The organism is Vreelandella sp. H-I2 (assembly GCF_052959335.1).
Window position 1 is genome coordinate 173,015 of sequence record NZ_JBRAMC010000005.1, and the last position, 229,519, is coordinate 402,533.

Annotated in this window: 210 protein-coding genes and 2 pseudogenes; 139 read left to right on the top strand and 73 right to left on the bottom strand. The window is 53.2% G+C overall.

The window, feature by feature from the left end; all coding sequences use genetic code 11:
* Positions 1-87 precede the first annotated feature (87 nt).
* From ACUVOF_RS13935 to ACUVOF_RS13970, 8 genes and pseudogenes are all read left to right on the top strand, one after another.
* Positions 88-1,683 carry a BCCT family transporter gene (locus tag ACUVOF_RS13935; protein ID WP_447044941.1) on the top strand — a complete coding sequence of 532 codons (1,596 nt, stop codon included), beginning with the start codon at positions 88-90 and terminating at the stop codon, positions 1,681-1,683.
* Positions 1,676-3,220, top strand: coding sequence for an HAL/PAL/TAL family ammonia-lyase (locus ACUVOF_RS13940; protein WP_447044942.1), 1,545 nt, complete (start codon positions 1,676-1,678; stop codon positions 3,218-3,220). Before ACUVOF_RS13935 ends, ACUVOF_RS13940 begins: the two co-directional genes overlap by 8 nt.
* 103 nt (positions 3,221-3,323) lie before the next feature.
* On the top strand, positions 3,324-4,859 hold the full coding sequence (gene hutH, locus ACUVOF_RS13945; RefSeq protein WP_447044943.1) for a histidine ammonia-lyase: 1,536 nt from the start codon (positions 3,324-3,326) through the stop codon (positions 4,857-4,859).
* A 92-nt stretch (positions 4,860-4,951) separates the two neighbouring features.
* A pseudogene (locus ACUVOF_RS13950) lies at positions 4,952-5,446 on the top strand (sodium:proton antiporter); the annotation flags it as partial.
* Positions 5,447-6,210: 764 nt separating this feature from the next.
* Positions 6,211-8,184 carry an ATP-binding protein gene (locus ACUVOF_RS13955; protein ID WP_447044944.1) on the top strand — a complete coding sequence of 658 codons (1,974 nt, stop codon included), beginning with the start codon at positions 6,211-6,213 and terminating at the stop codon, positions 8,182-8,184.
* Between the two features lie 26 nt (positions 8,185-8,210).
* Positions 8,211-8,927 carry a response regulator transcription factor gene (locus ACUVOF_RS13960; RefSeq protein WP_447044945.1) on the top strand — a complete coding sequence of 239 codons (717 nt, stop codon included), beginning with the start codon at positions 8,211-8,213 and terminating at the stop codon, positions 8,925-8,927.
* A gap of 109 nt (positions 8,928-9,036) precedes the next feature.
* Positions 9,037-13,062, top strand: a complete 4,026-nt coding sequence (locus tag ACUVOF_RS13965; protein ID WP_447044946.1) for a two-partner secretion domain-containing protein — start codon at positions 9,037-9,039, stop codon at positions 13,060-13,062.
* Between the two features lie 20 nt (positions 13,063-13,082).
* Positions 13,083-14,717, top strand: a complete 1,635-nt coding sequence (locus tag ACUVOF_RS13970) for a ShlB/FhaC/HecB family hemolysin secretion/activation protein (protein ID WP_447044947.1) — start codon at positions 13,083-13,085, stop codon at positions 14,715-14,717.
* 133 nt (positions 14,718-14,850) lie between these two features.
* Here ACUVOF_RS13970 and ACUVOF_RS13975 read toward each other — a convergent pair whose 3' ends face one another.
* Complete coding sequence (locus tag ACUVOF_RS13975; protein WP_447044948.1) at positions 14,851-16,266, bottom strand: amidase; 1,416 nt, start codon at positions 16,264-16,266, stop codon at positions 14,851-14,853.
* 187 nt (positions 16,267-16,453) lie between these two features.
* Here ACUVOF_RS13975 and ACUVOF_RS13980 point away from each other — a divergent pair, with 187 nt between their 5' ends.
* From ACUVOF_RS13980 to ACUVOF_RS14000, 5 genes are read left to right on the top strand one after another with little or no spacing between them, the layout of a single operon-like run.
* Positions 16,454-17,638 carry an ABC transporter substrate-binding protein gene (locus ACUVOF_RS13980; protein WP_447044949.1) on the top strand — a complete coding sequence of 395 codons (1,185 nt, stop codon included), beginning with the start codon at positions 16,454-16,456 and terminating at the stop codon, positions 17,636-17,638.
* Between the two features lie 36 nt (positions 17,639-17,674).
* Positions 17,675-18,559, top strand: a complete 885-nt coding sequence (locus ACUVOF_RS13985) for a branched-chain amino acid ABC transporter permease (RefSeq protein ID WP_447044950.1) — start codon at positions 17,675-17,677, stop codon at positions 18,557-18,559.
* Positions 18,556-19,509, top strand: a complete 954-nt coding sequence (locus ACUVOF_RS13990) for a branched-chain amino acid ABC transporter permease (protein WP_447044951.1) — start codon at positions 18,556-18,558, stop codon at positions 19,507-19,509. The genes ACUVOF_RS13985 and ACUVOF_RS13990 overlap by 4 nt, the downstream gene beginning before the upstream one ends.
* Positions 19,487-20,203 carry an ABC transporter ATP-binding protein gene (locus ACUVOF_RS13995; RefSeq protein ID WP_447044952.1) on the top strand — a complete coding sequence of 239 codons (717 nt, stop codon included), beginning with the start codon at positions 19,487-19,489 and terminating at the stop codon, positions 20,201-20,203. The genes ACUVOF_RS13990 and ACUVOF_RS13995 overlap by 23 nt, the downstream gene beginning before the upstream one ends.
* Positions 20,203-20,928 carry an ABC transporter ATP-binding protein gene (locus ACUVOF_RS14000; RefSeq protein ID WP_447044953.1) on the top strand — a complete coding sequence of 242 codons (726 nt, stop codon included), beginning with the start codon at positions 20,203-20,205 and terminating at the stop codon, positions 20,926-20,928. The genes ACUVOF_RS13995 and ACUVOF_RS14000 overlap by 1 nt, the downstream gene beginning before the upstream one ends.
* Before the next feature lie 410 nt (positions 20,929-21,338).
* Here ACUVOF_RS14000 and ACUVOF_RS14005 read toward each other — a convergent pair whose 3' ends face one another.
* The 3 genes from ACUVOF_RS14005 to ACUVOF_RS14015 are packed head-to-tail and all read right to left on the bottom strand — an operon-like array spanning position 21,339 to position 24,401.
* On the bottom strand, positions 21,339-22,697 hold the full coding sequence (locus ACUVOF_RS14005; protein ID WP_447044954.1) for a TRAP transporter large permease: 1,359 nt from the start codon (positions 22,695-22,697) through the stop codon (positions 21,339-21,341).
* Complete coding sequence (locus ACUVOF_RS14010; RefSeq protein ID WP_447044955.1) at positions 22,690-23,316, bottom strand: TRAP transporter small permease subunit; 627 nt, start codon at positions 23,314-23,316, stop codon at positions 22,690-22,692. The genes ACUVOF_RS14005 and ACUVOF_RS14010 overlap by 8 nt, the downstream gene beginning before the upstream one ends.
* A gap of 2 nt (positions 23,317-23,318) precedes the next feature.
* On the bottom strand, positions 23,319-24,401 hold the full coding sequence (locus ACUVOF_RS14015) for a TRAP transporter substrate-binding protein (RefSeq protein WP_447044956.1): 1,083 nt from the start codon (positions 24,399-24,401) through the stop codon (positions 23,319-23,321).
* A 975-nt stretch (positions 24,402-25,376) separates the two neighbouring features.
* Between ACUVOF_RS14015 and ACUVOF_RS14020 the strand changes: the two genes are divergently transcribed.
* From ACUVOF_RS14020 to ACUVOF_RS14135, 24 genes are all read left to right on the top strand, one after another.
* Positions 25,377-26,879: an SLC13 family permease gene (locus ACUVOF_RS14020; RefSeq protein ID WP_447044958.1), complete on the top strand. Its 1,503-nt coding sequence runs from the start codon at positions 25,377-25,379 to the stop codon at positions 26,877-26,879.
* 304 nt (positions 26,880-27,183) lie between these two features.
* Positions 27,184-28,209, top strand: a complete 1,026-nt coding sequence (gene dctP / locus ACUVOF_RS14025) for a TRAP transporter substrate-binding protein DctP (RefSeq protein ID WP_447044959.1) — start codon at positions 27,184-27,186, stop codon at positions 28,207-28,209.
* Positions 28,210-28,290: 81 nt separating this feature from the next.
* Positions 28,291-28,818, top strand: coding sequence for a TRAP transporter small permease subunit (locus ACUVOF_RS14030; RefSeq protein ID WP_447044961.1), 528 nt, complete (start codon positions 28,291-28,293; stop codon positions 28,816-28,818).
* Positions 28,818-30,140 carry a TRAP transporter large permease gene (locus ACUVOF_RS14035; protein WP_447044962.1) on the top strand — a complete coding sequence of 441 codons (1,323 nt, stop codon included), beginning with the start codon at positions 28,818-28,820 and terminating at the stop codon, positions 30,138-30,140. Before ACUVOF_RS14030 ends, ACUVOF_RS14035 begins: the two co-directional genes overlap by 1 nt.
* Before the next feature lie 21 nt (positions 30,141-30,161).
* Entirely contained in the window at positions 30,162-31,352 is a 1,191-nt protein-coding gene (locus ACUVOF_RS14040) for a mandelate racemase/muconate lactonizing enzyme family protein (RefSeq protein ID WP_447044963.1), read from the top strand.
* Positions 31,353-31,382: 30 nt separating this feature from the next.
* Positions 31,383-32,108, top strand: a complete 726-nt coding sequence (locus ACUVOF_RS14045; protein WP_447044964.1) for an arylmalonate decarboxylase — start codon at positions 31,383-31,385, stop codon at positions 32,106-32,108.
* Positions 32,109-32,463: 355 nt separating this feature from the next.
* On the top strand, positions 32,464-33,513 hold the full coding sequence (locus ACUVOF_RS14050) for a TRAP transporter substrate-binding protein (protein WP_447044965.1): 1,050 nt from the start codon (positions 32,464-32,466) through the stop codon (positions 33,511-33,513).
* 80 nt (positions 33,514-33,593) lie between these two features.
* Positions 33,594-34,070, top strand: a complete 477-nt coding sequence (locus tag ACUVOF_RS14055; protein ID WP_447044966.1) for a TRAP transporter small permease — start codon at positions 33,594-33,596, stop codon at positions 34,068-34,070.
* Entirely contained in the window at positions 34,067-35,356 is a 1,290-nt protein-coding gene (locus ACUVOF_RS14060) for a TRAP transporter large permease (RefSeq protein WP_447044967.1), read from the top strand. The genes ACUVOF_RS14055 and ACUVOF_RS14060 overlap by 4 nt, the downstream gene beginning before the upstream one ends.
* A gap of 101 nt (positions 35,357-35,457) precedes the next feature.
* Positions 35,458-36,615, top strand: a complete 1,158-nt coding sequence (locus ACUVOF_RS14065) for an amidase (RefSeq protein ID WP_447044968.1) — start codon at positions 35,458-35,460, stop codon at positions 36,613-36,615.
* Positions 36,599-37,744 carry an acyl-CoA dehydrogenase family protein gene (locus tag ACUVOF_RS14070; RefSeq protein WP_447044969.1) on the top strand — a complete coding sequence of 382 codons (1,146 nt, stop codon included), beginning with the start codon at positions 36,599-36,601 and terminating at the stop codon, positions 37,742-37,744. The genes ACUVOF_RS14065 and ACUVOF_RS14070 overlap by 17 nt, the downstream gene beginning before the upstream one ends.
* 35 nt (positions 37,745-37,779) lie before the next feature.
* Positions 37,780-38,124 carry an IacB protein gene (locus tag ACUVOF_RS14075; RefSeq protein ID WP_226940145.1) on the top strand — a complete coding sequence of 115 codons (345 nt, stop codon included), beginning with the start codon at positions 37,780-37,782 and terminating at the stop codon, positions 38,122-38,124.
* 67 nt (positions 38,125-38,191) lie between these two features.
* Positions 38,192-39,466 carry an aromatic ring-hydroxylating oxygenase subunit alpha gene (locus ACUVOF_RS14080; protein ID WP_447044970.1) on the top strand — a complete coding sequence of 425 codons (1,275 nt, stop codon included), beginning with the start codon at positions 38,192-38,194 and terminating at the stop codon, positions 39,464-39,466.
* A 3-nt stretch (positions 39,467-39,469) separates the two neighbouring features.
* On the top strand, positions 39,470-39,955 hold the full coding sequence (locus tag ACUVOF_RS14085) for an aromatic-ring-hydroxylating dioxygenase subunit beta (RefSeq protein WP_447044971.1): 486 nt from the start codon (positions 39,470-39,472) through the stop codon (positions 39,953-39,955).
* Entirely contained in the window at positions 39,955-40,713 is a 759-nt protein-coding gene (locus tag ACUVOF_RS14090) for an SDR family NAD(P)-dependent oxidoreductase (protein ID WP_447044972.1), read from the top strand. The genes ACUVOF_RS14085 and ACUVOF_RS14090 overlap by 1 nt, the downstream gene beginning before the upstream one ends.
* A 16-nt stretch (positions 40,714-40,729) precedes the next feature.
* Positions 40,730-41,686, top strand: coding sequence for a PDR/VanB family oxidoreductase (locus ACUVOF_RS14095; protein ID WP_447044973.1), 957 nt, complete (start codon positions 40,730-40,732; stop codon positions 41,684-41,686).
* Between the two features lie 30 nt (positions 41,687-41,716).
* Positions 41,717-42,265, top strand: a complete 549-nt coding sequence (locus tag ACUVOF_RS14100; protein ID WP_447044974.1) for a TRAP transporter small permease subunit — start codon at positions 41,717-41,719, stop codon at positions 42,263-42,265.
* Positions 42,258-43,586: a TRAP transporter large permease gene (locus tag ACUVOF_RS14105; protein ID WP_447044975.1), complete on the top strand. Its 1,329-nt coding sequence runs from the start codon at positions 42,258-42,260 to the stop codon at positions 43,584-43,586. The genes ACUVOF_RS14100 and ACUVOF_RS14105 overlap by 8 nt, the downstream gene beginning before the upstream one ends.
* 43 nt (positions 43,587-43,629) lie before the next feature.
* On the top strand, positions 43,630-44,658 hold the full coding sequence (locus tag ACUVOF_RS14110) for a TRAP transporter substrate-binding protein (RefSeq protein ID WP_447044976.1): 1,029 nt from the start codon (positions 43,630-43,632) through the stop codon (positions 44,656-44,658).
* A gap of 123 nt (positions 44,659-44,781) precedes the next feature.
* The gene (locus tag ACUVOF_RS14115; protein WP_447044977.1) at positions 44,782-44,973 is read left to right on the top strand and encodes a 2-hydroxymuconate tautomerase; all 192 of its coding nucleotides are present in this window, start codon (positions 44,782-44,784) and stop codon (positions 44,971-44,973) included.
* 25 nt (positions 44,974-44,998) lie between these two features.
* Complete coding sequence (locus tag ACUVOF_RS14120) at positions 44,999-45,928, top strand: flavin reductase (RefSeq protein ID WP_447044978.1); 930 nt, start codon at positions 44,999-45,001, stop codon at positions 45,926-45,928.
* A gap of 57 nt (positions 45,929-45,985) precedes the next feature.
* Positions 45,986-46,552, top strand: a complete 567-nt coding sequence (locus ACUVOF_RS14125; protein WP_447044979.1) for a nuclear transport factor 2 family protein — start codon at positions 45,986-45,988, stop codon at positions 46,550-46,552.
* Between the two features lie 11 nt (positions 46,553-46,563).
* Positions 46,564-47,634, top strand: coding sequence for a ketopantoate reductase family protein (locus ACUVOF_RS14130; RefSeq protein WP_447044980.1), 1,071 nt, complete (start codon positions 46,564-46,566; stop codon positions 47,632-47,634).
* Positions 47,635-48,417 (top strand): class II aldolase/adducin family protein, encoded by a 783-nt coding sequence (locus tag ACUVOF_RS14135; protein WP_447044981.1) that lies wholly within the window; start codon positions 47,635-47,637, stop codon positions 48,415-48,417. It begins immediately after the preceding gene.
* Positions 48,418-48,504: 87 nt separating this feature from the next.
* Here the strand turns inward: ACUVOF_RS14135 and ACUVOF_RS14140 are convergent, their stop codons facing one another.
* Complete coding sequence (locus ACUVOF_RS14140; RefSeq protein ID WP_447044982.1) at positions 48,505-49,554, bottom strand: TRAP transporter substrate-binding protein; 1,050 nt, start codon at positions 49,552-49,554, stop codon at positions 48,505-48,507.
* A gap of 507 nt (positions 49,555-50,061) precedes the next feature.
* On the opposite strand from ACUVOF_RS14140, the gene ACUVOF_RS14145 reads away from it, so the two are divergent.
* The 3 genes from ACUVOF_RS14145 to ACUVOF_RS14155 all read left to right on the top strand — a co-directional run bounded on the left by ACUVOF_RS14145 (position 50,062) and on the right by ACUVOF_RS14155 (position 53,305).
* Positions 50,062-51,168 carry an NAD/NADP octopine/nopaline dehydrogenase family protein gene (locus ACUVOF_RS14145; protein WP_447044983.1) on the top strand — a complete coding sequence of 369 codons (1,107 nt, stop codon included), beginning with the start codon at positions 50,062-50,064 and terminating at the stop codon, positions 51,166-51,168.
* A 24-nt stretch (positions 51,169-51,192) separates the two neighbouring features.
* The gene (locus ACUVOF_RS14150; RefSeq protein WP_447044984.1) at positions 51,193-52,170 is read left to right on the top strand and encodes a 3-hydroxybutyryl-CoA dehydrogenase; all 978 of its coding nucleotides are present in this window, start codon (positions 51,193-51,195) and stop codon (positions 52,168-52,170) included.
* A gap of 70 nt (positions 52,171-52,240) precedes the next feature.
* Positions 52,241-53,305, top strand: a complete 1,065-nt coding sequence (locus ACUVOF_RS14155; RefSeq protein WP_447044985.1) for a TRAP transporter substrate-binding protein — start codon at positions 52,241-52,243, stop codon at positions 53,303-53,305.
* A 20-nt stretch (positions 53,306-53,325) separates the two neighbouring features.
* Here the strand turns inward: ACUVOF_RS14155 and ACUVOF_RS14160 are convergent, their stop codons facing one another.
* Positions 53,326-54,342 (bottom strand): AraC family transcriptional regulator, encoded by a 1,017-nt coding sequence (locus tag ACUVOF_RS14160; protein WP_447044986.1) that lies wholly within the window; start codon positions 54,340-54,342, stop codon positions 53,326-53,328.
* Between the two features lie 169 nt (positions 54,343-54,511).
* Between ACUVOF_RS14160 and ACUVOF_RS14165 the strand changes: the two genes are divergently transcribed.
* The 3 genes from ACUVOF_RS14165 (at position 54,512) to ACUVOF_RS14175 (ending at position 56,480) form a co-directional block, all read left to right on the top strand.
* Positions 54,512-54,988 (top strand): MarR family winged helix-turn-helix transcriptional regulator, encoded by a 477-nt coding sequence (locus tag ACUVOF_RS14165; RefSeq protein WP_447044987.1) that lies wholly within the window; start codon positions 54,512-54,514, stop codon positions 54,986-54,988.
* 224 nt (positions 54,989-55,212) lie between these two features.
* A complete protein-coding gene (locus ACUVOF_RS14170) occupies positions 55,213-56,034 on the top strand; it encodes a 3-keto-5-aminohexanoate cleavage protein (protein WP_447044988.1) in 822 nt (273 codons plus the stop codon).
* Between the two features lie 38 nt (positions 56,035-56,072).
* Positions 56,073-56,480 (top strand): nuclear transport factor 2 family protein, encoded by a 408-nt coding sequence (locus ACUVOF_RS14175; RefSeq protein ID WP_447044989.1) that lies wholly within the window; start codon positions 56,073-56,075, stop codon positions 56,478-56,480.
* Positions 56,481-56,486: 6 nt separating this feature from the next.
* Here ACUVOF_RS14175 and ACUVOF_RS14180 read toward each other — a convergent pair whose 3' ends face one another.
* The gene (locus tag ACUVOF_RS14180; RefSeq protein WP_447044990.1) at positions 56,487-57,392 is read right to left on the bottom strand and encodes a LysR family transcriptional regulator; all 906 of its coding nucleotides are present in this window, start codon (positions 57,390-57,392) and stop codon (positions 56,487-56,489) included.
* Between the two features lie 205 nt (positions 57,393-57,597).
* Here ACUVOF_RS14180 and salA point away from each other — a divergent pair, with 205 nt between their 5' ends.
* From salA to ACUVOF_RS14230, 10 genes are all read left to right on the top strand, one after another.
* Positions 57,598-58,890: a salicylate 1-monooxygenase gene (salA, locus tag ACUVOF_RS14185; RefSeq protein WP_447044991.1), complete on the top strand. Its 1,293-nt coding sequence runs from the start codon at positions 57,598-57,600 to the stop codon at positions 58,888-58,890.
* Between the two features lie 73 nt (positions 58,891-58,963).
* Positions 58,964-60,136 (top strand): ABC transporter substrate-binding protein, encoded by a 1,173-nt coding sequence (locus ACUVOF_RS14190; protein ID WP_447044992.1) that lies wholly within the window; start codon positions 58,964-58,966, stop codon positions 60,134-60,136.
* A gap of 542 nt (positions 60,137-60,678) precedes the next feature.
* Positions 60,679-61,797 (top strand): muconate/chloromuconate family cycloisomerase, encoded by a 1,119-nt coding sequence (locus ACUVOF_RS14195; protein WP_447044993.1) that lies wholly within the window; start codon positions 60,679-60,681, stop codon positions 61,795-61,797.
* A gap of 70 nt (positions 61,798-61,867) precedes the next feature.
* Positions 61,868-62,158 carry a muconolactone Delta-isomerase gene (catC, locus tag ACUVOF_RS14200; RefSeq protein ID WP_447044994.1) on the top strand — a complete coding sequence of 97 codons (291 nt, stop codon included), beginning with the start codon at positions 61,868-61,870 and terminating at the stop codon, positions 62,156-62,158.
* A 66-nt stretch (positions 62,159-62,224) separates the two neighbouring features.
* A complete protein-coding gene (gene catA / locus ACUVOF_RS14205) occupies positions 62,225-63,196 on the top strand; it encodes a catechol 1,2-dioxygenase (RefSeq protein WP_447044995.1) in 972 nt (323 codons plus the stop codon).
* 89 nt (positions 63,197-63,285) lie between these two features.
* Complete coding sequence (locus ACUVOF_RS14210; RefSeq protein ID WP_447044996.1) at positions 63,286-64,653, top strand: Rieske 2Fe-2S domain-containing protein; 1,368 nt, start codon at positions 63,286-63,288, stop codon at positions 64,651-64,653.
* A gap of 33 nt (positions 64,654-64,686) precedes the next feature.
* Positions 64,687-65,175: a benzoate 1,2-dioxygenase small subunit gene (gene benB / locus ACUVOF_RS14215; RefSeq protein WP_447044997.1), complete on the top strand. Its 489-nt coding sequence runs from the start codon at positions 64,687-64,689 to the stop codon at positions 65,173-65,175.
* Between the two features lie 24 nt (positions 65,176-65,199).
* A complete protein-coding gene (gene benC, locus ACUVOF_RS14220) occupies positions 65,200-66,225 on the top strand; it encodes a benzoate 1,2-dioxygenase electron transfer component BenC (protein WP_447044998.1) in 1,026 nt (341 codons plus the stop codon).
* The gene (gene benD / locus ACUVOF_RS14225) at positions 66,222-67,007 is read left to right on the top strand and encodes a benzoate diol dehydrogenase BenD (RefSeq protein ID WP_447044999.1); all 786 of its coding nucleotides are present in this window, start codon (positions 66,222-66,224) and stop codon (positions 67,005-67,007) included. Before benC ends, benD begins: the two co-directional genes overlap by 4 nt.
* Positions 67,008-67,078: 71 nt before the next feature.
* Entirely contained in the window at positions 67,079-68,323 is a 1,245-nt protein-coding gene (locus tag ACUVOF_RS14230) for a benzoate/H(+) symporter BenE family transporter (protein ID WP_447045000.1), read from the top strand.
* A gap of 328 nt (positions 68,324-68,651) precedes the next feature.
* Here ACUVOF_RS14230 and ACUVOF_RS14235 read toward each other — a convergent pair whose 3' ends face one another.
* Positions 68,652-69,551 carry a LysR family transcriptional regulator gene (locus ACUVOF_RS14235; protein ID WP_447045001.1) on the bottom strand — a complete coding sequence of 300 codons (900 nt, stop codon included), beginning with the start codon at positions 69,549-69,551 and terminating at the stop codon, positions 68,652-68,654.
* A 115-nt stretch (positions 69,552-69,666) separates the two neighbouring features.
* Here ACUVOF_RS14235 and mdlC point away from each other — a divergent pair, with 115 nt between their 5' ends.
* The 17 genes from mdlC to ACUVOF_RS14320 all read left to right on the top strand — a co-directional run bounded on the left by mdlC (position 69,667) and on the right by ACUVOF_RS14320 (position 88,555).
* Positions 69,667-71,262, top strand: coding sequence for a benzoylformate decarboxylase (gene mdlC, locus ACUVOF_RS14240; RefSeq protein WP_447045002.1), 1,596 nt, complete (start codon positions 69,667-69,669; stop codon positions 71,260-71,262).
* 2 nt (positions 71,263-71,264) lie between these two features.
* Positions 71,265-72,407 carry an alpha-hydroxy-acid oxidizing protein gene (locus ACUVOF_RS14245; protein ID WP_447045003.1) on the top strand — a complete coding sequence of 381 codons (1,143 nt, stop codon included), beginning with the start codon at positions 71,265-71,267 and terminating at the stop codon, positions 72,405-72,407.
* A 21-nt stretch (positions 72,408-72,428) separates the two neighbouring features.
* On the top strand, positions 72,429-73,580 hold the full coding sequence (locus ACUVOF_RS14250; RefSeq protein WP_447045004.1) for a mandelate racemase/muconate lactonizing enzyme family protein: 1,152 nt from the start codon (positions 72,429-72,431) through the stop codon (positions 73,578-73,580).
* A gap of 56 nt (positions 73,581-73,636) precedes the next feature.
* A complete protein-coding gene (locus tag ACUVOF_RS14255) occupies positions 73,637-74,596 on the top strand; it encodes a tripartite tricarboxylate transporter substrate binding protein (protein WP_447045005.1) in 960 nt (319 codons plus the stop codon).
* Positions 74,597-74,669: 73 nt separating this feature from the next.
* On the top strand, positions 74,670-75,143 hold the full coding sequence (locus ACUVOF_RS14260; RefSeq protein WP_447045006.1) for a hypothetical protein: 474 nt from the start codon (positions 74,670-74,672) through the stop codon (positions 75,141-75,143).
* 23 nt (positions 75,144-75,166) lie between these two features.
* The gene (locus ACUVOF_RS14265) at positions 75,167-76,645 is read left to right on the top strand and encodes a tripartite tricarboxylate transporter permease (RefSeq protein ID WP_447045007.1); all 1,479 of its coding nucleotides are present in this window, start codon (positions 75,167-75,169) and stop codon (positions 76,643-76,645) included.
* A gap of 35 nt (positions 76,646-76,680) precedes the next feature.
* Complete coding sequence (locus ACUVOF_RS14270) at positions 76,681-78,144, top strand: benzaldehyde dehydrogenase (protein ID WP_447045008.1); 1,464 nt, start codon at positions 76,681-76,683, stop codon at positions 78,142-78,144.
* 573 nt (positions 78,145-78,717) lie between these two features.
* A complete protein-coding gene (gene catA, locus ACUVOF_RS14275) occupies positions 78,718-79,689 on the top strand; it encodes a catechol 1,2-dioxygenase (protein ID WP_447044995.1) in 972 nt (323 codons plus the stop codon).
* Positions 79,690-79,778: 89 nt separating this feature from the next.
* Entirely contained in the window at positions 79,779-81,146 is a 1,368-nt protein-coding gene (locus ACUVOF_RS14280; protein ID WP_447044996.1) for a Rieske 2Fe-2S domain-containing protein, read from the top strand.
* Between the two features lie 33 nt (positions 81,147-81,179).
* Positions 81,180-81,668 carry a benzoate 1,2-dioxygenase small subunit gene (gene benB / locus ACUVOF_RS14285; protein ID WP_447044997.1) on the top strand — a complete coding sequence of 163 codons (489 nt, stop codon included), beginning with the start codon at positions 81,180-81,182 and terminating at the stop codon, positions 81,666-81,668.
* Positions 81,669-81,770: 102 nt separating this feature from the next.
* A complete protein-coding gene (locus tag ACUVOF_RS14290) occupies positions 81,771-82,943 on the top strand; it encodes an ABC transporter substrate-binding protein (protein WP_447045009.1) in 1,173 nt (390 codons plus the stop codon).
* Between the two features lie 65 nt (positions 82,944-83,008).
* Positions 83,009-83,869: a branched-chain amino acid ABC transporter permease gene (locus ACUVOF_RS14295; RefSeq protein ID WP_447045010.1), complete on the top strand. Its 861-nt coding sequence runs from the start codon at positions 83,009-83,011 to the stop codon at positions 83,867-83,869.
* Between the two features lie 12 nt (positions 83,870-83,881).
* Complete coding sequence (locus ACUVOF_RS14300; protein ID WP_447045011.1) at positions 83,882-84,949, top strand: branched-chain amino acid ABC transporter permease; 1,068 nt, start codon at positions 83,882-83,884, stop codon at positions 84,947-84,949.
* Positions 84,950-84,952: 3 nt separating this feature from the next.
* Positions 84,953-85,720: an ABC transporter ATP-binding protein gene (locus ACUVOF_RS14305; protein WP_447045012.1), complete on the top strand. Its 768-nt coding sequence runs from the start codon at positions 84,953-84,955 to the stop codon at positions 85,718-85,720.
* The gene (locus ACUVOF_RS14310; protein WP_447045013.1) at positions 85,717-86,448 is read left to right on the top strand and encodes an ABC transporter ATP-binding protein; all 732 of its coding nucleotides are present in this window, start codon (positions 85,717-85,719) and stop codon (positions 86,446-86,448) included. The genes ACUVOF_RS14305 and ACUVOF_RS14310 overlap by 4 nt, the downstream gene beginning before the upstream one ends.
* Positions 86,449-86,526: 78 nt before the next feature.
* Positions 86,527-87,714 (top strand): benzoate/H(+) symporter BenE family transporter, encoded by a 1,188-nt coding sequence (locus ACUVOF_RS14315; RefSeq protein WP_447045014.1) that lies wholly within the window; start codon positions 86,527-86,529, stop codon positions 87,712-87,714.
* Between the two features lie 37 nt (positions 87,715-87,751).
* Positions 87,752-88,555, top strand: coding sequence for a universal stress protein (locus tag ACUVOF_RS14320; protein WP_447045016.1), 804 nt, complete (start codon positions 87,752-87,754; stop codon positions 88,553-88,555).
* A gap of 11 nt (positions 88,556-88,566) precedes the next feature.
* Here the strand turns inward: ACUVOF_RS14320 and ACUVOF_RS14325 are convergent, their stop codons facing one another.
* Both ACUVOF_RS14325 and ACUVOF_RS14330 read right to left on the bottom strand, forming a co-directional pair.
* Positions 88,567-89,217, bottom strand: coding sequence for a LysR substrate-binding domain-containing protein (locus ACUVOF_RS14325; RefSeq protein ID WP_447045150.1), 651 nt, complete (start codon positions 89,215-89,217; stop codon positions 88,567-88,569).
* Positions 89,218-89,298: 81 nt separating this feature from the next.
* Positions 89,299-89,469 (bottom strand): annotated as a pseudogene (locus tag ACUVOF_RS14330) (LysR family transcriptional regulator); the annotation flags it as partial.
* A gap of 208 nt (positions 89,470-89,677) precedes the next feature.
* On the opposite strand from ACUVOF_RS14330, the gene ACUVOF_RS14335 reads away from it, so the two are divergent.
* Together ACUVOF_RS14335 and ACUVOF_RS14340 are read left to right on the top strand one after the other, a co-directional pair.
* Positions 89,678-90,118 carry a universal stress protein gene (locus ACUVOF_RS14335; protein ID WP_447045017.1) on the top strand — a complete coding sequence of 147 codons (441 nt, stop codon included), beginning with the start codon at positions 89,678-89,680 and terminating at the stop codon, positions 90,116-90,118.
* 263 nt (positions 90,119-90,381) lie between these two features.
* Entirely contained in the window at positions 90,382-90,867 is a 486-nt protein-coding gene (locus ACUVOF_RS14340) for a CreA family protein (RefSeq protein ID WP_447045018.1), read from the top strand.
* A gap of 15 nt (positions 90,868-90,882) precedes the next feature.
* On the opposite strand, the gene ACUVOF_RS14345 is transcribed toward ACUVOF_RS14340, so the two are convergent.
* Together ACUVOF_RS14345 and ACUVOF_RS14350 are read right to left on the bottom strand one after the other, a co-directional pair.
* On the bottom strand, positions 90,883-91,395 hold the full coding sequence (locus ACUVOF_RS14345; RefSeq protein ID WP_447045019.1) for a CAP domain-containing protein: 513 nt from the start codon (positions 91,393-91,395) through the stop codon (positions 90,883-90,885).
* 40 nt (positions 91,396-91,435) lie between these two features.
* The gene (locus ACUVOF_RS14350; RefSeq protein WP_447045020.1) at positions 91,436-91,924 is read right to left on the bottom strand and encodes a pyridoxamine 5'-phosphate oxidase family protein; all 489 of its coding nucleotides are present in this window, start codon (positions 91,922-91,924) and stop codon (positions 91,436-91,438) included.
* A gap of 217 nt (positions 91,925-92,141) precedes the next feature.
* Here ACUVOF_RS14350 and ACUVOF_RS14355 point away from each other — a divergent pair, with 217 nt between their 5' ends.
* The 3 genes from ACUVOF_RS14355 to ACUVOF_RS14365 all read left to right on the top strand — a co-directional run bounded on the left by ACUVOF_RS14355 (position 92,142) and on the right by ACUVOF_RS14365 (position 94,429).
* On the top strand, positions 92,142-92,396 hold the full coding sequence (locus ACUVOF_RS14355) for a DUF333 domain-containing protein (protein ID WP_447045021.1): 255 nt from the start codon (positions 92,142-92,144) through the stop codon (positions 92,394-92,396).
* Between the two features lie 13 nt (positions 92,397-92,409).
* Positions 92,410-93,378, top strand: coding sequence for a GlxA family transcriptional regulator (locus tag ACUVOF_RS14360; protein ID WP_447045022.1), 969 nt, complete (start codon positions 92,410-92,412; stop codon positions 93,376-93,378).
* Positions 93,379-93,484: 106 nt separating this feature from the next.
* Positions 93,485-94,429, top strand: coding sequence for an ABC transporter substrate-binding protein (locus tag ACUVOF_RS14365; protein WP_447045023.1), 945 nt, complete (start codon positions 93,485-93,487; stop codon positions 94,427-94,429).
* Between the two features lie 35 nt (positions 94,430-94,464).
* Here ACUVOF_RS14365 and ACUVOF_RS14370 read toward each other — a convergent pair whose 3' ends face one another.
* Genes ACUVOF_RS14370 through ACUVOF_RS14385 form a run of 4 tightly spaced genes read right to left on the bottom strand, consistent with a single transcriptional unit; the run spans position 94,465 to position 97,627 of the window.
* The gene (locus ACUVOF_RS14370; RefSeq protein ID WP_447045024.1) at positions 94,465-95,286 is read right to left on the bottom strand and encodes an alpha/beta hydrolase; all 822 of its coding nucleotides are present in this window, start codon (positions 95,284-95,286) and stop codon (positions 94,465-94,467) included.
* A 15-nt stretch (positions 95,287-95,301) separates the two neighbouring features.
* Positions 95,302-95,757, bottom strand: coding sequence for a thioesterase family protein (locus tag ACUVOF_RS14375; protein WP_447045025.1), 456 nt, complete (start codon positions 95,755-95,757; stop codon positions 95,302-95,304).
* The gene (locus ACUVOF_RS14380) at positions 95,757-96,710 is read right to left on the bottom strand and encodes an L-carnitine dehydrogenase (RefSeq protein ID WP_447045026.1); all 954 of its coding nucleotides are present in this window, start codon (positions 96,708-96,710) and stop codon (positions 95,757-95,759) included. The genes ACUVOF_RS14375 and ACUVOF_RS14380 overlap by 1 nt, the downstream gene beginning before the upstream one ends.
* On the bottom strand, positions 96,707-97,627 hold the full coding sequence (locus ACUVOF_RS14385; protein WP_447045027.1) for a 3-keto-5-aminohexanoate cleavage protein: 921 nt from the start codon (positions 97,625-97,627) through the stop codon (positions 96,707-96,709). The genes ACUVOF_RS14380 and ACUVOF_RS14385 overlap by 4 nt, the downstream gene beginning before the upstream one ends.
* A 273-nt stretch (positions 97,628-97,900) precedes the next feature.
* Between ACUVOF_RS14385 and ACUVOF_RS14390 the strand changes: the two genes are divergently transcribed.
* Both ACUVOF_RS14390 and ACUVOF_RS14395 read left to right on the top strand, forming a co-directional pair.
* Positions 97,901-99,181 (top strand): PQQ-dependent sugar dehydrogenase, encoded by a 1,281-nt coding sequence (locus ACUVOF_RS14390; protein WP_447045028.1) that lies wholly within the window; start codon positions 97,901-97,903, stop codon positions 99,179-99,181.
* Positions 99,182-99,272: 91 nt separating this feature from the next.
* Positions 99,273-99,590, top strand: a complete 318-nt coding sequence (locus tag ACUVOF_RS14395; RefSeq protein WP_447045029.1) for a c-type cytochrome — start codon at positions 99,273-99,275, stop codon at positions 99,588-99,590.
* A gap of 70 nt (positions 99,591-99,660) precedes the next feature.
* On the opposite strand, the gene ACUVOF_RS14400 is transcribed toward ACUVOF_RS14395, so the two are convergent.
* The 4 genes from ACUVOF_RS14400 to ACUVOF_RS14415 are packed head-to-tail and all read right to left on the bottom strand — an operon-like array spanning position 99,661 to position 105,596.
* Entirely contained in the window at positions 99,661-100,821 is a 1,161-nt protein-coding gene (locus ACUVOF_RS14400) for a lipocalin-like domain-containing protein (protein WP_447045030.1), read from the bottom strand.
* The gene (locus ACUVOF_RS14405) at positions 100,818-103,319 is read right to left on the bottom strand and encodes an FtsX-like permease family protein (protein ID WP_447045031.1); all 2,502 of its coding nucleotides are present in this window, start codon (positions 103,317-103,319) and stop codon (positions 100,818-100,820) included. The genes ACUVOF_RS14400 and ACUVOF_RS14405 overlap by 4 nt, the downstream gene beginning before the upstream one ends.
* Positions 103,316-103,981: an ABC transporter ATP-binding protein gene (locus tag ACUVOF_RS14410; protein WP_447045032.1), complete on the bottom strand. Its 666-nt coding sequence runs from the start codon at positions 103,979-103,981 to the stop codon at positions 103,316-103,318. The genes ACUVOF_RS14405 and ACUVOF_RS14410 overlap by 4 nt, the downstream gene beginning before the upstream one ends.
* 55 nt (positions 103,982-104,036) lie before the next feature.
* Positions 104,037-105,596, bottom strand: coding sequence for a sensor domain-containing diguanylate cyclase (locus ACUVOF_RS14415; RefSeq protein ID WP_447045033.1), 1,560 nt, complete (start codon positions 105,594-105,596; stop codon positions 104,037-104,039).
* Between the two features lie 389 nt (positions 105,597-105,985).
* Here ACUVOF_RS14415 and ACUVOF_RS14420 point away from each other — a divergent pair, with 389 nt between their 5' ends.
* The 7 genes from ACUVOF_RS14420 (at position 105,986) to ACUVOF_RS14450 (ending at position 113,843) form a co-directional block, all read left to right on the top strand.
* Complete coding sequence (locus ACUVOF_RS14420) at positions 105,986-106,714, top strand: GntR family transcriptional regulator (RefSeq protein ID WP_447045034.1); 729 nt, start codon at positions 105,986-105,988, stop codon at positions 106,712-106,714.
* Between the two features lie 106 nt (positions 106,715-106,820).
* Complete coding sequence (locus ACUVOF_RS14425) at positions 106,821-107,780, top strand: C4-dicarboxylate TRAP transporter substrate-binding protein (RefSeq protein ID WP_447045035.1); 960 nt, start codon at positions 106,821-106,823, stop codon at positions 107,778-107,780.
* Positions 107,781-107,875: 95 nt separating this feature from the next.
* Complete coding sequence (locus ACUVOF_RS14430; RefSeq protein ID WP_447045036.1) at positions 107,876-108,370, top strand: TRAP transporter small permease; 495 nt, start codon at positions 107,876-107,878, stop codon at positions 108,368-108,370.
* Positions 108,367-109,656, top strand: a complete 1,290-nt coding sequence (locus tag ACUVOF_RS14435; protein WP_113268295.1) for a TRAP transporter large permease — start codon at positions 108,367-108,369, stop codon at positions 109,654-109,656. Before ACUVOF_RS14430 ends, ACUVOF_RS14435 begins: the two co-directional genes overlap by 4 nt.
* Before the next feature lie 35 nt (positions 109,657-109,691).
* Positions 109,692-111,113, top strand: coding sequence for a glucuronate isomerase (gene uxaC / locus ACUVOF_RS14440; protein ID WP_447045037.1), 1,422 nt, complete (start codon positions 109,692-109,694; stop codon positions 111,111-111,113).
* A 30-nt stretch (positions 111,114-111,143) separates the two neighbouring features.
* Positions 111,144-112,355 (top strand): D-mannonate dehydratase ManD, encoded by a 1,212-nt coding sequence (gene manD / locus ACUVOF_RS14445; protein ID WP_447045038.1) that lies wholly within the window; start codon positions 111,144-111,146, stop codon positions 112,353-112,355.
* Between the two features lie 9 nt (positions 112,356-112,364).
* Entirely contained in the window at positions 112,365-113,843 is a 1,479-nt protein-coding gene (locus tag ACUVOF_RS14450) for a mannitol dehydrogenase family protein (RefSeq protein ID WP_447045039.1), read from the top strand.
* Positions 113,844-113,928: 85 nt separating this feature from the next.
* On the opposite strand, the gene ACUVOF_RS14455 is transcribed toward ACUVOF_RS14450, so the two are convergent.
* The 4 genes from ACUVOF_RS14455 to ACUVOF_RS14470 form a co-directional block, all read right to left on the bottom strand.
* Positions 113,929-115,428, bottom strand: a complete 1,500-nt coding sequence (locus tag ACUVOF_RS14455) for a sodium:solute symporter family protein (protein ID WP_447045040.1) — start codon at positions 115,426-115,428, stop codon at positions 113,929-113,931.
* A gap of 152 nt (positions 115,429-115,580) precedes the next feature.
* On the bottom strand, positions 115,581-115,973 hold the full coding sequence (locus ACUVOF_RS14460; protein ID WP_022524043.1) for a RidA family protein: 393 nt from the start codon (positions 115,971-115,973) through the stop codon (positions 115,581-115,583).
* A complete protein-coding gene (locus ACUVOF_RS14465; protein ID WP_447045041.1) occupies positions 115,970-117,457 on the bottom strand; it encodes an N-acyl-D-amino-acid deacylase family protein in 1,488 nt (495 codons plus the stop codon). Before ACUVOF_RS14465 ends, ACUVOF_RS14460 begins: the two co-directional genes overlap by 4 nt.
* Before the next feature lies 1 nt (position 117,458).
* Positions 117,459-118,322, bottom strand: a complete 864-nt coding sequence (locus ACUVOF_RS14470) for a MurR/RpiR family transcriptional regulator (RefSeq protein WP_447045042.1) — start codon at positions 118,320-118,322, stop codon at positions 117,459-117,461.
* A gap of 114 nt (positions 118,323-118,436) precedes the next feature.
* On the opposite strand from ACUVOF_RS14470, the gene ACUVOF_RS14475 reads away from it, so the two are divergent.
* Positions 118,437-119,645 carry an amino acid deaminase gene (locus ACUVOF_RS14475; protein ID WP_447045043.1) on the top strand — a complete coding sequence of 403 codons (1,209 nt, stop codon included), beginning with the start codon at positions 118,437-118,439 and terminating at the stop codon, positions 119,643-119,645.
* Between the two features lie 55 nt (positions 119,646-119,700).
* Here ACUVOF_RS14475 and ACUVOF_RS14480 read toward each other — a convergent pair whose 3' ends face one another.
* From ACUVOF_RS14480 to ACUVOF_RS14525, 10 genes are all read right to left on the bottom strand, one after another.
* The gene (locus tag ACUVOF_RS14480) at positions 119,701-120,495 is read right to left on the bottom strand and encodes an IclR family transcriptional regulator (protein ID WP_233974785.1); all 795 of its coding nucleotides are present in this window, start codon (positions 120,493-120,495) and stop codon (positions 119,701-119,703) included.
* A gap of 61 nt (positions 120,496-120,556) precedes the next feature.
* Positions 120,557-121,309, bottom strand: coding sequence for a 2-dehydro-3-deoxy-D-gluconate 5-dehydrogenase KduD (gene kduD / locus ACUVOF_RS14485; protein ID WP_159176580.1), 753 nt, complete (start codon positions 121,307-121,309; stop codon positions 120,557-120,559).
* 24 nt (positions 121,310-121,333) lie between these two features.
* Entirely contained in the window at positions 121,334-122,164 is an 831-nt protein-coding gene (gene kduI / locus ACUVOF_RS14490; RefSeq protein ID WP_447045044.1) for a 5-dehydro-4-deoxy-D-glucuronate isomerase, read from the bottom strand.
* 33 nt (positions 122,165-122,197) lie between these two features.
* Positions 122,198-123,472, bottom strand: a complete 1,275-nt coding sequence (locus ACUVOF_RS14495) for a TRAP transporter large permease (protein WP_447045045.1) — start codon at positions 123,470-123,472, stop codon at positions 122,198-122,200.
* Positions 123,469-124,011, bottom strand: coding sequence for a TRAP transporter small permease (locus ACUVOF_RS14500; protein WP_447045046.1), 543 nt, complete (start codon positions 124,009-124,011; stop codon positions 123,469-123,471). Before ACUVOF_RS14500 ends, ACUVOF_RS14495 begins: the two co-directional genes overlap by 4 nt.
* A complete protein-coding gene (locus ACUVOF_RS14505) occupies positions 124,011-125,009 on the bottom strand; it encodes a TRAP transporter substrate-binding protein (protein WP_447045047.1) in 999 nt (332 codons plus the stop codon). The genes ACUVOF_RS14500 and ACUVOF_RS14505 overlap by 1 nt, the downstream gene beginning before the upstream one ends.
* Positions 125,010-125,297: 288 nt before the next feature.
* On the bottom strand, positions 125,298-125,978 hold the full coding sequence (locus ACUVOF_RS14510) for an HAD family hydrolase (protein WP_447045048.1): 681 nt from the start codon (positions 125,976-125,978) through the stop codon (positions 125,298-125,300).
* Positions 125,975-126,949 carry a 2-hydroxyacid dehydrogenase gene (locus tag ACUVOF_RS14515; RefSeq protein WP_447045049.1) on the bottom strand — a complete coding sequence of 325 codons (975 nt, stop codon included), beginning with the start codon at positions 126,947-126,949 and terminating at the stop codon, positions 125,975-125,977. Before ACUVOF_RS14515 ends, ACUVOF_RS14510 begins: the two co-directional genes overlap by 4 nt.
* A 77-nt stretch (positions 126,950-127,026) precedes the next feature.
* Positions 127,027-128,010, bottom strand: coding sequence for a sugar kinase (locus ACUVOF_RS14520; protein WP_447045050.1), 984 nt, complete (start codon positions 128,008-128,010; stop codon positions 127,027-127,029).
* A gap of 34 nt (positions 128,011-128,044) precedes the next feature.
* Positions 128,045-129,061, bottom strand: coding sequence for a LacI family DNA-binding transcriptional regulator (locus ACUVOF_RS14525; protein WP_447045051.1), 1,017 nt, complete (start codon positions 129,059-129,061; stop codon positions 128,045-128,047).
* A gap of 142 nt (positions 129,062-129,203) precedes the next feature.
* On the opposite strand from ACUVOF_RS14525, the gene ACUVOF_RS14530 reads away from it, so the two are divergent.
* The 4 genes from ACUVOF_RS14530 to ACUVOF_RS14545 all read left to right on the top strand — a co-directional run bounded on the left by ACUVOF_RS14530 (position 129,204) and on the right by ACUVOF_RS14545 (position 133,444).
* Positions 129,204-130,712, top strand: a complete 1,509-nt coding sequence (locus ACUVOF_RS14530) for an amidase (RefSeq protein WP_447045052.1) — start codon at positions 129,204-129,206, stop codon at positions 130,710-130,712.
* 44 nt (positions 130,713-130,756) lie between these two features.
* Complete coding sequence (locus tag ACUVOF_RS14535; RefSeq protein WP_447045151.1) at positions 130,757-131,581, top strand: methyltransferase domain-containing protein; 825 nt, start codon at positions 130,757-130,759, stop codon at positions 131,579-131,581.
* Entirely contained in the window at positions 131,578-132,582 is a 1,005-nt protein-coding gene (locus ACUVOF_RS14540) for a methyltransferase (protein ID WP_447045053.1), read from the top strand. Before ACUVOF_RS14535 ends, ACUVOF_RS14540 begins: the two co-directional genes overlap by 4 nt.
* Before the next feature lie 133 nt (positions 132,583-132,715).
* Positions 132,716-133,444, top strand: a complete 729-nt coding sequence (locus ACUVOF_RS14545; protein WP_447045054.1) for an SIMPL domain-containing protein — start codon at positions 132,716-132,718, stop codon at positions 133,442-133,444.
* A gap of 28 nt (positions 133,445-133,472) precedes the next feature.
* On the opposite strand, the gene greB is transcribed toward ACUVOF_RS14545, so the two are convergent.
* Positions 133,473-134,003, bottom strand: a complete 531-nt coding sequence (gene greB, locus ACUVOF_RS14550) for a transcription elongation factor GreB (protein ID WP_447045055.1) — start codon at positions 134,001-134,003, stop codon at positions 133,473-133,475.
* A gap of 171 nt (positions 134,004-134,174) precedes the next feature.
* Here greB and ACUVOF_RS14555 point away from each other — a divergent pair, with 171 nt between their 5' ends.
* From ACUVOF_RS14555 to cysN, 6 genes are all read left to right on the top strand, one after another.
* Positions 134,175-134,834: a hypothetical protein gene (locus tag ACUVOF_RS14555; RefSeq protein WP_447045056.1), complete on the top strand. Its 660-nt coding sequence runs from the start codon at positions 134,175-134,177 to the stop codon at positions 134,832-134,834.
* 71 nt (positions 134,835-134,905) lie between these two features.
* Complete coding sequence (locus tag ACUVOF_RS14560) at positions 134,906-135,625, top strand: NUDIX domain-containing protein (RefSeq protein WP_447045057.1); 720 nt, start codon at positions 134,906-134,908, stop codon at positions 135,623-135,625.
* Between the two features lie 2 nt (positions 135,626-135,627).
* The gene (locus tag ACUVOF_RS14565; RefSeq protein ID WP_113268271.1) at positions 135,628-136,074 is read left to right on the top strand and encodes a DUF1249 domain-containing protein; all 447 of its coding nucleotides are present in this window, start codon (positions 135,628-135,630) and stop codon (positions 136,072-136,074) included.
* Entirely contained in the window at positions 136,074-136,820 is a 747-nt protein-coding gene (locus ACUVOF_RS14570) for a metallophosphoesterase (protein WP_447045058.1), read from the top strand. The genes ACUVOF_RS14565 and ACUVOF_RS14570 overlap by 1 nt, the downstream gene beginning before the upstream one ends.
* A gap of 175 nt (positions 136,821-136,995) precedes the next feature.
* The gene (cysD, locus tag ACUVOF_RS14575; protein WP_447045059.1) at positions 136,996-137,973 is read left to right on the top strand and encodes a sulfate adenylyltransferase subunit CysD; all 978 of its coding nucleotides are present in this window, start codon (positions 136,996-136,998) and stop codon (positions 137,971-137,973) included.
* The gene (gene cysN / locus ACUVOF_RS14580; protein WP_113268269.1) at positions 137,973-139,415 is read left to right on the top strand and encodes a sulfate adenylyltransferase subunit CysN; all 1,443 of its coding nucleotides are present in this window, start codon (positions 137,973-137,975) and stop codon (positions 139,413-139,415) included. The genes cysD and cysN overlap by 1 nt, the downstream gene beginning before the upstream one ends.
* An 80-nt stretch (positions 139,416-139,495) precedes the next feature.
* Here the strand turns inward: cysN and ACUVOF_RS14585 are convergent, their stop codons facing one another.
* Genes ACUVOF_RS14585 through ACUVOF_RS14595 form a run of 3 tightly spaced genes read right to left on the bottom strand, consistent with a single transcriptional unit; the run spans position 139,496 to position 141,791 of the window.
* On the bottom strand, positions 139,496-140,305 hold the full coding sequence (locus ACUVOF_RS14585; RefSeq protein WP_447045060.1) for a substrate-binding domain-containing protein: 810 nt from the start codon (positions 140,303-140,305) through the stop codon (positions 139,496-139,498).
* A 53-nt stretch (positions 140,306-140,358) separates the two neighbouring features.
* The gene (locus ACUVOF_RS14590; protein WP_447045061.1) at positions 140,359-141,090 is read right to left on the bottom strand and encodes an ATP-binding cassette domain-containing protein; all 732 of its coding nucleotides are present in this window, start codon (positions 141,088-141,090) and stop codon (positions 140,359-140,361) included.
* Positions 141,087-141,791: an ABC transporter permease gene (locus tag ACUVOF_RS14595; RefSeq protein ID WP_447045062.1), complete on the bottom strand. Its 705-nt coding sequence runs from the start codon at positions 141,789-141,791 to the stop codon at positions 141,087-141,089. Before ACUVOF_RS14595 ends, ACUVOF_RS14590 begins: the two co-directional genes overlap by 4 nt.
* Positions 141,792-141,926: 135 nt before the next feature.
* Between ACUVOF_RS14595 and ACUVOF_RS14600 the strand changes: the two genes are divergently transcribed.
* The 4 genes from ACUVOF_RS14600 to ACUVOF_RS14615 all read left to right on the top strand — a co-directional run bounded on the left by ACUVOF_RS14600 (position 141,927) and on the right by ACUVOF_RS14615 (position 145,368).
* Positions 141,927-142,814, top strand: a complete 888-nt coding sequence (locus tag ACUVOF_RS14600) for a substrate-binding domain-containing protein (RefSeq protein ID WP_447045063.1) — start codon at positions 141,927-141,929, stop codon at positions 142,812-142,814.
* 111 nt (positions 142,815-142,925) lie between these two features.
* The gene (locus ACUVOF_RS14605) at positions 142,926-143,489 is read left to right on the top strand and encodes a type 1 glutamine amidotransferase domain-containing protein (RefSeq protein WP_447045064.1); all 564 of its coding nucleotides are present in this window, start codon (positions 142,926-142,928) and stop codon (positions 143,487-143,489) included.
* The gene (locus ACUVOF_RS14610) at positions 143,489-144,607 is read left to right on the top strand and encodes an App1 family protein (RefSeq protein ID WP_447045065.1); all 1,119 of its coding nucleotides are present in this window, start codon (positions 143,489-143,491) and stop codon (positions 144,605-144,607) included. Before ACUVOF_RS14605 ends, ACUVOF_RS14610 begins: the two co-directional genes overlap by 1 nt.
* A gap of 86 nt (positions 144,608-144,693) precedes the next feature.
* Positions 144,694-145,368, top strand: coding sequence for a zinc metallopeptidase (locus tag ACUVOF_RS14615; protein ID WP_447045066.1), 675 nt, complete (start codon positions 144,694-144,696; stop codon positions 145,366-145,368).
* A 51-nt stretch (positions 145,369-145,419) separates the two neighbouring features.
* Here ACUVOF_RS14615 and ACUVOF_RS14620 read toward each other — a convergent pair whose 3' ends face one another.
* The 4 genes from ACUVOF_RS14620 to cmoA all read right to left on the bottom strand — a co-directional run bounded on the left by ACUVOF_RS14620 (position 145,420) and on the right by cmoA (position 148,282).
* Positions 145,420-146,073, bottom strand: a complete 654-nt coding sequence (locus tag ACUVOF_RS14620) for a cyclodeaminase/cyclohydrolase family protein (protein ID WP_447045067.1) — start codon at positions 146,071-146,073, stop codon at positions 145,420-145,422.
* A 58-nt stretch (positions 146,074-146,131) separates the two neighbouring features.
* Positions 146,132-146,446: a thioredoxin family protein gene (locus ACUVOF_RS14625; protein WP_447045068.1), complete on the bottom strand. Its 315-nt coding sequence runs from the start codon at positions 146,444-146,446 to the stop codon at positions 146,132-146,134.
* Positions 146,447-146,510: 64 nt separating this feature from the next.
* Positions 146,511-147,536 carry a tRNA 5-methoxyuridine(34)/uridine 5-oxyacetic acid(34) synthase CmoB gene (gene cmoB, locus ACUVOF_RS14630; protein WP_447045069.1) on the bottom strand — a complete coding sequence of 342 codons (1,026 nt, stop codon included), beginning with the start codon at positions 147,534-147,536 and terminating at the stop codon, positions 146,511-146,513.
* Positions 147,537-147,538: 2 nt separating this feature from the next.
* A complete protein-coding gene (gene cmoA / locus ACUVOF_RS14635; protein ID WP_447045070.1) occupies positions 147,539-148,282 on the bottom strand; it encodes a carboxy-S-adenosyl-L-methionine synthase CmoA in 744 nt (247 codons plus the stop codon).
* 130 nt (positions 148,283-148,412) lie between these two features.
* Here cmoA and pgi point away from each other — a divergent pair, with 130 nt between their 5' ends.
* The 4 genes from pgi to serB all read left to right on the top strand — a co-directional run bounded on the left by pgi (position 148,413) and on the right by serB (position 155,387).
* Positions 148,413-150,098 (top strand): glucose-6-phosphate isomerase, encoded by a 1,686-nt coding sequence (gene pgi / locus ACUVOF_RS14640; protein ID WP_447045071.1) that lies wholly within the window; start codon positions 148,413-148,415, stop codon positions 150,096-150,098.
* A 184-nt stretch (positions 150,099-150,282) separates the two neighbouring features.
* Complete coding sequence (gene parE, locus ACUVOF_RS14645) at positions 150,283-152,178, top strand: DNA topoisomerase IV subunit B (protein WP_447045072.1); 1,896 nt, start codon at positions 150,283-150,285, stop codon at positions 152,176-152,178.
* Between the two features lie 6 nt (positions 152,179-152,184).
* A complete protein-coding gene (gene parC / locus ACUVOF_RS14650) occupies positions 152,185-154,437 on the top strand; it encodes a DNA topoisomerase IV subunit A (protein ID WP_447045073.1) in 2,253 nt (750 codons plus the stop codon).
* 20 nt (positions 154,438-154,457) lie between these two features.
* Positions 154,458-155,387, top strand: a complete 930-nt coding sequence (serB, locus tag ACUVOF_RS14655) for a phosphoserine phosphatase SerB (RefSeq protein WP_447045074.1) — start codon at positions 154,458-154,460, stop codon at positions 155,385-155,387.
* A 78-nt stretch (positions 155,388-155,465) separates the two neighbouring features.
* On the opposite strand, the gene ACUVOF_RS14660 is transcribed toward serB, so the two are convergent.
* The 6 genes from ACUVOF_RS14660 to ACUVOF_RS14685 are packed head-to-tail and all read right to left on the bottom strand — an operon-like array spanning position 155,466 to position 161,339.
* Entirely contained in the window at positions 155,466-155,852 is a 387-nt protein-coding gene (locus ACUVOF_RS14660) for a Na+/H+ antiporter subunit G (RefSeq protein ID WP_447045075.1), read from the bottom strand.
* Positions 155,853-155,895: 43 nt separating this feature from the next.
* The gene (locus tag ACUVOF_RS14665) at positions 155,896-156,165 is read right to left on the bottom strand and encodes a K+/H+ antiporter subunit F (RefSeq protein ID WP_113268253.1); all 270 of its coding nucleotides are present in this window, start codon (positions 156,163-156,165) and stop codon (positions 155,896-155,898) included.
* Complete coding sequence (locus ACUVOF_RS14670; protein ID WP_447045076.1) at positions 156,159-156,656, bottom strand: Na+/H+ antiporter subunit E; 498 nt, start codon at positions 156,654-156,656, stop codon at positions 156,159-156,161. Before ACUVOF_RS14670 ends, ACUVOF_RS14665 begins: the two co-directional genes overlap by 7 nt.
* Positions 156,653-158,170: a monovalent cation/H+ antiporter subunit D gene (locus ACUVOF_RS14675; RefSeq protein ID WP_447045077.1), complete on the bottom strand. Its 1,518-nt coding sequence runs from the start codon at positions 158,168-158,170 to the stop codon at positions 156,653-156,655. The genes ACUVOF_RS14670 and ACUVOF_RS14675 overlap by 4 nt, the downstream gene beginning before the upstream one ends.
* A complete protein-coding gene (locus tag ACUVOF_RS14680) occupies positions 158,167-158,499 on the bottom strand; it encodes a Na+/H+ antiporter subunit C (RefSeq protein ID WP_113268250.1) in 333 nt (110 codons plus the stop codon). The genes ACUVOF_RS14675 and ACUVOF_RS14680 overlap by 4 nt, the downstream gene beginning before the upstream one ends.
* Positions 158,499-161,339 (bottom strand): monovalent cation/H+ antiporter subunit A, encoded by a 2,841-nt coding sequence (locus tag ACUVOF_RS14685; RefSeq protein ID WP_447045078.1) that lies wholly within the window; start codon positions 161,337-161,339, stop codon positions 158,499-158,501. Before ACUVOF_RS14685 ends, ACUVOF_RS14680 begins: the two co-directional genes overlap by 1 nt.
* A gap of 174 nt (positions 161,340-161,513) precedes the next feature.
* Here ACUVOF_RS14685 and ACUVOF_RS14690 point away from each other — a divergent pair, with 174 nt between their 5' ends.
* The 3 genes from ACUVOF_RS14690 to ACUVOF_RS14700 are packed head-to-tail and all read left to right on the top strand — an operon-like array spanning position 161,514 to position 165,274.
* Positions 161,514-162,401 carry an ion transporter gene (locus ACUVOF_RS14690; protein ID WP_447045079.1) on the top strand — a complete coding sequence of 296 codons (888 nt, stop codon included), beginning with the start codon at positions 161,514-161,516 and terminating at the stop codon, positions 162,399-162,401.
* Between the two features lie 16 nt (positions 162,402-162,417).
* Positions 162,418-164,124, top strand: a complete 1,707-nt coding sequence (gene leuA / locus ACUVOF_RS14695; protein ID WP_447045080.1) for a 2-isopropylmalate synthase — start codon at positions 162,418-162,420, stop codon at positions 164,122-164,124.
* 34 nt (positions 164,125-164,158) lie between these two features.
* The gene (locus ACUVOF_RS14700; protein WP_447045081.1) at positions 164,159-165,274 is read left to right on the top strand and encodes a hypothetical protein; all 1,116 of its coding nucleotides are present in this window, start codon (positions 164,159-164,161) and stop codon (positions 165,272-165,274) included.
* An 88-nt stretch (positions 165,275-165,362) separates the two neighbouring features.
* Here the strand turns inward: ACUVOF_RS14700 and ACUVOF_RS14705 are convergent, their stop codons facing one another.
* From ACUVOF_RS14705 to ACUVOF_RS14715, 3 genes are all read right to left on the bottom strand, one after another.
* On the bottom strand, positions 165,363-167,486 hold the full coding sequence (locus tag ACUVOF_RS14705; protein WP_447045082.1) for a pyrroloquinoline quinone-dependent dehydrogenase: 2,124 nt from the start codon (positions 167,484-167,486) through the stop codon (positions 165,363-165,365).
* Between the two features lie 10 nt (positions 167,487-167,496).
* The gene (locus ACUVOF_RS14710; RefSeq protein WP_447045083.1) at positions 167,497-167,862 is read right to left on the bottom strand and encodes a hypothetical protein; all 366 of its coding nucleotides are present in this window, start codon (positions 167,860-167,862) and stop codon (positions 167,497-167,499) included.
* A gap of 249 nt (positions 167,863-168,111) precedes the next feature.
* Entirely contained in the window at positions 168,112-169,128 is a 1,017-nt protein-coding gene (locus tag ACUVOF_RS14715; protein WP_447045084.1) for a helix-turn-helix domain-containing protein, read from the bottom strand.
* A 201-nt stretch (positions 169,129-169,329) separates the two neighbouring features.
* Between ACUVOF_RS14715 and ACUVOF_RS14720 the strand changes: the two genes are divergently transcribed.
* Together ACUVOF_RS14720 and ACUVOF_RS14725 are read left to right on the top strand one after the other, a co-directional pair.
* Positions 169,330-171,489 (top strand): TonB-dependent siderophore receptor, encoded by a 2,160-nt coding sequence (locus tag ACUVOF_RS14720; RefSeq protein WP_447045085.1) that lies wholly within the window; start codon positions 169,330-169,332, stop codon positions 171,487-171,489.
* A 106-nt stretch (positions 171,490-171,595) separates the two neighbouring features.
* Positions 171,596-172,453: an alpha/beta hydrolase gene (locus tag ACUVOF_RS14725; protein ID WP_447045086.1), complete on the top strand. Its 858-nt coding sequence runs from the start codon at positions 171,596-171,598 to the stop codon at positions 172,451-172,453.
* A 6-nt stretch (positions 172,454-172,459) separates the two neighbouring features.
* On the opposite strand, the gene epmB is transcribed toward ACUVOF_RS14725, so the two are convergent.
* Positions 172,460-173,482 (bottom strand): EF-P beta-lysylation protein EpmB, encoded by a 1,023-nt coding sequence (gene epmB / locus ACUVOF_RS14730; RefSeq protein ID WP_447045087.1) that lies wholly within the window; start codon positions 173,480-173,482, stop codon positions 172,460-172,462.
* A 121-nt stretch (positions 173,483-173,603) separates the two neighbouring features.
* Between epmB and efp the strand changes: the two genes are divergently transcribed.
* On the top strand, positions 173,604-174,170 hold the full coding sequence (gene efp, locus ACUVOF_RS14735; RefSeq protein ID WP_113268226.1) for an elongation factor P: 567 nt from the start codon (positions 173,604-173,606) through the stop codon (positions 174,168-174,170).
* Positions 174,171-174,243: 73 nt separating this feature from the next.
* The gene (epmA, locus tag ACUVOF_RS14740; protein ID WP_447045088.1) at positions 174,244-175,224 is read left to right on the top strand and encodes an EF-P lysine aminoacylase EpmA; all 981 of its coding nucleotides are present in this window, start codon (positions 174,244-174,246) and stop codon (positions 175,222-175,224) included.
* A gap of 72 nt (positions 175,225-175,296) precedes the next feature.
* Here epmA and asd read toward each other — a convergent pair whose 3' ends face one another.
* Genes asd through rsgA form a run of 3 tightly spaced genes read right to left on the bottom strand, consistent with a single transcriptional unit; the run spans position 175,297 to position 178,021 of the window.
* Positions 175,297-176,130, bottom strand: a complete 834-nt coding sequence (asd, locus tag ACUVOF_RS14745) for an archaetidylserine decarboxylase (RefSeq protein ID WP_447045089.1) — start codon at positions 176,128-176,130, stop codon at positions 175,297-175,299.
* Between the two features lie 10 nt (positions 176,131-176,140).
* Entirely contained in the window at positions 176,141-176,983 is an 843-nt protein-coding gene (locus ACUVOF_RS14750; RefSeq protein WP_447045090.1) for a sulfurtransferase, read from the bottom strand.
* Between the two features lie 18 nt (positions 176,984-177,001).
* Entirely contained in the window at positions 177,002-178,021 is a 1,020-nt protein-coding gene (gene rsgA, locus ACUVOF_RS14755; RefSeq protein WP_447045091.1) for a small ribosomal subunit biogenesis GTPase RsgA, read from the bottom strand.
* 194 nt (positions 178,022-178,215) lie between these two features.
* Here rsgA and orn point away from each other — a divergent pair, with 194 nt between their 5' ends.
* Positions 178,216-178,809 (top strand): oligoribonuclease, encoded by a 594-nt coding sequence (gene orn / locus ACUVOF_RS14760; protein WP_447045092.1) that lies wholly within the window; start codon positions 178,216-178,218, stop codon positions 178,807-178,809.
* 5 nt (positions 178,810-178,814) lie between these two features.
* Here orn and queG read toward each other — a convergent pair whose 3' ends face one another.
* Positions 178,815-179,942, bottom strand: coding sequence for a tRNA epoxyqueuosine(34) reductase QueG (gene queG / locus ACUVOF_RS14765; RefSeq protein WP_447045093.1), 1,128 nt, complete (start codon positions 179,940-179,942; stop codon positions 178,815-178,817).
* 152 nt (positions 179,943-180,094) lie between these two features.
* Here queG and ACUVOF_RS14770 point away from each other — a divergent pair, with 152 nt between their 5' ends.
* The 11 genes from ACUVOF_RS14770 to ACUVOF_RS14820 all read left to right on the top strand — a co-directional run bounded on the left by ACUVOF_RS14770 (position 180,095) and on the right by ACUVOF_RS14820 (position 193,334).
* A complete protein-coding gene (locus ACUVOF_RS14770; RefSeq protein ID WP_447045152.1) occupies positions 180,095-181,567 on the top strand; it encodes an NAD(P)H-hydrate dehydratase in 1,473 nt (490 codons plus the stop codon).
* Positions 181,568-181,578: 11 nt separating this feature from the next.
* Positions 181,579-182,094: a tRNA (adenosine(37)-N6)-threonylcarbamoyltransferase complex ATPase subunit type 1 TsaE gene (gene tsaE / locus ACUVOF_RS14775; RefSeq protein ID WP_447045094.1), complete on the top strand. Its 516-nt coding sequence runs from the start codon at positions 181,579-181,581 to the stop codon at positions 182,092-182,094.
* Positions 182,085-183,548, top strand: coding sequence for an N-acetylmuramoyl-L-alanine amidase (locus tag ACUVOF_RS14780; RefSeq protein WP_447045095.1), 1,464 nt, complete (start codon positions 182,085-182,087; stop codon positions 183,546-183,548). The genes tsaE and ACUVOF_RS14780 overlap by 10 nt, the downstream gene beginning before the upstream one ends.
* A gap of 31 nt (positions 183,549-183,579) precedes the next feature.
* Positions 183,580-185,505 (top strand): DNA mismatch repair endonuclease MutL, encoded by a 1,926-nt coding sequence (gene mutL, locus ACUVOF_RS14785; protein WP_447045153.1) that lies wholly within the window; start codon positions 183,580-183,582, stop codon positions 185,503-185,505.
* A gap of 75 nt (positions 185,506-185,580) precedes the next feature.
* On the top strand, positions 185,581-186,519 hold the full coding sequence (gene miaA, locus ACUVOF_RS14790; protein ID WP_447045096.1) for a tRNA (adenosine(37)-N6)-dimethylallyltransferase MiaA: 939 nt from the start codon (positions 185,581-185,583) through the stop codon (positions 186,517-186,519).
* Positions 186,520-186,688: 169 nt separating this feature from the next.
* Positions 186,689-186,937 carry an RNA chaperone Hfq gene (gene hfq / locus ACUVOF_RS14795; protein WP_007114649.1) on the top strand — a complete coding sequence of 83 codons (249 nt, stop codon included), beginning with the start codon at positions 186,689-186,691 and terminating at the stop codon, positions 186,935-186,937.
* Between the two features lie 37 nt (positions 186,938-186,974).
* The gene (hflX, locus tag ACUVOF_RS14800; protein WP_113268218.1) at positions 186,975-188,285 is read left to right on the top strand and encodes a ribosome rescue GTPase HflX; all 1,311 of its coding nucleotides are present in this window, start codon (positions 186,975-186,977) and stop codon (positions 188,283-188,285) included.
* A 146-nt stretch (positions 188,286-188,431) separates the two neighbouring features.
* Positions 188,432-189,703 carry an FtsH protease activity modulator HflK gene (hflK, locus tag ACUVOF_RS14805; RefSeq protein ID WP_447045097.1) on the top strand — a complete coding sequence of 424 codons (1,272 nt, stop codon included), beginning with the start codon at positions 188,432-188,434 and terminating at the stop codon, positions 189,701-189,703.
* Complete coding sequence (gene hflC, locus ACUVOF_RS14810; RefSeq protein ID WP_447045098.1) at positions 189,704-190,600, top strand: protease modulator HflC; 897 nt, start codon at positions 189,704-189,706, stop codon at positions 190,598-190,600.
* A 242-nt stretch (positions 190,601-190,842) separates the two neighbouring features.
* Positions 190,843-192,039 carry an ATP phosphoribosyltransferase regulatory subunit gene (locus ACUVOF_RS14815; RefSeq protein WP_447045099.1) on the top strand — a complete coding sequence of 399 codons (1,197 nt, stop codon included), beginning with the start codon at positions 190,843-190,845 and terminating at the stop codon, positions 192,037-192,039.
* The gene (locus ACUVOF_RS14820; protein WP_008958623.1) at positions 192,039-193,334 is read left to right on the top strand and encodes an adenylosuccinate synthase; all 1,296 of its coding nucleotides are present in this window, start codon (positions 192,039-192,041) and stop codon (positions 193,332-193,334) included. The genes ACUVOF_RS14815 and ACUVOF_RS14820 overlap by 1 nt, the downstream gene beginning before the upstream one ends.
* 80 nt (positions 193,335-193,414) lie before the next feature.
* On the opposite strand, the gene cobO is transcribed toward ACUVOF_RS14820, so the two are convergent.
* Positions 193,415-194,014 (bottom strand): cob(I)yrinic acid a,c-diamide adenosyltransferase, encoded by a 600-nt coding sequence (cobO, locus tag ACUVOF_RS14825; RefSeq protein ID WP_447045100.1) that lies wholly within the window; start codon positions 194,012-194,014, stop codon positions 193,415-193,417.
* Positions 194,015-194,265: 251 nt separating this feature from the next.
* Between cobO and ACUVOF_RS14830 the strand changes: the two genes are divergently transcribed.
* From ACUVOF_RS14830 to ACUVOF_RS14845, 4 genes are read left to right on the top strand one after another with little or no spacing between them, the layout of a single operon-like run.
* Positions 194,266-194,751: a YajQ family cyclic di-GMP-binding protein gene (locus ACUVOF_RS14830; protein ID WP_447045101.1), complete on the top strand. Its 486-nt coding sequence runs from the start codon at positions 194,266-194,268 to the stop codon at positions 194,749-194,751.
* Positions 194,752-194,809: 58 nt separating this feature from the next.
* Positions 194,810-197,440, top strand: coding sequence for an aminopeptidase N (gene pepN / locus ACUVOF_RS14835; protein ID WP_447045102.1), 2,631 nt, complete (start codon positions 194,810-194,812; stop codon positions 197,438-197,440).
* A gap of 38 nt (positions 197,441-197,478) precedes the next feature.
* Positions 197,479-198,438, top strand: a complete 960-nt coding sequence (gene yegS / locus ACUVOF_RS14840) for a lipid kinase YegS (RefSeq protein WP_447045103.1) — start codon at positions 197,479-197,481, stop codon at positions 198,436-198,438.
* Positions 198,439-198,481: 43 nt separating this feature from the next.
* On the top strand, positions 198,482-199,273 hold the full coding sequence (locus ACUVOF_RS14845; RefSeq protein WP_447045104.1) for a hypothetical protein: 792 nt from the start codon (positions 198,482-198,484) through the stop codon (positions 199,271-199,273).
* Between the two features lie 76 nt (positions 199,274-199,349).
* Here the strand turns inward: ACUVOF_RS14845 and ACUVOF_RS14850 are convergent, their stop codons facing one another.
* Complete coding sequence (locus ACUVOF_RS14850; protein WP_007114660.1) at positions 199,350-199,553, bottom strand: cold-shock protein; 204 nt, start codon at positions 199,551-199,553, stop codon at positions 199,350-199,352.
* A gap of 135 nt (positions 199,554-199,688) precedes the next feature.
* Here ACUVOF_RS14850 and ACUVOF_RS14855 point away from each other — a divergent pair, with 135 nt between their 5' ends.
* Positions 199,689-200,345 carry a LysE family translocator gene (locus ACUVOF_RS14855; protein WP_447045105.1) on the top strand — a complete coding sequence of 219 codons (657 nt, stop codon included), beginning with the start codon at positions 199,689-199,691 and terminating at the stop codon, positions 200,343-200,345.
* 34 nt (positions 200,346-200,379) lie between these two features.
* Here the strand turns inward: ACUVOF_RS14855 and ACUVOF_RS14860 are convergent, their stop codons facing one another.
* Complete coding sequence (locus tag ACUVOF_RS14860) at positions 200,380-202,329, bottom strand: transglycosylase SLT domain-containing protein (protein WP_447045106.1); 1,950 nt, start codon at positions 202,327-202,329, stop codon at positions 200,380-200,382.
* Between the two features lie 149 nt (positions 202,330-202,478).
* Between ACUVOF_RS14860 and ACUVOF_RS14865 the strand changes: the two genes are divergently transcribed.
* The 4 genes from ACUVOF_RS14865 (at position 202,479) to sixA (ending at position 206,667) form a co-directional block, all read left to right on the top strand.
* Positions 202,479-202,811, top strand: coding sequence for a YkvA family protein (locus tag ACUVOF_RS14865; protein ID WP_447045107.1), 333 nt, complete (start codon positions 202,479-202,481; stop codon positions 202,809-202,811).
* A 141-nt stretch (positions 202,812-202,952) separates the two neighbouring features.
* Positions 202,953-204,887 carry a molecular chaperone HtpG gene (gene htpG / locus ACUVOF_RS14870; RefSeq protein WP_447045108.1) on the top strand — a complete coding sequence of 645 codons (1,935 nt, stop codon included), beginning with the start codon at positions 202,953-202,955 and terminating at the stop codon, positions 204,885-204,887.
* A 126-nt stretch (positions 204,888-205,013) separates the two neighbouring features.
* Positions 205,014-206,186 carry an NAD(P)H-dependent glycerol-3-phosphate dehydrogenase gene (locus tag ACUVOF_RS14875; RefSeq protein WP_447045109.1) on the top strand — a complete coding sequence of 391 codons (1,173 nt, stop codon included), beginning with the start codon at positions 205,014-205,016 and terminating at the stop codon, positions 206,184-206,186.
* Positions 206,179-206,667 carry a phosphohistidine phosphatase SixA gene (gene sixA, locus ACUVOF_RS14880; RefSeq protein WP_447045110.1) on the top strand — a complete coding sequence of 163 codons (489 nt, stop codon included), beginning with the start codon at positions 206,179-206,181 and terminating at the stop codon, positions 206,665-206,667. Before ACUVOF_RS14875 ends, sixA begins: the two co-directional genes overlap by 8 nt.
* Positions 206,668-206,740: 73 nt before the next feature.
* Here the strand turns inward: sixA and gatB are convergent, their stop codons facing one another.
* The 3 genes from gatB to gatC form a co-directional block, all read right to left on the bottom strand.
* On the bottom strand, positions 206,741-208,195 hold the full coding sequence (gatB, locus tag ACUVOF_RS14885; protein WP_447045111.1) for an Asp-tRNA(Asn)/Glu-tRNA(Gln) amidotransferase subunit GatB: 1,455 nt from the start codon (positions 208,193-208,195) through the stop codon (positions 206,741-206,743).
* A complete protein-coding gene (gene gatA, locus ACUVOF_RS14890; protein ID WP_447045112.1) occupies positions 208,195-209,655 on the bottom strand; it encodes an Asp-tRNA(Asn)/Glu-tRNA(Gln) amidotransferase subunit GatA in 1,461 nt (486 codons plus the stop codon). The genes gatB and gatA overlap by 1 nt, the downstream gene beginning before the upstream one ends.
* Before the next feature lie 72 nt (positions 209,656-209,727).
* Complete coding sequence (gatC, locus tag ACUVOF_RS14895) at positions 209,728-210,015, bottom strand: Asp-tRNA(Asn)/Glu-tRNA(Gln) amidotransferase subunit GatC (RefSeq protein WP_113268201.1); 288 nt, start codon at positions 210,013-210,015, stop codon at positions 209,728-209,730.
* 228 nt (positions 210,016-210,243) lie between these two features.
* On the opposite strand from gatC, the gene ACUVOF_RS14900 reads away from it, so the two are divergent.
* The 7 genes from ACUVOF_RS14900 to tldD all read left to right on the top strand — a co-directional run bounded on the left by ACUVOF_RS14900 (position 210,244) and on the right by tldD (position 220,135).
* Positions 210,244-211,281, top strand: coding sequence for a rod shape-determining protein (locus ACUVOF_RS14900; RefSeq protein WP_008958638.1), 1,038 nt, complete (start codon positions 210,244-210,246; stop codon positions 211,279-211,281).
* A gap of 24 nt (positions 211,282-211,305) precedes the next feature.
* Positions 211,306-212,235 (top strand): rod shape-determining protein MreC, encoded by a 930-nt coding sequence (gene mreC / locus ACUVOF_RS14905; RefSeq protein WP_447045113.1) that lies wholly within the window; start codon positions 211,306-211,308, stop codon positions 212,233-212,235.
* Positions 212,235-212,723 carry a rod shape-determining protein MreD gene (mreD, locus tag ACUVOF_RS14910; protein WP_447045114.1) on the top strand — a complete coding sequence of 163 codons (489 nt, stop codon included), beginning with the start codon at positions 212,235-212,237 and terminating at the stop codon, positions 212,721-212,723. The genes mreC and mreD overlap by 1 nt, the downstream gene beginning before the upstream one ends.
* Positions 212,720-213,301 carry a Maf family protein gene (locus ACUVOF_RS14915; RefSeq protein ID WP_447045115.1) on the top strand — a complete coding sequence of 194 codons (582 nt, stop codon included), beginning with the start codon at positions 212,720-212,722 and terminating at the stop codon, positions 213,299-213,301. The genes mreD and ACUVOF_RS14915 overlap by 4 nt, the downstream gene beginning before the upstream one ends.
* A 65-nt stretch (positions 213,302-213,366) precedes the next feature.
* Positions 213,367-214,830, top strand: coding sequence for a ribonuclease G (rng, locus tag ACUVOF_RS14920; RefSeq protein WP_447045116.1), 1,464 nt, complete (start codon positions 213,367-213,369; stop codon positions 214,828-214,830).
* 2 nt (positions 214,831-214,832) lie between these two features.
* Positions 214,833-218,687 carry a YhdP family phospholipid transporter gene (locus ACUVOF_RS14925; RefSeq protein WP_447045117.1) on the top strand — a complete coding sequence of 1,285 codons (3,855 nt, stop codon included), beginning with the start codon at positions 214,833-214,835 and terminating at the stop codon, positions 218,685-218,687.
* Complete coding sequence (gene tldD / locus ACUVOF_RS14930) at positions 218,684-220,135, top strand: metalloprotease TldD (RefSeq protein ID WP_447045118.1); 1,452 nt, start codon at positions 218,684-218,686, stop codon at positions 220,133-220,135. The genes ACUVOF_RS14925 and tldD overlap by 4 nt, the downstream gene beginning before the upstream one ends.
* Before the next feature lie 39 nt (positions 220,136-220,174).
* Here the strand turns inward: tldD and yjgA are convergent, their stop codons facing one another.
* The gene (gene yjgA, locus ACUVOF_RS14935; protein WP_447045119.1) at positions 220,175-220,708 is read right to left on the bottom strand and encodes a ribosome biogenesis factor YjgA; all 534 of its coding nucleotides are present in this window, start codon (positions 220,706-220,708) and stop codon (positions 220,175-220,177) included.
* Positions 220,709-220,816: 108 nt separating this feature from the next.
* Here yjgA and pmbA point away from each other — a divergent pair, with 108 nt between their 5' ends.
* A complete protein-coding gene (gene pmbA / locus ACUVOF_RS14940; protein ID WP_447045120.1) occupies positions 220,817-222,157 on the top strand; it encodes a metalloprotease PmbA in 1,341 nt (446 codons plus the stop codon).
* A gap of 17 nt (positions 222,158-222,174) precedes the next feature.
* Here the strand turns inward: pmbA and ACUVOF_RS14945 are convergent, their stop codons facing one another.
* The 10 genes from ACUVOF_RS14945 to ACUVOF_RS14990 form a co-directional block, all read right to left on the bottom strand.
* Positions 222,175-222,444 carry an HPr family phosphocarrier protein gene (locus ACUVOF_RS14945; RefSeq protein ID WP_447045121.1) on the bottom strand — a complete coding sequence of 90 codons (270 nt, stop codon included), beginning with the start codon at positions 222,442-222,444 and terminating at the stop codon, positions 222,175-222,177.
* 45 nt (positions 222,445-222,489) lie between these two features.
* Positions 222,490-223,422, bottom strand: coding sequence for an RNase adapter RapZ (gene rapZ, locus ACUVOF_RS14950; RefSeq protein ID WP_447045122.1), 933 nt, complete (start codon positions 223,420-223,422; stop codon positions 222,490-222,492).
* Positions 223,423-223,511: 89 nt separating this feature from the next.
* Positions 223,512-223,982, bottom strand: a complete 471-nt coding sequence (locus tag ACUVOF_RS14955; RefSeq protein WP_113268191.1) for a PTS sugar transporter subunit IIA — start codon at positions 223,980-223,982, stop codon at positions 223,512-223,514.
* Positions 223,983-223,986: 4 nt separating this feature from the next.
* The gene (gene hpf / locus ACUVOF_RS14960) at positions 223,987-224,295 is read right to left on the bottom strand and encodes a ribosome hibernation-promoting factor, HPF/YfiA family (RefSeq protein WP_113268190.1); all 309 of its coding nucleotides are present in this window, start codon (positions 224,293-224,295) and stop codon (positions 223,987-223,989) included.
* A 98-nt stretch (positions 224,296-224,393) separates the two neighbouring features.
* Positions 224,394-225,809: an RNA polymerase factor sigma-54 gene (locus ACUVOF_RS14965; RefSeq protein WP_447045123.1), complete on the bottom strand. Its 1,416-nt coding sequence runs from the start codon at positions 225,807-225,809 to the stop codon at positions 224,394-224,396.
* A 143-nt stretch (positions 225,810-225,952) separates the two neighbouring features.
* Entirely contained in the window at positions 225,953-226,702 is a 750-nt protein-coding gene (lptB, locus tag ACUVOF_RS14970; protein ID WP_447045124.1) for an LPS export ABC transporter ATP-binding protein, read from the bottom strand.
* 10 nt (positions 226,703-226,712) lie between these two features.
* Positions 226,713-227,231 carry a lipopolysaccharide transport periplasmic protein LptA gene (gene lptA / locus ACUVOF_RS14975; protein WP_447045125.1) on the bottom strand — a complete coding sequence of 173 codons (519 nt, stop codon included), beginning with the start codon at positions 227,229-227,231 and terminating at the stop codon, positions 226,713-226,715.
* Between the two features lie 11 nt (positions 227,232-227,242).
* Complete coding sequence (lptC, locus tag ACUVOF_RS14980) at positions 227,243-227,812, bottom strand: LPS export ABC transporter periplasmic protein LptC (RefSeq protein WP_447045127.1); 570 nt, start codon at positions 227,810-227,812, stop codon at positions 227,243-227,245.
* Positions 227,813-228,355 carry a KdsC family phosphatase gene (locus ACUVOF_RS14985; RefSeq protein ID WP_447045128.1) on the bottom strand — a complete coding sequence of 181 codons (543 nt, stop codon included), beginning with the start codon at positions 228,353-228,355 and terminating at the stop codon, positions 227,813-227,815.
* A gap of 63 nt (positions 228,356-228,418) precedes the next feature.
* Positions 228,419-229,405 carry a KpsF/GutQ family sugar-phosphate isomerase gene (locus tag ACUVOF_RS14990; RefSeq protein ID WP_447045129.1) on the bottom strand — a complete coding sequence of 329 codons (987 nt, stop codon included), beginning with the start codon at positions 229,403-229,405 and terminating at the stop codon, positions 228,419-228,421.
* Between the last annotated feature and the right edge of the window lie 114 nt (positions 229,406-229,519).

Sequence of the window (229,519 nt, forward strand, 5' to 3'; positions counted from 1 at the left end):
GGACACATTGATAAGGGGCCGACAGGCAGCATGTCGGCCCCTGATAAAAAAAGCGCTACAACAATAAACTTCAACAGGAAGCATAAAATGTCACTAACAGACAGGAAACAGTTAAAGCGAAGTGTCTTTATACCAGCCTTCGTGATTATTATGTTGGCCGTCCTGATTGGCTTGGTTAATAACGAACTGCTGATCAGCGTTGCTAGGCAGTTATTCTATCTCTCGCTCTCTGACTTTGGTTGGCTTTATCAGTTGTTGGCCATTTCGACGCTTGGCGTTACTGCGTTTATATTCTTTTCCAAGGCTGGCAATATTCGGTTGGGTGGGGCGAACGCTAAGCCTACGTTTTCGTTGGCGGCTACCTTTGCCATGGCGTTAACCGGTGGAATAGCGACTGGGGTGGTTACCTACTCGGTCAATGAGCCCATTATCTACTTGGGCAATGTCTATGGCGAGATCGCCAATCAGTCATTTGAGCCCAACAGTGGTGAAGCGGCGATTTTCGCTCTGGCCAGGAGCTTCCATAACTGGAGCTTTATTCCCTATGCCATGTACTCCATTGTTGGCTTGATGATTGGGTATATGCACTTTAATCGCAAAGAGCGCTTTTCTATCTCTTCAACTCTCTCCCCGCTACTGGGTAGTCGCGAGCGAAGCCCAGTCGTACGCGCCGTGGTCGATATTATTTCAATACTTGCCATCGCACTGGGGCTTGCATCCTCTTTAGGGGCTGGCTTAGCGCTGATTAGCTCTGGCATTGAAGCTGAGTATGGTATCGCATCTAATCCTACTACTTGGCTGATTTTGACGCTGATTATTTCGGCCATTTTCATTACTTCGGCGGTGTCTGGTCTCAAGCGGGGCATTCGATTTTTATCATCAATCAATGCTTATATTTTTTACGCGTTTGTAGCCATTCTGCTGATTATTGGCCCAGTGAGCTACATCCTGAGCCTGTCGGTTACCAGCTTGGGTTACTGGTTCGATAACTTCTTCCTTTGGTCATTTGACACCAAAGAGTCTGGAGGTGAAGCGCTAGTCACATGGTGGACCATGTATGACTGGTCGATCTGGATAGCCTATGCACCTTTGATGGGGCTGTTTCTGGCGAGGATCTCCTATGGTAGAACGCTCCGTGAGTTCCTGGTGATTAACTGGATTCTACCTTCTGTGTTCGGCATCGTTTGGTTCGCAATATGGGGTGGGTCGGCAATTAAGTGGCAGATGGATGGCACCCTCGACCTTGTTAGCGTGGTGACCGAGAACGGTGCGGTATCAGGGCTCTGGGGCTTTCTACAACACCTGCCATTATCCGCTTTGTTAATTCCGCTGGCCATTGTGACGCTGATCATTTCTTTCTCCACTTCTGCTGACTCAATGTCTTCAACCATTGCGACCATCTGCACTAAAGACATGACAGCGGAAGAAGAGGCTCCTCGTAAGCAGAAAATTCTCTGGGGGCTTTCAATTGCGATTATCGCCTATGTGATGGTGGCCTTCGGGGGCGGTGCTCAGGGTGTCGACGGTATTAAGTTCCTGGCGGCAGCGGGAGGTTTTATCGTGCTGTTTCTGTTTACTCTGATTGTGGCTTCTGCGGTGAAGGTTTTCATTATGCAAGGAGCTGGTGAGCCTGCAAATAAGTCAGCTCTTTCCGTTGAGCAGACCGGAGATGCGCATGAGTGAGTTATCTGGGCATCTTGAAATCGGCACTACGCCTCCTGCTTGGCTGGAGGTGGTCAAGGTCGCCCGCCATGGGTATCAGTTATCGCTGTCGCCTCAAGCCTGGGAAAGGGTGAGCTGCGCGCGCGAGGCTGTCGAAAAGATTGCCGCTTCAAGCGTGCCCCATTATGGCATTAATACCGGTTTGGGGGCGCTGTGCGATGTTGTGCTTAAGCAAGATGAGCTGCAGCGTCTTTCACACCACACTTTGATGAGCCATGCCTGTGGTGTTGGTACACCTCTGCGAACGGAACAAGTTCGGGCGATCATATGCTGCGCGGTGATCAACTATAGTCATGGTTACTCTGGTATTAGTCTGGCTGTGCTGGAGGGGCTGATCAAATTGTTGAATGAGCAGGTGACTCCGATCGTGCCCTCGCGCGGCTCGGTGGGTTACCTTACTCACATGGCGCACATTGGGCTGGCTCTGATAGGTCATGGCGATGTTGACTTTCGCGGGCAACGCATGCCTGCCAAGCAAGCGCTGGATGTCATCGGTATGCCGACGGTAACGCTTGGCCCCAAGGATGGTTTGAGCCTCGTTAATGGTACCCCCGCTATGACGGGATTGGCTTGCCTGGCGCTTGCCGATGCCGCCCGCCTATCGGCTTGGGCGGATATTATTGGCGCTATGAGTTTTGAAGCATTGGGTGGGCAAATGAATGCCTTTATGGCTGAGGTGACGGCCCTAAAACGCCACCCAGGGGTTCAGCAAACAGGCGACAACTTACGTCGGCTTCTCGCGGATAGCCCGCACCTCACGCGCCATAAAGGTCAGCGGTTGCAGGATGCGCTGAGTCTGCGCTCAATGCCTCAGGTACATGGAGCCTGTCGAGATCAGTTCGATCACGCATCTCGGCAGGTAGAGAAAGAGCTTCACTCAGCGACCGATAACCCATTAGTCATTCCACATAACGGTGACTATCAAATTGTGTCGCAAGCCAATCCTCACGGTGCTTCGGTGGCGATGGCGTGCGATCTCCTTACCATTGCTGTCTGCGAATGGAGCTCAATCTCCGAGCGGCGCGCTTATCGACTGGTATCACCTCAGGCCAATCAGTTACCGCCTTTCTTGACTGTCGAAAGTGGCGTCAAATCCGGCATGATGATCGCTCACTATTCCGCTGCCTCATTGGTAGCTGATAACAAGCGTTTGGCTCAGCCTGCAGTTACTGACAACTTTGTTACCTCGGGGCTACAGGAAGACCACCTCAGTTTGGGTGAAAGCGCAGCCCTGAAGCTTGATCAGGCCATCGACAATGCTTTCTACGTCCTTGCTATCGAATACCTGTTGGCCGCACAGGCCTTTGATTTGATCGACGGTGAAGACTTCGCCGTGGGTACTTCATTGGCCTGGAAATCACTTCGCGTACTCCTCCCTGCTTATCAGGAAGAGCATGCTCTGCACTTAGATATACAGAAGGTCTACGAACGATTGCGAATTGACCAGGGGCTGGAACAAATTCTGCCTATAGCTCCGAACTTACTGCCTGGAAATTAGACAACACAATTCTGTCGTTTAACATCCAGCTCTCAGCCGCCGTAACGAGGCAGCGGCTGGGGCGCCTGGAATATCAACTGAGAGTGAGTGATAAGGCGATCAAATGAAACATCTCGAAATTCAGCCCGGCAAAATGACCCTTGCCCAAGCCCGCCAGATCCATCAAGCGCATGTGCCTGTTACGTTGCCGGAAAGCGCCAATGCGTATATCCAGCGAAGCGTCGATTGCGTGAACCGGGTCGTTAGTGAAAACCGCACTGTCTATGGCATTAATACGGGATTTGGCTTATTGGCCCAGACCCGCATTGCCAACGAAGACCTTGAATCGTTACAGAGCTCCCTGGTGCTCTCTCATGCCACTGGCGTGGGGGTGGCGATAGATGATGCGCTGGTGCGTTTGATTATGGTGCTTAAAGTCAACAGCCTGGCGAGAGGCTTCTCCGGCATCCGCCGTGAGGTATTGGATGCCCTGGTGGCACTGATCAATGCCGAGGTTTACCCACATATCCCCCTGAAAGGATCGGTGGGCGCTTCAGGTGATTTGGCGCCCCTGGCGCATATGAGTGCCGTGCTGCTAGGTGAGGGCAAAGCCCGCTACAAAGGTGAGTGGATTTCCGCCGAAAAAGCATTGGAAATCGCTGGCCTGGCGCCAATCACACTGGCACCTAAAGAGGGCCTGGCGCTGCTTAATGGCACCCAGGTATCGACCGCTTATGCCCTGCGGGGGCTATTCGACGCCGAAGACCTGTTTGCTGCGGCGACAGTGTGCGGTTCGCTAACCGTAGAAGCCACCTTGGGCTCACGTTCACCCTTCGATGCCCGCATTCATGAAGTGCGTGGTCAGCGCGGCCAAATTGATGCGGCCGCCGCTTACCGCCATCTACTTGGTGAAAAGAGTGCCGTCGGCGACTCCCATGCCAACTGCGATAAAGTCCAGGATCCCTACTCGTTGCGCTGCCAGCCACAGGTGATGGGTGCTGTGTTAACCCAGGTCCGTCAGGCAGCCGAGGTACTCGCGGCGGAAATCAACGCAGTCTCTGATAACCCGCTGGTGTTTGCCGAGCAGGATGACATTATTTCCGGCGGTAATTTTCATGCTGAACCGGTGGCCATGGCCGCTGACAACCTGGCGTTAGCTATCGCCGAAATTGGCTCTCTGGCCGAGCGACGTGTCTCCTTAATGATGGACAAACACATGTCGCAGCTACCGCCATTTCTGGTCGAAAACGGCGGGGTCAATTCCGGGTTTATGATTGCCCAGGTCACCGCCGCGGCGCTGGCGAGTGAAAACAAGGCCTTGGCGCACCCGCATAGTGTCGACAGCCTGCCAACCTCGGCTAACCAGGAAGACCATGTCTCCATGGCGCCTGCCGCCGGTAAACGGTTATGGGAAATGGCGGAGAATGTGTGCGGCATTTTAGCCATCGAATGGCTGGGGGCGTGCCAAGGGTTGGACATGCGCCAGGGCTTGTCCACCTCCCAGCCGCTAGAACAAGCCAGGCAACTGCTACGTGCCCAGGTCAGCCACTACACACAGGATCGCTTCTTCGCGCCGGATATCGAAGCCGCTAGTGAATTGATTCGCGAGCGTACGCTAACCCCACTGGCTCACCCGCATACATTGCCAAGCCAAGTTTAAGGCATTGCATGCTTCCCTGTGGCGCTAGCCTGTGACGACTCTAGGCCATAGGGAACGCACTATTTACCCTCTAACAACAAAGTAGGTTTTTCATGAATGCTATCGTTCTGGCTATCCTAGTGATGGTCGGCTTGAGTCTTGCTCGCGTTTCAGTTGTGTTTGCCCTTATCGTCGCCACGTTGGTCGGTGGGTTATATGCAGGTATGCCTATTGGAGAGATCCTTGACGCCTTTAATGAGGGGCTGGGTAATGGCGCCACCATCGCGCTCTCTTATGCGGTGTTAGGGGCCTTTGCCGTCGCTTTATCCCGTTCTGGTATCACCGAGCTGCTGGCCAGCCGGGCCATAAGGCGCTTTCAGCTAGATGAGTCTGGCGGTAGCCGCCGCACGGTTACCTATACGCTACTGGCGGCGCTGTTAGCCGCGGCAATCAGCTCGCAGAACTTAATTCCTGTCCATATTGCTTTTATTCCAGTGCTGGTGCCGCCGCTGCTAAAGCTGATGAACCACCTGAAGCTTGACCGGCGACTGGTGGCTTGCGTGATTACCTTCGGTATCACGGCGCCGTATATGTTGCGGGGCTATGGGCGGGCTTTGGGTGAATTGGGGTCATGCGAAATCATGCGGATTTGTGCGTTTTCAAAAGGCAAGTAGAGTTAATGAGTCTCAAGCTAGGCCATGGGCTGACCGATAGCTAAGAAAAACATTGCTTATAAGGCTTGCTGGTAACGGCGGGTTCCTGCTAGAGGCGACGTGGTATGGCCTAAAGTCTCAAGTGGTTGGCTTGTGCAGACGCACTGAGATGGTGAATACCGCTTAAATATAATGAAGCAAGATAGTGGTGCTCGAGGAGTAATATTTAGCTTGTAACCTTTGATTTGCGAGGCATTAGCCACCGTTTTGGGGCAGAGAAGCAATGTCACTGCTTTATCATAGAAGCATGCATGACTTCCGATTCAGCTTTTAAGAGAGAGCTAGGTATACTGCGTGGTATATTGAAATTTCTGTATTTTCATTAAATACTTTAAAATCATTCGTTTATGTGTTATTTTTCTCCTGAAAGGGACGCCAATTAACTTAGCCGATTAGGCAGGCTTTTAAGTTTTATATTTCGCGATTTTGCTTTCGACCTCACAGGCGATCCACAGTGAAAGCTCACTGAAAGCTGTAGACGTCTCCGATATGAATACTCTGTATTAACTATTTTTTAGAGCTGATCAACCATTTAATGGCTTAACGTCTTTGCAACTCTTCTAGCTGCTTATGCAGAATAATGTCCAGTATGTCGTTATCAGATCAAAATTTCTGACTAACACTATGAACAAAAACGAGATGGGCCGGGAGAAAATGCTTTGAAGAAGACGATCGCTCCGCTGGCAATATCAGGGGATACTCGCGTCAGCCCTCGTAGGTATCTTCACTCACAAAATTGTCTCGTCCGTTATGGTATTTACGCCTTTCTTCTGTTGCTGGGTTTTCTCCCGACAACTGCCGCCCAGTCGGATCCATTAAGGTTGGGTCAAGATATTCCGTATAGCGTACTGACAGATCCTCAAGGGAAACTCTCTCTCGAACAGGCCGTAGAGCAGCTCCAAGGACAGGCTTCGACGGAGCGGACTACTTTCTCTCGTGGCTACGTACGCGATACCTTCTGGCTTCGGTTTGAGTTATCGGAAACCATTTTCGCAGGTCAGCCGCGCTGGTTGGAGTTGGGGCCGAATTTTGTCGATGACATCCGCCTGTTCTATCGCCCAAAAAATTCCGACCAGCCTTGGCACTTCAAGCAAACGGGCGACCTGCTGCTCGGGCGATCGGATATTGACTACCGTAACCCGGTGTTCGTGCTTCCTCCTCTAGATAACGGGCAGAGTTACGAAGCGATCATTCGGGTACAAAGCAGTAGCACTACCATTCTGAAAGCGAGCCTATGGCAGCCGGCCGAGTTCCTACGCTATGCGAGCCGTACCACGGCCTTCTGGAGTTTCTACTTTGGCCTTGCCGCTATCTCCACCCTGCTTGCCGTTATACTGTCCATCGTACTAGGTGGCCGTCTGCTTTGGTCAGTTACTACCTTTTCTATCACCTACCTGTTTGTTGCCAGTATTCAGGGATATCTGAATTGGTTATTACCGGATATGGGCGTGCCGCTTCAGCATTATCTGACCAGCATATTAACGCTCACCTCGTATATCGCGTTGCTTTGGCTATGCGTTGAAACTGTCAATATGAAACAGCATCTGCCCTGGGCCTATAAGATCATGATGGCCTGTTGCGGGTTGACGTTATTATTGTTGATCCTCATCCCCCTGAATCGGTACGACCTGGCTGTTAAAATACAGGCGTTGTTTTACCTGCCTACCTCCATTACGTTCATTATCTCGGTGTTGTTTGTATGGCATCTGGAAAGCTATCGCATATCAACCTTGCTGCTAGGCCTGAGCCCCTTGATATGCATCGCTGCCAGCATGTTCGGGTTGTTTACAGCGTTCGGCTGGATTCCCTTCAGGCCTGAACTCTACGTCATCTGGCAATATGCGCTGATCGTGAATATGCTGCTGGTCATGGCGATTGCGGTATATCGCATCAGAGAAAAGAAGCTGGAGGAGTATGAAAAACGCCAGTTGGCCAGCGAACTCAAGGCAGAACGTGATGCCAGTTTTCATCAGCGTCAATTCATGGGCATGGTCTCACACGAATTCAGAACGCCACTGGCGATCATCTCGGGTAGTCTCGAGAACCTTCGCTATCTAGAGCACGATAACAGTGACCGAACGCCGCGCTACAACAAGATCCAGCGGGCCACTGAACGGCTCGTACAACTGACTGACAACTGCCTGGCTGATGCCAGGCTGGCCGCCAAAAACCTCTACTTGGACCCACAACCGGCCAACCTGTTCGAGCTGATTGATTCTTCAGCGGCCCTGGTACAGCTGTCGGATGTTCACCAGCTCATCATGACCATAGAGGGCAAGCCGGCCAGTCAGGCTCCCGCACTGGAGTGGACTGTTATAGTAGATGCCGCACTGATTAGAATTGCGCTTTCGAATGTGATTGATAATGCCGTTAAATATTCGGCAGGCGGCGCTATTCACATAGACTGCAGCCAAAAGGATGGCCGCCCCATTGTCAGTATTTTTGACAAGGGGTCAGGAATCAATGAGCAGGATGCCAAGCAGATTTTTGATCGCTATCGCCGCGGAACACAAAGCAAACGAGGAGCGGGACTCGGTCTCTATGTAGCTCGTCAGATTGCCCGCGCCCACGACGGTGACCTACAGCTACACAGTAGCTCACCGGAAGGCAGCTGTTTCGTCTTTCTCTTTTAACAAAAAATATGGGAGTCAGTAAGTTAATGACATCCAGAGAACCCACTATCGCCATCATTGAAGACAGCAGCGACCTCCGAGAGGAGCTGATTTTCTTTCTTCAACACCGAGGTTACAACGTTTGGGGGGCAGACAGTGCAGAGAGTTTCTGGAAAAAACTGCACCGCAGCCCGGCGGATATTGTGCTGGTGGATCTTGGTTTACCCGGCGAAGATGGTTTCAGCGTGGTCGAATACCTGGCCGACCTAGGTAATTTCGGCATGATTATCGTCACAGCCCGCGGCCAGCAGTCCGACAAGCTTCGCGGCCTGAATCTGGGTGCCGACCTGTATCTGGTCAAGCCCATTAATTTTTCTGAGCTGGCAACGACCCTACAAACGCTTTGGCAGCGAATGCAGCATGAGCAAGTAAGTGCGGGAGTAGCGCATCCGCGAGAACACGACGGCGCTGAATGGCGCCTGGTTTCGGGCCATCAGTGCCTTGAGACACCCAATGGTAAAACCGTCCAGCTTTCCCCCCAGGAATATAAACTGCTGAGTGTACTTGGCCGCTCACCCAGCGAGATTTTTGCCAAAGAAGCACTGCTGGACCTTATGTTTCAATACGACGAAACGCCAGAGCTCCATCGTATTGATGTCATCCTGAGCCGGCTGCGTAAAAAAGCCAGGCAGCACGATATCTCCCTGCCGATTCGCTCCATTTTTGGTAAAGGCCTGGTCTTTGTTGGGCAGATCACAGAATAAATATCAGAAATAAGCGCCACACTGAGAGAGTTGAGAGGTTTGAGACTGACAACTATCAGCGATATCACGCACATTAGCCTAGGGAAAAAAACAAACTGGGGGTGCGGGGATGAATCGGGTTTATCAAGTGGTATGGAATCGAAGTAAAGGGGTGTGGCAGGCCGCCTCAGAGCTTAGTCATTCGAATCAGAATTCATCAAGTGGTTCTGGAGGTGTCGTAGGGTCGCTGAAAGCCATATCCGCAGGCACTCTATTCCTGATGGCTCTGCCTCTGCACGCTGCTGGCCTGCCTTCTGGGGGAGCTGTCGTTGGTGGTCAGGGTAGTATCAGTGGCTCGGGTAACACCCTCACCATCGAACAGAATAGCCAGAACATAGCCATCAACTGGCAAGATTTTTCTATTGCCGAAGGCCATGCCGTCAACTTCGTCCAGCCTAATGCCCAGGCCGCCGCACTCAACCGGGTGACGGGTAATAATGTTTCTGATATTCGCGGTGCTCTCAACGCTAACGGCCGCGTATTCCTGGTCAACCCTAATGGCGTGATGTTCAGTTCTACCGCCCGAGTGGATGTTGGTTCACTGGTCGCCTCCACGCTGGATATTTCCACTGAAGACTTCATGGCTGGCAACTACCACTTCGAGGGAGCCAGCGCCAACGCCATCGTTAACCAGGGCAATATCGCCACCGCGGAAGGCGGTGTCGTCGCGATGATTGCCGCTGAAATCATCAACACCGGCAACATCACCACGCCCCAGGGCAGCACGCTGATGGGCGCTGGCAGCAAGGTCACACTGGACCTCGGCGGCCCAGTTAAAATTGAAGTCGAGGAAGCGCTGCTCGACACCTATATTGAACAGGGCGGCGTCATTCGCGCTGACGGCGGCCTCGTTTACCTCACCGCCAAGGCAGCCGGTGAGTTGGCCTCTAGTGTTATCAACCACACCGGCGTCACCGAAGCGCGCACCCTCGCTACAGGTGAAGATGGCCGCATCATGCTGATGGGCGATATGGACAGCGGCCAGGTGCAGGTGGCGGGTACGCTGGATGCCAGCGCACCGAAGGGCGGCGATGGCGGGTTTATCGAGACCAGTTCAGCCAACGTCAGCATTCTTGATGAAGCCACTGTGACCACCAAAGCGGATAACGGTGAAACCGGCGAGTGGTTGATTGATCCGAACGACTACACTATCGCCGCTAACGGCGGGGACATTACTGGTGCGCAACTCGGGATCAATTTAGCAGATACCAACGTTACCATTAAAAGTGTTGATGGCGGGAATACCGATGGCAATGGCGATATTTTTGTTAACGACGAAGTAACGTGGTCAAGCGGTAATACCCTCACACTGAATGCCATCCGCAATATCGAAATCAATTCAGCCATTGATGCCAGTGGCGGGGCTGGTGGCAAACTGGCACTGGAGTATGGGCAGGGTGCGGTTAATGCCGATAACACTGCGAGCTACAATATTAACGCTCCGGTCAACCTGCGAGCCGGTCAAAACTTCAGCACTAAGCTTGGAAAAGATGTAGATGGTATCGATTACACCGTCATTACTGATTTGGGCGCGGAGGGCTCAACTAACGGTACTGACCTGCAAGGCATGAATGGTGATTTATCAAAGAATTATGCGCTGGGATCCCATATTGATGCGAGTGTAACCACTAATTGGAACAGTGGCAGTGGCTGGACACCTATTGGTAGTAATAGCGTGTTTACCGGAAATTTTGACGGTCTAGGTCATAGTATTTCAAATCTTTTTTACTTCGACAAAAGCGCTCATGGTCGAGCAGGTCTGTTTTCATACGCACAAGGTGGCAGCATAAAAAATGTTGGCATCTTGGATGCAAATATAACTGGATATAACCAACTAGGAATTTTGGTTGGCGAAGCTCACACTTTAGCGATAGAAAAAACCCATGTTACTGGCAGTGTTACCGGTAATAGAGAAATCGGCACCCTTGTAGGCAAAGCAACATTTCTTGATGTGAATAATTCATATTCTACTGCAAATATTAATGGTGATGGTGATTATGCCATCAGTGGTTTAGTTGGGTACTGGTATAAAGGAAGTCTTGTAGATTCATATATGTCAGGTGAAGTAACTGGTACCAATGGACAGCTTTCAGGGCTATTTAAGTCATTTAGAAATGAATCCGTTGATAACTATCCTACTGTTACAAACTCTTATTACGACACCGACACCAATGCAGGAGTGATGGTAGACAGTGCAACCTATGGAAAAACCAAAGCTGAAATAATTGAAACCACCAATAACCATTGGGACACTAGTATCTGGGCAACTTCAATATCAGGTGCCGACTATGCAGGCTATGCAATAGGCACTATTGATCTTCCTGTAATTAAAGCCATATACAAACCCACTGAAACCCTTTTTGAGGGAGGGATGGGCGTAGAAGGTGATGCTTACACCATCGCCAACTGGGACCAGCTACAAAACATCAACTATAACGCGGATGTCTTAGCTGGTGATTATCATTTCGACTTAGCCAATGACTTAGACACAAATACCTTTGGTTACAACGAACAAGCCAGCGCAAGTGCCAATAATGGTGCCGGTTGGACACCGATTGGCAACCACGCTAATCAATTTACCGGCACCTTTGATGGCAATAACCATTCACTTTCAGGTTTAGCCATTAATCGACCTGATACAGATTATGTGGGCCTTTTTGGCTACACCCAAGTTGCAACCATCAAAAACCTTGGGGTTAACGATGCTGATATTAACGGCAATGGTTATGTAGGTATTTTGGCTGGCCAAACTAATGCCGCCACCCTTCAGAATGTTCATTCATCAGGTAGTGTTACTGCGCAATCAACAAGGGCTGGTGGGTTGGTCGGTTTTGCGAATAGTGCCTCAAGCGTTGATCAATCCTACAGCACAGCAAATGTCATCGGTACTAATGCAGTGGGTGGATTGATCGGCGCAAGTGGTTACGATGGTTCTGGTGGATCAACGTTATCTGAAGTTTATGCCACGGGTGATGTTAAGGGTACGGGAGTGGCGGTTGGCGGGTTAGCTGGTGAAAGCAGTGGCAGCATTGAAAATGCTTACGCCACCGGTAACGTTGAAGGAGATAGATTTGTTGGTGGTCTAGTTGGCCTGAATAGCTATGGCACGATTAAATCCTCCTACGCTGCCGGAAGCGCTACCGGTGCTACTGATATAGGGGGGCTAGTAGGTGAGCATGTTGGAACAGAAGAGGTGACCAATAGTTTTTATGCCACCACTGATGCCGATGACAACGCCATCAATCAGACCAACGACTCCGGCCTCGGCGAAGGCAAGACTTGGGCCGAGCTAATGGACCCCGACAAAGGTGACGGTAACACCGGCGGCGACAATACCGGTGGCGGTGATAGCGGCGACGACAATACCGGTGGCGGTGATAGCGGCGACGACAATACCGGCGGTGGTGATAGCGGCGATGACAATACCGGTGGTGGTGATAGCGGCGACGACAATACCGGTGGTGGTGATAGCGGCGACGACAATACCGGCGGTGGAGATAGTGGCGACGGCAATACCGGCGGTGGAGATAGCGGCGACGACAATACCGGTGGTGGTGATAGCGGCGACGACAATACCGGCGGTGGAGATAGTGGCGACGGCAATACCGGCGGTGGAGATAGCGGCGATGACGATACCGGTGGTGGTGATAGCGGCGATGACGATACCGGCGGCGGTGATAGCGTCGACGACAATAGCGGCGGTGGAGATAGCGGCGATGACGATACCGGTGGTGGTGATAGCGGCGATGACGATACCGGCGGTGGCAATAGCGACGGTGGCAACACTAATAGTGGCAATCAGGCCTTACGCGCGATCGCTGCGGTGCAGCAGCTAAGTTCTGGTCTGAGGGGGGAGAGTAGGCCTGGCGCGGGTTTTGACAACGATGCCATACAGTTTGCCATGAACTCCAGCGTTCCTTCATCCAATCAACGCCAGGAAAACCAACGATTATCGGGCGGACTGGAATTGGTTGATACCGAAGAAGCAACCATTACTGAGCAAAACAGCAAGCGTGATCAATCAGGTCTTCTTCCAGTGTTCGTGGTGGATGGCGGCTTATATCTGAACAATTCGCAAAATTCCGACGAACAATAACTGAGATTGGACGATTTATTATGAAGCTGTTTGCATTGTCACCCATGACGATAGCCATTGCTCTGGCCACCACCATTTCTTTACCTGCGTTTGCACAGGAGCCACCCGATGCTGGCCTGATCTACCAGGAAAACCGACAAGACACACTTCAGCCGCAACGCCCTTCAGTTGATATTCGTCTGGAAGGCCAAGCACTGTCCGAGCGCGAGGCTGGCGGCCCTGAGGTTGCAATCAACCAAATCCAGTTCAAGGATAATACCGCTTTATCAGCAGAGGAACTGTTAGCCGCACTGGGCGAAGGTGTATTTGAACAAACCTACGACTTGTCCGAACTGCAGGCTTTGGCCAACCGCATCAGCGAACTTTACCGCACGCAGGGCTACCCATTCGCACGGGCCATATTGCCAGCGCAAACGCTGGACAATGGCACCTTGCTGATCACTGTAATTGAGGGGCACTACGGCAAGGTATCTGCCTCTGGTGAACCTGCGCTGGCCGGCACGGTTGGAAAATTCCTGGAACCGCTGGCACCGGGTGACGTCATTGAGTCCTCTGCAATGGAGAGGACACTGCTGATCGCAGGCGACCTGCCGGGGCTGAACATTGTTCCTGTGATGCGTCCCGGACAAGACTATGGCACTGGCAATCTGGATGCTCAGGTTGAACAAGGTGACCGGTTCACTGGCCGAGTGGGTGTGGATAATCATGGCAGCCGTTACTCCGGTGAGTACCGTACTCGAGCGGACCTGCAAGCCAACCGCCTACTAACCGTTGGCGACGAGCTGAGCATAGCTGCCCTTTACTCCAGTGAGGACACCTGGCTCGGCCAGCTCAGCTACTCTCTCCCACTAGGTTACTCGGGGCTACGCGGTACAGTCGGTTATGATTTTACCGATTACACGCTCGGCAAGGGCTTCGAAGGCTATACCGGCACTGCCGAAGTACTATCAGCCGGGCTGAGCTATCCGCTGATCCGCACCCAGCGAAGTAATCTGAGTTTTTCAGCTACTTACCAGCAAAAAGACCTGGACGATAACGCTGATTTCATCGGCTATACTAAAGCTACTGAAAGCCGCTCACTGCCGCTGGCACTTCAATTCGATCATCGTGACAATCTATTTGGGGGAGGCATTAGCTACGGCGCCGCTACCCTGACGCCCGGCAACCTTGAAGCAGATCAGACGGCCGCTGTCGGTAACGATTATGGGTTTACCAAATTGAACCTGGATGTCGCGCGGCTGCAAAGGCTGACATCGCAGTTGACGTTGTTTGGTCGTTTCAGTGGTCAATGGTCAGACCAGCGTCACCTGGATGGTTCCGAAAGCTTCTATCTCGGTGGCCCTAACGGCGTACGCGCTTTCCCGGTGGGTGAAGGGTCTGACAGCCGAGGCTGGCTGGCTCAGTTGGAGCTGCGTTACAACCTGGATGGTGGGCTAAGCCCTTACTTGTTGGTTGATGGCGGCCGAACTCTTAACGGTGGCATCGACGAAGGCGACGATCGGAGCCTATCAGGGGGAGGCTTCGGTCTAAAATACAACTCCAATGATTGGAGTGTCGATCTTGTGTCAGCCTGGAAGCTCAGCGGCGGCGATGCTCAGTCGGATGAGCGTCAGAAAGACCCACGATTCTGGTTCAGTGTTGGCTATCGTTTCTAACAATATAAGGCGGCAGCACGAAACGCGGGCTGCCGCCTACTCAACTATCTCGGTAATGGTTCGTAGCTCTTTTCGGATCTGCCCTTATGAGTTTGGACGGTGATAGAGACAGGTATCGTCAGTATCAACTTACTCAACGCAGCGCATGGCCATGAAAAGGTTTGGGTTGTGGGGCTGGATCAAGAAGATTCTCCAAGGCGACGGCAATGGCTAATAGCCTCGAATCGGTATTTCCTGGGCCGTTTAATTGCAAGCCAAGTGGCAAGCCATCCGAATTTATCCCCATTGGTAGAGTAATGGCGCACCAATCGAAATAATTGGCAGGCTGGGTATTGCGTGTCATACCCATTGCCGCCTGCATCGCCATGTCAGGGTCCTCTAGTTCCTTCAGCTTCTGCGGTGGCGCCTGAGTGGTCGGGCTGACAATTAAGTCTACTTGATCAAACAAAGATTTAGCCGCCTCAATATGACAGTGCCGTTCTTCCGCCAGTGTTAAGTAGTCATGGGCTTTGATACCAGTACCCTTATCAATACGTGCACGAATAATAGGGTCTACAAGCGCTTTATGGTCCAGAAAGAACCCTTCTCCTAACCATGCGAGCAATTGAGCGGGCATGGCAACAGGGAAGTAACGCTCGCGTCCATCCACATTGGGTATCTGTAGGGAAACCTGCTTTACACCACTCGCTTCAAACCCTAATAGGGCATGTTCAAACGCGTTTTGCATTTCTGCATCGATACCCTCAAGGAAGTAATTGTCTGGCACGCCCAATGTAAGTTGACTAGGGGTTATCGAAGCGTGATGGGTTTGAGATGACGGATTGATTCTGGCATTCAACGCATCGAAGGCAATGGCAGCATCCTGAGCGGTTCGAGTGAGTAAGCCGATGGAGTCGGTGTTGGGTTCAAGAGGAAAGGCACCGTCAGTGGGCCACAGGCCTACCGTGGTCTTTAAGCCGAACAAGCCGCACATCGCTGCCGGCACTCTGACGGATCCTCCTGTATCGCTACCGATAGATAAACCACATAAACCCGCGGCGAGTGCGACCCCGGCGCCTGAACTTGACCCCCCAGGCAGCCGATGGTGCTGGTCATCCCACGGATTCCAGGGCGTACCACGAGAGACGGAGTGTCCCGTTATCCCGAGCGCAAACTCGACCATCCGAGTGGTTCCCAGAATGACGCAACCCGATGACTTCAACGCACGGATGAAGGTTCCTTCTTGCGTGCCCAGCTTGTCCTGAACAGGTAGGTTGGAGCCTGCATGCGGGGTTATACCATCGATAACAAACAGATCCTTAACTGAGACCGGAAGCCCCATCAGTGGCCCTAAGTCGACACCATTGGCCAGCAGCGTATCCATGGCGCGAGCCGTGGCTAGAGCACGGCGGGCGTCCACTGTTTCATAGGCGCAAAGCAACGGATCCAATATTTCGATACGGGCTAAATACGCGCTCACCGCTTGTTCTGAGGTGATTTCACCTCTGCGCAGCGCGGCGGCAAAGCCAGTGATGCCTAGTGACGCCACTGGATCCGAAGGGATCGTCATGAAAACTCCTTATTGAATAAATGAGCGACCAGATTGGTACATGACTGAGTAAGGGGGCGTACCGTTTATTGAGGTTGTCTTGCAGCCGTTAGCAAGCTTGGTCTATACATAATTAGTCGTGAATAATCGAAAAGCCACTAAAAAATCGACATAAATTGTTTTATAGATCTTGGAGGGAGAGAAAACAATGAAGAAATTGATCGCTGCCGCTTCCATGGCCCCCTGGCTTCTGGCGGCCCCCGCCGTATTCGCTGATATCGAAGTTGGTGTCATTAACAGCTTGTCGGGTCCCTTCGCCGCCTTTGGTGAGCGCTATCAGGCAGGAATGGAAGTCGCGTTGGAGGAAATCAACGAAGGCGGTGGGGTGAGGGGAGAGCCTCTGGCGCTGGTCGTGCAAGATGATCGTTCTGAAGCTACCAGTGCGTTGGCAGCGACCGAGTCACTTAATCGACAGGATGTTCCTTTGATTATGGGCTCTTATGCATCAAGCATTACTGGGCCGATGGCACAGCTAATGACCCGTCAAGAGATTCCGCTCATTGTGCTCGGTAGCGCAGACAACAGTATTACCAAACCAGGTTCACCCTGGGTATTTCGTGCCAAGCACAACTCAACGATTGTGGCAGAGAGCTATTTCGACTATTTCGATTTTCTACGCGAACAAGACGATAGCTTGGAAACCGTCGCCATGCTGTATGGCAATGGGGCTTGGCCGGCGTCATTGGCCGAAGAGGGCGCACGTTTAGCCGAAGAGCGGGGCTATGAAATCGTGGGCGACCAATCTTACGATCAAGGCACCTCTGATTTTAGACCCATCCTCAACCGTTTCCGCTCCGAGGAGCCTGACCTGCTCTATGTGGTTGCCTACGCTGAAGATGGGGTCGCTATTGCGCGTCAGATGCGCGAGGTAAACCTCAATCCCAAAGCGGTGGCTATCGACACCGGTGCCGCCTTGCCTAGCTTCGTCGATCAGGTGGGTGATCTTGCCGAGTATGTGGCCACTGTGGTGAGTTGGAGTAAGGATGTTCAGTACGAGGGCGTGGAAGATCTCTATGAACGCCTTAAGGCTAAGACGGGCGAAGAGCCTACCTTCTACGAAGCTGAGGGTTATCTGGCACTTCGTGTGGCGGCCGATGCACTTGAACGTGCCGACTCCCTTGAGCGTAGTGACGTCAGAGATGCACTAGCTGAAACCGACCTGGATACACCGGTCACTCATGTTGTGTTTGAAAGCTTCGATGGTTTTCAAGGACAGAACCCGATTCGCAGCCTTGTATTGCAGATCCAGGACGGTGAGCACGTCACCGTATTCCCAGCCGACCTGGCTGCTGAGGAAGTTCGTTACCCAACACCGGCGTGGGACGAGCGCTAATCGGGACGCCTGCATGGCACAACTAGAGAGATCATGATGTTTGACTATGTATCTTTTTTGCAAAACTTGTCTAATGGGGTATTGATCGGTGGGGTCTATGCGCTGATTGGGGTAGGGCTAACGCTGGTGTTCGGGGTAATGAAGATAATCAACTTCGCCCACGGGGACTTCGTTATTCTGGGCATGTATTGTGCCGTGTTGCTCAACTCCCTATTGGGCTGGGATCCTTATCTGTCTCTACTTGTTGCCATGCCACTTGGGTTTATGGCCGGGGCATTACTACAGCGATTAGTGCTCTCCCGCTTAATGGAAGCACCGCCAGAAAGCTCGCTCCTGGTCACCCTTGGGCTAGCCTTGGTTATCGGCAATATATTGTTACTGACCTTTGGCGCCGAGCCCAAGTCCGTCAATGTGTCGTATGCCTCCAGTACGGTTTCCCTTGGGGATGTCAGCTTCTCAATGATCCTGCTGCTTGCTGGCCTGGCAACGCTGGTGGTGATTGCCGGCCTCTATATGGTACTCAACTATACGGAACTGGGCCGTGCCATTCGTGCTACTGCCGACAATCGCTTGGGTGCTGAACTCGTGGGTATCAATACCCGTTGGATCGAAGCCGTGGTCTTCGGTATTGGCATGGCACTGGCGGTTACGGCAGGTGTGGTGCTGATTCCGCTACTGTTTGCCACGCCGACATTTTCAGGTGCCATTTTCACGCTCAAGGCCTTTGTGGTCACCGTGTTAGGGGGACTGGGTAATATTGGGGCTGCTATCGCCGGTGGGCTATTGCTGGGAGTGGTAGAGGTAATGGGGGCTTCATATCTTACATCGGACTACCGAGATGCCTACGGGCTGTTGGTGTTCTTGTTGATACTGTTACTACGCCCCGAGGGCCTGTTCGGTAAGACGGTGAAGCGCGTATGAAAAAGCATTACGTCATTTTTGTCGGATTGCTTCTGGTGGGTATTTTCTATCCACAGTTGTTTCCCGGCTATCTATCGGTAGCCATTACCTTACTGTTATACGCTGGCTGGGCCACCGCCTGGGATATCCTGGGTGGTTGGGCCGGTCAGGTGAGCTTAGGCCATGCTAGCTTCGTAGGACTCGGTGCCTACTTCGTTGCAGTGGGGACATCCCATCATGAAATTGCTCCCTGGTGGGCGGTTCTGATGGCACTGTTCGCTGCCTCTCTGGTGGCCTACCTATGGGGGCGCCTGACGTTTAAGCTCAAGGGGCCTTACTTCACACTCTCCACCATCGCCATTGCTGAGATCTTTCGACTGATCGCCATTAATGAAGGGTGGTTAACCGGCGGTGCGACTGGGGTCTTTATCATGACACTGCCGGAGCCCTTCGGACTGGATCTCTTCTCTCGCCAGGTCAATTACTATCTGGCGCTGGCATTTGCGGCGATAACCGTCTTGGTAGTGATGCTTATATCGCGCAGCAAGTTCGGCTACCAGCTGCGTGCCGTGCGAGAAGACGAAGATTCCGCCATGGCGTCGGGCATTAACCCCACCACTGTCAAACTGAAAGCGTTCATGCTATCGGGTGCATTAACGGCACTGGGAGGAGGTATCTATGCGATCTTTCTCTCCTTCATCGAACCTCACATCATTTTTTACCTGCTGCTGTCGGTACAGATCGCCTTAACGGCCATCATCGGAGGGCGGGGAACCATCTGGGGGCCATGCATAGGGGCGCTGCTGGTCGTAGGGTCGGGTGAGATATTCCGGACGACGTTCGCAGAGGCCAATATGTTGATTTACGGCTTGTTAATCATGGTCGTTGTTATCTTCATGCCTCGTGGCATTGTTGGCGAGCCAGCGCGTTATTTGATTAGGAGGGTTTATGCCAAGCGCGCTCAGAGCTGATGGCATCACCGTAAAGTTCGGTGGTGTCGTCGCGGTAAATGATGTTTCGCTGGATGTCGAGCAAGGCAAAATCCTTGGTTTGATCGGGCCGAATGGAGCAGGCAAGACCACATTATTTAATGCCCTAACGGGCTTCGTTACCCCCCAGGCAGGCCGCATTTACTTGCACGGGAATGAAATCACCCGACTTCCTCCGTATATGCGCACACGTATTGGTATTGGACGTACGTTTCAGACGGAAAGGCCTTTCGAAGAACTGACATTGCTTGAGAATGTCTTGGTGGCGGCCTTTCTAAAGGAGCCCAAGCGCAAGAAAGCCGAAAGATTGGCCATGGACGTCCTAGAAAAAGTGGGCCTAGCCGACCGATACGACCAACCCGCATTGGATCTGAACTTGGCCAGACGACGACGCCTTGAACTCGCCAAAGCACTGGCCGTCCAGCCCAGTGTTCTGTTCCTTGATGAAATGATGGCCGGCCTCAATCCACCCGCACTTAAAGACATGATCGGTTTTGTGCGTCAATTGACTGACCAGAACCTGACTATCGTGATGGTGGAGCACATCATGGAAGCCATCATTGCCTTATCGGATCATGTGATTGTGATGGCAAACGGCAGTGTGATTACCGAGGGTTTACCACATGATGTGATCGAGAATCCACGCGTCATTACCGCCTACCTGGGAGAGGACTGATGGCAGAACATGCGGCTACTGTGCTAAATGTCCAAAACGTCGATCTTGGGTACGGTTCATTAAAGGTGGTTTTCGATGCCTCTTTGTCAGTTAGTAGCGGTGAACTGGTGGGATTGATCGGGGGTAATGGCAGCGGTAAGTCGACGATCCTTCGAGCAGTTTCAGGGATGATCAAACCCTGGAAAGGAGCCATTCATTTTGCTGGGCAAGATGTCTCCGGGCGTAAGCCGTATGAAATGGCGAGATTGGGGCTCGCTCATGTGCCGATGGGGCGTCAACTGTTCGGCAATATGACGGTACACGACAACCTGTTGCTGGGCGCTTCATTGCCCTCTGCGCGTGAGCGCCGCGACGAGAACCTAGAGAAAGTTCATAGACTGTTCCCGGATCTTAAAAAATACGAGCGTGAAAAGGCCGCGCAACTTTCGGGGGGGCAACAGCAGATGGTAGCGATTGCTAGGGCGCTCATGCTTGGCCCCAAGATGCTACTGCTGGATGAACCAAGCCTGGGATTATCGCCTCTATTGGTCAAGGATGTGATGGCGGCAATACGCCGAGTAGCCGACACCGGCATGCCCATTTTGTTGGTCGAGCAGAATGTTAAACAGGTACTACAGGTGAGCGATCGAGCTTACGTACTGGAAAATGGCTATCAAGTTCTGGATGGGCCGTCTAGCGAACTGCAAAACAATGAAAAGATTAAGAAGGCTTATCTCGGGCTATGATAGAGGAAGGAGTTAACACCTAAAACTGGCAGGCTGCCGTTAGGGAAGTTACATAGCAAATCGCTATTTTGGCTAGTTCTGTGAGAAATCCACACATTTTATGTGGGCATCTCATCTTTATATTAGCGCTGCCAAAAGAGGCACATATACCGAAAAGCATCTGTGATTTGCTTTTCGGTATAGCGTGACTTTTTCATAATGTGATTTCCATCAACCAAGGTTAGCTGGAAATCTCGTTGAGTTCATGGTGTTTTAGTTTTGGGAAAAGAGCAATCGACGCCTAGTTTGAAAAAATCATTTTCCATGTCGATGACAAAAAGAGCAGTTTTATTGAAGTTTTTTAGTTCAAATTTCATTACTCATTCCTTCTTAAATGTCTGCAGGCTTAATGGGAAATATTTTTGAAGGAGTTAAGGCATTAAGCCAGGCAGCCAGAGCGCTATTGCAGGGAAGAATATGCACAGAGCCAGCCCAGTGATCTGGAGAAGGACAAAGGGGATGATCGAACGATAAATAGTGCCGATTCCGATCTTACCTTCTGTAATTCCTTTAAGGTAGAACAGCGCGTATCCAAAGGGCGGAGTGAGGAAACTCGTCTGCAGGTTTATGGCGACCAAAATGGCAAACCAGATTAGAATGGCTTGGTTGCTTAGCCCCAATCCGAAATCTAGAATTTCTACCACCGGTGCCACTAGGGGGAGAACTACAAAGCTGATTTCTATCCATTCGAGGAAGAACCCGAGTACGAAAATTAGTCCCATTATTAGCAGCAGCAAACCATAGGGGCCAAGCCCCGTGCCGGTGATCAAGGCCTCGATCATATAATCGCCACCCAACCGCTTGAAGACGACAGAAAAACAGGTAGCACCGATCACGACGAACAGAATCATCGCCGATGTGCGGGCGGTCTCCTGTACAGTTTTACGCAGCGTGTTCCAACTGATACTGCGCATCAACAGCGCAAGGATCATGCTGCCCAGTGCACCGATTGCCGCAGCTTCTGTTGGCGTAGCTATTCCTGCCATGATTGAACCCAATACGGCAAAGATCAGTACGCATGGGCCAAATAGGTCTCGCGCCAAAGCCAACACGAGAGGAGATGTGTCAGTGTCGATTGCGTCTGGGTCCGGCAGTGGTGCCCATTGGGGCTTGATACGAGCGATGACTAACAGGTAGGCAACGTAGAGGACGCCGAGCAATAGCCCGGGTATTAGCGCGGCTTTGAATAAATCACCTACCGATACTTGAAGTATCGAGCCCATGAGTACGAGCATGATGGAAGGTGGGATGAGAATCCCGAGCGTACCGGAAGCCGCTATCACCCCACAGGCCATCTCTGGGTGATAGCCTTGCCGCATCATCACAGGTAACGCTAGAAGGCCAAGCATGACGACCGATGCACCGATAATACCCGTACTGGCAGCCATCACTACGCCTAGAATAGCGACGGAAATGGCGAGTCCACCGGGCGTCCGCCCGAATACACGCTGCAAGGTTAGCAGTAGTCGCCTCGCCACGCCGGAACTCTCAAGCATTAGGCCCATAAACACGAAGAGCGGGATGGCGATCATCAACCAATTCTCGACCACACCACCGTAGATACGTGATCCTACTGTGGCCAAGAAAGGAACGGGAATGCCGCCGATGAAGGCGAAAATAATGCCTAGCCCGCCTAACAGGAACGCTACAGGATAACCGGTAAAAATACCGGCCAGCAGCGATACCACCATCAACATCGCCAAATAATATTCACTGATGAATTCAGCCATTGTTGACCTCGTGATCTGTCTCCGCTTTTCGCGGGTCAAGGATGATGGTTAGCTTCTCGAATACTTGACCAAGGGCTCCCAAGGCTAAGAAAACCAGAGAGATGGGAAGTATGGCCTTGATCAGATAGCGATCCGTGAGTCCCCCGTAGTTCGATTTCTCCCCTGTCATGAAGGACATCGTCACGAAGTGCTTAGAAAGCCAAGCGACCAGCAGACAAAAGGGAATCAGTAACACCAAGTGACCGATCACATCCACCATGGCGCGATGACTGGGCGATAAGCGGTGATAAATCAGATCGACACGCACATGGGTATCGTGATGTAGGGCGTAGGTGCCTCCGAACAGTGTCAAGACACCGAAAAGGTGCCACTGAAGCTCAGTGATGCTGTTGATGGTCAGGGCATTTCCGAAAAGGAGCACCTTATCGTTCCAGCGAGCAATCTCGTTGATGCCAGTAGCGTTGAGCAGTACGGTCAGCAGGACAGCCGCCATCACCAGCAATACCAGCCAGCTGGTGACGCGACCTACCAACAGCCCCAGCCCGACCAAGGGTCGAGCCAGGGCGGAAGAGACCGCAGCGCCACGCTCACGCCAAGGAGCGAGAGGGGCCGTAGTCATAGTCAGTCCCCTTGGACATCTGTTTTGCTAGGAAGGGTTTGGAGGTCATGCCACTGCTGCATCTTTTCGGCATGCTCCATTAGTGATGTGTACGCTTCGTCGAACTCGGGACTCTCAGCCATTAGTTCGCTGCGCACTTCATCCCAACTATCGTGTAGGGCATTGAGAACCTCATCAGGGAAGCGACGGATCTTTACGCCACCCTCTTCCAGTTCGCGCAGTGTCTCGACCTGGGCCGGGATCACCTCATCAGCCTCTTGCTGGATATTGGCCTGACAAGCGGTGCGGATCTGTCCTCGCTGAGCATCGCTGTAGCCATCCCAGACGCTCTGGTTGATGAGCAGGGCGAGCCAGCCCGCCCCTTGCTGCCAACCGGGGAAATAGTAATACTCGGCAATCTCGTCCAAGCCCATCGCACTATCAACTTGGGGAATTGAGAACTCGGCGGCATCAACCCGACCACGCTCGAGAGAGAGGTATACCTCGTTCCCAGGAATTAATTGTGTTGAAGCGCCGAATTTGTTCAGCACCTGTGCGCCCAGCCCGGAAATTCGCATCGACAGACCGTTCAGGTCATCGGTGCTGTTGATTTCCTTGTTGAACCAGCCGCCCGGCTCTTGGGGCAGGTAGGAGCAAGCCAGGAACTTGACGTTGTAAGGGTCCAGCGCCTTCTGCAACAGCTCGCTTCCTTCGCCAGCAGACGTCCAGGAGAACACTGCCTCTGCGGGTGGGCTGAATGGTAGAGCGCCATAGAGGTTAGCAATGGGCAAGTTGCCGGAAAGATAGGCGATGCTAGTCCAGCCGGCGGGGATGGCACCAGACGAGACAGAGTTAAAGATCTCAAACGGAGGTACGAGTTCGCCCGGATCATGGACTGCGAACTCAAACTCACCTGACGACATCATTTTGATTCTTTCGGAGATGTTCTTGGCGCTCTGGCCAAAGAGGTTCTGAGTCGAGTAGGCACTCGCGACATCTAGCCTTTCGCTGGCGTGGGCAGTGCCCACAGATGCTGCAGCTATAGCGACTGCTAGCGGGATGATGCGTGCGGTGATTGATAAGTGTCCAAAGGTCTTTGTAGTCATCTCACAGCCTTTTTATGTCTGAGTATGTTTGTTAGGCCTTGAAAGGATTACAACCGCTGCAATCTAGAGCAATTACTTAATAGGTTTGAAGTTATGCTTTAAAGGTTTGTCTTGTTCAATTCTTCGGATGCTCTTACATAAAGTTTTTCTTTTTTCCTTTTTAGACAGATCGGCCCATTGCCTCTGTGGTGCTAATGGAAAACTTCGTGGCGTAAATACATTTAGTAACACCTTAGTTTTATAGACTAAAGGTGTGTGCGTCAGAGTGATAACAAGCCCAGGATGGCCCGACGTCACCCCCTGATTGAATAAGCTACTAAATGACTTTTTGCTGGAGATAGAGGTGATTTGCGAGAACTCATAATGTGATTCTTTAGTATCATGTGCTAAAGGGTGACGTTGTGTTTTCCTAATAGGTATAACAAAAGAGTGCATTAGTATGGATTATGGTGTTGCAGGTAATCTTTGAGAGTTAACTGTGGCTTTTCTAACTATGTCTACAAGCTCTATATTTGGTACATAAGTTTAATCCCATAAAGGTACCCATCTCAGCAATTGATACTTGCGCCTTACGCTTCGTTTGTAGGTTATTCCTACTTAAACCGGTCATCTGGCTCGTTGCTAGGCATGGCATAAACGTCTAAGTGGCTACTGAACTTCATCTTGGGCTTTACATTTTATCTCATTATCTTGCAATCGAATCCTGGCTTAGCAAGCTGCAATGGAGTTATGGATATCGATAGCCAAAAAATAACTGACTTGATGTCAGTCAATAGCCCTTAACTTCCTTGATATGATAATGCAAAGGGTGTGTTTCTTAAAAAGATTAACTATTTGTTTCTAAAGGCTTTTAAGAGTTGCCTTTGTTTTTTCAACAAACTGATTAGGTATGTTCCCCAACCTGATAGGTATTGGTAGCGCGATAATTCAATCGCAACAATCACCTGCACTGTCATGACTATGCAGGTAAATAATATGTCGCAAATTTCAGAGGTAGCTGGCCGGGAATCCAATACGGACATCGCTGCTTTTAAGCCTATTTCCCTTGTCCTGGGCATTCTCGTTAGCCTGGGTGTTTTCTTTCTGCTGCCCGAGACGTTGACTTTCAATGCTCGTCTCGTGGCGTCGATAGCCATGCTGATGGCCATTTGGTGGATGACTGAGGCGATCCCTATTCCGGTTACCTCGCTACTGCCCTTGGTTCTTTTCCCCTTCTTTGATATTGCCTCGGTAGGTGAGACAGCGTCGCCCTATGCTCACAGCATCGTGTTTCTAGTGCTGGGAGGTGTCCTGTTGGGCTTGGCGACACAGCGCTGGAACCTCCATCGACGCTTTGCGCTACTGACAGTGCTGGCAGTCGGCACCAAGCCCGCTCAGATCGTTTTTGGTTTAATGTTTGCTAGCTGGTTTATCACTATGTGGGTTAGCAATACTGCTACGGCGGTCATTATGGTGCCGATAGGTGGCTCTATTATTGCCTTAGTAAAGTCGCTGGGTAACGGCGATGACACACCGAAATTCTCAGCGGCCGTGCTGCTTGGCATTGCCTATGCGATTACCATTGGTTCCATGGCGACGTTGATAGGTCAGCCGCCTATGGCTTTGATGCGTGCTTATATGGAGAACGCTCATGGACTAAGTATCGGTTTTGGCCAATGGATGCTGTTGGGGGTGCCTTTCTCCACCACGATGCTGGTTGCGGCCTGGTTCGTGCTTAATAAGATTGTGTTTCGAGCAGAAGTTGAGGATATTCAGGGCGGCCGCGCCATGATTGAGTCTGAACTCAAGGCCATGGGGCAGCTCTCAGCGGAAGAAAAACGAGTATTGATGGTTTTTGCCGGTGCTGTATTTTTCTGGGTTTGTGTGCCGCTTATCGGCAAAATCCCAGCTGTACAGGCAGCATTTCCGTGGTTATCGAATATCAACGACACTAGCATCGCCATCCTGGCGGCTATATTAATGTTCATAATTCCTGCGACGAAGGGGCAGGGAGCATTGCTGGAATGGTCGTCTACCCGTGATGTACCTTGGGGTGTGCTGATTCTGTTCGGAGGGGGGCTGACCCTTTCTGCACAGTTCACTGCCACCGGGCTGAGTGTCTGGATCGGTGAGAGCGTGTCGGGTTTAGCCGGTTTTCCTCCGATTTTGATACTTGCCTTTACCGCGCTGGTGATCATTCTATTAACCGAATTGACCAGCAATACGGCTACAGCAGCTGCCTTCTTTCCGATTATGGGAGCCATCGCCGTTGGTCTGGACATTGATCCCTTCCTGATGACCATCGTGGTGACTTTCGCTGTTAGCTGTGCCTTTATGTTGCCGGTGGCGACACCTTCCAACGCTGTCGCCTTTGCGACGGGAGACCTGCCGATCAAAAACATGATACGCGCAGGCATCTGGTTAAATATGATCGGCCTGCTAGTAATCATCGTGGCGCTCTACACCATCGTTCCACTGGTATTCGATGTCTCTTTCTAAGGCGGGGTTGGAGAGTTTGCGCACTTTTTAGCCGAGAGATTAATGTTGCACAAAAGCAATAATAATTTGGGAAAAGCACTATCGTGGTGCGGAAAATAAAAAATGCCATGTCTTTTTGATAATACAAAAGTTTAATAAGAAATTTAGGCTTTTGATTTAAATATGTTTTTAATAGATTGGTCCGTTCTTTGCCATGTTTAATAAACGGCTTTTTTGGGTATTTACTTTACTTTTCATGTGATGTTGAATGTTTCTGTCAGTCTTTCGCTGACAGCAACATAACAATAAATGGAGATGACAACGGATGACTATTAAAAAGCAACTGCGGCCCACAGCAGCCCAATATCGGAAGATGACAACCCATCTTGGTACTCTGTGTATCGGTGTATTTTTCAGCACGTCTGCAATCGCTGATGAAGTCTTACGATTTAGCCACTCCTATACAGAAAATGATGCTCGCCATGAATGGGCCCAATTTATTGCTGACAACGTTTCGGAGAAGACGGATGGCCAAGTAACTATTGATATTTTTCCCAACCAGGAAATTTCCCGTGCTCAAGCTCAGCACAGCGCGCTACGTCAGGGAAGAATCGATCTGACCATTTATCCACTGCCGTGGCTGGCTGGGATGATACCTTTAGCCGAAATTGGTGCACTCCCCGGTTTAGTGACGGTCCCCACAGATGGACTGGTATGGCGTGACAGAGCCATCTGGCCCATGTTAACCGAGGCTGTCGAAAGCACAGGAGCGATACTGGCGGGTTCAGGCTGGGCAATGGCCACCATTGGCAGCACTGGCGAAGCTGTAATATTGCCAGAGGATGTTGACGGCTTGCGAATGCGGGGGCTGGGAGCTGCTTCTGAACAAATGTTGAATTCCAATGGAGCAACAATTACTTCTTTGCCAGCGTCTGAGCTTTACCAGGCCCTTCAGACAGGGGTGCTAACAGGGGTGCTAACTCAGTTTGCCTCTTTTGAGGGTTACAACCTGGAAGAAGTTATTGAGCATCTGCAAGTAGGGCCTGGCTACATCGGCGGCATGCATACCATCTTGCTTTCTACAAATATGGAACAGAAGATTGGAAGTGAGCACTTTGACCTGGTTATGGAAGCTATTCAGGAATCAGAAGTTTGGTTTGCAGAAAAGATGATTGAGGATAGCCAGCGTATCGCCGAAGAGTTTGAGAGTGCCGGAGTACAGGTGCACGAACTTTCAGAAGAGGAAGTGGCTGCCTGGGTTTCGAATGCTCGCGATACTGCTTGGCCCTACTTCATAGAGCGAGTCCCCGAAGGAAAAGCTGCATTGGAGGCTGTAGAGACTCCCCTCTGACACTAGTCCCACTTTTATCATAATAAGGAAGAAATCTTCGGAATACTTCCAAGTTCAGGACTTGTGCTCAACGAGGTAAGAATGCTTATTTTACTTAATCGCCTAAGAGTCTGGCTTGATAGACTGAACTTCCTGATTGGCGGTATAGCGGCATGCGGCATCTTATTTGCCTGTGGTGCTATTACCTGGGCAGTGGTCGGACGAGGCTTGTTCGGTATGAATACGATTTGGGAGTTGGAGGCTAGTGTTTATCTACTGATCTATGCTGCTTTTCTGGGGCTTGCCTACTCTGATCGTGCTGGGAGCCAGATTGCTATTGATATCCTGCGTGTGCGCTTCACAGGCAAGGCGCGATTGGCGCATCGCATTGTTTTAGATGCAATAGCTTTGGTTCTGTTTAGCTTGTTGTTCTGGTCGTCGCTAGAGATGGTGCTTCATGCTTGGCATACGCAGTGGCGCTCCATGAGCCTATGGGGCCCACCTCTTTGGATCCCGTATCTGGCTATCCCAATTGGGACTGCCATTTTAATCATCAATCTCGTTTTGGACATCCTGATTCGACTACACGGTCAGGCTGTGCCTGCTGATGCCCTACAGGGAGAGCATTGATGGATCCGATTCTGTTAAGCATCTTGACGGTCAGCCTGTTATTGCTGCTAATTTTCTTTGGTTTGCCAATCGCCTACTCACTTGCAGTATCGACATTAATAATGATGTTGGTCTCGGGATCGGGAAGTGATGCATGGTACATCGCTGAATATACCTTTCAGTCGCTGGACTCCATTGATCTTATAGCCGTGCCCATGTTCATCTTCATGGGCACGATCATTGCTGTTAGTCCCGCAGGAAAGGATATCTACCGAGCTCTTAGCCTAGTATTGCCCATTCCGGGAGGATTAGGGGTGGCCTCAGTGGGGGGCTGCACTGTGTTTTCGGCTATGTCCGGTTCATCACCTGCGACTGCCGCAGCTATTGGATCTTCCGCCATTCCTGAAATGATCTCTCGGGGCTACCCACCAGCGCTGGCTTGTGGTCTGGTGGTAGGTGGAGGAACGTTGGGCATCCTTACTCCCCCATCCATTGTGTTGCTACTCTATGGCGTGGTAACAGGGACCTCCATTGGTAAGCTATTCATGGGAGGAGTGGTGCCAGCGATCATGGTGGCGATCATGTTCTCCATGTACGTGGTATGGCACATGTGGCGTTATCAAAAGGCCAATCCTGAAGTGCTCGAAATATCTCGGCGTTATGATGAGCAGGAGGGCAAGACCAAGTATCCATTGTTACGGGTACTGCCATTTTTCCTGATGGTCGTGATGATCATGGTTGCGCTCTATGGCGGATGGGCGACGCCATCGGAACTGGCCTCTGTGGGTGCAATTGCTTCAATACTGCTTGTGTTGGTGATTTACCGTGTGACCTCCTTTGAGGTTTGGTCGCGTTTGTTGCTTAAGACAGTGCGTGATACTTCCATGGTGTTGATCATTGCTGCCTTTGCATACTATCTCGGCTCCTTCCTTTCCTATAACGGTGCTGTGACGGCGATTTCTTCCGGCCTACTCGACCTGTTTGGCAATAAATGGCTAACACTGCTAGCGGTATGGCTAATGATGTTGGTGCTGGGCACTTTCCTGCCACCTTTCGCCATTGTCGTTATTGTGGCACCCATGTTTTTACCGTTTGCTCTGGATGCTGGTTTTGACCCCGTATGGTTTGGTGTGCTTATCACGCTGAACATGGAGCTGGGTTGCATTACTCCTCCATTGGGGATCAATTTGTTTGTCGTGAAGAGCATTGCCAATAATGTCTCCATGAAAGAGATTATGAAGGGCTCCTTGCCTTTCTTCTTCATCATAGTGATTGCATCGCTGTTATTAGTGGTGTTTCCACAGATTGTCCTGTGGTTGCCGGAAACCATGTGGCGAAACTGATTGGATTGCCTGGAGGTATCAATGAACAAAAACGACCATAAGTTTATACAGCTTCGGCCGCAACGGATCGTCAAGGTCAAGGCTTGGCCGATGAATATTCCTGTCAAAGTTGAGGTGGTAGGCGTAAGCCGCACCATGCCTTTATCAGCCTGTCTTTGTGAAGTTGAGACTGAAGATGGCATCAAGGGGTATGGGTTCACCGCCATTACGGAGGAGGACGTGGTCGCTTCCGCGATCAACAATGTAATTGCACCCACGGTGATGGGGCGTGACGCTATAGCTACTGAAGCAATATGGGAAGAGCTGAGTTGGGTGCTAACACCCAGGGGGCAGTCTGGGTATGCTTCCCATGCTATTGCTGCCCTCGATATTGCACTGTGGGATATAAAAGCCCAGGCGATGGGGGTGCCGTTATGGAGGCTGCTGGGAGGAGCGCGCGAAGAAGTTCCTGTCTATACCACTTTTGGTTTCGGCTTTCTCAGCCAGGATGAACTAGTTGCCGCCGCTAAACATTGGGTGGCACAGGGCAATCGTCGATTGAAGATGACGGTGGCAGGCGAGGCCATGCGACATCGACATCGGCGAGACTTAGAAGCTGTAATTCGAGAAGACGCTGCGCGTGTGATGGCTGTACGTGAGGCGGTAGGCGATGAAGTCGACATTTATATTGATGCTAACTGTAATCTTGACCCTGTTCACGCCGTCAAGCTGGCGAAAATGTTAGAGCCGGTCAATCTTGGTTTCTTCGAAGAACCGGTATTGCAGAATGATGTTCGCCACCTGAGTGAGTTACGACGTCGCACAACCGTACGTATCGCGGCAGGTCAAAACGAAGGGCAGGCTTTTCGTTTCCGTGATTTGTTAGTAGAGCAGGCCGTTGACATTATACAGCCTAATGTAGCTATTACCGGGGGGTTTACCCAATGCATACGGATTGCTGGTATGGCGGCAGCCTTTAATACCAGCATTGCCAATGGGGGGGCCTGGCCTTTCCACAATATGCATTTACATGCTGGCCTTGCTAATGGTGGGTTGGTGGAATACCACCATCCGGCGGTACTGTTGTGTGAACAAATTTTTACTGGGCTACCTGTACCAGAGAACGGAGTGCTTGCTTTGCCCACAAGCCCAGGCTTGGGCTTTTCGCCCAATATGGACGCTGTAGAGGAATTTAGCAGAAATCCATCGGCGTCTGGAAATGGTAAAGGATAATCAGTGAAATGAAATAAGGAGGAATGATCTATGAGTACACTAAGGCCTAGGGTAGGGCTGATTGTGCCACCAGCATCCGGTGAAGTACCGCCTGAGCCGCTAGCGTTATACGGTGATAAGGTAGATTTTGTGGCAGTGGGGCTGGGTTTGGGAAAGCTTACTCCTGAAGGCTACGATGGTGTGATCGAGAGAGTTGGTGAGCTGAGTCGTTTACTTGCGGCTGATGGGGTACAGGCTGTCTCGCTTATGGGAACCTCACTTAGTTTTTATCGTGGCCCTAAGTATAATACGCAGCTTGTTGAGATCATGCAGTCGGAAAGCGGGCTGCCCGCTACTACTATGAGTGATTCGGTAACGAAGGCTTTTGACGCGTTTGGCGCCAAACGATTGGTAGTGGCAACACCATATGTATCGAGTGTGAACCGATTACTGGAGGAGTTCCTTGTTGAAAGCGGGTTCGAGGTTGTGCATCTGCATGGACTGGGGCTTGAGCGGGTCGAGGATATCCTTGCTGTGACACAATATGAGCTGCGCCAATTGGGGCTTGAGGCTATGAAAAGCGCAAAAGGGGAGGCCGACGCATTATTTATTTCTTGCGGTGGCCTACGCACGGAAGTGGTGACCAGTGAGTTGGAGAGTGAACTAAATATCCCTGTTATTTCAAGTGCATTAGCCGGTGCTTGGGGGGCAGTGCGTTTGTTAGGGCTGTCAGGCCAGGCAAAGACAGGCGGAAAACTTTTTACGTTAGGTGATTAACCACTACATAGAGGTTTGAGTATTAACGGAAATGCACGCTTCAGTTGCAACAGAGCATGTTACGGATAGAAATTAAACGTTGCCTCTAGAGCTTGCTTTGTGGCATATGGCTGCACCCTTTTGGTGCTGCATCAGGATTTGAAAGTTTACTGCAGCAGTTCGAAAGAAAGTGGGTTAAGCAACGTGCGATGTTAATTTATTGAAAAATAAGGTCATTACAAAAAAAGGAGCTTATTTTGCATTTGCTCATAGAATGCATTTAAGTATTTACTTTACTTTTCATGTGATGTTGAATGTTTATGGTGTAGGCATTTCACCTGCATTCAGCACAACAATAAAATAGAGGTAGTAACCGATGACAAGTAAACAGCAACTAAAAACTCAGGTGGCACAGCGTCGCCGGATTCTGACACGTATAAGCGGTATGTGTGCTGGGCTAGTGCTAAGCACCGGTGCGATAGCAGAGGATGTCAGCTTGAGCTATGCCTTCTTTGCACCATCCCAGACCTTTCCAGCCGTGCAAATGGAGCGCTGGGCGGAGCTGCTTAACGAGAGAACCGATGGTCAGGTATCGGTCAATACCTTCCCGGGTGGGACACTGCTAAGTGCGGCCAATATGTTTGACGGTGTTTTGAACGGTGTTGCGGATATCGGGCTCTCGGCCACATCCTACGAGCCGGGACGTTTTCCGCTGATCAATTTGGCTGGAAATCTGACTGGTATTGACGTGAATTCGCAAGTGGCTAGCCAATCAGTATACGAGCTAATCAATGAGTTTCCTGCTGATGAACTAGGCCTGGAAAACTTTAAGGTAATTACGGCGTTTACCTCTGAGCCAGGCTATCTACATACTGAAGAGCCTGTCACCTCGCTGGAAGATCTTGAAGGTAAAGAGATTAGGGTGCCGGGTGACAGCACTGCCGTCATTCAGGCACTTGGTGGTGTACCTGTGGGTCTCACACAGGCAGAAACGGGTGAAGCTCTTCAGGCTGGCATCGTTAACGGCTATGTTGGGTCGCGTGAGACATTGATGGATCTGCAGTATGCACGCAATGTGACCTACATCACTGATTACCCGCTGACCAACGTTGTCTTTGTTGCTGTTATGAACCAACAGCGATGGGATTCTTTACCTGAAAATGTTCAGCAGGAAATCGACGCCTTGGGTGCTGAAATGGCGGCCTATGCTGGCGAGTATCTAGATGAACACATCCAGGAATCCCTGCAGTGGGCAGCTGAATCCCATGATGTCGAACAGCTGTCGCTAAGTGATGAGGAAGCTGAGCGTTGGCAAAGCCTGCTTGAACCTATTAACGAACAACGCTTGGAAGAGGTTGCTGCCCAAGGTTTTCCCGCCTATGAGCTGCGTGATCGCTATCTTGAATTGATCGAAGAAAAACAATAATTGTCATCATTTTCTGGTTCGGGTACGTCTTACTTGCACCAAGCGAGTGTTTGCCATGTTGATCGGTCAGGATAGTTTCTATGAATAAGCTCAATTGGGTAATTAGCCGCCTCTTACTCTTTATAGCGGGTTCGGCATTATTGGTGATGGTGTTTCTAGTGGTAGGGAATATTATCATGCGCCAAGTCAGTTCCTCTTTCGGGGGAACGACAGAAATGGTGGGCTGGCTAACGGCTGTGGTAGTGGCATTATCGTTAGCTTACTCCCAGCTTACCAAGGCGCATATTGAGCTGGACTTGCTGGTTGTACACATGCCAGCTCGTTTGCAAAGTGTCCTCTACGTCCTAGTCACTGGGGCAAGTTTTTTATTCTTTTCCATGGTGGCTTGGAAGCTTTGGGAGTATGGCTTTAGCGCTATGCAAAGAGGCTCCTTATCACAAACCTTGCGTATTGCGTTTTATCCGATTGTTTATCTGGTGGCGTTAGGTTTTTCAGCTTTCTGCTTAGTTCTTTTAACAGACTTCCTGGGCAGCCTAAAAAAGGTGGTAACACTATGAGTATGACTCTTGTAGCTTTGGTAGGCGTGCTCTGTTTGTTTCTGCTTATTTTGTTGAGAATGCCAATCAGCTTCGCCATGTTTATGGTGGGTTTTTTTGGCATGCTTTACATGACCAGTCCTATTGCCGCTTATAACGTCATTAGTTCGGGAATCTGGGAACAATTATCCGGTTATTCACTGAGTGTCATTCCCCTATTCATTTTTATGGGTGAACTGCTATTCCGCTCCGGGATAACAGAAAAGATCTTTGCTGCTGCTTACGCATGGATAGGTCATTTCCGCGGTTCTATGGCGACGACGACCATCCTAAGCAGCGCCGGTTTTGCGGCTGTTAGCGGTTCGAATACAGCGACTGCTGCGACTGTCGGTACTATTGCTCTCCCTGAAATGAAAAAGTTTGACTACAACCGTGCTTTAAGTGCAGGGAGTGTAGCGGCGGGTGGCACTCTGGGCGTTATCATCCCACCAAGCTCTGTGTTGATTGTTATTGCACTGCAAGCAGAGCTGGCCATTCGGGACTTGTTCTTGGCCAGTATTGTTCCTGGGTTGATTTTGGTCATATTTTTCATCGCTACTATTGCACTGCTCTGTCGGCGTCGACCTGAAATGGGGCCAGCAGGTGCTCGTTCGAGCTGGTCAGCACGATGGCGTTCGCTGAAGGGGATCATTGAAGTCGGTGCGCTCTTTTCACTGGTTCTGGGGGGGCTATTTGCTGGCTTGTTTACCTCTACAGAGGCTGCTGCGGTGGGTTGTATTGGTGCGATGCTGATTACCCTTATACAAGGGAAACTCTCATGGACTGTTTTAAAGGATGCTGTCGCTAATGCTCTAAAGTCATCGGCAATGATCTTAATGCTGATTGCTGGGGCTGTCATTTTCGGACGTTTTCTTACTATCACCAGGTTGCCTTACATGGTGGGCGAATGGGCGGCGGCGCTACCTCTGCCTGCTATACTGGTTATGGCATGCATCCTACTGATCTATGTGATTGGCGGGGCTCTAATGGATGCTATGGGGTTTTTGATTATCTCAATTCCGATTTTCTTTCCTGTCGCAATTGCGTTGGGCTATGACCCGATCTGGTTTGGTGTGGTGGTATGTATCGTTACCAGCATGGGGGCTATTACGCCGCCAGTGGGAGTGAATGCTTTCATTGTAAATAGTCTGGATTCAGAGTTGCGGTTGGGTGAAACATTCCGCGGAGTAGGTTACTTCATACCTCCTTACTTACTTTGCATTGCGTTTTTGTTAGTTATACCTCAACTCGTACTGTTCATCCTTTAACGTCAACTCATAACGCCAACTCAACTGGACGAAGAATTTAAATTAAAATTTATGTCTAATTACTTGAAATTTCATGTGATAAGTCTACCGAGGTGGCTGGGATGACGACACTGACATCGATATTAGACCTGGGGCAGGGCCCTGCAAGAGTCGTCGTGAAAGATACGATAGATATTGCTGGTTTCCCTACCTGTGCTGGTTCTGCGGCCTTAGCGGATTCATCTCCTGCCTCTGCACACGCCGATATTGTCTCTCGCACGCTCGCGGCGGGATATCAAATTGTAGGCAAGGCTAACCTGCATGAACTCGCATTTGGCATGACAGGCGTCAATGCATGGACAGGTACGCCAGTAAATCCCAACTTCCCCGCCTTGATTCCGGGGGGATCCTCAAGCGGATCGGCTGTGGCCGTGGCGGCTGGTCTGGCAGATATTGGTATTGGCACTGATACCGGTGGCTCAATTCGAGTACCTGCAGCTTGCTGTGGTGTCTACGGTCTCAAGCCCACCTTCGGGCGCTTGAGTCGTCAAGGAATTATGCCGTCGGTCAGCACCCTCGACTGCGTCGGTCCCATGGCTCGTGACCTTAACGTGCTGATGGCTTTCATGCGTGCGATTGACCCTGACTTTCAGATGTCAACTGATGGCTCCGTGCCTGTCGTGGGATGCATAGGGGTGGATGCAGAGTCGGCCATTTGGGAGGGTATCGAAGGGCAGCTCGGCCGTTCCGAACTTATGCGTACGGACGTGGCGCTGCCGCTGATGAATGAGGCTTTTGAAGCTGCCATGGCCATTATCAATCGTGAAACTTTCCTTGCCTGTGAGGCTTTGCTCAAGACAGGCAAGGTGGGGGCGGATGTCGATAAGCGTCTGAGGGCTGCTGCTGCGACCACCGATGCTGAGTTAAAAGAAGCGGAGCGGATTCGCCGTGCCTTTGCCGCCGAGGTAGATGCATTGCTTGAAAAGCATGATGTTCTTGTATTGCCTACGTTGCCGCATTTCCCCATGGCCGCCCAAGATGCGTTATCGGGCCACCAAGACCTGAAAATATCCCTCTTTGCGCGTCCGTTTAATCTTTCTGGACATCCCGCCTTGTCGATTCCTTTAGAACCTCATCAGGGGCTTCCCGTTTCCCTGCAATTGGTTGGGCGGCGTGGCGATGACGCGGGCATCTGCAAGGCAGGCTTGCAGATCATGAGCAGGGAGCCGTCGATAAGAGTGAAACAACAATCAGGAGAGAACCATGCGACAACATTTTGATAAGGAGCAGTGGGGCGGTGAGACACGTTTTAATGCGCTGCTCGATACGATTAGGTCCAGACGCCAGGAGTTTGAGGATCTGCGCCATATTCCGATGGATATCATCGAGGAATTTAAGGCTATTGGTGTGTATCGCGCCATGGTACCAGCAAGTTTTGGGGGCGATGAGAAATCCCCGGCTGAATTTCTGCGCATGGTAGAAGCAATTTCGGCCGCGGATGGTTCCGCTGGCTGGGTGGCCAGTTTTGGCATGAGCCCTGCTTACCTTGCGGCATTACCTGAGGAAACGCTGCAGAAAGTCTGGCAGGACAGCCCGGATGTAGTGTTCGCGGGGGGCATCTTTCCACCTCAGCCTGCCGTGCGTACGGACCATGGCTTCAAGGTTAAGGGCCGCTGGAAGTTTGCCAGTGGCTGCATGGGAGCGTCGTTGTGCGGCGTGGGAATCCAACCGGAAGACGCGGGGGCGTTGCCGCGTATGGCGGTGCTCCCACGAGAGCAAGTCGAGATCGATCCTACCTGGAACATGATCGGCATGGTGGCGACAGGCAGCCACGATCTCGTTGTGGACGAGACGGAAGTTCCAGAAGAGTGGACCTTCGTTCGGGGAGGAAAGCCAACGATTGACGCCCCGTTTTTCCGTTATCCCTCTCTGTCATTTGCAGCACAGGTTCTCTCGGTGACCACTTTGGGCATGGCGCGAGAGGCGCTGGATATCGTGCGCGCATCTGTCCAGGGGCGCAAGTCTATCACTGGCGCGCCCAACCTGGGCGAGCGGGAGTATGCCCAGATCGCCTTGGCCAAGGCGGAAGCTCGCGTGCAGGCGGCACGCCACTTCTTTTACGCCAGCACGGAAGATGCCTGGAAAGCCATTGAAGCGGGAGGCGAGCCAGGCCGGGATCAAATCAATTTACTGCGTTTGTCCACTACTCATCTAACACACGAATGTGCTGAGGCTATTCAAGATGTTTATCGCATCAGCGGCATGAGTGGTGCCGATAACGCGCACCCGCTATCGCGCATCTTACGCGACTCACAGCTGTGCACCCAGCACGCCTTTATGGGTGAGATTACTTGGAAAAACGCCGGAGCCATCTTTTTCGGTCATGACCCACTGCCGGGCTATCTGTAACCGGCCCTACGCACCTCATAACGGAGATTATCACTATGCAACGCGTACTTTTTTGTATCGGTATCAATCAGAACTTTATGGATGCTCCTGCCGAAGAGGGAAAGCAGGTTTGGCAAGCTTTCAGTCAAATGATGCAGGGCATTGATGGACTGCCTGGCGTCACCATTCTGGGAATCATGGACGACGACCGGATCATGGTTGGCCCATCCGCAACAGCGCCTTGGACGGCTTACATCATGGCCGATGTGCCTGATTACGACACCGTCGTGGAAGCCTGCAATTTTTTCCGCACCACCCCGGTGGGTGATGGTACCTACAAACTCTGGAAATACGCTCGCGTTGAGGCGCGTATCGGACGTGAGTTAGTGGTGCCTGAATAACCAACGCTATTCAGCGGCCAGGGCTCTGGGTGAAAGGGCGCTGGCCAAGTGATCAGGAGAGAACAGCATGAACCAGTTAATAGACGTCAAGAACATTACCCTGGACCCAGACAGGTTGGTTGAGAAAGGCCAGGTTGCGTCGACGATGTACACCAGCCCTGAACTGTTTGAGAAAGAGCAGGAAAAGATTTTTCGCGAGACTTGGGTATGGGTGGCTCACGAAAGCGAAGTGCCCGATAAAGGAGCTTTCAAGCTCTCCACGGTAGGTCGTGAACCAGTCATTGTGGTGCGTGACCGAAAGCGCAACATTCATGTCATGTTGAATCGTTGCCGTCACCGTGGCGCCACCGTCTGTGAAATTGAAAAAGGCAAAACCTCCTCTTTCCAGTGTCCTTATCATGGTTGGGGGTATGGATTGGATGGCAGTTTGCGCGCCATTCCTCATCCTGAGCAGTATGGCGAAGAGTTCGACAAGGACCAGCTTGGCCTGATTACGCTGCGTACTGAAAGTTATAACGGAATGGTCTTTGCCACGTTTAACGACGATATCGAGCCGCTTGACGAGTTTCTCGGCGCTGCGAAGAAGTGGATCGACCTGTTCATGAAGCAGGGTGGCGGATTTCCAGTAAAAACGCTCGGTGAGCATCAGTTTTCAGTTCCCATGAACTGGAAAGTACAGCTTGAAAACACCACCGATGCTTATCACTTCCCCATCGTACATAAATCCTTCCTTCAATCGCTTGATGAAGAAGCAGAGGAAACCTTTACCTTCCTTGACGGCGAAGGGTTTGTTGAAGACCTGGGTAACGGCCACTCCGTGATGGTCATGATTCCCGAGCTGGTCGACCTGGAGGAAGATCTGGATCGCAAGATACCCGAGCGCTTTGAGGCATTGGCAGAGGAGCTACGTAACGAAGGCTATCCCGATGATCAAGTACGGCGCATTGTGCGAGCGGTCGGCGGGTCAGGCTTCAATCTAAACCTTTTCCCCAATGTGGCCTGTTCGATGGCGTTCTTTAGGGTATTGACGCCGGTTGCCGTAGACAAGACCGATATTCGCCATATTGCACTTGGCATGGATGGCGGCCCCGCTGCAGCCAATCGTGTCCGGCTGCGATTGCACGAGCATTTCCAAGGCCCTATGGGGTTCGGTTCTCCCGACGATGCAGAGGTGTGGGAACGTATTCAGCGGGGCGTCAAGGGCGGTATAGAACTGCCTATTCTGGTGAATCGCGGTATCGAAAAGGAAGCTCAGGGCGAAGCTGGACCCCGGGGCCACGTCTCGGATGAAACGGGTATGCGCGCCGCTTATGCGATGTGGAAACGGATGATGCAGGAGTAACACATGAACAACACCGAACAAGACAACCTGCTGTGGCAGGTAACGCAGTTTATCTGGCACGAGGCTGCCATCCTGGATGCAAGAGAATACGATACCTGGCTTGATCTCTGGCAGCCCGCAGGCTTGTACATCATTCCCATCCAAGAAGCGGAGGATTATGCCGAGGTGCTTAACCTCTGCTACGACGATGACAAGATGCGTCGTGATCGTATCAAGCGATTCCAGGAGGGGTTTTCGATTTCGTCGGCGCCGCCAGCCGTTACCGTACGCACCTTGTCTCGTTTCGTCATCGATGCTGTTGATGGAAATACGGTGGTCGTTTCCTGTGGGCAGCATTTGATTGAGGATAAATTTGGGCGTCAGCGACTCTGGGCCGCCAATGTGCGCTACACCCTTACATCCACCGGCTCAAGCTTCACGATTCAGGAGAAGGTGGTTCGTCTACTCAACTCAAATGGAGTGCTGAATTCGTTCAGCTATTTGTTCTGATGGCAGCACCGCTTCCCGACAAAATTCAAACCGCTGTGGTAACAGGCGGTGCACGTGGACTCGGGGTCCACATAGTACGTGCACTTCACAAGGCGGGGTTTCGTGTCGTTATTACCGATATCGACACCGGGCCAGCCGAAGTGCTGGCATCCGAACTCGACCTGGCCGGTGAAACCGCAGTGACGGCGACTTTGGATGTCGCCAAACCAGAGGATTTCCAGCTTGTTCTGGACAAAATCGTCGACCGCTGGGGGAGTTGTGAAGTGCTGGTCAACAATGCAGCGCGAACCGCTGTACAGGACGTATTCGATATTGATCCAGCCTTCTTCAACGAAGTGATGGCCACTAACGCTGGCAGTGTCTTCGCCGGTAGCCAGGTTTTTGGTCGTCACTTCAGAGAGAGAGGCTATGGGCGCATCGTAAACTTGGCGTCACTGGCAGGGCAGAATGGCGGTACAGCTACTGGCGCTCACTATGCAGCCTCGAAGGGTGCCATTTTGACATTGACCAAGATTTTCGCCCGAGACCTGGCAAATGATGGGGTGACCTGCAACGCCATTGCACCAGGACCATTGGATACACCGATGGTGCGTGAGGTACTCGGTGACAATCTGGACAAAGCGCTTGCCAATATTCCCGTAGGCCAGTTGGGCTCCCCTGACCTGGTCGCGCAAATGGTGAGCTTCCTTGCCAGCCCTCAGGCAGCTTTTGTAAACGGTGCCTGTTGGGACGTCAATGGCGGCATTTACATGCGCTGAGTAACTGGAGATGACCATGCAAGATGACACCTTGACGCTACGTGTTGATCGCCGCGAGATCCAAACCAACGAGATAGCCGTGATTGACCTGGTGGCCCCGGACGGTAGTGACCTGCCGCCCTTCGAAGCAGGGGCGCATATTGATATTCACCTGGGTGAGGGGCTGATACGCCAATACTCGTTAAGCAACGCCCCAAGCGAAAGGCACCGTTATCGTCTCGGTGTCCTGCTCGATCCCGGCTCAAGGGGAGGGTCACGTGCGGTACATGAGCGCCTGCATGAAGGCACCGACGTGAAAGCGAGTGCGCCGCGCAACCTTTTCCCCTTGTCATCATCGGCGGCCCACACGCTTTTAGCGGGCGGCGGCATTGGTATTACACCAATGATTGCTATGGCCTATGAGCTAAAAGCGGCCGGGCGCTCTTTTGAACTGCACTACTGCTGTCGCGGCAAAGAGAGTGCTGCATTTATTGATGAATTGGAAGCCACATTCGGCAATGAGCTGGCGTTGCATTTTGATGACGGTGCGCCCGATCAACGACTGGACATCGACTCCGTATTAGCCGCCCAGCCAGAAGATACGCATCTATACGTGTGTGGGCCAACCGGCTTCATGGATTGGGTAATGGGAGCTGCCAAAAAAGCGGAATGGCCCAATTCTCATGTGCATTCGGAGTACTTCACTGCCGAGGTGGACACCAGTGGTGGGGCCTTTGAGGTGGAGGCGGCTGTCAGTGGTGTCACCGTTCAGGTGGAAGAGGGCATGTCGATTGCCAAGGCGCTTAAAGCGGCTGGGGTTAACGTTAATGTCTCCTGCGAGGAGGGGGTCTGCGGTACCTGTATCTGCGATGTGCTAGAGGGTATTCCTGATCACCGTGACCAATTTCTCAGCGATGAGGAAAAGGAAGATAACGACCAAATTGCCGTGTGCTGTTCGCGTGCCAAAAGTCCGCGGCTTGTTATCGACATTTGACCTTTAACCTTTAAAGAAGGGGGCACCGCCATGCACTCCCTAAGCAAAAGACTTTGCGAGTGGGTTCTCAATCTCTGCGGTATTTGCCTACTGCTGATTGCCTTTGTGATTGGAGCTGGCGTGTTAATGCACTTGATGGGCGTATCGCAATTGATTGCGTTCGAGAAGTCCTACTGGCTGTTGGGCAGTAGCATTACCTTCAACTCTTTGATGGGACTGCAAATACTGCTATTCACCTATGCCATGATGTTGGCGGTTGCCCCCGTGATGTGGCTTGACCGACATGTGAGAGTCGACGTGCTGCATGCGCGACTGTCATCCCGCTACCGGAGCGTCATCGAGTTGACCGGTCATCTCTTGCTCGGCATTCCCTTCTTTGCCTTTCTGCTGCTGCCCGCTTACCGGTTCGCCGAGCGAGCCTATGTTACCGGCGAGCGCTCCACAGATGGTGGCTTGACCGATATCTATATCATCAAGGCAGCGATGCCCGTTGGCGTGGCGTTGTTTTTAGCCGTACTGGTGCTGATCGTTGCCATGCGCATTTGGCACTGGACCACTGGGAGGCAAACACATGCTTGATATATGGATGCCACTTTGCATGGTGTTGCTCCTGTTTGCTGGCATTCTCGCTGGCTACCCGGTAGCGCTTGTGCTGGGTGGGGTGTCGGCGGCCTTTCTCTTGCTATCAGATCTACCCATGGCCTTTGCTAATCTGATGCTTACTCGGGTTTATGCCAATGCGCTGAACAACTGGCTCTACATCGCCATTCCCATGTTTATCTTGATGGGACTGCTGCTGGAGCGAACTGGACTGGCGCGGGATGCGTTCAAGGTCAGTGAGCGAATGCTACGGCGGCTCCCAGGGCATTTAGCGTTAACGGTGCTGTTCATTGGCGGGTTAATGGCAGCCACTACCGGCGTGGTCGGCGCATCCGTGGTGCTGCTGGCAGTGCTGGCTTTGCCCCGCATGCTGGATGCCGGTTATTCAGCCCCTTCCGCGTCTGGCCTGATATCGGCATCAGGTACTTTGGCGATCTTAATGCCCCCCTCGGTCATGCTGATTATTTTGTCGAGTCTGGTGGGTGTGCCTGTCGGGCACCTTTTTCGAGCAGCACTTGTTCCCAGTGCACTGCTGTTACTGCTCTATATGCTCTATTCCCTAGGACTTGCCTGGTGGGGAAAACCTGTAGCAACGCCCGCCGAGGACAGCGAGGCGGCCACGCTTGAACGGCGCGGCATATGGCGTAATGCACTGGCGCTCTTCCCCTTTCTTGTCTTAATTCCCACGGTTCTGGGCACGATTGTATTCGGGGTGGCGACCCCCACTGAAGCCAGTGGGGTGGGCGTTCTGGCGGTCCTGCTCTTCGCAGGACTGATGGGTAAGATCGATGGCCCTTCGGTTGTAACCGCTGCCCGGGAGGCCGTTGTCTCTACCGCCATGATCATGATGCTGGTGATTACTGCCACTTGTTTCTCGCTAATTTTTAAAGGAGTTGGAGGTGACAACTTAATTCGCAGCAGCTTGGGTCTTATGGGAGGCGGTAGTTGGAGCGTACTGTTTCTGATTCTCTTACTGGTCTTTCTATTGGGCTTCTTCCTGGATTGGCTGGAAATCTCACTGATTTTGATGCCTATCTTCGTGCCCATCGTGACTCAACTTGATTTGGCAAATGGGCTGAGCGGAGTGTCAATGCTCGTTTGGTTCGCCATTTTATTCGCCATTAATTTGCAGACTTCCTTTCTCACCCCGCCTTTTGGCGTCTCGCTCTTTTATTTGAAAGGGGCCGTGGGTGATCGCGTTGCCACCATGGATATTTATCGAGGTGTATTGCCTTTCATTGCCATCCAGCTGTTCGTTTTATTACTAATTCTGCTGTTTCCAGGATTGCTCATGATGTAAGCCGTTGCATTAATAACTACGACATTAAACAGGAGTTAACACTATGAATTTTCCTTTGAAGAAAATCATCATCGGCACAGGAGCGTCGCTACTCGCCTCTACCGCTATGGCCCAGAGCCTAACGCTTCAATCCGCTTTTCCTTTCAGTCTTGAGGTAATAGACACGTCAATTCACCGGTTCGTCGAGGATGTGGCGACGGCGACTAACGGGGAACTGACCTTTACCCCTTACGATGCTGGATCCTTTTCCCCTCCCTTCGAGATTATGGAGAACGTTGGTAACGGCAGCCTGGATGCAGGCTGGTCGGCGGCTAGCTATTGGGCAGGTCAAGTACCGGCCGCCGCGCTGTTTCAAAGCATTCCCTTTGGCCCCGACGTGCCGAAGTACCTGTCCTGGCTATATGGCGGTGGCGGTCTCGAGCTTTGGGAGGAGCTTTACGCACCCCATAATGTCGTGCCGATTCCCTGCGGCAGCATGATCTCTGAAGCGGGCGGATGGTTCACCGAGGAGATCAATAGTGTCGATGATCTCAATGGCATGAGCATGCGCATTAGCGGCCTTGGGGGGGCAGTTATGAGTAAGCTGGGAGTGTCGCCGGTTTCCATTCCAGCCGGCGAGACGTTTCTCGGGTTAGATACTGGACGAATCGGAGCCGCTGAGCTCAGCTTCCCCACCATCGATACTAGTGTCGGTTTCTATGAAGTCGCCAAGCACTACTACTTCCCTGGCTGGCATCAGCCCGGCAGCCTCAACGAGCTATTGGTCAATGCCGACGTCTGGGCCGGATTGGCAGAGAGTCAACGCGTAGCAGTACGCAATGCCTGCAGCGACCTGAGCATCCGTATGTTTGCCCACGATATGCAGGCCCAGTCAGCTGCTCTAGAGGAGTTTCGCAGTGCCGGTGTGACCGTCGAGCGCTTCCCAGAAGAGGTGTTGATCGCCTTGCAGTCGGCCACGGAAGAGGTGCTGGAGGAGGAGGCTCAACGTGATGCCGACTTTGCCGAGGTGATTGAGTCGTATCAAAACTTCAGCGAGCACTATGACGAGTACCGCGAACTGACGGCTTTTTAATTTCTAGCCTTGGTAGATGGCAACTTACTAGGTGCTTAGAGCCGTGCATGGCCACGGTTCCAAGCAAGCCAAGCCAACCGGGTTTCATTCATCAGGCCACAAAAATCAATAACGAGGATAAAGATGCCTACCGTTCACGTTTACATGATGTCAGGCAGGACACAGCAGCAAAAAGAAGCGCTGATCAGCGAAGTCACGGACGCGGTGGTGTCCTCTGTCAGCGCTCCCAAAGAGAACGTTCGAGTAATTATCAGCGAAGTGCCCAAAAGCGAGTATGGGATTGGTGGTATCACAGGCGAAAAGCTGGGGCGCTGAAGCTTACGAATAATTGAGGTGAACCATGAGTATCGATACTAGAGATTTTAGAAACGCCCTTGGCAAGTTTGCTACCGGCGTCACTGTTATCACCACCAAGGATGCTAAAGGAGAGCAATACGGGGTGACGGCCAGTAGCTTCAATGCCGTTTCCATGACACCGCCGCTGATCCTTTGGAGTATTGATAAAGGCGCCTACAGCAAAGACGTCTACTGCCAGGCAGAGCACTTTGTCGTCAATATACTTGCCAGTGACCAAGTGCCTATTTCCAACCGATTCGCCCAGCGCGGCGAAAACAAGTTCAAGGATATTGACGTAGAAGAAGGCGTCGGGGGGAGTGCTCGCATAGTCGGTGCAGTGGCACATTTCGAGTGCAGAACCTGGCAGGTATATGAAGGCGGCGATCACTTCATCATTGTGGGCGAGGTGCTGAAGTACGACTATCAGGATGGCCGTGGGTCGTTGGTCTTCCACGGTGGCCGTTATGCGTTGCCTGAGCCTCACCCCATGATGCTTTCCGAGGAAGAGAGTCGTGCCGGCGAAGGGGTGCTTGGTCAGCACTTTCTCTACCTATTACGCCAATCCCTTGCCGCCTATCGCCAGGACTTCTACCCCCGGCTGGGGCATCTGGGAGTGAATGAAAAGGAGTGGCGGATACTGACCCTGCTTCTCGACAGTGGCACTCAGCCCCTCGCCCAGGTTGCCCAGGGCGTTGCCCAGCCCCTCGAGGATTGCGAAGACACTTTGAGCGGCTTGACCCGCCGGGGATTGGTAAATGAAACGGGGAGCGAGCGCTATCTCAGCCTAACCACTGAAGGTGGCGAGTTAGCTCACAAGCTGCTTCAGATGGCGCGGGACCATGAGCAGAAATTATTCGATAGCGTGAGCGAAGAGGATATGAACCATATGAAATCGGGGCTTGCGCATGTCATTGAACAGTTAGGCACACCCTAACAACGGAGAGTCACGTCGAACTGTAGAAAATGACGCTATCACCAGGAGGAAAATGATATGACCGAAGTATCTGTAGCAGAGTTTCAGCGGCTCGTTGAGCGTGTCGATACACTCGAAGCTGAGTCAGAGATACGGCGGCTCCAAGCGCGATACATGTTTCTTTGCGATACCCCTATGCCGGAGTACGGGGTCGAAAATGATGAGCAGCGCATCAATCAAATCATGGCGCTCTATGCCGAGGATGCGGTGTGGGAGGGGGTTGGTGAGTATTACGACGGACAGTTTGGCCGTCTGGAGGGGGCTATTGCTATCCGCCGACACTTTGAAAATTTTTGGGGTCAAAAGAAAGATCCTAAATTACTCCTGAATGTGCACTACCTGACCTCTGAACAGATTCACGTCACGGGCAATACAGCGACCGGACAATGGGTGCATTGCCAGCCGTGGATTTTTTCTGATGGTAGCTCACTACTGCGCTCATCGCGGCTTAACAACGCCTTTAGAAAGCAGGATGACGGACGCTGGTTAATTACCCGTACACGGACGGAAAATGTGTTTGTCGCTCCATTGAACGAGGGGTGGGCAACGGACTTTCCTGCTGCGTCGGTGTTAATGAATCCATAAGGAGGCACCTAATGCTCCCCTCCATTGTCTCCCCGAGAATAGCTATCGTGGGTGCCGGCGCTATTGGTACTACCCTGGCGGCACGCCTTGCAGTGGCGGGGTATACCGTCAGCGTGTTAGCTCGGGGCGACTCTCTGGCAGCCATCAAGCGAAAGGGTGTTTGCCTCATCGATCAGCAGGGGCAACACACCGCCAGCGTCATTGCTACGGATAATTGTGGTGAACTCGGTAAGCAAGACATCGTATTTCTGTGTACTAAAGCTCACTCTATACCTTCCCTGTTGCCACAACTGCAGCCTCTTTTCGATCAGCACACATGCCTAGTGCCGATGGTGAACGGTACGCCATGGTGGTTACTCATGGATGCCGTGGAGCCTTGTGCCGCCAACACACCTCCTATAAAAACAGCCCCTATAGAAACAGCCCACATAGAAGCGGTAGACCCTGAAGGTGAGCTGGTGCGCTGCCTTCCTGCCAGCGCCATCATCGGATGTGTCGTCTATATTTCGGCGTATCTGCAGGCACCGGGCATTGCAATCTCAAATACCCCGCCCCGACTGATTGTTGGCGATATAGTCGCTACGCCCGACGCCGCGAATGGTCGTCTGGAAACGCTTGTTAAGGTATTGGAGAACGGTGGCATCACGACGCGCCATACAGAGTGTATAAGAGATGCCGTATGGAGCAAAATCGCTGCTAATTTAACTTCCAACCCCCTTTCGGTGATGACAGGTAGCACCCTGGCACAGCTATATAGCCACCCCTCGCTCAGAAAGGTCGTTGGGCAACTTTTTGATGAAACACGCCTTACGGCAGAAGCCTATGGCAGTCAGCTTGAGATGACACTGCAGCAGCTTCTGGATATTGGCGAGCGCATGGGGGCTGTTAAAACCTCTATGCTGCAGGACTATCAACAGGGGCGAACCCTTGAGCTCGCGGCGATCGTCGAGGGAGTGATCGAATTGGCGGATCGGAGAAGTATTCCCGTCCCCACCATCAAGTCCATTCTTTACCTTACGCGATACTTTGAAGACAGCGCTCTTCGTCAGTCACATGCCCACGGTGGCAAGGAGAATCCTTAGATGACTATCAAGCCGTTACTCATGCCGAATAACGTTCTCAAACCCGATCACTGCAGCGAAGAGGAGTGGCAGCAGCGCCTCAAACTCGCCTACTGTTACCATCTAGTCGATTTCTTCGGCTGGACGGAAACCATTTTCAACCATATATCTGCCCGAGTGCCGGGCTCAGACAATCATTATCTGGTTAATCCCTTCGGCCTTAACTACACGGAAGTAACACCGCTTAATCTGTTGAAGGTCGACCTGGACGGCAACAAGGTTGAGGTCTCTGAGTACAACGCCAATCCCGCTGGCTTTGCTCTGCATAGCGCAGTGCACGGGGCGCGGGAGGATATCCACTGCCTGCTGCATACCCATACCGTTCCCATCTCGGCCATCGTGCAGAAGAAAAAGGGCTTTACTCACCACGATTTCTACGGTGCCCAGCTCTATGGCCGCGTGGGGTACCATGATTTTGAAGGTATCACGCTCTTCGCCGACGAGAAAACGCGCATGCTGGAGAGCCTGGGGGACAAGCACGTTCTGGTACTACGTAACCATGGGATCGCCGTGGGCGAGTCCTCGATTGAGAAGGCGCTGTTCCTATTGTGGACCGTCCAGCGTGCGGCGGAAAACCAGTGCGCAGCAGGGGTATTGGGGGGCGAGGATGTGGAAATCGACACCTCAATCAGTCTGAAGTGTGCCGACCTTACCGCCGAACTGATTCGTGAAAGCGGCTTCGCCAACGAGTTCTTTGCTGCCATGGTGCGCAAGCTCAAGTCCGAACGTCCACTCCCTTTCTAAACGAGATATGAAGACTAAGAGAGACATGAAGATGGGCTGCCTGTTTGCCTCACAGCTGGCGATGGGCGGCCCACCGATCTATTCACATTACTGCTGATATTGCTCGATTAACGCCCGCATGCGGACGTATAGTTCCGCTGCCGGTAGGCCTTGCGCCGAAACCTGCTCGATACGCTGCTCATTGAGCGGTTCAATACGTCCCGCCCAGCGACTCTGCTCTTCCTCACTCAGGGCGATAACCTCCAAATCGTGGTTGGCCTGCGCCCAGGCGATGGCTTCGCGAACATGATTATCAAGATAGTGCCCGGCGTACTGAGAGGCTTCAGCGCCTAGCTCATCAATCACCTGCTGTACATCTTCCGGCAGCGACTCCCAGCGTTGGCGGCTCATCACTGCCAGCATCACAACATTAGATAGGGGGTAGTCCACGATATAGTCGAGATAGCGGGCGTACTGAAGGTCCATCAGGGTTTCGCGGGAAGAGGCTACCCCTTGAACAATGCCGGCCTGGAGCGCTTCGCCGGTTTCAGCTTGAGACATGCCAATCGGTACGGCCCCGAGTGCGCGCAAGGTGTCGGACTCTCCCGGCACACGAATTTCCAGGCCAGATAGATCTTCGAGCGTGCTTACCTGTTCTCGCGTCTGGAGATACCCCGGTTCGGAAGTAAACACAGTAATCACTTTGAAATCTTCAAGACCGAACTGTTCTTGGGGAAACTCGCGCACCAATTGGTAGGCAACTTGGCTGGCCACTTCAGAGTTGACATCGATACCGCTGAAATCCCCGATCAGATTCAGTAACGGAAAGCGTGCAGGTTCGTAGGAAGTCGTCGTAAGGCCAATATCGGTGACGCCATTAAGTACCCCATCCAGCATATTGCTGGCGGTGAGCAGAGTGCCCCCTGCAAAGGTGCTGACTTCGACCTTCCCCTCAGTGCGTTTTTCGAGTTCATCGGCCCAGAATTGCATCTGCACACCGGGAAACGTCTGAGCGGGAGCAAAGAAAGCGTAATTGAGATTAATATCACTAGCCAGCGTCGCTGAACTTAGCATCGCACCCGCCACGAGACTGCTTAAACGCAGCAGTGAGGACCGATGCTGCAAAAACGCATGTTTCTTGTGCATGGTGATCGTCATGGGGAGCACCCTCTCTTTTGTTGTTTGTTAAATGCTAATCGCTAAGAAGCGTATAAACATTCAACATCACATGAAAAATAAAGTAAATTGTTAAGTAAACAGCTGCCATTTGAAAATAATGCAAGTCGAGTTCCAGTCGTTTAAAAAGCCTAAATTATTAATTGCTTAAAGCGAGTCGAAAGTTGTTAGGTATAGTCGAGATAAGCATGCATTTCATCACTTCTCTCTGGAAAAGCACCACTCAAGCGCACTTTGGTGAAAAAAGTGCATGCCTTGGTGCACTCACTACCCCTATACGTTAGACGCCTCGAACAGTGGTTAACAGGGCTCACTTCCATGAAAGGGGATATGTGAGGGGGTTGGCTTTGTCGATAGACGGCCTGTTTCATTGAGTCGTTATTAGTTGCGTTTTTTGAATATCGGTTGCGCATTGTGGATATCCGCCAGTAGCTCTATCGCTATACCGTTTAATGACCCTGAAGGTGTTAACAAGAAACGGAGATAAGCATGAAAGTCAGCGTTATTGGCGGTGGACATGGCTGCTATGCCGCAGCCATCGAGATGGTGGAGAAAGGTTTCGACGTGACATTGTGGAGGCGGGATGGCAATGCTCTGCAAGAGTTGCGTCAATTGGGCTATTTGGACGTTAAGGATGCGCAGGGCGAGCGGCGTATTCAGATTGGTACTCACAAGGATCAACTATCTCTAACAGATAGCCTGGCGGAGGCGACGCAACAGGCGGAGCTACTGATTGTGCCGTTACCCGCCACCTCCCATGACACGTTAGCCGACCAACTGGGGCCGTTACTACGGGATGATCAGGTGGTCTTTCTACCCCCAGGTACATTCGGCAGCTACCTGTTCCACCGAGCGATGCGAAAAGCAGGCAACGACAGCCAAGTGGCCTTCTGTGAAACGGGAACGCTCCCTTATTTGGCGCGTAAGCACGGTGCTAATAAGGTGGTTATCAGCGTTTATGCAACCCGGCTCCCCACCGGCGTATTCCCCAGCGAGCTGTCAGCACATGCCTTCTCTGTCTTGCGAAACGCCTACCCCAGTGTTGAACCTATCGAAGATGGCCTTAGTGGCGCCTTAATGAACGCTGGCCCTATTATCCATCCGCCTTTAATTATGATGAATGCGGGGCCGCTGGAGCATTTTGATGCCTGGGATATTCACAACGAAGGAACCCAGCCTTCTATCCGAAGCGTGACCACCGCGCTGGATAATGAACGCATTGCCGTGCGCGAAAAGCTGGGTTACAAGCCCTCCCACTTTCCTCTTGCTAATCACTATGCCTCCGAAGGAGAGGAGTGGATGTATGGCCGGGGCGCCCACGGCAAATTGACCGATAGTGGCGACTGGCGAGAAAACATCGATCTTCATAGCCATCGTTACATGCTGGAAGACACACGAATGGGGCTATCCTTCATCGTGTCGGTTGGCCGCTGGGCGGGGCAGCCCACACCAGTGGCGGAGGGGCTTTTGAGTATTGCTTCGGCGATCACAGGCCAAGATCTCTATGCCCAAGGCCGAACGCTGGAAATGCTGGGACTGGATTCGCTCTCCCAGGCGCAGATGCGCTCTTTATTGACGTATGGCATTCAGGCCTGACCTACCGATAGAGGAGAGCGCGTCATGCAAGACAAAATCATCGTCTTGGGAGCAGGAAGAATGGGAGAGGGGATTGCCCTCTCATTCATTCTGGCTGGGAAGGAGGTCGTGCTGATTGACTTCAAATCGCGCAGCCCTGAAGAGCGTCAGCACTATTATGAGCAGGCTCGCAGCAGGCTAGTGACGGAGCTCAAGTATCTTCAGGAGAAGCGGCTCATTCAGGAAGAGCAGATCGCTTCAATGGTGGAGCAACTTCGTATCGTGGATGACCGGCAGGTGCAGATGGTGACGGGAAGCCGTCTGGTTTTCGAAGCACTACCTGAAGTCAGCGAAATTAAGCAGCAAGGGCTGGCCTGGGCAAGCCGCCATTTGGATAAGGAGGCTGTTATCGCCTCAACGACGTCCACTTTTTTGGTCACCGAACTCGCCTGCATGGTTAGCCATCCGGCCCGTTTCATGAACGCCCACTGGCTTAATCCTGCCCATTTGATGCCCTTAGTGGAGGTAAGCCGGGGCAAGGATACCGAGCAGCGTTATGTTGATGCGCTCTTCGCTGTGCTTAAAGGGATAGGGAAAGTACCAGTGTTATGTGAGGCGGCGCCGGGCTACATCATTCCTCGCCTGCAGGTGCTGCTCATGAATGAAGCCGCGCGTATGGTCGAGGAGGGTGTTGCCAGCGCCGAAGATATCGATGTGGCTATTCGGGTTGGGCTGGGATTGCGCTATTCGGTGCTGGGGGTGCTGGAGTTCATTGATTGGGGCGGTGGCGATACGCTTTTCTACGCCTCCAACTACCTATGCGACAAGCTGGATAACCGCTTTAAGTCACCTGAGGTTATTACCCGAAATATGCAAGAGCAGCGTCGAGGCTTCCAAGATGGCGTGGGCTTCTTCGACTACTCAGGGGTCGATCTGTCGAACTACCGCAGGCAGCGCTCCGACGCTTTTCTAAAGCGTCTTGAGCTACTTGATCTGATGCCGACAGTCTCTAACCGTTATTAATCCTTCACAGCCTATAAAGCGCCTATTGGAACCCTGCTGTTCCTGTAGGCCTTCGCCGAGGATAGTCATAATGAAAACGAGTACACAGGTGGGAGCGTTAACGGCACTAATAGCGGCAATGGCTCTGGTGGGATGTAGTGATGCTAAGGAGGAAGTAACCGATGCGCCTAGCGACGACGACCAAGTGATTACCCTCAGCTACGCTTTCTTTGCCCCTGCACAGAGCTTCCCGGCCATTCAAATGGAGCATTGGGCGAAAGAACTCAATGAACGTACCGATGGTCGTGTCGAGGTCGACCTCTTCCCCGGGGGCTCCTTACTTACGGCCAGCAATATGTACGATGGGGTGTTAAATGGTGTTGCGGATATAGGGCTTTCCGCCACCTCTTACGAGCCGGGCCGTTTTCCCCTGATTAACTTGGCCGGGAGTCTGACCGGTCAGGACGTCAATTCAGAGGTCGCCAGCCGCATGACTTACCAACTGATACAAGAGTTTGGTGACCAGATGCCCGAACTCGAAGAGTTCAAGGTCATTACCGCCTTTACATCGGAGCCTGCTTATTTCCAGACTATTGAGCCGATTCGTCAACTGGAAGATCTGGAGGGGCTGGAAATCAGAATCTCCGGCGATAACTCCAGGGCGCTGGATGCACTAGGGGTAACCGCAGTAGGTATGTCCCAGGCCGATGCCGGAGAGGCACTTCAGTCCGGCATTATTGATGGGTATGCGGCTTCTCGCGAAGTGCTAATGGATATGCAGTTTGCACGTTTGGCTAAGTACGTGACCGACTATCCTTTAACTAACACCATTTTTGCAGCGCTGATGTCGAGAGAGAAGTGGGAGGCGCTCCCTGATGATATACAGGCGGTTATCGAGGATTTGGCGCCGGAGATGGCAACCTTCACCGGTCAATATCTCGATGAGCATATACAGCGTTCACTTGAGTGGGCGCAACAGGAAGAAGATGTTGAAGTGATAACGCTTACCGATGATGAGGCTAGCCGTTGGGATGACCAGCTCGCTCCGGTCAACGAAACTATTCTGTCGGACGCAGAGCAGCAGGGCCTGCCCGCTTACGCTTTTGCAGAAAGAATGCGTGAGCTGATAGAAGAGTATCGCGCAGAGGCTGAATAGGAGCAGAGGAGATAATAGCTTCATGGCAAAATATTGGTCAATTCATTCCCAGCAGTATGTTGAGGGTTTGACTGTAGTGTTTGCACGGGGGTCATCCCATAGACCTCCTTATACTGGGCTGAGAAGTGCCCTGGGCTGTTGATCCCATGTTGCATGATGACATCAGTGACGCGGTGCCCCCGGTGGGCAGCAAGCAGTGCTTGGTGCACGCTCTTCATGCGTTGCTGAGTGAAATAGGCTTTGGGAGTGAGTCCAATAAATTGCCGGAAACCATACTGGAGTGTGCGCTTTGACACCCCCACTTTCGATGCCAGAGTCTCGAGCTCGATACCTTGCTTGAGATTCTGGTCAATATGAATTTTAGCGCTTTTGATATAGTGCGGAAGAAGGGAGGGGTTACCGCTCAAGCGTTGACTGTAGTTGTTCATGAACAGTCCCAGGAGGCTGTCATATAAGTAGTCTTCCATCAGTTTGATCTGCTGGCGTGGGGCGTTTTGCTGGTGAAGAGAGTCGGTGATACGGGCAAAATACTTAATGGTATCCAGAAGAAATATTGTGCCGGGGTAATGCTCGGGAAAGGAGTGATCAAAGACGATCGGAAGATCAATGCGCTGCCCGAGCCGACTCGACAGGCGTTGTTCCAACTGATGGCGCGGTACTCGAACGATGATGTTATGGCAGTTCGGAGAGGTTTGAATGAGGACGCGTTGACAAGGGGATGTGACGGTAACACCTCCTTGAACCATACTTACCTGACGGTCAGCGTATACGATGGTTCCCTGACCTTCGAGAGTGATACGAAACAGATAAACGTTTGACTCTTCGACAGGGTCAATTTCGACATTGGCTCCATATTGTAGTTCGATAATGGCCAATTGGTCGAAGCTGACGGCACTCAAGCGTGAGGCAAGGCGCGGCCCATCAAACAAACGCATGCGATGTGAGCATAGGTAGTGGGTGACATGCTCGCGAATGACATCTTGTGAATCGGTTCGCAGGATATCGTGCTTCTGCAGCAGAAACGATGTTGTACCCATGGTTCACCTCAACAATACACCAAGCAGGTGATGGTTTTGGGGTGTAAAGCCGAGGTATTATCGGCCGAGCCAGTTGATAGCGTGCTCTATTCGTAGAGGCCACAAGCGCTTACACACGAATAGATATATGCTAGAATAATCTACTATTTTTTTGGATGGCGTGCTTCTTATGGTCGACAAGGATGAATTATCTTCTTCCTTTTTTCCTCTTGCCGATGAATTTCGCTCGCGTGATTTTCCTTTTTATTGGGTCGCAAGGCTGAATGCTAAATACAGCGCTGATGTCGATTCATTACTGAAGCCACACGGGCTCAGTTCGTCTAAGTGGCGTATCCTTATGATCCTACATGAACATGGGCGCCTTAGCATGTCGGATATATCAGTACACGCTGTTGCAAAATTGTCAACCACGACAAAAATTGTATATCGCATGCAAGAGGCAGGTTTACTTAAAACAGAAGCCAGCCCGCAAGATGGACGTGTAACTGAAGTAGAACTAACGGATGCGGGTGAGGCAAACCTGGATATTGCTAGACAAGTCACCAGCCGTTTGGTGGAAAAAGCATTTGCCGACTTCAGTAAGCAAGATATTATTCACATCAATCAATGCTTGAGCAGAATGTTTCATAACCTAAACGCCCTGTAAGCAACCTCAGCCCTTCTCGATACTATCCTTACCTAACCCTTCGCTTGGGCTTTTTCCGCTTTGGTGCATGGTTAACGATGTTTTTTTTATTTAGAAATAGCACTCATCTTCTGTTCTGTAGTGGTATCCCCATTGTGAAGTAAGCGTTTGACGATCAGAGGTATCTAGCCTATTTTGTTCGTAATGCAAAGTAATGTTCGCAATAAGAACAAAAGAGGTTTTCCATGTCTCAGCCCTGCATTATCTGCGTTGCTATTACCGGTAGCTTACCCCGCAAAGAAAATAACCCTGCCGTGCCTATCACGGTTGATGAGCAGATTGAAAGCACACAGGCCGCTTTTGAGGCGGGTGCTAGCATTGCCCATTGTCATGTGCGTAATGATGATCAAACACCTTCCTCCGACCCTGAGAAGTTTGGCCGCCTAATGGAAGGGCTCAAAAAACACTGTCCCGGCATGATAATTCAACTCTCCACTGGTGGCCGCTCTGGCGCAGGAGAAGCCCGCGGCGGGATGCTACCGCTCAAGCCCGATATGGCCAGCCTTTCTGTGGGCTCCAACAATTTCCCCAATCGTGTTTACGAGAACCCGCCGCAGCTGGTGGAGTGGCTTGCCGATGAGATGCTCAAGTACGGCATTAAGCCCGAAATCGAAGCGTTTGATTTGTCGCATATCCACCAGGCGGTTGCGCTCTCCAAGCAGGGAAAATTGAAAGCACCGCTCTACGTACAGTTTGTCATGGGTGTTAAAAACGCCATGCCAGCTGACAAACCCACCTTTGATTTTTATATAGAGACGCTCAAACGGCTTGCGCCGGATGCGCAGTGGTGCGGGGCAGGCATCGGTGCCAACCAATTCCTGCTCAACGAGTGGTCGATAGCCGCTGGCGGTCATACTCGTACAGGGCTAGAAGATAACGTGCGCTTGAACAGCGATATGCTGGCACCTTCCAACGCCGCGCTGGTCGAGCGTACCGTGGCACTGTGCGAAAAGTATGAGCGCCCGGTAGCTAACTGGCACCAGGCGCGTGAAATGCTTGGGTTATAAACAATACAAACCGACGGTTAATAAGCAGGAGTTAAAGTATGCCAAATATCACAGTGGTGGGTAATGCACCTGAAATCGATGAGATTAAGCGCGTCGTGCAGCTTTATGTGGATGGCTTTCAAGGCGGTAGAGAAAAGCTGGAGGAAGCGTTTCATCAGGATGCGTGGATTTTTGCGCTGGATGCAGAGGGAACCTTGGCGACAGACTTGATTAGTGATCGTTTCGAGCGCTGGGCGGCTAGCCACCGCGCGGTTAAGAGCCGCTTTATCGCCGTGACGCAGGCTGGGGAAGTCGCCAGCGTGTTGCTAGGCTTTGATAACAGCGAGAATCTTGAGGATTCTTGGGTCGATGTGATTGCTCTGTTGAAAATCAACGGCGCTTGGAAGATTACCAACAAAACGGCTGCTCATAGCACTCGCGCAGCGTGGGCAAAGCCCAGCTCCTAATGACATCTATTCAGAGAACATGGAAAACATCAGCCCACGTAGCCAGCGGTTGCCGGGGTCTTGATGAAAACGACGGTGCCAGAAGAGGTTGATCGCAATTTCAGGGAACACTAGAGGGTGTTCACGAACAGTTAGCCCGAAGCGCTTTCTCGTTGCCTCGGCTAATTTGTCGGTCACCGTCACTACAAGATCGCTGCTACTGACAATATAGGGAACGGCTGCGAAATTCGGTAGTGTTAACCTGACAGGACGATCGACCCCTGCGCGAGCAAGTTGTGCTTCGATAATGCCATGGCCGGTTCCTTGTGCAATAACGACGGCATGAGAGGCTGTGCGAAAATCCTCTAGGCTAAAATCGCTTGTGGCGAGCGGATGATCGTGGCGCATGAGGCAAACATAGCGTTGGACAAATAATCGCTGTTGGTAGAAACCAGCACCAAGCTGAGGAATAAGACCAACAGCCAGATCAATCTGGCCCTCTTCCATTTCGTATTTCAAGTCATTGTTGTGGCTGCGTACTGTATTAAGCGATACGCCTGGTGCTGCTTGCGAGAAGTGCTGCAGTAAGCGCGGGAGAAACACAATTTCTCCAATATCGGTCATATTGAGATTAAATGTGCGCTCACTCAGCTCAGGATTAAAAACGTCCTGCAGGTTCAGCGTGCTACTCACTCTTGCTAATGCATCTGCAATGCCGGGATGAAGCTGGCTGGCACGTGGCGTTGGCTGGAGCCCTTGAGAGGTACGCTCGAAGAGTTCGTCATCCAATAAGTAGCGTAAACGCTTTAACGCATGACTCACTGCCGGTTGTGTAATGCCTAGGCGTAGCGCGACCCGCTGCGTATTTTGCTCTTGATACAACAGGTCGAAAACAACCAGCAAATTGAGGTCGATATTGGCAAGCTGAACCATCAATATGCCCCCGGTTGTTTGGTCGACAATAGTCTATATCCGCTAAAGGTAGTTATCTTAACTCTTTGTTTCATCTTATTATTAGTGTCCTTTATAGTCTAAATAAAAGAGACTGTGTGGTAGCTACGTGTTCACATGGATAGCGTTAGGGGCAGAGCGTTGGCGCTCAACATGATAATGATAAGTCCCCGAGCAGAGTGAAAATATGGTAGCAAACACAGAGCAAAAAACCCTTTCGATTGGTATTGTGGGTGGTGGTATCGGTGGGGTGGCTTTTGCCGTCGCGCTATCCCGCGATAGTCACCTCGATGTTCAACTATTTGAAGCCGCTCCGCAGTTTTCCGAGATTGGTGCTGGGGTCTCTTTTGGTCCTAATGCGGTGAAAGCTATTCAACGGCTGGGTCTGGAGGCTCCCTATCAGCGTATTGCCGACGCGTCGCCAGCCCCCTATGAGGATGTGTGGTTTGAATGGCGCCATGGCAGGGATGATACTTACCTAACCGCCAGCCTAGCCCCAGGTGTTGGTCAATCTTCGGTACACCGTGCCGATTTCCTAGATGCTATCGTTGCCAACCTGCCAGAGGGCATCGCTCACTTCGGCAAGCGTTGTATTGAAGTTCAGCAAGATGCTGATAGCGCAACGGCCTACTTTGATGATGGTACACGCTTTACCGGTGACGTGATAATAGGCTTTGATGGTATTAAGTCTGCAGTACGCCATCATGTCTTACCCCCAGAGCAGTACGGGGAGATCACCCCATTTTGGAGTGGTACATACGCTTATCGGGGCATGGTTCCTACCAGCGAGCTAGAGGCGGCCCTACAGGCAAAAGGCAGTGAGAAGCGGCTGGCACTGGTACCTCAGATGTATCTTGGTAAAGATCGCCATATCCTGACGTTCCCGGTTAAGCAGTCGCAATTGGTTAACGTTGTCGCCTTTATTACTGATCGTTCTACACCCAATCCTACGTTGCCGGAAGGTGAGGAGTGGGTTCAAGCCGTCAGCCAGGAGGAGATGCTAAAAGTTTTCGAGGACTGGAGCCCCGCCTGCCAAGCGATTCTTGAATGCATTCCTGAGCCAACACGTTGGGCACTGCATGAGTTACCTGAATTGGCTCGTTACCACCGTGATCGCGTATTGATTGTTGGTGATGCCGCCCATGCGTTGGTGCCGCATCAGGGGGCTGGGGCCGGTCAGGCACTGGAAGATGCCTATGTACTGGCCAGCCTTTTAACCGATGTTAGCTGCAATCGCGACAATGTGAGCGAGGTCTTGTCTGCTTTTGAGCAGGTACGCCACGCGCGTACCTGTAAGGTGCAACGAACATCGCATGAAGCCGGGGATGTCTACGAATATGCAGGTGTTGGCATCGGTGACGATGAAGCCGAGCTAATTAACAATCTGGAAAGCCGCTTCGAGTGGCTGTGGAATCATGACCCACACGACGATGTGATTGCCGCTAAAAATAGCTTGAAGTTTGCAACAAGCGAGAACTGAAGGTGAACCAAAAGCTACTCATTTAAAGCAATAACTTCTTTTATAAAGACGAACTACAACAAAGAGTGCAACGATGAAAACAAATAATACAACACTGACGTCGTTACTTGGGGCAGGCTTTTTGCTGGCAGGGCAACTCGCGATGGCTGAAGATGGCGAGCCTGTAAAGCTAGGTTTAATGCTGCCCTATACGGGTACCTACACGGCGCTGGGCGAGGCTATTACCAATGGTTTGAAACTCGCTATAGACCAACAAGAGGGGCAACTTGGGGGGCGCGACGTCGAGTATGTTGAGCTTGATTCAGAAGCTAATCCCTCAAAGGCGCCCCAGAATATGAGCCGTTTAGTGAACAGCGATAAGGTCGATTTTGTTATTGGCCCTGTTCACTCTGGTGTAGCCATGGGGATGCTTCGGGTGGCCAAGCAAACCGGCGCTATTACTATTATTCCCAATGCCGGTTTGGGAGCGGCAACTAATGAACTTTGCATGCCCAACGTCTTTCGCACTTCGCATAACATGTGGCAGGACAGCTACCCCATGGGAAAAGTTGCCTACGATCGTGGCCACCGTGAGATGGTAACGATTACTTGGGATTATGCCGGTGGCAAAGAGGATCTCGCGGCCTTTGAGGAGGCGTTTACTGAAGCCGGTGGTGAGATCATCGAACAAATTTTGGTTCCTTTTCCCAGCACTGAGTTTCAAAGTTACTTAACGCAAATTGCCAGCCTTGACCCTGACGCGGTTTATACCTTTTTTGCAGGTGGAGGTGGCGTCAGCTTTGTGCGTGACTACGCTGCGGCCGGACTTAAAGAAAATACTCCCTTATTGGGCTCTGGCTTTATGACCGAAGGTAATTTGGCAGCATTGGGAGGCGCAGGTGAAGGCGTGTTGACGACGCTGCACTATGCGGAAACGCTGGAAAGTGAAGAAAACCAGAGTTTCGTATCCGCTTATCAAGAGGCTTACGGTGAAATGCCTGATGCCTATGCGGTGCATGGATACGATACGGGAGCCATGCTCATACAAGCACTTGATGCTGTAGGAGGTGACACCACCGACCGCGATGCATTAATTGAAGCACTAGCCGCCGTAGAGTTACAGAGTCCACGGGGGCCGTTGCGCTTCTCTGAATCACACCACCCCATCCAGAATATCTACTTGCGCGAGATCCGCGATGGTCGCCATGAGGTATTATCGGTGGCGCATGAGCTACTTGAGTCACCAGACACTGATTGCCAGATGTGAGTGAGCCCTAAGTAAAAAACGGTCCTTATGGGGAGCGTGGCTAACGCCTGAGGTGTTAGTCATGCTACTTTTCTTTTTGTCACCTCTACATTCTCATCCCTAGGCTTATTCTTTTGTCGCAAAAGATACTCAATCCAGCATGGTTTATGGAAATTAGGTTATCTCTGTAAGTGGCGCTTGAGCTTAGGGTTTCAAATTTACAGATCCGTTAATAGTTAGTAGCAGAGAAATTAAGTGTAAAAGGTCAGGTTGGTTTCTCATAAATTATGCCGCCCCATGTGTAATGACATATTGCTGTGGGCCTAGAATTATACCTAAGCTGTTAATAACAAATATAAAATATTGTGATAAAAGTAGATGTGAAGCTTGAAGGCAGATGAAGTAAGAGGTGGATAATGATGTCTGAAAATTAAAATTATCGCGATTACTAACTGTTGGTGATACCTCCTCGGTATGGCCAAGCACCTAAACAATATTGGTTCCGTCTTCCTAGCGCAATCAAACTGACTTCAAGTCAACGATTGCCAGACGCCGGAGCCTGCATGTCAACCGTCATCCAACACATTGAGACATTACTGGTCGATTTGCCGACCATCCGCCCTCACAAGCTTTCCATGACCACCATGGCTTGCCAAACCCTGGTCATTGTGCGCATGCGCCACTCTGACGGTATCGAAGGGCTCGGCGAAGGCACCACTATTGGTGGCCTCGCTTATGGGCCAGAAAGTCCTGAGAGTATTAAGCGCAATATTGATACTTACCTAGCCCCTCTGCTGATAGGTCAGCCATCTAACAACGTTCATCAGCTACGCGCCCGGCTTAACCGGCACGCTCGCGGCAACATGATCGCTAAATCTGCGCTAGAGACAGCCTTATTGGATGCTCAGGGTAAGCGTCTTGGGTTGAGTGTTGCCGAACTGCTCGGCGGCGCATGCCAAGACCATTTGCCCGTGCTTTGGACCCTGGCTAGCGGCGATACCGACAAGGATATTGATGAGGCGCTGCTGCGTTTAGAGCAGCGTCGACATTGCGACTTCAAGCTTAAAATTGGCGCCAATCCGGTTGATCAGGATGTACGCCACGTGGCGGCGATAAAAGAGGCGCTGGGTGATCGTGCCAGCGTGCGCGTTGATGTTAACCAAGCCTGGGATGAGGCCACGGCTGTCCGTGGTATTCAGGTACTGCAGGATGCCGGTATTGAATTAATTGAACAGCCCATTGGCGCTCGTGAACATGCCGGCTTAGTTCGCTTGGCTAACCGCTTCAACGTGCCCATGCTCGCTGACGAGGCCGTGCAGGATGCCCGCGACGGGCTCGATCTTGTATGTAGCGGCTTTAGCGGTGCCTTCGCCTTGAAGATTGCTAAGTCTGGGGGGATTCATGGTGTGCTGGAGCTGGCTCATGTCGCTCAGGCAGCGGGGATTGGCTTGTATGGTGGCACATTGCTGGAGGGCACCATCGGAACGGCCGCCTCACTTCACGCCTGGGCGACACTACCGGAAATGGCCTGGGGCACGGAAATGTTCGGCCCGCTGCTGTTGAAAGATGACATTGTCATCGAGCCCCTCAACTTCACCGAGTTCGGGGTAGCACTGCCGCAGGGAGCTGGGCTGGGTATTACCTTAGATGAAGATAAATTGGCGCATTATTCACGGAAGTAAAAGTCACGTAATAAAAGCGACATAAATAAAGCCAACGTTTGCGTTGCTCGCGATCAAAGAGGAGAGACCTATGCTGTTTCAAGTAGAGATGACCGTTAAATTGCCGACCGATATGCCAACCGAGCAAGCGGCTAACATTAAAGCGACTGAAAAGGCGTATTCCCAAGATCTGCAGCGTCAGGGCAAATGGCGCCACTTGTGGCGCGTGGCGGGCAGCTACTCAAACGTCAGTATTTTTGACGTCGAAGACAACGCCGAGCTGCAAGAGCTGGTCAGCAATCTGCCGCTCTTCCCTTATATGGAGATCAGTGTCAAACCGCTGTGTCGGCACCCCTCTTCAGTGCGCGACGACGACAGCTAATTCTCCACGTAACACGCCAGATCATATGACTACAACAACACTCTATAACAAACAGAGAGTTTCACCATGACCGTAAAGATATTCGATACCCCCGAAGTCCAAGAATTCGTCAAAACCGTTGCTGGTTTTGACCAAGCCGGTGGCAATGACCGTGCCAAGCAGATCGTCCATCGCCTGGTCGGCGACCTGTTCAAGCTGATCGACGACTTCGACGTTACCGAAGAAGAGTACTGGGCAGGGGTTAATCTGCTCAATGCCCTGGGTAGCCAGACCCAGTTTGGCCTGCTCTCGCCAGGGCTAGGTTTTGACCACTTCCTCGATATGCGCCATGACGCCATTGACGCTGAAGCCAAGCGCGTCGGCGGCACCCCCCGCACCATCGAAGGCCCGCTGTATGTCGCCGGTGCCCCGGAAGCCGAAGGCTTTGCCCGCCTGGACGATGAAGCGACCGAGGGCGAGACCATGTGGCTGACCGGCCAGGTACGCGACGTCGACGGTACCCCGATTGCTGGCGCCAAGGTCGAGATCTGGCACGCCAACTCCCAGGGCGGCTACTCGTTCTTCGACCCCTCGCAATCCGAGTACAACCTGCGCCGCACGATTTATACCGACAGTGACGGCCGCTACACGGCGCGCAGCATCATTCCCTCCGGCTACGGCGTGCCCGAAGGCGCACCGACCGATGTGGTGCTCAAATCACTGGGTCGCCACGGCGAGCGCCCGGCGCATATCCACTACTTCGTTTCCGCCCCCGGTCACCAGCACCTGACCACCCAGATCAACCTGGCGGGCGACCCCTACACCTTTGACGACTTCGCCTTTGCCACCCGCGAAGAGCTGGTTATCCCCGCCGAGCGGATCGAGGACCCGGCCGAAATCGCCAAGCGCGACCTGGACGGCCCTTACTCCCACGTGGTGTTCGATGTGGCGCTGGCCCCCGCCGAGGCGCCCGAACTGCAGGTGCGTCATGCCCGCCCGCGGGCCAAGGAAGACGAGCAGGATCTCGCCAGCCAGCTCGCCGGTACCGCCAAGGTATAACCCTCATACCTTGAGCAAGGCGGGCCTTCCCCTTGGCCCGCCTTCGCAAGAGATATCAGCGCGACATCATCAATACGAGGAGAGAGATCATGACTACGCAGCTTGATCAGCTCGAAACCCGCGTGCGCGGCGCCGTCCAAGACGACCCCGCCCAAGGCATCTTCCGCTGCCACCGCAGCATGTTCACCGACCCCGCCTTCTTCGAGTTGGAGATGAAGCACATCTTCGAAGGCAACTGGCTGTTCCTGGCCCACGAGAGCCAGGTCGCCGAGCCGGGTGACTACATGACCGTCACCATGGGTCGCCAACCGATCATTATCACCCGCGACAAGCAGGGTGAACTGCACGGCCTGATCAACGCCTGCGCCCACCGTGGCGCCACGCTGTGTCGCCGCAAACGCGGCAACAAAGGCACGTTTACCTGCCCGTTCCACGGCTGGACGTTCAAAAACGACGGCCAACTGCTCAAAGCCAAGAACGAAAAGAACGGCGCCTATCCCGACCAGTTCAAACAGGACGGCTCCCACAACCTCAAGCGCCTGCCACGCTTTGAGAACTACAAAGGCTTCCTGTTCGGCAGCCTGAGCGACGACGTTCAATCGCTCGAACAACACCTGGGCGAAACCACCAAGGTCATCGACAACATCGTCGATCAAGCCCCCGAAGGCCTGGAGATCCTGCGCGGCACCTCGTCCTACACCTACACCGGCAACTGGAAACTGCAGGCCGAAAACGGCGCCGACGGTTACCACGTCAGCTCCGTGCACTGGAACTACGCCTCCACCATGGAGCGCCGCAACTACGACGCCGGCGGCACCAAAGCGGTGGACGCCGACGGCTGGTCGAAGAGCAAAGGCGGCTTCTACTCCTACGACAACGGCCACATGATGCTGTGGACCCGATTGCTCAACCCGGAAGTCCGTCCGGTCTATCAACATAAGGACTGGATCCAGGAGCAGCTGGGCGACGCCCGCGCCGACTCGATCGTCAACCAGACGCGCAACCTCTGCCTCTACCCCAACGTCTACCTGATGGACCAGTTCTCCACGCAAATCCGCGTGATCCGTCCCATCGCCGTGGACAAGACCGAAGTGACGATTTACTGCTTCGCGCCCAAAGGCGAATCCGCCGAGGACCGGCGTGTGCGTATCCGCCAGTACGAAGACTTCTTCAACGTCTCCGGCATGGGCACGCCCGACGACCTCGAAGAGTTCCGCGCCTGTCAGGAAGGTTACAACGGCGCCCTGGCCGAATGGAACGACCTCTCCCGCGGGGCCCAACAGTGGATCGAAGGCGCCGACGAAACGGCCCAAGCGATCGACATGAAACCCCTGCTCAGTGGCGCCTCGCCGGAAGACGAAGGGCTCTACGTGCTGCACCACAAGCACTGGGTCGACGAAATGCTGCGCGCCATCAACAAAGAGCGCAGTCAGTTTATCGCCACCGCGTCCGCCTAAGCGCCCCGCGCCTGACGAGAGGAGAGAAGTGACATGAGCATTAGCTATCACGAGATCCAAGCCTTCCTATACCGCGAAGCGCGTCTGCTGGACGACCGGGAATGGGATGAGTGGCTCACGTTATACCGTAAGGACGCCGAGTTCTGGATGCCGGCCTGGGATGATGATGATCAACTGACACGCGACCCGCACAGCGAAATCTCGCTGATCTACTACCCCAACCGCGAAGGGCTGGAAGACCGGGTGTATCGGATCAAGACCGAGCGCAGCGGGGCGAGCACGCCGGAACCGCGCACCACCCATCAGATCACCAACCTGGAAATCCTGTCGCAAGAGGGTGACACGGTAAACCTACGGTTTAACTGGCACACGCTGAACCACCGTTACAAGAAGACCGACAGCTTCTTCGGCACCTCGTTCTACACCCTGGACGTGTCGGGAGAGAGTCCGTTGATCACAAGAAAGGTCGTGCAGCTGAATAACGACTATATCCATCAGGTTATCGACGTTTATCACGTGTGACCGGATGGGAGAGGAGATTTCATCATGAGTTATACCATTGCCCTCAATTTTGAAGACGGCGTGACCCGCTTTATTGGCTGTAAAGAGGGAGAAACCGTACTTGATGCCGCGTACCGGCAGAAAGTGAACCTGCCGATGGACTGCTCGGACGGCGTGTGCGGTACCTGCAAGGGGCATTGCGAGCAGGGCGAATTCGACATGGGCGATGAGTACCTAGAGGACGCGCTTTCTGATGAGGAGGCCGCTGAAGGGCAGGTACTTACTTGCCAAATGGTGCCTTCTTCGGACTGCGTTATCCAAGTGCCGGTCGCCTCCACGCTGTGTAAAACACAGGTGGGCAAATTCGAGGGCACGATAGCAGCGGTTGAGCAGCTCTCCGAAGACAGCATTGAACTGGCGGTCGATCTGGATGATGAAGAGGGCCTCGCCTTTTTACCGGGTCAGTACATCCATATTGATGTTCCTGGTACTGAGGTACACCGCTCCTATTCCTTTAGCTCACAGCCCGGTGATAAGCGCGCCACTTTTTTAATTCGTAATATTCCCCATGGGGTAATGAGTAGTTACTTGACTGAGCGTGCGGCGGTGGGCGACAAGCTTACGCTGACCGGTCCGCTGGGTAGCTTCTATCTACGCGAAGTGACGCGACCGGTCCTTATGTTGGCTGGCGGCACGGGCTTGGCGCCGTTCCTCTCCATGCTTGAACAGATGGTCGAGAAGGGCTGTGATGCGCCGATACATATGATTTACGGTGCCAATAAAGATGATCATCTGGTCAAAACCGACGCACTAGATGCCTTCGCCGAGAAATTACCAAGCTTCAGTTATTCCACCGTCGTAGTCGACGAAGCCAGCGAACATCCGCGTAAAGGGTATGTGACGCACCATATGGACGCCAGCGTAATGCATGACGGCGATGTCGACGTTTACTTATGTGGTCCACCCCCGATGGTAGATGCCGTTCTCAAGTACTTCGACGCTGAAGGGATTGAGCCGCAAAGCTTCCACTATGAGAAGTTCACCCCCAACGAAGCAGGGAGCGCATCATGACACACCGCTTTCAAGGTAAAGTAATGGTGATTACCGGTGCTGCTCAAGGAATTGGGCAGCGAGTTGCTGAGCGCGCAGCCGCGGAAGAGGCACGTTTAGTTCTGGTAGATCGCGCTGATTACATCCATGAAGTGGTGGCTGGAATCAGCCAGCAGGGGTGTGAAGTGATCGCGGTACAAGCGGATATGGAGACCTGGGAAGGTGCCGATAAAGTGATGCAGGAGACGCTCTCTCACTTTGGACGTATCGATATTCTGGTTAACAACGTAGGCGGTGCGATTAACTTCAAGCCTTTTACCGAGTTTACTGAAGCGCAAATTACCGCAGAGATCAATCGCTCTTTAATGCCTACGCTTTGGTGCTGTCGCGCAGCACTGCCAACCATGGTAGCGCAGGGCAGCGGCGTGATCGTCAATGTTTCTTCAGTGGCGGCGCGGGGCATCCATCGGATCCCTTACTCGGCGGCCAAGGGAGGTGTCAATGCGCTGACCGAGTCGCTGGCCTTCGAGTACGCTGATGCTGGCATCCGCGTGGCGGCTGCTGCCATCGGGGGCACCGAAGCACCGCCGCGCCGGATCTCCCGCGGCACGCCCGAGCCTAGCAACGATACCGAACGGGCATGGTTCCAGGCGCATATCGACCAGACCAAGCAGAGTTGCCTGATGAAACGCTACGGCACGCTCGACGAGATGGCCGCGCCGATTCTGTTCCTGGCCTCCGATGAGGCGAGCTACATCACCGGCAGCGTGCTGCCAGTGGGCGGTGGCGACCAGGGCTATTAGCAAATCATCTAAGGCAACGCTAAAGAAGTATCAATGGTAACTCTAAATACAGTAATTCCCTGGAGCAAACCGTGAAACATATTGAGAAAGGCGTCAGCCTAAGGTATGCGCCCCGCGATTTCCTGCGTGACCTCAATGCTGACAATGCCAGTACAGGCTTAGTCGCGGGAATTTTAGGGCTCAGCGTTGGGGTCGTTCACATTAGCGCCGGCACCTCTGCTGGCCTCGACTCTTCCTTTATTATGATATGGGTCATCAGCTACCTGATGATCAATGGCTTGTTTGGGCTTTTCATGCCCGCTTACTACCGCTTGCCGCTCCCGATGGCGAACTCCATCCCCGGAGCGTTAATGTTTGCAGCGGTCATTCCTGTAATAGGTTTAGAGGCCGCCTTAGGAGCAAGTTTGATTGCAGGGGCTATCACGCTGGTCGCTGGTGTTACCGGTGTGATGGGCATCGTCATGCGTTTGATACCGATGCCGATAGTAATGGGCATGGTAGGCGGTATGCTGCTTAGTTTTGGCCTCAACATGGTAAAGCCGCTGGAGAGTGCCATTGTGCCAGCCTCTATCATGATCCTGGCTTTCTTTATCTCTGCACGGCTGTTTCGTAAGATTCCACCGCTGATTGTGGCGATGCTGGCAGGCATTCTGTACTTGATGGCAACCGGCGTTGACCTGTCTGGTATCGAAGCAACGATCCGCTTTCCTGAGTTCATCGTGCCTGAGTTTACTCTTGGGGCTTTTCTAACCTATGGTCTTCCACTTGCCATTATTTTGGTCGGTATGGAAACACCGGCAGGTGTCGGCTTAGTGAAAGGCATGGGCTACAAAGATGCCCCGGCTAACGCGATTACCGCCGTGGGTGGCTTAGGTACCATGGTGTCGTCATTTTTCAATCTACATAGCACTTGTATCGCGGCGCCGATGACCGGTGTTTGCGCTTCGCCGGAGGCGGGGAGTCATGACAAGCGTTGGGTCGCGGCGGTGATTGCCGGGGCTATCTTCGTGGTCGCCGCGCCTTTCTACGGTTACGTAGTCAGCCTACTGGAGGCAACACCGCGCTACTTTATTGCCATTATCGCTGGGTTGGCACTCATGCGTGTGATCACCTCGTCAATGGCTATCGCTTTTTCTGGAAAGAAGCACGAAATAGGCGCGTTGTTCGCTTTTCTGATTGCCGCATCCGGTATTCAGATTCTCGGAATAGGGGCCACGTTCTGGGCATTAGTCTTGGGCATTGTTGTCTCGGCCATCTTTGAAACCAAGGACTTCGAGTTTATTTTTACCCGTCAGGCTGCTAACAAAATCAGCTAACGTTAAGCCGTATTTTTAAATTGGTTATAGGTAACCTCCTTGGCCCGTGGGTGCTTTTGCAGTACGGGTCTTTTTTAAGAATGGTATATATAAAGATGTCGAGTAAATAAGCTGTAAAGCTAGCGAAACCAAGGAGCATGAAAATTAACCAAGTACTAGTATGGTTGCTTTTATCTTTGTAATTATGCTTTAAATATTTTTATTTTGTAATGCATTTAAAGTTTTGAAAGGGTACTATGAGAATTTTTAAAGCGTGACTTGTTAAATCCGATTGAAATAAAATTAACAACTAATCGCTATATCAGTTGATATTATTTTTATTAGTGTTCTAGATGTTTGAAAGTTCTCGGTGAATAGTGTGGGTGAGCCACTGTTGTGCTACCGTATCTTCAAGCTGATTTTCCCAATAAACGCCAACTTCAAACGTTGGAAGGTCTAAGGGGATCTCCATAACCCTTGTGTTTCCGTTTTTGGCGAACATTCCAGCGACCCTGCTAGGTAGACAAACAATCACTTCGCTGTCGGGTATAATGCTAGGTAATACTGAAAAGTGTGGAATCTTAAGTGATACGTGGCGAGAAATTTCTATTTCCTTTAGTATATCTTCAACAATTGAATGCCCTGTTGTTCGTGATACGCTTACATGATGCTCATTGAGGAACTGATCCAATGTAAGTTGCTTGCCGATTCTTGGGTGTTTTGCGCAGACAAGACAAGTGTAAAATTCTTCAAAAATTGATAAATAATTCACTTTTCCTTTAAGAAAGGTTAGGTTTCCAACGGCTGCATCGATACGCCCTTTTAATAGCCAATCCTCAACTTTATTTACTTCCATAGAGACTACTTCAATGGAAATGTTAGGTGCTAGAGTACGAAGTTTTTTCATTAATATAGGCAGAAGGAAAACTTCTCCTAAGTCTGATAGAGCAATTCTAAAAGTTCGTCGGGATATTAGGGGGTTGAATTCCCTGGTCGATGCGATTGCAAGTTCAATATTCATTAAAGAAGTGCGGAACGTTTCGTAAAGTTTATCTGCCGAAAAAGTTGGCTGCATTCCATCTCGTGTCCGATGAAACAAGGGGTCATGCAAAAGAGAACGCAGTCGGGATAATGAATAGCTAATTGATGGCTGTGTAAGGTGAACCCTTTTTGCCGCTCCACTTACGCTTCCTGTTTCATATATTGCCAAAAAAATCTTAATAAGGTTTAAGTCAACTTTTGGACTCATCAGGGCCTTCCTTGATATAGATGATATCTATATAAAGTACCAAAAAGTATTTATTTGTTCAAATTAATAGCCGGTGATATGTTGAGATTAAATAAAATAAATGAGATTAATTCTAGTGAAAAATACTTCGTATTCAACTGTAAAAGATTCTGTTTATCAAATACTTAGAGAGCATGGTGTTAACAAGGTATTTGGAAACCCTGGCTCCAACGAGCTCAATTTTCTCAAAGAGTTTCCAGAGGACTTTGATTATATTCTGTGCCTGCATGAAGGCGTCGCAATAGGTATGGCTGAAGGATACGCTCAGGCTACAGGGTTACCAGGTTTCGTTAACCTGCATGCCGCGGCAGGTACTGGTAATGCTATGGGGGCTCTAAGCAACTCAGTTAATTCACATGCCCCGCTAGTGGTGACTGCTGGCCAACAGGCGCGGACGATGGTGTATTCCGACCCATTGTTAAAAAATTCAAGTGCAGTCATGTTACCAATGCCACTAGTGAAAGATAGTTACGAACCACTTAGTGCTCAAGAGGTGCCCCATGCCATTAGTCGTGCACTTCACTTAGCTATGTCGCCTGCTAAGGGTCCTGTCTATGTTTCTATTCCCTATGACGACTGGGATCAGCCTATTGCCCATGATGCGCTGCACTTAGCAACACGCAAAGTTGTTCATTTTGGTGCTCCCTCCCTAGACGAACTCGAGCCATTGCTAGCGGCGCTTGCAAAAGCTTCCAATCCAGTACTAGTGCTGGGCCCCGAAGTCGACGCGTTGCGCTGCAACAGTAAAGCGGCGTTACTCGCCGATAAGCTGCATGCTCCGGTGTGGGTAGCGCCATCGGCACCACGATGCCCGTTCCCGACCAATCATCACTGTTTCGCAGGTATTCTTCCTGCTGGTGAGGCAAGCCTTGCACAAAAACTGCATGGGCATGACCTGATTTTAGTGCTTGGCGGGCCGGTATTCCGTTATCACCAGAATGATCCGGGTGCCCTTTTACCGGAAAATTCGCAACTGTTCTTGGTGACAGGGGATGCTCAAGAGGCAGCTAGATCGCCCGTCGGTGATGCCGTCGTTGCTAATGTGGATGCCGTCCTTTCTTGTTTGATAAAGCGTGTGGCGGCGCGGGCAGGCGAATGTCCTGATTTTCGTAAACCTATCCAGCGCGTTGAGGTTGATCACAGCCAGCTTGAATGTAGTGCAATATTCGACATCGTCGATGCTATCGCACCGTGTAATACGGTCTATTTAAATGAAGCTACCTCTACAATCGCTACATTATGGGAAAGAGTAGGCATGGAGGAGCCAGGCAGCTACTACTTCGCCGCTGCCGGCGGGCTTGGATTTGCCATGCCGGCTGCACTCGGTGTAAAGCTGGCTGACCCGACGCGACCCGTCGTTGCTTTTATAGGTGATGGTTCCGCCCACTACAGCATATCGTCATTATGGACAGCGGCACGTTATCAGATTCCTGTCATTTTCATCATTATTAATAACAGCGGCTATGGCGCGTTAAAGTGGTTTAGCCAACAATTCAAGATTCAGAATGTGCCGGGTATAGAGATAGATGGCGTCGATTTTATTCAGCTATCGGCAGGTTACGGCATTGCGGCGCATAGAGTTTCTACTCGCGCAGAATTTTCTCAAGTTTTCGATAACGCTATTAATAGTAATGCGCCAGTACTCATCGAAGCTACTATTGAGAGAGTTTAAGGATGTCGCGCATAAAAAAAATATACAATATAAAAGAAATGCGACTGGCGGCTCGTGCTCGGCTTCCTAAGATCGTCTTTGATTATCTTGAGGGTGGAGCAGAAGATGAGCGCGATTTAATTGAAAATAACACCAGTTATGATCGGTGGAAATTCAAGCCGCGCCGCTTAGTCGACCTTTCAACAGTTGATCCGGCAACTGAGATTCTAGGTAGTCCAGCGTCATTTCCTGGCGTAGTCGCCCCGACTGGCCTGAATTCACTATTTTGGCCAAATGGTGATATAGCGTTGGCCCGTGCTGCCGCTCGCGCGGGTATTCCCTTCGTGTTGTCGACTGCTTCAAATGACTCGCTTGAAAATGTCGCCGCGCACACCGACGGAGAGCGCTGGTTTCAGTTGTATGTAATCGAGAAGACGCTAGCAACCAGCTTGGTTAAACGAGCAAAAAGTTTGGATTACAGCAAGCTGGTTATTACGACAGACGTCGTATTTAACGGTAAGCGCGAAAGGGACTTGAAGAATGGTTTTGGTTTACCCATGCGCTACAACCTAAAAACGATTCTCGATGGTATCACCCATCCGGCTTGGACAATGGATTACTTAAAGCATGGCACTCCTAAACTTGGCAACTTAGCCAGTGAGGAGCTTTCTCCCGAGGCTCGGGCTGCTTTACTTCGTCGATCTATGGATGCCGGCTTTACCTGGGATGATTTAGCGATAATCCGCGACTTGTGGCCAGGCCAAATCATTTTAAAGGGCATACTACACCAGGAAGATATTGATAAATGTCAGCAATATGGCATTGATGGTGTCGTTCTTTCAAATCATGGTGGACGGCAGCTAGATACAACGATTAGTCCTGTGGATGCACTTGCAAAAATAAGCTCTCAAACTCTAGACGGGCGTATTTTAATGGATGGGGGAATTCGCCGGGGACGAGATATTGCCAAAGCTAAAGCGCTGGGGGCTTCCTCAGTATTAATTGGCCGTGCTGTTCTTTACGGACTCGCTGCGGCGGGCGAGGAGGGGGCTTTTAAAGCGCTGACTATTCTCAAAGAGGAGTTTGAAGGATGCATGAAGCAACTGGGTTGCTCCAAAGTGAATCAATTAACCAGCAGTTTAGTTGAACACGCCTTTCAAAAATAAAACAGTAGGAGTATTTAATTTATGAAAATTGTAGATGTCAAAGCGACAGCTGTTAATGTGCCAGCAGAATTTTCCTCCTGTGGGAAAACTAAAAAAGCCACACTAGGTATCTGCGTGGTAGAGATAACCACGGATGATGGTCTAGTCGGCGTCGGTATGACGGCTATAACGGAAGAAGAAGTCGTCGCGTTTACCATTAATAATATTATTGCACCCGCAATAAACGGTGACGATCCTCTTTGTACAGATAGAGTCTGGAATAAATTATATTGGTTGCTGACGCCACGCGGCCAATCAGGTTATGCCTGCCACGCGATAGCAGCTGTTGACATTGCTTTATGGGATATCAAGGGTCAGGCGGTACGTCAGCCAATCTGGAAGCTATTAGGAGGTGCCCGCGAAAAAGTCATCACCTATGCGACCATCGGTTTCGACTTCTTTGATAACGATCAGTTGGTGGAGGTCGCACAAACCTGGCAGGCAGAAGGGTTTAACAAGTTTAAAATGGTTGTGGGCCACAATGCACTTAAACGCCGCGACGAGCCCAGGCCGGTATTAGAAGCCGTTCGTAACGATATCAGCAGAGTCCAAACCCTCAGGGAGGCAATAGGCGAAGAGGCTGAAATTTTCATTGATGCCAACTGTAACCTTGACCCTTACCATGCTGCTTGGTTGGCTGAACGGGTTGAAGAATACAATATCTCTTTCTTTGAAGAGCCTTTAATCGGTAATGATCCTCAGCAGCTAAACCAGTTAAGGTCTCGAACTCGCATTCCATTAGCAGGCGGCCAGAATGAAGGGCAATCATCAAAATTCAAGCAGCTACTGCTCAACGACTCTTTGGATATTCTGCAACCCAATGTAGCCATTAGTGGGGGGTATACACAGTGCGTTAAAATTGCGGGTATGGCAGAAGCTTTTAACACTGGCATAGACAATGGGGGCGCATGGCCCTTCCATAATCTCCACCTACATGCTGGAGTAAGAAACGGTGGCATGGTCGAGTACCACATCTTCGCCGTCAAATGCTTGGAGCAAATTTTCAATGGTTTACCAAAACCGGAGAGCGGGTTCCTGCACGCCCCCAATGAGCCAGGTCTTGGCTTTACATTAAACCAAAATGCATTAAAAGAGCTTGCCAAGATGCCAACTTCTCGAGGAATGGGTAAGTAACCACTAAGTGCTAGCTTAACGCTACATAACCATTTAATAATAATAGGAACATAATCATGAAAGCTCTTACGACTGCTCTCTTAACAACGTTGGCGATGACAACAGCCTCTACAGGTCTCGCAACGGAGAGCTATCCAACGCAACCTATTAGACTGATTGTCCCTTTTGGCGCGGGTGGTGGAACTGATGGTTTGGCCCGTGCTATTCAGCTGTCTGTTAATAACAACAATCTACTCCCGGAACCTATTGTAGTGGCCAATGCGCCGGGGGCGGGTGGCGCTGTAGGGACGCGACAGTTACTTGCCTCAGACCCTGACGGCTATACCATTTTGCAGATACACCAAGAAATGTTCGCTGCGTCCGCTATTGAACGTGTTAATTACACGCCAAAAGATTTTGAACCCATCATACAAGTCAGCGAAGCATGTATGTTTGTTGCTGTTAAAGAAGATTCTCCCTACACCAATCTAGATGCAATGTTTAGTGATATTAATGAGAATCCCGGCGATTTCCGTCAGGCGGATGATATTGGCGGAGCTACCCACTTTCCTTCCGTACAGCTGATGAACGAAGCAGGGGTTCAGTGGCCGATTGTTCCAGTCGGCGCAACGTCAGCTAGGTTTACCTCATTGCAGGGCGGCTTTACACAGATGGCGTTGCTCTCACCCTTATGGTTAGAGCGAGCAGCGGGAAAAATACGGCCCCTGGCGGTGTTAGGGGATGAGCGTTATGACTTTGCGCCGGATGTGCCAACGGCAAAAGAACAGGGTTATGACGTAACGGCTTGTTTAAATCGTCGTTACTGGGCACCTGCTGGTACCCCACAAGAACATATTGACGTATTGGCGGATACCATTGAAGCAGCAGCTAACAGCGAGGAAGTGCATAAATATCTAGCAGATTCCGGTGAAGTATTGAAGATCGTCAGAGGAGAAGAACTGCGAGACCTTGTCGATAAGGAGTATGCTTCATTTGTTGAAGTAGCTGATACTGTAAAAGGTAGTTTATCCAACTAACTAGTAATAATTGAAAAGTGGAAGTAGGTATGCTCCTGCTTCCACTTTATGACACAACTCCCTGGAGAGCCCAATGATAACTATATTCAGGCTCAGATATGAAATTACTTTTTTAATTCTATCGCTGACGATAGGTGTATTGATTTTTATCAATGCGAGCGGACTTCCGGAGCCTATGTACGAGCCTATGGGAGCCGCCGCGTTCCCAAGTGGTATAGCCGCCATTACTATCTTTCTAGTTGCGTTAAAAGTGTTCCGGATTTTTGTTGATAAGAAAACCCTGTTAAGCGTTGAAGATGATGAGGAAGGTCAATTAAGCTTGTTCAAATCTTTTTGCATGTTACTTATCTTTCTCATCTTTATAGTTTTGGTTTGTTTGTTTAATGTTAGGTTTTGGATCTGTGCATTTCTGTTCATGCTATTGGCAATGGCTTTTCTTAAAAGACCTAAAGTATTGAGAAGCTTTGCTGTTCAATGTGTGGCTCTAATGGCTTTCTCACTCGTGTTGGATTACGTCGTAACCGATATTTTGTATTTCAATTTTTGACGTTATTTTAATAGGTGATAATTATGATTGACGCATATCTTGAAGTCTTTTCGCTATCGGGAACGATGTGGGTGCTGCTCGGCACTGTGGTGGGAATATTAATCGGCTCAATACCAGGCTTATCAGGTGCGATGGTGATTGCGCTGGCACTGCCTATGACTTATTACATGCAAGCAACAGATGCCCTTATACTGCTGGTTGCGATGTACATTGGCTCAACAACAGGTGGGTTAATCAGTGCCACCTTGATGCGAATGCCAGGTACTGAGTCGGCCATTATGACGACATTAGATGGCTTTCCCATGGCGCAAAGAGGGGAGCCGGCACGTGCTCTGGGACTTGGTGTTATCGCTTCCTTTATAGGCGGTATGTTCGCATGGCTAGTGTTAACGACGTTATCGCCACTGCTTTCGACCTTAGCGGTTCGGTTCGGTCCCTATGAAATTTTTTCCATGACCGTGGTGGCCCTTACACTCATTGCTGCTATTTCTAAAGGAAGTTTCATGAACGGACTTCTTGCAGCAGCGCTTGGTGCTTTGTTTGCGCTACCCGGTATTGATCCTATTTCAGGGTCGTTAAGGCTAACATTTAACATTGCAGAGTTAGACAATGGCTTTAATTTGTTACCCGTTATGCTAGGCCTTTTAGTGCTGGGTCAAGTAATGATCGATAGTGGTAAAAAAAGTGAAAGTATGATCCAGAAGGCACGTAGTTCTAACAAAGTAAGCTTTAGCGCCAAAGACTTTAAAGAAAATCTGTGGAATTTTGCTAGATCTTCCATTATTGGCACCTGGATAGGTATTCTTCCGGGTATTGGGGGTACGACGGCCTCAATTGCTTCCTATTCCGTAGCTAAAGGATTTTCAAAGAATTCCTCAAAGTTTGGAAGTGGTTGCAGTGAAGGTATCGTCGCTGCTGAGTCCGCTAATAATGCCGGGACCGTAGGGTCTCTGGTGCCACTGATTACCTTAGGAATACCTGGTTCAGTTGTGACCGCTATTCTTCTAGGTGCGATGGTAATGCATAATCTGAATCCTGGTCCTCTCTTGTTTGTTCAAAACCCGGGGGTCGCCTATACCATTATTGCAGGCGTGCTTTCAGCCAATCTCATCATGTTGGTGGTTATGTGGTTTGCCACTCCATTGATTTCCCGGATGATGTATGTTGATAAAGCTTGGCTGTTACCGCCCATCATTATCTTCTGTTTTATTGGCGCCTACTCAGTATCCGGCCGGTTTTTTGACGTGATAGCGATGTGCGGCTTTGCCTGTTTAGGGTACATCTTAGTGCGCGCAAAAGTTCCACTTGGCCCATTTATCATTGCCTTTATTTTGACGCCAATGGCAGAAGAGAATCTACGCAGCGGGTTAGTGGTATATGGCAGTAGCTATTTACCTCTGCTGACACGACCAATACCACTATTTTTTATCGTTATCTCTATTATCACAGCTGTATGGGCAGTTTGGTCTGAGATTGGCCAAATTCGAAAAGCAAAAATCTAATCCATCGCTCAAAAACACTAGAAGGAAAAACTACAATGAATAAGTTCTTTTGCGCAGAAACGTTCAGCAACAAGATCTACCTGAATGGTTGGCATGAATCCACAGGGGGTGCCAGTGACGTTGTTGAACCAGCGACAGGCAACGTTTTAGCTAAGATTGCGCTAGGCAGTGGTGATGACATTCGCTCAGCCGTTACGGAAGCAAAGAAGCAGCAATCTCATTGGGCCAACCTACCGTTCGATCAGCGAGGCAAGATTTTACGCCGAGCAGCTGAGCTGATTCTCCAGCATAAAGATACATTTATCGAGTGGAATATTCGAGAGTGCGGCTCTATTGCACCGAAAGCCGAAGCTGAACTCTATGCTACCCATGAGCAATTAAACATGGCGGCGGCCATGACGATGCAGCCTGATGGTATTACCTTACCCTCAACGATTCCTGGGCGACGCAATACCTGTCGGCGCATCCCATTAGGTGTTGTCGGTGTTATCACGCCATGGAATTTTCCGCTGCTGCTAGCTATGCGTTCGGTGGCTCCGGCGCTAGCCGTGGGCAACAGCGTCGTCTTAAAACCGGATACTCAGAGTGCGGTAACGGGAGGCCTGCTGATCGCTAGGCTTTTTGAAGAGGCAGGACTGCCTGCTGGCGTTCTGCACGTACTGCCTGGCGGCGCGGAGGCGGGTGAAGCGTTAGTGGAGCATCCAATGACGGCCATGATTTCTTTCACTGGTTCGACAAGCGTAGGAAAAAAGATAGGCAGGACGTGTGGAGAGTTACTCAAAAAGTCCGCCTTGGAGCTGGGAGGGAATAATGCGTTTATCGTGCTTGATGATGCAGATATTGAGGCGGCTTCTTCCCATGGCGCTTGGGGTGCCTATCTTCATCAGGGCCAAATTTGCATGCAGTCTGGTAGACATTTCGTTCACGAGAGCGTTGCAGATGAGTATATCCACCGCTTAGCTGAACGTGCCAAGCGCCTTAGGGTAGCGGATCCCTATCTTGGCGCATCAGATATTGGACCGTTAATTAACGCAAGTCAGCTTGAAAAAATTAATAACATCATTGCTGGTTCTGTAGATGCTGGCGCTACGCTAGTCACCGGTGGCCACAGCCATGATCAGTTTTATCGACCCACTGTGCTAAGTAATATTCGTATCGATATGCCTGCTTGTCAGCAGGAGTTATTTGGACCGGTGGCGCCAGTAATCACTTTCTCTAGTGAAGATGAACTGGTAGAGATGATAGCGGCTTCACCTTACGGTCTAGCTGCGGCCATTCATTCCCGTTCGATAGGCCGAGCTATGAAGCTTGCGGACAGAGTGCCTGCAGGCATGATCCACATTAATGATCAAACCGTTAATAATGAGTTCCACGTTCCTTTCGGCGGCTTCGGAGACTCAGGGAACTCAGGACGATTTGGCGGCCCTTCCAATCTAGAAGAATTTACACAATCCCAATGGGTTAGTGTGATGGATACTCCTATCTCCTATCCTTTCTAGGTACGCGCTGCTTTTCAAAAATGGCCACAATGCTAGATCAGGAGGTTAGAAGTCATATTTTTTGAGAATGTTTCCTCCTTGACCCGCACCTGCTTTCCCGGTGCGGGTCTTTTGTTGTCCTGCCTTGCGTTTCACAGTCCCTTTATCCTTTTGTCGCAAGTTGAAATTAATGACTACTGCTTTGGAGCGGAGCAGATGAACGTTATGCCTCGCGAAAACCGCTATATCGGTTTAAAGGATTAATTAATGATGAGTCTCACTGGTTGTAATTATTAGAATTATCATTAATTTCTAACGATTTCACTTTTAAAATAAAAGGTTAGCTATTTTTTGGCTATTCCCCTTAGAACACAAATATTCAAAATTGCGCCCCTCCGAGATACCTATGAAGTATGGAAAGGAACTCAAACGATATTGGTCGGGTAACCGCGATCTAGCCGATATTAAGGCCGAGCACAACAACAACCGTCGTCTTTAGGCCCTAGATAGACGCATCCCAATATCACCTTGAACATACTGACGCTATCGCCGGGCACCAAGACAACGATAATAAACCAACGATAGGGTTTCACCATGACCGTAAAGATATTCGATACCCCCGAAGTCCAAGAATTCGTCAAAACCGTTGCTGGTTTTGACCAAGCCGGTGGCAATGACCGTGCCAAGCAGATCGTCCATCGCCTGGTCGGCGACCTGTTCAAGCTGATCGACGACTTCGACGTTACCGAAGAAGAGTACTGGGCAGGGGTTAATCTGCTCAATGCCCTGGGTAGCCAGACCCAGTTTGGCCTGCTCTCGCCAGGGCTAGGTTTTGACCACTTCCTCGATATGCGCCATGACGCCATTGACGCTGAAGCCAAGCGCGTCGGCGGCACCCCCCGCACCATCGAAGGCCCGCTGTATGTCGCCGGTGCCCCGGAAGCCGAAGGCTTTGCCCGCCTGGACGATGAAGCGACCGAGGGCGAGACCATGTGGCTGACCGGCCAGGTACGCGACGTCGACGGTACCCCGATTGCTGGCGCCAAGGTCGAGATCTGGCACGCCAACTCCCAGGGCGGCTACTCGTTCTTCGACCCCTCGCAATCCGAGTACAACCTGCGCCGCACGATTTATACCGACAGTGACGGCCGCTACACGGCGCGCAGCATCATTCCCTCCGGCTACGGCGTGCCCGAAGGCGCACCGACCGATGTGGTGCTCAAATCACTGGGTCGCCACGGCGAGCGCCCGGCGCATATCCACTACTTCGTTTCCGCCCCCGGTCACCAGCACCTGACCACCCAGATCAACCTGGCGGGCGACCCCTACACCTTTGACGACTTCGCCTTTGCCACCCGCGAAGAGCTGGTTATCCCCGCCGAGCGGATCGAGGACCCGGCCGAAATCGCCAAGCGCGACCTGGACGGCCCTTACTCCCACGTGGTGTTCGATGTGGCGCTGGCCCCCGCCGAGGCGCCCGAACTGCAGGTGCGTCATGCCCGCCCGCGGGCCAAGGAAGACGAGCAGGATCTCGCCAGCCAGCTCGCCGGTACCGCCAAGGTATAACCCTCATACCTTGAGCAAGGCGGGCCTTCCCCTTGGCCCGCCTTCGCAAGAGATATCAGCGCGACATCATCAATACGAGGAGAGAGATCATGACTACGCAGCTTGATCAGCTCGAAACCCGCGTGCGCGGCGCCGTCCAAGACGACCCCGCCCAAGGCATCTTCCGCTGCCACCGCAGCATGTTCACCGACCCCGCCTTCTTCGAGTTGGAGATGAAGCACATCTTCGAAGGCAACTGGCTGTTCCTGGCCCACGAGAGCCAGGTCGCCGAGCCGGGTGACTACATGACCGTCACCATGGGTCGCCAACCGATCATTATCACCCGCGACAAGCAGGGTGAACTGCACGGCCTGATCAACGCCTGCGCCCACCGTGGCGCCACGCTGTGTCGCCGCAAACGCGGCAACAAAGGCACGTTTACCTGCCCGTTCCACGGCTGGACGTTCAAAAACGACGGCCAACTGCTCAAAGCCAAGAACGAAAAGAACGGCGCCTATCCCGACCAGTTCAAACAGGACGGCTCCCACAACCTCAAGCGCCTGCCACGCTTTGAGAACTACAAAGGCTTCCTGTTCGGCAGCCTGAGCGACGACGTTCAATCGCTCGAACAACACCTGGGCGAAACCACCAAGGTCATCGACAACATCGTCGATCAAGCCCCCGAAGGCCTGGAGATCCTGCGCGGCACCTCGTCCTACACCTACACCGGCAACTGGAAACTGCAGGCCGAAAACGGCGCCGACGGTTACCACGTCAGCTCCGTGCACTGGAACTACGCCTCCACCATGGAGCGCCGCAACTACGACGCCGGCGGCACCAAAGCGGTGGACGCCGACGGCTGGTCGAAGAGCAAAGGCGGCTTCTACTCCTACGACAACGGCCACATGATGCTGTGGACCCGATTGCTCAACCCGGAAGTCCGTCCGGTCTATCAACATAAGGACTGGATCCAGGAGCAGCTGGGCGACGCCCGCGCCGACTCGATCGTCAACCAGACGCGCAACCTCTGCCTCTACCCCAACGTCTACCTGATGGACCAGTTCTCCACGCAAATCCGCGTGATCCGTCCCATCGCCGTGGACAAGACCGAAGTGACGATTTACTGCTTCGCGCCCAAAGGCGAATCCGCCGAGGACCGGCGTGTGCGTATCCGCCAGTACGAAGACTTCTTCAACGTCTCCGGCATGGGCACGCCCGACGACCTCGAAGAGTTCCGCGCCTGTCAGGAAGGTTACAACGGCGCCCTGGCCGAATGGAACGACCTCTCCCGCGGGGCCCAACAGTGGATCGAAGGCGCCGACGAAACGGCCCAAGCGATCGACATGAAACCCCTGCTCAGTGGCGCCTCGCCGGAAGACGAAGGGCTCTACGTGCTGCACCACAAGCACTGGGTCGACGAAATGCTGCGCGCCATCAACAAAGAGCGCAGTCAGTTTATCGCCACCGCGTCCGCCTAAGCGCCCCGCGCCTGACGAGAGGAGAGAAGTGACATGAGCATTAGCTATCACGAGATCCAAGCCTTCCTATACCGCGAAGCGCGTCTGCTGGACGACCGGGAATGGGATGAGTGGCTCACGTTATACCGTAAGGACGCCGAGTTCTGGATGCCGGCCTGGGATGATGATGATCAACTGACACGCGACCCGCACAGCGAAATCTCGCTGATCTACTACCCCAACCGCGAAGGGCTGGAAGACCGGGTGTATCGGATCAAGACCGAGCGCAGCGGGGCGAGCACGCCGGAACCGCGCACCACCCATCAGATCACCAACCTGGAAATCCTGTCGCAAGAGGGTGACACGGTAAACCTACGGTTTAACTGGCACACGCTGAACCACCGTTACAAGAAGACCGACAGCTTCTTCGGCACCTCGTTCTACACCCTGGACGTGTCGGGAGAGAGCCCGCTGATCACAAGAAAGGTCGTGCAGCTGAATAACGACTATATCCATCAGGTCATTGATGTGTACCACGTTTAATTGGCACTGATGTGACAGGGATGTCGCTGAGCTTGATAACGCCTATGGCGATATCGGGTTAGCAAAACAAATGAACAACAACTGAACCCTGGTGAAAACATAATGAAAACTTTTAAAAAGACCTCCCTAGCCACTCTGTTAAGCGCCACTGCCATGCTGTCAGCGGGTAATGTCATCGCCAATGAAGACCCGGTGAAACTCGGCTTGATGCTCCCTTACTCCGGTACCTACACAGCGCTTGGTGAAGCCATTACTAACGGTTTAAAACTAGCCATCGAGCAAGAAGGCGGTCAGTTAGGCGGACGTGAAGTAGAATACATTGAGCTGGATTCAGAGGCTGATCCGTCCAAAGCGCCACAAAACATGAGTCGTTTAGTCAACGGGGACGATGTTGACTTCGTCATCGGCCCGGTACACTCGGGCGTTGCCATGGGAATGCTGCGTGTTGCTAAACAGTCCGGGGCCATCACAATTATTCCGAACGCGGGATTGGGTGCTGCTACTAATGAACTGTGTATGCCTAACGTTTTCCGCACATCGTTCAGCATGTGGCAAGACAGCTATCCAATGGGCAAAGTGGCCTACAATCAAGGGCACCGCAAGATTGTGACCATTACGTGGGATTATGCGGGTGGCAAGGAAGACCTTGCTGGTTTTGAAGAAGCTTTTACCGCTGAAGGCGGTGAAATCGTTGAGCAAATTTTAGTGCCGTTCCCGAGCACCGAGTTTCAGAGTTATCTGACGCAAATCGCCAGCCTTGAGCCTGACGCTGTTTACACCTTCTTTGCTGGTGGTGGCGGTGTCAGCTTTGTTCGTGATTATGCTGCAGCGGGTCTCAAAGAGAGCATACCGCTGCTAGGATCTGGCTTCCTTACCGAAGGTAATTTAACAGCGCTGGGCGATGCAGGCGAAGGTGTTATGACCACGCTTCACTACGCGGAAACCCTTGAAAATGATGCGAATCAATCCTTCGTTTCAGCCTACGAAAATGCCTATGGTGAAACCCCCGATACCTATGCCGTACAAGGCTTCGATACGGGAATGATGTTGGTCCAGGCTCTCAACGTGCTTGGAGGGGATACATCAGATCAAGAGCGCTTGATCGATGTATTAGCCAATGTGCAACTGGCGAGTCCACGTGGGCCACTCAGCTTTTCTGACTCCCACCATCCTATCCAAAACGTGTATCTGCGCGAGATCCGAGACGGCAAGCATGAGGTTGTTAGTATCGCTGCCGAGAATCTTGAAGTACCCGACGAAGCCTGCCAGATGTAGCGGCATCTTTAGTCACATTGGGGCGGGGATCACCTGCCCCTCACTCGGATTCTCGGAGGGATCTTATGGATCTCGCATTTTTTAGCGTACAGCTCCTTAATGGGCTGCAGTACGGCCTGCTGCTTTTTTTGATTGCCAGCGGTTTAACGTTGATCTTCGGTATTATGGGGATTATCAATCTGGCCCACGGCGCCATGTATATGATCGGTGCCTATTTGGTTTACGACCTTACCCTGCGGTTGGGCAATTTTTGGCTGGCCATCATGGCGGCTATTCCTATTGCTATTGCACTGGGGCTCATCATTGAGCGCTTGTTTCTCGATACGCTTTACAAGCGCGATCATCTTTATCAAGTACTGTTAACGTTTGGGCTGATTCTAGTACTCAATGAAGTGCAGCGCATTATCTGGGGTGGGGATGTGCATCGTATTGCGGTGCCCGCGCCGTTTGATTTTAGTATTCAGCTAACCGACAACCTTCAGTATTCGGTTTACCGCCTTTTTGTGATGGGCGTCTGCTTGGCATTAGCAGGGGTGATTTATTGGGTGATCCGCCATACACGTCTGGGCATCATCATTCGTGCCGGCGCCGTTAATCGCGACATGGTCGAAGGCTTGGGTATCAATGTGCGCACTCTCTTTACGCTTATCTTCAGTGTTGGTGTAGCGCTAACCGCTTTTGCCGGAATGATCGCCGCACCGCTCACCTCCATTGCACCCGGCATGGGCGATAGCATTCTTATCACTTGCTTCGTGGTCGTGGTTATCGGCGGTATTGGTTCGATTAAAGGAGCTTTTTGGGGGGCCATTATTATCGGCATGGCCACCACCTTTGGTGCGGTGCTCATCCCCAGTCTCGCTAGTATGGTGATCTACATGATTATGGCGGCGGTATTGCTGGTAAAACCGCGCGGCCTATTCGCGTGAGGAGAATAAGAAATGTTGCATAGATACCCCAAGCGCGTTGCGTTCATCATGCTGGTATTAACAGCGTTAGTGGCCGCTTTTCCTCTCTGGGGAGAAGCTGTCTTCGGTGGTCAGGCCAATTTTATGTTAGAGAAACTGACATTAATGTTGATCCTGGCGTTGTTTGCCATGAGTTTGGATCTGTTGGTCGGCGTCGTTGGCTTAGTCAGCCTCGGGCACGCCCTATTCTTCGGCCTGGGTGCTTACACGCTTGCATTAGCCAGTCCTGACTTTAGTCCCGCATCGATGTGGTGGATGCTGCCTCTTGTCATGGGCGTCTCTGCCTTTTTTGGATTAGTAATAGGCATATTAGTTATCCGTACGAAAGGCATATTCTTTATTATGACGACACTGGCATTTGGTCAAATGCTTTACTACTTCATCAGCACATCCCAGTTTGCCGGCGGAACCGACGGCGTTTTTATTATGTTCCGTCCCAGTTTGGCGATCGGAGATAATACATTGATCGATCTGGATAATCCTTACAGTTTCTTTTACTTCTGTTTGGGGTTGCTGCTGATCGGATTCTTCTTTCTACGCTGGCTGACACGCTCCTACTTCGGCCAAGTGCTCGACGGAATTCATGACAATGAGCACCGGATGCAGGCATTGGGTTACGCCACCAGCGGTTACAAATTGATTGCCTTTGTTATCGCTGGGGTAATGGCAGCGATTGCTGGCATGTTAGCAGCGATGCAGTACGGCTTCGCTAATCCGGCTCAGCTTGGCTGGCACACCTCTGGCGAAGTGCTAATGATGCTGATTTTAGGCGGTATGGGTACCATCTTCGGTCCCATCTTGGGTGCCTTTGCCTATGAGATTTTGCTCTATCTCTATGAGCACGCCACTACTCACTGGCCGATCCTGATGGGACTGACCATTATCGCCGCCGTGCTGGTGCTACCACGAGGCATTGCAGGCTTGATTATTGCGCCGCCCTGGCGCCGCAAACGTCAAGTAGCCTCTGCAGCTGAGCCCGGAAAAGAGAGTGCTTCGGTAGCTCTTTCCGCTCAGCCCGTTCCACAGCGTAAGGAGAGCTAAGCCATGCACGATGAAATTGTCTTGGCCACCCATGGTTTGACCCGACGCTTTGGTGGTTTAGTAGCGGTTAATGAAGTTGATTTTGATGTTAGGGCCAATGAGATACATGCCATTTTGGGGCCTAATGGAGCGGGTAAAAGCACATTAATTAATTTGCTTTCTGGCGAGATTCCGCCTTCTGAAGGGCAAGTGCTTTATCGCAGTAAGCCGATTCAGGGTAAAAGCGCGCGCCAGGTCGCTCGAATGGGTATTGGCCGCAGCCACCAGAAGACCAATATTTTCCCCCGTCTCACTTGCCTACAGAACTGTGAGTTGGCTGCGCGTATTCATATGGGTGGGGTGTTTGGCAGCTGGCGTTCGCGACAAACAGCACACGACGTGAGCGAGCGGGCTAGAGAGGTACTGGATACCTGCCAGTTGAACCATCGCGCTCATACGACCGCATCAGATATGAGTTATGGCGAACAGCGCCAGTTGCAGATCGCGATGGTGTTGGCGACGGCACCGTCGCTGATGCTACTTGATGAGCCGATGGCGGGGATGGGCCGTGAAGAGACTGCTCAAGTAACCGACCTGCTCGCGAGTCTCACGGATCGTTACACGCTTGTGTTGATTGAGCATGACATGGATTCGGTCTTCCGCTTGGCCGATCGCATTACCGTGATGGTCGATGGTTGTGTATTGGAAAGTGGTCCGACAGAACAGATACGCACCAGCGAAAAGGTACGTGATGTCTACCTGGGGCGTCATGATGAGGGGGCAACCGCATGACCACAGAGCAAGCAAGTACGCCACTGATTGATGCCCGTGGACTGCATACTTACTACGGTGAGAGCCATATTTTGCACGGGGTGGATTTGATCCTGATGCCCGGCGAGACGCTGAGTCTGCTGGGAAGAAATGGAATGGGCAAGACGACTACCTTAAAGTCGATTCTGGGTTTTGTCCCGCCACGGCGTGGCGAAGTCCTTATCAAGGGCGTTTCAGCAACTAAGCGCCGACCTTGGCAATTGATTCGACAAGGTATTGGCTACGTGCCAGAAGGGCGCGGTATTTTCCCAGGTATCAGCGTGCGTGAACATCTCATTATGGCCGCACGGCCTAATGAAAAGGGGGAATCGCCTTGGACGCTAGAGCGCGTCTTGGATACGTTTCCACGCTTGGGTCAACGTATCAATCACGACGGTTCCTTTCTCTCGGGCGGGGAGCAGCAGATGCTTTCTATTGGCCGCGCGTTGACGACAAATCCTGACCTGATAATTCTTGATGAGGCGACAGAAGGGCTCGCACCGCTGATTCGGGATGAAATATGGAAGATCATTCGCGAAATCAAAGCCACCGGTATTTCTACCATTATCGTCGATAAAAATATCGATAACCTGCTCAGTATTGCCGAAAAACACTTACTACTGGTTAAGGGAGAGGTGGTCTACAGCGGTGATTCGCAGGGGTTAAAGAACGATCCTTCGATCCTTGAAACCCACCTCGGTGTTGCCTAAGGCGGTTTCGGCAAGTAAGCGCTTGCCGGAACCGATGACGGCTAGTTGTTAACTCCTCGGCATTGGGAAATTTATTGCATGCAATTACATAAGGACTGGTCGGTCCCTGCGATCACCGCTGGTTTTGTGGCAGTGCTGGTCTCTTACTCCGGCCCACTCGCCATTTTTTTTCAGGCGGCTCAGAGCGCTGAAATATCTATGACGATGATGACGTCTTGGGTGTGGGCCATTTCAATCGGTGCTGCTGTCTCTGGCATCTTACTGAGCCTGTGGTTGAAAGTTCCGGTGGTGACCGCATGGTCGGCGCCTGGGACTGCTTTATTGGTAACCCTATTTCCTGAGTTGTCATTAAATGAAGCGGTAGGGGCCTACCTCACAGCAGCAATGATCATGTTCTTGATCGGTATCACAGGCTCCTTTGATCGTATTATTCAAATGATCCCACCGGGCATTGCTAGTGCGATGATGGCGGGCATCCTGTTCCAATTCGGCATAGGCGTCTTCGTCTCCTTGGAAAGTGTGCCAGCATTAGCGATTGGTATGATTATCGCTTACCTCGTTTTTAAACGGCTTACGCCGCGCTACAGCCTGGTGTTGTTACTAGTAGCCGGTGTTACGTTGGCTGTTTTTTTAGAAGGGGCAAGTCTGGAGGGCATTACAGTTCAATTCGCTGAGCCACAGTTTATCCGCCCAGACTGGACATGGAGCGCTACCTTAAGCTTGGCCATCCCGCTGGTATTGGTCAGTTTGACCGGGCAGTTCTTACCTGGCATGGCAATTCTGCGCACCTCAGGTTACTCAACACCCGCCAGACCGATCGTTACCGTGGCCAGTTTAACGTCTTTTGTTACTGCTTTTTTCGGCGGTATTACCACGGTAATTGCAGCGATTACGGCAGCTATCTGCACCAGCAAGGAGGCGCACGAAGATCCCGATAAGCGCTATGTCGCAGGTGTGGCGAACGGGGTCTTCTATCTTATTGGTGGCATTTTTGCTGGCACCATTGTGGCGCTGTTTACCTCCTTGCCAGGAGAGTTCGTGGCCGTACTGGCGGGTCTTGCTCTAATCGGCGCCATTAGTAGCAATATCAGTGCTTTTGCCACTGAAAAGAGCCACCTAGAAGCCTCCGTGATTACTTTTATTGCCACGGCGTCGGGAGTCAGTTTTTTAGGGCTCGGATCAGCTTTTTGGGGGGTAATCGTTGGGGCGCTTGCTTACAACGTGCTGCACCGGCGTTATCGCCCACTTAACCATAAAACCCAATAACAACATTAACGACTTTATCGGTAGGTGGAGTATGACCATGGACAAGATCTTTGTGGCGATCGACGATAGTGAAGACTCCCTGCGTGTACTAGCATTTGGTCAAAAGTTTGCGGCGCAGTTGGCGGCGGATTTAAGAGCCATCTCAGTGGTGCCTAACAAGGATGAAATAGCCACACGTCGTTCTACCCTGAACGCGCGCCTGCTTGCTCACCACTTTGAACATATAGCCATCGACGTGGTTGCGCATGACAGTGCCAAGGAGTACCTCGGTGAGTTTGCCAGCCGCGAGGACGCTGGTTTATGTATGATGGCGCATGGGCGTCGTCCAGTGCCGGAGATGCTGATAGGCAGCGTAACCGCGGGTGTTGTGCGCCGTGCCCATCGCCCGGTCTACTTATGCGGACCTCGCTATGACGGTCATACTCACCAACGAGTTGATGTATTAGCCGTCTGTGTCGATGGCTCTAAGCTATCAGAGCAAATTTTGCCTTATGCTTCAGCCTTGGTGAAGCGTTTAGGAGCACGGTTGCAACTGCTGCAAGTGATAGATACCGCCGCTGCTAGAAAGCCAACAACGTTAGGGCACACTGATGTCATGGAGTCAGCCTATCTAACCGCTCTGGCACGCCGTGTCGAGAAGGAGCAAGCACTTGAGGTTGACTGGGAGGTGCTACATGGAGACCCTGCTGACTCTATCGTTAGCTACTTAGCGAGTAGTCATAACACGATGCTTGCCATGACCACCCACGGCCGAAGTGGCCTTTCGCAAGTAGTGGCCGGCAGTGTTAGTCATGAAGTACTGCATGAAACTTCTTGCCCTGTAGCAGTACTGCGTCCATGACTTAGGGAGATTTAAGGGTAACGGCCAGTGCGGCGGTTTTCCACGAGCACATTTAAAATAGTGTTGGCTTCCAGCATAAGGGGAGAGGGCTTTTCTCCTCGTCGACGACTGCAAATGACGGGGGAAGATATGGTCTTGTCTGCCAATGCTACGTAGGTAATGCCATCCCGCTGGACGCGTTTAACCTGTTCGGGAACCAGCGTAATGCCAATGCCCGAAGCGACAAGGCTAAGCGCTGTCTGAACCTCGTTTGCTTCCTGGACCACCTCAACCTTTAAACCCTGGCGGCGAAAAATGCCTAGTACCATATCGGCAAGGCTAGGGCGCGGTTTTGCGGGAAAGAGAATGAGCGGATAGCGAGCCAGTTCCTCGCAGGTAGGGGTGGTGCCTTCTAACGGGTGGCCGCTAGAAAGAGCTGCAATTAATGGTTCATCGAAGAGAATTTCTTGCTCGACGTCTGGGTCATCAAGACGTAAACGCCCGAATCCCATATCGATACGACCCGCTTTAAGTGCTTGAATTTGTTGTACAGTTGTCAGCTCAGCCAACGAGAGTTCAACATTATCCATGCGGCGTAAATCACGCACGAGCATAGGGAGCTGTCCGTAAAATACCGAGGGTACAAAACCAATGCCGAATAGCGCACGCTTGCTACGTGCCATGTGTCGCGTCGCGTCTATGGTAACTTCTACTTTTTCTAATATTTGCAATGCATGCTGTTGAAAAAAGACACCTGACGGGGTCAAGCGTAGGCCTCTAGAGCTTCGTTCAAATAGTTCAGCCCCTACTTCTTGTTCGAGTTGCTTAATTTGGCGCGAAAGAGGCGGCTGTGACATATGTAATCGTTCAGCGGCACAGGTGAAGTTAAGTTCTTCGGCCACAACGCAAAAGTACCTCAGGTGGCGTAGCTCCATAATACCTCCAAGGTATGAGTAACTTCTTAAATAATATTGGTTTTAATATTCGATTGCTTTCAAGCTGGATGCATTTTCAAGCAACCGAACAATTTTTTAAATCAGCTCAACGAGGCGCTATAACGCTACCAGTATTTACGCGTCTGAAAGCTAAGTTTTGTCTACGACTTTAGTACTGCAAGGCAGAACCAATAGAGGCCGACCAATCATGTATACTCGAATTTTAGTCCTCATTGACGGCTCAGAACACGCCAAACAAGCGTTGTCAGTGGCTTGCAAGCTATTAGATAAAAAAGCCTCAACGCTTTATTTGTTACATGTACCTGAAACGTTTGATTCTACCACCACGCTGGTATGGGGTGTTGGTGCTGTTGATGCCAGCGCTACCCTCGCTGAAAGGGAAAAATCGGGCGAGCAGTTGCTGAAGCAGGCGGTTAAGTCAGCACAGGAAGAGGGCGCTCAGCATATAGAAGAAATATTAACGCATGGGGATCCAGTTCGAGTAATTTTAGATACCGCTAATGCCAAAGATATCGATGCCATTGTGATGGGAAGTCGAGGGTTGAGCGACTTCGCTGGTGTCGTTATTGGCAGTGTCTCGCATAAGGTGAGCCATTCTGCAAAGTGCCAAGTGATTACGGTGAGTTAACAGCGTCGTTAACGAGTAAATCATTAACAAGCTATGTTAAGTCAAGTTGGTGATTTAAGAAGTACTTGGCCGCAGGAACTGATCGCAACACTTGAAAATACTAGTAAGGTGTTGGGCGAGTATCTTATACAGCGCCTAGTGTTCGAAGAACGCGCTTGTCCAGCAGGTTTTTAAAGAGCGGACCTTTCATCCAAAACTAACACCATGAACGCGCTGTGACTTCCAGCTAATCTAGGGAAAAGGACATACCAAGGAAGCTACCTATGTTTTTCATTAAAGGCGTCGCGATAAAGACGCTCATTATTATATTTGCACTATTTCCAACTATGCTACTTGCTCAAGATGCCAGCATCGGTAGTGTGCGAACCGAGTTCAAACTACTTGGCCCGAACAATACCATTGAAGTGGAACGCTTCGATGATCCGAAAGTGCAGGGCATCTCCTGTTACCTTTCCTATTCCCAGATTGGCGGAATCACCGGTGCTGTAGGGCTTGCTGAAGAAGCCAGTGAGGCCAGTGTGGCATGCCGACAGACGGGAGAAATTATCTTCGACCCTGCTAATGTTGAGGACCAAGAGGTGGTTTTTACTCAACGCCGCTCGGCGCTTTTCAAAAATATGCGTGTCGTCCGCATGCACGATACCGAAACGCAGACCTTTGTATACCTGACCTACAGCACCAAGCTGGTCGATGGCTCGCCTAAAAATGCGATCACTGCTGTCCATTACGGTGAGTTTGGCGGGCAATAATTAGCTTGTGGGCACTTAGCGTGGATTGCCTAGCGTCTGTGTCCAGTAGGTTGAGTAGCGCGACTCTGAATCCTCGGCGTTTGCCATGCCCATTTCGGTAAAGGCATCGCTCATTATATTGCGGCAGTGGCCGGGACTTTCTAGCCAGCCTTCTACCACGGCAGAGGCTGACATCTGACCTGCAGCAATATTTTCTCCCACTACTTGCCATACGTAGCCTTGGTTTTCGATACGTTGCTGAATCCCGACACCATCCGGACCGGTATGGCTAAAGTAGTCATTCTCTGCCATATCTTTTGAATGGTCCTCGGCAGCAGCTTCAAGCTTGCAGCTCCAAGCTAACGATTCCACAGCTTTGTATCGTTGGTCGCCACATTGCCGCGCCTGGCTACGTGCTTCGTTCACCAGTGAAAGCATTTCCCGCTTCTGATCGGTGAGTTCGCATTCGCTCTGCCGGGAGGCTTCGCTACCTTGCGATTCGTCAGAAGCCCATGAGCCACTTGGGCCCATGAGCATTAATATACTCAAGCTGAAAAGCGCCTTGATAGAAGGGCTCATCAGCATTTGTTTAACCGCCAAACTTTTCATTTTCGCCCATGTTCGGGGTCGCATCTTTTTTGATGTTGGCTTTGGCGATCTCGTAGAGTTGGAATGTTTTGCTCTCCTTGGCCTTCCAGTGCTCTCCCATTTGCACCTTAATTTCTAGCAGAGCGACGTCGGGGTCGTCCTTACCTTCTGGGAACCATGCCGCGATAAAAGGGTTCCAGTATTTCTCGATCAACTCACGGTTGTCGGTAAGGTTGGCTTTACCCGATAGCGAAACGTAGACACCATCTTCCTGATCGGAGAAGCTTAGGCATACGTCGTGGTCGCTTTCTGTTTCAAACACTTTTTCAGCACTGCGACGAGTGAAGAACCAAAGTGTACCGTCATACTCATCCTGAACCAGGTGCATTGGCCGTGCGCGAGGTGTGTCGTTGTCCAAGGTGACGAGCATCCCAACTTTGATATCCTTGATCATTCCCCAGATCTTCTGCTTATGCTCAGGGCTGGACATAATTTCACTCTCCTTATGAATTGGATGTTCAAATGGTCATCGACAATGCTTGTACGCTAAAGATGACTAGCTACAGCCTAGCTACCATTTTCGACATCGGCAAATGCTCTATTGAAGAATTAAACCTCTCACCAAGTATCATCCCGCTTGATGTGTTGCAGGTGACTCACCAGAATCAGAGTGACGATTAATTATATGGTCAGGGAGGAAGGCGCCAATGTGCATCAGTTCTATATACCGCTATTTTTCAATCGTAGCGCTACTGCTGTTCGGCGGTTGTGCGACGGGGGAGGAAGCGCCTCCTTCTCAAAACCAGATGACACAATACGCCGCTGAGTACTGCAGAAGCCTCGGTGGTGAGACCGAGGTTCAAGAAACCAGTTTAGGCACCGGCCGCTATTGCCGCCTGCCTGATGGCCGGGTAGAAAATCAGTGGCAGCTTTATCGCTCTGAACGTCTGGACAATGACTAGCGAGTGCATTGCGATGCGTCTTAATTATCAAGGCTCGCTGCCAGAAATGGTGGGCTTTTTGTTATTACCGCAGTACTCAATGATGGCGTTCTTTTCGGCGGTGGAGCCGCTACGGATCGCTAATCGCATAGCCAATCGCCCGTTGTTTGATTGGACCTTGATTAGCGCTGATGGCGGGCCGGTGACGGCATCTAACGGCATGACCCTGATGGCAGATCAGGCAACGGCCGATGTACACCATCTGCCTTCGTTAGCGGTATGCAGCGGTTTTACCCCGGAAGCGCATCTTACCCGGCCCTTAATGGCGTGGCTTCATCAACTGGATCAGGCGGGCTGCTGTTTGGGTGGCATTGATACGGGGGCGTTTTTGCTCGCCGCCACCGGGTTGCTAAAGCACGAGCGGGTCGCGCTGCACTGGGAAAGCCTGCCTGCGTTTCGTGAACGCTTTCCGGGTATTGATACGACCGATGAGTTGTATGAACTGGCAGAGCGTCGGTTCTCCTGCGCGGGCGGGGCGGCAGCGATGGATATGTCGCTGGAAGTGATTGCACGGCGCCATGGCGCAAAATTGGCCATCGATGTTTCCGAGCAACTGATTCATGACCGTATTCGCACTCGCAGTGACCAGCAGCGCATGGCGTTGGTGAAGCGGCTAGGCACGCACAACCACCGCGTTGTCGAGGCGGTGGCATTAATGGAACAAAACCTTGAAGAACCGCTAGCGTTAGACGATGTGGCAAAGCGTGTGGATGTATCAGTGCGGCAGTTGCAGCGTTTGTTTGAACAAGAGCTCAACATGACCCCACAACAGTGGTACTTGCAGTTGCGTATTAAGCGCGCCCGGCGGCTACTGGCAGAGACCGACTTAGCGGTGTTGGCAGTGGGCCTGGCCTGCGGGTTTAGTTCTTCGTCGAGCTTTGCGCGGTCATTCCGTACGCATTATGGGTATTCGCCCCGGCAAGTGCGCGAGAAAAGCGTTTAAGGCCTAGTATATGTCGCTTTATGTCTGATAGTTGTCGCTTGGTGCCTGGTAGTGGGTAGGCAGTCGCGCATACTAGCTAAACCCATCTAATAAGAGGTTTAGCCCAATGTCTTTCACTCCCAATACCAAGTCGTTATCGTTAAGCGCAGGATGTTTACTCTCTGCGTTGGTAGCTATGCCTGCCATGGCGGAGCTCGATGAGCTACGCTTTGGTGTTCCGCCTTGGCCTGGTGTCACGGTTAAATCAGAAGTGGCAGCTCAACTGTTGGAGACGATGGGTTACGAAACGCGTCAACAAGATTTGGCCGTGAGCGTGATTCTTGAGGGCTTATCGCGTAACGATTTGGAAATCTATTTAGGCGGCTGGTATCCGGTACAGACGGATATGGTTGAGCCGTTGGTCGCCGACGGGAAAGTAGAAAAAGTGGTTTCCAATATCAGTGGCGCCAATTCGGGTTTGGTGGTGCCTCAGTACGTTTACGATGCCGGTGTTACCACGGTGGCTGAATTGGCAGCCCATTACGATCAGTTCGACGGTGAAATACAGGGAATCGAAGCGGGCACCGGGATCAATGAGGCGATTCTTAACGCGATCGACAACGACCTAGCGGGCCTGGGCGATTGGCAACTGCGCGAAAGTTCGACCTCGGCCATGCTTGCCCAGGCGGAGCAAAAAATGGCTGATGAGGAATGGGTAACGTTTGTCGGTTGGGAACCTCACTGGATGAACGTAAGCTTCGATTTAGCCTACTTAGCGGATAGCGATGACGCGGGTGTGGCCTCTATTGAAAGCACGGTGTGGACCATTACCCCTGCTAGCCTGGCTGAGGAAGCCCCCCAAGCGCACCGCTTTTTGTCCCAATACGTCGTGGCCATCGAAGACCAAAACGAGTGGGTGCACGAATACAGCTATGAAGAGCGTCCTGCTGATGAAGTGGCCCAAGAGTGGATTGAGAACAACTTGGATACCGTTGCCGAGTGGCTGGAAGGCGTTGAAACCCGCGAAGGTGAATCGGCTATTGAGCAGGTACGGGCTCAGTTCGGCGCTTAATCGCACGTTGACGTACCCCCCCGCGACAAAGCGCCTTATGGTTTAAGGCGCTTTTTTAGTGCCTGACAAAACGCCTGCCACGCGCTTTCCATCTCGGCTAATTGAGATTGAGCATGAAGGGCGCCATGCACCATTTGTGGTGCGCAGCGATAGCCTATCGAGGCACCTTTATGACGCCAGTCTGTCACTGCGGCTTCGATTGGCCACGTCAAAGGATCGTGCTCTACGGTGAGTATTTCGATACGTGAAGCCGGTGGATAGCGATCCCGCTCAGTGGCGATGATTGCCGGACATTGCGCCCGAATGCTCAATACATCACTACGTGACATCAGCGGTGCATCCTTCCCCAGGCACGCCAGGGAAAGCTCACCGACCGGCGGATAGATCAACCCCAGCGGCGGCGCATCGCTCAACGAGTGGGCAAGGCCAATGGCTAGTCGCCCGCCCGCACTATCACCTACCAGGGCGCTCGGCTGGATGGCATCTAATACCGTACGGCACTCTGCCAGCATGGCGGGATAATCTACCTCGGGCGCAAGCCGGTAGTTCACGCTTACCACTTCGCGCTTGAGTGCCTGGGCCAAGCTGGCGGCGGTCCCATGGTGGCTATCGATGGAGCCGATCGTAAAACCTCCCCCGTGGATAAACAGTATCTGACCAGGCGTTGATGGCTGGGGAATAAAGCGGCGTACGCTGACGCACGCCATCACGCTATCTTCAACCCGCATGCCGTCCGGGTCGGGTGGGGTGAAGGTGCGGCAAAGCTTATCGTAGGCGCGCCGCGCTTGGGGCAATGGCATTGCTTCCATCACCTTGAGTCCCGCGCCAAAGCGCTGAATAAACGCGTCTACGTTCATCGCGTGCGCTCCCTGTTAACGACGAATGCCGATGGTGCGGCCAGCCAGCTCCGGCCAGGTATCGCGGTTTGCCCTAGGAAGTGCTGCTATGCGATGTGTGACCGCTTCGGGGAATGGGCTTGGTCGGCCTGACGCTTGCTTCATGCCCATTAGCATCTGTTCGCTGGTGGCCAACAGGTTGGCCTCGTCATCGAACATGGCGAAAAACACGTGCAGCCGTTTGGCATCGCTATCGAGCAGCGTTAGATCAATAGTGAGCGGCTGGTCTTGATGCGCTTCGCGCCGATAGCAGAGATGCATTTCCAGGGTATAGATCGTGTAGCCATAGTGCTCACGGCCCGTTGCATCCAAGCCTATCTGGTCAATCAGTGCTTCGCAGGCCTGGGAAAAGACGCGGGCATACGCCGCGTCGTTCATGTGACCGTTGTAGTCGACCCAGTCAGCAGCGACCTGGGTTTCAAAGATGATCATTAAATACGCCCCTTTAAGCCTTCAGCTTCCGGCCAGTATTTTTGCACTACTTCCATCAGCTCGACTAAAAAGTCATCCCTGCGGCGATCCAGTGTCACGACCGAGCGGCCAGCCGCCTGATGTTCGCAGCCTTCTACCACTTTATCGATCAACTCATCGGTAAGCTCGGGGGCTTCCAGCTTGGTCCAGGGCAGTTTTAATGCGGGACCAAACTGCTCCAGCATATGGCGCATGCCGGGTTCGCCACCGGCCAGGTGGAAGGTGAGGAAGGTGCCCATCAGCGACCAGCGCAGCCCGCAGCCGTAAACAACGGCGGCATCGATCTCTTCGGTGGTGGCCACGCCATCGTTGACCAAGTGCAAGGCTTCCCGCCACAGCGCTTCCATCAAGCGGTCAGCGATATGGCCTTCAATCTCACGGCGAACCACCAGCGGGCGCATGGCGAGCGATTGATACAGCCCTTGGGCACTTTCGATCTGCGTGGGCTGGGTGGCCTCACCGCCCACCAGCTCGACCAAGGGGAGCAGATACACCGGGTTGAAAGGGTGGGCGACGATCACGCGGCCAGGCGCTGTTTGGCACTGCTGCTGTAGGTCGGTAGGTTTGAAGCCGGAGGTAGACGAGCCAATAATCACTTCCGGTGCGGCAGCCGCATCGATGGAGGCCAGGATCTCTTGCTTGAGGGGCAGGCGCTCGGGCACGTTTTCCTGAATCAAGTCAGCGCCATCCACGGCTTTTTCAATCGTATCCGCAAAGGTCAGCCGCCGAGGGCTGGCATTGGCTGCCAAGCCGAGCTGGGTTAACGAGGGCCAGGCATTGTCGATAAACGATTGGGTGCGGGCTGGCGCGTTGGGGTCCGGGTCGAAAGCGACGACGTCCCACCCTTGGGCGAGGGTGCGGGCGATCCAACCGTTGCCAATCACACCGGTACCAATAACGGCTAAGCGGCTCATGCTTCACCTCCTGCTGTGCTACCCATGATACGTCCGGTTACTGGGTCGCGTAGCTTGAGATGAGCGCGGGTTTCTGCGGGTGTCATGACGCGGGCGCCGAGGTTTTCGATAAGGGTTGACGCTTTTTCGACCAGTTGGCCGTTATTGGCCAGCACGCCTTTTTCCAGAAACAGATTGTCTTCCAGGCCGACCCGGGCGTGGCCGCCTAACAGCACCGCTTGCGCCACCATCGGCATTTGATGGCGGCCAATGCCGAAGGCAGCCCAGTTGGCGTTGGCAGGTAATTTGTTGCGCATTGCCAGCATCGTTTCGGTGTCCGCTTCGGCGCCCCAGGGGATGCCTAGGCAGAGCTGATAGAGCGGGTCGCCATCGATCAAGCCCTCTTGCTGAAGCTGGCGGGCAAACCAGACGTGCCCCAGGTCAAAACACTCCAGCTCCGGCTTAACGCCAGCGGCTTGAACGAGGCGGGCGTGCTCGCGCAGCCAATCCGCAGGGTTGACGTAGACCATGTCGCCAAAGTTTAGGCTGCCACAATCCAGCGTACACAGTTCGGGAAGCAGTTCGCCCACCGGGGCATGGCGTTCAGCGGGCGTTTGAATATCAGTGCCGGGTCCGCCGCGTGTGGGGTCATTGAGATCGGGAATCCAGTCGCCACCACCACCGGCGGTAATGTTCATGACAATATCCACATCCGCTTCGCGAACCCGCTCCATTACCTCACGGAACTGCTCGGTGGAGTGGCTGATGCCACCGGTTTCCGGGTCACGAACGTGAATATGCGCGATGCTGGCCCCGGCGTGAGCCGCTTCGATACAGGACGCCGCGATGTCCTTGGGGGTTACGGGAACGTTGGGATTTTTGGCAGTGGTGTCACCCGCGCCGGTGACGGCACAGGTGAGAATGACATTACGATTCATGACGCGCTCTCTAGTAATAATTGATTCGCTTGCTAGTGTGTCGCGGTGAGCAGAGATTAGTTGTCGTAATGCGTCACTCACTATACATAAATGGCAGTTTTAACGTGGGAGCGCCCATAACCAGTTTTTAATCCTTCGGGCTGCTTGCCTGGGATATTTTGATCAACCACTCTCTGAGAAGACGTATTGACCGCTTTGATTGCCGATCTAAACTCAATAGGCGCGTGCAAGGTTAACAACAATTACAAACAACGTTTGGAAGGAGTGCTTGCCATGTATCCGAAACTCACACTGCGACCGCTATGCGCAGCCATCGCTGCAGCGGTCATCGCCGCTTTGCCGGCAGTTACGACTGCCAATGCTGGCCCCGAACTAAGCCAAACCGAGGTGTTGTCTGGCCTTGAAAACCCCTGGGATATGGCTTTTTTGCCTGATGGGACGATGTTTTTCACCGAACGCTGCCGTGGCTTATCAGTGCGGCTCCCCAATGGTGATGTAGAGCACCTGCTTGGCATGGAAGGCACCGATGAGTATGCCACTACCGCCGATGATCTTGTCTGTGAGGGGCAGGCGGGGATGAACGGTGTGGCGGTCGACCCCGATTTTGACGAAAACCGCACAGTCTACGTTTACTCTGCTTCCAACATGTCTGAGCCACGCACTAACCGTGTGCTGCGCATGACGGTAAACAGCGATTTTGATGAGGTCGCGGATCGCAATGATATCGTCGATGACATTCCCTACAAACCTGAGGCCACCGACCACCCGTTCGGTGATGCTGGCGCCCATAATGGCGGACGTATCCGCTTCAGTCCGAATGATGGTTACCTTTACGTGACCACGGGCGATAACCATAACAGTGAGATTCCTCAGTCGCCGGAACGTTTAGGTGGCAAGGTGCTGCGCATTGACCGGGATGGCAACGCTGCCGAGGGTAACGAGCCGCCAGAAGGGTTTGATTCACGCATCTATACCTATGGCCACCGCAACGTTCAGGGCATTACCTTCCATCCAGACACCGGCCAGCCAATCGTGACCGAACATGGTCCCTGGCATTCCGATGAGGTCAATGCGCTGGTCAACGGCGGCAATAGTGGCTGGGACCCGCGCCCCAATATGGCCGGACGTGACGACTGTCCAGACGATTACTGCGGTTACGAACCTAATCAGAACGAGGCGGTGGACCCCGAAGAGCGCGCTGCCTATATGCCGGTAACCGATACCGAGACCTATCCCGATGCCATGAAACCGGCCTGGGGCAACAATGGGCTTTCCCAAGGCATGGCGCCTGCCGAATTTCTGGTTGGTGAGCAGTGGGGCGACTGGAATGGTCGTCTGCTTGTTGGTTTTATGGGCATCGGTTTCGGCGGTACGCCGGTGGGACAGCGTATCAACGTAATAGATATTGCGGAGGATGGCCTTTCGGTCAATGACGTTGCCGAAATGTCACCACCTATGGGGGCGGCACGTTTCCGCTCGATAGTACTTGGGCCGGATGGCGACCTGTATACAGCCGTTGATGAAGGCAGCATTTACCGCATCACGCCGGAATGAGCCATTGGCAGCCGCGCTGAGTGATAACAGTGCGGCTTGCTCTCTTGCGGCGGTATTGGTTCAAGCGCCATTGATAGGGAACAAGGCCATTATGAAGAGATCATGCTTTTTCGTTGTTGCGACGGCATTGACGGTGGCGTCGGCCAGTGCGCAGGCTGCCGATAAGGCCGCTGGAGAATCGATGTACGCCGATGCTTGCGCCCAATGCCATGGCCCCTCCAGAAAGGGAATGGCCAGCTTTCCATCATTAACGGGCCGGAGTGCGGACTACATCACCTCTCGGCTTGAAACGTATCGCGCCGGCGAGCGGGTCGGTTCGAACTCCTCGCTGATGATCCCTAATGCTGCCGATTTGTCGGATGACGATATTGCCAATCTGGCTGCTTATATCGCCGATGATACCGAGTAACAAAATAAGAGCTTTTTGCAGGCGCTGCCTGCCTCCATTGAGCAATCCATGCTGTTGTTAACCCCGGTTATTAATAGCCGGTCATTTCCAGGTAGCCCTCGCCAAGCGGTTCGCCGCTGGCGCGGTCGTTGACCACCACTTCGCCCTCCCAGTAGGGTACGCTGGTGGTCATCCAGCGGTTGGCGTAGGGCGCTTCGACGCTGACATCTACATCGACTGACGGCACTTCCAAACGCCAGCGGGTAGGAATATCCCGCCCGGCCACGGCAGAGGTGGCTAGCGGCGTCATGGTTATATCCGCGTTGGTCAGTGATGTGGTTTGGCCTCGGGGCGTTATCCAGGTGCCGGAGCGATAGTTACTTGCTTCCTCGCCGGCACCGCCGCCGCGTAGTTGAAACGCCATCAGCTTGTGACCGTCATCAAGGTGAATCGAGAACCAGTCCCAGCCGGATTGGCGGGCGTTCAATAGTTGGCTGCTCCACTCACGATCCAGCCAACCGCGCCCGCTGACCGTTTTGGTCTCGCCGTGAAGGGTGACTTCGCCGGTTATCTGCCAGAAGGGTTGGCTGTAGTACATGGACCCCTGGCCATTAGTGGCTTTCTGGCTAAAGCCCGCTTCGCCGTGCAGCACTAGTGGGCCCTCAGCGGTAAGTGTCAATGAATAGCCAAAACGTGATGCACCTTCGCCGCTGTAAGCGGTTAGCGTGAGGTGATTAAAATCGCTGCTATCGGCTTCTTCACTTGCTTTAAGCTGCCAATCATCCAACCAGGCATAAAAGGGGCTAGCGGTGGCGCCTGCCTGGCTTTGCTGAGGAGTGATCGCTTCTGCCTGTGAATGGCTGCGCCCGAAACGCTCGGCCACCTGGTGCTGCTCGCCTTGGGAAATCGCCATATGGGCCATCCAGAGTTGATCTGCCGCCCAAGGGGTAGGGGCGGGGCGCTCGCTGGGTGGCATCAGCGCTTGGCGAAAGAGCGTCCACTGAAGGCCAAGTGGCTCACCGTCGGTATCCTCCAGATTCGCGGTCAAGTACCACCACTCGATACGGTAATCAGGGTGGGCGGCGTGATCCGTAGGGAACGTCAGCCGTTGGTTGGGCTCAGCGTGCTGGAAGCCATCGGCGTCCTGGCCCAAACCGGCGAAGCCAGCCTTACTCGTCGTTGGCTGTTCTCCAGAACCACAGCCGCTTAGGTTCAGGGCTGTGATGAGGATTAGCAGTCTGATTAGGCTCATTGGTTGGCCTCTTCCGCCAGTAGCGTGCGCGGGGAGGTACGCCAGAAGCGCAGCGCTGGCAGTGCTGCAGAAAGTAGCGCCACAGTGACCGCGGTCGCCAGCGTAAGGGCCATTTTCCAGGGAAATAGATAGAGCGGCAGTCGCCAGCCGAAGGCGGCTACGTTGATGATGGCGACCAATCCCCATGTAATGGCAATGCCCAGCGGAAGCGCCAGTAAGCCGGTCACTAAGGCCGCGCCCCCCAGCTGTGCCAAGCTGAGTTGGGCAAGCTTAGACCGAGAAATACCCAGCGCCCAAAGCGGTGCCAACTGTTGGCGCCGGCTGCGTGCCTGTGAGAGTAGGCTGGCCAACAGGGCCAGTGCGGCGACCCCAAGGGTCAACACATTAAGTGCGCGGGTGATCGTAAAGGTACGCTCAAAAATCTCGGTGGCGATACGTTTGATCTCGCGCTGGTCGCTCAGCGCATCGCGGCTTAGCTTAAAACGCGCGCTAAGGGCGTTTCGCAGCGCTTCCACATCGGCGTTATCATGCAGCACCACGCCCATCGAGCCAGGCGGCGCATCAAATCGCCTGGCAAGCTGGGGCGATGCCATGAGCACCTGGCCACTGGGGTTGCCATAGTCGGGGTAAACGGCTGCGATAAGCAGTGTGGCATTGGCACCTGGGGCGTTAACGGTTAGCTGGTCTCCAGGAGAAAGGTTCTCAGCAGTGGCGAGTTGCTCGTTAACGAACACAGCACCATTTTCAAAGGCTGCCCAGGCAGCATGACGGCCTTGCTGGGTTGCCAGCAAGGGCCAGTGCGGCGTTAATGATTCGCCTGGGGTAATGCCGTAAAGCTCGATAGGTGAGCCTAGTGAGCGGCTGCCTTCGGGAGTGGTGATACGCGCTAAGGTAGCATCACTACGACGGGTAAGTAGGCGTTCTGCCACCTCTGGCCGCCCGGCCAGCCAGGCATCAATTGCTTCATATTGCTCGGCGGGTGCGTTTACATAGAGCGGGGCGACAAGGCGTTGGTCAAGCCAGTCCAGAAAGGTGAGGCGAAAGCCACCGACCATACTGCCGACGCCCAAGTTGGTGGCAAGCGCAATGAGTAGTGCCATCATGGCGAGCGAAAGTTTGGGCAACTGAAGCTGCATATCCGCCACTGCCCATTGTATAAGTGGGCGCCGCCGGGCAAGGTGCGTCAGCGCTTTCAGTACCAGCGCTAATAAAGGCGGCAACCACAGGGCGCTGGCCAGCAGCAGCGCGGCAATCAGCCCAAAGCCGGCCACTAGGCCATCGCCAGGGGGCTGAAAGCGCAGCCAGCCGTAAATTGCTAGTGCCACACTCATGGCGAGTATGCCGCCGATATTCATTAGCGATAATTGGCGGCGGTAACCGCTGCGCCAAGCCTGCATCTGACCTAACTCCAATATGTTTAAGCGAGCGGCGCGCCATAGCACACTGCTGCCCGCCAGCAGCAGCCCTCCAAGACTAACCGCAAGCCCACCGATCCAATAATGCCAGGGCAGGTTAAGCTCTTGCCCGAGGCTTGCGCCATATAGTGAGCCCAGGGTTGCCGCGACATCGGGCAGTAGCAGTCGTGCCAGCCATACGCCGCTGGCAATACCAGCAAGCGCCCCGATTAGGCCGAACAGGAGCAGCTCTAAGCTGAGAGCTAGCACTAAAATGCGCCCTGATACACCCAGCACTCGCAGGGTACGCAGCATGCCCAGGCGTTGCTCTAACGTTAGGCCTAGCGCTGCTTGAACGATGAATAGCCCCACGACCCAGGCAAGTAGCCCCAGCGCGGTAAGGTTCAGGTGAAAGCTTTCAGTCAGTTGGCCAGGGGAGGCAAGCGTGGTGGCGCGGGTAAGCGTTAATCCCTGGGGCGCTTCAGTCAGTATCCCCGGGGCGGTAACGATGCGCGTAATCTCGTCGCCGCTTTCAAGCAACCGCGCTGCGGCGGCAATATCCATGATCAGCGTGCCTGGCGGTAGCGCTGGCGCTAAAACGAGCGGCGGGAGTGTCTTGCCATCTGACAAGGTCGGGGTGGCAGCCGATGTATTTTCGCGCGTTATCCCTAGGGCTTCCAAGGCGTCAGGCGCGACGCGTGTTTGCCATGGGGGTGTTAGAAAGTTGCTTAACGATTCGGAGGTGTTGGCTTGAGCCAGCGCGTTATCGCTGGAAAGGGTCAGTGGGTCAATGCCGATCAGAGTGAGCCGGGTGCCAGCTTGGGTAACGACTTCACCCTCTAGCATGGGCGAAACGGGCAAGCCTGCTTGGCGCAGGGCGTGATACTCGGCGCGGTTAAGCGGTGTGCCATCGCGCCGCTCAAGTTGATCCAGCTGGGTGTCAAACAGCGCATCGGCGCGAGCATAGCTGTCCCGCGCGGTAGCGTTGATCGCTTGGATGCCACTCCATAGGGCGCTAGCTACCCAAAGGCCGAGTAGCAACATCATCAGTTGGCCGGGATGGCGCCGGTAGTGGCTAAGCAGCGTGGATAGCACCCGGGTCATAGTGCCGCTTCGAGTAGATGACCATGGCTCAGGCGTAGGCAGTGATCAAGCGGTGCCGCTACTTGCGGGCTATGGGTGACGACCAGCAACGCGCACTGGGTTTCGTGAACAAGGCTCACGAGCAGTTCAAGCACTTCGCCCGCGGTGGTTTCATCCAAATTGCCAGTAGGTTCATCGGCCAGCAGCAGAGACGGGCGCGGCGCCAAGGCGCGGCCAATGGCTAAGCGTTGCTGTTGGCCACCGGAGAGCTGTTCTGGATGTTGTTTTTCAAGTCCTTTAAGCCCTAGCCTTTCAATGAGGTAGGCTGACCATTCGGCATCGTCACGCTTGGCTAAACGCGCCTGTAAGCGAAGATTGTCGATTACCGTTAGGCTGGGGACTAAATGAAACTGCTGGAAGACTAAACCCAATTGCTCGCGGCGTAGCTTGGCGCGGGTGGGCTCGGGGAGTGCCGCGATGTTCTGGCCTTCGAGAGTAATGACACCTTGGTCTGGAAGATCTAGTCCGGCGGCAAGGTGCAGAAGGGTGGATTTTCCGCTGCCTGATTCTCCCATCAGCGCTAGGCTTTGTCCTGCGGCCAAGCGCAGGGAGACATTATCGAGTACCCGCAGCGGACCTTGGGGGGTCGCATAGGTTTTATGTACTTGATGAAGTTCCAGCATGGGCTGCTCTGGTGCTCTGATGCTCTTAGGCGGTGCTAACCGCACACGCAGCAGGCTAATCGTTAATAGGTATAATAGATGCGCCGCGTTCGCCATATACAGCTATCCCGCCGCGTCCTGTACGCTTAATGAAATACATGCTTTTATCGGCTGCATCAATAAGTTCATCGGCACTTCCAAACCCGCCGTCCTCCAAACAGGCAATGCCGATGGAGACTGAGACATGAATCGACTCTTGGTCATTGTGGGCCATCGGGGTTCTTTCCAGGCGTTGGGCGATGCGTCTAGCGAACACAAGGGCTGCTGTGGCGTTTTCATCGGGGAGAATGATCAAAAATTCCTCGCCACCCCAGCGTCCAGCCAAGTCACCTTCACGAATTAACGCTTGCAGCGTTTTGCCAAAATTTTCGAGAACGAGATCACCCACCTGATGTCCGTATTGATCGTTCAGTTTTTTAAAGTGGTCAAGATCAATAAATACCACGGACATAATGCGAGACTGCTCCTGGCAAAGAACAAAACGTTTGTGTAGCTTTTCTTCGAGCCAAGCCCGGTTTGCGAGGCCGGTTAGCGCGTCTGTACGTGAGCGCTCTTCTAACTCATCCTGCCGTTGGCGCAGCGAGACGAGTTCAGCGTGTTGTGCATCAAGGCGTGCATTGAGCTGTAGTGTTTGCCGAAACAAAAGCTGCTGCGCCTCGGCAAGCAGTGATTCGTTATCCTGCAGAGGTGGCGCAGCCATTTGCAGCATGTCGGCTAGCGCTGGTAACTGTTGCTGAATATTTTCTAATAATTGCCCTAAAGAGAATGAGTGAGCGCCCTCATAGGTTTGAAATTCTCTTATCACAGCGACTAATGACTGGGCCGGGTGCGAAGAGAGCCAGGCATCGGCGATGGGCCCCGATAACTGGATACACAGTATGTCTGTAGCGGCCATGTTGTATTCGCCATGGCTATCACAGATACGCTGAGCGAGCGGTGTTGGCACTCCCCACTTAGCCGCAAGCCAAGCGCCGACTTGAGAGTGATCGCAGCCAAAGAGTCGTTGCTCAGATTCTGATAGCTGTCGATGAGACAATGCGGCTTCAAGATATAAATCAGTGCTTTCTTTCGGGTAGGTGGCACGTAAAGCCATAATCCCTATGTCTTGGAGTAACGCTGCCGTAAACACAGGGCCCGCCATATCCGGGCAAAGATGGATGGCAAGGTATCGTGCTGCTAAAGAGGCGATGATGGAGCGCATCCAAATACGTTGATAATGAGCGTCTATGCCTTTGTTTTGAAGAAGGCTGAAACTCATCACTGCTGCCAGGGTAGCGTCTAACCCCAAGCGAGTAGTGGCTTCCTGACACGAATGTACTTTGGTATGTGTATGCGAGAAGAAGGCGCTGTTGGCAAGCGTAATTATCCGCATGGTCAAGGCAGGATCACGCTCAATGGCGCTGGCAAAGTCGTTAACCGAAGGTTGCTCAGTGCGCGCTATTTTTAATACGTTGATAGCGACGGAAGGTAAAGTAGGCAAGGTCGGACACTGGAGCAGGTCAGCTACCAAAAATGTAGGTAATTCAGTCGTTAAGATTAATTCTTTTGAATTGTCCTTTGCCTTGATGACCTGCATTACTTTCTCCTAAATCTTATGGGCTTGCAGCAACAGCCTTAAGCCATTCCCTGGCATTTGTTTTTTAGGTGTTGGAGATATTCAAACGTTCGTATCAAGTGATCATAGGCGACTTATAGAGAAAATACTTGTATATGGCTCAAACTATTTTGCTATAGCAAGCCTTAAAAATACTAGCAAGCCTTAAAAATACTCTAATCGGTTTAGCTTTGTAAGATATTTCTTACAAATATACAGGAGGATGACTATGCAGGTGTCTATTAGCTAGGTAGCTATAAGCTATGCAAGGCTATGCAGCTAAAGGCTAATGTATTGTGTCTTTTTTTATTTTTATATAACTACCATACTAGTCATATCAGATAAGTAGCCAAAGGAATTGTCGAAGTACCATGAAGATAAACTTGCAAGCGAGGTGGCAGAGTACAAACAGTGATGTGTCGGTGCGCCAACGTCTTAATGACGTATTGCGGCAAGCGATCATTCGTATGGAGCTGGCACCAGGGCAGGCGCTTTCTGAAAAAGAGATTGCAGATTTATTTGCTGTTAGCCGCCAACCAGTGAGAGAGGCATTTATTCGGCTTTCTGAGTCAGGCTTGGTGGAAGTTCGTCCCCAAAGGGGCACCTATGTTGTGCGTATTTCGCGCCAAGCAGTGCTAGAGGCACGATTTATTCGTGAGTCACTGGAAGTAGCCATTGCTTTAGAGGCAGCTAAATTCACGCTTCCATCTAGCGTATTAATGGAGCTCAACGAGCTTATTGAGCGTCAGCGCAGCTGTATTGAGCGTCAAGATCATGACCGTTTTTTCTTTCTTGATGAGACGTTTCATCGAACCTTGGCAATTTCTACGGGGCAAACCATGGCATGGAACGTGATCGAAGATGTTAAAGCACAGTTGGATAGGGTGCGGTATTTGAGTATTCCTGACTCCACACCTATCCCTAAATTGGCCGATCAGCATCAGGCCATAGTGGATGCGATTTCTGCTGCGGATACTGAGGCGGCGGAGCAGGCAATGATTCATCACCAGCGTGAAATACTTCACTCGCTGCCTGAATTAGAGCGCCGCTTTCCGGAGTTGTTTGAAAATGTAGGTGTGGGCACTCCTGGCTATCTATAAAACCTGCAAGTCAGAGCAACAACGCAACATAGGTCGCATGACGAAAGTCCAGTCAGAGCTGGCTGGTGAATTACCAACAACAAATGAATGTCTTTAGGAGCCTAAAATGAAACTCACAACATTACTTCCTGCTCTTGCACTGGTGGCCGCAAGCCATTCGGCTCACGCCGCTTACCAACTTAATGTCTCAATAGCGCTAAGCCCTCAAGACCCTATTGCTCAGGCAATGGATAATGCTAAACAGGCGATTGCGGAGCGCTCAGAGGGGGAGTTGACCATTCAGATTTTCCCTAATAGCCAGCTTGGTTCTGACGAAGACGTGATCGAGCAGATCCGCAGCGGTGCCAATATCGCTATCTTAGTCGATGCTGGTCGCCTGTCGGAGTATCAACCCGAATTGGGCATCTTGAGCGCTCCTTATTTAGTGGAAGATCATCGTGACTATGGCCAAATCACCACCTCTCCGCTTTACCTGGATTGGGTCGAGGGGCTGGCAGAAACCAGCGGTTTGCGGCTGCTCAACTATAACTGGTTTCAGGGGTCACGGCAGATGCTGACCCAAAATGAAGTAAACACACCAGAGGACTTAAACGGCGTGCGAGTGCGCACGATTAACTCCCCTGTCTGGGTGAAAACCATTGAAGCGATGGGCGCCACTCCAACGCCGCTACCTTGGTCAGAAGTTTATTCGGCGCTACAGCTAGGTTCGATCGATGGAGCCGAAGCGCAGCTAACCGCTGCCGAGGGTCAAAACTTGCATGAAGTTATTACTCACGTGGCACTAACCAATCATATTCATCTGATGACCGGTATTGCGACTTCTGAACAGTGGTACCAGGCGTTACCCGATGAGTTGCGCTCAATTCTTGATGAAGAACTACTCAATGCCGGTGATGCTGCGAGCCAAGCGACGGCAGACGCCCAAGATTCGGTGCGCGAGCGGATGGAAGCGGCAGGCGTTACGTTTTCTGAGGTAGATATGCAAGTGTTCCGCGATCGAGTAGGCAGCGTCTACGAAGAGCTAGGTTACGACCAGTACCGTGACCAATTGCTTTCTGGAGAGTGAGCCTCAGCCCCTGCCCATTAGGGTGGGGGCTTCTACCTTTTTCTCTTTTGCTATTAGGTAACTATCCAGATGCTCTTATAGGGCGAGGAATTTGTATGTGGCATTGGTACGATAAAGGTGAGGAGTGGCTGGCTATTATGCTACTCGGTGGTACCTCTCTCACCATGTTAGCTAGTTCAACGGCTAGAGCAATAGGAAATCCATTTGCAGGTGGCGCTGAGCTTGCGCAGTTTTTATTCATATGGACCGCTGTATTAGGGGCTGACATTACCCTGCGCCACGGTGGCCAGGTGCGAATTGATGCGCTCGTGATTCGTTTACCAATTAAATGGCAGCGCCTTATTACTAGCCTGTGTATTGGAATGATGATGCTCTTTCTAGCTCTTTTAACCTGGTATGGCTTTGCTTTAGCCGCCTCAAACTGGCAGCGTCCGATGGGAGTGGCAGGGCTTAGCTATGGGTATATCACTTTAGCTCTTCCTGTTGGTGCCCTATTGATGATGCTCTCAATGATTCGCCGTGTGTTCACTAACGGCATTATCGGAAGTTTGGTTGCTGACGATGAGGACATTGTGGAGGAGGCGTTATGACCGCTGCTTTACTGCTCGGGTTCGGTTTGCTTCTGATGGCGATTGGTATGCCTGTTGCCTTTGCCATTGGCATTGCGGGGTTCTCTTACTTTTTATTGCCCGAAACGTTTTTACCGACAGGTATTGCTGTCCAGCGCATTGTGTCCTCAACGCAATCATTTCCGCTATTGGCTGTTCCGTTGTTTATATTTATCGGCCATCTGATGAATGCTAGTGGTATCACCCCACGTCTGGTCCACCTTTCTACACTATTAGCGGGATGGATGAGCGGTGGCTTAGCCCAAGCAAGTATTGTTTTAAGCACTCTAATGGGTGGGGTATCAGGTTCAGCAGTAGCGGATGCCGCGATGCAATCCCGCGTGCTGGGTAAAAGCATGGTTGAGGGAGGTTACTCGCCTGGATTTACAGGCGCAGTGCTCTCTATCGGGGGGTTGATTACCGCGACTATTCCACCCAGCATTGGTTTGATCCTCTATGGCTACTTGGGTGAAGTGTCGATTGGCCGTCTATTTATTGCGGGGTTAGTACCGGGTTTTCTATTAATGGTCGCGTTAATGGTGACCACGTACATCGTGGCTAAGCGCCGTGGCTACCAGCCAGTCAGACAGCATCTTCCTACTGGTAGTGAAGTGCTTAAGGCCTTACGAAGCAGTATCTGGGCAATCCTGTTTCCCGTATGGCTCTTGGTGGGCATTCGCTATGGGCTTTTTACCCCCTCTGAAGCGGGAGCTTTTGCCGTTGCTTATGCCTTGTTGGTGGGCTGCGTAATACACCGAGTAATGGGTATTAAAGAGATACTTAATGCCATGCGTGCCAGCGTAAGGGATATTGGCATGATCATGCTCATTATTATGTTCTCAGGCATTATTGGTTATGTTGTCTCTTTTGAAAGGGTGCCACAAACAATTGCTGAACTAACGCTAGGCGTATTTTCTAGCCACATAACACTGCTACTTGCAGTGGCTGTAATACTTGTTTTACTAGGTATGCTGTTAGAAGCCACTGTTGTCGTAATGTTGTTAACGCCCATCCTTGTTCCCGTTATTAAAGCTGCCGGTGTTGATCCTGTTCACTTTGGACTGCTAATGATGACACTTGTGACTTTTGGGGGAATGACACCACCCGTGGGCATATCTATGTATACCGTCTGCGGCATTTTGCGCTGCTCTTTTTACGATTATAGCCGTGAATTACTGCCTTTTTCTGTTGCTGTATTTATTGTCGTTCTGGGCATTCTTTTCTTTCCCAACATAGTGCTGTTTTTACCCAACTTACTGCTTGGTTAAATTGCCTGTAACACTCAAATGACAAAGGAGCGAAGATGAAATTTAACGATAAGGTTGAGTTTATGGGTAAAGACTTCCTTCTGGAAAACGAAGCAGCCCGTCGGCTTTATCATGAGCACGCGTCTATTATGCCGATTTGCGATTATCACTCGCACCTAGATCCAGGCGAAATAGCTAATAATATCCAGTTCGATAATTTAACTCAGCTATGGCTAAAAGGGGATCACTATAAATGGCGTGCAATGCGCTGCGCAGGCATCGCTGAACAGCGTATAACAGGAGATGTCAGTGATCGGGAGCGCTTTCAAGCATGGGCAGAAACCGTACCCGATTGCCTAGGTAATCCGCTTTATCACTGGACGCATCTCGAGCTTAAAAAACCGTTGGGAATAGACAATATCCTGCTTTCGTCAGATACCGCCGAGGAAGTCTGGCGGGAGTCTCAGCATCGGTTGGCAACGCCTCAGCTTAGTGCTCAGGGTATGTTGGAAAGCTTTAACGTACGTACTATTTGTACTACGGATGATCCCGCCGACAGCTTGGAAATACATCAAAGGCACTCAAAAGCTGGGGCTGGACCTACCATGTTACCGACGTTTCGTGCCGATTCAGTCTTGAAAATAGAGCAGCCTGGCTTTGTCGACTACCTTGCTACGCTTGAAGTGGCCAGTGGTGTGACGATACAGCGCTACGATGATTTGCTAGCGGCACTGTTCCAGCGTCTCGAACATTTCGGGAGTTTAGGCTGCTGCCTTTCTGATCATAGCCTCGAAAAGCCTGTTTTTGTTGAGCCTCCTGCTGTTCATGAGTTGGATCGGATACTCGACCGCAGAAGGCGCGGAAAAGAAATGTCCAGCGCTGAGGCGTATGGCTTTACCACCGCGGTATTGCTATGGCTCGGCAAAGAGTATGCCCGTCGGGGCTGGGTGATGCAGCTTCATATTGGCGCTTTGCGCGATTTAAGCCAGCGTGGTCGACGGGAAATAGGCGCTAACAGTGGTTTCGATGCCATTGGTGATGTCACTTACGCAGAACCCTTAGCGGCGTTGCTGGACGCGCTCGATAGTCAGCATCAACTACCACGAACAGTGCTTTACAACCTCAACTCTCGTGATAACGAAATGTTGGCCGGGCTTGCAGGTTCCTTTCAAGGCGATGGAATTCCAGGGAAAGTGCAGTTTGGAGCCGCCTGGTGGTTTAACGATCAGCGTGATGGTATGGAGCGGCAGTTAACTACTCAGATGCAATTCGGGCTGTTGCGGCATTTTGTGGGCATGCTGACGGACTCTCGCAGTCTCCTATCGTTTTCTCGTCATGAGTATTTCCGACGTATTTTCTGCCAAATGCTAGGCGCACAAATTGAGCGTGGTGAATTGCCCCGAGATCTGGATCGTGTTGGGGAGCTGGTTCGCGCGGTGTGTTACCACAACGTACAGCGCTACCTTTTCGAGCGTTAATTTCTTCTTACTTCTTGTGATGGATTTACCATGATCATTAGCGATGCTTATTTAATCGTAACGTCCCCCGGCCGAAATTTTGTCACGCTAAAAATTGTTACCGAATCAGGAGTGTATGGAATTGGCGATGCTACTTTAAACGGCCGCGAGCTGGCGGTAGTCGCTTACCTGGAAGAGCATGTATTACCGTCATTGATTGGACGTGATGCTAGCCGTATTGAAGATATTTGGCACTTTCTTTATCGCGGTGCTTACTGGCGGCGGGGGCCAGTAACGATGACGGCGATCGCAGCAGTAGATGTAGCGCTATGGGACATCAAGGCCAAGGTGGCAGGTATGCCACTTTATCAACTCCTGGGCGGTAAAAGCCGGGACCGGGTCATGGTGTATGGCCATGCAACGGGGCGTGATATCGAAGCGTGCCTGGAAGAGGTCGCCCGCCATGTGAAGGAAGGTTATAAAGCGGTGCGCGTTCAAGCCGGCGTGCCGGGTATTGCCAGCATCTATGGTGTCGCCAAAAAAGATGGCGAGCCTTATGAGCCTGCTGATGCCGAGTTGCCTGCTGAGCATGTTTGGAGTACCAGTAAGTACTTAAACCATGTACCTAAGCTGTTTGCCGCGGTACGGGAACGCTTTGGCGACGACCTGCACGTGCTGCACGATGTTCATCACCGCCTTACCCCCATTGAAGCCGCCCGTTTAGGCAAAGAAGTTGAGCCCTATCATCTATTTTGGCTCGAGGACTGCGTGCCTGCTGAAAACCAGGAGGCGTTTGGGCTTATCCGTCAACACACCACCACGCCCCTGGCCGTTGGTGAAGTCTTTAACAGCCTGTTTGACGCCAAAACATTGATTGAGAATCAGTGGATCGACTATATACGCGCTACCTTGACCCACGCCGGTGGTATTACTCATGTGCGCCGAATTGCCGATTTAGCAGGTCTTTATCATGTGCGTACCGGTTTTCACGGGCCGACGGATCTTTCGCCCGTGTGCCTGGGAGCAGCGATTCATTTTGATACTTGGGTACCCAACTTCGGTATTCAGGAGTATATGCCCCATACCAACGCGACGGATGAGGTCTTTCCTCACGATTATCGGTTTGAGGATGGGCACTTCATTGTGGGTGAAAATCCTGGGCATGGTGTCGACATCGATGAAGGCTTAGCCAAGCAATATCCCTATAAGCGGGCCAGCCTACCGGTCAATCGGTTGGAAGATGGCACCTTGTGGCACTGGTAGGAGCGATTGATGCCAAACGTTAAGCTGATCTCATTCTCAAGCAAGCAAAATAGCCAGATAGCGATCGTCCACTTGGGCTTAGGCGCTTTTCACCGCGCCCACCAAGCAGTCTATTTAGAACGTTACCGTCAGCGCAGCGGTGATGATACGTGGGGCGTATGCAGCGCTAATTTACGTTCTAGCGTTGGCTTAGTCGACGGGCTGCGTGCGGCAGGTCATTGCTACCATGTGGCCGAGTACGCCGATAGCGAAAGCATCACGCTACGTGAAATTGGCGTTATTGAAGAGACGCTATTCTCGGGCCGTGATGGCGCGGACGAAGGTATGGATAGCTGGGGCCGAGACCGAGAGGCGCTACTGGCGCGAATGGCCTCTGAGGATACCCGTGTTGTTACCTTAACAGTCACTGAGAAGGGCTACTTTTTAAACCCCGCGAGCGGTGAGTTAAAAGTCGATGACCCGATGATCATCGGTGATATTGCCTCACCCCAACAGCCGCGAACGGCCCCAGGATTATTGGTAGAAGCGTTGGCTCGGCGGCATGAAGCAGGCATTGCCCCCTTTACCGTGCTCTCTTGCGACAATATGCCAGATAACGGTAAGCGGACACGCCAGGCGGTGGTGCAACTGGCCGAGCATCGAAACGCAGCATTGGCCAGTTGGATTGCCAGAGAAGTGGCGTTTCCCTGCAGCATGGTGGATCGCATCGTCCCTGCGATGACCGACGCCGACTTTGAGCGCTTAGCGGTATTGGGTGTTTCCGATCCAAACGCCGTGGTATGCGAAGCGTTCACACAGTGGGTGGTTGAAGATAACTTCCCCCAGGGTCGGCCTGATTGGGAAGCTGAGGGTGTTGAGATGGTGGCAGATGTGGCGCCATTTGAAACCATGAAACTGAGAATGCTCAATGGTAGCCACTCCTTGCTTGCCTATCTTGGCGCGCTTGCAGGTATCGAAACGGTTTATGACGGCATCAATCACGTCGAGCTTCGGGCGCTATTGCGCCGATATATGCTTGAAGAAGCGGCGCCTACACTTGAGATGCCCGGGGGAATCGATTTAGGCGCTTATGCTGACTCGCTGCTGGCACGCTTTGCCAATGACAGTTTGCGTCATCGTCTGCAGCAGATCGCTATGGATGGTAGCCAAAAGCTTCCACAGCGCTGGCTTTCCGGCGCGCTGGAACGTAGTGCCGCTGGTCAAACTTCGCCCTGCGTGGCGTTGGGGATGGCGGCCTGGATTCGCTATACCGCGGGTCAAGACCTTCAAGACAATAGTTACCCCGTGGATGATCCACTAGCCAAGCGCTTTGCGGAGCTGCACCAGAAGCATGGTAGCGATCCCAGCGCGCTGGTAGCGGCCTATATAGCCATGGACGATGTGGTGCCTAACGCATTGGCACAAGACGAAGCCTTTGCGCAGGCAGTGCTGGCGGCATATCAAGCACTAAGCCATGGTGGATTGAGTGAAGCACTAGCGGCGCTATAGTTCTGTTAAATAGCTCCGTTAAGAGCAAACCCCCACTGTTTGAATCAATCAGTGGGGGTTTTTATTGCGCACTAATGGCTAACGATTAGCGAGGTGCAGCGGGCGCTTCAGCGTTCGTGAGAGTTGGTTCGGGCACTTGCTCCATACGCTTACGCTCTTGGTCAAGAATTGCCAGTGCCTGGGCAGACGTCACGCGTGAAGCGGGCGTCGCTAGGCTTACAATCACACCCGCTACCAGGGCTACTAGCACCGCGGGGATACTTGGGTTGCCCCAGAAAGCTGTCCAGTCGCTATTGGCAATAATCGCTAAGGAGGTCACCGACGCGCAAATTAACGTGGCGATGGCACCCTGCCAGTTATAACGTGGCCAGAAACGGCCCAGCATGGCACTCACAAACAGCCCTGAAAGAATCGTCGAGATCATACGGGTGATGTAGGTGATGACATTGTCTGAGGCCAGCGCGAACAGCAGCGCCAGACCAATGGTTGCCACTAGCGCAATACGCGAGAAGCGCACTACATTTCGCGCTGAGGGCGTGCGGCCCGTTGCTAGTACATACAAGTCGCGTATCAACGTGGAAACACCGGCAATGGCATCGGAGCTCGCGCTAGACATCGTAGCGGAAAGACCCGCTACCAATAGTAATAAACCCAGCCCAAGCGGCATGATCTCTGTGGCCAGGAAAGGGAAGGCGTAGTTGCTGTTTTCAAGCCCAGGGTTAAGGACATGGGTGGCCATACCAATAATCGCCGGAATGATCGAGAAGCCCAGGTAAAGAACGCCAGTGATTAAGAACGAACGGCGTACCGATTTGACTGATTTCCCTGAGTAGATGCGCTGACGAAAGGAGGGCGTAGCAAGCACGCCAATGGCAATGACCGCAGCCAGTGACAGCGCTGGCAGCGCACCAATTTGACCAATGCCTAGAAAGCTAGTGGCCCCCGCATCCATACCTGCCGTAAGGCCTGAGAAGCCGCCAACCTCCACTAGCGCCAGCACCGCCATCAAAATAAAACCCGCAAACAGCACAACCGCTTGAATGGTGTCAGTCCAGATAACCGCAAAATAACCCCCTACCACGCAGTAAATGCCGAAGCCTAACGCCACCAGAATACGCGCGGTGGTTAGATCGATATCCGCCATCCAAGAGAGATAGAGACCACCCCCAAGAATATGCGCGCCCAACCAGCCTATACAGGCGATATAGATAAGTAGCGCGACCACATTACGTACCAGCCGATTCGCACCGACGTAATAGGCGAGTTCCTCACTCATGGTCATAAAGCGAAGTTTACGTACGGGAGCAAAACAGACCGCGAGCAGTAGAATACCCACGGCACCCCCAAGCCCGTATAAGGCACCCGCCCAACCATTGGCGTAACCGAATCCGACGGCGCCCATGCTGGAGCCGGTGCCCACCATGGTCGCCACTGTAGTACCCACGGTAAGGAATAGCGGCACGCTTCGCCCGCCGAGTAGGAAGTCGTCGCCGCTGCCCCGTTTGTGTCTTGAAATCCACCAGCCAAACACAATCATGGCGACAATGTAGAGCACGAAGGTAATAAGGAATAGTTGGCTGTTCATGTTAACCTCTTATCGTTGTTTATCCGGCCGTTGCCGCGGCCGAAGGTAGGCAATGGAAGCGATTACCGCGGGGCTTTTTATCCTAATCACGCGGTAATCTGGCGCTGCACCCTTGCCGGGGTGCGGCGCTTTTTTGTACTAACGTTGAGTGTCTACACGCGATCAGCGCGGAAGCACTTCACGTCAACCTCTACTTTGCAATCCACCACCAAGTCTTGAACGCTGCAGATGCGTGCCGGTGGGTTATCGCCGAAGACTTCCTTAAACACCTTGTTGAACGAGGTGAAATAGCGCGCATCGGTCAGAACGGTGGTGACATGTACGACGTCTTCAACGCCGAAGCCTGCTTCTTGCATAATGGCCAGGCAGTTATCGAAGGCGAGGCGGGTCTGCTCAACAATGCCGCCTTCAACGACTTCGCCGTCGGTCATGGGTGTTTGGCCGGAGACGTATAGCCAGCCACCTGCCTCTACGGCACGGGCAAAGGGCAGCTTCTGACCGCCGGTGCCTACGCCGCCTTCCGTGCCGTATCGAGTAATGCTCATGGTGTTTGCTCCTGGTTGGGTTGAAAGGTGGGGATCGATTGAGCAATGCGCTCTGTTCTGCGCAGCATCCTGCCAGCGCGTTGGTCTGAAATTGCGCCTTGGTGATAGGCGATTTTGCCGTTCACTATGACCATTTCGATGCCCTTGGCGGCCGCGATGGGGGTCTCGTAATTGGCCGTATCTTCAAGCGTCGTGAGATTGAATAGGGTGAGATCTGCGTAGGCGCCTATGCGGATCACGCCGCGATCCGTTAAACCGAAATTGGCTGCCGAAAGGCTGGTCATTTTGCGCACCGCTTCTGCCAGTGGCATTAGCTTTAAATCGCGGCTGTAGTGAGCCAGCACTCGCGGGAATGCACCCCAAAGGCGCGGATGAGGATGCGGGTCGTTTGGTAACCCATCGGAACCGACCATGGAGAGCGGATGCGCTAACACTTGCTGCATATCCGCTTCACTCATGTTGTGGTAAACCGCTCCTGCCGGCTGTAGCTGCTTGGCGGCGTCTAACAGTGATACCCCCCATTCGGCGGCGATCTCTTTTAACGGGCGACGCGCCTGCTCAGGGTGCGGTGTCGACCAGGTAATGGTGATCTCAATCTCATCCGTGACCTGGCCCAGATCGAGAGTGGAGGAGCCTGCGGTGTAGGGGTAGCAGTCGCAGTGGGCGTGCTGGTGCTGGGCGGCAGTCTCCAGTTTATTTAGCGCTTTACCAGCGCCGCCCCAATTGCCCGCGCCTGCGCATTTAAGGTGCGAGATCACCAGAGGCACCTGGCCATTGCGAGCGGTGGCAAATGCTTCGTCCATGGCATCTAGCAGGCCCGCAAACTCATCTCGAAGATGGGTGGTATATACGCCGCCTGATTTCCCAACGGCGGCCACGAGGGGGGCCATCTCGATGGTCGGCGCGTGTATCGCGTTGCGATAGGCAAGCCCTGAGCTAAGCCCTAATGCACCTTCATCCAGCGCTTTGCTTAGCAACACTTCCATGTTGGCAATTTCTTCAACAGTGGCAGGCCGGGCAAAGCTATCCATCACTTGGCTGCGAAGACTGGTATGCCCCACCAAAGCGGCAACGTTAATGCTTGGTTGAGCGGCGTCTACGGCGTTGGCGTAATCGGCAAAGCTTGGATAGCGGAAATCCTCTAGCTTGCCTAATAAATTCATTGGGTCGGGGACTTCACTGGCGAGTGTCACCGGACTTGCGCTGATACCGCAGTTGCCTACGACTACGGTGGTGACTCCCTGGGTCAGCTTGGGCAGCATTTCGGGTGTACGAATAACGTTGGTATCGTCGTGGGTATGCACATCGATAAAGCCTGGGGTCAGATAGCGCTCTTCGGCATCGATAATCGTCGTTGCGGTGGCATAGGGCATAGCGCCGATAGCGCAGATACGCTCTCCCTGAATAGCTATATCGGCACGAAAATGAGCAGCGCCTGAGCCATCCAGCACGTTGGCATTACGAATCAGCAGGTCGTAAACCATCTTAATCTCCTAGGGGCTGGCGGTTGTCGCCACCGCGATGGTCATCGAGGCTAAGCTTAAGTCGGCGCAATTTCGTCCGTGACCGTTCGCGGTGACGCATGGCAAGCTCAAGTGCCAACACATCAACGACCGCCAGCATGGCGTAGCGGGAAGCCGAAGGGTGGTAGATAAAGTCGGTCTCTCGGGAGGTGATCGGGAGCACAATGTCGGATGTTTCGGCTAATGGAGAATTCATTGCGGTTATCGCAATCACCTTGGCGCCGTACTGTTTTGCGATCTTTGCTGACTCCACCATCTCCGGCGTGTAACCCGTCACCGACAGCACGACGACTACGTCATCAGGCTCAAGAGTGGATGCCACCATGCGGGGTAGCAGTGCTTGAGGGTAAGCACAGATCGCATAGCCAAGGCGTACCAGGCGAAACTGAAGCTCTTGGGAGAGAATGCTGGAACCACCACCGGCGCCAAACACCAATATCTGACGGGCTTTATCTAACTGTTCAACTGCCCCGGTCACATCGGCTTGGGCGAGCAAGTCTCGGTTAAGCGCGAGTGTTTGCGTAGCAATGTCATACACCACGCTTGAGCTGTCTTCAGGCGTTGCTTCTTGAATAAAACGACGACCAGCGGCTAAGGCGCGGGTTAAGCGTGTTTTTAAGTCGCGCACGTTAGTACAGCCGATGGCGCGGGCAAAGCGTGTGACGCTGGCGTCGCTCACCCCAGCGCGCTGGGCGATGTCACTGATACTTGCTTCGGTGACAAATTCGATGTCAGCAAATATTAGCTCAGCAACCTTTTTTTCAGCGTCGCGCAGGGCAGCAAAGTCAGTGGTAATACGTGACAAAATGTCGATTTCTTGGCTCACCGTGGACTCCTAATGGTTGCCTGATTTAAAAAGTATGTTAGTTTCTAACTTCAAGTCAATAGTTGCGAAAATATCTAACATTGGTGCTTATTTAGAATACGAGGATATGGGCGAATGCAGACAATGGCGCTAGCGGTGGATAAAGGCGGTGTGGAATTGGGTTCAAACTTACTATCAGGCGTCAGTCTGCCTGCCGCTGTGGTGCATGAAGGCCCACTGAACCATAACGTAGAGTGGATGCAACGATTCGCAGAGGCTCACGGCGCTCGCTTGGCGCCCCATGGCAAAACCACCATGACGCCCGCGCTTTTCCATCGTCAGCTTCAGGCAGGGGCGTGGGGAATTACCCTTGCCACTGCACCCCAGTGTCGTGCGGCCTTCGCCAATGGCATCAACCGAATATTGATGGCGAACCAACTGGTGGGTCAGCCAAATATGGCCATTATCAGCACTCTTATCGAACAGGGCGCTGCGTTTTACTGTGTTGTCGACAGCCATGAAAACGCGCACCAGCTCGGGCGTTTTTTTGCTGAACGGGGTGTGACGTTATCGGTGCTTATTGAGGTAGGCGTGGAGGGTGGCCGCTGTGGCTGCCGCAATCAGCAGCAGATTCTTTCGCTGGCGGAGGCGATTGCTAATGAGCCAGCTCTTTCTCTGGTGGGGCTAGAGGGGTATGAAGGTGTGGTTCACGGGGATGACCCCGAATCTGGCATTCGTGCTTATGCTAAATACCTGGTAGATGTTGCCGTAGAGCTCGAAGCTGCTGGACGCTTTGCTGAAGAGAACCCGATTGTCACTGCATCGGGCTCCGCCTGGTATGACGTGATTGCGGAGGCCTTTCAGGGCGCACCGCTTCAGGGGAGATTTACCCCCGTGCTACGCCCAGGTTGCTACGTCGTCCACGACCATGGCCTTTATCGTGAAGCGCAATCAGCGGTATTAGACCGTCGCCCGGATTTGCAGCAGGGGCTCGAGCCGGCCCTGAAAGTCTTTGCCCAGGTACAGTCGCTTCCCGAACCTGGGCTTGCCATTGTGGCGCTAGGTAAGCGTGATATCGGTCATGACCAGCTACCCATTGTCCTGCGTCGTTTCCGGGAAGGAGGCGACTCCTCGCAGCCATTATCGGTGACTGGTTGGGAAGTGACGAAAATTATGGATCAGCACACGTTCGTGCGACTTCCCGACGAGGCCGAGGATGTCGAGGTCGGCGATATCGTCGCGTTTGGCGCCTCTCACCCCTGTTTAACCTTCGATAAATGGCGCCAGATGCTGTTAGTAGATGATCAACTTAACGTTAAAGAGCGTATGACGACCTACTTTTAGCAACCTGTTATTGAGAAAACCGTTATAGAGAGCGCCGTTAATAGGGAGAGCAGATTTAGCTCGTTGTACCTGCTGGTAGGCGCCCGCCAATAGCCAGCGTCAGGGCGTCTGCCAGCTCCCCTAACTGCTCCCGGCAGCGGTCGATGCTGGGAACTTCCCGGTGCATCGCTTCTGGAATCAGCGTGAGATAAGGGATGGTGATAACGGCTTCGATAACGTCATGAACCCCAAAGACGGGGAAGCTGATATTCGTTAACCCCTGGACTTGAGGGCTTGGCCCCACGTGGTAGCCACGTTGGCGAATCGGATCAAATAGCGCCCGCGTGCGGTCAACCTCTTGTTGGGTTGCATCGCTGGCGGCGAGAATGCGCTCACGGCGTTGCTCATCCAAAAAGGCCAGCATGACGGCCCCTGAACCGGAGCCGCATATATCGATTTTGGCCCCCAGGCGCAGCCCAAAGCCCATCTTGTCGGGGTTTTCATACTGGGCCACTACCAATAGGTGACCAGGACGAGCAACGCTAAGGTGACACGACTGGGAGATTTCATGGCACAGCTCTTCCATGCGCGGTAGCGCGGCCTGTACTAACCGCTTGGTGGGCGGGAAGCGATGGGCCATCTCAAACATCTTTAGCGTTAGCTGATAGCGGCTACCGCTATCATCCATGCTGACGTAGCCACGATCCCGCAGCACCATCAGCATGCGGTACATCTCATTGGTTTTACGGCCGATCTGTTCGGCAATCGCTTGGGTGCTTAGCGGCTGGGGAGATTGGGCAAGCAGCTCCAAAATATCCAACCCTTTCTCTAAAGCAGGGGCGTGGTACTGCGTTTCAGCCTTCTCCTTCATTCAAGCTCCCTTACGTGATTGCCTATCGCTCGTTGATCGTGGCGTTAACCAAAATGCTTGGTTAGCGTGCCAGCCAGCCGCCGTCTACTGCCAGGGTATGCCCATGCACGTAGCGGGCGGCATCGGAGCATAAGAATATCACAGCGCCGGCTAAGTCTTCTGGCGTGCCCCAGCGTCCGGCGGGGATGCGGCCAAGAATTTCAGCATGGCGCTGGGGGTCGTCGCGCAATGCTTGGGTGTTGTCGGTGGCCATATAGCCAGGGGCGATACCATTAACGTTGATGTCATGGCCCGCCCACTCATTGGCGAGCAAGCGCGTTAGGCCGAGAATACCGCTTTTGCTGGCGGTGTAGGAGGGCACACGAATGCCGCCTTGAAACGACAATAATGAAGCGATATTGACGATCTTGCCCGGCGCTTTGCGCTCGATAAGGTGTTTGGCAACCTGCTGTGCGAGAAAAAAAGCGGCTTTCAAGTTAACGTCAATGACGTCATCCCAATCTTGCTCTGAAAATTCAACGGCTGCTGCCCGGCGAATAATACCCGCATTGTTGACCAGGATATCCACCTTGCCCGCTTGCGCGATCGCCTGCGAGACAATCTCGCTCGGCGCTTGGCTGCCTAGCTCAGCCGTAATGTCGTAAAACTGGCGCCCTAGGGCCTCCACCTGCTGGCGGGTGTCATCAGCGGGGCTGCGGTTGACCCCTACGATATCGGCACCCGCCTGTGCCAGTGCAATGGCAATTCCCTGGCCCAGCCCTTTGTTGCAACCCGTCACCATGGCCACTTGGCCGTTCAGCGAAAATAGCTTCATTGGTCACTCTCCCCGAGTAGTGGTTTAGCACAGATCTTTAGAAGCGATAAAGTCCATATCATCGTAGGTTAGGTTTTCGCCGCACATACCCCAAATAAAGGTGTAGCGGCGAGTGCCAAAGCCGCAGTGAATCGACCAGCTGGGGTGAATCACGGCCTGTTCGTTGGCAACTACGATATGCCGGGTCTCTTGGGGCTCACCACACAGGTGGAACACCACATCGTCTTCACTCAAGTCAAAGTAGAAGTACACTTCCATGCGCCGTTCGTGGGTATGGCAGGGCATTGTGTTCCACATACTGCCTGGCTCTAACTGGGTAAGCCCCATGGAGAGCTGGCAGGTATCCAGTACATCGGTGTGTAGGTACTTATTGATGGTACGCACATTGCCGGTTTCAGGGTCACCAAGAGTGGTGGGCGAGGCATCTTCCGGGCGGATATGGCGAAGCTGGTAACGCACATGGGCAGGCGTTGAGTTGATATAAAAGCGTGCTGGCTTGGACGCATCGAGGCTCTCAAAGCTGACCTCACGGCTCTCTTTGGGAATATACAGGCCGTGGTGGGTGCCCAGCTCGACCATTTCACCGTCGACAGTAATGCGCCCGGGCGCGCCAATGTTAATAACGCCCATTTCCCGCCGCTCTAGAAAATAGTCAACGCCAAGTTCTTTGCCACCGCTCAGGGTCAGCGGTGAATCAGTGGGTACCGCGCCACCCACAATAATGCGGTCAACGTGGCTGTAGGTTAGCGACAGTTGGCCTGGCACCATAATCTGGGTGACCAGCATTTTGTCACGCAGGCCCTGGGTATCGAGGGTTTTAAAATGATCGCTATGAAGCGCTTGGCGAATATCCATACGAATTTCCTTTAATGGTAAAAGTAAATGGGCTCACGAGAACAGCGTGAGCGGCCACAGGGTGATAGCCGGAAAGGCAATGACCAGCAGTATCACCAGGAGGTTTGCGAGCAGGAACGGCAGGGCGCCGCGGAAAATACGCCCAATCGAGAGGCCGGTGATGGATGAGCAGACGTTCAGGCACATACCCACCGGCGGCGTGACCAAGCCAATCGCCAGGCCGCTGATCAACAGGACACCAAACTGCACGGGTGAAATATTGGCCAGGGCAAGCACCGGCAGCACCACTGGGGTAATCAGCAAAATCGCGGGGGTTACATCAATAAAGGTGCCGATCAGTAGCACGGCAGCAGCAATTACCAGCAGGAGCAACATCGGGGTAAGATCCAGCCCGCCTAAAAAGCCTGCCAACAGCTGGGGAATCTGCTCCATCGAGAGAATCCACACGTATAGCTGACTCATGGCAATAATGATCATCACCGTTGCACTGGTCATGACGGCAGAGCGAAACAGGGCAGGCAGTTCACGCAGTTTGAGGCTTTTAAATACCACCAGCGCCAGAAACAGCGCATAGCCCACGCCTAACGCGGCAGACTCAGTGGCCGTAGCAACACCGCCGACCACCGCACCCACTACAAACAGGGGAATTAATAGCGCGAGTACCGCACGCTGAATCACCTGGCGGCGCTGTTGCGGGTTTAATCCTGCGTGGGCACGGGGGTAGCCTTGACGACCGGCCATTAGTGCAATGATGCCCATCATCAGCAGGCCAATGAGTAGACCGGGGATAAGGCTCGCCATAAACATGGTGCCGATAGACTGCTGCGCGGTAACGGCGTAGATCACCATAGGCACACTGGGAGGAATGATCATGCCCATGGTGGAAGAGGCCACGGTAATGCCGCTGGCGGTTTCGACGCTGTATCCCTTGCGTGCCATCTCCGGAATCATGGCGGAACCCACCGAAGCCGTATCCGACACAGAAGAGCCCGATATGCCGCCAAAGATCATCGATGTCGAGATATTGACGTGCCCCAGCCCGCCTGGAAAACGGCCTACCAACATCAAACAGAAGTCGATCAAGCGCGCGGTAATGCCTGAGGCGTTCATCACCAGCCCCATCAAGATGAACAGCGGCAGGGCAATCATGGTGTACAGATCCATACCGGACAGTACCCGCTGGGGAAGCACGCCAATCAAGCCTGGCTGCATGATCAAAAAGTAGACCAACCCCGAAAGCCCGAGGGAATAGGCGATGGGCACCCCAATCAACAGCAGCACCATCAGGCTAACAAGCAGTAAAATCATGCCTGCCCCTCCTGCGCGTCTTCGCGTTGAGCTGAGGGGCGCTCTCCACCGACTAGCACCGCCAAGGAGAATAGAATGACCAGTAGCGCGCCAATGGGGACACTGATTTGCACTACCCAATTAGGCACATCCAGCACGGCGGAGCGGAAACGACCCACCTGCCCAATCCAACTAATGCTGAGCCATGCCAAATAGCCATTGAATAGCATCACGAGACAATGGCGTAAGCGGTTCAGCCAGACGGCTAGTGCCGTGGGCAGTGCATCCACAAGCACGCTGATACGGATATGCTCGCCGCGCAAAATGGCGACCGATGCCCCCAGTGCGGTGGAGTACACAAATAGAAAGCGCATCACCTCTTCAGCACCGGCAAAGCCAATGCTGAATACGTAGCGCAGTATCACCAGTGCCAAACAGAGCAGGAAAACCGCCGCAATCAATGCGGCGATCAGATTTTCCAGCAGGCTAGCGAAGCGGCGCATTACCCGCATCAAGGCGGTATCTTCCGCCATCGGCTGCGCCAGTGGAGGTGGGTTCATTACTCCAATACCTCGGCTTGATCGGTCAGTGCGAGCAGTTGCTCTAACTGCTCCTGGCTAAAGTCACCACGCTCAACAAAGTGCTCCCAGACAGGAACGACGGCATCTACAAAGCCCTGGCGGTGTTCGTCGGCTATGTCATTAATGCTCATGTGCTCGCCCAGTGTTTCGAGGTAGTTGGCTTCGGAAGCTAGCCAAATTTCGTTGGAGCGCGTCATCGTCTCCTGAGCAACATCGTCGACGATCATCTGCAGCTCTTCAGGTAGCTGGTCGTACCATTGAGCGCTGATAAAGAAGGGGTCAGGATGGATTTGCCAGTTCAGTAGTGACATGTACTCCTGAGCTTCATGGAATTTCATATCGGCGATATTGGAGGGCGGGTTTTCTTGCCCATCGACCACGCCTGTGCGAAGCGCCATATAGGTCTCGGTGTAAGGCACTTGCTGAGGGGAGGCGCCCAACGCTTCAAATGCCCGCAGCGTGGGTGCCAGTGGCGGGGTGCGAATCTTCAAACCACGGAGGTCACCCACTTGATTAACGGCGCGAACGTTATTGGTTAACTGGCGCATACCGCCGGCAACGCCGGTCACCGGTATATGCAGCTGGCTTTCACGTGCGCCTTCATTAATGGCCTGGCCAAGCTCGCCCTCCATCACGTCAATAGCTTGTTCTGGCGTGGTGAACAGGAACGGCATGGTATAGATCAGATAGGCGGGGTTAGCTTGGGCAAACAAACCACCGCGATAGCCCTGAATAAGCCCCATTTGGACTTGCTGAAGTACATCCTCCTCCTTCCCCAGGGTGCCATTGAAATAGAGTTCGACGGCGATACGCCCATCACTGCGCTCTTCAAGTGCTTCTTTGAAGTAGCGCATGGACTCAGAGCGCGGCGCCTCATCGGTTTGTGAATGAGCGTACTTGAAAGTGAAATCGGCAGCTTGAAGCGATGAGGTGAAGCCAATCGCGAGGCTGGCCATCATTAAGTGGGTTAGGCGCATGGAAGGTTCTCCGTTTTATTGTGATGTTCTTGTTGCGATGCGATGGTTTTTTCTCAAATATAAAATCTGTTTTTATATTTGATGTAAGGCCAAGCTTAACGTCATTCCTGTGTAGGTCAATGCTTGAGCTATGCGACATTGGTCGCGATGCGTATTTTCGGTACAGAGAGAGAGGGGGTTATAAGCGCACAGGGAGGGATCGTCGGCAGGCACGGAAAACATGCCTGTCGAGAGCGGGCGTTGGAGAGTTGCTTAGCGGCCGTTGATCAGTTAACCAAGCAACCGCGATCAGAAGTGTAGGCGCGCAATGGCGGCGGGGAGCTCGCTGGCATGGTGGATACCAATCGCCCCTTCGGGGGTGAGTTCTTCATTAGGGAAGTGGTTGAGGTGAATCACGTGCATGCCCGCCGCCAAGCCAGCTTCCACACCTACTGCCGCATCATCGATTACTACGCACTGCTGAGGAGCATGGCCCATAGCGGCGGCGGCCTTACGATACAGCTCGGGGTCGGGTTTCCAGACGTTGAGGGTATAGGCGCTAAATAGCTTGTCGGCAAAGTGATGGCCTAGTTCGGTGCTTTCCAGCGCACAGCGAATTTTTCGCTCGGGGCCATTTGAGACCACGGCTTTGGGGTGGCTGCTTAACTGTTCCAGCGCGGCGACCATACCAGGGATCGCTACCAGCTCGGCACGCATACGAGCTTCCATACGCGCCCGCATACCTGCCTCAAGCTGGGAAAATTCTTCTTCTGCCAACGCCTGAAAACGGTTCTCCAGGGTTTGGATGATCGTCTGGAAACGCATCCCGCGAAATTCATCCATATACTGACGCGCTGAAAAGGGTAAGCCGAACTCGGGAAGAATATCCCCCATCACCTCGGCAAGCAGTATTTCGCTATCCACCAAGGTGCCATCGCAATCGAACAGTAAGCACAGAGGCATGGAAGGGGACGTGGCGGTGTGCTTCATCGATAGGTTTCCTCATTGACAAAGCTAATCGGCCGCTCACCCTGGAGTGCTAGACGAATATTATCCACCGCTCGCTGGGCCATGGCGTCGCGGGTTTCATGGGTAGCAGAGCCGATATGGGGCAGGGCGACCACATTGCTCATTTTCGGTAGCGGTGATGAAGCGGCTAGCGGCTCCTGCGCAAATACATCTAACCCCGCCGCTTGAATAACGCCATTTTCCAGCGCCTGGATCAATGCGCTTTCATCGACCACTTTACCGCGGGCGATATTGATGAAAATGCCCGAAGGTTTCATCAGCGCAAACTGCTGGGCGCCGATCAAGTGCTCGGTCTCTGCGGTAAGCGGCACAGTGACGCAGACGAAATCAGCCTCAGCCAGCAGCTCGTTGAGTTTGCGGCGCTGCGCGCCAAGTTCACTCTCTAAATCGGGCTTGGGTGAAGCGTTGGAGTAGAGCACCTGCATGCCAAACCCTAGAGCACCGCGCCTGGCAACGGCTTGACCAATGCGGCCAAAGCCCACCATGCCGAGTGTTTTTCCGTGCACATCGCTGCCAAACAGTGCGGGGCCGAGGCTTGCTTGCCAATGGCCTGCTTTGACCCACTCGGCTAGTTCAACCACCCGGCGCGCCGCTGTCATGATTAACGCAAAGCCGGTGTCGGCGGTGGTTTCGGTAAGTACATCAGGCGTATTGCATAGCATAATGCCGCGCTTGGTCAGTTCATCAACGGGGATATTGTCATAGCCAACAGAGACGGTCGCGATGACTTCCAAGTTGGGCGCTGCGTCCAGCAACTGGGGGGTTATCGCCAAGCCGGAACCGATAATACCATGCGCCTCCGCTAATAGAGCGCGGTTATTAGGGGCATCAAGCGCAGTAGTTTTCGGCAGCTCATCCACCTCAAACAGATCGCTAAGCTCAGCCAGCTGGGCATCGCTGAGTCTTCCTTGAACCACTAAACGTTTTTTCATTGTTATCTCCTTGTTGAAAAGCCTGTTATTGAAAGCCTGTCATTAAACTCCTACTAATAAAAGCAAGGCGAGATGCGTCAGGCTGGGTAGAGCTCGGCTTCAAGCGCTTGTAGACGTTCGCGATTAGGTAGGCCTTCCATATCACCCACTACCTGGATGGCTTGGGCGCCAATAAGGTTGCCGCGTTGGGCTGCTTGGCGAGCCGATCTTCCGTCAAGCAGGGCGCTAATCACGCCGACGGCGAAGCCATCACCTGCACCGACGGTATCCACCACCTCAGCGACGTGGCAACCGGCCACCGTAAAGCTCTCTTCTTGCCCATCCAGATTGCCATGATAATAGCTGCCTTCCGGCCCCAGCTTGATGATCACTGCGGAAGCGCCTTGATCCAGATAGTAGCCTGCTATGTCGTAAGGCGTCTGCTGCCCGGTGAGCAGTTGGCCCTCGGAAAGCCCAGGCAACACCCAATCGGCGCGACCGGCGAGTTCATTAAGGGTGGTCCGCATAACGCTTTCGCTGGGCCAAAGTGACGGCCGCAAATTGGGATCAAAAGAAATAGTGGCGCCATGGACGCGGGCCTGCTCCATCAAATGATGGCTAAGCTGGCAGGCGCTTTCAGATAGCGCCGGGGTAATGCCCGTTGCATGAAGGTGGTTAAGCGCCTGAAAGTCGACACTCTGGGCGTCGTCAATAGTGAGGTGGCTGGCGGCACTGCCACGTCTGAAATATTCGACTCGCGGGTCGGCGCCGTCCTGGGCGCGCTCTTTAAACATCAGCCCGGTGGGGTGCTGTGCATCTGTGTGAATATAGCGGTCATCGATACCTTCCGCTGTTAAAGCCGCCTGAATAAACTCCCCAAAGCTATCGGTGCCCACTCGGCTTAACCAACCGACGTGAAAACCCAGCCTGGAGAGGCCGATAGCGACATTGTTATCAGCTCCGGCAAGTCGGCGATGAAAGTTCTCAATAGCCGATAAATCCCCCGGATTATCAGCGACGAACATGGCCATCGCTTCTCCAAAGGTGAGTATTTTGGGGGCGAAAGAACGTCTGTTTTTCATTGTAATTCTCGCTAGCAAATTCGATAAATTAAGGTCAGGGAGCCGTACTACCTCGGATGATTAGCCGGGGAGCGTGGCGGTTTTGATAAGACGGGGTGGGCTTGTTCCGAGCAAGCTGGCTGATCAGGCAAGCAACCGAGTCACGACCGATGCCATCGGTGGGCTGGGCCAGCGTGGTGATGCCAGGAGTTAATAGTTCGCACCACTCCAGTTCATCGATACCCATTAAGCCTACTGGTCCCATCGATAGGTTAAGTCGTTTAAAGCATTTCGCCATAGTAAGCAGGGTAGTACCGTTGCCGCATAACACGGCGCATGGTGAGTCCGCCTGCTGTTCGACATACGTTGCTAGTGCCGTTTCACAGGCGTGAAGTTCACTATGACTGAGTATTAGCGTCTGATTTTCCAGTCCCATGGTTTCTGCCTGCTCACCAAAGCGTTGCAGCCGCTCCTGTCGGGCGCTAGCCCGCTCCGGGATTTCACTCACATAGAGTATTGAGCGATAACCCTGTCGGCTCAGGTGCGCTAGCGCCATATCGATAGCAAGGGCATTGTCTAGACCGATCACTTCAGCATTGAGTTGGCTGATGTCACGATCGAGCAGCACCAACGGCACGCCGCTTTCCATTAATGCCTGCAGCGCCTGCCCAGGCTGCCCCGCAGCATTGATAACCAAGCCTTCGACCTGATAGGTAGCCAATGTTGCCAGATGTTGTTGTTCCAATGCCGGATCATTATCCGTATTACAGACGATCAACGCGTAGCCATAATCGCGGCATGCCAGCTCTACTCCGTGCATGACGGCAACCGAAAATGGGTTGCGTATATCGGCAACCAACATCCCAAGCAGGCGTGAACCGCCTCCTTTGAGCCCTCGCGCCATCTGGTTAGGGCGATAACCTAGTGACTTTGCTGACTCGCCGATACGTTGCTGCAGCTCAGCAGAGAGCTTGTCGCGCTCAGTGCCGAAAAAGCGTGAAACGCTGGTTTTAGAAGCGCCTGCCATCTTGGCGACTTCAATCAAGGTGGCCCGACGTGGCGAGATTGGCATTGTACTCAAACACTCTGACACTAAAATGGGAACGTTCCCAACCTTAGGTGTTTTTGCTTTTTAAGACAATACCCGCACAGTAAAGAGAGCAGAGCTGTAGGCCTGCTCTCTGATAGGCTGGAGAAAAACAAGGATGACTGCGATGCGTCTTGATGAATACCGGCAGTATGATGCCACCGGTTTGGCTGGGCTGATCCGCAACCGCGAAGTAAGCCGAGAAGAGGTTTTGGAAGCCGCTATAACGGCAATTGAGACTTATAACCCCAAACTAAACGCTGTGGTAAGAACGCGCTTCGAGCGCGCACGGCAAGAGAGCAGGAAGGTAACGGACGATACGCTATTTGGCGGTGTGCCTACGTTGAGCAAGGATCTTTTAATGGGGCTGGCGGGAGAGCCTTTGTCATTCGGAAGTGCTTCTTTAGCTCACTGGTGTCCAAAGGAGGATGCGACGTTGATTCAGCGCTCTCGGTCAGCGGGCTTGGTGATGGTAGGGCAGACCGCAACGCCGGAACTGGGCCTGATGGGAATTACTGAGCCAAAAGCTTTTCCCCATCCGCATAATCCGTGGCGGGAAGGATACTCACCCGGCGGTTCCAGCGGTGGCGCTGCTGTCGCCGTGGCTAGTGGTATGGTGCCTATGGCCTTGGGCGGTGATGGAGGGGGATCAATACGTATTCCGGCTAGCTATTGTGGTCTGTTTGGTTTTAAACCGTCGCGTGGTCGGGTGCCATTGACGCCTGCGCATGGAGAGGTGTGGCAGGGTGCGGTTATCGAGCACGCCTTAACCCGCAGCGTTCGTGATAGCGCCGCTCTATTAGAGCATGTCAACGGTATGGCGCCTTCCGGGCCCTACCCGGTGCCGCATGAACGAGGCTATGTGGCGGCGCTGTCGTCACCGCTAAAGCCGTTGCGTATTGCCGTATCGATGGGGGAGTCTTTAAGCCGAGGTCTGGGCACGCGTTTGAGTCCCGATATCAGTGTCGCTATAAACAAAGCTGCAACGGCGCTGACAGACATAGGCCATCGGGTAGAGTGGTGCGAGCCACCTGTGGATGGTGAGGCCCTGGCCAATAGCTATCTCACTCTCTATTTGGGCCACCTTGCGGCAGATCTGGTATGGATTAGCCAGCAGACCGGGGTGGCCGTTCGTCGCTTGGCAATTGAGCCCTCAACACGTGCCATTGGCCAGCTGGGAGCGGTGCTTTCAGCGCGCGACTACGAGCTAGCCAAGCGCTACTGGCATACGGCTGCCGAGCAGATGAGTCGTTTTCACCAGCGTTACGACGCGGTGGTGATGCCGGTAGCAGCCGATACTGCCCCTAAAATTGGTGAGCTTTACCCGTCAGCGACAAGAGAGTGGTTAATGTCTCTACTTGCGCTTCCCGGTGCTTCGAGCCTGGCGCTGAAAGCAGGACTGTTGCAGCGCTTGGCGGTGGATGCCTTAAGGCGTACGCCCTTTACTCAGTTGGCGAATCTCACAGGGCAGCCTGCCATGTCAGTTCCGCTGCATATTGCCAACAATGGCCTGCCGGTGGGCGTTCAAGTACTGGGCCGCATGGGCGAGGACCAACGGCTATTTCAATTAGCGGCTGCTTTGGAGCAACACGATGTTTGGCAACGCCATTTACCCTGGCAGGCGTTCTGCGCTTAAGCAGGGTAAACTACGCGGCTCTGATGCAACGCTTGGCCTTATGCATGCACCCCAACGATAAATTAACACACTACGAGTTAACCCAGGCGGGCGATCGTTATTTTGATGGCCTGGCCGATAAGTTTTCCCGCTCGCTCTACCAGGCACCCCGTGGAGAGCTGCGTTTGACCATGCTTGATTATTTACTGCCACAAATGCTGCAGTTAAGTAAACAAAAAGTACTCGATGTGGGTGGTGGTTTGGGCCAACAAGCGGCGTGGTTTGCCGGTCGTGGTCATGCCGTGACCATGACGGAGCCATCAAGCGATATGTTGACGTATGCTCAACAGTGGCATCGTGACGAGAAGACACTACCCCAAGAAGTGATCTCTTATCTACAGGCGCCTTTGCAAGAGCTCCCGCTGCAAGTGCCAGGGCCGTGGTCTTTAATTACCTGTCATGCGGTATTGGAGTGGCTGGGTGATCCTCAGGCAGCACTGGCTATTTTAAGCCGTTTATTAGCCCCGGGCGGGCAACTTAGCTTGATGGTATTCAACCGAGATGCGCTGCGCTTTTCTAATGCAGTGAAGGGTAATCTTGAAAAAGCTTTGAGCGACCGCCTAGCCGGGAAGGGCAAGCGTCAGCGTTTAACGCCTATTTCGCCTGTATCGCACAATGAAATTACTCAGTGGAGCGTGGAGAGTGGCCTGCAGATAGTCTCCGTCGCGGGTATTCGCGTCTTTCAAGACTATCTACGCCAACCGCCTGCCACGCCAGCCGAAAATGAAACCCTATTAGCGCTTGAAAAACAGTACTGTCGCCAAGACCCCCATTGGCGATTGGGCCGTTACTTGCTCTATACCCTAATCAAACCGGAGACTCCTGAATGAGTGCTCAAGACCCTGCTTGCCAACTGTTGGCCCGCCAACGGGATGATTATGCTGCCCTCTGGGTTGTTGGCCCGCCATTAGATAGCTGGCTTGTGGACCAGTCAACGGGGGTTGTGAGCGGTGATTTTGAGGCACTGAATGAATGGAGTGCTAAAAACAAACAAGCCCGAACGCCTTTTGACTTGGCTGAGGGCGAATTAATGGACAAAGAAATAGTATTGTTTTGGCCTAAAGCACACCAATTGGGCATTTGGTGGTTAAAGTGGTTATGTGAACAGTTACCCAGCGGGACGCCATTTGAGGTTGTCGGTGAACATCAAGGAGGCATTAAACGGGTGCCTAAGATGCTTGAAGAGCTGAGTATGCCTTGCGACAAGCGCGATAATGCCCGGCGCTGTTCGCTGTTTGCCACCCATACCGTTGCTCTAGAAGCAGCCAGCGATAGTGCTTGGCAGAAATTTGAGACATTAGGGCTGACCCTGGTCAGCCACCCAGGCGTATTTGGCCACGGCAAAGTTGACGAAGGTACATTATTAATGTTGGAAAGCATCGAAAGCAGCTTGCCAAAAAAGCCGCTTAAGGTGCTGGATATGGGCTGTGGCGACGGCATTATTAGCGCCTGGTTGGCCCAGCGTGGCCACCATGTGACCGCTGTGGATGTTAGTGCCTTTGCGGTGGAGGCGTGTCAGCGCACCTTGGCGGCGAATGGGCTAGAGGGGCGGGTGCTTTGCAGTAATGTGTTCAGCGCGCTTGAAGGTGAACAGTTTGATTGGATTGTTAGCAACCCGCCTTTCCATAAAGAGCGTGATATCAGCTATGGCCCAAGCCAGCGTTTGATCAGCGCGGCGCCAGAGCATCTCAATGCGGGCGGGCGGTTAATCCTGGTGGCAAATGGCTTTTTGCCCTACCCAGACCACTTGCAGCGGGCGTTTCAGGATTTTCAGACCCTGGCGGATAATCGCCGCTTCAAGGTTTACGGTGCGATTAAGTCACAGCGCTAGGCCTTATCCATATGCTTTTCCTCAAACTTGCCACATTCAGCCGCCGACGAATTTACCGTTAAGGTCTAGCGTTAAGGGCTATGATGCAAATAAGTAGTCGTTAATTTAACGGTAGTGAGTAGGAGTGGCGGAAATGGCGGGAAACATCCGAAATACGGTGGTACTGGGAAGTGCCGTTTTGCTGGGCGGGCTGCTGGCGCTAGGGTTGGTATGGAGCGGCAGCTATATCAAAGGTGCCGCAGAAGTATGGCAGCAGTCGTCACGAAGCGTTACGGTGCGCGGTTTAGCCGAGCGCGAAGTGCAGGCAGATTTGGTACTGTGGCCGTTCAATTACAGTGTTAGCGCTAATAGCTTGAGTGACCTTGAGCAGCAGTTATCGAGCGATGAGCAGGCGATTCGCGATTTTCTGGAGGCACAAGGGTTTGCATCGGAGCATGTTAGCTCCACTCCGCCGCGGATTACCGACCAATTTAGCAATCAGTACGGTGGTCAGCGCCCTGGCGAGCGCTACCGCGCCGAAGCAACGCTGCTGCTGCGCTCCCCCGATGTTGAAGGTGTGATCGAGGCAATCCCCAATGCGACTTCACTGGTGCGAGAGGGCGTCCTGCTCTCGCCCAGCTACGAATACCGCACGGAGTTTCTATTTACCGGTCTCGACGCTATTAAACCCGAAATGATCGCGGAGGCCACTGCGGATGCGCGCAACGCTGCACAGCAGTTTGCCGAAGATTCCGGTAGCCAAGTGGGCCAAATTCGTCAGGCGACCCAGGGCTACTTCTCCATCGAGGACTTGGACAGCTACACGCCGCAAACCAAACGAGTTCGCGTAGTCACCACGGTGGACTATTCCTTACAAGATTAGGCCCTAGGCGGCGTTAAGGACGCAGGGGTTAGCCAGTGTAATCAAGGGCGATAATCGTATAAAAAGTGTCGCCATTAGGCGTGAGCACTTTTGCCTCATCCCCTAACTGTTTACCGAGCAGTGCTTTAGCCATGGGAGCATCGATACTGATCCAACGCTTTTTGGTATCGATTTCATCGTGACCAACAATCCGTAGATGTACCTGGTCGCCGTTTTCGTCTTCCAGGCTTACATAGGCGCCGAAAAAAACTTTGCTGGTGTCGGCAGGCAGCCGATCAACAATTTGTAATTCGTCTAAACGCTTTGTCAGGTAGGTCATGCGTGCAATGACGCGGTTAAGTTCTTTCTTGTTATAAGTATAATCGGCGTTTTCACTGCGGTCGCCCTGGGCAGCCGCTTCGCCTACCTTCTCTGAAATAGCCGGGCGTTTAACGCGTGATAGATGATCCAGAATCGCGCGTAAGCGGGCCGCCCCCTCTGCGGTAATCAGGTTACTCTTAGGGGCTTGACGCGGATCTTTTGCTGGGTCGCGCCAGCGGGTCATGTTGCGGCCTTTCATTACCTTTTTCCTATCGTGTTTCGAGCTACCTACCTTACGTCAATTACAGGAAGCTTACCAAGCAACATGCATTGATGAATCATTCAAACGTTCGTTATATTTTTTGCTATATTGGGCAACAGGCCCACCATTCGTAGGCCTACACTGGAAAACAATAATTCAGGAGCATGCATGCGAACTCTCTCTTTTCCACGGATGTCTTTATCACGTTCATTAATTGCCGCCGCCATGGGCAGCGCGTTGGCGCTTTTGCCATTAAGTGCAACAGCCTTTGAGAGCGAGCTATTTTCGCTGAAGAACCGTTGGGAACACACCGTGACAGAAATGCCTGCCAATGAGCGGGAAAGCACCCTCAAGTCTTTGGCTGGCGAAGCGGAGCAGTTAGCTGAGCAGCACAGCGGCGAGGCTGATGTACTGGTATGGCAAGGCATTATCTTGGCTTCCTATGCCCGTGAGCGCGGTGGTCTAGGGGCGTTGGGAACCGCAGGTGATGCACGCGATGCACTGGAGAAAGCGGTAGAAATAGATCCGCAAGGGCTGAATGGTTCAGCGTATGTGACGCTAGGCGCGCTTTACGACCGCGCACCGGGGCGCCCACTCGGTTTTGGAAATAGCGATACCGCTGAACGCATGTTCCAGCGTGCCCTGGAAATCCGCCCTGACGGTATTGATGTTAACTACTACTATGCAGCTTTCTTAAAAGAAGAGGGCAATGAGCAGGGTGCTCGCGAGCACGCCCAGCGGGCAGTAAACGGTACCGCTCGCGACAACCGTCAAGTTTCAGATGAAGCGCTGCGTCGCGATGCCGAGGCACTGCTCAACCAACTGTGATCCGCCACTGAATTGGCATTCCCGGTAGCTAGCATTGATAATAGAGCGATTATCAATACCGGGAGTGCCCTATGGCGTCCAACTCCAAGAACACTTCTTCTCCAAATTCTCAATTGCGAGATGCCCCTTTTCGGAACACGTCGCTTAGCGTGCCGCATTTCAAGCGCGACGATGTTGACCTGCTCAAGCGTGAGACTTTGCATCAAGGTTTTTTTCGCCTCGAAGCCTTAGAGCTTCGCCACCGGCTATTCGAAGGTGGCTGGAGCGCGCCCATGCGTCGGGAAGTGCACAGTCGCTTTGATGCGGTAGGCGTGCTGCTTTACGACCCTGCGCGCGATTTAGTCGTCTTAATCGAACAGTTTCGCGCAGGTGCCGTTGATGATGTGGTTTCGCCCTGGAAGCTCGAACTTGTGGCAGGCTTGGTAGAGGATGGTGAGTCGCTGGAAGACGTGGCGCGCCGTGAAGCGTGGGAGGAGGCTGGTTGTAAAGTGGCCGAACTGACCAAACTTCATACATATTATCCCAGCCCTGGCGCTTGTAACGAGCAAGTGACACTATTTTGTGGTTTGGTGGATTGTCAGGGGCTAGGCGGCATTCATGGCTTAGACGAAGAGCATGAGGACATTCGGGTTCACGTCATGCCTTTTGCCAATGCTTGGGAACTCTTAACGCTAGGGCGGCTCGATAACGCCATGTGCTTGATTGGGCTACAGTGGTTGAATAGCCAACGAGCCTCTTTACGCGCCGCCTCTCAGCGAGCATTGACACAAAGTGAAACAAACGAGGAGTGAACATGGCGAGAACGGCCTATGTCACCGATTTAAAATCGCTCCAAGGGGAGTGCAGCGCCAATTATTTACGTTTGGTGCGCCTGGTGGGCGATATGGAGGCCGGTCAGCGCCGTGATATTGCCCTGCGCGGCAATAAACAGTATTTCGGTGATCTCCACCTTTTTATTCAAGAGCAGGCGCCTTACACCACCATGGTGGATGTTTCCCAGACTGGCCCGCTAGATAATGTTATGGAAGGACCGCGTATGCGCGTACACCTTTATCACGATGTACGCATGGCGGAAGTGACCGACTTTCAGCGTGAGCGACACTTCAGCGGCCGCTACCGTTATCCAAATGCGCGTATGCACCAACCGGACGAAAAACTGCAACTCAATCGGTTTTTAGGCGAGTGGTTAGCGCATGGCCTCGCCCACGGCCATACTGTTGATGTACCGGAGTTGCCCTGATGCGAGTGGTACAGGTTACCGATGCGCATCTCCATGCGGATACCGAGGCGCGTTCCCGCGCGGGTATTCCCTGGCGGCAGTTTCAGCAGGTGTTAAGGGCCGTGACCGCCGAGCACCCCGACATCGTGATTTTTACCGGCGATATCAGCCAGGATGAATCTGCCGCTTCCTACGCATTGGCGGCGCAAGCAATGGCGGCATTGTCTTGTCCCTGGTATTGGCTGCCAGGTAATCACGACCAACTTGCTTTGATGGCTGCCGAATGTCCGCTGGTGGGTGAAGTGGATTTAGGCGCTTGGCGCATGCTGCTGCTCAATACCCAAGTGGAGGGCAAACCCCACGGCGAACTGGGAAGCGAGCGGATAGCTAAGCTCGCTGAACAATTAGAGAACGACGACCGGCCCACGCTGATAGCCATGCATCACCCGCCGGTGGACGTGGGCGCAGTGTGGATGGATGCTATTGGCCTACAAGATCGCGAAGCGTTTTGGGAACTGTTAAGTAACCATTCTCACGTCAAGATCATCCTGTTTGGCCATGCGCACCAAGCCTATGCCCAACATCACCGCAGCGGTGACGCCACCATTGACGTTTATGGTTGCCCAGCCATGGCGGACCAGTTCCTGCCTGGTGCTGAGCAGTTTGCGGTTGATGAAGCATCACGGCCTGGCTACCGGGTTATCGATTTGGCGTATAGCGATGCCCAGGGAAGCGAGTGGCAGAGCTGGATTGAGCGCATTGATTAATAGGCTCATCGCACTATCAATCTTAGATAGGTGATTTAGGAATAAAAAGATAGTTATTAATTCTTTTGGGTTATTATCAACTCGGCGTTACCCTACCTTCATTCGAACGTACATTTTTAGAACTTACACTGCTTTTAGCTTGTGTAATGAGCTTGTTCTTATGAGGTAAGGGGCCATGACCCAATTGTCTACGTTGTCTTTAAAAGAGCGGTCTTCAGAGACGCAAGGGGAGGCTTTTAACGCCCCTAATGCCGCGCGCTTGACCCACCTCAAGCAGTTAGAAGCCGAATCTATCCACATCATTCGTGAAGTCGCCGCCGAGTTCGCCAACCCAGTGATGATGTATTCCATCGGCAAAGATTCGTCAGTCATGTTGCACTTGGCGCGTAAAGCCTTTTACCCCGGTACACCGCCATTCCCGTTGATGCACGTAGACACCACGTGGAAGTTTCGCGAGATGATTGAGTTTCGCAATCGCATGGCGGCAGAAGCGGGTATGGAACTGATCGTGCATACCAATGAAGAAGGTCGTGCGGCCAATATCAACCCCTTCGATCATGGCAGTGCCAAATACACCGATATCATGAAAACCCAGGCGCTTAAGCAGGCGCTGGACAAATACGGATTCGATGCTGCTTTTGGCGGCGCGCGCCGAGACGAAGAGGCATCGCGTGCGAAAGAGCGTGTTTACTCGTTTCGCGATAAATATCATCGCTGGGATCCTAAGAACCAGCGCCCTGAGCTGTGGAATGTGTATAACGCCAAGGTTAATAAAGGCGAATCAATCCGTGTGTTTCCGCTCTCCAATTGGACCGAGCTAGATATCTGGCAATATATTTACTTAGAGTCGATCCCCATCGTGCCTCTCTATTATTCAGCCAAACGTCCTGTTGTTGAACGCGACGGCATGCAAATTATGGTGGATGACGAACGCCTGCCATTAGCGCCCGGCGAAGTGCCCGAACAGAAATCGGTGCGATTCAGAACACTGGGCTGCTATCCGCTGACCGGTGCCGTGGAGTCCGAGGCCGCGACGCTTCCGGAAATTATTCAGGAAATGCTGCTAACCCGCACCAGTGAGCGCAGTGGTCGTGCTATTGACCGTGATCAAGTGGGTTCGATGGAGAAGAAAAAGCGCGAGGGCTACTTCTAATGTCTCACCAATCTAATTTAATTGCCGACAATATCGAGCAGTACCTGCACGAGCACGAAAACAAAGACCTGTTGCGCTTTATCACTTGCGGCAGTGTGGACGATGGTAAATCGACGCTGATTGGCCGGTTGTTGCACGACTCTAAAATGATCTTTGAAGATCAGTTGGCGGCAATCACCCAGGCTTCCAAGACCAGCGGCACCACCGGTGATACCGTTGACCTCGCCCTATTAGTGGATGGCTTGCAGTCTGAGCGCGAGCAGGGCATTACCATTGATGTGGCTTACCGCTTTTTCTCCACGGATAAGCGCAAATTTATTATCGCCGATACACCAGGGCACGAGCAGTACACGCGCAATATGGCGACGGGTGCTTCCACGGCGAGCCTGGCAATTATTCTTATCGATGCTCGCTATGGGGTGCAGACCCAAACCCGGCGCCACAGCTTTATTGCGGACCTGCTAGGCATCCAGCACTTGGTGATTGCGGTCAATAAAATGGATTTGGTGGGTTTCTCAGAGCAGCGCTTTAATGAGATAGTCGATGAATATCGCGCCTTTGCTGAGAACCTGCAGGCACCGGACATTCGCTTTGTGCCCATGTCGGCACTGAATGGCGACAACGTAGTGAATCGCAGTGAACAAACCCCCTGGTATTTTACCGCCGGTTATCAGGCGAAAACGCTGATTGAGTTGTTGGAAAGCGTTGAAATCAGTCGTGATCAGAATCTTAGCGATCTGCGTTTACCGGTGCAGTACGTCAATCGGCCAAATCTCGATTTTCGAGGCTACTGCGGTACCTTGGCTGCAGGGGTGCTGCGCCCAGGGCAGGCGGTCAAAGTGTTGCCCTCGGGCAAAACGTCTACCGTGGCGCGGGTCGTTACCTTTGATGGCGATCTTGACGCGGCTTATCCGGGCCAGGCGATCACCGTCACTCTGGTCGATGAGATCGATATCTCCCGTGGCGATTGGTTAGTGGCGGCGGATAGTGAACTGCCGCTCTCGAATACCTTTAAAGCAGATATTGTGTGGATGCACGAAGAGGTATTAACCCCAGGCAAGCTTTATGATTTTAAACTGGCAACGCGTGATCTGTCCGGCCAAGTAAGCGCGGTTGATTACCAAATCGATGTGAATACCCTGGAAAAGCATGCCACTCATTCACTGGGCTTAAACGCGATTGCTCGCTGTGACGTGGAATTAACCGCGGCTATTCCGGTGGATGATTACCGCACTAGCCCGGGTACCGGCAGCTTTATCATCGTTGACCGGCTGACCAATGTCACCGTAGGCGCAGGGATGATTCGCGGGACGGCGAGTGAATCAGCCTCTGCCACGCCATCCACCGATTGGGCTGCCTTTGAGCGTGACCTGAATGCGCTGGTGCGTAAGCACTTTCCACACTGGGAAGCCAAAGATATCAGCGGTTTGTTTAATCGCTGAGCCGTTGCTAAGCCTGTCGCAAGACGGCACGCCTTCAAGGCGTGCCGTTTTTTTTGGAAAGTACCTTCGCGTGCCAGGCGTTATTCGGCGTTAGGAAAAAATAGCTGCTGGCCATCTACCTCAAAATCCGCAATAGCTTGCTGACCTTCTTCTGAAACGAGCCACTCGTGCCACTGGGCAGCGAGATCGTGCTTCAGGTCTGGGTGTCGCTCTTCAGAGAGCAGTAGGCTACCGTACTGATTGAACAACGCATCATCGCCTTCAAACAGCAGCGTTAAATCCTGTGGATTTTCAAATGCAACCCAAGTGGCGCGGTCGGTAAAGGTGTAGGCATCCATACCTGCTGCGGTATTCAGAGTCGGCCCCATGCCGCTACCCAGCTCACGGTACCACTCGCCCTGTGGTGTCACCCCGGCATCTTCCCATAAACGTAGTTCAGCGCGGTTGGTGCCACTGTCGTCACCGCGTGAAGCAAACGGAGAACCGCTCTCCGCGATACGCTGCATGGCATCGGTAACGGTTTCACTGTCACGAATGCCCGCAGGGTCATCACTCGGCCCAACGATAACGAAATCGTTGTACATCACATTGAGGCGCTCAGTGGCATAGCCGTCGGCCACGAATTTTTCTTCACCGGCGGTGTCATGTACCAAGAGGCTATCGGCATCACCCCGGCGACCGATTTCAAACGCCTGGCCGGTACCTACAGCCACCACACGAACCTCAATGCCCGTCTCTTCGGTGAAGGTGGGGATGATTGCGTCGAACAAGCCTGAATTTTCAGTCGAGGTGGTGGAGGCCAGCGTGATGTAATCATCGGCCGCCATCAGCGCGCCGCTAAAGCTTATTCCCAGGGCGCCGACGGTAATAAATACGGTGGCTTTCTTCATTTTATTGCTCCTTCATCATTATTGATTAGTCACAGAGTTCATGCGTTTCAGGGTTACCAAACCAGCTCTCCCCGAATAAACGCTCCCGCCTCGGAGGAGGTGGGAGCAGTAAAAAAGTCATCGGCAGGCGTATGTTCGATTAACTCGCCGTTATGCAAAAAAAGCACGTCGTTGGCTAAGCGGCGCGCTTGATGTAAATCATGAGTGGTCATAACGATACGTGTGCCGCTGTGGTGAAATTCAAGCACCGCATCCTCAACAGCTTTGATAGCGGCGGGGTCTAACGCAGAGGTCGGCTCATCAAGAAACAATACTTGTGGGTTAAGCAGCCAAGCCCGTGCCAGTGCTAAGCGCTGCTGCTCACCGCCGGAAAGTACCCGTGCTGGCCGTTTGGCCAAGTGCGCTAAGCCAAATTTTTCAAGTGCGCTCATTGCCTGTGTTTTTCGTACTACCCCCTTAAGTTCGGGGCGTGGCGTTTTGTTAATCGCGAGTACGTAGGTTAGGTTTTCGAGCGCAGAACGACGTAACAGCACCGGCCGCTGGAAGACCATGGCTTGTGCAGGTGGCGCACCTTGCCAGCGCACCTTGCCGCTAGTGGGTGTTAACAACCCATGGGCCAGACGCATTAGCAGGCTTTTACCAGCACCATTCGGCCCCATGATCAGCGTTTTCTGGCAACCGGCAAGGCGTAGTGAGATAGGTTTAAGCAGCGTTTGACCGCGATGGTTAAAAGCCACACTATCTAATTCAAGGGTGGGGACCGGGAGAGAGTGAAGTACGTTCATCCCATCCGCCTTTTTGCTGTCTCGCCAATGGTGTGAGCGATCGCGTTAATCATGGTGACCAGGGACAGCAGGATTATCCCCAAGCCTAACGCCATGGGCAGGTTGCCCTTGCTGGTTTCTAACACAATACTGGTAGTCATCACGCGAGTGACGCCATCAATATTCCCGCCGACTATCATCACCGCACCCACTTCCGCACTGGCACGGCCAAAACCCGCCAGTATCACCGTCAGCAGCGCAAAGCGGGCATCCCAGAGTAGGGTTGGAATCATACGGCTGCGTGTTAACCCCAGTGAGTTCAACTGCTCGGCGTACTCGCCGTGGAGTGCCTCAACTTGTTGGCGAGTGAGGGCAGCGATAATGGGCATTACCAGAATCACTTGAGCGATGACCATCGCTGTGGGCGTAAATAGCAGCCCCCATTCACCTAGTGGGCCCGCACGTGAAAGCAGTAGGTAAACGCAGAGCCCGGCGACCACGGGGGGTAACCCCATGAGTGCATTCAGGGCGACAATCACGACGTTACGCCCTGGAAAGCGCCATAGCGCAAGGACGGCGCCTAAGGGCAGTGCTATCAGACTGGCGATAAACACCGCCATTAGCGATACCTGCAGTGAGAGCACCACAATTGAGATTAGCGCGCTATCCATACTCAGGATAAGCGCTAGGGCAGTGCTAAAGGCGTTGTCACTGGTCATCATTGAACGTTGGCGTCATTATTAGGTTCGGTTTGGCATCATCTACCGAATCATGATTGACTGCACCTACGGCTGAAATTAATGCAGTTTTATGCAGTAAAATATTTTCTGCACACATAGCCGCGAGGTGTTATCGCGATGACAGAACGACATACTTATTTAACGACCGCCGAAGTCGCCGACTACCTGCGCTTAAAAGAGCGCAAGGTATATGATCTGGTCAGCCAGGGACTGATCCCCTGTAGCCGGGCAACGGGAAAGTTGCTTTTCCCCCGCCAGCAGATCGACTTATGGGTACTGAGTCACTTGGATGGGGAACAGGCGCAGCGTTCATCCGTGCCACTCGTTGTTGCGGGCAGCCAGGATCCGTTACTCGAGTGGGCGATTCGGGAAAGCGGCTCTGATTTAGCGATGCTTTGCCAGGGTAGCGGGGATGGTGTGCGCCGCTTGCTTGATGGCAAGGCCATGCTAGCCGGTATTCACCTGTTGGACCCTGACACCCAGCGCTATAACGAACCCAGCGCGATTGGTTTAAGCGGAATGCGTGATCTACTAATGGTGCATTGGGCTAAGCGACGTCAGGGATTGCTATTGCCCAGCAATAATCCTTTGAATATCATGGGCCTGAATGACTTGCAGCGCCCCCATGTCCGTGTGGCTCATCGTCAGCCCGATGCCGGAGCGGCAAGATTGCTTAGCTGTTTGTTGCAACAAGCGGGGATTGATAGCTCAGCGCTTAACTGGGCACCGCATGCTTCATTAAGTGAAGATGATTTGGCCCTTAGCATAAGCCAAGGGGAGGCGGATGTAGGGCTTGGCGTAGAAGCCGCTGCTCACCGCCAGCAGTTGGCATTTATCCCGCTACATAATGAACCGTTTGATTTGGTAATGCAGCGGCGCGGTTATTTTGAATCCCCCTTTCAGCGGCTGCTGGCATTCACACATAACGCACGCTTTGCTGAACGCGCCACACAGTTGGGTGGTTACGATATCAGCGAGCTAGGCAAGATCAGTTACAATGCCTAGACGCCTATGAAGATCATTATTTCCACGGTAGAGGGTAGCTTGACGCTGTTACTAAATGCGCCACACTAGTGGGGTGTTGTAAACACACATCATCACGAAAAGGAGAGCATGATGAATCAAGCACTAAATGATAAGCGTGTCGCTATTTTAGCCACCGATGGTTTTGAAGAATCCGAGCTGAGTTCGCCGCGTGATGCCCTTAAACAGGCAGGCGCAGAGGTTCATGTTGTCACGCCTAAGGGTGATGATATTCGTGCTTGGGCAAAAACCGATTGGGGCGATACCTACAAGTCAGATAAAGCCTTGGCCGATGTCAACGAGGCCGATTATCACGCACTGGTAGTACCCGGTGGTGTGTTCAATCCCGATGAGCTGCGAACCAATGAGGACGCCTTAAGCTTTGTTAAAGCGTTCTTCGAGTCTGGAAAGCCGGTGGCAGCCATTTGTCATGGACCTTGGATCCTTATTAACGCCGGTGTAGTGGACGGTCGCCGTATGACGTCAGTGCCCAGCATTGCACAAGATCTACGTAATGCAGGCGCTGAATGGGTGGATGAGCAGGTCGTCGTAGACAGTGGTCTGGTGACCAGCCGTACACCGAAAGACTTGGACGCCTTTAACGCCAAGTTAATCGAAGAGATTCAAGAAGGGCGTCATTCTGGTCAACACGCTTGATGAGCGTACTGCGTCAGTGGGCAAGCTTTGTCAAAAGGCTTGTCCACATTATTGCCAAGCCCATCAAAGGGGACAGTGGTCGTGGTGGAATGGTGGTTCACCCTTACCGTGGCTACGGTTCTCAGCGTGAAGTATTTATTATGGGCAGGGTTTTTCGCCAAGCCGCGCTTGGCAGGGCAATCCCGCGGCGCGGAATGCTGCGCGACACGGCTGATGTGGCGCGACGTATTTTGCGCCGAGGTTTAGCCAATGCGCAGGTAGAAGTAAGGATTGGCAACAATACGCTTTGCGTCGGCACAGATCGAGATGGTTATTTCGATGTGCATTTGCCCATTACTCACTCTCTGCCTATTGATGTCTCCTGGCATCGAGCCGACATCTTAGTCCACTGCCCAGAACAATCGCCGGTGCGTACCCACGTAGAAGTTTACGTGCCGCCGCCAGAGGCTGATTTACTGGTCATCAGTGATATCGATGACACCGTCATGTTCACTGGCGTGGCAGAAAAGCTTAAAATGCTTTATCGATTATTCGTTAAAAAACCCCACCGCCGCACCGCTTTTCCCGGGGTCGCATCGCTCTACCAAGCGTTGCATAGGGGCGTTAGTGAACGTGCTGAGCGGCCAATTTTGTATGTCTCTCGTGGGCCCTGGGCGATATATGAAATGCTCGAAACGTTTTTCCAGATCAATCGCATACCCGTCGGTCCTATCCTGTTTCTACGCGAGTGGGGGATCTCTTGGCGTCGGCCTTGGCCACGGCGTGCGGAAGAACATAAGCGCGACTTGATCGACCGAATGCTTACTCTCTATAGCGACATGCCATGCATATTAATTGGCGACAGCGGTCAGCACGATCCTGAAGTGTATATCGAGATCGTGAAAGCCTATCCGAATCGCATCAAAGCTATCTACATACGGCGAGTAGACAAAGATCCTAAGCGGGAAGAGGCGATCCAACGGCTGCGTGAAGAATTAACCGATACTCACTGCAATTTGGTACTGGCCGTCGATAGCGTGCTGATTGCCGAACATGCCTACGCCCATGGTGATATCTCTAGCCATGGCTTACAGGCAGTGCGCCGTGACGTTGAAGAGCATCGTAACAATCCCGTCTAATAATGCCCGCCTAAGCTGTTGCCAATCCGGGCCACATGGTAAAACGCTACTCTTTGAAGAAACGTGTTTAGCGACTGGGGGCTGCCATGGTTGTTGTGCTGATCATTCTTGCGTTGGCCGTTTTTGTGCTCCCCAATATTTGGGCCAAGTGGGTACTCAAGCGCCATACCCGTGGCCGTGATGATTATCCCGGCACGGGGGCCGAGCTTGCCGATCATTTGTTGCATCGTCTAGGCATTGACGGTGCTAGCGTAGAGCGCACCGAATACGGGGATCACTACGATCCCGAAACGCGCTGTGTGCGGCTTTCTCCGGATAATTACGATGGCCGTTCGCTAACCGCCGTCACAGTGGCTGCCCATGAGGTTGGGCACGCCATTCAGCATTACCAGGGCTATGCGCCACTGATAGCGCGCAGCCGCATGGTGGGGGTTGCTCAAAAAGCTGAAAAGCTCGGTGCTGTATTGATGATGGCGGCGCCTTTTCTGTTCCTATTGACGCGCCTGCCGGGTGGTTTAGCGATAGTCATTGCCATGGCGGTGATTAGCTTTGGCACGGCGGCGGTGGTGCACCTGGTAACGCTGCCGGTAGAGTTTGACGCCAGCTTTAATCGGGCGCTACCACTGCTGAAAGAGTATGTACCACCCTCCGATATGGCGGGAGCCCGGCACGTACTCACTGCCTGTGCGTTTACTTACGTAGCGGCCTCGCTGGCCAGTGTTATGAATCTGGGCCGCTGGCTGGTGATTTTAAGAAGGTAGATAGCTGAGAAGGTAGGTAGCGATACCTTTCATTACCCCCGTAACGCTGATTCAGACCCTGACCCCTGACCCTGACACGCGACCGGGCCCGCCGACGCTGTCAGTGATGGCCGTCAGCAGCGCATCGGCGCGCTGTGCAAGGCCATCGCGGGAAAGCCTGGCCCGGTCACGGGCGGTCACACTGCCAAGCTGTCCGGCATTGGCATCAATGTTGAGCAGCGCGCTATGCAGCGCGGCGTGAATCAGCCGCGCCCCGGCGAGTGCGTCGCTAACAAACTGGTGTTCGATGTGCTCCCCCGTTTGCTGCGTCATTGCCAGGGCCGCCTCACACAGCTGTGCTGTTTTCAGCGGTACCTCGACAGCCGTTTCGGCCGCTGCATGAATGGCGCTGTTACGCTCTTTATCCTCCTTATCGCGGCCGACGGCTGCCATGAACGCCTCAAAGGCAGCCACATCCTCCTGCGCCAGCGGCGCCAGCCGCTGTTTAAGCGATGCGCCCTTATCGATCAGCGCCTGGCGCGGCGCTGTGGCAGCATGATCCTGGCTCAGATGCAGCCCCTTGAGCACGAGCGCCAGACCCAGATCGGCACTGACCACGGCCACGGCGCCGCAGCCGGGCATCGGCTCGCGTGCCACGGTGTCACGAAAATCGCCCAGGCTGTGCTCCCAGAGCGGGACTGGGTTATTCAACATGCTATCCGACATGGCGTCCTTTCCCCTCTTTCAACAGGGTGGTGGCGTGTGCCACGCCACGATTCATGCCTTAAAGAATCCGCTCAAGTGCGGCTTCCAACGCCTGGCGCGTCGCGGGACGCACGCAGCGCGCCTGTTCCTGACCGTTCTTCAAAAAGATCAACGTCGGCCAGAGCTTGACCTGATATGTCCGCCCCAAGCGCTTGCCCTTGCCGTCCTCGACACTGATATGACGTACGCCGGGGTTCTGATCAATCACCTCACGTATCATTGGCTGCGCCGCAAGGCAATAGCCGCACCAGGGCGTGCCAAACTCCACCACTACCGGCCCCTGGCTGGCATCCAGTTCGCTTCGCTTCGGTACGATGCTATCGGGTATGGTCATGTGTTCTCTCCTGAGGTGATGACAGACCCCGCATCCATGGAGGCCTGATTTGTTTCGCGACTGATTAATATAAACGAGATAAACCCGGTTTATTCGCCAATATCACCGCGCGACGCGGTGCGGGGTAGCCTTCAATGGTGCGGCTGCGGTCTTCCGGGTCAAGAAAATCGGCCAGCGATTGGTAGGTCATCCATTCGGTCGAGCGCTGTTCTTCAAGTGTAGTAAGCGCTTCATCGACCACGCGAATGTTGATAAAGCCGCAGCGCTCTAGCCAGTGGCACAGCGCTTTGGAAGAGGGCAGGAAGTAGACATTGGGCATCGCCGCATAGCGCTCGCCGGGCACAAACACCGTCTGTTCGTCGCCTTCCACTACCAGCGTTTCCAAGACCAGTTCGCCGCCGGATGCCAACGCCGCTTTTAGCTGCTGAAGGTGTTCCAGCGGGGCAGGGCGGTGGTAGAGCACGCCCATGGAAAAGACGGTATCGAAAAAGCCCAGGTTCTCCGGCACATCTTCAATGCCCACTGGTAAAAACTGTGTTCTTCCGCCATCAGCACCGCCGACAAAGTGGCGCACCGCCTGAAACTGCCAGTAAAAGCGCGGTGATGGGTCAATCACCAGCACGAAAGCAGCGCCTGCCCCGGCCATCCGCCAGGCGTGGTAACCGCTGCCACCACCGACATCAAGCACCTTGCGGTATTTTAAAGGAGCAAGGTGCGGAGCAACTCTTTGCCATTTCCAATCCGAGCGCCATTCGGTGTCGATATGAATGCCGCCCAGTTGGAAAGGCCCTTTACGCCAGGGGGCGAGCTTTCTCAGTAGGTTAAAGCACTGGCGCTGTTGGCTATCGCTAAGTTCGAGATCAACAGTAACTGTGTCGCTGTTTAAGTCGACGCGCCGCTCAGTGGGTAGTGTAGGCAGTTTGGCGACGGCTTTTTCCCAGGCGGAGAGGTCGCCGTGGCGTTGTCGGTCAAGCCCTTGGGCTAGCTGCTCAGGCAGCTTGGCGAGCCAAGCGGTGAGCGAGGAGTCAAGTGTCGCTTGATCTAAAAACGCTTGATAAATCTCGCGATGATCATCGGATAACGGCGCCACCTTTAACCCTCCTTAAACGCAATCAGCGAGGCAAAGTTAAGGTACTGGAACCAGGTCATCGAACGTGGAAAGCCAGCCTGCTTCAAGCGACAATGGAGGGCGTCGAGGGTATCCGGTACAAGTACATTTTCAAGGGCAGTGCGCTTCTGACTGATTTCCAGGTCGCTGTAGCCGTTAGCACGCTTGAAATCATGGTAGCGCTCAACCCGCCAGGCGTTGTCGCGCTCGTCGGCATCCACGGTTTTCTCTGAAAGAATCAATACGCCACCCGGCTCCAGCGCCGCAAAAAGCCGTGCCAATAGCGCATCGCGATCAGCAGCGGGCAGAAACTGCAGGGTAAAGTTGAGTATGATCATGCCCGAAGGCGCATACTCCAATTTGCGAATATCGGCCTCTTCCACCTGCATGGCATGCTCAGGGCACTCTTGCTGGAAGGTCTGCCGCGCCTGAGCCACCATGGCGGGAGATAGGTCAACGCCTGTATAGCGAAAGGCGTCAGGTGATAGTGCACCTGCGAGTGCCAGTCCAGAGGCGCCCAGTGAGCAGCCCAGGTCATAAACATGGGCGCCATGGCGAAGGTGGCGCTGGGCAATTAGGCTCAGCATGCCCAGAATTTGTCCGTAGCCTGGCACCGAGCGGCGGATCATATCAGGAAAGCAGGCGACTACTTTTTCATCGAAAGAGAAGCGCGCTACGCGGTCAAGGGGTGTTGAAAAGATAGCGTCACGGTAAGATGCATCACTCATGGGCAAGCCGGGATGGTAAATGAGGCTGAGTAGTTTACGCGCCCTTGTTTACGCAGAACAGAGTTAACGCAGAACAGACCTGTCTATCAAACACCCAGGCTACAAGGATCGACGCCACAGGAGAGGGCATATGGCTTCAGCATCAAGCGCTACCCCCGATACGCTACCCGCATGGCAGACGTTAAAGCATCACGCTGAAACGCTGCAGCATGTTCACTTGAAAACGCTGTTTGGAACCGAACCTTCACGCTGGGAAAGCTTTACTCGCCAAGTGGCAGGCTTGACGCTGGACCTTTCCAAACAGCGCTGGGATGACGATACGCTTGAGCATCTATTTACGCTTGCCAGCGAAGCGGGCGTGCCCTCTGCCATTGAGTCTCTTTTAAGCGGTAAACGCGTAAACGTAAGCGAAAATCGTCCAGCGTTACACACCGCGCTGCGCCTACCTGCCGATGCGACCCTTGAGGTTGAGGGTGAAGATATCGTTGCGGCGGTACATGAAAGCCTTGGCCAGATGGAGCGCTTGGTTCGTCGGCTACATGCTGGTCAGTGGCGCGGAGCCACCGGCAAGCCCATTCGTCACGTGGTCAATCTGGGCGTCGGCGGTTCTGATCTTGGCCCGCTGATGGTGACTCATGCCTTGGCAGATTTTCGTCCCAAGGGTATTCATCCTGTTGAGGTACACTTTGCTTCCACCATGGATGGCTCTCAGTTAGCCGATTACCTAAGCCGTTTAAATCCTGAAACCACTATTTTTGTACTGTCGTCCAAGTCGTTTACCACTATTGATACACTCTCTAACGCCAACACGGCCCGTGAATGGCTGCTGGGCCGTTTAGCCCAGCACGGCGCGACACCGATCAGCGCTGAGTTGGTGATACGCCAACACTTTATTGGCGTTTCGGCGAGCCCTGACAAAATGAGCGAATGGGGAATCACGCCTGAGCACCAGTTAACCTTCTGGGAATGGGTAGGCGGTCGTTACTCGTTGTGGGGAACCATCGGCTTGCCCATTGCCCTTGTGGTAGGGATGGACAATTTCCGGGAATTCCTTGCTGGCGCTCACGCCATGGACCGACATTTCTCCGAAGCACCCACGGAAGACAATTTGCCGGTACTGCTAGGGTTGGCAGGCATCTGGAACGTCAATTTTCTGGATATCCGGGCGCACTCAATTTTGCCCTATGACGGACGTCTGGAGTATTTCGCGGCCTACCTTGAACAGTTGGAAATGGAGTCCAATGGCAAATCGGTCACCCGCCAGGGCCAGCCGGTCAACTACTCGACCTGCCCGGTGCTCTGGGGGCAGCTTGGCCCCAATGCCCAGCATGCGTTTTATCAACTGCTGCACCAGGGCACTCAGCCGGTAGTGTGCGATTTTATTGCGCCGCTCAAGCGTTACGATGAGGTGGAAGACCCGGATACCCGACGCCACCTTAAAACCCAGCACCGCTTGGCGTTGGCCAACTGCTTTGCCCAGTCGCGCGTATTGATGCTGGGCGATGATGCGATAGACGATGATGGCCCTCGCCCCGAACATAAGCGTTACCGTGGCAACCAGCCTTCAACCACGGTGCTGCTCGATCAATTGACGCCCGCTACCCTGGGTTCGCTTATTGCCCTTTACGAACATAAAGTGTTTGTGCAGGCGGTGATTTGGGATATCAACCCCTTTGATCAGTGGGGCGTTGAGCTGGGTAAACAGATAGCCACGGACACTCAGAAAATTATCGACCACCAAGGCGACCTGTCGCGCATGGATGCCTCCAGCCGTGGATTGATTGAGGCATTTTGGGCCGCTGAGCAAGAGTCATAACTTACCAGGTTTAGGTCGGGGATGCCCCGGCCTACCTGTAACTAATATGGCTAGATATACAGCTTTTTGCTTTTCCGCTATCCTGTGCCCACTTTGCTAGTGACTACTTGTTTAGTCAGGATGTGTTCTGCGCCGGTGACTGCCAGTGCGACGACACGTATTACCCTTCAGGAATCGACGTTACATGACCCAGTTTGATGCCTCTCAGTACGGCGCGAGTTCCATCGAAGTCCTGTCCGGGCTCGAGCCGGTACGTAAGCGTCCCGGTATGTATACCGACACCACACGCCCCAACCACCTTGCTCAGGAAGTGATCGATAACAGCGTCGATGAAGCGCTGGCAGGCCACGCCACCATGATCAACGTCGTACTGCATAGCGACGGCGGGATCGAGGTGCAAGATAACGGTCGCGGTATGCCGATCGACCTGCATCCCGAGCATGGTGTGTCGGGTGTTGAGCTTATCTTTACCAAGCTTCACTCCGGCGGGAAATTCTCTTCCACCAGTTATCGCTTCTCAGGCGGCCTGCATGGCGTAGGGGTGTCGGTGGTTAACGCGCTCTCGCGTAGGTTGGATGTCGAAGTCACCCGCGACGGCGCGCGTCATGCCATGGCCTTCGAGTTCGGCGAAAAAGTCGAAGAGCTGCATGAAATTGGCAAAGCACCCAAGCGGGCGAGTGGCACCCTGGTGCGCTTCTGGCCGGATGAGAGCTACTTCGATAGTCCCAAGTTAGCGCTCACGCGACTAAAACACTTATTGCGTGCCAAAGCGGTGCTCTGCCCAGGGCTAAAAGTCACGCTGGTAGAACCTGACGGTACCTCCACCGAGTGGGAATTTGCCGATGGCCTGCGCGACTACTTGGTCGAGGCCACCGACGGCTACGAAGTGCTCCCCCGCGAACCTTTCGTCGGCCACTTCAATGACGACGAGCACGGCGTCGATTGGGCGGTTCAATGGCTACCGGAAGGCGGCGAAGCGCTGCTGGAGAGCTATGTTAACTTGATTCCTACCCCCCAGGGCGGCACCCACGTAAACGGCTTTCGTTCGGGGCTGCTGGACGCGCTGCGCGAGTTCTGTGAATACCGCAGCCTACTGCCTCGTGGGATCAAATTGACCGCCGATGACCTTTGGGAGCGCGCCTCTTTTGTGCTCTCGGTGAAGATGCTTGACCCCCAGTTTGCCGGGCAAACCAAAGAGCGGCTTTCGTCGCGAACGATTGCTGGCTTTGTGTCTGGGGTCGTCAAGGACGCTTTCTCGCTGTGGCTCAACCATCACGTGGATCAAGCCGAAGCGATTGCCGAACTGGTCATCAGTGCGGCACAAAACCGCCAGAAAAAAGCTAAAAAAGTCGCCCGTAAAAAGGTGACTTCCGGCCCGGCACTGCCTGGCAAACTGGCGGACTGCTCCGGCCAAGACCCTGCCCAGAGTGAGTTGTTTCTAGTGGAAGGGGACTCGGCAGGCGGCAGTGCCAAACAGGCGCGCAATAGGGAAACCCAGGCGATTCTGCCGCTGCGCGGTAAAATTTTGAATACTTGGGAAGTCGAAACCCACGATATCTATGGTTCCCAGGAAGTCCACGATATCGCCGTGGCCATTGGCGCCGACCCCGGCAGTGCCGATCTGGAAAAGCTGCGCTACCACAAGATCTGCATTCTCGCCGACGCCGACTCCGACGGCCTGCATATCGCGACGCTGCTGTGTGCACTATTTGTGCGCCACTTCCCAAGCTTGGTGGATGCAGGCCATGTTTATGTCGCGATGCCGCCGCTTTACCGTATCGATCTCGGTAAAGAAGTGCACTACGCCCTGGATGAGAGCGAAAAGGCCGCCATTCTCAAGCAACTCGCTAACAAGCGTGGCACGCCCAATGTTCAGCGTTTTAAAGGCTTGGGTGAGATGAGCCCGCTGCAGCTGCGTGAAACCACCATGTCCACGGAAACCCGACGGTTGGTGCAACTGACGTTAACCGATGGCGACGGCACCATGGAAATGATGGATATGCTGCTGGCCAAAAAGCGCGCCAGTGACCGCAAAAAGTGGCTGGAAGATTACGGCAACCTCGCAGACATTGAGGTATAACCCCCGATGACCATGGATATTCAAGTAGCCGAGGGCGACGTCGAACGTCTCTCCCTGCGCGACTACACCGAAAAAGCGTACCTCGACTACTCGATGTACGTCATTCTCGACCGTGCGCTGCCCAATATCGGCGATGGCATGAAGCCCGTTCAGCGCCGCATTATTTACGCCATGCGCGAGCTGGCGCTGCATGCCAACGCCAAGTACAAAAAGTCGGCGCGAACCGTTGGTGACGTGCTGGGTAAGTTCCACCCTCATGGCGATAGCGCCTGTTATGAAGCCATGGTGCTGATGGCACAGCCGTTTAGCTACCGTTACCCATTGGTAGACGGTCAGGGCAATTGGGGTAGCCCCGACGATCCTAAATCCTTCGCTGCCATGCGCTACACCGAGGCCAAGCTTTCTAACTTTGCCGAAGTGCTGTTGGGTGAGCTGGGGCAAGGCACCGTCGATTGGGCGCCTAACTTTGACGGCACTATGCAGGAGCCGCTGGTACTGCCCGCCAAGTTGCCCCATGTGCTGCTCAACGGCGGTACAGGGATCGCGGTGGGTATGGCGACCGATATTCCGCCGCATAATGTGTCGGAAGTGGTCGAAGCCACCTGCCATCTGCTGCGTAACCCGAAGGCCACCACCGCGGACTTGATGGAATTCGTACCTGCGCCGGATTTCCCCACCGATGCGGAAATTATTACTCCTCCGGCGGACTTGCGGAAGCTCTACGAATCTGGCCGAGGTTCGGTCAAACTGCGCGCCCGTTACATCCGCGAAGAAGCCAATATCGTGATTACCTCGGTGCCTTACCAAGTTAGCGGTGCCAAGGTGCTGGAGCAGATTGCCGCCCAAATGCAGGCTAAAAAGCTGCCCATGGTGGCCGACCTGCGTGATGAGTCGACCCACGAGGAGCCAACGCGGCTGGTGATTGAACCGCGTTCTAGCCGTATCGACGTTGAGTCATTGATGGCGCACCTGTTCGCCACCACCGACTTGGAAAAAAACGTGCGGGTGAACATGAACGTGATCGGCCTGGATGGCCGCCCACGGGTGATGCCGTTGCCCGAAATGCTGGGCGAGTGGTTGCAGTTCCGGCGCAGCACGGTGCGCCGCCGTCTAGAGCATCGCTTAGGTAAAGTCGAAGATCGCCTGCATATCCTGGAAGGCTTGCTAATTGCCTACCTCGATTTGGACGAAGTGATCCGCATTATCCGTGAAGAGGATGACCCTAAAGCCTCGCTAATTTCGACGTTTAGCCTCTCTGAGCGTCAAGCTGAGGCCATTTTAGAACTACGCCTACGCCATCTTGCCAAGCTCGAAGAGATGAAAATTCGTGGCGAGCAGGACGAGCTGGAAAAAGAGCGCAAGTATCTACAAGGTTTGCTGGGCAGCGAAGCCAAGCTCACCACGCTGATCGAAAAAGAGATCCGCGCGGCGGGTAAAGAGCACGGCGATGAGCGCCGCTCGCCTCTGGTCGAGCGCGAAGAGTCCAAGGCGCTGTCTGAAGTGGAGTTATTGGGCGCTGATCCGATTACCGTGGTGCTCTCTGATAAAGGCTGGATTCGCGCAGCCAAGGGGCACGATATCGACCCCGAGGGGCTCTCCTATAAAGCGGGCGATAGCTTCCAACTAGCGGCGAAGGGCAAAACCAATCAGCCGCTAGTGCTGCTCGATGACACCGGGCGCGCCTATACGCTCTCGGCGCACAACTTACCCAGTGCGCGGGGCCAGGGTGAGCCGGTGACTGGGCGTGCTAACGTTGCCGCCGGGGCGAAAATGGCAGGGCTGATGTTGGCGCCGCCCGAGCGCCGCTTTGTGCTCGCCACTGACGGCGGCTATGGCTTTGTCGCGCGGCTTGACACATTGACCGGTAAAAACAAGGCCGGTAAAGCAGTGCTTAGCCTGCCCAAGGGCTGCAACGTCATGGCGCCGGTTGAAGTGCCGACAGGTGACGAGTTATGGGTTGCATCAGTCTCTAACGAAGGTCGGCTGCTGCTGTTCCCGTTAGACCAACTCCCCGAAATGGCCAAAGGTAAAGGCAATAAGATGCTTGATATACCCGGCCCAAGAGCAGCGCGCCGGGAAGAGTTTGTCTGCGATATAACGATACTCAATGCTAACGATGCGCTAATAATTCATGCCGGTAAGCGCAAGCTAACGTTAAAGGCTGATGATCTCGCTTATTATCGCGGTGAGCGCGGTCGTCGTGGCAGCAAGTTGCCACGCGGTTTTCAAAAAGTGGACCGATTAGAGGCAGGGGAGTAACTAATGGCAGGAGCTAATTGATGGCACGCGGTGATTTGATCCTAACCGTATTAGCGCCGCAGTTAACAGCGGATATCCAGTCCCAACTAGACGCTCTGTTGGTGCAATTCAGCCTTCAGGAAAAGAGCACACAGCGGCTTGCTGAAAGCTCGTTGCCGGATGGCAAACACGTTGACTGTATTGAGCAGCGCTTGGTCGGTGACGATATAGACATCGAAGAAGTACGCCATGCCGCTCTGGTGCTAAGCGAAACTCTGGGTGTGGATATCGTTATCCAGGATGATGTCCGTGATCAGGTTTGTCATCGTTTGATCTGTTTCGATATGGACTCAACGCTTATTAAAGCCGAAGTCATCGATGAATTGGCGCGCCGTCATGGGGTCGGTGACGAAGTCGCTGAAGTCACTGAGCGCGCGATGCGCGGTGAGCTGGATTTCAAGGCGAGTTTTCGCGAACGGATGAGTAAGTTGGCCGGTTTGGATGAGTCCGTGCTCGCTGAGATCGCTGACGATTTGCCGTTGATGGATGGCGTCGAACGCCTGATGGCTAACCTTAAGCGTTTAGGGTATCGCACCGCGATTCTTTCCGGCGGCTTTACCTACTTTGCGCATTGCTTGCAGGACAAGCTTGGCTTTGATGAGGTCCATGCAAACGAACTGGTGATCGAAAATGGCAAGGTCACTGGCGACGTGCGTGAACCGATTGTGGATGCTGAGCGCAAAGCCGAACTACTCGAGGCGATTGCACTTCGGGAAGGCTTTACGCTGGCGCAGACTATTGCAGTGGGCGATGGGGCGAACGATCTCAAGATGCTTGCCAAGGCGGGCATGGGGATTGCGTTTCGGGCAAAGCCGATGGTGCGTGCCCAAGCGCGTCAGGCAATTTCTACCGCAGGCCTTGACGGTGTGCTCTATCTGTTGGGCCACTGCCAGCAGGACTTAACTCCGTAAAAAATAACAACAAGAATCATGACTGGCAAAAAGCAGGCGGCGAGTCTAAGCGACGCCTGCTCATTATTTTATAGCGTATCAGCCATGGCCTTTATCCGGATGCGGTACTGGCTTGTCGCCTACTTCTTCAGGTCTAAGTTCAACAGGTTCACCCTGGGTTATGTCGATATGTTTTAACCGAAGGTGCAAGCCAGACTTGGCCAACAGGTGGGCGCTTACCGGCGCGGTAATAAACAGGAAAAGCGTAATCAACATTTCCTGAATATCCGGTTTACTGTCCACGCTCCAAAAATAGAGCATTGAGGCGAGCAGCATACAGCCGATACCCAATGTGGTCGCCTTGGTAGGGCCGTGTAGGCGCATATAGAAATCACGCAGGTGGGCCATTCCCAGCGAGCCGATAAACACAAAAATGCCGCCAGCAATCAACAATAGCGAAATAATGGCTTCAACAATTACGGACATAAGTCCTCCTGACGTATGGTCGTCATTCGATAGCTCATGTTTATCATTCGATAATGTCTCCACGCAGAATATATTTGCATACCGCTACCGTGCTGATGAAACCTAGCATCGCAATGAGTAGGGCCGACTCAAAATAGGTTTTGCTGTTCAGCCACAGCCCTAACAGCACGATCAGAGCAATCGAGTTAACGTACATGGTATCCAGAGCAAGCACGCGGTCGGGCAGGCTTGGGCCGATAGTGAGCCGATAGAGATTCATCATCAAGGCCATCACGACCAGGGCTAAGGTGATAAAGAGTGCAATGCTTAACATTCGTAGATCTCCTTAAGCGGACGTTCGTAGCGCTCGCGAATCTGGTTAATTAGCGCCTCCTCATCGTCCACGTTTAAGGCGTGAATGAGCAGTGACTTACCATCCATGCGCAAATTGGCCGATACGGTTCCCGGCGTGAGGCTGATCGTGCTGGCTAACAGCGTAATGGTGAACCGCTCTTCGAGCATTAATGGATATTCAATAAAATGGGGCTTAAGTTTGCGCCATGGATTGATGATCAGGTATGCCACCTCGAAGTTAGCGGTGACAATGTCGCCCAACACTCGGAAGATAAATCGCAGCAAGGCAAAAGGCTTGGCGATACGTGGGCGGGCATCCCAAAAGCGGTGGGTCAGAAGGGGGATCAAAATAGCTAAGGTCCCGCCAAGCACAAACTGACCAAAAGCATAACTACGCACCAATAACAGCCAAACCAATAGCAGTAAGATGGATAAAACAGGCGTTGGTAGCCAGGAGCGTGGAGTGATCATGGGGCATCTCCAGCAGTATTGGGGAGTAGCGTGCGAATCAGCACCTGTGGGTTGGCCAGTTGGTCAGCTGTGGCTTGGGTGTAACTGCTCACCGGCCCGGCCAGTGCGACTAACAGCGGGGCTGCACTAAGTAGCCAGATAACCCCAAACCACTGGTAATGGGATAACGGACTACCGCTAATGTTACCGCGTTGGCTGCGCCAAAACAGCGTGGAACCTGCTCTAGACAGGGCAATGAGCGAGGCCAAACTGGTAAGCAGCAGTAGTGGCCAGAGCCATAGCCGCTGCGTGCCTTCGGCGGCATTGAGCATCAATGCCTTGCCGATAGCACCGGAAAGGGGTGGGATACCGGCGACGGCGATCGCTCCGATAAAAAACACCATCGCCAGCGCGGCGCCTTGAACCATAGGACGGCCTTTTACCAAGCGGGTACCCGCTTTACCACGCTGCAAACCGATCATCTCCGCAAGCAGGAACAGCCCCCCGGTGATTAGCGTCGTGTGGATGAGGTAGTAAAGTAGTGCAGAAACCGCCTGGGGCGAGCGTATGCCGATACCTGCCAGCAGCGTGCCCACCGACACCAGCACCAGATAAGCGACCAACAGGCGCAAATCCCGCGCGGCCATTACGCCAACGCTTGCGGCGGCCAGTGTGCCAAGTGACAGCCACCACACCCAGGGTTGTTCGAGTGCTTCCAAACTACTACCAGCGCTATCGCTAAAAATAAGCGTGTAGACACGCAGAATAGCGTAGATGCCTACTTTGGTCATAATGGCAAACAGTGCCGCTACTGGCGCAGGGGCCGATGCGTAGGCTTTGGGTAACCAAAAGTAAAGTGGCAGAATGGCGGCTTTCAGACCGAAAACCACGAGCAGCATCAGTGCGCCTGCGGTTACTAATCCTTCGCGCTCGGCCGGTAGTTCAGCCACTCGGACCGCCATGTCGGCCATGTTGAGCGTGCCCGTAGCACCATAGAGTATCCCTACCGCAATCAGGAACAACGAAGAGCCCGCTAGATTGAGTACCACATAATGGACACTGGCTTGAATGCGCGCTTTGCCGCCTCCGTGTAACAGCAGAGCGTAAGAGGCCAGCAGCAGCACTTCAAAGAAGACGAACAGGTTAAACAAATCACCGGTTAAAAAGGCGCCGTTAATACCCAGTAACTGCCACTGAAAAAGACCGTGGAAGTTGCTGCCTTTTTCATCATCACCCGCGCAGGCAAACACGACTGCACCAACAGCCAACACCGCGGTAAGCAGTAGCATTAACGCCGAGAGGCGATCAAGCACCAGTACGATGCCAAATGGGGCTTGCCAATCACCCAATGCGTAATAGGAGATTTCACCACTGGTGGCTTGGCGTAACAGACCTACCGTTACTAAAAGCAGTAGCAACGTCGCGACAACGCTGACTGCACGCTTATAGCGCACTAATCCTTGCCGTTGATAGAGCAGTAAGATGCCCGCAACTAACGGTAGGACAACAGGTAAAACAATTAGGTGCTGCATCATTCTCGGTCTTCCTTTTTACCGTCGACGTGGTCGTTCCCCACTTCACTACGCGCTCGCATTGCCAGAATTACGACAAACGCGGTCATCGCAAAGCCGATCACAATCGCAGTCAGCACCAGCGCTTGAGGGAGCGGGTCGGCATAGTCAGCGCCCTCTGACACAATGGCAGCACCGTCAGTGGTTAAACCTCCCATCGAAAATAAAAACAGGTTCACTGCGTAAGAGAGCAGCGTAAGGCCTACCACTACTGGAAAGGTGCGGCCTCGTAATGTCAGGTAGAGGCCACAGGCGGTCAAAACACCGGTGGTCATCGCATACAGTAGTTCCATTAGCGAGGCTCCTTGGCAGGTGGCGTGGTATCGCTGTGGTCAGCGTCTTTTTCCGTCGCTTCGGTCACCGGGCGGTGTGCCGTGGTAACTTTACCCAGGTTGGCCAGAATCATTAGCGTGGCGCCCACCACTGCTAAGTAAACACCCAAGTCGAAGAGCAGCGCCGTCGCCAGTTCAAACGTTCCGATGAGCGGCAGGCTAAAGTAACCAAAAGCAGAGGTTAAGAACGGATGACCAAACAGCCAGCTACCCAGCCCCGTTAGTGTGGCAACCGCTACCCCGATGACGGCCACCGGTTGGAAAGGAAAGTCCAGTCGCTCTTGCGCCCACGCCACGCCGCGTGCCATATACAACAGGATCAGGGCTACTGCGGTAATCAGCCCGGCAATAAAGCCGCCGCCCGGCTGATTATGGCCACGCAAGAAGATAAATGCAGAGACTAACAACGCCAACGGAAGCAGGGTCATTGAAATTGACGTTAGCACCGCCGGGTAGCGGTCAGGTGACCACACCCGTCCCTCACCGTCACTGTGCGGCATAAACAGACGTAAGCGGTTCAGCAACTTAAAGATCGCCAAACCTGCGATAGCCAGCACGGTAATCTCACCCAGGGTGTCAAAACCACGAAAGTCGACCAAAATTACGTTGACGACGTTGTAGCCGCCACCGCCAGGTTTGCTGTTTTCCACAAAGAAGCTGGAAATAGCCAGGGTGTCACGGGTCATCACCGCGTAGTTAAGACTGGCAATAATTAGTCCCAGCGAGCCTGCTAGCAGCATATCGCGGACATTGCGTAACGGGCTCGATTCACGCGGCGTCTTTTGCGGTAAGAAGAACAGCGCCAGCATCAGTAGGATCATGGTCACCACTTCCACAGAGAGCTGTGTCAGGGCGAGATCGGGTGCAGAGAAACGGGCAAAGGTCAGGGCGACGAATAGACCCACTACTGACAGCATCAAAAGAGAAATCATACGATAGCGGTGGGTGGCGGCGGTGGCGATACCCCCAAATATCAGCATACCGGCCCCTAAGATAACAATTCCATCCAGCGGCTGATTTCCCGCTGCACCGGTTAAGTCGGTGATTTGAACCAGGCCAATACCGCCCATCAGTAGCGCAGCCAGCCATAGCCAGCCCACATAGCGTTGAAGTGAATTCCCATCCAGCGCAGCGATAAGCTGCTCGGCGCGATAGCCAACAGAAATAAGAATACGCTCAAACACACGCCGGGCGTCAACGCCCTTAAATTGCTGAGTAAATCGGCGTACATCGCCATGACGCCAATAAATCGCAATGCCGACTACGAAGGCAAGCAGGCTCATCATCAGTGGCAGGTTAACGCCATGCCAGATAGCCAGATAGAAATCGAGCGGGCTACCGATCACTGTTTCGCTCGCGAGTTCTAATAAGCCCGTCGCCATTAACGCCGGAAATAAGCCTACCACTACGCAGAGCACTACCAGTATTTCAACCGGTAGGCGCATTAGATGTGGCGGCTCATGGGGTGATTTAGGCGGTTCTTCGCGAGCCGGTTTGAAGAATACGGCGTGTACCAAACGCAGTGAGTAGGCGACCGACAGTATGCCCCCGAGTGCCGCTAAGGCGGGCAGTAGCCAACTTATTCCTCCCAATACCGGCGTTGCCAGTGTTTCGGTAAAGAACATTTCTTTAGACAAGAAACCATTAAAAAATGGGACACCTGCCATAGCGGCCGCTGCTAGCGTAGTTAATAGCGCCGTAACAGGCATGGCCTTTTTAAGGCTACCGAGCTGCTTCAGCTCCCGCGTTCCGGCTTCATGATCGATAATGCCCGCGCTCATAAACAGCGCTGCTTTAAAGGTAGCGTGATTGAGAATATGAAACAGCGCGGCCAAAATAGCCATCGGACTGCCAATGCCTAGCAGCACCGTGATTAACCCTAAGTGGCTAACGGTGGAGAACGCCAGAATACCCTTAAGGTCAGTCTTCATCAGCGCAAACCAAGCGCCGTATAGCATGGTAATGATGCCTACTAGGGATACGACTACACTCCACAGCTCGCTACCGGCGATAGCCGGGTGTAGCCGCGCCATTAGGAAAATACCTGCTTTCACCATGGTGGCAGAGTGCAAGTAGGCTGAAACAGGTGTGGGCGCCGCCATGGCATGGGGTAGCCAAAAATGGAACGGAAACTGCGCTGACTTAGTAAAGGCCCCCAGTAATACCAAGCCAAGCATAAGCGGGTAGCGGGGGTCGGCAAGAATGGCCTCGCTGCTGCCCAGTACATCACTCATATTGAAGCTACCGGCCATGTCACCGAGCAGTAGTAAGCCTGCCAATAATGCCAGACCGCCCGCACCCGTCACCGTTAGCGCCATACGTGCGCCTTTACGAGCGTCCGATTGATGTGACCAATAACCAATCAGCAAGAAGGAGGAGAGGCTGGTTAACTCCCAGAAAAGCCAGAGCAGAATCAGGTTGTCTGACATTGAAATGCCCACCATTGACGCCATAAAAAGCATCAGGAAGGCATAGAATCTGCCAAAGGGTTCGTCATTTGCTAAGTAGTAGTGAGCATAAAGAATAATTAACAGGCCGATACCCAGTATCAGCAGGTTGAACAGCAGCGATAGCCCATCCAGGCGAAACGCTAAATTCAGTGCCAGCTCGGGCAACCAGGTGACCGAAAAGCGTAATTGCTCGCCATCTTGCAGAGCCGGTACGTTGAGTAGCGTCATTACTAAGGCGATAGCCGGCAGCACAGCCGTCGCAAGTGAACAGAAATTGCGGCCGCGTCGTGCGGTAAGTGCCGGCACCAGTACGCCTAGCAGAGGCAATAAGGCTATCCAAAGCAGTGTCATGGGGATCATCCAGCGGCTAAAGTAAAAAAAGTCAAAAGGGCGCCAACAGGTCCCTAAACGGGCATTCTGTTAGCGCAGGATACATCAAGTGAAACAAGAGGATATCACTTGTGTAGTAGACGTGTAATTTTAGTATAAAGTGTGGCGGTCAATCGTTGAGAGATTTTTTGTTCCATGAGCGAACCCTTTACTACTTGGCAATCCCGCTTTGAGAAGCTGAGATCCAATAAGTTTTTTGAAGCGATGGTAATCGCCATTATCGTTGTATCCGCCCTGGTAATAGGGGCAAAGACTTACGACGAAACCAGCCAAATTGAGCAGTGGCTGCTTTATCTGGATATTGCGGTAACGATATTTTTCCTGATCGAAATTTTAATCAGAATTGCCGCAGAACGCAGCCTTCTCGATTTTTTTAAAAAAGGCTGGAACGTTTTTGATTTTTTAATTGTAACCGCCAGCCTGATTCCCATGGACGATTCAGAAATGGTGCTGCTGGCGCGGCTACTGCGTATATTTCGGGTGCTACGCTTAGTATCGATGATCCCCGAACTACAGATGCTCCTGGGAGCGTTGGTGAAGTCAGTGCCTCGTATGGGCTACGTAGTGCTGCTGATGTTTATTATCTTTTATATCTATGCCGCCCTTGGTAGCTTCTTATTTCATAACGTCGATGATTTTTTGTGGGGCAATATTTCCGTCGCGATGCTGACGCTGTTCCGGATTGCCACATTCGAAGATTGGACTGACGTCATGTACGCCACCCAAGAGGTCTATGCTTGGAGCTGGGTCTATTACTTAACGTTTATATTTCTTACCGCGTTTATTTTTCTCAATATGATGATTGGTATCGTGTTGGATGTGATGCAAAAAGAGAGCGCCTTACTCGATTTGGATAACGAAGAGGGGGATGCCGCCCAGATGCAGGGACTACGCAAGGATGTCCGTGATTTGCGCGCTCAGCTTGATCGCATGGAAAGCGCACTTGCCCAATCTCATTCGCCCCATGGCTCAGCACACAACGACGCCGGCGGTAAACATATCGATAAGCCCACCACTGACTGATTTTAGGAGAGCCGCCATGATGTTGACCGATCCTGCCAAAAAGTACCGTCCCTTTGTGGCCGTTGATTTGCCCGATCGACAGTGGCCTAACCAGCGCATTGAAAAGGCGCCTATTTGGTGCAGCGTTGATCTTCGCGATGGCAATCAATCGCTGATCGATCCAATGGATCAGGAACGCAAGCAGCGCTTATTCGATATGCTGCTCAGCATTGGTTTTAAACAAATAGAAGTGGGGTTCCCCTCCGCCTCACAAACTGACTTCGATTTTGTACGCTCGCTGATTGAGCAGAATAAAATTCCTGAGGATGTGACTATTCAAGTGCTGACTCAGGCCCGCCCGCACTTGATTGAACGCACCTTTGAGGCGCTTCAGGGCGCCAAGAATGCCATCGTTCACGTCTATAACGCCACTGACCCCATGTTCCGCCGTGTAGTATTTAACGTGGACAAAGCGGAGTGTGTACAAATCGCTGTGGAGGCTACCCAGCAGATTCGCACGCACATGGACGCCGCACCGGAAACCAACTGGACGTTTCAATACTCACCGGAACTTTTCACTACTACCGAAATGGATTTTGCTGTTGAAATCGTCGAAGCGGTAATGGATGCCTACGGGACGAGTGCCGATAAGCGCATGATCGTTAACTTGCCAGCCACGGTAGAAGTCGCCACGCCGAATAATTATGCCGACCAAATCGAGTGGTTCTGTCGGCATATTAAAAATCGCAACCACTTGATTGTCAGCGTGCATCCCCATAACGATCGCGGCACAGGTGTGGCGGCAGCAGAGCTGACCCTAATGGCTGGTGCTGACCGCGTCGAGGGCACCCTGTTTGGCAATGGCGAGCGCACCGGTAATGTCGATATCGTCACCCTGGCGATGAACATGTACACCCAGGGCATTTATCCGCAGCTCGATTTCTCTAATATTACGCCGATCATGCGTGAAGTGGAGTACTGCAATCAGCTGCCCGTACATCCGCGCCACCCCTATGTGGGCGACTTGGTGTTTACCGCTTTCTCCGGCTCTCATCAGGACGCTATCAAAAAAGGCATCGCAGATCGTCGCGCTAATCCTGATGCCGTTTGGGATGTGCCCTATTTGCCAATCGATCCGCTGGATGTAGGCCGTAGCTATGAAGCGGTGATCCGCGTTAATAGCCAATCGGGTAAAGGCGGTGTTTCGTACCTGCTTGAACAGGAGCACGGCATCGAACTGCCGCGTCGGCTTTCGATTGAATTCAGTCAGGTCGTACAGGAAGTAGCTGAACGCACCGGTAAAGAGATCACCTCGCAGATGATTTATCAGGCATTCTCGGATGAGTATCTGGAGAAGCGCATGCCCTTTGGCTTGGTGAGTCATCGTCTTTCTTCTGAGCCTGATAGTCCCAAGGTGACATTAGAGGCGATAGTCGAAACCGATGGCAGCCGACAAACGCTAAAAGGCGAGGGCAATGGCCCGCTAGCGGCTTTTATCAAATCACTCGCTGCCGCCGGGCACGATGTAGAAATTATCGATTACCACGAGCATTCCCGTGGGCAGGGTGCTGATGCCGAAGCAATCGCCTATGTAGAAGTGCGCATCGACGGTAAAGCGGTATTTGGAGTGGGCACCGACGAAAGTATCACGAGCGCCTCGATGAAGGGGGTGCTCAGCGCTATTAATCGTCATCATTCCACCCAGCCTGTCGCAGCGAACGTAACAGCGGAAACGCTGGGTTAAACGGACGAATTACGATTTATCGAGGTGTATAGCGATGCGGCCCTGGCTGATTATAGTGGTGAGCGCGGTAGTCATCGCAGGGCTAGCGTCAGTCGTGGCCTCCCACGAGCCGTTTGAAACTAAGTTGGTTCGCCTTGAAGCGCAGCGGGCGCTTCCTGTATTGGAGTCATCACTCAAACAAGAGTCGCCTGAGCTCAACGCGCTCTTTCTCAACTACGCTGAAAATGAGGCGCTATGGATGAGTGCATCACTGGCTATTTTGCGTTATGGCGATGTGGCCCGTGAGGTGTTGGTTGAGTATGGCTTATCACCTCAGTTTCAGGATGTGTTAACGCGTTTTGGTGCAGATACCGTGCTACCCATCAGCTATTTTCGTACCCACGATGTAGCCACGCTGCGAGCGCAGCACTGGATTGGCGAGCACTATCAGCAGCTTAGCCGCTTGTGGAGCGATGTGGAGGGAGACGCTGACGGTAAGTTCACCCCGCACCGCCGCGGTCAGATGGGCATTGCCCTACTTGACGCCAATGGTCACGCGCTGCTTAACCAGTTTGTGGTAAATGAGCAAGATGAGGTGACGTGGTTACAAGGCGAGCGCGTGGTAGCGGGTGTCGGTGATTTTTTTACCAGCGGGCTACGCAATTTGGAAAGCCAGTGGCGTCAGGGCGAAGACATTGGCGCGGGGGATATAGGTTGGGCTGGTGTGGATATACTCGTGATGGCCAGCACCGTCAAAGTGCTGCGTGCGGGTAGGGCTGCTCGCACCGCAAGGTTAAGCAGCATTGAAGCCCAGGGCGCTCGCGCGGGTTTACGCCAAGGCGTACTGATAACGGGAGGCCGTTTTGCGGCGTTGTCCCGAATGGCCAAAGTCGCTGCGGTGGCAGGCACTGCCTATGTGGTCATTCGTCATCCCAGCTTGGTAAGCGCGCTTGGCGCTAATCTTTCAAGCTGGCTTGGGTGGCCAGTGTGGCTCAGTCAATTCCTTGTGTGGTTGATTGTGCTATTGCCAGCATTGATTCTGGTGCGATTTATCTACCGCTGGTTTTTAGTACCCTTGCTATGGCTGTTAGCACCGTTAATTCGGTTTGGCGTTAAGCGCACTAACGACATGCTTGTGAAACGTGCCAAGGAGGCAGGCCAGGGAGTTTAGTTAAGCACCTGGTTGATATTCAGGTTAGTCCAAACAAGCAGGGCGGCCCTAAGGCCGCCCTGCTTGTTTTCAATTGCCTCACCTGACGTTATTCAGGTAGGGCGTAAACTGCGATATGGTCACCGACCTCTTCTTTCAGGATGGTATTACCGCCAGCAACAAAGGCGACGTATTGGCGACCCTCGTACTCATAAACCGCCGGGTTAGAGACAGACGGTGCTTCGACTTGATCCGACCAGAGTTCCTCACCGGTTTCAAGTGAGTAAGCACGTACCTTGGCATCCATAGAGGCGCCGATAAATACGATATTACCCGCCGTTACCGCCGGACCACCAATCGTGGGCGAACCCCAGCTGTCGGGCATAAAGAACCCGTACTGTTGTGACGCCCCCACCGGACGCCGCCATTTTACATCGCCAGTGGTCATATCAAGCGCTACAAGCTCTCCAAAAGGAGGCTCCCAGCAGGGCATGCCGAACCTGTTCAGGGCAACTTCAAGAAGAATGCCGTACGGAGCGCCTTCCTGGGAGGCAAAGCCACTCTCGTTACCCGACGCTCTATTAGCGGAATCATAAGCCTCGCGACCATAGAGTTTCAGTGTTTGCACAATATGTGAGGTATTGACGATGGCGGTTTGGCTTTCTGGATCAAAAGCCACGCCACCCCACTGCACGCCGCCGGCAGTGATAGGGTAGCCAAGGGTGCCTGCGCCTTCCGTAGTGGGCGGGGTATACATTCCTCTATAGTCGAGATCTTCCCAAAGAGCCGAACATTCACCGAAACTGACAGCATCGGCTAATGCCCAAACTTCAGGCTTTTCTGACTGGTCAAGCAATGGTGCCGGTTTGGTTGGGAAAGGCTGGGTAGGGGCGTAGACTTCACCTTCAACGTTTCCATCGCCATCAGGTACTGGACGTTCCTCAATCGGCCATACGTCTTCACCCGTCTCGCGATTCACGACAAACAAAAAGCCCATTTTGGTCGCCTGGATTAATGCCGGTATCTCCTCGCCGTCCACGGTAATGTCCATTAGCGTTGGCGCGGCGTTAATATCGTAATCCCAGATGTCGTGATGAACCCATTGACGTGACCACACCACTTCGCCCGTCTCGATATCCAAGGCCGTGGTTGAGGTAGCTAACGGCACCTCTTCAGTACGATTGCCGCCCCAGAAATTGGGTGAGGGAGAGGAAACCGGTAGATAGACCAAGCCGAGTTCCTCGTCGGCGGACATATGTGTCCAGACATTGGCGGTACCGCTTTGCTCGCGAACCTCATCGCTAAGCGCCTGGAACTCCCATTCACGTTCGCCGGTACGGGCATTGATAGAGAAAACGGTGCCGGGTGGCGCCTGTTCATAGGCCCAATCCATTCCTGCCCAGCCAAGAATCAAACGATCACCGACCACGGTGGGGGGCTGCAACAGCGACAACGGCCACTTGTCGTTGGTATCGTTCCACTGGTTGACGTTAAGAACGCCGTTGTCGGCAAACCCTTCGCACAGTTCGCCGCTATCGGCATCAAGTGCAAAAAGCTGGGCGTCCATGGTGCCCATATAGACAATTTTCTGACAGGGTTCGCCCTCCACCGGGTCATCGGCTTGCCAATAGGCAACGCCGCGATTTTTTAACACAGGCTGGGTCAGCGCTTCGAGAGAGGATTGGGTGTCATAGCTCCACTTCTCTTCGCCCGTGGCTGGATTGAGCGCAAGAAGCCGATAAAAAGGGGTGCCGACATAGAGCGTGTCATTAGCGAATACCGGTGTGGCCGACCAAACAGTGGCCGGTAGCTCGCCCGAGCCGTCAGAGACATCACCGGTATGAATTTCCCAGACTTTCTCTAGCTCGCCTACATTGTCGGCATTGATCTGGTCGAGCGGACTGTATTTTTGAGCATTGAGCTGACCATGAAAGCTATCCCAGGTGGGCTCACCAGGCACTAACGGAATGGGCGGAGCAGCGCTAACCTCTTCTTGCTGCTCTTGCTGCTCTTGCTGCTCTTGCTGCTCTTGATCCTGCGAAGCAGCCGGATTCTCCTGTTCCGCAGGCTGTTCTTGAGTCTCAGCCTGCGCTTGTTCCGCCGGTTGCTCTTGAACAGTAGATTGCGGCTGCTCCGCTGATTGCTCTTGAGCCAGTAAGGGCAACGGGGTAAGGCAGATTGCCAGGGCGGTGGCCGTGCCCAAGCGCTGTTTAGGGGTGGTCAATATTGGCATGGACGGCTCCTCAGGAATGGGTAACACGGGCTCGGTGAGACGGACGAGCCATATCGATAATCAGGCCGATCAGACCGACCACCATGGCAGCGCAGAGCCACCACTGGTGTAGCAACATGGCAGCGAAAAAAGTGCCCGCAAGCCCTACTAGAATGAGCACACGCAGTGCAATGGACGCACCGCGTCCCGTTACTACGGCAAGAAGGAGCGCCAGAATAGCAAGCGCGATACAGGCCAACACGGCTACCAGCGCGCCGAGCGTCCCAGTAACGCCGGTAAGAGGGGTTAAATACGCATAGAGAGCGATGGCTAATCCCACCAGTGACGCTATTAAAAGCAACATAGCCCCAAATCGTGACGAAAGAGATGCAAACATAACGTGACGGCCTCCAGATGAATGAAATGTCTGACATTGAGGCAGATGCAACATCAGAATAGTTAACTCTATAACGTTAGCAGAAATTGATACTTTTTCGACTTCAGTGCGATTTTATTTAAGTTTTTGATATTTATTGATTTCGTCATGCGGATTTAATCTTTTCTAAGAGCTGCTCACCTTGTATACGGTCTTTTATAAAAGACTTTTAGAACGGGCTTTTATAACGGGCTTTTATAACGATGTTTATTACGAGGCATCCAGTGCTTTATTGATCATTGTTTGTTGGCAACGAGTAAAGGTAGATGCTTTTTGGTGATCGCTGGGCCGGGTGCCAAACTCGCGTTTGAAAGCGGTAGCAAAGTTGGTGGCGCTGGTATAGCCAGCCAGTGCCGCCGCCGTTTCGATACTCATCGCCTCGCGTACCATGGCGTCTCGGGCCAGCGAAAGATGATGGCGGCGTAAAAAACTGCCTAAGGCCTCGCCATGCTGGTGGTGAAAGCGACGCTGAAGGTTGCTCAAACTCATGCCTAATTGGTGAGCCAGCTCTGCCTGTGTCAATCCTCTTGCCTGGCCGCTATCTACCATACTCATTAATCGAGCCAAACGGCGGTCGGGGCTAGGGGAAGAAGTGAGCATGGCGGGAGAAGGACACGCGCCAGCCAGCGCTTCACCGGCCAACGCCATGGCGAATCCCACCAGTTGCAGCCGGTAAGCAGGGTGGCCAATATCGGTAGGTTGCAATGTGAACAGCCGTGAGGCCAATGCTAATAAACCCGCTGAGGGCGACCAGTAGGCTGCCTTAGGGGCATCAGGCGAGGCTGTCATGACTGCTTGATAGCCATGACGAGCAGCCCACGCCGGTGACAGGCTGAGCGTTAGCGTGCGTTCATGATCGCCTGCTTGCCCGCGGCGCTCAAAATTAGTTGCCGAGGGTAGCGTAACCCATAAACCAGTGTGGGTGGCCTGTGGTCCTAAGGAGGCCTCAAAATCACCATAGCGCACGCGAGCATTGCCTGCGATTACGAGGGCGATCTTAATTCCTGCAGGAAGCACTGCCTGACTTGTTAGGCCAAATCGATCCTGAATATCCGCCAATCGTAACTGCATTCCCGGCTCAAGTTCACTTACCCACATGCGTCCTGTCAGCAGCGCTGAGCGATGGTCCCAAGAGGGCGCGTCCAAGCGTTGTCGCTTGACGAGTGAAGCCGAAAGTTGCTGTAAGTCGGTAGCGCTGATTTCAGGCTGGTGTGAAGGTCCTCCCATCTAACCCCTCTATTAACAAGGTTTATTAAACATCTTGGCATGCTGGCTGTTATCGCGTTTTGCCGTGTTTGCAAAGCAAATTGCGGTGTTTGCAAAGGCATGTCGTGAAACCGGATGCCATAATGCGCTGCCACTGATTTTATTGCAATGGATTCTCATTCGCAAACCAGGGTGGTTACAGGGACATTAAGGGGAAGCAGCATGGCATCAAGAGAGAAGCGTCATTACCGTTCAGCCGTAGTCATTGGCAGCACGGCCGTCATACTCAGTTTCGCTCCTAACGTATTGGCTCAGGCCGTCGAAGAAGCAACGCGACTGGACACCGTTACGGTCCAAGGCAATCGCCTTTATGAAATGTTGCCTTCTGAAGTAACGGGCGGGTACAGCGTCGATGCCGCCACCGTGGGCACTAAAACGCCTGCATCGCTGCGTGATATTCCTCAATCAGTGAGCGTGGTGACGCGTGAAGCCATTGAAGATCAAAACTTTACCACACTTGATCAACTGGGCCGCCGAACGCCGGGCATGCGTGTGCTTTCCAATGATAATGGCCGGTCTTCCATATACGCACGCGGCTATGAATATGACCAGGTCAGTATCGACGGTCTTCCCGCGCCCATGACCAGTATTACTGGCTCGGTGCCGACGTTATCTGCCTTCGACCGTGTTGAGATCATGCGTGGACCGTCGGGCCTGTTTGATAGCACCAGCGAGATGGGTGGCATCGTAAACCTGGTGCGTAAACGTCCCACTCGTGCTTTTCAAGGCCATGTGACTGGCAGCCTGGGCAGCGATCACCAACGCGCAGGCCAAGTGGATCTGTCTGGGCCCCTAGATGCAAACGGGCGTGTACGTGGACGGCTGGTGATTGACCATACAGAGCATGGTCAGTTTGTGGATAATAACGATAATGACCAGAACGACCTCTATGCTGCCGTGGATATAGACCTGGATGATGCCACCATGCTAGGGCTTGGTTATATTCACAATACCAAGGATATCACGGTGAATAACGGCCACCCGGTCGGCAGCCGGGGCGAACTGCTTTATGGGTCGCGCTCGGATTTCTACGGCGCTGACTGGAACGACTTCAACAGCCACTCCAACGACTGGATTGCGGAGCTAACCCATCGCTTTGATACCGGCGGATTTGGGCGTGTGGCCGCGCGTTACTCGAACCGTAATGCCGATTATAACTACGCGTTTGGTGGCAGTGCGCTGAGTGCCAACGATTCGCTTGCCGTGGCGGGCACCGGCAGTGTAATCGATCAGCAATCCCTCGCGGTGGATGCAAGCTATAGTCAGCCGTTTTCGGCCTTTGGTAATGTCAGCGAGTTCGTCGTGGGCAGTGACTACAAGCGCTTTGACACCGAAATGGAAGCGGGGCGCTCGCGTAACGTTGCCGGTGGGCGCGTGACACTCGATGAGCTCAACTCGCTCGCCTATGTCGATATTTTGGATACCGCGCGTAGCAGCGGCCGTGGCTACTCCTATGATGATACGACCCTTGAAGAGACGGGTATTTACGGCAAGCTGACCCTGCGTCCTCTTCAGCCACTGGCGCTGATCGCTGGTGGCCGGGTTAGCCATTACGACGTGGATTACAGTGATCTAGCGACAGAGACCCAACAAAACCGTAGCGACACCAAAGTGACGCCATACGCCGGTTTGGTCTTCGATCTGGACGATCACCACTCGCTTTATGCTAGCTACTCGCAGGTATTCAAGCCCCAGACTGCCTATGACGCTAACGGTGATTTACTTGATCCACGGGAAGGGGATCAGTATGAAGCGGGCGTTAAGGGTAGCTATAGGGGCGGTGATTTGAACGCGCGTATTAGTGCCTTCAGGCTCTACGATAAAAACCGCGCGACCGCTCCGGCAGATACAGGTGTCAGCTACGTCGAAGCAGTCGGTAAAATGCGCATTCAAGGCGCTGAATTCGAGATTACCGGAAGCATCACCGATCAGTGGGATATTATTGCCGGCTACACTTATCTGGATACTAAAGTGGAGCGCAGCTCATCGGATCGCGAAGACGGTATCTTTCTCCTGATGCCCCATAACGTTGGTAATCTATGGACGCAGTACGACTTCGCTGGCAATACCTTGGGCGGCTTACGCATAGGCGGCGGCGTTACTGGCATGAGCGATTTCGAGTCCAGCAGCGGGGTCGAGGCGCCAGGCTATGCGGTGGTCGATGCCATGATCGGCTATGACTTTACGTCGCAGCTCAGTGGTCAGCTCAACATCAATAACCTGTTGGATCGCGATTACTACAACCGAGTAGGCGGCGTGAATACCTTCAATATGCCAGGGGCGCCGGCCAACGTGGTGGCATCGATACGCTATGACTTCTGAGGGTTTGATAAAGCGCCACGGGCAACCGTGGCGCGTTTTGCGTTTGCAAACGGCGTGTCGACAGCTGCAGCGCTGGCTGCTTCTCCTCGTGTGCTGGGTGCCATCCATGGCTTATAGTTCGCTACCCGGGGAGGTCAGCTTGCCTGGGACCGTGGAATTTACGCTGGTATCGCCGACAACCGGTCAGGACTATTTGATACAGGTATCTATTCCCGATTCGCCACCGCCCGAAACTGGCTACTCGGTCATGTATCTATTGGATGGCAATGCCCGGTTTGCCCTTGTGCAGGCAGCCCGCGATACGCTGACCCGCCAAGGGCCGGACGGCGCAAGTGATGCGCTGATGATCGTGGCAGTTGGTTACCCGGACACCGAACGCTTCAATAAGAAGCGTCGTGTTGAAGACTTTACCCCTTTGCTGCCTAATGACGGCGTTGTGGAAAACGACTATCAACAGCGTCCCCATGGTGGCGCTGATCGCTTTCTTAGCTTTATAGAAGACCACCTAAAGCCCGAAATTAATCGGCGCTTTGCTATTAATATTGAGCAAGAAGCGATCTTCGGACACTCGTTAGGTGGTTTGTTCGTACTGCACGCATTACTCACTCAGCCATCAAGTTTTGATCGCTATATAGCCATCAGTCCATCGCTTTGGTGGTATGGTGAAAGGCCGCTAGCGTCGTTAGCACAGCAAACCTCATCGCTAGCCGCCATACCCAGTGGTACTCGTCTACTGATAGGGGTGGGCGAGCGTGAGCAACCCGCCAGCAGCGATGTTGTGACGCCCCGCGATCAGCGGATGCAGGCCAGAGCCATGGTGGATAATGCCCAGAGCGTTGCCGAGTGGCTCAGCACGCAGCAACGTAACCTGGAGGTTGGTTATACACTCTTTCCTGGCGAAACCCACGGTAGCGTCATGTGGCCCGCTACCCGTCAGGCGATTGAATTTTTGGTCACCGAGTAAGCAGGTTTAAAGCGGCGTTTTGCTCCCTTTACCAGGAACTTCTCGCACCAAGCGGGGCATTAAGAACCCCGGTAAATGATCGCGCAGCTGAGCTACCAACGCGCGAGCTTCACCGTCGGGCACATCAAAGTGGGCAGCGCCCTGCACAGGATCCAGTACATGCAGGTAGTAGGGCAGAATACCCGCTTCAAATAGTCGCTCGGAGAGGGTCGTTAGGGCGGTCACGCTGTCGTTCACATTGCGCAGCAGCACACTCTGGTTGAGTAGCGTCGCGCCTGCTTGCTTTAGGCGTTGGCAAGCGTCTATCACCGCCTGGTCAATTTCGTTGGCGTGATTGATATGGAGTACAACGACTTTTTGTAAGCGGGTTTTGCTTAGCCAGCCGAGCAGAGCGTCATCTACCCGGTCAGGAATCACCACGGGCAACCGAGTATGAATGCGTAGCCGTTTGAGGTGGGGGATGCTTTCCAACTGATCAATCAGCCAAGCAAGCTGCCGGTCGCTAGCCGCCAGCGGGTCGCCGCCGGAGAGAATCGCCTCGTGAATAGTAGTGTCGCTGCGTAAGTAGTCGAGCGCTTCCTGCCACTGCGACCGGGAAGGTGAGTTATCGCTATACGGAAAATGACGACGAAAACAGTAGCGGCAGTTGATTGCGCAGGCGGGGCTTGCAATCAGCAGCACGCGATTGGCGTACTTATGAATGAGCCCTTTAGCGGGACGATGGTCGGCCTCTTCCAACGGATCCGTTACATACCCAGGCGATGTTTGTGCTTCATCGCCGATGGGCAGCACCTGCAGAAGCAGAGGATCCTGCGGGTCATTTGGTACAATGCGCGCTAAATAAGCGTCGGGCACGCAAATATCAAATAGCCGATGTCCAGCTTGGGCACCAGGCAGCCATTGGCTGCTTAAACCTAGACGCTTGCACAGGGTGACGGGGTCGCGGATCGCCTGGGAAAGCTGCTGCTGCCATGAGGTAGGTACCTGGGCAGAAACGTGCTTGCCAGTGATAATAATGTTCTCCTGCAAAAAAGCCCTCCTTCGGGTTATCATGCGCGCACTTAGCAATGACGCTATCGATGGCGAAGCGCAGATTCGTCATCGTAGATTTATACAGGCTATAGATTTAAACAGACTATTGAGAGGCAGTATGGCGAACTATTCTACCAACGAATTCAAAGGCGGTTTGAAAGTAATGCTCGACGGCGATCCTTGTTCGATCGTTGAGAACGAGCTGGTCAAGCCTGGCAAGGGTCAGGCATTTAACCGCGTTAAGCTGCGTAACCTGATGACTGGCCGTGTGGGTGAGCGTACCTTCAAATCCGGTGACTCGTTGGAAGGCGCCGATGTCATGGATTTGGAAATGGAATACCTCTATAACGATGGTGATATGTGGCATTTCATGAAGACGGATGGCTCCTTCGAGCAATACGCAGTGGAAAAGAAAGCCTTGGGTGATACCGAGAAATGGCTAAAGGAGCAGGTGCCTTATACCATTACTTTATGGAACGACAAGGCGATTTCCGTCACGCCGCCCAATTTCATTGAGCTGGAAGTCGTGGAAACGGATCCTGGTTTGAAAGGCGATACCGCCCAAGGCGGCTCTAAGCCAGCTACGCTATCCTCGGGTGCAGTGGTTCGTGTCCCGTTGTTTATCAACCAGGGCGAAGTGCTGAAAATTGATACGCGCAGCGGTGAGTACGTCTCACGCGCTTAATAGCTTTATAAGCTATTGTATAATTTAATAGCCACGCATTGTGCGTGGCTTTTATTTTGTCTAAGGAGTAGTGATGGCCATTGATTGGCAACCTTCAGCTTCTATTGAAACGCTGCGCGAACGGGCGCGATTAATAGCAAAAGTACGGGCCTTTTTTGCCCAGCGTGACGTGCTGGAAGTGGAAACGCCAGTGCTGGGACAGGGGGGCAGTACGGATATCCACTTGGTGTCGCTCCACACGCTGGCGCGCACCGATAAAGGCCAGCGCAGGCTATGGATGCAAACATCTCCCGAATTCCATATGAAGCGGTTGCTGGCTGCCGGTAGCGGCCCCATTTTTCAGCTCGCTCGAAGTTTTCGCGATGGTGAAATAGGGGGCCGCCATAATATCGAGTTCACCATGCTGGAGTGGTACCGGCCGCAATTTACGTTGAATAAACTGATTGAAGAGAGCACCACCCTGATTATGTCGCTGCTCCCCAGTTTTCCTGGCCCTGTCGTGCAGCATCGCTATCGGGAGCTATTTCATACTCACCTAGAGATTGATCCTTTTACCACTTCATTGGAAAAATTACGGGCGTTAGCTGCCGAGCGGACACAAATGCCTGCTCACGCCTTAGCCGACGAAGGACGCAATACTTGTCTTGACCTGCTGATGGGTATGGTCATTGAGCCTTTGCTTGGACAATATGAGTTAAGCGTCGTGATCGATTACCCGGCGAGCCAAGCGGCCCTGGCACAACGCCACCAAGATGATGATGGTGAGTGGGTCGCTTCTCGCTTCGAGATATACCTGAAGGGTCTTGAACTGGCCAACGGCTACCAAGAATTAACCGATGCATCTGAACAGCGGACTCGGTTTGCAGAAGATAATGCAGAACGTCGTCGCCTAGGCTTGACGGAAGTCGATATTGATGAACGCCTGCTGGCGGCACTTGAGCATGGCATGCCTGAGGGCGCTGGGGTTGCGCTGGGGATGGACCGCCTTATTCAACTAGCGTTGGGTAAAGCACGCCTGCAAGACGTGCTCGCGTTTGCGACGCCTAATTGTTAGCGAACTGTTAGCTCGAAATGCTAACTCGAAATGCTAGCTCGAACTGCTAGCTCGAACTGCTAGCTCGAACTGCTAAATAGCGCCTAGCGACTCCCCCATGCTAACCATCTTTCCAGGGGGGATCTCGTTGAAATTAACCGGTTTGGTAAAACAGGTGACCACAGTTGAGCCCAGCATAAAACGGCCCATTTCAGCGCCTTTTTCTAGCGTGATGGGTTGGCCGAACCGCATGCGCTGCGGGTTGCCCGCAAGCGGCGTTACCTGTCCTGACCAGACGGTTTCAATGGCCGCTACAATCATTGCGCCGACTAACACCATAGCCATTGGCCCGTATTCGGTATCAAAGATACACACCAAGCGCTCATTGCGGGCAAATAAACCCGGCACATAGTTAGCCGTTGCTTGGTTTACCGAGAAGAGCCGGCCCGGCACATAGATCATTTCCCTGAGCGTGCCGGTCACTGGCATATGTACGCGATGATAATCCCGCGGAGAGAGGTAAACGGTGGCGAAACTGCCACCTAGAAACTCTTCAGCAAGGGCTGTATCGCCGCCAAGTAATGTTTGTGCGGAGTAGGTGTGTCCTTTGGCCTGCACCAGTTGGCCGGCCTGTAAGCGTCCATATTGAGAGAGCGTGCCATCGGCGGGGCTTAATATGCCCTCGCCCAGGGGGCGTGCATCGACTTTTAAAGCGCGAGTGAAAAAGTGATTGAACGTTGCATAGGCAGTAGGATCGGGCTCCAGTGCTTGGCTCATATCCACGTTAAAATGTTTGATAAACGCTTTAATCAGGGTGTTTTTCACCCACGGGTTTTCGCACCGGCCAAATTTGCCGGTTAGGCGTGAAATGGCATGTTGCGGCAGAGGATACTGAAGTAGCGAAAAAGCTTTTTGGGAAAAATTCACAGTAATGTCTTCATTTCTCAATCGGTGTGTCTTCGCGGTTGCCCCATTCGCCCCAGGAGCCCGCATAGCCACGTATATTAAAGCCAAGTGCTTTGCCAACCAGCCAGGTAAAACTGCTGCGGTGATGGCTTTGACAGTGTGTAGCAATTTCCATATCCGGCGTTAGGCCTAAGGCACTCAATTCGGTGATGAGTTCGGCATAATCGCGAATGCGCAGCGCCCGGTTGCGATCCATGGCGTGGAGCCAATCCATATTGACCGCACCAGGAATATGGCCCAAATGCTTGTTATTTCCGCGTACACCATCGTACTCATCTTTGGAGCGCGCATCCCATACCGCAAACTGCCTATCGTCGAGTTTCTCTTTGATTTCGTCGCAGGTAATCAGGGCTTTGGGATTGAGAATCTCAGCATGATAGTTGCTTGGCGAGGGTGCTGTAGGTTCGCTGCTTTCTTCAAGACCCGCATCCCGCCACGCGTGAATGCCGCCGTTTAAGTAGGAGTAGCGCGTATGACCGATCAGGTCTAAGGTCCACAGCAGGCGTGCCGCCCAGCCGCCACCTTCATCATCGTAAGCCACTACATGGGTGTCTCGGGTCAGGCCCAGAGCACTAAACAGCCGTGACAATGCCTCAACGCTGGGAACATCGCTAGGTACTGGCCCTTCGCCGCGCATCAAATAGCGAAAGTCGAGAAAAATAGCGCCGGGTACATGCCCCTGGCGATAGCTGTCACCGTTGGCAGGCACATCAATAATGAGTAGCTGTGGATTATCTAAATGCTCCTGCAGCTGTTCTGGTTCAATTATTAGCGGTAAAAGATTAGATTCGGACGATTGGCTTTCGGTGCTCATGGGTAACTCCTGTGTACGTTAGCCATCCAAGCTATCAAGAATGCGTCGATAGCTGGCAAAGCGCGCTGGATGAATCTTGCCTGCCTCGACCGCTGCGAGTAAAGCGCAGCCTGGTTCATTACGGTGACGGCAGTCGCGAAAACGGCAATGACCAATATAATCATGAAACTCAATAAAGCCGTCTGTCACTTCCTGCTCATTGAGATGAACCAGGCCAAACTCACGAATACCCGGCGAATCAATTAAGTCGCCATCGGCAACCTCAGCACGACTCATGGTATAGAGGCGTGCCGTGGTGGTGGTGTGGGTGCCTTTGCGAGAGTCTTCCGACAGCGCACCAATGCGCAGGTTTTCATCCGGTAACAGCAAATCAATCAGTGATGATTTGCCAACACCGCTTTGCCCGACAAACACTGAGGTGCGTCCTTCAAGTTGGCCGCGCAACTCATTCAGCCCTGACGTTGTCGCAGTGGTGGTGCGTATCACGGGATAGCCCAAGGCACTGTAGCGCTCCAGTAGTTTACCCAGCTCACCGCCATCTTCCGGGAGTAGATCGGTTTTGTTGAGCACCAGCACCGGCGCAATGCCGGTGGCTTCGGCGGCGACCAAGTAGCGATCAATGAGATTGGCGTGGGGAGCGGGTTCCACTGCAAACACGATCAGTAGCTGGTCAATATTAGCAGCCACCGGTTTGAGTAGGCCGCGAGCGTCGGGGCGTTTAAGCACGCTATCGCGCTCTTCGCGGGCCACCACCACGCCGGAGCCTTCTTGCCCTGCGCGCCATATCACTCTGTCGCCGGTGACTAGGCCGTCCAAGTTGGCGCGTAAGTGACAGCGCACCGGTTCATTTTCGCTGTTGCGTACCTCTAGGGTGCGTCCAAAGTGAGCAACGACGCGGCCCGGCTGTTCGGCACCGTATTCGCCGGCGGCGAGTTTCTCGGCATCCTGTACATCGCGCTTTTCAGCGCGCTGGGCACGTTCTGCCTGGACTTTCTCGACTCGCCATTGCTGCTGGCGACTTAATTTACGTTTGCTCATGGCCACCTGATGCTCGGTACAATAGGCGCTATTGTACCTATCAAAGATGCCATTGTACTTACCCTTGTACTTATCATTGTACTTATCAAAGATGCCATCGGGTATTCAAGCCAGCCTTTAGGGGCTGCTTGGCGGTGGCATTTAAGGCACACTTACATGACATTAATAGCCATTAAGGCGAAAGGATGATGGTGATGAGCAACGATATGACGGGGGCAACAACGCCACGCAATGATCTGCTGGTCTGGATCGATCTGGAAATGACGGGGCTGGATCCCAATAAAGAGCGCATCATTGAGGTCGCCACGCTCATTACCGATGCAGATTTGAATGTAGTGGCGGAAGGGCCGGTCATTGCGGTGAAACAACCCGCCAGCCTGCTGGCACAGATGGACGACTGGAACCAGAAAACGCACGGCGAATCAGGCTTAGTGGCGCGGGTGAAGGCAAGCCAAGTAGAAACTGCCGAGGCCGAGCAGCAGACTCTGGCGTTTCTGCAGCAGTACGCGGTGGCGGGCTCGTCGCCTATGTGTGGTAACAGCATTCACCAGGATCGGCGTTTTTTAGAGCGTGAGATGCCTGCGCTGCTCAATTTCTTTCACTACCGCAATCTCGATGTTTCTACCTTAAAAGAGGTAGCCAAACGCTGGAATCCAGGCGCTTTGACGGGCTTTAGTAAGCGAAATGTGCACTTGGCGATGGAGGATATTAAAGAATCGATTGCCGAGTTGGCTCATTACCGCGATACGTTTTTGCGCGTCGATCAGCGCAGCGACGAAGAAGAGTAAAATGATTAAGTCATATCAGTGGCAATGCGATCACCGCGCTTGAGCTGTTGTTCTTCAAGCGCCCAGGAGACGTGTTCACGCACCAATGCGCTTGGGTAGGCTCTTCGCGCCCATAGTGCGGCTTCCACGGTCTGGCTCCAGGGTGCGTTCCCGAGGCCAATAGCGATGTTGCGTAGCCAGCGCTCATAGCCTATGCGCCGGATAGGGCTGCCTGCGGTTTTATCGAGAAACTCTGCCTCGCCCCAGGCAAACAGGCTGATAAGTGTGGTGCGATCCAGGTCATGGCGCGGTGCAAAATCATTTTCCTGGGTGATGCGGGTAAAGCGAGTGAAAGGGCAGACCAGTTGGCAATCATCGCAGCCATAAATACGGTTACCCATGGCGCGACGGAACTCAACCGGAATCGCGCCATGCAGTTCGATGGTGAGATACGAAATACATTTGCGCGAGTCGACCACTTTGTCATCAACGATGGCGCCGGTGGGGCAGGCGGTGCGACAAGCACTGCAACTGCCACAGTGCTCTTGCTCAAACGGCGCGTCGATAGGCAAGGGAAGGTCGGTATACAGTTCGCCCAGAAAAAACAGCGAGCCCGCTTTGGGGTTAAGCAGCATGGCGTTTTTACCGAACCAGCCGAGCCCGGCTTTTTGGGCCAGGGCGCGCTCCATTACCGGCGCTGAGTCAACAAAAGCGCGATAACCAAAACGGCCGACTTCCTGTTCAATTTTTTTTGCCAGCAGAGCTAACCGCTTGCGCATTAGCTTGTGATAATCGCGTCCCAGGGCATAGCGCGACACATAAGCGCGGCTGGGCTGGCCGAGCACCTTGGTGCTTTCCACCTCGGCGGGCAGATAATCCATGCGCACGCTGATAATGCGTTGCGTGCCGGGCTCTAGCTCAGCAGGTCGGGTGCGCTTGGTGCCATGCTTGGCCATAAAGCCCATCTCACCGTGGTAGCCCTTTTCCAGCCATGCGTCGAGATGGGCTTCATGGGTCGATAGTCCAGTATCGGTGATACCTACCTGCTGAAAGCCCAGCTCTCGCCCCCAGGTTTTTACCAGGTCGGCAAGATGAGCAAGCTTTTCATTCGTCAATGTATCGTTGGAACGTACAAAGGCAGTGGAATCCGGCATGATTTTTCAAACAAGTCAGGCAAATGGATAGTTAGCCAAAGAGTCGGTCAACAGCAAGGCATTAAGCGCGCTATGCTAACGCATTGTCAGCCACCAAAACATGTGCATCAGAACATGTGAAAGGAGAGATCGTGACGATCCCGAACACTTCCATGCTACGCCCTCTATACAAAGCCGCCCAGGTGCGCGAGCTTGACCGACGCACCATTGCCGGTGGAATCGATGGTTTTGCATTGATGCAGCGCGCCGCCTCAAGTGCCTGGCATAGCTTTCGCTCACGCTGGCCGCAAGTAAGAAGTTTAACCGTAATGTGCGGGAGTGGTAATAACGGTGGCGATGGGCATGTGTTGGCTGCATTGGCTATGCAATCGGGTCTCAAAGTACAGCGAGTAACGCTTAAACCATTGGACGAGCTAAGCGGAGACGGGGCACGTGCAGCCGATTTAGCGACATCGGCGGGAGTTAACTGTGAAGAATGGCACGCTGGGATTGAGTTAACTGGCGAGGTAATTATCGATGCGCTGTTAGGTACTGGTTTGAAGGGTGAGGTAGAAGGACGCTTTCGGCGAGCTATCGAAATGATTAATGCCGCGCATCGACCGGTATTAGCGATTGATATTCCCTCGGGGTTGATGGCGGATACCGGGGCCGTGCTTAGTATTGCCGTTGAGGCCGCCTGCACGGTGACTTTTATTGGCGATAAAGTTGGTCTGCATACTGGGGACGCGCCCGCTTACACCGGCGAGATTGATTTTCGTCCGCTGGGCGTCAAAGCGCAGGCATATTTCGACATTTTACCCACGGCGTGGCGGCTGGACGATTCACTTCTGGCAGATGCCTTTGCCCCACGCCAGCGCACTAGCCATAAAGGTGAAATGGGGCATGTGCTGGTCATGGGCGGTGCTCCCGGATTTGGTGGTGCAGCGCTTCTGGCCTGCCAAGCAGCCGCACGGCTTGGGGCGGGGAAAGTAAGCTTGGCAACGGCGCCTGAGCATATCACCGCTAGTCTGGTGCGCTGTCCTGAAGTGATGGCCCATGCTGTTCGCGGTGGTGCCGAGGCAGCTGAGTTACCCAATAACGCTGACGTTGTAGTCGTAGGACCGGGCCTTGGTCAGGCTGCTTGGGGACAGGCAGTGCTACAAAGTGCAATGCAGTCGGAGGCGCCGTTGGTAGTGGATGCTGATGGCTTGAATCTTTTAGCGCGTCAGTGGCCTGATGCGCGGCGTGAAAACTGGATATTGACCCCGCACCCTGGCGAAGCTGCACGGCTGTTGGGTTGCTCGGTGGCGGATATTCAGGCTGATCGGCCTGCCGCTGCCCAGGCCCTGCAACGTGCACGCGGTGGCGTGGTGATTCTAAAAGGCGCAGGCAGCTTGATTGCTGGGCCTAGCGGGTTGGTCGTTTGCCCTTACGGCAACCCTGGCATGGCTAGCGGTGGTATGGGGGATGTGCTCAGCGGTATGCTGGGGGCTTTGGTTGCTCAGCGCGGTGATGTGGAGTTCAGCACTTGGCTGGCAACCATGGTGCATGCATTAGCCGCAGATCGTGCGGCAGAACAAGAAGGAGAGCGTGGCCTGCTGGCTAGCGATCTGGCATCCTATGCGCGAAAATTGATTAATCCGTGAAGGCGGCTTACATGCAGGTGCAATTAGATAATGAAGAGGCCCAAGTCGCGTTTGGCGAAGTGTTAGGGCACGCGCTGCAAGGTCGCGGGTTGGTTTACCTTGAAGGTGAGCTAGGTGCCGGTAAAACTACCTTAACACGCGGTATCCTGCGGGCTTACGGCCATCAAGGGGCGGTAAAAAGCCCCACTTATACACTCATAGAGCCTTACGAGCTGGGCTGTCAGCGACTCTATCATCTAGATTTGTACCGCCTAGCGGATCCAGAAGAACTCGAATTTATCGGTGGACGCGACGTGCTAGCCGACGATGCTCTAAGTATTATTGAGTGGCCAAGCCGTGGGGAAGGGTGGTTGCCAGCGCCTGACCTTCGTCTGTTTTTAACGGTTGCTACTCAAGGTCGCTTGGTCTCTTTGATGGCAGGTAGTGACCAGGGCAGACATATGCTGGCACGCTTGCAGAGCAAGGTCAGTGAAGTAAGTAAGGTAGGTTCCGATCAGCTGGAGAATGGTGTGATTCAATGGAAATAAAGGGCACAGCGGTATGCGTTTATCGCTTGTTAGTTGCCAGTTTTTTTGCCCTGACGGCGGTTAGTGTTCAAGCGTCCAGTGTAGAGAGTATGCGTTTGTGGGCGGCACCGGATCATGCGCGGCTGGTATTTGATCTGTCCGCTGCTACTAATGCCAACGTGTTTTCACTGGAAAATCCAGCACGGTTGGTTATTGATTTAGATGACACGCAAATGGATACCGATCCGAGCACACTGCCATTACATGATAGTGCCATTACCTCGGTGCGCACCGGCGCGCGGGAGGGTGGTGGCTTGCGGGTGGTGCTTGAACTAAATCGAGCAATTGAGCCGCGACATTTCACCCTAAGGCCAAATGATCAATACGGCCACCGTCTGGTTGTCGATCTTGAGTACCCCGGGGAAAGTGCCGTTGAGAATCCCATTGATCCTATTGAGGCGATGATTCGCGAACAGGAAATTCAGGTCCAGCGCGCATCAGCTCAAGCCCAGCTACCGGGCAGCGTAGCGCCGCCTAGTAACGAAGTGCCTGCTGCCGTGCAGGAAGCCAAACCGCACCCGCGTAGAGATATCATTATTGCTGTCGATGCCGGCCACGGGGGAGAAGACCCGGGGGCGATTGGCCCTTCAGGCACACGGGAAAAGGATGTCGTGCTGGAAATTGCCCGTCGGCTAGCTGCTGAAGTGAACGGCACCGAAGGGTTTAAAGCCGTGCTGGTGCGGGATGGCGACTACTATATAGGGTTGCGTCAGCGTACCGCACTGGCACGTGAGCAAAAAGCCGACTTTTTTGTCTCGATACACGCCGATGCCTTTACCAGTCCACGACCTCAAGGCAGTTCGGTGTATGCGCTCTCTCAGCGGGGCGCCACCTCTGAGACCGCACAGTGGTTAGCCGATAGTGAAAACCGTTCTGACTTGATCGGAGGGGTTGATGGTAACCTGTCCCTACGTGATAAAGACCAAGTGCTGCGCGGCGTGTTGTTGGATTTGACCATGACTGCCACGCTAAATGACTCGCTCTCGATTGGCGGTCAGGTGTTAGAGCAGTTAGGCCGCATTAACCGGCTGCATAAGTCCCGGGTCGAGCAGGCTGGGTTTATGGTGCTGAAGTCGCCTGATATCCCTTCGCTGCTGATTGAGGTTGGCTTTATCTCCAACCCTGACGAAGAGCGTCGGCTACGCGATCCAGTCCACCAATCAGGGCTTTCTCAGGCCATCTTCAGCGGTTTGCGCGAGCATTTCGAGCGCTTCCCACCGCCGGCCAGTCTGCTTGCTTGGCAGCGTGATAATCAGCGTAGCCCCTCAGGGAATGAGTATCGTATTCAGTCAGGCGATACATTGTCGGCAATTGCCGTCCGCCACGGTGTACCCGTTAATCAGTTAAAGCAGGCCAATGATATCAATGGTGACGTGATCCGCGTTGGCCAAGTGTTGCAGATTCCCCGTTCCTGAGATTTCTTCATGAGGTGTCGTGTTGACTGATATGACCGTTACCGCATCACGTATTCATGTGCTCGACCCACGGCTGGCCAACCAAATTGCGGCGGGCGAGGTGGTTGAGCGCCCCTCATCGGTAACCAAAGAGCTGATCGAAAACGCGATCGATGCGGGAAGTCAGCGCATCGAAGTAGATATTGAGCAGGGCGGCGCACGGCTTATTAAGGTGCGCGATGATGGTATCGGCATTGGCGAAGAGGACCTGCCGCTGGCTTTGGCGCGCCATGCGACCAGTAAAATCGGCAGCCTGGAAGACTTGGAAGGCGTTAGTTCGTTAGGTTTTCGGGGCGAGGCGCTGGCCTCGATCAGTTCTGTCTCGCGGCTGGAGCTTATTTCTAACGCTGAAGAAGACCCACGCCATGGCTGGCGGGTAGTGGCAGAGGGGCGGGGGATGGAAGCCCGCGTAACGCCTGCACCACACCCCCGTGGTACCAGCGTCAGTGTGCGCGACCTGTTTTTTAACACCCCAGCACGGCGCAAGTTTCTACGCACTGAAAAGACCGAATTCGCCCATGTAGAAGAAGCCTTTCGGCGTCAGGCGCTATCCCGCTACGACATCGCCTGGGTATTGCGTCATAACCAAAAAGTGATTCACCAACTTCCTGCCGGTCACTCTGCAGCGGCTCGGGAGCGTCGAATAGCCTCGCTGCTGGGCAAGAATTTTATTGAGCACGCTCGCTATATAGAGCGCGAGGCAGGTGGTTTGCGGCTGAGTGGTTGGGTCGGCCTGCCCACTCACTCGCGTTCTCAAGCCGATCAGCAATATTTCTTTGTTAATGGACGCGTCGTGCGTGATCGCCTGGTCGCTCATGCGGTGCGTCAGGCTTACCGCGATGTGTTGTTTAACGGCCGGCATCCGGTGTTTGTGCTCTATCTGGAGCTTGATCCAGATGTGGTGGACGTTAACGTTCACCCTACCAAGCACGAAGTGCGCTTTCGTGATGGCCGCATGGTGCACGATTTCCTCTATTCGAGTCTGCACCACTGCCTGGCGTCTGCTAAGCCCGCCGAGAGTGCAGAGGAGAGCAATGCCGATTTAACCGATATGACAGGCGCATCACCGCAGGCCGTGGAGGGCGAAGGTGAACATTCAGAAACGAGTGCCGAGCAACCGCGTTGGCAACAACAAGGGATTGCGCTAACGCACTCGCCGGATCGCCATCCTGGCGGCGAGCGTGTACGCCGTTTTATGCAGGGCTATCAGGCGCTTCATCCCGATCACGAAGAGACGCTGTTGACGCCGCAGACTAGCGCGCCACGGGCAGAAAGTTATGAAGTGCGTGAAGCACCGCTGACGACAATGCCGGATGCCGACCCCACCGCGCCACCGCCCCTTGGCTTTGCGCTTGGGCAACTGCACGGTATTTATATTCTGGCCCAAAATGCCCAGGGGCTCGTGTTGGTGGATATGCACGCCGCTCATGAACGGATCGTCTATGAGCGAATGAAAACACAGCTAGCCGCTGCCAAAGGACTAGACGCTCAGCCGCTACTGGTGCCTGTCTCTATTGCCGCCAGCCGGACAGAAGTGGCAACAGCAGAGAGCGAGCAAGAGGCGATCGCCAAGCTAGGTATTGAGTTGGATATAGCTGGGCCAGAGACGCTGCTGGTACGCCAACTGCCCGCTTTGCTTGCTCAGGCTGATCCTGAGGCGCTGGTGCGTCAGATGCTAGAAGAGCTGGCGCGCTATGGGCGTACACATCAAGTCGAGGCTAGGGTACATGAACTACTCTCTACTATGGCCTGTCATGGCAGTGTGCGTGCCAACCGTCGGCTTACTATCGACGAGATGAACGCGCTATTGCGCGACATGGAACGCACCGAGCGCAGTGATCAATGTAATCACGGCCGTCCCACTTGGACACAAATGGGATTAAAAGCGTTGGACCGGTTGTTCTTGCGAGGACAGTAGCTGCTTGGACAGTCGTTACGTGAACAACAACTGCGCGACCAGTAATTACCTTTTTCTTAGCTAACGGAACCGCGCATGGCTGATACCCGCCCCTGGGCGATTTTTTTGATGGGCCCGACGGCCGCCGGGAAAACTGATGCCGCGATGGCGCTGCACGAGCGCTTGGATCATGAGCTGATTAGCGTTGACTCGGCCATGGTGTACCGCGGTATGGATATTGGCAGTGCCAAGCCCAGCGCGGCGGAGCTTGCTCGCGCGCCACATCATTTGATCGACATTCGCGATCCAGCAGAGCCCTACTCAGCGGCTGATTTTCGTGTAGATGCGCTTTCGCTTATGCGACAAATCAGCGCGGCGGGCAAAGTCCCACTGCTGGTCGGCGGTACCATGCTCTACTACAAACGGTTGGTTGAGGGGGTAGCAAACCTGCCCTCTGCCGACCCGGCTATTCGCCAACGGCTTGAAGCACAGTGGCAAAACGAAGGTCTATTGTCGTTACATCAACGCCTGGCAGAGGTGGATGCGGTATCCGCCCAGCGTATTCATCCCAATGATCCTCAGCGGTTGATGCGGGCGCTGGAGGTGTACTATGCGAGTGGCCGGCCGATGAGCGAGCTATGGGCGGAGCAGCAATCTGAAACCTTTCCCTTTCGTGTGTTGTCGATAGCTTTGGCACCCAGTGATCGCCGTCTTTTACACCAACGCATTGCGCAGCGATTTCAAGTAATGCTCGACCAGGGCTTGATAAATGAAGTCGCCGCCCTCAAAAAGCGTAATGACTTACATTTAGGCCTGCCGGCGATGAAAAGTGTTGGTTATCGCCAAGCGTGGGAGTACTTGGAAGGTGAGTATGATTACGCCACGCTGGTTGAGCGTGGTGTAATAGCAACTCGCCAACTCGCCAAGCGTCAGCTAACGTGGTTAAGAAGTTGGCCTGGGCTTAAGTGGGTTGATTCACAGTGCCCTCATGCGCTGGATAAGGTGTTGAAAATCGTGCGTGAAAGCGGTGCTTAGCGTAAGATAGTCCCTTAAGTAAGATAGTGATTTAGTAAGCATGTGTTTTCGAATGGCCGGTTGGCTCTTTTGGTAACACTAGGCCTTTCGGGCAATAAGATTGCGGCGTAGCACTAGTAGGGCACGCCATTTGATAATTAACCCCAACGACAGTTTTAGGGAGAGCAAAATGTCCAAAGGGCAGTCCCTTCAAGACCCATACTTGAACATTCTGCGCAAGGAGCGCATTCCGGTCTCAATCTTTTTGGTCAACGGCATTAAGCTGCAGGGCCAAATAGAATCATTCGACCAGTTTGTTATCTTACTGCGCAATACCGTCAGTCAGATGGTTTATAAGCACGCTATTTCCACGGTTGTGCCATCTCGCAATGTACGCCTACCTGCGCAAGACCCGGCAGAGCAGGATGCGGAGATTTAACACCGCTGGATAAGCAAGAGATTCCACGAGGTATTGATTGTTTTTCGAACGCCCTGACGCCGGTGAAACGGCAGTTCTTGTTCACGTTGATTTTCATGATGAACAAAAACGTGAAGACCCGGGTGAGTTTTTAGAGCTCGTACGCTCTGCTGGTGCAGAGCCTGCGACTCTTCTCACTGCTAGCCGACACCGCCCTGACTCGCGCACTTTTATTGGGTCAGGTAAGGTGGAAGAATTGCGGGCTTTGCTCGCGGTTCATAAAGCAGAACTGGTGATCTTCAACCACAGCTTAAGCCCCTCTCAAGAGCGTAATGTTGAGCAAGAACTCAAGTGCCGGGTACTCGATCGTACCGGCCTTATTCTTGACATCTTTGCGCAACGGGCGCGAACCCACGAAGGTAAGCTGCAAGTAGAGCTTGCTCAACTTGAATATATGTCAACACGCCTGGTGCGTGGCTGGACTCACCTTGAACGCCAAAAAGGCGGGATTGGGCTGCGCGGGCCAGGTGAGACGCAGCTTGAAACTGACCGTCGCCTTTTACGTGGACGAATTAAGTCGATCCATAAGCGGCTTGATAAGGTGCGTAGCCAGCGTGATCAGAACCGTCGCGCCCGTGCGCGTGCTGAAATACATAGTGTGTCGCTGGTGGGGTATACCAATGCTGGTAAATCGACGCTGTTTAATGCCTTAACCAATTCCGAGGTATATGCAGCTGACCAGCTGTTTGCGACACTCGACCCCACGCTTCGACGGCTTGAAATTGAAGATGTTGGCCCCGTGGTAATGGCTGATACGGTGGGTTTTATTCGCCACTTGCCACACAAGCTGGTCGAAGCATTTCAAGCCACGCTTCAAGAAGCATCGGAAGCGTCGCTGTTGATACACGTCATTGACGCAGCAGACCCTGACCGCGAGTTGAATGTGGAGCAGGTAGAGCTAGTGCTCAAAGAGATCGGTGCTGATGATGTGCCGATGCTCAAGGTCATGAATAAAATTGATAAGCTCGATAGCGCACCACGCATAGAGCGTGACGGCCATGGAGTGCCAGAAGTGGTTTGGCTATCCGCCCAGCAAGGTCAGGGGCTTGAGCTTCTGCATGAAGCGCTTACTGAGCGCTTAGCCAATGATGTCATCGGCTTTTCGCTGACACTCACTCCTGAGCAAGGTAAGCTGCGTGCTGGCCTGCATGAGCTGAATGCTGTTCGTGAAGAAGCCTTTGATGAGCACGGACATTCGGTTTTGGATGTCCGTTTGCCGCGGCGCGATTTTAATCAGCTAATGGCTCAGTTAGGCGAACGTGCCAATACCTATTTGCCAGAAAGGCTGCAGGTAAGTGAGGAATGGTAGGCTAACCGTTACGACGATAGCGCACTGCTAGTATTCTGAGCCGTATAAAAATGGTACAAGTTTTATAGAGCAATAATATCAAACGCGGTGGTGTCGTTTAAAACAGACGTCATGGGCGTTAGCGAATACCTTAGTGGAGACGAAGTATGGCCTGGAATGAGCCTGGTGGTGGCAACCAGCACGACCCTTGGAGTAGTGGTGGCCGACGCGGTGGAAAAGATGGTGATGGAAACCGTGGAGGTAACAATGGTGGCAACAATGGCAATAAAGGGGGTAACAACCAAGGCCCTCCCGACCTGGATGAGGCGTTAAAGAAGTTCCAGGACAAGCTCAACAATATGCTGGGTGGCGGTAAAAAAGGCGGCGGCAAGAAAAGTGGGGGAGGCGGTGACAAAAATCGCAATCCCTTTGCGCTGCCGGGTCTGTTGATTATCGTTGCATTGGCAATTTGGGCCGCTATGGGCTTCTACTTGGTGGATCAATCTGAGCGTGGCGTTGTTCTACGCTTTGGTGAGTTTCAAGGTATTGTCGAACCAGGTTTGCAGTGGAACCCACCACTGATTGATGACGTTCGTATGGTCAATGTGACGCGTGTGCGTTCACTGTCTCAAACGCAATCAATGTTAACCCGCGATGAAAATATCGTGGAAGTGGAAATTTCAGCACAATATCAGGTGGCTAATCCGCGTAACTTTGTTCTTAACGTTCGCGATCCTGCCGTTTCTATTGAAAATGCACTGGATTCGTCACTGCGCCATGTGGTCGGCGGTACCGATATGATCGATATCCTTACCTCGGGTCGTGAGATTCTGGGCAGCTCGGTTGCTAGTCGCCTGCAGTCCTATCTTGACAACTATGGTGCCGGTATTCGTCTACAAACTATCAATATTGAGTCTACCTCAGCACCTGCGCCGGTCATTGACGCCTTTGATGACGTCATTCGTGCTCGTGAAGATCGTCAGCGTACCATCAACCAAGGTATCGCTTACGCCAATGCGATCATTCCTGAGGCCCAAGGTCAGGCGCAGCGGATCGTTGAGCAGGGTCAAGGTTACCGTGAGTCTGTAGTGGCTGAAGCGCAAGGTCAGGCGAACCGTTTTAATTCGCTATTGAGTGAGTACGGCAATGCCCCGGAGATTATGCGCGAGCGCATGTACCTAGACACGATGGAAGAAGTGTTTGGTAATTCGCCGAAGGTATTGCTGGATGTAAGTGAAAACGCCCCGTTGATGTATCTGCCGCTGGATCAGATGAGTGGCAGAAGTGGTAATCAAAGCGGTTCATCAGCGAGCGGTAGCGCTAATAACGGTGATGAGCAGTTAGACCCGAGTGTGCTTGAGCGTTTGCGCAACACCCAGGGCAGTACTAACTCCTCAACGAATACGACGAGTAACTCCATCCGCAGGGAGGGCCGGTAAATGATTAATAATCGATCCCTGCTGATTGTTGGTGGTCTGGCTGCCGTTGCGTGGCTAGCGAGCAACACTCTGTACGTGGTAGACGAAACCGAACGCGCTGTTAAACTGCGTTTTGGTGAAGTCATCGAAGAAAATATTCAGCCTGGTTTGCACGCGAAAGTACCTATCGCACAGACGATTCGTAAGTTTGATACACGCTTGCTGACCCTGGACACCGATACCAGCCGCTACCTCACCCTTGAGCAGAAAGCGGTTATTGTTGACTCCTATGTTAAGTGGCAGGTAGTTAACCCTACGCGCTACTACGAGGCGACGGCGGGCGATGAGCTGATGGCCATCCGGTTGATCCAACCTCGGGTGGATGAAAGCCTGCGTAATGAATTTGGCCGCTTGAACCTTCAGGAGATTATCGCTGAACGACGTGATGATCTTATGACGGGCCCCACCGAAGAGCTCGACGAGCTCATGCGTGAAGAGCTAGGGGTGGCCATTCGGGATATTCGTATTAAGCGAATCGACTTACCGGAAGATGTCTCGGCGGCCGTTTTTGAGCGGATGCGTTCCGAACGTGAGCGTGAAGCGCGTGAATGGCGTGCTCAGGGTCAGGAAGAGGCTGAGCGTATTCGCGCTAATGCGGATCGCCGCCGTCAGGTACTGCTTGCTCAAGCCAATGAACGCTCTGAAACACTGCGTGGTGAAGGTGATGCCCAGGCCGCTGCAATCTTTTCTGAAGCTTATGGTCAGGATCAGGAGTTCTTCTCTTTCTGGCGCAGTCTAGATGCTTATCGTGATAGCTTTGCTGGCGATGGCAACCTAATGGTGTTGGAGCCGAATAGCGATTTCTTCCGCTATTTGCGTGATCCTTCGCCGGAAGGTAGCGAAAGCGAGAGTGATTAAGTTGTTTTGAGCGTGGGTGCCTCGTCTTGGTTTGCCGTCCACCAAGCGGGGTTCACCCGGCCATTAAACGTGATAGAATTTGTTAACCGGGCGTCGCCCGGTTTTTTTGTGGTCCTTATTCTTCAAGCTTATTCTTCAAGCGCAAGTTCAAGACGATCATTGTCAATGACCTTAGGTTGTTACTGATTAGCTTGTAGTTGCTTGAATTTGTTGGGCCTTCATTGTCTTGCAGGATTGTTTACATGACCATCGCTGACCGCTGGCTACTGCCCGACGGCATGGATGAGGTGCTTCCGCCTCAGGCAAGCCGCATGGAAGAGCTGCGCCGTGCGCTTCTCGATCTTTACCATTGCTGGGGCTATGACCAGGTTATGCCGCCGCCGGTGGAGTTCCTGGATTCCCTGTTAACAGGTACCGGTACGGATCTTGATCTCCAGACCTTCAAACTGACTGATCAATTAACGGGCCGCATGATGGGCGCCTCGGCGGATGTTACGCCGCAGGTGGCGCGTATGGATGCCCACTCGTTAAAGCGTCAGGGGCCTGTACGTCTATGTTATTGCACCAACGTGCTACGGGCTAAAGCGGACCAGCATCAGGGTGGCCGTAGCCCGGTGCAAGTAGGTGCTGAGTTATTTGGTCATGCCGGGCTTGAAGCAGACAGTGAAATTATTCATTTGGCGCTGGCCAGTTTGAAAGCCTCGGGCGCTGGTGAGATCCACTTGGCGCTTGGGCATATCGGTATTTCCCGTAGCTTAGTAGAAGCAGCAGCGCTCAATGACGAACAGGAAGGTGCGCTATTTGAAGCGTTAGCGCTAAAATCCCCTACGCAACTGGCGCAACTTGTCGAAGCTAACGTCAACGATCCGGCCTTGGCAGACATGTTATTGGCGCTGGGTGAGTTGCATGGTGGTGCTGATATTTTAAGCCAGGCGCGCGAGCGATTCGCTGGTGCACCAGCCTCGGTCACAGCGGCACTGGATCAGTTAGACGCGCTCTATGAAGGTGTGCTGGCTCGCTTTGACGTATCGCTTTATTTTGATCTCGCTGAGCTACGCGGCTATCAGTACCATACGGGGATGATGTTTGCCGCCTATGTGCCGGGCTACGGGCATGCACTCGCTAAAGGCGGGCGTTATGATGATACGGGGCGGGCTTTTGGCCGCGCGCGCCCGGCGACCGGCTTCTCGATGGATCTTAAACAGCTGGCGTCGCTGGCGCTGGCTGCTGAAAGCCGCGGCAGTATTTGGGCACCCGCCAAGCAGGATGAGTCGCTTAACGCTGCCATTGTTGCGCTGCGTGAGCAAGGGGAACGCGTGATTCAAGCGCTGCCTGGGCAGCGTACTGGGCCGGCGGAGCACGACTGTGACCGCCGTCTTGAGCTTATCGATGGCCGTTGGCAGCCAACGGCCCTGACACACGAGACGAGTGCATCATAATGGGTAAGAATGTCGTAGTGCTGGGCACCCAATGGGGTGACGAGGGCAAAGGTAAGATCGTTGATTTGCTGACTGAATCCGCATCCGCTGTGGTGCGCTTTCAGGGTGGCCACAATGCAGGTCATACGCTGGTTATCGACGGTGAAAAGACGGTTCTTCACCTCATTCCATCCGGCGTTTTGCGCCCAGGCAAAACCTGTGTGATTGGCAACGGCGTGGTACTTTCACCTGAAGCGCTGATCAAAGAAATTCGTGAGCTTGAAGCCAAAGGCGTTCCGGTACGTGAGCGCTTACGCCTGTCCCCTGCTTGCCCGCTGATTTTGCCCTATCATGTGCGCTTGGATCAGGCCCGTGAGAAAGCCCGCGGTATCGCTAAAATTGGCACCACCGGGCGAGGCATCGGTCCTGCCTATGAAGACAAAGTGGCTCGCCGCGGCCTGCGTTTGGGCGACATGCTGCACCGCGAGCGCTTCGCCTCTAAGCTGGGTGAAGTCCTCGACTACCACAACTTCGTATTGGTGAATTATCACGGCGAACCGGCTGTCGATTTCCAGGAAGTGCTCGATACGGCGATGCAGATGGCGGAAGAACTGCGTCCTATGGTCTGCGATACTGTCAGCATGGTGCACGACCTGCGTAAGGCAGGTGAAAACATCCTGTTTGAAGGTGCTCAAGGCTCGCTGCTGGATATCGATCATGGTACCTACCCGTATGTGACTAGCTCAAATACCACCGCGGGCGGCACCGCTACCGGCTCGGGCGTTGGTCCGCTCTATTTGGACTACGTACTGGGTATCACGAAGGCGTACACCACGCGTGTGGGGTCAGGCCCGTTCCCCACTGAGCTGTTTGACGTCGATGGCCGCCACCTTGCCGAACGTGGCCATGAGTTTGGTGCCACTACCGGGCGTGCGCGCCGCTGCGGCTGGTTTGATGCCGTGGCGTTGCGTCACGCCGTACAAATCAACTCAGTATCTGGCATTTGCTTGACCAAGCTTGACGTACTGGACGGTTTGGAAAATATCCGCGTTTGTGTTGGTTATCGCAGCAAGGATGGCGACGTGCTGGATAATCCTGTGGATTCTGAAGGCTACGAAGCAGTTGAGCCGCTTTATCAGGACTTGCCAGGCTGGAAAGAGTCGACTCTGGGCGCCAAGCGAGTAGAGGATTTGCCTGCCAACGCACGTGCTTACATCAGCTTCCTTGAAGAGCAGGTGGGTACCAGTATCGATATTATCTCCACCGGCCCGGATCGTATGGAAACCATCGTACTGCGTAATCCGTTCGATAGTTAATAACGGTGCAAGCCGGTCATGGATGAGTAGATGAGCAAAAGGGGCAACTTAGTTGCCCCTTTTGCATTGATGGTTCGTATTTAAAAGTCGATGCCCCGGCGCGCCTGTAAGCTATTATTAAAAGCATGGCGCACCTCCTGCATCTCGGTCACTGTGTCGGCCATGGCGACCAACTCGCGGTGAGCATTGCGGCCGGTAATAATTACCGTCTGCTCTAATGGGCGATTCTCTAGCGCTTGCTTAACGGTTTCAATGTCCAGGTAGCCAAACTTGAGCATATACGTGATTTCATCAAGAACCACCAGATAGGTCTCGGGGTCCGCTAGCATACGCTCGGCCTCTTTCCATACTTCTTGGCAGGCATCAGTATCGGCTTGACGGTTCTGTGTGTCCCAGGTAAAGCCAGTCGCCATTATCGCCACTTCCAGATTGGCATCCTCTTCTAATCGATTGCGTTCACCACACTCCCATAGCCCTTTGATGAACTGCACCACGCCGACTTTGTAGCCGTAGCCCAGGGCGCGGGTGACCGTTCCCCACGCAGCGGTGGTTTTACCTTTACCGTTGCCGGTGTTGACGATGATTAGGCCGCGCTGTTCGTTGGCACTGGCGACTTTTTCCTCTACGCGCGCTTTAAGCTTCTCCATGGAGGCTTTGTGGCGGGTGTCGCGATCACTCATGGTATCTCCTGGGTAAAAAAAGAGTTGGCTGAACAATAGTCAATTTTATGAACCGCTAGCCTAAGCTATCCGCAGTAGGTTGAACATCACTTCGGATTTGCTTAAAGACAGTTTTTGTATAAATATTTTCCAGCTGTTGTGAATGTTTGTCTTAATAATTCGCATTGAAATCCAACAAAAAAGAAGAGAATTGGCCCCTAGGGGGCTGGCTGCTCTAGAATAGGTGGCCATGTCTCGTCAGGAATTACACCATGCCCTCATTTGATATTGTGTCAGAGTTCGATAAGCACGAAGGTGCTAACGCCGTTGATCAAGCAAACCGAGAAGTGCAGTCACGTTTTGATTTTAAAGGCGTTGATGCCAGCTTCGCGCTTGAAGATGACAAAGTGCAGCTAGAGGCGGAAGTTGATTTCCAGCTTAAGCAAATGTTGGATGTGCTGCGTGCCCGATTAATCGCGCGAGGTATCGACGCCCGCTGTATGGATATTCAAGAGCCTGTGCTCTCCGGCGTAAAAGCGCGCCAGGAAGTTGCCCTAAAACAGGGGCTCGATCCAGCGGAAGCGAAAGATGTAGTCAAGCGCATTAAAGCCAGCAAGCTGAAAGTACAGGCGCAAATCCAGGGTGAGAAGGTGCGTGTGACGGGGAAAAAGCGTGATGATTTACAGGCCGTCATGACGCTGCTGCGCGGCGAAGAGGGACCGGATTTGCCTCTTCAATTTGATAATTTCCGCGACTAGGCGGCGACGTTGAACATTTTTATTAAGTAATATTCGTTTTATACAGGAGTCACGCACTATGTCTGATCCGCAGCCGGTTTACCTAAGCGACTACCAGCCACCCGCCTACCGGGTAACCCATACCGAGCTGACGTTTGATCTTGACCCCGCCGCGACCCGTGTGAAAGCGCGACTATTGATGGAGCGTCATCCAGAGGCTGACGCTAATACGCCGCTGATATTAAACGGCGAGCACCTAAAGTTGATCGCCCTGTCGATTGACGCAATGCCGCTGGAGGAAGCCGCTTACCAAGTGGATGCTGAGGGGCTGCGTATTGATCAGGTGCCTGAGCGTTTTATGTTGGAGAGCGAGGTTGAAATTGCCCCGCAGGAAAACACTGCTCTAGAGGGTTTGTACCAATCGAACGGCATGTATTGTACTCAGTGCGAAGCTGAGGGCTTTCGGCGTATCACGTTTTACCCTGACCGCCCCGACGTCATGGCGACTTTTAAGGTGACCGTGATTGGCGATCAGCAACGCGAACCGGTCTTACTGGCTAATGGTAACCCTGTCGAGCGTGGTGAGCTGGATGGCGGGCGCCATTTCGCGACCTGGGAAGATCCGCACCCTAAGCCCAGTTACCTCTTTGCTCTGGTGGCGGGCAATTTACACAGTGTAGAAGACTATTTCACTACCATGAGCGGGCGAAATGTCACGCTGCAAATATGGGTGGAAAAAGAGAACCTGGATAAGACCGAGCATGCGATGGCTTCATTGAAACGAGCCATGGTGTGGGATGAACAGGCCTACGGCCGTGAGTATGATCTAGATCTGTTTATGATCGTGGCCGTCAATGATTTCAATATGGGGGCGATGGAAAATAAGGGACTCAATATTTTTAACTCTGCGGCGGTATTGACCCACCCCCAAACAGCCACCGATGCCGCTTTTCAGAACGTTGAGGGCATTGTTGCCCACGAATATTTTCATAACTGGTCCGGCAACCGCGTGACCTGTAGGGACTGGTTCCAACTTTCACTGAAAGAAGGTTTTACGGTCTTTCGTGATCAATGCTTTTCGGCGGACACTAATTCGGCGCCGGTTAAACGCATCCAAGATGTCTCTTTTTTCCGTACGGCACAGTTTGCTGAGGATGCTGGCCCCACGGCGCACCCTATTCGCCCTAACCACTTTATTGAAATTACCAACTTCTACACCCTGACGATTTATGAGAAAGGGGCGGAAGTGGTCCGCATGCTGCGTAATTTAGTGGGGGAGGAGAGTTTCCGTCGCGGTTCAGACCTCTACTTCGAGCGTTTTGATGGTCAGGCGGTAACCATCGAAGATTTCGTAAGTTGCATGGCTGAAGCCTCTGGCGAAGATTTTAGTCAGTTTATGCGCTGGTACTCTCAGGCAGGTACGCCCGAGATTGATGCCCACGGCGAATATGACTATGTACATGCAAAATACCACCTAACGCTTCGTCAGCGCACACCTGCGACGCCAGGCCAGCCGGATAAGCTTCCGTTGCATATTCCGGTGCGCATGGGGTTGGTGGGTACCAAGTCGGGCCAAGATCTTACGATAACGCTCAATGATGAAAAAATAGGTAAGGACGCTGTTATCCATCTGCGTGATGAAGAGCAGACATTTGTCTTTACCGATGTCGCCGAGGCACCCGTGCCGTCTTTGCTACGCGAGTTTTCAGCGCCCGTGAAGCTGCATTACCCTTACTCACGGGAAGATCTTGCTTTTTTATTGACGCATGATAGTGATGGTTTCAACCGATGGGATGCTGGTCAACGTTTGGCTCTCTTGGCGTTGGATGACTTGATTGCGGCCCATCGTAATGGCGTCGAAAAAGTAATGGACAGTCGCGTTATTGATGCCTTTAGAGTACTTCTGAGTGGCCCGGTGAACGATAAGGCGGTGTTGGCTGAAATGCTAACGCTACCTTCAGAAGCCTATATAGCGGAACAGCAGCCTATTGTGGATGTTGATGCCATTCATGCGGCGCGTGAATTTGTCCGCCAATCGTTGGCGGTTGCCCTTCGTGATGAGTTTCTGGCTATCTATGAGGCCAATGTGATCGAGGAGCCTTACGCGCCGACACCCGAGCAAATTGCCCAGCGTAGCCTGAAAAACGTAGCGCTCTCCTATCTGATGTCGATTGAAGATGAGCAAGGCCTGGCCCTATGTGAAACGCAATTTGCCGCCGATCACAATATGACCGATGTGCGCCAAGCGCTAACGTTGTTGGTACATAGTGATCGCGATGATTTGGCCTCGCCAGCATTGAAAGCCTTCGGTGAAAAGTGGGCGCATGACTCCTTGGTGATGGATCAGTGGTTTACCATTCAAGTCTCACGTCCGCAGGAAGATGTGCTTGATCGTGTAAAATATCTGATGCAGCATCCCGCGTTTTCGCTCAAAAACCCCAACAAGGTACGTGCCCTTATTGGAGCGTTTGCCCAGAACAGGGTGAATTTCCACCGATTGGACGGTCAGGGCTATCAGTTACTGGCCGATGTGGTGATTGAACTCAACCGGCTTAACCCGGAAATTGCCGCACGACTTATCACTCCGCTCACGCGCTGGCAGCGCTTTGATGAAACCCGTCAAGCATTGATGCGGTCACAGCTTGAGCGTATTAAACAAGAGCCTCTATCTTCAAATGTGTACGAGGTGGTCGAAAAAGCACTGGCATAATGGTCAAACGCAGTTAACCAAGGAAAGGAATAACAACGGTGACAGACCTTCAGCAACACTATTTACTTATTATCAATGGAAAGTCTGCCGGTACGCCGGCATTGCGTGAAGCCGTCAGTGAACAGCGCCAAGCTGGGATGAGAATTACTGTCCGCGCTACCTGGGAAGGGGGTGATGCTGCTGATATTGCTGAGTTATCAGGCGCAATGGGCATTACCCACGTGATTGCCTGTGGGGGAGATGGCACTGTCAGCGAAGTGATGAATGGGTTGATGCGTTTGCCCCATGATCGCCGTCCAGTATTGGGGATTGTGCCGCTAGGCAGTGCTAACGACTTTGCTACCTCGGTTGGATTGCCGCTGGAACCAGGGCTTGCCTTAGCTGCCGCAAAAACATTGAACGCTTACCCTATCGATGTTGCGCGCGTGACGGCAGGCGCGGGAAGTGAGTCTGACACCAGCTACTATATCAATATGACGACGGGTGGGTTTGGCGCGGAGGTGACGTCGACCACACCGAAAACCCTAAAGCGATTATTGGGTGGCGGCGCCTATTCTTTGATGGGTGCGCTAAAGGCATGGCGTCATCGGAGTTATCGCGGCACGCTGCATTGGGATGATAAAGAGGAAAATGTATCGCTATTACTGCTTGCCCTGGGCAATGGTCGCCAGTCAGGCGGAGGGCAGGTGCTAGGGCCACGCGCTAAACTTGACGATGGTTGTCTCGATGTTTTGCTGGTTAAAGACTTTAGGTCGGTAATGGAGCTGACCAGTCTCATTAGAGAATTGCAAAGCTTCCCGTCTGATGGGCGTTTCGTACGCTACTTCACCACGACACAACTGACGTTGACCACTGAGGTGGATAATTCACCTTGGCCGCTTACGCTAGATGGCGAAGCGTGCTGTTATGACCACTTCCGTGCAGAGGTGGTGCCTCTCGCGCTGCGTGTGTTACTGCCAGATAATTGTCCATTGCTGTCCTCGCCCCATCAGCCCTAATCATCTTGGCTTAGCTTTTTAACGTGTAAAGGAGAAGAATCAAATGGCAAACCGCGTGTGGATACCCGCACTCGCCGCAATGGCTCTACTGCTGAGTGCCTGCGGTGATTCCCAGGAAGATCCTGCCGTGACACCAGATGATAATTCGACGGTAGCGGACGAAGAAATGGCTCGTGGTGAGGATGCAAATGAGGAGGAGACCGCGGCTACCTCTGAAGATTCGGCTGATATGTCCAGTCCTGAAGAAGTAGAGGATGACGTTGAAGCACGCCAGGCTGCTGAAGAGCTTGAGCAAGCGGACGCGCTGGATGAGGACAATGATCTACAATCTAGTGATAATGCGGCGGCTAACGGTGAGGAAGTGGAAGCCGGAGAAGATACGCTGGCAGCCAGCCCGGACGATGTGCTTGATGAAGAAAGCGCGATGCCGGGTGAAGCTACTCGCTCCGATGTGGATGAGATCATTGCTGAAACGGAGCGGCGTTTTGAAGAGGCAGAGCAACGCTTGGATGAACAGTTCCAAGAGGTAGAACAGCAGGCTCCCACCATAGAGCCGATGGAGAGTGAGGATTTCTCGCCTAGTTGGGACACAGAAAGCAGTATCCCGGAGCGGACACCTTTGCAAGATGATCGTGAGGGGACCAATGTTGATGCACTGATAGAAGACACCGAGCGCCGCTTTGAAGAGGCGCAGCAGCGCCTCGAAGAGCAGTTTAAGGAGTTAGAAAATAGAGAAGCCGAGAGCGGGCCAGCGATAGAGCCTGACGAACTTGAGCGTGGTGATGTAAATGCCCTTGAAAATAGCCAGGAGACTGGTTCCAGTGATGAGAGGTGATCCTTAGAGGGCGTATTCTCATTTATTGACCATAAAAAAGGCCCGCATTAGCGGGCCTTTGTCCATCCGTTAGCAATTAAGCAGGACGAATGTTGGAAGCCTGAAGGCCTTTTTTACCCTGAGTCACTTCGAAGCTGACTTTTTGACCATCTTGCAGGGTCTTGAAGCCTTCAGCTTGAATTTCGGAGAAGTGGGCGAACAGATCGTCTCCGCCGTCATCCGGAGAGATGAAGCCGAAGCCTTTAGTATCGTTGAACCACTTAACTGTGCCAGTTGCCATTTTCCATTTCCTTAACGAGCTTAATAATCAAACGGGCAACTCTATTGTCCACCCGCTACAATCACTCTAGATGTAAACTCGGCTGTCGTCCAGCGACATTCCTAAGATTTTCTATTTCGTTGCGAGCAAGCATAAATGATGCAGTTCGGTTTTATAGATGCGCAGTTTGTTTCCTTTCTGGTCGCGATCACGCTGCTAACGATTAGTCCCGGTGTCGATACCTTGCTAGTTATTCGGAATACCGCCCGCGGGGGCGTTCGTGATGGTATTACCACCAGCGTGGCAATCTGCTGCGGACTATTTATTCATGCCACCATTTCTGCATTAGGTATCTCGCTTATCCTGCTGCAATCGGCCTGGGCGTTTCATATGTTGAAGTTGGCAGGGGCGGGCTATCTAATCTGGCTGGGTATCACGAGCTTATTGGCAGCACGACGGGGACAACCGCTACCCGTTAATGGGATGCTAAAAGATGCACCTGCCGTTTCGCGCTGGCAGCCGGTCAAAGAAGGCTTTTTATCCAATGTGTTGAATCCGAAAACGGTAGTGTTCTACATGGCTTTTTTGCCTCAGTTTATCGCTCCCGGCGACCCTGCTTTGTTGAAATCTCTTTGGCTGGCGAGCGTGCATTTTATCATCGCCAATATCTGGCAAATCAGCGTGGTGTTGATGGTGGGTAGTGCTGGGAAGTGGCTCGCCAACGCACGTTTTGCGCAAACCTTAAACGCTGCCACGGGAACCGTGCTGATCGTTTTTGGTATTCGGCTGGCATTAACACAGCGCCCGGTATAAACGGGCGCTGGCGTTGTCGTGATTAGTGAAGGGCTTAGCGGCGGGCAAGCAGGGCCCGGTCGTAGCGTACCTGCTGCTCGTTATCGCTCAGCAGCGAAACGCCTTCGCTATTGCCGCCGTTGGCTAGACTCTCAAAAATCACTCGATAGCTAAGTACGGCCTGTACGTAGTCGCGCGTTTCGCGATAAGGAATGCTTTCCACGAATAGATCAAATGCCTCCACGCCATCCCCTAGCCACTGGTCGACGCGGCCAGGCCCAGCGTTATAAGCCGCGGCTGCGGCTAGGCGATTGCCCTGATAACGTTGCAGCTTGTCACGCAAATAGGTGCTGCCCAAGCGGATATTTAGCTCTGGGTCTAGCACACCGTAGGGGCCAGGATCGCTAATGCCCAGTTCGCGGCTGACTTGGCTGGCGGTGCCAGGCATTAGCTGCATTAAGCCCCGTGCGCCTGCGGGTGAAAGGGCGTTAGGGTTGTAAGCGCTTTCGCGGCGGGTAATGGCCATCAGTAGGTATGGGTCAACGCCGGTAAGGCGACCCCAATGCTGAAAGCTATCGTGATAGGCCTGGGGGAAGCGCCAATCCAACGAATCCCACAGCTCGCCAGCAATGGTGGTCTGCACTAAGCGCGCATGCCACTGCTGTTGGGCAGCATAGTCAGCTAACGCTCTCGCCTGTTGGGGTGAACCACTTTGCACAGCGTTTAACCACTCGCTGTTGGCGAGTCCATCTTCACCAATGCGTAGCAATGCCTCGGTGCGCTGTACCGCGGGGAGCTGGGCAATGCGTTGTCGCGACGCGTCGTCAAAATGATGGCGTTCATGATTCAACTGATAGGGTTGGCCGAGCTTTTCTGCTGCCGCGAAGCCGTAAAAACTGCGATCTTGCGCAGCCTGCTGGTAGCGTGCTTCGGCGGCCGCTTGGTTGCCAAGCTGTGCATTGGCGCGGCCCAACCAATACTGCCAGCGGCTATTTTCTTGTTGGATGGTTGGCATCTCAGCAATCCAATAGATCACCCCGTTCCAATCCCGGCTAGCCAGCGCATGGCGGACACGAAGCTCTAAGACGCGCTCACTCTCAAGGCTCGGTAGCACGCCGTCAACCCAGCTTAGCGTGCCCGGTACATCGCGCACCAGGGCATAAAAAGCCAGCTCTTCCTCAATGGCTTGGCGGTCACTGGGCAGCAGGTTTAAACGCGACGAGAGTGTTTGCCAGGCGGCAAAGGCTGCTGGCGTGTCTTCACGGATGTAGCGCTGCATGGCAGCCCGGTAGAAGCTTGCTGTGGCGGCACATTCTGGGCCTAAGCAGGTGGGCGCCTGGGTAATTGCGCTGCTACGTTTGCTGACGTCTTCTGCAGTGTCCAGAGCGGTTTGCCACTGGCCGTTTAACAGCCCGCCAAGATAGCTTGAAAGATGCGTTTCTCCCGCCTGCCAGGCTAACATTTTACGCTCCCAAATAGCCGTGGCATCAATAGTGCCGTTAGCTCGCAGGCGATCAAATAGTGGGTCACAGGCGTTAGGCTGTGAGCTGCCAACCCGCCATAAGTCCAACCCTGCCTCGCTTGCCTGCTGGGGTTGAGAAGCGAGCAGCGCGGTGTAGTAGTAGCACTGACGGGCCGTACCTGCAGGCTCGCCATCGGCAACCGAGAGCAAGTCGCTAAAGCGCCCGGCATGGCCATAGTGGGCAATGGCCTGACCGCGCATCCAGCCGGCGAGGGGGGAACCCTCATACTGATTGATAAAGCGATGCACACTGTCAGGAGAGACATTCGGCAACTGCGCCTTCAAACGGTGGTATTCCACGTAGCCACGCAGTGGATGGTCTTCTATAGCGGCTGCGTCAACACGCGCCCACTGCTGCTCTCTTGCTGCCGCAAGTGCATCGCGTAATTCACTATCGGTAGCACTCCACGAAAGTGCGGGTAACCCCGCCAGTAATGCCGTACATAGCACACGAGCGGTATGGCGAAATGGCATAGCCAACATGGTGCTCTCTCTCTATCGGTGTAAAGTTATCTGGACAACCGTGGACTTCCACGTAGTTTGCTGAGCAATCGCTATACTGAACCAATAATAGTCAGCATGATCTGACCACGAACATCTTGCAGAGAAGATACTTGGAGGACTTACTTACGATGGCCCCATTATCCACTTGGTGGTTTCTGCGTCGACTCAAATCCCGTGTTTGGGCGACAAAACGTATTGTGCGTGCGTTAAAACTGTTTATACCGATGACACGTGATGTGATTCGTGGCGACTTTCGGCCAGTGCCCTGGTCGGCATTCGCCATGATGGCATTAGCGCTAGGCTATTTGGTACTCCCGTTTGATCTTATACCTGATTTTCTAATGTTAATCGGCGTGGTAGATGATGTGCTGATTGTCGGCTGGTTGCTAAACCGGATCGATCAGCGCCTGGAGGGTTACCGTGCCTGGAAGTATAGTGACCCCGACATAACGCCTTCTTAACCTCTGCTGTTTCTTAACTCCAGCTGCTTGAAAAAGCGCTGCTTATCCCCATATCAGGCTCACGAGACTACTTTAATGCCTCTGCTGCTTTGGCAGGGGCAGGCACATGACCCAACGTGAACCATAATAAGGGATAAGCGCATGACTACTGCTACCCATGAGCAAGCGACTGATAAAACAGCGACCCATGAAGAAACGCTTGGCTTTCAAACGGAAGTTAAGCAGCTGTTGAATTTAATGATTCACTCTCTGTACTCCAACAGAGAGATCTTCCTTCGTGAACTTATCTCAAACGCTGCGGATGCCTGCGATAAGTTGCGCTACGCGGCACTCGATAACGATGCGCTCTATGAGGGCGATAGCGAGCTGCGTATCGAAATCGAACACGACCGGGATGCCAACACCATCACCTTGCGGGATAACGGTGTCGGTATGAACCGCGAAGATGTTATTGCCAACTTAGGCACCATCGCGCGCTCTGGTACAGCTGAATTTCTCAAACAGCTTTCCGGTGAGCAGCAGAAAGATGCCAAGTTGATCGGCCAGTTCGGCGTCGGTTTCTACTCGGGCTTTATTGTGGCTGATGAGATCGCGGTGCGCACGCGTAAAGCGGGCACTGACGCTGCTGAGGGCGTTGAGTGGCGCTCGAAAGGGGAAGGCGAGTTTACCGTTGCCGATATTGAGCGTGCCCAGCACGGTACTGAAATTATCTTGCATCTGAAAGAGGATGCCAAAGAGTTCGCCGATGACTATCGTCTGCAGGGATTAGTGCGCAAGTATTCAGATCATATCGAAGTACCGGTGCGCATGCCGAAAACCGAAACGGCTAAGGACGATGAGGGCAACAGCATCGAAGGTAGTGAAGTAACTACCTGGGAAACCGTTAACGAAGCGACGGCGCTATGGTCGCGTCCCAAGAGCGAAGTTTCCGACGATGAGTACAAGGCGTTCTATAAGCACGTTGCGCACGATTTTTCTGACCCGCTGACCTGGAGCCATAACAAGGTCGAAGGCAAGCTTGAGTATACCAGCTTGCTCTATGTGCCCGAGCGCGCGCCGTTTGATATGTTTGACCGTGATGGCGCCAGAGGTGTGAAGCTCTACGTTCAGCGTGTCTTTATCATGGATGACGCTGAGCAATTCCTGCCGCTTTATCTGCGCTTTATCAAAGGCGTGCTGGATACCCGTGAACTGTCATTAAACGTCTCACGCGAGTTGCTCCAGCAAGACCCCAATGTCGATAAAATCAAAGCAGCGCTCACCAAGCGCGGTTTGGATATGCTGAAAAAGCTGGCCAAGGATAAAGAGCAGTATCAAACCTTCTGGAATAACTTTGGTAGCGTATTGAAAGAAGGTCCCGGCGAAGATCCGTCCAACCGTGAGAAAATCGCTGGCTTGTTGCGCTTTGCTTCAACCCACACTGATACGGCTACTCAGGAACATGCGCTAGCTGACTATGTCGAGCGCATGAAAGAGGGGCAGAAGAAGATTTACTACGTTGTAGCCGATAGCTTCAACGCGGCTAAAAACAGCCCGCACTTAGAGATATTCCGCAAAAAAGGCATCGAAGTACTGCTGTTGTCTGACCGTATTGATGATTGGCTGATGAGCCATCTGACGGAGTTCGACGGAAAAACCTTTGCCGATGTCGCCAAGGGCGAGTTGGATCTAGGCGACGTAGAAGACGAAGAAGAGAAGAAAGCTCAGGAGGAGACCGCTAAGGCCAAAGAGGACCTGGTCAAGCGCGTTAAAGAAGCGTTGGGTGATGGGGTGCAGGAAGTGAAAATCACCCATCGTCTGACCGACTCTCCGGCCTGTGTGGTATTGCCCGAACATGAAATGGGCTACCAGATGCGCCGTATTATGGAAGCCGCTGGTCAGCCGCTGCCTGAGGTGAAGCCGATACTTGAGCTGAACCCTAGCCATGCATTAGTAGCGCGCCTGGAAGGGGCTGAAGGCGATTTGTTCACCCAGCTCTCCTACATTCTGCTGGATCAAGCCATTATTGCTGAGGGTGGCCATTTGGATGATCCTGCAGCCTACGTGAAGCGCCTTAATAGCGTGTTGACTGCCTAGTTAACTGTGCAATGCTAAGGTATTGTCGCTATTGATGCCTGAGACGGCCCGCTTGGTTACTCAAGCGGGCCGTTTGTTTTGATACAGTAAGCATATACGTTCTGCAAGACTGACTAGGACCTCATCATGGCTGAGCAGCAAATTAACGTTGCGGTACTCGGAGGCGGGAGTTTCGGTACGGCATTGGCGAGTATTGCCGCCGATAATGGCGCACGCGTACGCCAGTGGATGCGTGACGAAACGCTGGTCTCGCAAATAAATAATGAACATCGTAATGGGCGCTATTTGCCTCATTATTTAATGAACCCGGCCGTGCATGCTTCATCGGATATCCAAGCCGTGCTGACTGACGCAGAGCTGGTGCTGATCGCGATTCCTTCAAAAGCGTTCCGCAGCGTGGTGCAAGCAGCGAAAGCGTGGCTGACACCTAATCAAATACTGGTGAGCACCACCAAAGGAATTGAGCAGGAAGGCTTCTTGCTGATGAGCCAAGTGCTTGAGCAAGAAACCGGGTTTAGTCATATTGGCGTCATCGCTGGCCCCAACTTGGCGTCTGAAATTGCCGATAAGCAGCTAACCGCTACTGTGATCGCCAGCGCAGATCCATTAACGCGCACACGGGTCCAGCAGGCGCTTGGTTGCCGTTATTTTCGTGTTTATGCCAGCGATGACCGCCACGGTGTCGAGCTGGGTGGCGCGCTAAAAAATATATACGCCATTGCCGCAGGCATGGCGGCTGCGCTGGGCATGGGTGAAAATACCCGTAGTATGTTGATGACCCGCGCTTTGGCTGAAATGAGCCGCTTTGCTGTTGCCCAGGGTGCCAACCCCATGACATTTTTAGGCTTGGCAGGCGTGGGGGACTTGATTGTTACCTGCTCGTCCAATCTGTCGCGTAATTATCGAGTCGGTTATGCCATGGGCGAGGGGCGTACGCTAGAAGAAGCCGTCGAATCACTCGGCCAAGTGGCGGAAGGAGTGAATACCGTTAAACTGGTATGCGCCAAGGCGAGTGAAATGGGCGTTTATATGCCGCTGGCTGAAGGGCTCAGTCATGTGTTATTTGACGGCGTACCCGCTCAAGATATGGCACGCACATTGATGATGGGTGAGCAGAGTAGCGATGTAGAATTTATTTTGCCCCGTGAAGCCGTACAGCAGGCTCATCGCGAACAATCGCCTCACAACCAAGCTCCTCACAACCAGGCTTCTAAGGACCAGGCTTCTAAGGACAAAGTTGCTAAGGACAAAGTTGCTAAGGACAAAGTCTCTAAGGATCATGGAGGCAGGAATGCCTAATGTGCTGTTGATGCGCCATGGCGAGGCTGCGCCGGGGTATCCCGACCATACGCGCCGACTAACGCCTCAAGGCGAGCGGGAGAGTGAAAAAATGGCGCGCTGGCTGGCCGAGCGTGTGGCTGCGGGTGAGTTGCCAATGCCAACGCTCTATTCAAGCCCCTACGTACGAGCGCAGCAAACCGCGCAAGCGCTGAGTGAGGCGCTGGGTGCTCCCCTTGAGACGCTAGATTTTATCACTCCTGATGACTCACCCAGTGCTGTGAGCGATTGGTTGCTTGAACAGCCTGAGAGCGCATCGATTATGCTGGTGAGTCATATGCCGCTGATGGGCGATCTGGCGGGGTTGTTGGTCGAGGGTAGCCCTGCCCAAGGCGTTGGTTTTCCTACCGCCGCCATCGCCGAGTTTGAAGCCGATGTATGGGCAGCAGGCTGTGCTCAGCTGAAGCGCTTTACCCAGCCCAGCCAGCTTTGGTTTCCATAAAGACCAAAACATAAGGGCCAAAAAAAGCGGCTGCCGAAGCAGCCGCTGATGTCTTCTATCGTTCAAATCACTGTTACAGCAGTGCGTCGAGCTTCTCTTTAAGTAAGCTATTGACCTGTTGCGGGTTGGCGGTGCCACGTGATGCCTTCATCACTTGACCGACAAAGTAGCCGATCATCTTGCCGCGTTTTTCTGGCTCGGAGTCGCGGTACTGAGCGACTTGGGCGGGATTGTCGGCGATGACTTGATCAATGATCGCTTCAATGGCGCCAGTGTCGGTCATCTGCTTGAGACCTTTCGCCTCAATGATCTTGTCGGCGGAGTCACCCTGACCATTCCACAAAGCCTGGAAGACTTCCTTGGCGGCTTTACCGTTAATGGTGTCATCCAATACGCGGCTGATCAGTTCGCCTAGCTGGCGCGCTGAAATCGGGCTGTTGGCAATGCTTAGATTTTCACGGTTAAGCGCCCCGGAAAGCTCGCCTTGAACCCAGTTGGCCGCCTGCTTGGCATCCCCGCACACGCGATGGACTGACTCAAAGAACTCGGCCATGTCACGACTGGCGGAGATAACATTGGCGTCATAAGCAGACAGCCCCAGCTCGTTTTGGAAGCGTTCTCGCTTATCAGCAGGCAGTTCAGGGAGTTGGCTGCGCAAGTGGTCCAGGTAGGCCTGATCAAGCACTACCGGCAGCAGGTCGGGGCAGGGGAAATAGCGGTAGTCGTTGGCCTCTTCCTTGGTCCGCATGCTGCGGGTTTCATCGCGCTCGGGATCAAAAAGGCGTGTCTCCTGAACGACCTTGCCACCCTCTTCGATTAACTCGATTTGTCGCTCAACTTCAAACGCAATGGCACGCTCGACGAAGCGGAAAGAGTTGACGTTTTTAATTTCAGCGCGCGTACCCAATGCTTCCTGATCTTTACGGCGTACCGAAACATTGACGTCGCAGCGCATTGAGCCCTCCGCCATATTGCCATCGGAAATACCCAGATAGGTGACGATCGAGTGAATAGCTTTGAGGTAGGCGGCAGCCTCTTTGGAGCTGCGCATATCAGGTTCAGATACAATCTCCAGTAGCGGTGTGCCTGCCCGGTTAAGGTCGATGCCTGTCATGCCATGAAAATCTTCATGCAGTGACTTGCCCGCATCTTCCTCAAGGTGTGCATGGTGGATACGGATACGCTTAGTGCTGCCATCCTCCAAGGTGATTTCAACCTCACCCGGACCCACGATAGGGTGGTACATCTGGCTCGTCTGATAGCCCTTGGGCAGGTCGGGGTAGAAGTAGTTTTTGCGGTCAAACACTGACACTTCAGCAATATCCGCATGCACCGCCAAGCCAAACTGAACGGCCATCGCCACGGCCTGTTCATTGAGCACCGGCAATACACCCGGTAAGCCTAAATCGACGGCACACGCCTGAGTGTTTGGCTCAGCGCCAAACGCCGTTGAGGCGCCGGAAAAAATTTTCGAACGTGTTGCGAGCTGAACGTGGACTTCAAGCCCAATCACGGTTTCCCATTGCATTAGGCGTACTCCTCAGCAAAGGCAGGACGTTGTAAGTGCCAGTCGGTCGCCTGCTGAAACTGGTGAGCGACATTAAGCAACTGCGCTTCGGCAAAGTGGGTGCCGAGGATTTGCAGCCCCACAGGGCGGCCATTGGAAAAGCCTGCCGGGACGCTAATGCCAGGGATGCCAGCCAGGTTAACCGCTATGGTGTAGATATCCTGCAGGTACATCGATACGGGGTCCTTTTTGGCACCCAGTTCAAAGGCTGGTGTGGGCGAGGCGGGACCCATCAGTACATCCACATCTTGGAAAGCATCAAGGAAATCCTGGCGGATCAGGCGACGTACTTTTTGTGCTTTGGTGTAGTAGGCATCAAAGAAACCTTCTGACAGCGTATGAGTGCCGATCAAAATGCGACGCTTCACTTCTTCGCCGAAGCCCTCAGCCCGTGAGCGTGTATACAGGTCAATCAAGTCGCTGGGGTTTTCGCAGCGGTGGCCAAAGCGCACGCCGTCGTAGCGGGACAGGTTCGAAGAGGCTTCCGCGGGGGCAATAACGTAGTAAGCCGGAATTGCATAGGCTGTATGTGGCAAGCTGACATCGCGTACCGTCGCGCCCAGCGATTCGTAGACCTTCACTGCTTCGCGGACGGCCTTTTCGACGTCGGGGTCTAAGCCATCGCCAAAATACTCTTTAGGCAGGCCGATTTTAAGGCCCGAAAGCGGTGCATTAAGGCCTTCCACATAGTCGGGTACGCCACGGGCAACGCTGGTGGAATCACGGCCGTCGTGGCCGGCAATGACACCCAATAGATGGGCGCAGTCTTCGGCGCTGCGTGCCATGGGCCCTGCCTGGTCAAGGCTTGAAGCGTAAGCAATGATGCCAAAGCGTGACACGCGGCCATAGGTGGGCTTTAAGCCGGTGATGCCACAAAACGCCGCGGGCTGGCGAATAGAGCCGCCGGTATCGGTGCCCATGGCCGCTGGCACTAAACCCGCTGCTACTGCCGCCGCGCTGCCGCCGGAGCTGCCGCCAGGTACCGCCGTCAAATCCCAGGGGTTTTTGACCGGACCGTAGAAACTGTTCTCGTTGGAGGAGCCCATGGCGAACTCATCCATATTGGTTTTACCCAGGCTGATAGTGCCTGCCGCGTTCAGTTTTTCAACCACGGTGGCATTGTAAGGGGCAATAAAGTTGTCCAGCATTTTCGAGCCACAGCTGGTTTTTACATCACGGGTACAAAAAATATCTTTCAAAGCCAGGGGAATGCCAGTCAGTGGGCCGGCACTGCCCGCTGCTCGTTCGCTATCCGCTTTTTCAGCTTGTTTGAGTGCCTGCTCAGCAGTCACGCTGATAAAACTGTTCAGCTTGCCGTCGGCCTTGTCAATGCGCTGTAAATAGTGAGTAGTAAGCTCGCGGCTTGAAAACTCACCACTTTTTAAAGCGGCAGCGAGTTGCGTTAATGTTTTCTCATACATGACCCAGAAGCTCCGTTCAGGGGCGAAAAAAAAGAGGCATAAGTGGTGGCTTGGGTAACCTCGAATACGCGGTTATTCGACGACGCGGGGTACCAGATATAAGCCGTTTTCCACCGCCGGAGCACAGCGCTGAAACGTGTCGCGCTGATTCGTTTCGGTTACTTCATCGGCGCGCAGTCGCTGGGTCGCATCTAATGGATGGGCAAGTGGCTTAACGCCTTCTGTATCAAGCCCTTGGAGTTGGTCGACCATGTCCAAAATCCGGCTTAGGTCGTCTACAAAACCGCTGGCTTGGTCATCGCTGACAGCGAGTCGGGCCAAATGCGCGGCCCGGCGCACATGAGATTCTTCAAGCGCCATGATCGAAGTTTCCTCGTAAACGTAATGGAACAATATCCGCTTTAAGCGGTATACATACCGATATCAAAAAAACGTCTTGTGTAGCAGACGTGGAAAATAGCGTAAAAGGTACCACATATTGGCCTTTACGGGCAGTATTAGGCACGACTCGTGCTTGCTGCAAAGGGGTTGCGGTGATACCGTTTGCATCCGCATAGGGTTCCCGGTCTGCACTAGGTAACAACATCCATGTTTAAACGTTTGAGGGGGCTGTTTTCCAGCGATCTGTCGATCGACTTAGGTACAGCCAACACACTGATTTATGTACGCGGTCGCGGCATCGTGCTCGATGAACCTTCCGTGGTGGCAATTCGACAATCTGGCAATATGCGCAGCGTCGCGGCAGTCGGTACCGATGCCAAGCGAATGTTGGGTCGTACGCCTGGCAATATTACTGCGATTCGGCCGATGAAAGATGGCGTTATTGCTGACTTCACCGTCACCGAGCAGATGCTCCAGCACTTTATCCGCAAGGTTCATCAAAGCACTTTTTTAACCCCCAGCCCGCGTGTGCTGGTGTGCGTTCCTTGCATGTCAACGCAAGTAGAGCGTCGGGCGATTCGTGAGTCTGCTGAAGGTGCTGGCGCTCGCGAAGTGTTCTTGATCGAAGAACCCATGGCTGCGGCGATTGGCGCAGGCCTTCCGGTTGATGAAGCGCAAGGGTCGATGGTGGTGGATATCGGTGGTGGTACTACCGAAATCGCGATTATTTCGCTCAATGGCGTGGTCTATTCCGAGTCTATACGCGTGGGTGGGGACCGTTTTGATGAAGCGATCACCGCTTATGTTCGTCGCCATTACGGCAGCCTGATTGGTGAGGCGACAGCCGAGCGCATTAAAGAAGAAATTGGTTGTGCCTATCCCGGTGGTGAACTACGCGAAATTGACGTACGAGGGCGCAACCTGGCCGAAGGCATTCCAAGAAGCTTTACGCTAAACTCCCACGAAATCCTGGAAGCTTTGCAAGAAACGCTGGGTTCCATCGTGGCTGCTATCAAAAGCGCTCTTGAACAGTCTCCACCCGAGTTGGCGTCTGACATCGCCGAGCGTGGCTTGGTGTTAACAGGGGGCGGTGCCTTATTGCGTGACTTGGATAAGCTCATTGCTGAAGAGACGGGGCTACCGGTAATTGTTGCCGAAGACCCATTGACCTGCGTTGCTCGCGGCGGTGGTAAAGCACTGGAAATGATTGATCAGCACACCTTTGAGTTGCTGTCGAGCGACTAATCGCAGCGGTTAATTGCGGGGGGATTGCCTATTAAACCGCTGTTTTCGCACGGGCCGCTGCCGGGATATCGGCTGTTTTTCTGCGTGCTGGCTGCCAGTGCTTTAATGTTTGTCGACCAGCGTTTTACGCGCATGGAACAAGTGCGTGCGCAAATGTCGATGGTCGTTGCTCCTATTCAATGGGTGGTTAGTGTGCCTAGCGACCTGTTGAATTGGGGGTCGCTTGCGCTCTCTGATCAACAAGCATTGGTAGATGAAAACCGCCGTCTGCGTGAGCAGATTCTTACCCTCTCCCATCGTGGTCAGCGAATGGCCAATTTGACCGCGGAAAATAGCGAGCTGCGCGATTTGCTGAACGCTGCTAAGCGCCGTGATATCCCCTATATTACTGTGGAGCTGTTGTCGCTCGATAACGATCCTTTTAGCCATCAAATGGTCATTAACCGTGGGCATCGAAACGGTGCCTACGTAGGTCAACCTGTCATCGATGCGTCTGGCCTGGTGGGGCAAATTACCGCTGTATCTGCCTATTCCAGTCGCGTTCTGCTATTGGCAGATGCTAGCCATGCCTTGCCGGTTCAGCTTAATCGTAACGGCCTACGCTTTATTGTTCAGGGAGCAGGGCGTTATAGCACCGTCAATGTCATGCATGTGCCTGATACGGCGGACATTCGCGAAGGTGACCTGCTGACGACGTCGGGGCTGGCTGGTCGTTTTCCGCCCGGTTACCCCGTGGCGCGTGTGACCGAAGTCTTTCACGATCCCGGTAAGCCCTTTGCTCGGGTAACGGCCGAACCCATGGCACAGCTACAACGATCTCGTCACTTCTTACTGCTATTTCCACCGCCACGGCAGGAAGTGGATGAGCAAGCTTGGGACGAGACATTGGATATTTCGGCAGAGGCGTTACGCTCTTCGCTGCAGCTTGCCGCTTCCGAACAAGAGGTGCCCTGATGGCGCGTGCACCGGTAGTGCCCATTTTAGCGATTTGGCTAAGTCTGCTATTGGCGTTATGCCTGCAAGTTATGCCGCTAGCCGATGGCTGGCAGGTGTACCGTCCGGAGTGGCTGGGCCTTATGCTGATCTACTGGTGTATGCGAACGCCCGACAGAGTCGGTGTTTTTCATGGTTTCGTGCTGGGCATTTTGATGGATTTAATTGAAGGCACCGCACTCGGACAGCATGCGCTTATTTACGCACTCTTAGCTTTTCTTTGTGCACTCGTGTATCCACGCTTTCGGGCTTATTCGTTAGTACAGCAGTCAGCCTTGGTGTTAGTGCTACTTGGCTTGGTGCAACTCGTTGCGCAATGGTTGCGAACCATTTTGGGCGATTTTTCGATTCATTTAGCCTTTTTAATACCCTCACTGATTAGTGCGCTGCTGTGGCCATGGCTGGCCACGATGTTTTTAGCATTAGAACGTCGATTGGCCGCTTCATGACGGCCCCTGTCTTGTGCTTAGCCTCTGCCTCGCCACGCCGCAGGGCTTTATTGGCATCTATTGGCGTGCCGGTCGTCGTGCACCCCTGTGATATTGATGAGACGCCGCTGGCCGGTGAGTCGGCTACGGCCTATGTGTGCCGTTTGGCGGTAGCTAAAGCAGAGGCGGCAGTACTCCTAACTGACTTGCCTACGCTCGGTTCAGATACCGCTGTTGTTGTTGATGGGCGTATTCTAGGTAAACCGGTAGATGCCGAAGAGGGCGCCAAGATGTTGCGGCTGCTTTCCGGTAGACGTCATGAAGTGCTTACCGCCGTGGCGGTGAGTGGGCCAGAAGGCATGCTCTCCTGTTGTGTCGCTACTCAGGTGACGATGCGTGAAATTGAAACACATGAAATAGCGGCCTACTGGCGTACCGGCGAGCCTGCCGATAAGGCGGGGGGCTATGCGATACAGGGTCTGGCAGCCGTGTTTGTAAAACAGATTCAAGGCAGTCATTCGGCGGTGGTAGGGCTACCGCTGTTTGAGACGACGCACTTGCTACGCCGACAGGGTGTGCCTATCTGGCAGCGCGTTTAACTGCCTAGATGAGAGTGCCGCCTGCGTCGCTGGCAAGGAATACGTCAACCAACAAGGAATTTTGCATGAGCGGTGAAGTTCTCATCAATTTAACGCCAATGGAAACCCGCGTAGCGCTGGTTGAAAATGGCGTTCTGCAAGAGGCACTGATCGAACGTTCCCGTCGGCGTGGTATCGTGGGCAATATCTACAAAGGCAAAGTAGTCCGTGTACTGCCTGGAATGCAGGCTGCCTTTGTTGATATTGGCTTAGAGCGGGCGGCGTTTATTCATGCCCATGAAGTAATGCCTCCCGGCACGTCTCCAGATGAACAGCAAACCATTGGGCAGTTGCTTCACGAAGGGCAGGCGCTAGTGGTGCAAGCCACCAAAGATCCCATTGGTAGTAAAGGGGCGCGCTTAACTACCCATCTGTCGATTCCTTCTCGTTATTTGGTCTATATGCCGGACTCCCCACACCATGGCGTATCGCAACGTATCGAGGATGAGCGTGAGCGCGAGCGTTTAAAAGCACTTTTGGATAGCAGTGTGGCAGAGCAAACGCTGGAAGTGACGGGTGGCTTTATTGTCCGTACCGCTGCCGAAGGGGTGGGCGATGAAGAGCTCAAAGGCGATATGCACTTTTTGCTACGGCTATGGCGCAAAGTGAGCGAGCGTAAAGTAACCGCAACGCCACAAACTGTCATTTATGATGATTTGCCGCTATTCATGCGTACCCTACGCGATGTCATGCGCGATGATATCGAAAAAATACGCATTGATTCGCGAGAGAATTTCGTCAAGCTGGTGGAGTTTGCTGAAGAGTTTATGCCCGATGCGGTTGAGCGTATTGAGTACTATCCTGGTGAGCGGCCCATCTTTGATCTTTACAGCGTCGAAGACGAGATCCAAAAAGCGCTGGGACGGAAAGTACAGCTGAAATCGGGTGGTTACTTGGTGATTGATCCCACCGAGGCGATGACAACTATTGATGTTAATACCGGTGGTTATGTCGGTCACCGCAATCTTGAAGAGACCATTTTCAAGACCAATCTTGAAGCGGCCACCGCCATTGCCCGCCAGCTCCGGTTGCGTAATCTGGGTGGCATTATCATTATCGACTTTATCGATATGGTTGATGTTGAGCATCAGCGGCAAGTATTGCGTGTCCTTGAAAAAGCCTTAGAGCGCGATCATGCTAAAACCAAGTGTACTGGCGTCACCGAGCTTGGTCTTGTTCAGCTTACGCGTAAACGCACCCGGGAGAGTTTGGAGCAGACACTCTGCGAAGCCTGTCCTACCTGCAGCGGCCGCGGAACGCTTAAAACCCCAGAAACTGTCTGCTATGAAATTTTTCGCGAGATTCTGCGCGAAGAGCGTGCTTACAGTGCTGAAACCTACATGGTGCTAGCCTCGCAACCGGTCGTTGATCGTTTATTGGATGAAGAGTCAGCGGCGGTGGCAGACCTGGAAACCTTTATCAATAAAACCATTCGATTCCAGGTTGAGCAGCACTACTCCCAAGAACAGTACGATATTGTACTGATGTAATCATGCAGACTCGTTCGCTGGCGCGTTGGGGGTTGGTGATAGCCGCTTGGCTGTTGGGCAGTGTGGCGGTATTGCTGCTACTGTTCCGCCTGGCCATTAGCCAGTCCGACGCGCTAACCCCACGCATTGAAGCGCTGCTTGAAGCACGTATTGGCGTGCCAGTGACCATTGAGCATTTATCGCTCTCGCTCGCCCGTAATGATCTGTTATTACGCCTTGATGGCCTGCGTGCAGAAACGCCCGATGGCCAAGCGTTGTTTTCTTTGCAGCATGCGGGGCTGCGTTTGGATACCTGGGCGTCGCTTGCCAATTGGGCGCCCATCTTCAGCGATGCCCGTATAAGCGGTACGCAGTTTCATCTCTATCAAGGCAAGGGTTCTTCCTGGCAGTGGCCAGAACCCGCTGAACTACCGCTATTGATGGCGCCTGATCCTGATGTCGACTTGGCCACTATTGATGATTGGGTCGGACTGATACTGCGTCAACGTTTATGGGTAGATGACACCCTGGTAGTGTTGCACGGTAAGCAAGACACTGCGATGTTACATGCCCAGACATTATTGCTGACTGGCAATGAGCGACGTACGCGGCTGGAAGGTGCCATTAATATTGCCCCGTCTCTTCAGCAAGCGCACGAAGTCGCTCTCCCGGCGGCTGAGATGAAGGTGGAAATGCAGCCTGGCCACCGGGGCTTCAGCGACTTTTCGGCAGCGTTTCAATTGGATATTCAGCTGGATCAGTTAGTTTTGTTAGCAGATATGTTCCGGCCTGAACATGCGGCCTATTTAGAGCAGGCCGGGGGCAGTGCGCGGCTGTGGGGTCGTTGGCGTGCCGGGCGGCTTGAAGAGGCCCGCGTAGCCGTCGGCGTGCCACAGTTAACGCTTCGCCATAATGTTCAGTACGCAGTGTTAAGGGACATTGAAGCCAATGGCTTGTGGCAACGCGACGGTGAAGGAGGTGAGGCATGGCTAAGCGGCGATGCGGAAAGTGTGGAGTGGGCCCAGCCCCCCGGCGGCAGCGTGGGGCCAGCCTTACCACGCCACTGGCACGCCACGCATCAGCCTGGGGAGTGGGAAGTGCGTACCAGTGCCTTTGAACTCGCCTCACTGACCGCTTGGCGTGACTATGTGTTGCTCCCTGAGTCCGTCACGCGAGTATTGCAAACTCTCGCCCCTCGGGGGCAAGTCGAGGGGTTGCATGTCGGGCAGCAGGAGGGTCGCTGGGGGGTGGACGCGGCGCTAACGAATGTAGAAGTCTCGCCGTGGCAGCAGGCACCGGGTGGTGGCCCGGTGGACGCTTGGGTGCAGGCGCGTGACTTTCGCGGCCGTGTACTGTTTAGCAGCCCCGGCGACAGTACGCTCTACTTCCCCAAATTCTTTGCTGACCCTATGCAACTCCGACGTGCCGAGGGGGAAGTGGAGTGGGTGTATGACGGGCCCAATACGATGGTGAGTGGTAAACGCCTTAGCGTTGATTGGGATGGTGCACAGGTATCGGGTGGCTTTGGTTTGGTCACCGGCAACCAGCGCGGTCATTTTGGTTTGGATTTGAATTTTAGCGAGGTAGATGCGTTAGACCGTCCGCTGGCCCAGTGGCTACCGCTTAGCGTAATGGATGATGACCTTCGGGACTGGCTGCTCGATGATATTGGTGGCTACGTCACTGAGGGCTCGTTACAGCTAAGCCAACCGTTAGGGGAAAAGGTAACTGCCGAAGACTTTACCGCCATACTTGAGTTGGCGATTACTCAAGGACATTTACCGATTGCACCTGGCTGGCCGGGCCTTGACGATGTTAAAGGTCGCCTCATATGGCAAGACAGAGTATTAAAAGCTGAAATAGAGCATGCCCAGAGCCATGGCGTCACTGCTTCAGGGGGTGAGTTGGTGATGGAAGATGACACGCTTAACCTTGCAGGCCAATTACAAGCTGACGGGACAGCATTAACGGCATTTCTGCAGGCGATGCCAGATATAGACCTTTCACAATTGAGCGATTTGAGCGTGACCGGTGAGGTAAATGGCGATATTGCGCTGTCGTTACCATTGGACCTCCCCGAAGCACTGCAATTGGAAATTAATGCGCTTCCAAGATTTTCCGAAGTCGTTTACCAACCGTTGGATTTACGCCTTCAAGCGGTTGAGGGAGATCTTGCGTGGCTCCAGAACGGGGAGAGCCGCGGGCTCGTCGGCGAAGCCAGTGGCCAATTGCTAGGCGGGGAAATAGCGGCAGATTTCAATACCCAGCGCGACGCGATAGCGCTGCAGGGTAATCTCGCTACCTCCGAGCTTTTTGAACTAGCGGGAGTGAGTGGCCGTCAGGGGCGTCTACCGCTTGAAGGGCAACTGCAGTGGCAGGGCAACATCAGCCTATTGCCGACTCCCACCCTGCGGATGGATAGTCGCCTAATGGGCATCACCAGTCGCTTGCCTGATCCTTTTGCCAAGACTGCCCAGCAGCCATGGCCTTTGACCGTTACTGCTGATATTGATAGTGGACGCATCGAAAGCCGTTTGGCAGATATTGCGTCTGCACGCATTCAGCAGCGCAATGGCTCAATGGCCGGGTCGCTATATTTAGGCAGTGAAGCAGAGAACGCACATGCTTGGCCTAATCAGCCTGGAATTACCATCAATGCCAATATACCGCAGCTTGACCCGCTAGCGTGGCAGCAGGCGATCACACCGCTAATGGTAGACGGAGCGCCTACATCATCTAGCGAGGGTACTCAAACGCCACTAACGTTTTCATTAACAACACCATGCGTGGTTTACCAGAAGGAGTGTTTAGGGAGTTTTAGCGCGAATGGTGGCGTTAACGGTGGCCTTATTGATATGGGGATGAACGGTAACCTTGTTACTGGGCGTTTACGGTATAATGCACAATCACCGCAGCCCTTAGACATGGCCATTGAGGCATTGTCACTTGATCGCTTATTGGCGTTAGCGGACGTACAACATGACAGTGATGCGCCTACACCAGACTCCTGGCTAAAAGCGGTTGAAACACAGCGGGAGGCGCCTGCCGTGATTCCAGATTGGCTGGCTGATGTGCCCAATGGGCGCTTGCGGTTAGCCGAAATTGCTATGGGGTCACGTCGCTTTGGCCCTTTAACGGCCTACTGGAAAACTGATGATGAGCGGTTTTCGCTCACGCCTGTTGGCTTAACTTTGGGTCAGCTTTCCGCTCGCGGGGAGCTACACTGGGAGGGAGATACTGCCTCCAGTCATACCCGGGCGGACATTTCTATCCAAGGCGGTGATATAGGGACAGCCCTTGAGCGCCTTGATCAGCCTGTGGCCATGCGCAGCCGCAGCACTGATGTGGTTGCCTCTCTGGATTGGCCAGGGGCGCCTTGGCAATTGGCGCTAAGACATGCCGATGGCTATATCAGTACGGATATCCGCGACGGCAGCTTTGTTACATTGGAGTCCGCACCGGCGCGTCTCATTGGCTTACTCAATTTCGATAATATTTTGCGCCGTTTGCGCTTGGATTTTTCTGACGTTACCGGCCGAGGTACAGCGTTTGATCGTGTCAAAGGTACGGCTGATGTCACCGGTGGGCTGCTCACGCTACGTGGTCCATTGCAAATTGATGCCCCGGCCACCACTCTAACGCTTACTGGCAATGCCAATCTGGCGACACGTGAACTTGACCAGCGACTTGGCGTCACACTGCCAGTGACGCAAAGTTTACCGATCGCGGCCATCGCCGTTGGTGCGCCCATCGTGGGCGGCGCGCTGTTCCTCGCTGATCAGTTGTTTGGCGACGCCCTAGATCGCGCCACGACACTCCATTATCGCGTGCGAGGTCCTTGGACTTCGCCGCAGGTTACTTTAGAAGGCCCCCAATGACCGCATATAAAAGTGATGTAGATACGGCTGCAGCCATCCTCTTGACGCCTGGAGGGCTGGATTTGGATGCCCTGGAAACAGGGTTGGACTACGCCATGGGCGCGGGCATTGACTACGCTGATCTCTATTTTCAGCGCACCTGGCAAGAGGGGTGGGTACTGGAAGATAGCGAGGTGAAAGAAGCGAGTTACAATATTGATGGTGGAGTCGGCGTGCGCTCATTGGCGGGTGAAAAAACCGGCTTTGCCTACTCAAATCAAATTACCGCCGATGCATTAATGGATACCGGTCGTACGGCGGCGGGCATCGTGCGTAGTGGCAAGCGTCTGCCTGGGCAATTGGTTCAGCCTGTGTCAGCCCTGTCGCGTTATGCCGGTATAGATCCGTTAGCGGGGCTAAGTGCGGAAGATAAAGTTGCCATGTTGAAACAGGCTGATCGAGTGGCGCGTGCCGCTGATCCGAGTATCAGCCAGGTGAGCGCCTCGCTCTCGGGTACCTATGAGGTGGTATTGGTCCGGGCCAGTGATGGCACGCTGGCTGCCGATATTCGTCCACTGGTGCGCTTCAATGTCAGTGTCATTGCGGTTAAAAACGGTCGCCGTGAGCGCGGCAGTGCGGGAGGCGGCGGTCGATACTCCATGGCGAAGCTGCGCGATGACCAGGTGGCGGAACTGTACGCTAAAGAGGCGGTTCGTCAGGCGCTGGTCAATCTTGAAGCCATTGATGCCCCCGCTGGGCAAATGCCTGTGGTACTGGCATCAGGTTGGCCGGGAATTTTACTCCATGAAGCGGTGGGGCACGGCCTTGAGGGAGATTTCAATCGCAAGGGCAGTTCCGCTTTTGCCGGGAAGATGGGTAAACGCGTCGCGGCCAAGGGTGTCACGATTGTGGACGATGCAACGATATCGGATAGCCGCGGTTCAATGAGCGTGGATGACGAGGGCACACCGGGTCAATACACACCGCTCATTGAAAACGGTATTTTAACGGGATATATGCAGGACAAGCTCAACGCGCGGCTAATGGGGATGGCTCCCACTGGGAATGCGAGACGAGAGTCCTTTGCCCACCTACCGATGCCGCGTATGACCAATACAGTGATGCTCGCTGGCCAAGATGAGCCCAGTGATATTATCAAAAGCGTTAAACGGGGCATTTATGCAGTGAGTTTCGGTGGCGGTCAGGTGGATATCACCTCGGGTAAATTCGTGTTCTCCGCCAGTGAAGCCTACCTGATTGAAGACGGCAAAGTGACAGCGCCGGTAAAAGGGGCAACGTTAATTGGTAATGGCCCGGAAGCGATGCAGCGGGTCTCTATGATTGGTCATGATATGGCGTTGGATACCGGTATCGGCGTATGTGGCAAAGAGGGGCAGGGGGTACCAGTGGGTGTCGGCCAGCCCACGTTGAAATTGGATGAGCTGACCGTCGGTGGTACCCAGTCTTAAGTTCATTCTTAAAGAGAGGTTGTTTTTAAAGAGCCGCCTTTAAAGAGCGAGGGTTTCTCGCAGGTGTTTGAAGAGCTTGCGCGAGCTTGTGGGTGGTTTGCCCTGCTCGCGCTCACGTTGTGCATTGCGAATCAATTGACGCAGCGTCTGGCGGTCCGCGTTCGGGTACTCGGCCATAAACTGGTCGACCGCCGCATCGCCTTCGTCAATTAAGCGATCACGCCATTTTTCGAGGCGGTGAAACGCGTGGTCGCGCTGCTCCTGCTCTTGGTCAATGGCGTCGAACACGCCTTGAATAGCGGTGAGATCCTCTTTACGGATTAATTTGCCGACGTACTGCATATGCCGACGGCGGCCTTCGTGAGAGCGGATACGCGAGGTTTCTTCGATAGCACGCAGCATATCATCAGAAAGAGGGAAACGGGCGCGCTCTGCCGGTCGCATGGCGATTAAGGTTTCCCCAAGTGCCTGTAAGGCATGCATTTCGCGTTTGAGTTGCGACTTGCTTGGGCGTTCTTCCTGCTCTTCTAGTTCATTAGTACTTGGGACGGTATCGGGACGTTGCTTACGCATAGTGTGACTCATAGACAAGATTCGTTGCGGCATTATACCAGCTGCGAGAACAACATTGATTCGCCGAAGACATTCTATTAAGAGGCATTCGGTGGAAAAGGAGGCTATATGGCACAGGCATTTGATGCATCCGCGCAGCAGGCGTTATTGACCGCGCGGGCCGAAGAGGCGCTAGCGCTGGCAAAGCACATGGGCGCAGATGCTGCTGAAGTAGGCGCAAGCGTTGACCAGGGTATAGGTGTCAGTGTGCGCCTGGGTGAAGTTGAAACGGTAGAGTTATCGCGTGACCAGGGTATTGCCGTTACGCTTTACGTCGGTCAGCGTAAAGGCAGCGCTTCATCGACTGATGCCAGCAGTGCCTCGATTCAGGCAGCGGTAGAGAAAGCGCTGGCGATCGCCCGCTATACCGGTGAAGACCCGGCCGCTGGGCTGGCCGATGCATCACTCATGGCGTCTGAGCTGCCCGATCTAAAAGTGCACTACCCCTGGGCCCTCACAACGGATGAGGCAATCGAGCTGGCGCTTTCCTGCGAACAGGCGGGACGCGATGTAGAGGGTATTTCCCAGTCGGATGGTGCGTCACTCTCCAGCGGCGAAGGGGTACGCGTTTACGCCAATAGTCACGGTTTTATAGGCACCCAAAAAGGCAGCAGTCATTCCCTTTCATGTATGCTGATTGCCCAGGATGCTAGCGGTATGCAGCGTGACTACGATTATACGTCTGCGCGCGATCCGAAGGCGCTACGTGACCCGGCCGAGGTCGGGCGCGAAGCCGCGGTGCGTACGCTGCGTAGGCTCGGCGCTAAACGCCCTCCAACAGGCACCTTTCCAGTACTGTTTGACCCGTCGTTGGCCAGCGGTCTGATTGGCCATCTGCTCGGTGGGTTAGCCGGTGGCGCGCTCTACCGTCAGGCCTCGTTTTTGTGCGACCGGCTCGGCACACCGCTGTTTCCCGAGTGGTTTAGCCTTGAAGAAAGGCCAATGGAAGTAGGCGCTACAGCGAGTTCGCCGTTTGATGGTGAGGGCGTGCAAACTCGAAATAATCGCTTTATCGACCAGGGCCGCATAGCCAGTTATATGCTCTCTTCGTACAGTGCTCGAAGATTGGGTATGCAAACCACGGGCAATGCTGGTGGGGCGCGTAACGTGCGTTTAGCAACACCGCTGCAATCCCGTGAAAGTCTGTTGCAAGAAATGGGGCGGGGTATTTGGGTAACCGAGTTGATGGGGCAGGGCGTTAACGGTGTTACCGGTGATTATTCCCGTGGGGCAGCAGGTTTCTGGGTCGAAAACGGCAAAGTACAGTACCCTGTCGAAGAGTTTACGATTGCCGGAAACCTGGAACGGATGTTTGCTGGGTTAGTGGGTATTGGTGATGATACCGATACCCGTGGCAGCGTACACACGGGAAGCTGGTTAATAGATGCAATGACGGTGGCTGGTGACTGACAAGTAAAAGCGGGCGGTTACTGATCTTCTTCAAAACGGGCTTCGAACAGCGCTTGAATAGCATCAAGCGCCTGTTCGGCGTCGTCCCCTTCTGCATTAACCTTTAGCTCAGTACCGCAAGGGGCAGCTAGCATTAGCAATGACATAATATTAGCGGCGTCGGCCACCTGATGTTGCTTGTAGATCCGTATTTTTGCCGTGAAATGTTGGCCGCATTTAACCAGTTTAGTGGCTGCGCGTGCGTGTAAACCGCGTTGGTTTGTGAGTGTGAGTATTCTTTCTGGCACCCTGGTTCCTTTTCGCCGAGTGGTGTCATTATTGGGTAGAGGCACTTAAGAGGTTTCTTGTCGCTCGTCGCTGTAAACAGTGCTGGCTAAAGGTACGTCTGGCTGTCCTCCCAACGTATATTGCAGCCCTAGTTCGCGATGACGTAATTGAACCTCGCCTATGCTGTGTGCCAGTCTCTCAGCTAATTGTTCGACCATATAGACCGAACGGTGTTGGCCACCCGTGCAGCCAATAGCGATAGTCATGTAGCTGCGTTGGCTATTCTTATAAGCAGGTAGCCAACGTTCAAGCCATGCCTGAATATCATCTCTCATGGCGTCAACAATCGGGTAGCTGCTTAAAAAAGCCACAATATTAGCGTCGCGTCCAGTGAATTGACGTAGCGTCGGATCCCAGTAAGGATTAGGCAAACACCGAACGTCGAATACCAGGTCGGCGTCTAACGGTACACCCCGTTTGTAACCGAAAGACTCGAGTGTCAGTGTCAACTTATCGCGCCGTTGGTGCGCTACTTGATCGGTAATGCGACGACGCAAATCGTGTACCGATAAGCGTGATGTATCGATGAGTAAGTCGGCTAGATCACGAATATCATGCAGTGTTTCTTCTTCTTTATTAATCGCCTCTTCCAGCGTCATTTCACTATCGCGCGTCAGCGGATGGCGCCGTCGCGTAGCGGAGTAACGTTCAAGCAGAATACGCGCATCGGTCGTCAGGTAGATGACTTGAAAATCAATTTTACGCTGGCATAGCTCCTCTAACAGCGAGGGCAGACGCTCCAGTGCACCGGGTAAGTTGCGAGCATCGATGCTGACCGCCAAGTGGGCGCGGCCTCCCTGGTCGCGTAGTTCGTCAACCAACGACCCCAGCAGCATGGCGGGAAGATTATCAATTGCGTAATAGCCAAGATCCTCGAGCGCTTGTAAGGCAATAGATTTACCTGACCCTGAGCGGCCGCTAATAATCACCAGTTGCATAGAGTCTCTCTTTGCTTTGATCAAGCTGCGTTGAGGGTGGTAAGCGGAAACAGTTGTTTGAACTGCTCAAAAACAGGTTTATACGGCCCTCAGGTTGCTGACTGCTCACGAATCTTGCCAGTAATCAGCTCAAGTAGCTCACGCTGGCTGCCTGCTTTACGCAACTGCTGGCGTGTGTCCGCATCATTCATAATGGTCGCCACCTGGCCTAGCAGAGAAAGATGCGTATCATCGGCTTCTTCCGGTACTAGCAGTACAAACACCAAGTCTACCGGGTCGCCGTCGATAGCATCAAAATCAATCGCTTCTGCCAGTTTTAAAAAACCTGCGATAGGAGCAGAGCAGTGGGGGCTGCGCGCGTGGGGAATAGCCACACCGTTACCAATACCTGTACTGCCTAAGCGCTCTCGACCGATTAAACGGCTAAACACTTCTTGACTGTCCAGGCTGGGGATATTTTGGGCAATAAAGGTGCTGAAAAACTCCAGCACCCTTTTTTTGCTGCCCCCGGGTACGTCGAAGAGAACACGTTCCGGGGGGAGTATGGTTTCCAACGTCATTGAATTAACGCACACCTGCGCCTTGGGCGCGAGCTTGTGCTTTTTCCTTATGTTTAACGAGTTGACGGTCAATTTTGTCCGCTAGTGCGTCAATAGCGGCGTACATATCACTGTCTATGGCTTCGGCATGTAAGTCAGCGCCTGCAGCATGCAGTGTACAGGCAGCATGCTGGCGCTCCTTCTCCACTGATAAGGTGACTTGCACCGTGGTTATATTGTCGTAATGGCGCTCTACACGTTCAAGCTTTTCGTTGACATAGTCACGCAAGGCGTCGGTCAGTTCTACGTGATGACCAGTGATATTAACTTGCATTGACGTACTCCTTATCCATCGGACTGTACTTCGATTGTAACCCTTTTTGCCGCGTTGCAAAGCCCTTGTCGAGAGTTTCCCTGAGACGTTAACGAGTGCTAGCGCAAACGGCGCCGTTCACTGGAGGAGGGAATGCCCATCGCTTCGCGATATTTGGCCACCGTGCGACGTGCCACCTGGATGCCCCCCTCATCTAATAGCGTGACTAAGCGGCTATCCGAAAGCGGCTTGCCAGGCGGCTCTTCTTGGATCAGCTTCTTGAGCCGTGCGCGGATAGCCGTACTGGAGTGGCTGTCGCCATCCTGCCCGCTCACCTGGCTTGAGAAAAAATATTTGAGCTCAAAAACGCCCCGAGGTGTATGGATATATTTCTGAGTGGTCACCCGTGAAATAGTTGACTCGTGCATTTCCACGGCTTCGGCGATATCGGCGAGTATTAAGGGTTTCATCGCTTCTTCGCCATGCTCTAAAAAGCCAATTTGTCGTGTGATAATTTCACGACCAACACGTAGCAGCGTATCGTTGCGGCTTGAAAGACTCTTAATCAGCCAGCGAGCTTCCTGAAGGTGCTCTTTAAGAAACTGGTTGTCCTGACTTTTGTCTGCACGCTTTATCAAGCTGGCATAGTCAGGTTGTATCCGCAGCCGTGGCAGCGCCTCGGGGTTGAGTTCTAAATGCCAGCCTTCATGGTCATGACGTACGACGAGATCCGGCGTTACGTAGCTGTCGTCGGTATCGCCATAGGCGCTGCCTGGGCGTGGATCAAGACTGCGTATTAACAAAATGACATCCGCCAACTGGTCATCATCAAGGCCCAGTCGGCGTTTTAGCAATCGCATGTCATCTTTGCCCAACGCTTCAAGAAACTGTCGCACTAAGCGGCGAGCGGGGACCAGCAGCGGGGTATCATCAGGAAGGGCCGCCAACTGCAGCATTAGGCATTCACGCAGGTCGCGGGCAAAAATGCCCGTTGGCTCAAACTGCTGGAGCTTGAGCAAGATGGTTTCTATTTCACGCTGGCTAAGTCCGTCAATGCCTTGAGTGCGAAGCCCTTCGCGGATGTCATTGAGCGGTTGGGTTATATAGCCGTTAGCGTCTAACGCATCGATTAAGCTTTCCGCGACCTGCTGTTCACGCGCGCCAAAATCGGTCATCGCCAGTTGCCATAGCAAGTGCCCATGAAGGCTCTGGCCGGCAGCCTGACGCTCAAAGTCGGGCCCTTCACTACTGCTGGCGCCGTGACTGCCGATATCCTGGTAGGTATCTGACCAGTCGCTATCTACTGATAATTCGGTGGGAATACTTTCGGACCACTCTTCTTCTTTAGGCTCGCTGACGGCCTGTTCGCTAAATTCATCTTCCTGTTCCAACAGGGGGTTGGCGTCTAAGGCCTGCTGAATTTCTTGACGAAGGTCCAGCGTTGATAGCTGTAACAGGGCGATGGCCTGCTGCAGCTGAGGTGTCATGGTCAGCTGTGTGCCGATACGCAGTTGTAGAGAAGCTTTCATGACCATCTGAGAACCACTCGTTATTCAGAATCCTCCACACTAGTGCGAGTGAGGATTAGGTGCAAGTGCAATAAGCATGCCATTGGTGGCAAAGTCATTGTAGACCACTATTTAGAGGCCAAAAAGAAGTGTTAGAATTAAAAAAAGCCTTACAGACGAAAGTCAGCACCCAAATAAACATCTCTCACCTTCTGGTTTGTGAGAATGGCATCTGGGGAGCCGCTAGCGATGATTTGTCCATCACCCACGATATAGGCGATGTCACAAATATCGAGTGTTTCACGCACATTGTGATCAGTAATTAGCACACCAATATGGCGCTGCTTTAGCGCACGGATGATGGTTTTTATTTCGCCTACCGAAATTGGGTCTACGCCAGCAAAAGGTTCATCTAGCAAAATAAAGGCAGGCTCTGTCGCTAGTGAGCGAGCGATTTCCACACGCCTTCTTTCCCCGCCCGATAGGCTCATGCCTAGATTGTCGCGGATATGCGTGATATGAAAGTCTTCAAGCAAAGCCTCTAAGCGCTGTTCCCGATCGCTGCGGTTAAGCTCTTTGCGGGTTTCGAGTATCGCCATAATATTATCGGCAACCGATAATTTACGGAAAATGGATGCCTCTTGGGGAAGGTAACCAATTCCCGCCGCTGCGCGCTCATGCATGGGGGCGCGAGTTAAGTCCACATCGTCGATGCCTACCTTGCCGGCATCGGATTTCACTAACCCAACAATCATATAAAACGAGGTGGTTTTGCCCGCCCCGTTGGGGCCGAGCAAGCCCACAACGCTACCTTGGGAAATTTCTATATTGATGTCTTTAACCACTCGGCGCCGCTTGTAGCTTTTGGCCAAATGGTGAGCATAAAGAGTTTTAATCGGTGCGGTGTCTGCTGTTGGCACGGCTTGGCTCCTATTGTTCCGGCTGAAGAGTCATGCGTATGCGCTGGGGCTCGCTGCCGTCAACATCAGAGCGCGCTTGAATCACCTCACGGTCAATAAAATACTCAAGGCGACCGCCGCTAAAAGTATCCTCTTGCTGAATGAGCTCGGCTTGGTCAATCAGCTCTACGCGGCGCTCGGCGACGTGATAGATAATACGCCTCGCCCAGCCTTCTGTAGGGCCATCTTGCCCTTCAGCTTGATGGCGTAAATAGGCGCGCTCACCGGTGGCCGTCGCCAGAGCAAGCTCGCCTGCCTCGTTGCGTTCAATTTCTACCCGCTCGCCACGTAATTGCATTTCGCCTTGACGAATGTCTACATCTCCCGTGTAAACGGCGGTGCCCGCCCGCTGATCAAGGTCTAAGCGGTCTGCTTCCACTTCTACCGGAGCCTGTTGTGAAGAAGTGCTCGTTTGGGCCAGTGCCGATAGCGGTATCGAAAGGGCAAAAAAGCTAATGAAGAAAACGGCTGTGTAAATGATAGCTTTCATGATGATTCCTATTAGCGTTGCGTGGCCGGGGGATGTATACCGCGCACATTGTCAGTTAAGCGAACCTGGCTATCGTTAAGCCACGCGTCCATACGTGAAGCCGTCATTTGCTGGGGCGGTTGCTGCAACATTACCGGTGTTTCACTCCACGCATGCTGGTTTAATCCATCATAATGCAATAACTCGGTATCTAACTGCCAACCTTCGTCTGGAGCGATCAGGTTAGCCGAGCCTGACAGCAGCAAGGCTTGGGTAGAGGAATTGAGCATGCCGACATCGGCGCTGGCTAACCACTGGCGATTCTCACTGTCATACAATATTGCTTTGGGCGCTTCTGTCCAGGTCTCGCTTCGCTGGGGAGTATGAATAAGGCGTGGTGTTTCTAACGACTGCATGATGCTGCCATTATCACCAAATAACGTAATTTCAGCGTTTTCGAGTACGTGACCCGGCTCCTGCGCCTGCGCTTCAGGATCGATGGTAATGTCTTGAGGTCCCCCTGGGTCAAGCCAAACCAGCAGTACGCCCAAAGAGAGCACTAAGCCGGTTAGCCAGACGCGCACTTTAAGTCGTTTAAACATTTATTTACGGCCGTGCAGATAGGTGTCGAGCACCGCGCCCCAGTGCCCCTGAGCTTCAAGCAATGTATCGCAAATTTCGCGTGCAGCGCCGTGGCCCCCTAGGCGCTCAGTAATCCAATCGGCATGAGTGTGCATATAATCCGGCGCGTTAGGAACGGTGATGCCGACACCGCAACGTTTAATAGCCGCTAGGTCAGGGAGGTCGTCACCACAATAGGCCACCTGTTCCAACTCTACATCAAGTCGCTGGCAAAGCTCGCGCAGGGTGGAGAGCTTGTCTTCACTGCCTTGATGGACATGGTCGATGCCAAGTGCTGCGGCGCGTTGGCTAACCATCGATGAATCGCGCCCCGTAATCAGCGCAACGTGAATGCCTACTCGTTTGAGCAGTTTAAGCCCATGGCCATCCTGGGTGTGGAACGCTTTGATTTCGATACCGTCGGCCTGAAAATACAGGCGACCATCGGTGAGTACGCCGTCAACATCCAGTGCTAATAAGCGCACATGGCGGAGTCGATCAATTAGCGCAGCAGGTAGGGTCATAGAGCCTCCATTTCATTAAATTCGTTAAGCGGGTCGGTAACGTTATTGAGTAATGCCAATGCGTTAAATAACGCCGCTGGCAAGCAGATCATGCATATGTAAAGCCCCGATAGGGCGCTGTTGTTCGTCAACGACTGCTAGCGCTGTAATCCGGCTTTCTTCCATTATACGTACCGCTTCGGCTGCTAAAATGTCGGGGCCAATGCGTTTGCCCGGTCGGGTCATGACATCATCAACGAGCACATCCCGCAGGTTATAAAACTGATCCAACGTGCGTCGAAGATCACCGTCGGTATAGACCCCGGCCAGGCGTCCATCGCTATCAACCACGCAGGTGAAGCCTAACCCTTGCCGGGTGATTTCTAATAACGCGTCGCGCAGCGGGCTTCCCAGTGTAACCTTAGGTAGGCGCGCCCCATCGTGCATCAGGTCTCTGACACGCAGCAGTAAGCGCTTTCCCAAACTGCCGCCTGGGTGGGAAAGGGCAAAATCCTCAGCGGTAAAGCCACGCGCTTCCAAGAGCGCGACAGCTAAAGCGTCGCCCAGGGCGAGCGCCGCTGTAGTGGAGCTGGTAGGTGCCAGATCGAGTGGGCATGCCTCACGCTCAACACCACTGTTCAGATGCGCATCTGCGTGCTTAGCAAGTGTGGAGTGGGGACGCCCCGTCATGCTGACAAGCGGCGTGCCCAGACGCTTAAGTAGCGGTAAGAGTGCTGTGACTTCGGCGGTTTCACCGGAGTTAGACAGCGCCAGTACGACATCTGCGCGGGTAATCATGCCCAAATCGCCATGGCTGGCTTCGCCGGGGTGAACAAAAAAAGCTGGTGTGCCAGTACTGGCTAGCGTCGCCGCTAGCTTGCCAGCAATATGCCCCGACTTACCCATGCCGGTCACTACCACGCGTCCTTGGCAGGCGAGGATTAGCTCGCAGGCACGGTCGAAGCTCTCATCTAGCTTAGCCTGGAGGTCGCCAATAGCTGCCTGCTCAATTTGCAGCGTACGCAGTGCGCTTTCGCGAAGTAGGCTGGGCGGAGCGATAGGCTGGCGCATAGAGTTTTCTCTTAACAATTGAAAATATACATAGTAGTAACCGCCAATAATAACACCTCGACACCCCTTATAGGCAGTAGTTGAGTTCGTTAGCCCTGAGTGCGTAGGGCGTTT

What these genes read in the sequence shown, in the direction of transcription:
- ACUVOF_RS13935 (WP_447044941.1), top strand. Translation starts at nt 88, where the DNA reads ATGTCACTAACAGACAGGAAACAGTTAAAGCGAAGTGTCTTTATACCA.
- ACUVOF_RS13940 (WP_447044942.1), top strand. Translation starts at nt 1,676, where the DNA reads ATGAGTGAGTTATCTGGGCATCTTGAAATCGGCACTACGCCTCCTGCT.
- hutH (WP_447044943.1), top strand. Translation starts at nt 3,324, where the DNA reads ATGAAACATCTCGAAATTCAGCCCGGCAAAATGACCCTTGCCCAAGCC.
- ACUVOF_RS13960 (WP_447044945.1), top strand. Translation starts at nt 8,211, where the DNA reads ATGACATCCAGAGAACCCACTATCGCCATCATTGAAGACAGCAGCGAC.
- ACUVOF_RS13965 (WP_447044946.1), top strand. Translation starts at nt 9,037, where the DNA reads ATGAATCGGGTTTATCAAGTGGTATGGAATCGAAGTAAAGGGGTGTGG.
- ACUVOF_RS13970 (WP_447044947.1), top strand. Translation starts at nt 13,083, where the DNA reads ATGAAGCTGTTTGCATTGTCACCCATGACGATAGCCATTGCTCTGGCC.
- ACUVOF_RS13975 (WP_447044948.1), bottom strand. Translation starts at nt 16,266, where the DNA reads ATGACGATCCCTTCGGATCCAGTGGCGTCACTAGGCATCACTGGCTTT.
- ACUVOF_RS13980 (WP_447044949.1), top strand. Translation starts at nt 16,454, where the DNA reads ATGAAGAAATTGATCGCTGCCGCTTCCATGGCCCCCTGGCTTCTGGCG.
- ACUVOF_RS13985 (WP_447044950.1), top strand. Translation starts at nt 17,675, where the DNA reads ATGTTTGACTATGTATCTTTTTTGCAAAACTTGTCTAATGGGGTATTG.
- ACUVOF_RS13990 (WP_447044951.1), top strand. Translation starts at nt 18,556, where the DNA reads ATGAAAAAGCATTACGTCATTTTTGTCGGATTGCTTCTGGTGGGTATT.
- ACUVOF_RS13995 (WP_447044952.1), top strand. Translation starts at nt 19,487, where the DNA reads ATGCCAAGCGCGCTCAGAGCTGATGGCATCACCGTAAAGTTCGGTGGT.
- ACUVOF_RS14000 (WP_447044953.1), top strand. Translation starts at nt 20,203, where the DNA reads ATGGCAGAACATGCGGCTACTGTGCTAAATGTCCAAAACGTCGATCTT.
- ACUVOF_RS14005 (WP_447044954.1), bottom strand. Translation starts at nt 22,697, where the DNA reads ATGGCTGAATTCATCAGTGAATATTATTTGGCGATGTTGATGGTGGTA.
- ACUVOF_RS14010 (WP_447044955.1), bottom strand. Translation starts at nt 23,316, where the DNA reads ATGACTACGGCCCCTCTCGCTCCTTGGCGTGAGCGTGGCGCTGCGGTC.
- ACUVOF_RS14015 (WP_447044956.1), bottom strand. Translation starts at nt 24,401, where the DNA reads ATGACTACAAAGACCTTTGGACACTTATCAATCACCGCACGCATCATC.
- ACUVOF_RS14020 (WP_447044958.1), top strand. Translation starts at nt 25,377, where the DNA reads ATGTCGCAAATTTCAGAGGTAGCTGGCCGGGAATCCAATACGGACATC.
- dctP (WP_447044959.1), top strand. Translation starts at nt 27,184, where the DNA reads ATGACTATTAAAAAGCAACTGCGGCCCACAGCAGCCCAATATCGGAAG.
- ACUVOF_RS14030 (WP_447044961.1), top strand. Translation starts at nt 28,291, where the DNA reads ATGCTTATTTTACTTAATCGCCTAAGAGTCTGGCTTGATAGACTGAAC.
- ACUVOF_RS14035 (WP_447044962.1), top strand. Translation starts at nt 28,818, where the DNA reads ATGGATCCGATTCTGTTAAGCATCTTGACGGTCAGCCTGTTATTGCTG.
- ACUVOF_RS14040 (WP_447044963.1), top strand. Translation starts at nt 30,162, where the DNA reads ATGAACAAAAACGACCATAAGTTTATACAGCTTCGGCCGCAACGGATC.
- ACUVOF_RS14045 (WP_447044964.1), top strand. Translation starts at nt 31,383, where the DNA reads ATGAGTACACTAAGGCCTAGGGTAGGGCTGATTGTGCCACCAGCATCC.
- ACUVOF_RS14050 (WP_447044965.1), top strand. Translation starts at nt 32,464, where the DNA reads ATGACAAGTAAACAGCAACTAAAAACTCAGGTGGCACAGCGTCGCCGG.
- ACUVOF_RS14055 (WP_447044966.1), top strand. Translation starts at nt 33,594, where the DNA reads ATGAATAAGCTCAATTGGGTAATTAGCCGCCTCTTACTCTTTATAGCG.
- ACUVOF_RS14060 (WP_447044967.1), top strand. Translation starts at nt 34,067, where the DNA reads ATGAGTATGACTCTTGTAGCTTTGGTAGGCGTGCTCTGTTTGTTTCTG.
- ACUVOF_RS14065 (WP_447044968.1), top strand. Translation starts at nt 35,458, where the DNA reads ATGACGACACTGACATCGATATTAGACCTGGGGCAGGGCCCTGCAAGA.
- ACUVOF_RS14070 (WP_447044969.1), top strand. Translation starts at nt 36,599, where the DNA reads ATGCGACAACATTTTGATAAGGAGCAGTGGGGCGGTGAGACACGTTTT.
- ACUVOF_RS14075 (WP_226940145.1), top strand. Translation starts at nt 37,780, where the DNA reads ATGCAACGCGTACTTTTTTGTATCGGTATCAATCAGAACTTTATGGAT.
- ACUVOF_RS14080 (WP_447044970.1), top strand. Translation starts at nt 38,192, where the DNA reads ATGAACCAGTTAATAGACGTCAAGAACATTACCCTGGACCCAGACAGG.
- ACUVOF_RS14085 (WP_447044971.1), top strand. Translation starts at nt 39,470, where the DNA reads ATGAACAACACCGAACAAGACAACCTGCTGTGGCAGGTAACGCAGTTT.
- ACUVOF_RS14090 (WP_447044972.1), top strand. Translation starts at nt 39,955, where the DNA reads ATGGCAGCACCGCTTCCCGACAAAATTCAAACCGCTGTGGTAACAGGC.
- ACUVOF_RS14095 (WP_447044973.1), top strand. Translation starts at nt 40,730, where the DNA reads ATGCAAGATGACACCTTGACGCTACGTGTTGATCGCCGCGAGATCCAA.
- ACUVOF_RS14100 (WP_447044974.1), top strand. Translation starts at nt 41,717, where the DNA reads ATGCACTCCCTAAGCAAAAGACTTTGCGAGTGGGTTCTCAATCTCTGC.
- ACUVOF_RS14105 (WP_447044975.1), top strand. Translation starts at nt 42,258, where the DNA reads ATGCTTGATATATGGATGCCACTTTGCATGGTGTTGCTCCTGTTTGCT.
- ACUVOF_RS14110 (WP_447044976.1), top strand. Translation starts at nt 43,630, where the DNA reads ATGAATTTTCCTTTGAAGAAAATCATCATCGGCACAGGAGCGTCGCTA.
- ACUVOF_RS14115 (WP_447044977.1), top strand. Translation starts at nt 44,782, where the DNA reads ATGCCTACCGTTCACGTTTACATGATGTCAGGCAGGACACAGCAGCAA.
- ACUVOF_RS14120 (WP_447044978.1), top strand. Translation starts at nt 44,999, where the DNA reads ATGAGTATCGATACTAGAGATTTTAGAAACGCCCTTGGCAAGTTTGCT.
- ACUVOF_RS14125 (WP_447044979.1), top strand. Translation starts at nt 45,986, where the DNA reads ATGACCGAAGTATCTGTAGCAGAGTTTCAGCGGCTCGTTGAGCGTGTC.
- ACUVOF_RS14130 (WP_447044980.1), top strand. Translation starts at nt 46,564, where the DNA reads ATGCTCCCCTCCATTGTCTCCCCGAGAATAGCTATCGTGGGTGCCGGC.
- ACUVOF_RS14135 (WP_447044981.1), top strand. Translation starts at nt 47,635, where the DNA reads ATGACTATCAAGCCGTTACTCATGCCGAATAACGTTCTCAAACCCGAT.
- ACUVOF_RS14140 (WP_447044982.1), bottom strand. Translation starts at nt 49,554, where the DNA reads ATGACGATCACCATGCACAAGAAACATGCGTTTTTGCAGCATCGGTCC.
- ACUVOF_RS14145 (WP_447044983.1), top strand. Translation starts at nt 50,062, where the DNA reads ATGAAAGTCAGCGTTATTGGCGGTGGACATGGCTGCTATGCCGCAGCC.
- ACUVOF_RS14150 (WP_447044984.1), top strand. Translation starts at nt 51,193, where the DNA reads ATGCAAGACAAAATCATCGTCTTGGGAGCAGGAAGAATGGGAGAGGGG.
- ACUVOF_RS14155 (WP_447044985.1), top strand. Translation starts at nt 52,241, where the DNA reads ATGAAAACGAGTACACAGGTGGGAGCGTTAACGGCACTAATAGCGGCA.
- ACUVOF_RS14160 (WP_447044986.1), bottom strand. Translation starts at nt 54,342, where the DNA reads ATGGGTACAACATCGTTTCTGCTGCAGAAGCACGATATCCTGCGAACC.
- ACUVOF_RS14165 (WP_447044987.1), top strand. Translation starts at nt 54,512, where the DNA reads ATGGTCGACAAGGATGAATTATCTTCTTCCTTTTTTCCTCTTGCCGAT.
- ACUVOF_RS14170 (WP_447044988.1), top strand. Translation starts at nt 55,213, where the DNA reads ATGTCTCAGCCCTGCATTATCTGCGTTGCTATTACCGGTAGCTTACCC.
- ACUVOF_RS14175 (WP_447044989.1), top strand. Translation starts at nt 56,073, where the DNA reads ATGCCAAATATCACAGTGGTGGGTAATGCACCTGAAATCGATGAGATT.
- ACUVOF_RS14180 (WP_447044990.1), bottom strand. Translation starts at nt 57,392, where the DNA reads ATGGTTCAGCTTGCCAATATCGACCTCAATTTGCTGGTTGTTTTCGAC.
- salA (WP_447044991.1), top strand. Translation starts at nt 57,598, where the DNA reads ATGGTAGCAAACACAGAGCAAAAAACCCTTTCGATTGGTATTGTGGGT.
- ACUVOF_RS14190 (WP_447044992.1), top strand. Translation starts at nt 58,964, where the DNA reads ATGAAAACAAATAATACAACACTGACGTCGTTACTTGGGGCAGGCTTT.
- ACUVOF_RS14195 (WP_447044993.1), top strand. Translation starts at nt 60,679, where the DNA reads ATGTCAACCGTCATCCAACACATTGAGACATTACTGGTCGATTTGCCG.
- catC (WP_447044994.1), top strand. Translation starts at nt 61,868, where the DNA reads ATGCTGTTTCAAGTAGAGATGACCGTTAAATTGCCGACCGATATGCCA.
- catA (WP_447044995.1), top strand. Translation starts at nt 62,225, where the DNA reads ATGACCGTAAAGATATTCGATACCCCCGAAGTCCAAGAATTCGTCAAA.
- ACUVOF_RS14210 (WP_447044996.1), top strand. Translation starts at nt 63,286, where the DNA reads ATGACTACGCAGCTTGATCAGCTCGAAACCCGCGTGCGCGGCGCCGTC.
- benB (WP_447044997.1), top strand. Translation starts at nt 64,687, where the DNA reads ATGAGCATTAGCTATCACGAGATCCAAGCCTTCCTATACCGCGAAGCG.
- benC (WP_447044998.1), top strand. Translation starts at nt 65,200, where the DNA reads ATGAGTTATACCATTGCCCTCAATTTTGAAGACGGCGTGACCCGCTTT.
- benD (WP_447044999.1), top strand. Translation starts at nt 66,222, where the DNA reads ATGACACACCGCTTTCAAGGTAAAGTAATGGTGATTACCGGTGCTGCT.
- ACUVOF_RS14235 (WP_447045001.1), bottom strand. Translation starts at nt 69,551, where the DNA reads ATGAGTCCAAAAGTTGACTTAAACCTTATTAAGATTTTTTTGGCAATA.
- ACUVOF_RS14245 (WP_447045003.1), top strand. Translation starts at nt 71,265, where the DNA reads ATGTCGCGCATAAAAAAAATATACAATATAAAAGAAATGCGACTGGCG.
- ACUVOF_RS14250 (WP_447045004.1), top strand. Translation starts at nt 72,429, where the DNA reads ATGAAAATTGTAGATGTCAAAGCGACAGCTGTTAATGTGCCAGCAGAA.
- ACUVOF_RS14255 (WP_447045005.1), top strand. Translation starts at nt 73,637, where the DNA reads ATGAAAGCTCTTACGACTGCTCTCTTAACAACGTTGGCGATGACAACA.
- ACUVOF_RS14260 (WP_447045006.1), top strand. Translation starts at nt 74,670, where the DNA reads ATGATAACTATATTCAGGCTCAGATATGAAATTACTTTTTTAATTCTA.
- ACUVOF_RS14265 (WP_447045007.1), top strand. Translation starts at nt 75,167, where the DNA reads ATGATTGACGCATATCTTGAAGTCTTTTCGCTATCGGGAACGATGTGG.
- ACUVOF_RS14270 (WP_447045008.1), top strand. Translation starts at nt 76,681, where the DNA reads ATGAATAAGTTCTTTTGCGCAGAAACGTTCAGCAACAAGATCTACCTG.
- catA (WP_447044995.1), top strand. Translation starts at nt 78,718, where the DNA reads ATGACCGTAAAGATATTCGATACCCCCGAAGTCCAAGAATTCGTCAAA.
- ACUVOF_RS14280 (WP_447044996.1), top strand. Translation starts at nt 79,779, where the DNA reads ATGACTACGCAGCTTGATCAGCTCGAAACCCGCGTGCGCGGCGCCGTC.
- benB (WP_447044997.1), top strand. Translation starts at nt 81,180, where the DNA reads ATGAGCATTAGCTATCACGAGATCCAAGCCTTCCTATACCGCGAAGCG.
- ACUVOF_RS14290 (WP_447045009.1), top strand. Translation starts at nt 81,771, where the DNA reads ATGAAAACTTTTAAAAAGACCTCCCTAGCCACTCTGTTAAGCGCCACT.
- ACUVOF_RS14295 (WP_447045010.1), top strand. Translation starts at nt 83,009, where the DNA reads ATGGATCTCGCATTTTTTAGCGTACAGCTCCTTAATGGGCTGCAGTAC.
- ACUVOF_RS14300 (WP_447045011.1), top strand. Translation starts at nt 83,882, where the DNA reads ATGTTGCATAGATACCCCAAGCGCGTTGCGTTCATCATGCTGGTATTA.
- ACUVOF_RS14305 (WP_447045012.1), top strand. Translation starts at nt 84,953, where the DNA reads ATGCACGATGAAATTGTCTTGGCCACCCATGGTTTGACCCGACGCTTT.
- ACUVOF_RS14310 (WP_447045013.1), top strand. Translation starts at nt 85,717, where the DNA reads ATGACCACAGAGCAAGCAAGTACGCCACTGATTGATGCCCGTGGACTG.
- ACUVOF_RS14315 (WP_447045014.1), top strand. Translation starts at nt 86,527, where the DNA reads ATGCAATTACATAAGGACTGGTCGGTCCCTGCGATCACCGCTGGTTTT.
- ACUVOF_RS14320 (WP_447045016.1), top strand. Translation starts at nt 87,752, where the DNA reads ATGGACAAGATCTTTGTGGCGATCGACGATAGTGAAGACTCCCTGCGT.
- ACUVOF_RS14325 (WP_447045150.1), bottom strand. Translation starts at nt 89,217, where the DNA reads ATGGCACGTAGCAAGCGTGCGCTATTCGGCATTGGTTTTGTACCCTCG.
- ACUVOF_RS14335 (WP_447045017.1), top strand. Translation starts at nt 89,678, where the DNA reads ATGTATACTCGAATTTTAGTCCTCATTGACGGCTCAGAACACGCCAAA.
- ACUVOF_RS14340 (WP_447045018.1), top strand. Translation starts at nt 90,382, where the DNA reads ATGTTTTTCATTAAAGGCGTCGCGATAAAGACGCTCATTATTATATTT.
- ACUVOF_RS14350 (WP_447045020.1), bottom strand. Translation starts at nt 91,924, where the DNA reads ATGTCCAGCCCTGAGCATAAGCAGAAGATCTGGGGAATGATCAAGGAT.
- ACUVOF_RS14355 (WP_447045021.1), top strand. Translation starts at nt 92,142, where the DNA reads ATGTGCATCAGTTCTATATACCGCTATTTTTCAATCGTAGCGCTACTG.
- ACUVOF_RS14360 (WP_447045022.1), top strand. Translation starts at nt 92,410, where the DNA reads ATGCGTCTTAATTATCAAGGCTCGCTGCCAGAAATGGTGGGCTTTTTG.
- ACUVOF_RS14365 (WP_447045023.1), top strand. Translation starts at nt 93,485, where the DNA reads ATGTCTTTCACTCCCAATACCAAGTCGTTATCGTTAAGCGCAGGATGT.
- ACUVOF_RS14370 (WP_447045024.1), bottom strand. Translation starts at nt 95,286, where the DNA reads ATGAACGTAGACGCGTTTATTCAGCGCTTTGGCGCGGGACTCAAGGTG.
- ACUVOF_RS14375 (WP_447045025.1), bottom strand. Translation starts at nt 95,757, where the DNA reads ATGATCATCTTTGAAACCCAGGTCGCTGCTGACTGGGTCGACTACAAC.
- ACUVOF_RS14380 (WP_447045026.1), bottom strand. Translation starts at nt 96,710, where the DNA reads ATGAGCCGCTTAGCCGTTATTGGTACCGGTGTGATTGGCAACGGTTGG.
- ACUVOF_RS14385 (WP_447045027.1), bottom strand. Translation starts at nt 97,627, where the DNA reads ATGAATCGTAATGTCATTCTCACCTGTGCCGTCACCGGCGCGGGTGAC.
- ACUVOF_RS14390 (WP_447045028.1), top strand. Translation starts at nt 97,901, where the DNA reads ATGTATCCGAAACTCACACTGCGACCGCTATGCGCAGCCATCGCTGCA.
- ACUVOF_RS14395 (WP_447045029.1), top strand. Translation starts at nt 99,273, where the DNA reads ATGAAGAGATCATGCTTTTTCGTTGTTGCGACGGCATTGACGGTGGCG.
- ACUVOF_RS14400 (WP_447045030.1), bottom strand. Translation starts at nt 100,821, where the DNA reads ATGAGCCTAATCAGACTGCTAATCCTCATCACAGCCCTGAACCTAAGC.
- ACUVOF_RS14405 (WP_447045031.1), bottom strand. Translation starts at nt 103,319, where the DNA reads ATGACCCGGGTGCTATCCACGCTGCTTAGCCACTACCGGCGCCATCCC.
- ACUVOF_RS14410 (WP_447045032.1), bottom strand. Translation starts at nt 103,981, where the DNA reads ATGCTGGAACTTCATCAAGTACATAAAACCTATGCGACCCCCCAAGGT.
- ACUVOF_RS14415 (WP_447045033.1), bottom strand. Translation starts at nt 105,596, where the DNA reads ATGCAGGTCATCAAGGCAAAGGACAATTCAAAAGAATTAATCTTAACG.
- ACUVOF_RS14420 (WP_447045034.1), top strand. Translation starts at nt 105,986, where the DNA reads ATGAAGATAAACTTGCAAGCGAGGTGGCAGAGTACAAACAGTGATGTG.
- ACUVOF_RS14425 (WP_447045035.1), top strand. Translation starts at nt 106,821, where the DNA reads ATGAAACTCACAACATTACTTCCTGCTCTTGCACTGGTGGCCGCAAGC.
- ACUVOF_RS14430 (WP_447045036.1), top strand. Translation starts at nt 107,876, where the DNA reads ATGTGGCATTGGTACGATAAAGGTGAGGAGTGGCTGGCTATTATGCTA.
- ACUVOF_RS14435 (WP_113268295.1), top strand. Translation starts at nt 108,367, where the DNA reads ATGACCGCTGCTTTACTGCTCGGGTTCGGTTTGCTTCTGATGGCGATT.
- uxaC (WP_447045037.1), top strand. Translation starts at nt 109,692, where the DNA reads ATGAAATTTAACGATAAGGTTGAGTTTATGGGTAAAGACTTCCTTCTG.
- manD (WP_447045038.1), top strand. Translation starts at nt 111,144, where the DNA reads ATGATCATTAGCGATGCTTATTTAATCGTAACGTCCCCCGGCCGAAAT.
- ACUVOF_RS14450 (WP_447045039.1), top strand. Translation starts at nt 112,365, where the DNA reads ATGCCAAACGTTAAGCTGATCTCATTCTCAAGCAAGCAAAATAGCCAG.
- ACUVOF_RS14455 (WP_447045040.1), bottom strand. Translation starts at nt 115,428, where the DNA reads ATGAACAGCCAACTATTCCTTATTACCTTCGTGCTCTACATTGTCGCC.
- ACUVOF_RS14460 (WP_022524043.1), bottom strand. Translation starts at nt 115,973, where the DNA reads ATGAGCATTACTCGATACGGCACGGAAGGCGGCGTAGGCACCGGCGGT.
- ACUVOF_RS14465 (WP_447045041.1), bottom strand. Translation starts at nt 117,457, where the DNA reads ATGGTTTACGACCTGCTGATTCGTAATGCCAACGTGCTGGATGGCTCA.
- ACUVOF_RS14475 (WP_447045043.1), top strand. Translation starts at nt 118,437, where the DNA reads ATGCAGACAATGGCGCTAGCGGTGGATAAAGGCGGTGTGGAATTGGGT.
- ACUVOF_RS14480 (WP_233974785.1), bottom strand. Translation starts at nt 120,495, where the DNA reads ATGAAGGAGAAGGCTGAAACGCAGTACCACGCCCCTGCTTTAGAGAAA.
- kduD (WP_159176580.1), bottom strand. Translation starts at nt 121,309, where the DNA reads ATGAAGCTATTTTCGCTGAACGGCCAAGTGGCCATGGTGACGGGTTGC.
- kduI (WP_447045044.1), bottom strand. Translation starts at nt 122,164, where the DNA reads ATGGATATTCGCCAAGCGCTTCATAGCGATCATTTTAAAACCCTCGAT.
- ACUVOF_RS14495 (WP_447045045.1), bottom strand. Translation starts at nt 123,472, where the DNA reads ATGATTTTACTGCTTGTTAGCCTGATGGTGCTGCTGTTGATTGGGGTG.
- ACUVOF_RS14500 (WP_447045046.1), bottom strand. Translation starts at nt 124,011, where the DNA reads ATGAACCCACCTCCACTGGCGCAGCCGATGGCGGAAGATACCGCCTTG.
- ACUVOF_RS14505 (WP_447045047.1), bottom strand. Translation starts at nt 125,009, where the DNA reads ATGCGCCTAACCCACTTAATGATGGCCAGCCTCGCGATTGGCTTCACC.
- ACUVOF_RS14510 (WP_447045048.1), bottom strand. Translation starts at nt 125,978, where the DNA reads ATGAAGCACACCGCCACGTCCCCTTCCATGCCTCTGTGCTTACTGTTC.
- ACUVOF_RS14515 (WP_447045049.1), bottom strand. Translation starts at nt 126,949, where the DNA reads ATGAAAAAACGTTTAGTGGTTCAAGGAAGACTCAGCGATGCCCAGCTG.
- ACUVOF_RS14520 (WP_447045050.1), bottom strand. Translation starts at nt 128,010, where the DNA reads ATGAAAAACAGACGTTCTTTCGCCCCCAAAATACTCACCTTTGGAGAA.
- ACUVOF_RS14525 (WP_447045051.1), bottom strand. Translation starts at nt 129,061, where the DNA reads ATGCCAATCTCGCCACGTCGGGCCACCTTGATTGAAGTCGCCAAGATG.
- ACUVOF_RS14530 (WP_447045052.1), top strand. Translation starts at nt 129,204, where the DNA reads ATGCGTCTTGATGAATACCGGCAGTATGATGCCACCGGTTTGGCTGGG.
- ACUVOF_RS14535 (WP_447045151.1), top strand. Translation starts at nt 130,757, where the DNA reads ATGCACCCCAACGATAAATTAACACACTACGAGTTAACCCAGGCGGGC.
- ACUVOF_RS14540 (WP_447045053.1), top strand. Translation starts at nt 131,578, where the DNA reads ATGAGTGCTCAAGACCCTGCTTGCCAACTGTTGGCCCGCCAACGGGAT.
- ACUVOF_RS14545 (WP_447045054.1), top strand. Translation starts at nt 132,716, where the DNA reads ATGGCGGGAAACATCCGAAATACGGTGGTACTGGGAAGTGCCGTTTTG.
- greB (WP_447045055.1), bottom strand. Translation starts at nt 134,003, where the DNA reads ATGAAAGGCCGCAACATGACCCGCTGGCGCGACCCAGCAAAAGATCCG.
- ACUVOF_RS14555 (WP_447045056.1), top strand. Translation starts at nt 134,175, where the DNA reads ATGCGAACTCTCTCTTTTCCACGGATGTCTTTATCACGTTCATTAATT.
- ACUVOF_RS14560 (WP_447045057.1), top strand. Translation starts at nt 134,906, where the DNA reads ATGGCGTCCAACTCCAAGAACACTTCTTCTCCAAATTCTCAATTGCGA.
- ACUVOF_RS14565 (WP_113268271.1), top strand. Translation starts at nt 135,628, where the DNA reads ATGGCGAGAACGGCCTATGTCACCGATTTAAAATCGCTCCAAGGGGAG.
- ACUVOF_RS14570 (WP_447045058.1), top strand. Translation starts at nt 136,074, where the DNA reads ATGCGAGTGGTACAGGTTACCGATGCGCATCTCCATGCGGATACCGAG.
- cysD (WP_447045059.1), top strand. Translation starts at nt 136,996, where the DNA reads ATGACCCAATTGTCTACGTTGTCTTTAAAAGAGCGGTCTTCAGAGACG.
- cysN (WP_113268269.1), top strand. Translation starts at nt 137,973, where the DNA reads ATGTCTCACCAATCTAATTTAATTGCCGACAATATCGAGCAGTACCTG.
- ACUVOF_RS14585 (WP_447045060.1), bottom strand. Translation starts at nt 140,305, where the DNA reads ATGAAGAAAGCCACCGTATTTATTACCGTCGGCGCCCTGGGAATAAGC.
- ACUVOF_RS14590 (WP_447045061.1), bottom strand. Translation starts at nt 141,090, where the DNA reads ATGAACGTACTTCACTCTCTCCCGGTCCCCACCCTTGAATTAGATAGT.
- ACUVOF_RS14595 (WP_447045062.1), bottom strand. Translation starts at nt 141,791, where the DNA reads ATGATGACCAGTGACAACGCCTTTAGCACTGCCCTAGCGCTTATCCTG.
- ACUVOF_RS14600 (WP_447045063.1), top strand. Translation starts at nt 141,927, where the DNA reads ATGACAGAACGACATACTTATTTAACGACCGCCGAAGTCGCCGACTAC.
- ACUVOF_RS14605 (WP_447045064.1), top strand. Translation starts at nt 142,926, where the DNA reads ATGAATCAAGCACTAAATGATAAGCGTGTCGCTATTTTAGCCACCGAT.
- ACUVOF_RS14610 (WP_447045065.1), top strand. Translation starts at nt 143,489, where the DNA reads ATGAGCGTACTGCGTCAGTGGGCAAGCTTTGTCAAAAGGCTTGTCCAC.
- ACUVOF_RS14615 (WP_447045066.1), top strand. Translation starts at nt 144,694, where the DNA reads ATGGTTGTTGTGCTGATCATTCTTGCGTTGGCCGTTTTTGTGCTCCCC.
- ACUVOF_RS14620 (WP_447045067.1), bottom strand. Translation starts at nt 146,073, where the DNA reads ATGTCGGATAGCATGTTGAATAACCCAGTCCCGCTCTGGGAGCACAGC.
- ACUVOF_RS14625 (WP_447045068.1), bottom strand. Translation starts at nt 146,446, where the DNA reads ATGACCATACCCGATAGCATCGTACCGAAGCGAAGCGAACTGGATGCC.
- cmoA (WP_447045070.1), bottom strand. Translation starts at nt 148,282, where the DNA reads ATGAGTGATGCATCTTACCGTGACGCTATCTTTTCAACACCCCTTGAC.
- pgi (WP_447045071.1), top strand. Translation starts at nt 148,413, where the DNA reads ATGGCTTCAGCATCAAGCGCTACCCCCGATACGCTACCCGCATGGCAG.
- parE (WP_447045072.1), top strand. Translation starts at nt 150,283, where the DNA reads ATGACCCAGTTTGATGCCTCTCAGTACGGCGCGAGTTCCATCGAAGTC.
- parC (WP_447045073.1), top strand. Translation starts at nt 152,185, where the DNA reads ATGACCATGGATATTCAAGTAGCCGAGGGCGACGTCGAACGTCTCTCC.
- serB (WP_447045074.1), top strand. Translation starts at nt 154,458, where the DNA reads ATGGCACGCGGTGATTTGATCCTAACCGTATTAGCGCCGCAGTTAACA.
- ACUVOF_RS14660 (WP_447045075.1), bottom strand. Translation starts at nt 155,852, where the DNA reads ATGTCCGTAATTGTTGAAGCCATTATTTCGCTATTGTTGATTGCTGGC.
- ACUVOF_RS14665 (WP_113268253.1), bottom strand. Translation starts at nt 156,165, where the DNA reads ATGTTAAGCATTGCACTCTTTATCACCTTAGCCCTGGTCGTGATGGCC.
- ACUVOF_RS14670 (WP_447045076.1), bottom strand. Translation starts at nt 156,656, where the DNA reads ATGATCACTCCACGCTCCTGGCTACCAACGCCTGTTTTATCCATCTTA.
- ACUVOF_RS14675 (WP_447045077.1), bottom strand. Translation starts at nt 158,170, where the DNA reads ATGATGCAGCACCTAATTGTTTTACCTGTTGTCCTACCGTTAGTTGCG.
- ACUVOF_RS14680 (WP_113268250.1), bottom strand. Translation starts at nt 158,499, where the DNA reads ATGGAACTACTGTATGCGATGACCACCGGTGTTTTGACCGCCTGTGGC.
- ACUVOF_RS14685 (WP_447045078.1), bottom strand. Translation starts at nt 161,339, where the DNA reads ATGACACTGCTTTGGATAGCCTTATTGCCTCTGCTAGGCGTACTGGTG.
- ACUVOF_RS14690 (WP_447045079.1), top strand. Translation starts at nt 161,514, where the DNA reads ATGAGCGAACCCTTTACTACTTGGCAATCCCGCTTTGAGAAGCTGAGA.
- leuA (WP_447045080.1), top strand. Translation starts at nt 162,418, where the DNA reads ATGATGTTGACCGATCCTGCCAAAAAGTACCGTCCCTTTGTGGCCGTT.
- ACUVOF_RS14700 (WP_447045081.1), top strand. Translation starts at nt 164,159, where the DNA reads ATGCGGCCCTGGCTGATTATAGTGGTGAGCGCGGTAGTCATCGCAGGG.
- ACUVOF_RS14705 (WP_447045082.1), bottom strand. Translation starts at nt 167,486, where the DNA reads ATGCCAATATTGACCACCCCTAAACAGCGCTTGGGCACGGCCACCGCC.
- ACUVOF_RS14710 (WP_447045083.1), bottom strand. Translation starts at nt 167,862, where the DNA reads ATGTTTGCATCTCTTTCGTCACGATTTGGGGCTATGTTGCTTTTAATA.
- ACUVOF_RS14715 (WP_447045084.1), bottom strand. Translation starts at nt 169,128, where the DNA reads ATGGGAGGACCTTCACACCAGCCTGAAATCAGCGCTACCGACTTACAG.
- ACUVOF_RS14720 (WP_447045085.1), top strand. Translation starts at nt 169,330, where the DNA reads ATGGCATCAAGAGAGAAGCGTCATTACCGTTCAGCCGTAGTCATTGGC.
- ACUVOF_RS14725 (WP_447045086.1), top strand. Translation starts at nt 171,596, where the DNA reads ATGGCTTATAGTTCGCTACCCGGGGAGGTCAGCTTGCCTGGGACCGTG.
- efp (WP_113268226.1), top strand. Translation starts at nt 173,604, where the DNA reads ATGGCGAACTATTCTACCAACGAATTCAAAGGCGGTTTGAAAGTAATG.
- epmA (WP_447045088.1), top strand. Translation starts at nt 174,244, where the DNA reads ATGGCCATTGATTGGCAACCTTCAGCTTCTATTGAAACGCTGCGCGAA.
- ACUVOF_RS14750 (WP_447045090.1), bottom strand. Translation starts at nt 176,983, where the DNA reads ATGAGCACCGAAAGCCAATCGTCCGAATCTAATCTTTTACCGCTAATA.
- rsgA (WP_447045091.1), bottom strand. Translation starts at nt 178,021, where the DNA reads ATGAGCAAACGTAAATTAAGTCGCCAGCAGCAATGGCGAGTCGAGAAA.
- orn (WP_447045092.1), top strand. Translation starts at nt 178,216, where the DNA reads ATGAGCAACGATATGACGGGGGCAACAACGCCACGCAATGATCTGCTG.
- queG (WP_447045093.1), bottom strand. Translation starts at nt 179,942, where the DNA reads ATGCCGGATTCCACTGCCTTTGTACGTTCCAACGATACATTGACGAAT.
- ACUVOF_RS14770 (WP_447045152.1), top strand. Translation starts at nt 180,095, where the DNA reads ATGCTACGCCCTCTATACAAAGCCGCCCAGGTGCGCGAGCTTGACCGA.
- tsaE (WP_447045094.1), top strand. Translation starts at nt 181,579, where the DNA reads ATGCAGGTGCAATTAGATAATGAAGAGGCCCAAGTCGCGTTTGGCGAA.
- ACUVOF_RS14780 (WP_447045095.1), top strand. Translation starts at nt 182,085, where the DNA reads ATGGAAATAAAGGGCACAGCGGTATGCGTTTATCGCTTGTTAGTTGCC.
- mutL (WP_447045153.1), top strand. Translation starts at nt 183,580, where the DNA reads ATGACCGTTACCGCATCACGTATTCATGTGCTCGACCCACGGCTGGCC.
- miaA (WP_447045096.1), top strand. Translation starts at nt 185,581, where the DNA reads ATGGCTGATACCCGCCCCTGGGCGATTTTTTTGATGGGCCCGACGGCC.
- hfq (WP_007114649.1), top strand. Translation starts at nt 186,689, where the DNA reads ATGTCCAAAGGGCAGTCCCTTCAAGACCCATACTTGAACATTCTGCGC.
- hflK (WP_447045097.1), top strand. Translation starts at nt 188,432, where the DNA reads ATGGCCTGGAATGAGCCTGGTGGTGGCAACCAGCACGACCCTTGGAGT.
- hflC (WP_447045098.1), top strand. Translation starts at nt 189,704, where the DNA reads ATGATTAATAATCGATCCCTGCTGATTGTTGGTGGTCTGGCTGCCGTT.
- ACUVOF_RS14815 (WP_447045099.1), top strand. Translation starts at nt 190,843, where the DNA reads ATGACCATCGCTGACCGCTGGCTACTGCCCGACGGCATGGATGAGGTG.
- ACUVOF_RS14820 (WP_008958623.1), top strand. Translation starts at nt 192,039, where the DNA reads ATGGGTAAGAATGTCGTAGTGCTGGGCACCCAATGGGGTGACGAGGGC.
- cobO (WP_447045100.1), bottom strand. Translation starts at nt 194,014, where the DNA reads ATGAGTGATCGCGACACCCGCCACAAAGCCTCCATGGAGAAGCTTAAA.
- ACUVOF_RS14830 (WP_447045101.1), top strand. Translation starts at nt 194,266, where the DNA reads ATGCCCTCATTTGATATTGTGTCAGAGTTCGATAAGCACGAAGGTGCT.
- pepN (WP_447045102.1), top strand. Translation starts at nt 194,810, where the DNA reads ATGTCTGATCCGCAGCCGGTTTACCTAAGCGACTACCAGCCACCCGCC.
- ACUVOF_RS14845 (WP_447045104.1), top strand. Translation starts at nt 198,482, where the DNA reads ATGGCAAACCGCGTGTGGATACCCGCACTCGCCGCAATGGCTCTACTG.
- ACUVOF_RS14850 (WP_007114660.1), bottom strand. Translation starts at nt 199,553, where the DNA reads ATGGCAACTGGCACAGTTAAGTGGTTCAACGATACTAAAGGCTTCGGC.
- ACUVOF_RS14855 (WP_447045105.1), top strand. Translation starts at nt 199,689, where the DNA reads ATGATGCAGTTCGGTTTTATAGATGCGCAGTTTGTTTCCTTTCTGGTC.
- ACUVOF_RS14860 (WP_447045106.1), bottom strand. Translation starts at nt 202,329, where the DNA reads ATGTTGGCTATGCCATTTCGCCATACCGCTCGTGTGCTATGTACGGCA.
- ACUVOF_RS14865 (WP_447045107.1), top strand. Translation starts at nt 202,479, where the DNA reads ATGGCCCCATTATCCACTTGGTGGTTTCTGCGTCGACTCAAATCCCGT.
- htpG (WP_447045108.1), top strand. Translation starts at nt 202,953, where the DNA reads ATGACTACTGCTACCCATGAGCAAGCGACTGATAAAACAGCGACCCAT.
- ACUVOF_RS14875 (WP_447045109.1), top strand. Translation starts at nt 205,014, where the DNA reads ATGGCTGAGCAGCAAATTAACGTTGCGGTACTCGGAGGCGGGAGTTTC.
- sixA (WP_447045110.1), top strand. Translation starts at nt 206,179, where the DNA reads ATGCCTAATGTGCTGTTGATGCGCCATGGCGAGGCTGCGCCGGGGTAT.
- gatB (WP_447045111.1), bottom strand. Translation starts at nt 208,195, where the DNA reads ATGCAATGGGAAACCGTGATTGGGCTTGAAGTCCACGTTCAGCTCGCA.
- gatA (WP_447045112.1), bottom strand. Translation starts at nt 209,655, where the DNA reads ATGTATGAGAAAACATTAACGCAACTCGCTGCCGCTTTAAAAAGTGGT.
- gatC (WP_113268201.1), bottom strand. Translation starts at nt 210,015, where the DNA reads ATGGCGCTTGAAGAATCTCATGTGCGCCGGGCCGCGCATTTGGCCCGA.
- ACUVOF_RS14900 (WP_008958638.1), top strand. Translation starts at nt 210,244, where the DNA reads ATGTTTAAACGTTTGAGGGGGCTGTTTTCCAGCGATCTGTCGATCGAC.
- mreD (WP_447045114.1), top strand. Translation starts at nt 212,235, where the DNA reads ATGGCGCGTGCACCGGTAGTGCCCATTTTAGCGATTTGGCTAAGTCTG.
- ACUVOF_RS14915 (WP_447045115.1), top strand. Translation starts at nt 212,720, where the DNA reads ATGACGGCCCCTGTCTTGTGCTTAGCCTCTGCCTCGCCACGCCGCAGG.
- rng (WP_447045116.1), top strand. Translation starts at nt 213,367, where the DNA reads ATGAGCGGTGAAGTTCTCATCAATTTAACGCCAATGGAAACCCGCGTA.
- ACUVOF_RS14925 (WP_447045117.1), top strand. Translation starts at nt 214,833, where the DNA reads ATGCAGACTCGTTCGCTGGCGCGTTGGGGGTTGGTGATAGCCGCTTGG.
- tldD (WP_447045118.1), top strand. Translation starts at nt 218,684, where the DNA reads ATGACCGCATATAAAAGTGATGTAGATACGGCTGCAGCCATCCTCTTG.
- yjgA (WP_447045119.1), bottom strand. Translation starts at nt 220,708, where the DNA reads ATGCGTAAGCAACGTCCCGATACCGTCCCAAGTACTAATGAACTAGAA.
- pmbA (WP_447045120.1), top strand. Translation starts at nt 220,817, where the DNA reads ATGGCACAGGCATTTGATGCATCCGCGCAGCAGGCGTTATTGACCGCG.
- rapZ (WP_447045122.1), bottom strand. Translation starts at nt 223,422, where the DNA reads ATGCAACTGGTGATTATTAGCGGCCGCTCAGGGTCAGGTAAATCTATT.
- ACUVOF_RS14955 (WP_113268191.1), bottom strand. Translation starts at nt 223,982, where the DNA reads ATGACGTTGGAAACCATACTCCCCCCGGAACGTGTTCTCTTCGACGTA.
- hpf (WP_113268190.1), bottom strand. Translation starts at nt 224,295, where the DNA reads ATGCAAGTTAATATCACTGGTCATCACGTAGAACTGACCGACGCCTTG.
- ACUVOF_RS14965 (WP_447045123.1), bottom strand. Translation starts at nt 225,809, where the DNA reads ATGGTCATGAAAGCTTCTCTACAACTGCGTATCGGCACACAGCTGACC.
- lptA (WP_447045125.1), bottom strand. Translation starts at nt 227,231, where the DNA reads ATGAAAGCTATCATTTACACAGCCGTTTTCTTCATTAGCTTTTTTGCC.
- lptC (WP_447045127.1), bottom strand. Translation starts at nt 227,812, where the DNA reads ATGTTTAAACGACTTAAAGTGCGCGTCTGGCTAACCGGCTTAGTGCTC.
- ACUVOF_RS14985 (WP_447045128.1), bottom strand. Translation starts at nt 228,355, where the DNA reads ATGACCCTACCTGCTGCGCTAATTGATCGACTCCGCCATGTGCGCTTA.
- ACUVOF_RS14990 (WP_447045129.1), bottom strand. Translation starts at nt 229,405, where the DNA reads ATGCGCCAGCCTATCGCTCCGCCCAGCCTACTTCGCGAAAGCGCACTG.